Here is a 223,575-nt window from a genome sequence, read left to right on the forward strand (position 1 = left end):
TCAACGGACGGTAGGCGGTCCGGCCGGCCCGGGCGCGTGGCGCGCGCCCGGGTTCGGTTCGGCCCGGTCCCCGCGGCGTGACACGATGTGGTCATGGCCTTTGAATCCGTTGGGGACACCGCGTTGACCGGCCTGTTCCGGCACCCGATCGTCCAGGCCCCCATGGCGGGCGGCGGCTCCTGCCCACCGCTCGCCGCGGCCGTCTCCGAGGCCGGCGGCCTCGGCTTCCTCGCCGCCGGCTACAAGACGCCGGCCGCGATGTACGAGGAGATCAAGCAGCTCCGCGCCCGTACGTCCCGGCCCTTCGGCGTCAACCTCTTCATGCCCCAGCCACCCGCCGCGGACCCGGCGGCCGTCGAGGTCTACGCCGAGCAACTCGCGGGCGAGGCCACCTGGTACGACACACCCCTCTGCGACTGGGACCGCGCCACCGACGACGCGTACGAGGCCAAGCTCGCCATCCTGCTCGACGACCCGGTCCCGGTCGTCTCGTTCACCTTCGGCTGCCCGTCCGCCGACGACCTCGCGGCCCTCGCCGCAGCCGGCACCCGCACCGTGGTCACCGTGACGTCCGTCGCCGAGGCCCGGGCCGCCCGGGAGGCGGGCGCCGACGCGCTCTGCGTCCAGGGCATCGAGGCCGGCGGCCACCAGGGCACCCACCGGGACGATCCCCAGGCGGACGGCGCCGGTGCCGGGGCGGGCCTGCTGGCCCTGCTCACCGAGGTCCGCGAGACCGTACCGCTGCCGCTGATCGCCGCCGGCGGTCTGATGCGCGGCGCCCAGATAGCCGCCGTCCTGGCCGCGGGCGCCCGCGCCGCGCAGCTCGGCACGGCGTTCCTGGTCTGCCCCGAGTCCGGGGCGAGCGATCTGCACAAGAGGGCGCTGACCGACCCGCTGTTCACCGGCACGGAGGTGACCCGCGCCTTCTCCGGCCGTCCGGCCCGCGGTCTGGTGAACCGATTCATCCGGGAGCACGGCCCGTACGCCCCCGCCGCCTACCCCCAGGTCCACTATCTGACGGCCGGCCTCCGCAAGGCGGCCGCCGCCGCCGGCGACCCGCAGGCGGTCAACCTGTGGGCCGGCCAGGGCCACCGCCTGGCCCGGGACCTCCCGGCCGCCCGGCTGGTCGAGGTCCTGACCACCGAACTCGACGCGGCCCGCGCGTCCTTGACCACGCCCTCGGGAGGGAGCGACTCATGACAGCGCCGGTCTTCCTGGTCGAGGAGGACTCCCTGACGGGCGTCTTCCCCGGCACCGTCTTCCCCCTCGACGGCCCCGAGGGCCGCCACGCCGTCTCCGTCCGCCGGCTGCGCGTCGGCGAGGACATCGTCCTCACGGACGGCCGGGGCACGGGCGCCCACGGCACGGTGGCCGCCGTCAGCGGCAAGGACCACCTCGACGTGGCGGTCACCTCCGTCCGCTCGGAACCCCTGCCCCGGCCCCGTATCACCGTGGTCCAGGCGCTTCCCAAGGGCGACCGCGGCGAGCTCGCCGTCGAGACCATGACCGAGACCGGCGTCGACGCGATCGTGCCCTGGGCGGCGTCCCGCTGCGTCACCCAGTGGAAGGGCGACCGCGGCCTCAAGTCCCTCGGCAAGTGGCGCGCGACGGCGAGAGAGGCGGGCAAGCAGTCCCGCCGCCTGCGCTTCCCCGACGTCTCCGACCTCATGACGACCCGGCAGGTCTCCACCCTGCTCTCCGGCGCCGCCTTCGCCGCCGTCCTCCACGAGGAGGGCAGCACCCCACTGGCCACCGCCGGGCTCCCGCCGGCCGGTGACATCGTCCTCGTCGTCGGCCCCGAAGGCGGCGTCTCCCCCGAGGAACTGGCGGCTTTCGAAGCGGCCGGCGCCCACCCCTACCGCCTCGGCCCCAGCGTCCTCCGCACCTCCACGGCCGGCACCGCGGCGGCGGCCCTGCTGCTGGGACGGACGGGGCGGTGGAGCTGAGCCCCGCCGACCGGGCGGATGGCCGGTACGCGCCGGACGGCCACCCCGAGATCAGACGGTGGATCGACGACTGGTCCGGGACCCCCGACCACGTCGACTTCCTCGATTTCCACACCACCGCGGGCCAGTGGCTCGCGTTCTCCCGGCTCCTCCGCCCCGAGTTCGTCCCGGTGCGCGGCTGCGTCATCTGGGAACGCGCCTACAACCCCCGGGTGTTCGACGAATGGTTCCGCCACCTCGACGGTGACGTCGTGGGCGTCGAGGCGGTGCTCAACCGGTTCGTGACCGGCGACCACGTCACCGTGGACGACACGCCGGAGGGGGACACCGTGCTCCGGGAGGTCGCCGGCACGGTGGCGATGTGCTGGGACGCGGCACTCCGGAACGCCTTCCCCCGGCAGGAGTTCGCCGTCCGCGTCCAGGACACGGACGACGGGCCGGTGGCGGGCTTCACGTCCATCCCCGGGTGAAGGAGGGGCGACGACATGGACCGGGACGGTCTCGTCCGGCTGGTGCGGCGGATCATGGCCGGTGAAGGCGAGACGGAGGCGGAACACAACGCCCTCGTCGCGGAGTTGCGGCGGAACGTGCTCCACCCCGCCGTCACCGACCTGATCTACCACCGCCGGCCCGAGCTCTCGGCCGAGGAGGTCGTCGACGAGGCACTGGCGTACCGGCCCATCGCCCTGTGATCCGTCAAGGAGCTCTGCCAGGATGATCTCCATGAGCCAGACCGTCGCCGTACACCCGCTCGACCTGGGGTGCTTCGTGCGACCTGCCTCCGAGACGGGCGGGCCGACGGCGCGCGTGGAGCCCGCCGTCGCCTACCTCGTGCGGCATCCGCGGGGGCTGATCCTGTTCGACACCGGCATCGGCGCGGGGAGCCCGGAGACGGACGCGCACTACCGGCCCCGGCGCCGGGGGCTGCCCGAGGCGCTCGCGGCCGTCGGGGCACGCGTCGAGGACGTCACCCTCGTCGTCAACTGCCACCTGCACTTCGACCATTGCGGCGGAAACCCGCTGTTCGCCGGGAAGCCCGTGCTCGTCCAGCGCGCGGAACTGGCCGCCGCGCGCCGGACGGGGTACACGATCGACGCGCTGGTGGACTTCCCCGGCGCCGTGTACGAGGCGCTCGACGGGGAGGCCGAACCGGTCCCGGGCGTGCACGTGGTGCCGACCCCCGGGCACACCCCGGGCCACCAGTCGCTGGTGGTACGGAGGCCCGACGGCGGGGCCGTCGTCCTCGCCGGGCAGGCGCACGACACGGCGTCGGCGTACGCCGCCGACGAGCTGGCCCGCCGCGCCGCCGCGAACGGCGGCCCCGAACCTCTGCCCGGCCACCCCGCCTGGCTCGACCGCCTGGCGGACTTCGCCCCCCGGCGGGCCGTCTTCGCCCACGACCACGCGGCCTGGGAAGCCCCGGGCCCGGGAAGGAACGCCTGATGCGCGTCGTCGCCCTCCTCGCCCATCCACGCCCCGGCAGCTTCAACCACGCCCTCTTCGCCGTGGTGACGGACGAGTTGCGCGCCCGAGGATGCGAGGTCCTGGCGCATGACCTCTGTGCGGAGGGGTTCGACCCGCTCCTGCGGGCCGATGAGACGGGCACGGTGGCGGGCGCCGGGACGGCGGACGACGTGCTCGTGGCCCGGCACCGCGCCGAGCTCGCCGGGGCGGACGCTCTGGTGTTCGTCCACCCCAACTGGTGGGGGATGCCCCCGGCCGTGCTGGCCGGTTGGATACAGCGGGTGCTCGCGCCCGGCGTCGCCTACAAGCTCGAGCACGCGGACGGCGAACCCGAGGGGCTGCTCCGGGCCGGCCGGGCACTGGTGCTCAACACCTCCGACACCCCGGAGCACCGGGAGCGGGAGGAGTTCGGGGACCCGCTCCAGCGGATCTGGGCCGCGTGCGTGCTGCCGTACGTCGGTGTCACCGACGTACGGCGGAAGGTCTTCCGGACGGTCTCCGAATCCACGGCGGCGGAGCGCGAGGCCTGGCTCGCGGAGGCGCGGGAGGCGGCAGCGGCGCTGGTGGTCTGACGGCCGAGGGCCCTTCATGAGCCCGGTGGGCGCCTCCCCTCGTTGTCAGTGCCGCCCGGTACGATCCGATCACGATCAGCCGACGATCCGGAGGAGTGCACGGTGGCGGGAGAAGCGCAGGCCGACTGCCTGTTTTGCAAGATCATCGCGGGGGAGGTGCCCGCGACCGTCGTGCGGGAGAGCGAGACGGCCGTCGCGTTCCGCGACATCAACCCCCAGGCGCCGACGCACGTTCTGGTGATCCCCAAGGCGCACTACCCCGACGCGGCGTCCCTCGCCGCGGCCGAGCCGCAGATCGCCGCGGACATACTGCGGGAGGCGGGCGAGGTGGCGGCCCAGGAGGACGTGGACGGGTCGGGGTACCGGATCGTCTTCAACACCGGGACCGGGGCCGGGCAGACCGTGTTCCACGCGCACGCGCATGTGCTGGGCGGGCGCGGGCTCAACTGGCCGCCCGGCTAGAACAGCACAAGCCGGCACCGCACAACGGGAGCACCACCGTGTCCGCACGCGAACTCGTCGTCCTCGGCACCGCCAGCCAGGTGCCCACGCGGCACCGCAACCACAACGGCTATGTCCTGCTCTGGGACGGCGAGGGCCTGCTCTTCGACCCCGGCGAGGGCACGCAGCGGCAGATGCTGCGGGCCGGGGTGGCGGCGCACGACCTGAACCGGATCTGCGTCACGCACTTCCACGGAGACCACTCGCTCGGGCTCGCCGGCGTGATCCAGCGCATCAACCTGGACCGGGTGCCCCACCCGGTCACCGCGCACTACCCGGCGAGCGGACAGCGCTTCTTCGACCGGCTGCGGTACGCCACCGCCTACCGGGAGACGGTGCGACTCGTCCAGGAACCGGTGGCCGGGGCCGCGCGCGTCCTCGCGACGACGCCGGCGTACACGCTGGAGGCGCGCAGGCTCTCGCACCCGGTGGAGTCCTACGGCTACCGGCTCGTCGAGCCCGACGGGCGGCGGATGCTGCCGGAGCGGCTGGCGGAGCACGGGATCACCGGCCCGGACGTGGGGCGGCTCCAGCGGGAGGGCTCGCTCGGCGGGGTCGCGCTGGAGGACGTGAGCGAGGTCCGCCGCGGGCAGCGGTTCGCGTTCGTGATGGACACGCGGCTGTGCGACGGCGTGTACGCGCTCGCCGAGGGCTGCGACCTGCTCGTCATCGAGTCCACGTTCACGGACGAGGACGAGGCGCTGGCGACCGACCACGGCCACCTCACGGCCGGTCAGGCGGCCCGCGCGGCCCGCGAGGCCGGGGTGCGCCACCTCGTGCTCACGCACTTCTCGCAGCGCTACGACGACCCCTCGGTCTTCGAGCACCAGGCCCGGGCGGCCGGTTTCGACGGTGAACTGACCGTCGCCCGGGACCTGACGCGGGTGCCCGTCCCGAAGCGGGATCAGGGCAGGTAGTACAGCGGGATCAGGGCAGGTGGTACATCGGGTTCGGCATCGTGAACGCCCGGCCCGAGTGGCCACCGTTCAGGTCGCTCCACTGGCCGCCGAAGTGGGCGACGATGCGGTGGCCCCGCGCCTCGATGTGCTTGCGGGTGCCCGACTTGTACCCGGTCGTGGTGCACTTCGCGCCGCAGCGGGTACGCGGTGACACATGTGACTCCTGAGAGACCGGGAAGGCGCAGCGCGAAGCCGGAGCCTCGCGCAGAGCCCGGTCAATGTAAGCCCTGATCATGATCTGACCAGGGCCTACACCCCGGGCTCAGCGCCCGGTGCCACCCGGCGGGCCCACACCGCCGCCGGTTCGTCAGCCGGCCGACCGTTCCAGGATCCGGGCCGCCACCGCCGGCGAGTCCACCAGCGGATGGAGCGCCAGCGCCCGGAGCGCGGCCTGCCGGTCCCGGTCCACGGCGGCGTCGATCACCGCCCGCTCGACCGCCTTGAGCTGGAGCATCAGCCCGAGCTGATCCTCCCGCAGCGGACCGCAGGGCAGCGGCTGGGCACCCTTCGCGCCCACCTCGCAGACGGTCTCGATGACCGCCTCGCGGTCGATCTCCGGCACCGTCCCCTGATTGCGGATGTTGAGGATCAGCCGCGCCCGCTCATCCCCGGCCACCGCCCGCATCAGCGCCAGCGCCACCCGCTCGTAGCCGCCGCCCTCCAGGTCGCAGGAGTCGCGCTGCCACCCGCCGCTCGCCGCCCGGGTCGCGGCGCCGTAGGTCTCCTCGCGCTCCAGCCGGGTCCGCTGCCACAACTCGTAGGCCCGCTCCGGCGATTGGTCCGCCCGGGCGAAGAAGTCGCCCTGCTGGCGGTCGAGGAACTCGCCGCGCGTGTGCTCCGACTCCTGCACGGCGCGCAGGGTCTCACGGCGGAAGTAGTAGTACTGGAGGTACTCGTTGGGGAGCGCGCCCAGGGCCCGGAGCCAGTCGGCGCCGAACAGCTTGCCCTCCTCGAACGTCGCGAGCGCCGCGCCGTCCCGCAGCAGCCCCGGAAGCAGATCCTGGCCGTCCTGGGTCAACCCCCGCAGCCAGCCGAGGTGGTTGAGCCCCACATAGTCGTACTCGACCCGGTCCGGGTCGGCACCGGCCGCCTGCGCGGCACGCTTCACCAGCCCCACGGGCGAGTCACAGATCCCGATCACCCGGTCGCCCAGGACCGTGGACATCGCCTCCGTCACCATGCCCGCCGGATTGGTGAAGTTGATGACCCACGCATCGGGAGCCACCTCGGCCACCCGGCGCGCGATGTCCAGTGCCACCGGGATCGTCCGCATCCCGTAGAGCACACCGCCCGCACCGACAGTCTCCTGCCCCAACACCCCCTCGTCCAACGCGATGCGCTCGTCCCGCACCCGTCCCGCCGTACCACCCACGCGGATGGCCGAGAAGACGAAGTCCGTTCCTCTGAGCGCGTCGTCGAGATCGTCCGCGACCCGGAGGGAAGGGGCTCCGGGCACCCCCTCCGCCTGCGCGGTCAGCACCGATTTGATCACCCTGGCGCGCATCGAGTCCGTGTCGAACAGCACCAGTTCGGTGACGCGGCCCGGCGCATCGCGCCGCGCGTCGTCCAGAAGGGCCCGGTGCACCAACGGCACCCGGAATCCGCCACCGCCGAGAATCGTCAGCCTCATGGCCGGAACGTACCGCAGCATCGGGCACACTGTCCGGACCCGCCCCCCTGAGAGGAGCAGCGAGAGCATGACGATCTCATCGGACCGTGCCACCGCTTCCGGCCGCACCGCCCCACCGGATTCCGCGCGGAAGCAGCCCCGGACGGCGTTCCCGGGCGATACCACCGTCGGCGCGGGCCCGGTGCTCGACCCCCTCGCCGGGCTCCGCGCGGCGGGCGGACCGGAGTTCGACGTCTATCTGACCGGAACTGTTTTCCTCGACATCATCTTCACCGGGCTGGACTCGGCCCCGGTGCGCGGCACCGAGTCCTGGGCGCGCGGCATGGGTTCCAGCCCGGGCGGCATCGCCAACATGGCCACCGCCCTGGCCCGGCTCGGCCTGCGCACCTCGCTCGCCGCCGCGTTCGGCGACGACATGTACGGCGAGTACTGCTGGGAGGCGCTCTCGCGCGGCGAGGGCATCGACCTCGGCAAATCCCGCACCGTACCCGGCTGGCACTCCCCGGTCACCGTCTCCATGGCCTACGAGGGCGAACGCACGATGATCTCGCACGGCCACGAGGCACCGCCGCCCGAGACGCCCGCGCCCGTGTGCCCGGTCGTCGCCAAGGCCGCCGTCGCCCTGCTCGTCCCCGGCCGGCGGGAGGAGTGGCTCGCCAACGCCGCCCGCGGCGGCAGCCGCGTCTTCGCCGACGTGGGCTGGGACGACACCGGCCGCTGGGACCCGTCCGACCTCGCCGACCTGGAGCACTGCGAGGCGTTCCTGCCCAACGCCGAGGAGGCCATGCGCTACACCCGCACCGACTGCCCGCGCGCCGCGGCCCGCGCGCTGGCCGACCGGGTGCCGCTGGCCGTGGTCACCATGGGGGAGAAGGGCGCGTACGCCGTCGACGGCCGGACCGGCGAGACCGCCGAGGTCCCCGCCATCGTCGTGGAGGCCCTCGACCCCACCGGCGCAGGGGACGTCTTCGTCGCCGGCTTCGTCGCCGGCACCCTGGCCGAGTGGCCGCTCGCCGACCGGCTGGCCTTCGCCTGCCTGACCTCCGCCCTGTCCGTCCAGGAGTTCGGCGGCTCGCTGTCCGCGCCCGGCTGGGTGGAGATCGCCGCCTGGTGGCAGCACGTCCGGTCCTACGACGACCAGTCCCGGGACACCCTGCGCCGCTACGCCTTCCTCGACGGCCTGCTGCCCGGCGCCGCCCGCCCCTGGCCGCTCCGCCGCGCCCAGCCCACGCTGGGCTTCCGCGGAGCCTAGGCGGGGGTGCGGGCGGGGGTGTAAAACCCCTCGGACCCGCCCTGCCTCCGGCGTACCCTTGACAGTACGGGGCGGCCGGACGAACGATCGCCGGCCGCCGGACGCACGCACACGGAAAAGAGGGATGAGCAGGCCAGAGTGCCGGCCCATGACTCAGACACCCACACGAGCGCAGGCACAAGCCCGCTTCACGGTTCCCGCCAAGCATCCGATGGTGACCGTACTGGGCTCCGGGGACAAGCTCCTGCGCGTGATCGAGAACGCTTTCCCGTCCACGGACATCCACGTACGGGGCAACGAGGTCAGCGCGACCGGGGACCGACGGGAAGTCGCCCTCGTCCAGCGCCTCTTCGACGAAATGATGCTGGTGCTCCGGACCGGTGCGCCGATGACGGAGGACGCGGTGGAACGCTCGATCGCCATGCTGCGGGACGCGGAGGGGCAGCCGGAGACGCCCGCCGAGGTGCTCACCCAGAACATTCTCTCCAGCCGTGGCCGCACCATCCGTCCCAAGACGCTCAACCAGAAGCGCTACGTGGACGCGATCGACAAGCACACCGTCGTCTTCGGCATCGGCCCCGCGGGCACCGGCAAGACCTACCTGGCCATGGCCAAGGCCGTCCAGGCCCTCCAGTCCAAGCAGGTCACCCGGATCATCCTGACCCGCCCCGCGGTCGAGGCCGGCGAGCGCCTGGGCTTCCTCCCCGGCACCCTCTACGAGAAGATCGACCCGTACCTGCGCCCGCTCTACGACGCGCTGCACGACATGCTCGACCCGGACTCGATCCCGCGGCTGATGGCGGCGGGGACGATCGAGGTCGCGCCGCTCGCATATATGCGGGGTCGCACCCTTAATGACGCGTTCATCATTCTGGACGAGGCGCAGAACACCAGCCCCGAGCAGATGAAGATGTTCCTCACCCGGCTGGGCTTCGACTCCAAGATCGTGATCACGGGTGACATCACCCAGGTCGACCTGCCGGGCGGCACCAAGAGCGGCCTGCGGCAGGTGCAGCACATCCTGGAGGGCGTCGAGGACGTCCACTTCGCCCGGCTCACCAGCAATGACGTCGTCCGGCACAAGCTGGTCGGCCGTATCGTGGACGCGTACGAGAAGTACGACAACCGCGGCGACGGAAAGTAAAAAGCTGAGCACCATGGCGATCGACGTCAACAACGAATCCGGCACCGAGGTCGACGAGAAGGCGATCCTCGACGTCGCCCGCTACGCCCTCGCCCGGATGCGCATCCACCCGCTCTCCGAGCTCTCGGTCATCGTCGTCGACGCCGAGGCCATGGAACAGCTCCACATCCAGTGGATGGACCTGCCCGGGCCGACCGATGTCATGTCCTTCCCGATGGACGAGCTCCGTCCGCCGGCGAAGGACGACGACGAGCCCCCGCAGGGGCTCCTCGGTGACATCGTGCTCTGCCCGGAGGTCGCGAAGCAGCAGGGCGAGGCGGCGCCCACCGGGCACTCGATGGACGAGGAGCTCCAGCTCCTCACGGTGCACGGTGTGCTCCACCTCCTCGGCTACGACCATGAGGAACCCGACGAGAAGGCCGAGATGTTCGGCCTCCAGGCGGCGATCATCGACGGCTGGCGCGCCGAGCGCGGGATCGAAGGGCCCTCCCCGGCTCCGACGATCACGTGACCGGCCGGCTGATCGCCGCGGCGGTCCTCCTGCTCGTCGTCGCCTGGCTGGCGGCCTGTGCCGAGGCCGGTCTCGCCCGGACCACCCGGTTCCGGGCGGAGGAGGCGGTACGGGCGGGCCGCCGGGGCAGCGCGAAGCTGATGGCCGTCGCGGCCGACCCCACCCGCTACCTCAATGTGGCGCTGCTGGTGCGCGTCGCCTGCGAGATGGCGGCCGGGGTGCTCACCACCTATGTCTGCCTGCGCGAGTTCGACGCGACGTGGGAGGCGCTGGCCGTCGCCGTCGGGGTGATGGTCCTCGTCTCGTATGTGGCCGTCGGCGTCTCGCCGCGGACCATCGGACGGCAGCACCCGCTCAACACCGCGACCGCGGCGGCGTACGCCCTGCTGCCGCTCGCGCGGATCATGGGCCCGGTGCCCCGGCTGCTGATCCTCATCGGCAACGCCCTCACCCCGGGCCGCGGTTTCCGCATGGGCCCGTTCGCCTCCGAGGCGGAGCTGCGGGCGATGGTCGACCTGGCCGAGAAGGAGTCGCTGATCGAGGACGACGAGCGGCGCATGGTCCACTCGGTCTTCGAGCTCGGCGACACCCTCGTCCGCGAGGTGATGGTGCCGCGCACCGACCTCGTGGTCATCGAGCGCGGCAAGACCATCCGGCAGGCGCTCACCCTGGCGCTGCGCTCGGGCTTCTCGCGGATACCGGTGACGGGCGAGAACGAGGACGACGTCGTCGGCGTGGTCTACCTCAAGGACCTGGTCCGCCGGACGCACATCAACCGCGAGGCCGAGTCCGAGCCGGTCTCGACGGCCATGCGGCCCGCCGTCTTCGTGCCGGACACCAAGAACGCGGGCGATCTGCTGCGCGAGATGCAGCAGCAGCGCAACCACTGCGCGGTCGTCATCGACGAGTACGGCGGCACGGCCGGGATCGTCACCATCGAGGACATCCTGGAGGAGATCGTCGGCGAGATCACCGACGAGTACGACCGTGAGCTGCCGCCGGTGGAGGAGCTGGGCGACGGCCGTCACCGGGTCACCGCCCGGCTGGACATCGGCGACCTCGGCGAGCTGTACGGCCTGGAGGCGCTGGACGACGAGGACGTGGAGACCGTCGGCGGGCTGCTCGCCAAGGCGCTGGGGCGGGTGCCGATCGCCGGGGCGACGGCGGACGTCCCGCTCCCGGAGCGGGGTACGGACCCCTCGGTGACGGCCCTGCGGCTGACCGCGGAGGCACCGGCGGGGCGGCGGAACCGGATCGTGACGGTGCTGGTGGAGCCGGTCCGTGGGGAAGCGCCGGGGCAGGCGTCGTAGGGACCGTCCGGGGGACGGCGGTGGCCGACCGGTGGAATCCCGCCGGTCCGGCCGCATGGACGGGGGCGGGGGCGGTTACCCGCCCTCCATGAGCGAGTTCGAACGCACCCGCACCATGCCCGCGCAGCCCGAGATGATTTTCGATCAGGTCTGCGACCTCAACCGGCTCGACAGCTGGCTGCCCCGGGACCTGCACGTCCACCCCGACGACCCGCCGGCCGTCACCGTGCACGAGGACCGGACGGGCGAGGACGCCGACGCGCTGGTCCGGGCGCGCAAGGAACAGATGCGGCTGGAGTGGGGGACCCGCGAGGACGGCCGGTACAGCGGCTGGCTCCAGGTCGCGGGCAACGGCAGCGGCACCAGTCAGGTGACGGTGCACCTCTCCTTCCACCAGGGGTCGCAGCGGCCGGCGGACGGGGTCGTGGAGGAGGCGCTGGACAGGAGCCTGGAGCGGCTGGAGGAGCAGGTGGCGCTGCGGGGCGAGGGGCCGGGCTGAGACTCTGAGACCCGGTCAGGGAGCCCTGCGGGCACCCCGCAGCCCCACCGCCACCACCACCGCCGCGGCCCCCACCACCACCGCGTCCACCCCGAACGCCGTCCGGAGCCCCCACGCCGACCCCACGGCGCTCAGCAGCGGGATGCCGACCGTGGTGCCCAGCTGCTGGGAGCTGGTCACCAGGCCCGTCGCCAAGCCCTGCGACGCGGCCGGGACGCCGGAGGTCGCGGTGACGCCGTAGGCGACGACGGCCCAGAGGTTGCCGACGACACCGGCCGAGGCCCCCGCGAGGGCCCACCAGGCGGCGTCCGGGCCGCTGCCCAGCCGGAGCAGCGGCGCGGTGGCCACGGCCTGCAGCAGCAGCCCCGTCACCAGCGTGCGGTGGGCGCCGAGGCGGCCGATGACGCGGGAGGCGGTCAGCCCGGCGAGGGCGGCGAAGACGCCCTGCACGCCGAAGAGCATGCCGGTGCGGAAGGCGGAGAGCTTCAGGACCTCCTGGAGGTAGAGGGTCAGCAGGAAGATCAGGGCGGTCATCGTCGAGACCGTGGCCAGCCCGCCCAGATTGCCGAAGGCGACGGTCGGCCTGCGCAGCATCGGCAGGGACACCAGCGGGTCGGCGACCCGGGACTCGACGATCACGAAGGCGGTCAGCAGGAGCGCGCCGACGGCCAGCGCGGCGATCACGTCGGCGCGGCCGAAGCCGCGCTGGGCCGCCGTCGAGAGGGCGTAGATCACCGCGAGCAGCCCGCCGGTCACCGTCACCGCGCCGGGCAGGTCCACCGGGCGGCGCCGCGCGGTCGCGTCGTCCGTGCCCCGGGGTTCGGTCAGCGCGCCCGGCGCCACCGCCAGCACCGCGGCGCCCGCCGCGGCGAGCAGGCCCATGGTGGAGCGCCAGCCGAGCCCGTCCGTCATGACGCCGCCGAGCACCATGCCGGTGGTGTAGCCCAGCGAGAGCAGGGTGCCGCTGATGCCCAGGGCGCGTTCGCGCTGCGGGCCCTCGGGGAACGTGGTGGTCAGCAGGGCCATACCGGTGGGGACGATCAGTGCCGCGCCGACGCCCTGGAGGGCCCGTCCGGCGAGGAACGAGGCGGGATCCCAGGCGAGGGTGACCAGTACGGACGCCACGGTGAACACGGCGAGCCCCAGCAGGAACAGCCGGCGCCTGCCGTGCCGGTCGGCGAGCCGCCCGGCCAGCAGCAGGAGGCCGCCGGAGGGCAGGGCGAACGCGGTGACGGCCCACTGGAGGTCGGCCTGTCCCATGCCGAGGTCGTCGCCGAGGGCGGGCAGCGCGACGTTCAGGATGGAGAAGTCGAGCGTGACGACGAACTGCGCGGTGCACAGCACCAGCAGCGTCAGCTTCGCGCGGGCGGACAGGGCGGGTGGCGCGAGCGGTGGTGCGGTGGGAAGCGAGGTGTCGTGGGACATACCCCCACCCTCGGGCTTCCGGAATACCACTGGGGAGAGCGTGTTTATGGTGTTAGCCGTACTACCAGCCGGGATGCCGGAATGACTACCGGCCGGGATGCCGGAACGAGGGAGGGACCCGTGACCACCGCACCGGGTGCGAGCGGAGGACCACCGCACCGCCGCCACGAACTGCGCCGCTTCCTGATGAGCCGCCGGGCCCGGGTGAGCCCCGCCGAGGCGGGCCTGCCCGACGGGGGCGTCCGGCGGACGCCGGGGCTGCGCCGCGAGGAGGTCGCCGTCCTCGCCGGGGTGGGCACCACCTGGTACCAGTGGCTGGAGCAGGGGCGGGACATCACCGTCTCGCCACAGGTCCTCGACGGCGTCGCGCGGGTCCTCCGGCTGACGCCCCTCGAACGACGTCACCTGTACGTCCTGGCGGGGCTCAACCCGCCGCTGCCGGAGTCCGGTCAGCGGCCGGACGCCCTCTGCCCGGGGCTGCACCGGCTGATCGACGCCTGGATGCCCTGGCCCGCGCACATCCTGGACCCCTGCTGGAACACCCTGGCCCACAACGAGTCGGCGGCGCTCGTCCTGGGCTTCCGCCCGGGGGAGCGCCGCAACTGGCTGGTCGACTGGTTCACCGACCCCGCCTACCGGCCGGCCTCCGCGGAGCCGGACGCCGACGTCCGGCGGGAGGAGAACGCCCGCCGTGTCGTCGCCCAGTTCCGGGCCTCCTGCGCGGAGCAGCCGGACTCCCTGAACGCGGCGGGTCTGACGGCCCTGGTCGGCGAACTGTCCGCGGTGAGCGAGGAGTTCGCCCGGCTGTGGGAGTGCGGTGACGTCCACCCCGAGGGGCAGCTGGTCAACGAGATCGAGCATCCGCTCGTCGGCACGCTGTCCTTCGAGAGCAGTCCGCTGCGCATCCCCTCCCGTCCGGACCTGACGATCGTGGTGCACAACCCGGTCCCGGGCACCGGCACCGCGGACCGGGTCGAGTGGCTGAACTCGCCGGAGGGCCGCGCCGCCGGGCGGGCCGCGGTCAGCGGTCCGCGCGCCGCCGGGCCCGCAGACCTACCGCTACCAGGACCGCCACCGCCACCGCGACCGCGGCGTCGACCCCGAGCCCCAGCTTGATCCCGCCCAGCGCGGCCCCGGCGGCGTCCTCGCCGTCCGACCGCAGGGCGGCGGTGTGCGCCGAGGCGAGGGCGCTCAGCAGCGGGATGCCGACGGTGAGGCCGACCTGCTGCGAGCTGGTCACCAGGCCGGTCGCCAGCCCCTGCTCGGTGTCGGGGAGCCCCGAGGTGGCGGTGATCCCGTAGGCGACGATCGCCCACAGGTGGCCGATGACGGCCAGCGAGACGCCCACCAGCGTCAGCCAGGCGCCGGAGGTGCGGCCGATCCCGAGCAACAGCGCGGTGAACACCGCCTGGATCAGCAGCCCGCCCACCAGCGTGGTCCGGGTGCCGAAGCGGCCGATCACCTTGGGCGCCACCATGCCCGCGGCCACCGCGATCACACCCTCGACGCCGAAGATCAGGCCGGCGCGGAACGCCGAGAGGTGCAGCACCTCCTGGAGGTAGAGGGTGAGCAGGAAGATGACCGCGCTCATCGTCGCGAACGTGGTCAGGCCCGCCAGGTTGCCGAAGGCGACGGTCGGCCGGCGCAGCATCGGCAGGGACACCAGCGGCTCGGCGGCCCGGGACTCCACGACGGCGAACGCGGTGAGCAGCAGCACGCCGGCGATCAGCGTGACGATGACGTCCGTGCCGCCGAACCCGCGCTCGGCGGCGGTCGACAGGGCGTAGATGAGGGCCAGCAGGCCGCCGGTCACGGTCACCGCGCCGGGCAGGTCGAGGCGGGGCCGCTCGGGGTGCCGGGACTCGGTGAGCAGGCGGGGGGCGAGCAGCAGCACGCCCGCGCCGGCGACGCCGAGCAGGCCCATGGTGGAGCGCCAGCCCAGGGTGTCGGTCATGATGCCGCCGAGCACCATGCCGACGGTGAAGCCCAGCGACAGCAGTGTGCTGCTGACGCCCAGGGCCCGCGCGCGCTGCGGCCCCTCGGGGAAGGTGGTGGTCAGCAGGGACATGCCGGTCGGCACGATGACGGCCGCGCCCAGGCCCTGGAGGGCCCGCCCGGCGAGGAAGGACGCGGGGTTCCAGGCGAGGGTGGCCAGTACGGAGGCCACCGTGAACAGGGCCAGTCCGGTGAGGAAGAGCCGCCGCCGGCCGTAGAGGTCGGCGATCCGGCCGAAGAGGAGCAGGAACCCGCCGGACGGCAGGGCGAACGCGGTCACGGCCCACTGGAGGTCGCCCCGGCCCATGCCGAGGTCGTCGCCGAGGACGGGCAGTGCGACGTTCAGGATCGAGAAGTCGAGCGCGACGATGAACTGGGCGGCGCACAGCACCAGCAGGACCAGCTTCGCGCGGGTGGTCATCCGGGTCTCCGCCGGGTCCGGTGCCGGTGGTGCGGGGGAGACAGTGAGGGAGGGGGAGACAGTGGGGGAGGGGGACGTGTCGAGCGGCATGGGTCCACCCTCGGGCTCCCGGAATATCCCTGGGGAGTCGGCACTTATGGTGGTGGTCGCACCACCAGTCAGGGGGTTGCGGATGTGATGCGGACGAGGGGGACCCGTTGACGACACCTACGGACGCCGCCAGGGCGAACCGCCGGCCCGAGCTGCGCGACTTCCTGATGAGCCGCCGGGCCAGGGTGACCCCGGCGGAGGCGGGCCTGCCGGACGGCGGCGGCCGCCGCCGCACGCCGGGGCTGCGCCGCGAGGAGGTGGCCGTGCTCGCCGGCGTGGGTGCCTCCTGGTACCAGTGGCTGGAGCAGGGCCGTGACATCACCGTCTCCCCGCAGGTGCTCGACGCCGTCGCCCGGGTGCTCCGGCTGACCGGGACCGAGCGCCGCCACCTGTACGTCCTCGCCGGTCTCAACCCGCCGCTGGCCGCCGACTCCGTCGTCGACGACCCGCACCACCTGTGCGAGGGCCTGATGCGGCTGATCGACGGCTGGCTGCCCAACCCGGCGCACATCATGGACGCCTACTGGAACATCGTCGCCTACAACGACTCGGCCGCCGTCGTGCTGGGCTTCCGCCCGGAGATCCGGCAGAACTGCCTGATCTCCTACTTCACGGACCCCGTCTACCGCTCGCGCGCGGCGAACTGGGAGCGGAACGCCGAGCATGTGGTCGCCCAGTACCGCGGCGCCTGCTCGGGGCGCCCGGACGACGAGGGCTTCGCGCTGGTCGTCGAGGAACTCCTGGCGATCAGCCCGGAGTTCGCCGCGCTGTGGGCCCGCAACGACGTGCAGCCCGCCGGGCAGCTCGTCAAGGAGTACGAGCACCCCGTCGTCGGCACGCTCTTCTTCGAGAACACCTCGCTCCAGGTGCCCGCCCGTCCCGACCTGGTGATCGTGATGCACAACCCGGTGCCCGGCACGAACACCGCCGAGCGGGTGGCCCGGCTGAACTCGCCGGAGGGCCGGCGGGGCGGCCTCCACTCGGTCCCGGTGGCGAGCTGACCGGTGACGGGCCCTCCGGGCCGCTTCAATATCCTCGGGCCATGACGACGACGATGGACATCACCGCGCTCGGCCCCGAGGACCGCAAGCTCATCACGCTCGCCCGCGCCACCCGCGCCCGCAACGCCGTGCCGGAGGGCGCGGCCGTGCGGGACGAGACGGGCCGTACGTACGTCGCCGGCACCGTCGCCCTCGACTCGCTGCGGCTCAGCGCCCTCGCCACGGCGGTGGCCATGGCCGTGGCCGGCGGCGCGCGGTCCCTGGAGGCGGCGGCGGTGGTCTCCGAGGCGGCGGCCGTCCCCGACACCGACCGCGCGGCCGTCCGCGACCTCGGCGGCCCGGACACCCCGGTCCTGCTCGCGGGCCCGGACGGCACTCCGTCGGGCGTCGTGACGGCGGGCTGACCGGCTCCATGGCCCGCCGCCGGGGGCCCGGTCCGGGGCCCGCGGCCCCTTTGGTCGGCGAAGGGCGGAGGATCGGGGAGAATATTCCTCATGGACAAGGCTTCATCCCCCTCCCGGGCCCACCGCGCGGGCTTCGCGTGCTTCGTCGGCCGCCCCAACGCGGGCAAGTCGACCCTGACCAACGCACTGGTGGGGACGAAGGTCGCGATCACCTCCAACCGCCCGCAGACCACGCGCCACACCGTGCGCGGCATCGTGCACCGCCCCGACGCCCAGCTGGTGCTGGTCGACACCCCCGGCCTGCACAAGCCGCGCACCCTCCTCGGCGAGCGGCTCAACGACGTGGTCCGCACCACCTGGGCCGAGGTCGACGTGATCGGCTTCTGCCTGCCGGCCGACCAGAAGCTCGGTCCCGGTGACCGATTCATCGCGGCCGAGCTGGCCGGGATCAAGAAGACCCCCAAGATCGCCATCGTCACCAAGACCGACCTCGTCGACTCCAAGACGCTCGCCGAGCAGCTGATCGCCATCCAGCGGCTGGGCGACGAGCTGGGCATCCAGTGGGCGGAGATCGTCCCCGTCTCGGCCGTGGGCGACAAGCAGGTCTCCCTGCTGGCCGACCTGATCGCCCCGATGCTGCCGGAGAGCCCGCCCCTCTACCCCGAGGGCGACCTCACCGACGAGCCCGAGCAGGTCATGGTCGCCGAGCTGATCCGCGAGGCCGCCCTGGAGGGCGTCCGCGACGAGCTGCCGCACTCCATCGCCGTCGTCGTCGAGGAAATGCTCCCGCGCGAGGACCGCCCCGCCGACAAGCCCCTGCTCGACATCCACGCCAACGTCTACATCGAGCGCCCCAGCCAGAAGGGCATCATCATCGGCCCCAAGGGCGCCCGCCTGAAGCAGGTCGGCATGAAGTCCCGCAAGCACATCGAGGCGCTGCTCGGGACGCCCGTGTACCTCGACCTTCATGTGAAGGTCGCGAAGGACTGGCAGCGCGACCCGAAGCAGCTGCGGAAGCTGGGCTTCTAGGCCGCCGGGCCGGGGTGGGGCTACTGCCCGTCGTACGCCACCACCCGGCCGTCGAGCGCCTGCGCGACGCGGCTGCCCAGGCCGTAGTCGCAGAGGTTGACGGTCCAGTTCCCGGCGGTCACCAGGGTCGCCGGGACGCCCTTGTACGCGATGGCCTCGCGGAGCGTGCGGTCGCGGGCGGCGGCGGTGTCGTGCAGGGCGAGGGTGGCGCAGTTGGGCGAGCGCCCGATCCGCTTGCCGGTGGTGCAGGTCATCGTCCCGCCGAGCCCTTCCGAGCGCTCGGCGCACCCGACGGCCTTGTCGAGCGCGTCGGCCAGCGCGCCGAGGCTCTTGTACCGGGGCTCGGCGGGGATGCTCGGCAGCGGATAGTCGGGAACCTTCACCTTCTCCGGCGGCAGTACGACGCCGTGCAGGGCCTTGGCGACCTGGGGCGCGAACCGGGGTTCCCTCACGCGGACGAACCAGTTCCCGGCCACCACCAGCGTGTGGCTGTACGGAGGCTTGCGGCGGGACGCGACCGCGGCGCCCAGATCGTCCCGGGAGAAGACCTTGGGGCTGAGCGTGTGGATCTCGTTCTCGAACATCGCACCGTTCACTTTCGCCTGGCACGTGGCCCCGCTGCCCCCGCTGCCATCTCCTTGGTCGCGTCGCACGACGGCACACTTGATCCCCGCCGCGTCGAGCGCTCCGACGATCTCGTCGGCCGTGGCGTGCCGGGGCCCGGCCGGCACGTTCCCGGGCAACGGTGACCGTCCCGCCTCGTCGTCCCCCCTGCCGACCCCACAGGAGGCGAGGGCGACAACTGCCCCCATGGCCATGACCGTGCCGACGATCTTCCTCATGGTGCCTGCCGTCATTTGGGGGGTGTCGGGGGCGGCCCCGGCTCCGGGGAGGGAGTGCCCGGTTCGGGCGCGCCGGTTCCCGTGCCGTTGGAGGGCAGTCCGGTGCCGCCGTAGAGCGGGTCGAAGTGGAACGAGTGCCCCTTCGGGAACTGCCGCTCCAACTGTCGCATTGCCTCGGCGCGTTGCTCCGGAGTGAAGGATTCCCAGCGCTGGGTGTCGGCTATGTGGGGCTGCAACGCGTCCCAGTTCGCGGCCCGGTGGCGGATCGCGCCGCCTCGGTTGGCGGTCTCGTCCCCGTACCGTTCGTTGGCCTCCCGGACCTGCGGCGTGTCGGCCGCGTACAGCACGAACAGCTGCTTGTCCGTCCGGGCGCCGTAAGGATTCTTCTGCAGGTCCTTGAGGTGGTGGGCGCTCAGTCGGATGTCCTCGTTCGGGTTCTCCTCGATGTACTTGGTGAGCTGCGCGTCGTCGAGACTCCCCAGATAGGTGCCGTTGACGGTGAAGGCGTTGGGGTTGTCCCGGATCACGTTGCGGGCCGTCTTCAGCTTCATGTGCGTGATGCCGAGCGACTTGTCCGGCTTCACGGTCTCTTCGAGCGACCAGTCGAAGATCCGCCCCAGGCCGCCCAGCAGGCCGTTCGGCGAACCGGTGACGTTCTGGTACCACTGTTGCTCCTGCCAGAGGATGGCGAGGAGCAGGTTCTTGCTCATGCCGGTTTCCTTGGCGGCACGGTCCACCGCGGCGAGCTGCGAAGCGGTCACGTTGATGCGGTGCGGCGGGTTCGAGACGGACATGAGCCGCAGCGCGGTGTTGAGCGGACTTCCCTCGTTCAGCCCCTCCTTGACCAGGGCCGGGTCCTTGATGTCGGCCAGTCCGCGGATCGTGCGCAGCGCCGCCGCCGCTTCCGTGTCGGCCTTGGTGGCCTTGTCGAGGGCGTCGCGGACGATCCCCTGCACCTCTTTGATCCGGTCCGCGTACGTCGTGTCCCCCGGCGCCGTGGCCACCTGCTTGGCGAACTGCACCCGCCCGCTGTCGTCCACGTGGAGATCGTGGGCGGCGGCGTAGTCGAGGGCGCCGAGCAGGTCGCGCTGGGCGCCCTCGACCGCCTCGGCGAGGTGGTCGTAGGACTTGGTGAGGGCGCGGAGCGACAGGGCCGCGGCTTCGTACTCCTTCGCGTGGTCGACGAAGGTCCTGCGTGCCTTCTCACCGGTGTCGCCGACCCAGCACTGCCGCAGGGTGGGGGCGACGTGGTCGCGGGCGAGGCCGCCGATCTCGTCGCAGTGCCTGGCGGCGCGGAGGACGTCGTCGGCGGCGTCGCGCCAGAGCTTCGGCTTGGCGTTCTTGAGGTCGGGCACGGAGACCATCAGGCGCCCTCCAGGGAGCCGCCGGCCTTGCGGAGGCCCTCGGCGATGGAGCGGTCGGTGCCGGTGTAGGCGTCCATGGACTTGGTCACCGCGGACGCGGCGGTACGGGCGGAGCGGCCGAGTTCGTGGAGGCGGTTGCGCCAGGAGGCGATGCACTCGGTGCTGGCGGCCGACACGGCCCAGGCGTCATGGGCGGCGCTCGCCCTGCCGGGGTCGTCGAGTTTGGCTAATTCCCGTCCGTCACTGCTGGCGGCCTGGAACTCGGCCGCCACCGAGGTCGGTCCGTGGGCCTGCACTCCGAGGTCCGGAGACGACATCGTCCCGCCACTCCCCCCTGTTCGACACTGTGTATGAGCAGGCTAACCCTGTGATCATCCGGTGGCCGGTTTCACGCCCCCTCCCGCAACACCGTCCTGATCAGCTCCCGCTGGTCCTCCGTGAGGTGCGGGTCCGCAAGGTGGACCTTGCGGTTGTCGACGGTGATCTCGTAGTGGAAGCCGTCGGGGACGCCCCGGCCGGGGGCGTCGCGGCCGGGGGCCAGGGCGCGGTGGGCGAGGGCTTCGAGGTGGGTGGCGTCGGGCCGTCCTGAGGTGTCCAGTTCGGCCCGGCGCTCGATGCCGGCGAAGCCGCCGGTCCGTGTGATGACGATCCGCATGGCGTCATTGTGGCCCGCCGGGCACCGCCCTACGAGGTGGGGACGCCCACCTGGGCCCACGCCTTGAGGACGGCGCGGGTCTCGTCGCCATCCCCGTACAGGGCGCGGACGGTCTTCGCCGTCTGCCGGGCGAAGTCGGCGAAGTCGGCGTCGGGGGTCAGCTCACCGCTGGTCAGCGCGGCGTACCAGACCTTGCCGGCCCGCTCCCAGGCGTTGCCGCCGAGGCCCGTGGCGAGCAGGTAGAAGGCGTGGTTGGGGATGCCGGAGTTGATGTGCACGCCGCCGTTGTCGCGGGAGGTGCGGACGTAGTCCTTCATGGTGGACGGCTGGGGGTCCTTGCCCAGGTGGGGGTCGTCGTAGGCGGAGCCGGGCTGCTTCATGGAGCGCAGGGCGGTGCCGTGGATGCCCGGGGCGAGCAGCCCCTCGCCGATGAGCCAGTTCGCCTCGGCGGCGGTCTGGCCGAGGGCGTACTGCTTGATCAGGGAGCCGAAGACGTCCGACAGGGACTCGTTGAGGGCGCCGGACTGGCCGTAGTACTCCAGGTTGGCGGTGTGCTGGGTGACGCCGTGGGTCAGTTCGTGGCCGATGACGTCGACGGGGATGGTGAAGTCGAGGAAGATCTCGCCGTCGCCGTCGCCGAAGACCATCTGTTCGCCGTCCCAGAAGGCGTTGTTGTACTCCTCGCCGTAGTGGACGGTGGCGTTCAGGGGCAGTCCGCAGTCGTCGATGGAGTGCCGTCCGTAGACCTTCAGGAAGAGGTCGAAGGTGGCGCCGAGGCCCGCGTGGGCCCGGTTGACGGTGGCGTCCGTGCCGGGGGCGTCGCCCTCGCCCCGGATGCGCGTGCCCGGCAGCCGGGTCAGGTGTCCGGCGTCGTAGATGGTGCGCTGGGGGGTGTCGGCGGGGATGCCCAGGGGGGTGGTGGCGGCGATGCCGCGGACGGCGGTGATGCGGCGGCGGGTCCGCAGGGAGCCGTCGTGTTCGAGGGTGCGCCGGGCGGGCTCGAAGCGGCGCGGGTCGTCGGACTGGGCCAGCTTGTCGAGGACGTGCGGGGGGATGATCGAACAGAAGGGACGGTGCGCGTGCGCGGTCCCGGTGGGGTCGCCATTCATGGCCTGAAATGTGGCACCGTGTCACCGCGTTGTCACTCCCTGCGGTCATGATTAATGAAAAAGAGTGCTTGCGCGGCCTTCGGACAGTCTGGGCCGCCCTCCCCTGCTAGGCGGCCCCGTGCTGAGCGGCCCCGGCGTCCCGCATGCTGATACGGCCCGTCGCATTCCGCCGTCCTCGACTACTGTGCCGTGCATCATGCGTCGCTATGGGCTGCTTCTCCTTAGCTGCCGCGGTGAGGGTCTGTAGTCGTCGGCCGACCCCCTCCCCGCGGAGTCCGGTGTTGCGGTGCCCGGCCCGGGAAGCCCCGGGAACACCGCCCCGTCGGCCCCCCGGCTCCCTGATGGAGCAGGGGACCCACGCGGAAGCACCCCGAGGAGACCTGCGCAGATGTCCCAGACGATCCGGATCCCCGATTCCGTCGGCCGTCCCACCCCCCTCACCGCCGCCACCGTGACCCAGCGGCCGTCCGGCATGCCGGTGCACAAGTACGGCCGGTACGAGGCCGTGGACCTGCCCGACCGCACCTGGCCGGACCGCCGCATCACCAAGGCCCCCCGCTGGCTCTCCACCGACCTGCGCGACGGCAACCAGGCGCTGATCGACCCGATGTCGCCGGCCCGCAAGCGGGAGATGTTCGACCTGCTGGTCCGCATGGGCTACAAGGAGATCGAGGTCGGCTTCCCGTCCTCCGGCGCCACCGACTTCGCGTTCGTCCGCTCGATCATCGAGGAGGGCGCGATCCCCGAGGACGTGACGATCTCCGTCCTCACCCAGGCCCGCGAGGAGCTGATCGAACGGACCGTGGAGTCGCTGCGCGGCGCGCACCGGGCCACCGTGCACCTCTACAACGCGACCGCCCCGGTCTTCCGGCGGGTCGTCTTCCGGGGCTCCCGCGAGCAGGTCAAGCAGATCGCGGTCGACGGGACGCGGCTGGTCGTGGAGTACGCCGAGAAGATCCTGGGGGACGACACGGTCTTCGGCTACCAGTACAGCCCGGAGATCTTCACCGACACCGAGCTGGACTTCGCCCTGGAGGTCTGCGAGGGCGTCATGGACGTCTGGCAGCCGGAGGCGGGCCGGGAGATCATCCTCAACCTGCCCGCGACGGTCGAGCGTTCGACCCCCTCCACCCACGCCGACCGCTTCGAGTGGATGGGCCGCCATCTGTCCCGCCGCGAGTACGTCTGCCTCTCCGCCCACCCGCACAACGACCGCGGCACCGCCGTGGCCGCCGCCGAACTGGCCGTCATGGCCGGTGCCGACCGCGTCGAGGGCTGCCTGTTCGGCCAGGGCGAGCGGACGGGCAACGTCGACCTGGTCACGCTGGGCATGAACCTGTTCTCCCAGGGCGTGGACCCGGAGATCGACTTCTCCCGGATCGACGACATCCGCAGGACCGCCGAGTACTGCAACCAGATGGAGGTCCACCCGCGCCACCCCTACGCGGGCGACCTGGTCTACACCGCCTTCTCCGGCTCCCACCAGGACGCCATCAAGAAGGGGTTCGAGGCGATGGAGGCCACCGCCGCCGCCCAGGGCCGCGGCGTGGACGACATCGAGTGGGCCGTCCCCTACCTGCCCATCGACCCGAAGGACGTCGGCCGTTCGTACGAGGCCGTCATCCGCGTCAACTCGCAGTCGGGCAAGGGCGGCATCGCCTACGTCCTGAAGAACGACCACAAGCTGGACCTGCCGCGCCGGATGCAGATCGAGTTCTCGAAGATCATCCAGGCCCGGACCGACGCCGGGGGCGGCGAGGTCACCCCGCAGGAGATCTGGTCCGTCTTCCGCGACGAGTACCTGCCCACCGCCGACAACCCGTGGGGCCGCGTCGAGCTGCGCGCCGCCCACACCTCGACGGCGAACGACGGCACCGACGCGCTGACCGTCGAGGCCGTCGTGGACGGCGCGGAGACGGTGCTCACCGGTACCGGCAACGGTCCGATCTCGGCCTTCTTCGACGCGCTCGGGGCGACCGGCATCGACGCCCGCCTGCTGGACTACACCGAGCACACCATGAGCGAGGGCGCCAGCGCCCAGGCCGCCTCGTACATCGAGTGCGTGATCGACGGCAAGGTGCTGTGGGGCATCGGCATCGACCCCAACACCACGCGCGCCTCGATCAAGGCCGTCGTGTCCGCGGTGAACCGCGCGTACCGGCCCTGACAGGACGCCTGTTGACGCCTGGTGACGGGTGTCGTGCCGCCACCGTCAACGGCGCGCCCCCGAAACCACCGCATCCGGTGGGCTCGGGGGCGCGCCCGGGTGCCGGTCGCCCGAAGTCTGCGCACGGGGTACTGACGGCACATCATCGATGTGGCTAACATCACGTCAACGCGGCGACGAGGCCGTGGCGTTATGGAGGTGTGCGCCGTGAAGCACGCGCAAGGCCGACAGAGCCCCGACCGGTGTGTGCTGGGTGTGCGCACGGTATGGCGCACCGTCGGTGACGGCGAGTTCTTCTGCCCCGGCTGCGGCGGGGACCGCAACTACCACCGCCGTACGGGCCGCCGTCGCCTTGTCGTCCTGGGCGTGCCGCTGCTGCCGCGCGGTCCGGTCGGGCCGGTCGTGGAGTGCACGGCCTGCCGTACCCGGTACCCGATGGACGTGCTCGACCACCCGACCACCACCCGCTTCTCCGCCATGCTCCGGGATGCCGTGCACACCGTCGCCCTCGCGGTGCTCGCCGCGGGCGGTACGGAGGCCCGTACCGTCCGCCGGGCCGCCGTCGGCGCGGTGCGGGCCGCCGGGTTCGCCGACTGCAGCGAGGAGCAGCTCGTCACGCTCATCGAGGCCCTCGCCGCCGACACCGGGCGGCTGCCCGGCAGATTCCCCGCCTCCTCCGCGTCGCCCGCCGTCACCGGGCGCGACGGCTTCGATCCTTGCGGGACCGCTCTCGCCATCGAGCTCCACGAGGCGCTGGAGCCGTTGGCTCCGCATCTTGCGCCTGCCGGGCGGGAGTCGATCCTGCTGCAGGGGGCGCGGATCGCTCTTGCCGATGGGCCTTATCGGCCTGCTGAGCGGGAGGTTCTTGCCACTGTGGGGCGGGCTCTCATGCTCTGTCCCGAGGACACGGATCGGTTGCTGGCGGCGGCGCGGACGCCGTCGTGAGGGCGGGCGGGTGGGGGTGCCCCTGGCCCGCCCTTTCACCGTTTCTTGCGGGGGCAAGCCCCCGCACCCCCCGAGCCGCGCTGCGCGCGGCGTCCTCAAACGCCGGACGGGCTGAAGTGCGCGCCCGGGCGCGAAATCCAGCCGGCCCGGCGCTATCCAGCCCGTCCGGCGTTTGAGGACAGCGGCGCGCTGTGCGCTTCGGGGGCGCGGGGCCGCAGCCCCTGCCGCGACCGGTCCCGTGCGTGCGGGACAATGACCCCATGACCCTCTTCCGCGACGACGGCATCGTGCTCCGCACGCAAAAGCTCGGCGAAGCGGACCGCATCATCACCCTCCTCACCCGCGGCCACGGCCGCGTCCGCGCCGTAGCGCGAGGCGTGCGCCGCACGAAGTCGAAGTTCGGGGCACGCCTGGAACCGTTCTCGCATGTGGATGTGCAGTTCTTCGCGCGGGGCGGGGAGCTGGTGGGGCGGAGCTTGCCGCTGTGCACGCAGAGCGAGACGATCGCGGCGTACGGCGGGACGATCGCGACGGACTACGCGCGGTACACGGCGGGAACGGCGATGCTGGAGACGGCGGAGCGGTTCACGGACCATGAGGGCGAGCCGGCGGTGCAGCAGTATCTGCTGCTGGTCGGGGGGCTGCGGACGCTCGCGGCGGGGGAGCACGCCCCGCATCTGATCCTGGACGCGTTCCTGCTGCGCTCGCTGGCGGTCAACGGCTACGCGCCGAGCTTCGACGCGTGCGCGCGCTGCGGGATGCCGGGTCCGAACCGGTTCTTCTCGACGGCGGCGGGCGGCGTGGTCTGCGGTGACTGCCGGGTGCCGGGAAGCGTCGTACCCTCCTCGGAGGCGATCGGGCTCCTCGGTGCCCTGCTGACGGGGGACTGGGCCGCGGCGGACGCGTGCGAGGCGCGGTACGTCCGGGAGGGCAGCGGCCTCGTCGCCGCATATCTGCACTGGCACCTTGAGCGGGGGCTTCGTTCTCTCCGCTATGTAGAGAAGTAAATAGGAGTAGTGGCAGCCATGGCACGACGCGGGCTTCTGGGCCGTTCCCGTCGCGAGTACCGCACACCCGACCCGCACCCCTCGGGGGCGCAGCCGCCGAAGATCCCCGGTGAGCTGGTCCCCGGGCACGTCGCCATCGTCATGGACGGCAACGGCCGCTGGGCCAAGGAGCGCGGACTGCCGCGCACCGAGGGGCACAAGGTCGGCGCCGAGCGGGTGCTGGACGTCCTCCAGGGCGCGATCGAGATGGGCGTCGGGAGCATCTCGCTCTACGCCTTCTCCACCGAGAACTGGCGGCGCTCCCCGGAGGAGGTGCGCTTCCTCATGAACTTCAACCGGGACTTCATCCGCAAGACCCGCGACCAGCTCGACGAACTCGGCATCCGGGTCCGCTGGGTGGGCCGGATGCCGAAGCTGTGGCGGTCGGTGGCCAAGGAGCTCCAGGTGGCCCAGGAGCAGACCAAGGGCAACGACAAGCTCACGCTGTACTTCTGCATGAACTACGGCGGCCGCGCGGAGATCGCGGACGCGGCGCAGGCGCTGGCCGAGGACGTGAAGGCGGGCCGCCTCGACCCGTCGAAGGTCACGGAGAAGACGCTCGCGAAGTACCTCTACTACCCGGACATGCCGGACGTGGACCTGTTCCTGCGCCCGTCCGGCGAGCAGCGCACGTCCAACTACCTGATCTGGCAGAGCGCCTACGCGGAGATGGTGTTCCAGGACGTGCTCTGGCCGGACTTCGACCGCCGCGACCTGTGGCGCGCCTGCCTGGAGTACGCGCAGCGCGACCGGCGGTTCGGCGGGGCGATCCCCAATGCGGTGGAGGGCGAGGAGGGCTGAGCCGTCCCGGGCGCCCGGCGGTCGCGCCGGGCGCTCCCTCCGCGGTCTCCACGGGTTTACGACCCGCAGGCGTTCCGGGCGCAGTCCCCGCAGGTGCCGAAGATCTCGACGGTGTGGGCGATGTCCACGAAGCCGTGCTCACGGGCGATCGAGTCCGCCCAGGTCTCCACGGCCGGGCCCTCGACCTCGACCGCCTTGCCGCACAGCCGGCACACCAGATGGTGGTGGTGGCCGCTGGAGCAGCGGCGGTAGACCGCCTCGCCCTCGCTGGTGCGCAGCACGTCGACCTCGCCGGCGTCGGCGAGGGACTGGAGGGTGCGGTAGACGGTGGTCAGCCCGACGGAGGCGCCGCGGTGCCTGAGCATGTCGTGGAGTTCCTGAGCGCTGCGGAACTCGTCCACCTCGTCGAGCGCCGCCGCGACGGCGGCGCGCTGCTTGGTGGCTCGGCCGCGTACCGGGGGACCGGCGGTCGCCACAGTTGCCTCCTCAAGCTCGGCTGAACATCCACGCACGGGCTGGGCCGGCGTGCCGGGCCAATTGTGCCAGGCCCCGTGCCCGCGCCGTGCGCCGTGATCCATGCGTTCCGGACGTCCTGCGGAGTGCAGGTTTGGTCAGCCTAACTTGCGCTCCGCGGGTGGTGCGGCCGTCCGCCGCGCCACCGGTCGCCGCCCGTCAGACGCGGACGTCGTCCGGCGCGTCCGGGGAGCCGGGCTCCGCCAGGGTGCAGCGCTCCTCGTCCGCCGCCTGCTTCCTGGCGCGGGATCCGGCCAGGGGCGCGGCGATCACCGTGAGGAGGACGAAGACGCCGATGGCCAGCAGGACGATGGTGGCGCCGGGCGGGACGTCCACGTAGTACGAGGTGGTGGTGCCGGAGAGGGTCACCAGTACCCCGATGCCCACGGACAGCGCCAGGGTCGTGGCGAAGCTCCGGGCGATCTGCTGGGAGGCGGCCACCGGGATCACCATCAGGGCGCTGACCAGCAGCAGCCCGACCACCCGCATGGCGACCGTGACGGTCAGCGCGGCGGTGATGGCGACCAGCAGGTTGAGCAGGCGCACCGGGAGGCCGGTGACGCGGGCGAACTCCTCGTCCTGGCAGATGGCGAAAAGCTGTCGTCGCAGACCCAGTGTGGCGAGGATCACAAAGGCGGCCAGGATGCAGATCGCGACGAGGTCCTGCTGCGAGACGGTGGTCAGCGAACCGAAGAGGTAGGTGACCAGATTGGCGTTGGAGCCGTTGTCCGACAGGTTGATCAGCATCACGCCGCCCGCCATGCCTCCGTAGAAGAGCATGGCGAGGGCGATGTCGCCTCTCGCCTTGCCGGAGGAGCGGATCAGCTCCATCACGACCGCGCCGAGGACGCACACGATCGCCGCCACCCACACCGGGCTGGCGTTGAGCAGGAAGCCCAGGCCGACGCCGGTGAGGGCGACGTGTCCGATGCCGTCACCCATCAGCGCCTGGTGGCGCTGGACGAGGTAGATGCCGATCGCGGGGGCGGTGATGCCCACGAGGAGCGCGGCGAGCAGCGCCCGCTGCATAAACGCGGCGTCGAGGATGTCCATCAGCTCAGCAGCCCTGTCCGAGTCGGTTCCGCAGCCGGGCCGGCGTGCGGGTGTACGTGGTCGTGGCCGGGGAGCGCGTGCTGGCCCACGGCCTCGGGCGGCGGCCCGTCGTGGACGACGCAACCGTCCCGGAGCACGACCGCCCGGTCGATCAGGGGCTCCAGCGGGCCCAGTTCGTGCAGGACGAGCAGGACCGTGGTGCCCCGGGCGACCTCCTCGCGCAGGGCGTTGGCCAGCACTTCCTGGCTGGCGAGGTCCACGCCGGCCATCGGCTCGTCCATGATCAGCAGTTCGGGTTCGACGGCGAGCGCGCGGGCGATCAGCACCCGCTGGTGCTGGCCGCCGGAGAGCGCGTTCACCGAGTCCTTGAGCCGGTCCGCCATCCCGACCAGCTCCAGGGCCTTGACCACGGCCTCGCGGTCGGCCCTGCGGGTCGGCCCCAGCTTCGTCCGGGCCAGCCGCCCGGCGGACACCACCTCGCGCACGGTCGCGGGCACACCGGCCGCGGCGGTGGTGCGCTGCGGGACGTAGCCGATGCGCGACCAGTCGCGGAAACGGCGCTTGGGCGTGCCGAACAGCTCCAGCTCACCGCCGGTGAGCGGGACCTGGCCGACGATCGCCCGGACCGCCGTGGACTTGCCGGAACCGTTCGCGCCGAGCAGCGCGACGACCTCGCCGCGCCGCACGGACAGGTCGATCCCGCGCAGTACGGGTCGCGACCCGAGGGATGCCGTCGCCCCGCGCACGGATATGACGGGCTGCTCCATGTCGTCCTCCTCAGGTACGCGCTTCCCGGTCTCCACCAGGGTGCTCCCGGCGCTCACTTGGTGCCGAGCGCTTTCCGCAGAGCCGCGAGATTGGATTCCATGACCTCGAAGTAGTCGTGGCCCTCGGACTCGGCGGTGATGCCCTCCAGCGGGTCGAGGACAGCGGTCCGCAGACCGAGGTCCCCGGCGACCGTCTTCGCCGTGGCGGGGCTGGCGATGGTCTCGAAGAAGACCGTGCTGACGTGGTGGTCCTTCGCCAGCTTGTGCAGGTCCTTGATCCGGGCGGCGCTGGGCTCCGACTCCGGGTCGACGCCGCTGATCGCCTCCTCGGTGAGGCCGTAGCGCTCGGCGAGGTAGCCGAAGGCGGCGTGGGTGGTGATGAAGGTGTTCGAGGCGCGGTCCCGCAGGCCGTCCTTGAACTTCCGGTCGAGGTCCTTGAGCTTGGCGACCAGGGCGTCGGTGTTCTTCTGGAAGATCTCGCGGTGGTCCGGGGCCGCCTTGGCGAGGGTCTTGTTCACGCCCTCGGCGACCTCGGCGTACCGCACGGGGTCGAGCCAGATGTGGGGGTCGTCGCCGTCTCCGTGATCGTGGCCGTCGTGGCCCTCGTGACCTTCGGAGTGGCTTTCGGAGTGGCCTTCCGAGTGGCCTTCCGAGTGGCCTTCCGAGTGGTGACTGCCGTCGACCTCGTCCCCGTGCTTCTCCATCGAGGTCAGGGAGGCCGCGTCGGCGACGTTCTTCGCGCCCGACTGCTTGATCGCCTCGTCCACGGCGGGCTGGAGGCCCTTGAGGTAGACGACGGCGTCCGCCTTCTCCAAGGAGGCGACCTGCCGGGGCTTGAGCTCCAGGTCGTGCGGTTCCTGTCCCGGCTTGGTGAGGCCGGTGACGTGGACGTGGTCCCCGCCGATCTGCCGGGCGAGGAACTCCATCGGGTAGAACGACGCCACGACGTCCAGCTTGCCGCCGTCGGCCGCCGTCCGCTCGTCGGAAGCACAGGCGGAGACCGTGACGAGGCCGAGCACTGCCGCCAGGGCGACGGCGACCCCGGTTATTCGGGGGGACCGGGGGGCGGGGCGGGGATGGCTGTCGTTCATGACACTCATTTTCAACTAAAGTGGAAACGATTGTCAACAAGGGGGTCCGTGTCATCGGAGTCCGGCCATGGTCGGTACCGATTTGATTAGGGGGGTGGCCGCGCCGGTAACCTGAAGCATTCGCTGTTCGTCGTCGCAATGAAGAGAGCACCGTGGCCGCCGACAAGATCGACACCATCGTCAGCCTGAGCAAGCGCCGTGGCTTCGTCTATCCGTGCAGTGAGATCTACGGTGGTCAGCGTGCCGCCTGGGATTACGGACCGCTCGGCGTGGAGCTCAAGGAGAACATCAAGCGCCAGTGGTGGCGCTCCATGGTCACCTCGCGCGACGACGTCGTCGGTATCGACTCGTCGGTGATCCTGGCCCGTGAGGTGTGGGAGGCATCCGGTCACGTTGCCACCTTCACCGATCCGCTGACCGAGTGCACCTCCTGCCACAAGCGCTTCCGCGCGGACCACCTGGAGGAGGCGTACGAGGCCAAGCACGGCAAGCTCCCCGAGAACGGCCTCGCCGACGTCAACTGCCCGCACTGCGGCAACAAGGGCGGCTTCACCGAGCCCAAGCAGTTCTCCGGCCTGCTCTCCACCCACCTCGGCCCCACGCAGGACACCGGCTCGGTGACCTACCTGCGCCCCGAGACCGCGCAGGGCATCTTCACCAACTTCGGCCAGGTCCAGCAGACCTCGCGCAAGAAGCCGCCGTTCGGCATCGCCCAGACCGGCAAGTCCTTCCGCAACGAGATCACGCCGGGCAACTTCATCTTCCGTACGCGTGAGTTCGAGCAGATGGAGATGGAGTTCTTCGTCAAGCCGGGCGAGGACGAGCAGTGGCACGAGTACTGGATGGAGCAGCGCTGGAACTGGTACACCGGCCTCGGCATGCGCGAGGAGAACATGCGGTGGTACGAGCACGCCGCCGAGAAGCTCTCCCACTACTCCAAGCGCACCGTTGACATCGAGTACCGCTTCAACTTCGGCGGCACCGAGTACTCGGAGCTGGAGGGCCTCGCCAACCGCACCGACTACGACCTCAAGGCCCACTCCGCCGCCTCCGGCCAGGACCTGTCGTTCTTCGACCAGGAGGCCGGCGAGCGCTGGTTCCCGTACGTCATCGAGCCCGCGGCCGGTCTGAACCGCGCCATGCTCGCCTTCATGCTCGACGCGTACAACGAGGACGAGGCCCCCAACGCCAAGGGCGTCATGGAGAAGCGCACCGTCATGCGCCTCGACCCGCGCCTCGCCCCGGTCAAGGTCGCCGTCCTCCCGCTCTCCCGCAACCCGCAGCTCTCCCCGAAGGCCAAGGGCCTCGCGGCGGACCTGCGCAAGCACTGGAACATCGAGTTCGACGACGCCGGCGCCATCGGCCGCCGCTACCGCCGCCAGGACGAGATCGGCACCCCCTTCTGCGTCACCGTCGACTTCGACACCCTCGACGACAACGCCGTGACCGTCCGCGAGCGCGACACCATGAAGCAGGAGCGCGTCTCCCTCGACCAGATCGAGGCGTACCTGGGCGGCCGCCTGCTCGGCTGCTGAGCCCGCTCTTCCTGTTCGTCCCGGAGGCCCCGGTTCCCGCGTTCGGCGGGGGCCGGGGCCTCCGGTGTGCTCGCGCTCCGAGCGGCGGGGGCGGTCGGGGTTGAGGTCGGAGCCCGATGCTCCGACCCATCGCATGGAGTCCCCGGTGATGGGGGTGGTACCGGGGCCGCCGGCACGGGAGAACGGCAGACTCCCCGGTCTGCGCGGGGGTGGTTACGGACCGACCGGCGGCTGGGCGTCAGCCGAGGGCCACGAGCGTGGCCTGTCTGACCGGCCCCATCCTGCGGCGGGGGCGGCCGCGTACCGCCCCACTCCCCGTCTCACTCCTCATCTCACTCCTCCGACAGCTCCTCGTGCAGCCCTTCCAGGGCGGTGCGGTCGTCTTCGGTGCCGGTGTGCGGGGCGGCGAACCAGTCGGCGTACTCGGCGATTTCGGAGAGGCGCCAGTCGAGGGCGAACAGTTCGACCATCGCCGGGTCGGCGTCCAGGCGGTCACTCGCACCGACGGTGAGCAGGTCCGAGTAGTCCCGCTCGCGCGGTGCGAGGCTCAGCGACTCCCAGTCGACCAGCCTCAGCCCGAACGCGCCGACGAGCTGGTTGTCGTTGTGCGGCTCCCCATGGGTCGGCACCCAGCCGTCCCGGCGCGAGAGCGCGACGCCGGCCAGTTCGAGGTACCGGTCCGTCCAGCGCCCGATCGCGGCGCCGCGTGCGGCGATCGCGCTCCTGGCCTCCTCCGCGAACGGTCCGGACGCCCAGGGCCGGGCCGCGCGGACCCGCAACGCGTCCGCGAACCCGGGGCCCACCCGCGGGGCCCAGGGCCGCAGGCCCTGCGGCGGCACGGCTCGGTGCAGCGCGGCGAGCGCGTCGACGAGCTCGCCCACATGCTCCGGACGCCCGGCCTCCGCCTCGGTCGGCGTCCGCCCGTCCAGCCACGGCGTCACACTCAGCGCCCCGGCCCCCACCTCGACGGTGAACGTCCCGCTCCGGGCGGGCACCGGCGCGCACACCACCTCCAGACCGGCCGCGGCCAGCTCGGCGGCCCCCGCGTAGGCGGCCTCCAGCGAGGCCCCGGTGTGGCGGGGCGCCAGCTGGTCCAGCGTCACGAACAACGTCGCACCACCGCCGGTCACCCGCCAGTGGTGGGCGCCGAATCCCCAAGGGAGATAGTCGACTTGGGTGACGTCATGCGACAGCCAGTGCGCGGTGACCGCGTCGGCGATCGTGTCGTCATCGATGAAGGAGGGACGGGAGAGCATGAGGCCCGATCCTAGGCCGTTGTGTTTCGGAACACCGGTCGTTTGTTCGTCGGCCCGGTGTGCCGTTGACTGACGGGCAGACGGCGCGGAACGAGCTGTTGCTCTTCTGGCCGGACAAGCATCTGGCCAAGGGGATGACAGTGGTGGTGTGGGGGTAGTCCTTCTCATCCAGCTTGATGGTTACGAAGGTGACCGGAGGATCGCATGCAGGCAACGGTCGGGGACATCCTCCACATCCATTCACGGGCGGTGGGGCTGAAGGACCGACAGGGCGAGATCGTGGAGGTGCGCGGCCCGGACGGTGCGCCGCCGTACTTGGTCAGGTTCACGGACGGCCGTGAACAGCTGATCTATCCGGGGCCGGACAGCATCATCGAGCCAAAGGTGCCGGAGGGCACCTGACCGTTCCGCTTCCCTCGGGCGGGCGGTTCACGTGGCCGGGGGCTTGGCCCCGTCCACCCCGGTTTCGTTGTCGCGCGCCCGCCGGAACACGGCCAGCTGCGGGGAGGGATGCCCGGCGGCAGGTGCGGGTGCGGGGCGGCAGCGGTGGGCGGCTTACATGGCGGGTGTTCGGCCGTCCGTCCCTCTCGTCGTTGCGCGCGCCGAAAAGCGGCTGGCTGCGGGGAGATGGGCGTGCGGCCGGGCCGGTCGTCCGGCTGCCGGGCCGGTGAGGGCGGGAAGTGGTAGATCTGAGCGGCCCAACACGGCGTGTCGGCCCGAAAACCCGCTCCGATCCACCACTTCTGCCCGAGCCCCGGACCACCAACACCCCTCGTCCCTTCCGTCACACCACACCGGCCATCCAGAGGCCGCACCGGCCAACTCGCGCCCGCCGCCCCCTGCTACTGCCCAGCCGGCCGCTTTTGACGTGCGCGCAACGACGAAACAGGGGTCGGCCGAGCACCCGCCATGTAAACCGCCCACCGCTGCCGCCCCACCCGCACTGCGATGTACCCGCAGTCAACTGCCGGGCCCTGGCCCCCGCTCCGCGTAGTCAGCCGCTTTGGGCCCGGAGGGCCCGAGACGAAAGAGCCGGTCGAACAGGCGCAATGCCGCCCCGCTTCCGGACCCATACCGTGGGGGCTGGTGGAGTGTTCGGCGAGGAAGGGACCGCTGGGTCGCCTGGGTGGAGAAGCTGGTGCCGCCCGTATCTACCGGAGGAGGGTTCACCCGTCCCCGCAGCTGTGCCCTGAGGGGTGGGAGGAGTGTGGGGAGATGTGAGGGGTGGTTGCGCGGTCAAGTGTGGTGGATTTGCGGCACGTTCATAATGCTGGCTGTGCGGGGAGCCGCATCTCAGCGGCGGCGCGACAGGCGATGGGCCTGGCCGTTGTCCAGGATGCGGGTGGGCCGGTTCGTCAACTCGATCCAATGTGCTGTACGTATTGCCGATGGCCGCTTCTCAGTTCCAGCTTCGCCGCGTTGCAGAGCACGAGTTCGTGCCCTGGGCGCGCATGATTGCCGACACCTACGGCATGGATCGATCGAAGGAGGAACTGGCCGATCAGCGAGCGGCGACGGATCTCGCCCGCACTCTGGCCGTGTTCGACGAAGGCGAGCCGGTCGCGGGAGCCTCCGTCTACCGCCGGATGCTGACCGTGCCCGGAGGTGTCCTGCCCGTTGCGGGGGTCGCCTCCGTGGGGGTGGCCCCGACGCATCGCCGTCGCGGCATCCTCACCTCGATGATGCGCGCCCAGCTGACCGACCTGCACGAGCAGCAGCGCGAACCGATCGCCGGGCTCCGTCCCTCCGAGGCCGGCATCTACGGACGGTACGGCTACGGACCCGCGACAGTCGGCAACCGGATGCGCTGCGACCGACGTGCCATGCGGTTCCGCCCTGACACCGACTTCGGTGAGGGGACCGTCCGGCTGAAGCACGCCGTCCAGGCCCGTCCCCTCCTGGAGGGGATCTACGACCAGGTCCGCACCGCCTCGGTCGGCTGGCCCGACCGGCAAACACCCCACTGGGCGGTGCGTCTCGCCGACTATCCGCACCGGCGCGGTACGGCGACTGCGCTCCGGTTCGCTGTGCACCAGGAGCGCGACGGACGTCCCACCGGCTACGCGCTCTACCGGCACAGCTCCGCACCCGACGGGCTCGGCGGCAGTGCCGGGGTGGTGGAGGTGGTGGAGCTGGCGGCGTGCTCGCTCCCGTCGTATGCGGCGCTGTGGCGCTTCCTCGCCGGGATCGACCTGGTGACGTGGGTCGACTACGAGGGCGCCGTGGACGAGCCGTTGCAGCACCTGCTGGTCGAGCCGCGAGCGGTGCAGGCCACGCCGGTGGACCGCCTGTGGCTGCGGCTGGCCGACGTCGACAAGGCCCTGGCGGGCCGGAGTTACAGCCGTCCGCTGGACCTTGTGCTGGACGTGCGGGACGACTTCTGCCCGTGGAACAGCGTACGCCACCGGCTCCAGGCGGAAACGGGGAGCGCCACGTGCGAGCCCACGTCCGCCCCGGCCGACATACGGCTGACGGTGGCGGAACTCGGCGCCGCCTTCCTCGGCGGCACCTCGCTGACCGCTCTCGCTGCTGCCGGTCTCGTGGAGGAACTGCGTCGCGGCGCCCTCTCCCTCGCCTCGGCAGCCTTCCGCGGCGAACGCGAACCCTGGTACCCCGGCGGCTGGGCTTTCCCGCTCTACTGAGACTGTCCTGCATCCCCCTCCGCAGCCGGTCCATGTCCGGCCCGGGAGACGGCCGGTGGCTCCGGATGCGCCCGGGGTCGACAATCGAGAGGGGTATCGTCCTGGTGTCGAGCAGATCGGAGTTCAGCATGTCGGAACACACCGGTGCGCGAATTGCGACGACGCGGAAGCGTCGCCGACTGACTCAGCGCGAACTGGCCGACCGGAGCAACGTTTCGTACAGCACCCTGACGAAGGTGGAACAGGGGCAGATGCCGGCCAGCCCCTCCGTGATCGGCTCTCTCGCGCGTGCCCTGTCGGTTCCCGTGGTCGAGTTGACGGGGCAGCCGTACCTCGAAGAGCTGCGGCAGGACCACCTCGACGGATTGATCAACCCGATCCGTGAGGCGCTCAACGTGTACGACCTCGGCGTGGACCCCGATCTCGCCCCGCGCGGCCTGGGCGAACTGACGTCCAAGGCCGAAGAGCTGTGCATGCTGATCCGGGCCACCGACATCAAGCAGGCGGCGGCCGAGCTGCCGTCCCTGATCTGCGAGGCGACCACGGTCGCGCACGCGGAGGGGACGACCGAGGCGTGGCGGACGCTCGCCAGCGGCTACCGGACCGCGTACGACGTCGCCACGAAGCTGGGGTTCATCGACCTCGCGGCGATCGCCCTGGACCGCCTGGAGTGGGCCGCGCAGCGGGCTTCCGACCCTGTGCTCGGGGGGATGCGCCAGTACCTGCGGGCCTTGGCCTACCTCCGGGCCAGTGACTACCGCACGGGGAAGCGGCTGATCCGGCTCGGGATGGCCAGGCTGGAGCAGGCAGCCGCCGGGCAGGAGCGCGATGTTGTCACCGGGCAGCTGCACTTGGGGGCAGCGGTGCTGGCCGGCCGGGCCAAGGACAGTGACACGGCCGAGGGCCACCTCGCCGAGGCGGGCCAGATCGCCGATCGGACGGGCCCGGCCGAGAAGGTGCACTGGCTGGCCTTCGGACCGGCCAACGTCGGTGCGCACCGGGTGAGCGTCCTGGCCGAGCTGGACGAGTACGGCGCGGCCGTGGACAAGGCACGGGACATCCAACTGCCCAGTGACTGGCCGCTGTCCCGGATGTCCCACCACTACGCAGAGGTGGCGCGCGCCCAGATGTGGACCGGCCGTACGGAAGCGGCCTTCCGCAACCTGCTGGAGGCCCGCAAGCTGGCGCCGCAGCAGACCCGTTACCACCCGATCGTGCGGGAGACCTACTCCGGTCTGGAGTCGGCGAAGCGCCGCATGCCCGACGATTTCATCAACTTCGGTGCTTGGTTGGGCGCGTAGCCGAGCGTCAACCCATGGCCCCGGCTGTCAGCGGGCTCTGACAGTTCCGGCCCTTCCGTGCCAGGACGATATGACGGCCAACACATCGTCTGTGCGTGGAGCCGAACATGCCACACCACCGAACCTCACAGGACCGCGCCCGTCGCGCCGTCCTGGCCGATGCCGCCTCGGGTGTCGTCCCGCCGGTGCCGCCCGTGAAGGGGCCCGCCCCGGAACCCGGATGTGACGTCTGTGAAGCCCTCGCGCGGCAGCGGGACGCCGCGGGGCGGGCCGGTGACCTCTCGCGGGTGGTCGACTGCAACGTGGAGCTGCGGCGACACCCGCACGGGAGGCGGCGGTGACGGGGGTGCCCGGGGTGGCGGCGTTGATGCTCAGCAGGGATGCCGGGCAGGGGATGCCGGACGAGCCGCTGTACGAGTTTCAGTGCAGGGGGTGCCGGAAGACGTCGAGGACGAGCGAGGGCGACCCGCTGGGTGCCGAGGTGTGGGCGTTGAAGCATGCGCGGTTGCACCCGGGGCACCGTACGTACTGCGCGGTGGTGACCTCGTTCTGGAGGGTGGACCCGGCCGCCTCGGTGGAGGTGTCCGTATGAGGTACGCGCCTTTGGCTGCCATGTACCCCACGCAGAACCACCCCGGTGCCCTGTGGCTGGTGTCCAGGGCCACGCGCCCCCGGGAGATTCACGAGGCGTGGGCCGGGGGCAGGACGCCTGCGATCGAGATCGGGCGGCGGTTCGACGTGATCCACCTCCCGGCGGGAGCGGTGGAGGGCGGGATCGCCGGGGTGAGGACGGATGACGTGGTCGAGGAGGCGTTCCGGGGCGCGGGGATCGGGTACGGCGTGGTGGTGACGCGGAGGAGGGACGTGTACAGCGTCCTGGTGCGGGCGGGGATCGCGCGGACGTGGGCTGTCGGGGGCACGAGGGCCGTGGGGGCGGACGATCATCTGCGGTATCTGCGGGTGCCGCATCCGGGGCGGCGGGAGGGGCCGGGCGGATTCTGGCTGCTTCCGGTGCCGCATGAGGACGGAGTGCTGGCGGGGGCGGGGGAGGTGCGTGCGTTGCTCGCGCGGTTCGCAGAGGGAGGGGAGGACGGTAGGCGCGTGGTGTGGAAGCGGTGAAGAGTGCCGCTTGGTGCGGGTGGTGCGTAGGGTGGGCGGATGCCACTCGTGGAGGTCACCTGCGCGCCGCATGTCGCCGAGGCGACGCTCTGTGAACTGGGGGCGGTGCTGCCGCACTTGGTGTCGCTGGCGGTGGAGTGTCCCGAGGAGCCGTACGACGGGCAGCTGCGGCCGGGGGACGTGGAGGTGCGCTTCCGGCGGCTGGGGCCCCTGGACCGCAGTGGGCTGGATGTCGTGATCGAGGTGCGGTCGAAGTGGTTCGAGAGCCGGGCGGTCAACCGGCAGGAGCGGGTGGATCTGCTGCATGACGGCGTGCGGACGGCGACCGGGCTCCGGGAGTTCGGGGTCTATCTGTCGCTGCCGGTCGCCGCGTGGTCGCAGGGCGACTGACGCGGGGGCGCCGCGCCCCGCGAGGTCAGGCGGTCTTCGTCTTCCAGCGGCGGATGATCTCGCCCTTGGCCGCCTCCAGGGCGGAGTCGAACTCGTCGGAGGCGGGGGCGGGCAGGCAGAAGCTTCTGCCGTCCGTCAGGTCGAGCCGGATCCGGTACATGGGATCGCCGCGACGGCCGCGGTACGAGTACTGCGCCCTGTCGACCTCGATGGACGTGATGTCGTGCCAGGGGATGAACTGCCGCCGCAGAGGGGTCCTGGTCCGGATGCCGTCGTCGTCGAGGCGGGTGCGTCCGGCGCTCCAGTGGTAGCCGAAGAGGGCGAGGGGCACGAAGATCAGGAGGCTGATGTACGCCTGCCGCAGGCTGCCGTTGCGCGGTTCGTCGGCTGCGCGCCGGCAGAACTCCTCCCAGCCCATGCCGAACGTGACCCAGCACGCGGCGGCCACTCCGAGGAGGACGACGGCGGCGAAGCACCACCTCAGCCGGTGGAATGTGGGGCGGTATTCAAGCGTTTGCACGCTTTTAGCCTAACGTGTTCAGCCCATGTGCCGGGTGCGGCGGCCGTGTCCCCGTACCGCCACCACCCCGCACACCGCGGCCAGGGGCAGCTCGGCGGCGAGGGCCATCAGCAGGGCCGAGGCCAGGTCCGCGCCCGGGGCGGCCGTCATCACGTCGAACCAGGCGTCGACGACCAGCAGGGCGGAGGTGGCCGCCGCCGTGAGCGTGTGGAGGGAGTGGCGGCGTACGGCCAGGGTGCCCGTCGTGATGAGGGCGAGGGCTTCCAGCGCGTCGAGGCCGACCCAGGCCGCGGACCACTTCGAGGCGGTCGTCTCGGCCGGCAGGCTCGTGGCGAGGACGAACAGCCAGGGCAGGAGGGCGATGCCGCAGGCGGCCAGGGCGTAGCCGAGGAGGCGGGGGCGCGGCCGGGGCGCGGGGGGCTCGGGGGTGTGGAGCGGGATGACCTCGGCCGTTCCCTCCCCGTTCACGGCGTCACTCGGGGACGGTGCGCGGCAGGGGAGTTCGAGGACGGTCATCGACGGCTCCTTCGGCGAGCGGGCTGACGGGGCGGGGTGGCGTCCTCAACGATCGCGTCACGGACGGCCCCGGTCACTGGCGCTGCTGTCCGTCCCGGGGTGGCACTGGTTGCACCCCCGGGACGGACAACAGCGACATGGACCCGGTCCGACCTGCGCATCTACGGTTCGTTCCATGCACATCCCCACCGATCCGCGCCCGCTGCTGCGGCCCTTCGAGAACGCCGGCAGGCCGGTCGTCTTCCACGTCTTCGGCGGTCTCGTCCAAGCCGTCGCCCTGACGGTCTTCGTGGTGCCGTGGCTGAACGGTGGGCCGACGCGGGCGCTGAGCGTGCTGGCGGCGCTGTTCGGGATGCTCGTCGTCCTGGCGGCGGCCTCGCCCGTGCTGACGGCGGTGCAGCGGGCGCGCTTCCGGAGGTGGCTCGGGGTGGACATACCCCGGCCGGAAGGGAAGACGGGATTGCGGGAGGGGCTGCGGGACGGGCTGCGGTCCGAGCGCTTCCGGCGGCAGGTCCAGTACCACCTGGTGATCGGGCCCCTGATCACCGCGGCCGCCGCGACGGCGCTGCTCGTGGGGGTCGTGGCAGCCGCGGCGGCCACCACGTACGTCTGGGTCTGGGCCCTGCCGGCCGACGTCCGGACGGCCAACCTCGGCTATACGACGGAGGCCGTGTACGTGACGGTCATCGGCTTCGCCGGGCTGTACGGAACCGCCTGGCTGATGAAGGCGCTCGCCCGTCTCGACGCGCGCGCCGCGCTGAGCCGCCTCGGGCCCACCCCCGCCGAGCGGCTGGCCCGCCGTGTCGAGGAGGTGACGGAGAGCAGGGCGGGTGTCGTGGACGCCGCGGACGCCGAGCGGCGGCGCATCGAGCGGGACCTGCACGACGGGGCGCAGCAGCGGCTGGTGTCGATGGCGGTCAACCTGGGCCTGGCGAAGGTCACGCTGACGGATTTGCCGGAGGACGCGCGCAAGGTCATCGACGAGGCCCACCGCGAGGCGAAGGCGGCCATCCAGGAACTCGGCGACCTCGTCCGCGGCCTGCACCCGGCCGTCCTGGAGGACCGCGGCCTGGACGCGGCCCTGTCCGGCATCGCGGAACGCGCCCCGCTGCCCGTCCGCGTCCGGGTGGACCTGCCGTCGCGGCCCGCGCCCGCGATCGAGGCCGTGGCCTACTTCGTCGTCTCCGAGGCGCTCGCCAATGTGGTCAAGCACTCCCAGGCGTCCCGGGCGGATGTCACGGTCGAACGCTTCGGGGGGATACTGCTGGTGGTCGTCTCCGACGACGGCGTGGGCGGGGCGGACGAGACGGGCGGTACGGGCCTGGCGGGACTCGCCAAACGGGTCGCGTCGGTGGACGGCACGTTCTCGATCAGCAGCCCCGTCGGGGGCCCGACCGTTGTGACTGTGGAGCTGCCGTGCGCGCCGTGATCGCCGAGGATTCCGTCCTGCTGCGGGTGGGGCTGGTGAAAGTCCTGGAAGCGGCGGGATTCGAGGTGGTGGCCGAGGCCGGTGACGCGGAGGCCCTGCTCGCGGCCGTGGAGGAACACCGGCCGGACATCGCCGTCTGCGACGTCCGGATGCCGCCCGGCTTCACCGACGAGGGCGTCCGCGCCGCCCTCGTCATCCGCCGGCAGTGGCCGGAGATCGCCGTCCTGCTCCTCTCCCAGTACGTCGAGGAACGGTACGCCGCCGACCTGCTCACCGGCGACACCCGGGGCGTCGGCTACCTGCTCAAGCAACGCGTCGCCGACGTCGAGGAGTTCATCGACGCCCTCCGCCGGGTCGCGGCCGGCGGCACGGCCCTCGACCCGCAGGTGGTCTCCCAGCTCCTCGTCCGCCGCCACAGCAGCCCCCTCGACCGCCTCACCCCGCGCGAGCGCGAGGTCCTGGAACTCATGGCCGGCGGGCGCTCCAACGCGGGCATCGCCGCCCAGCTCGTCGTCAGCGAGAGCGCCGTCGCCAAGCACATCAACAACATCCTCGCCAAGCTCGACCTCCCGAAGGCCGACGCGGACCACCGGCGGGTGCTGGCGGTGCTGCGGTTCCTCGGGGTGGGGTGACGGGGCGTCCTGCCCGCCGCGGTCGTTCTCAGGGTGCTCACAGGGTGTTGCGCAGTACCACGTACACCACGAGGAGGCCGAGGGCCGGCCAGAAGAGCCCCTTGACCAGCCGCCGCTGCGTCACGCGTCCCCGGTGGTGGCGCTCCGCCCGCCGCCATGCGGCACCGTGGATCACCGCCGGGCCGCCGAGGCACACCAGCGACAGGGCGGCCAGGAGCCCGGCGAACCAGCCGCAGGCGTTCACCCGGTCGATCTTGTAGCAGATGCCGATGAAGTCGCAGGAAGCGGTGACCTGCCGGCCCGCCTCGTAGTCGCGGTCGATGTCGAGGCCGGTCCTCGTCCCGCCGCCGTCCGAGGGGCGGAAGGTGCCCGAGCACTGGACGGTGTCCGCCCCGCGGCCGCCGCCGCGCTGCGTCGTCGGCCGGTGCTCGCACTGCTCGACCGTGAAGGTCCCGCGGGTTCCCAGCACCCCCGACGCATGGCTCGCGATGCCGGCGGCGAACGTTCCGAACAGCAGCCCGGCGAGGACGAGCAGGGTGCCGCCGAACCGCATCGCCGCACCCGACGGCGCTTGCCCGGCCGGTGGATTCACATGACGCCGTTTGTCAGCCGAAGATGCCATGCCAGACTTTCTTCACGCCGCTCGACCCCTTGTGCCAGGCGGCCTTGGCGGTGTCCTCGCCCTTGTGCCACATGGCCTTGACGTCGTTGTCCACCCAGGCCTGGCCCGCGTCGGCGAAGCTGTGGCCGATCCCGTCGACGACACCGTACTTGTGGATATTGCTGCCCCAATGGGCGTTGTGGGTCAGCTCGTAGCCGAAGGTGCCCACGCCGTATCCGATCCCGACGGCGGTCACGACACCCGCCGCGACCGCGGGGTTGCTCGCGGCGGCGCCGACGAGCATGCCCTCGGCGTAGGTGCCCGCCGCCATGCCCACGGCCGCGGGTGCCGCGTCACGGGCGAACGCCTCCTTGTACGACCAGCCCCGCGTCCGGTGGTCGTCGTACATCTGGAAGCCGACCATCGCGCCGGTCAGCCCGGTGCCGGCCGCGCCGAACCTGCCCATCGGCCCGGCTCCGCGCACGCGGTAGTTCTCGGCGATCTCACCGATGGTGACGCGCGCCGCGCCGCTGCCCTTCACCCGGCTCTCCCAGCCCTCGACGGAGGCGGCACGCAGACGTTGCCTGCTGAGATCGGCCCTGGCGGTGCGGCGCTGTTGCAGCTTCTCGTTCCACTCGGCGCTGCCCTTGGGCAGTTTCCTCGCCTCGCGCTTCAGGTCCCTGGCGTTCTGCTTGAGCTGATCCAGTTTCTTGGCGCTCTCCTGGGTGAGAGCCGCCGGCGTGGTGTACAGCCCCCGCAGGACTTCCGACAGCGTGCAGTAGTCGGCGCCGTTGTACTGGTTCGGGTTGCCCTTGCCGAGCATCTGGTCGAACACCGAGTTCAGGCTGTGGGTCGCCAACTGGCGTGCGTCCTGCGCCCGTTTCAGCGCCGCGTCGCGTCCCTTCTGATACGCGTCCAGTGCCGCCTTCTGGTCCTCCTTGCCCGTGGCGCCGCCCTGGCTGTCGAGGGTCAGGCCGGCGGCGCGGGCCGTGTCCTGGACGTCGCCCAGGTCGCTCTTCGCCCGCTCCAGTTCCTCGGAGAGCACGGTGACGACGTCCGACACCTGGGACATCGCCTCGGACATCGCCGCGCCGATGGTGCCGTCGTGCGCCCACACGGTCTGGAAGGCGTCCGCGCCGTCACCGGTCCAGCCGGCCTCGTGGATGACGCTGCCGACCTTTTTGTTGAGGACCTTGGAGGAGGTGTCGTACTTCTCGGTGGCCGAGGTGTAGTCCGTGGCGACCGTCCTGAGGCCGGCGATGTCGTCGTCGATCACTTGGACATGTCGCCCATCAGGTCGTTGAAGATTTTTTGGGTGTCGATGTCCTGGTTCCGGTAGTCGCCGGCGGCGGTTCGCAGGTTGCCGCCGTGCTTGTCCATCAGGTTCGTCAGCAGCTCGTGCCCGATGCCGAACGCCTCGCTGAGCCGGAGGAGCGCCGAGCTCAGGGCGGCGTCGCCGACGCCGGGGGTCGGCGGTGAGGCGAGGTGCTTGAACTCCCCGAGGTGCAGCGCCTCCCGGTGGAAGCCCTTGCCCGCGTCGTCGATGTGCTCGACCGTGGCCCTGAGCCGGTCAGCCACGGCAGGCCTCCCGCTCGTCCTGGTGGGACGCCTCCTCCGAGGCCGGAGCGGTCGGCGGGTCCACGATCACCCGGGGCACACCCGCCTCGCCGAGCAGGAGGCGCAGTGCGCCGAGGGGGAGGGCGACCCACGGCTGGTCCGGCCCGAGGCAGGCGACGAGCCGTTCGGCCGAGGTGAACGCCATTCCGCAGTCGGCACCGTCGGCCGCGCGCCGGGTCTCGAACGCGACCTGGTCCACGGTCCGTTCCCAGCCGTCCGCCGGGCGGGGCCGGGCCGGCGCGAGGACTGTCTCGTCGTCGGTGAGCGTGGGTGTACTCACAGTGCAGCTCTCCTGCCGAGCCGGTGATTTCGGGCAGAAGATCAGCGTAGGAAGGCGGGTGACGCCGGTCCATCAAGACGGCGTTACCTCGGCGTCAAGGAGGCGTCAGGGCGGGTACGTCAGGGCGGGTACGTCAAGGCAGGTACGTCAGCCGTGCAGTCCGCGCAGCACCAGGCCGCACACCGTGCCGAAGGCGTCGTCGATGCCGGGCTGCGACCACTCGGCCGCGTAGGCGGGGTCGTGGAAGCGGTTGGTCGCGTCCCAGACGGCGCGGGCGGTGAGGCGGGGGTCGGTGGCGGTGAACTCGCCCTGGGAGACGCCTGTTTCGATGATGCCGGCGATCTGGCTGATCATCGTCTCGATGTGGCGCTCGACGGTGGAGCTGTTCTCGCCGACGAGGACCATGTAGGTCGCGAAGAGCTCGGGGTCGTCGCCCGCCTTGCGGCGCTTGGCGGCGAAGAGGGCGGTGAGCCAGTCGCGCAGGCGGCGTTCGGCGGGGGTGTCGGTGGAGGCGATGGCGGAGAGGGCCGCGTGGGACTGGTCGAGCCAGCGTTCGGTGACGGCCTCCCGGAGGGCGGCCTTGCTGCCGAAGTGGCGGTAGACGCTGCCGTGGCTGACGCCGAGCGCGCGGGCGACGTCGACGACGGTGGCCTTGGCCGGGCCGAAGCGGCGCAGGACGTCCTCGGTGGCTTCGAGGATGCGGTCTTGGGTCAGGGGCTCGGGCGGCATGTGGGTACGGGTCCTTTCCTCCGGCGCCGGCGCGCCTGGGACGACCGTACCCGGCCGGTGGCGGGCCCGGGCCGCGCGGGCCCGGACTCCGGCCGGGTGCGGGGTGGGACCGCGCGGGGGCGGCGTCGGATCGTACGGGGGTGGCGTCGGATCCCACGGGGACGTGCGGGATCGCGCGGACGGCCGCGGGCCGGCGGCCGGTTGGGCCCGCTTTCGGAGCCGGACCGGAGCGGGAGCCGGTGTCGGCGTCGGACCGGAGCCGGAGCCGGACCGGACCCGGCGTCGACCCGGCGTCGACCCGGACCCGGCGTCGACCCGGAGCCGGACCGGACCCGGCGTCGACCCGGCGTCGACCCGGACCCGGCGTCGACCCGGAGCCGGACCGGACCCGGCGTCGGCGTCGTCGGCGGCGTGGGGTGCCGCCCGCGCCCGGTCGGACGACCGCCCATGGCCTCGGGTCACCGCTCGCTGTCCAAGTGGGCCATCTGATCCGCCGGGTACCGCTCGCCGGCGACGGCCTCCGCGGGGACGGCGGCCTCGATGGCGGCGAGGTCGTCCGCGGTCAGGGCGACGTCGAGCGCGCCGAGCGCCTCGCCGAGCCGTTCGCGGGTGCGGGCGCCCACCAGCGGAACGATGTCCACGCCGTGCCGGGGCCCCTGGGCGAGGACCCAGGCGATGGCGGTCTGCGCGACGGACGCGCCGCGCTCCCCCGCCACCTTGCGCAGCGCGTCGACCAGGTCGAGGTTGCGCTGGAGGTTCTCGCCCTGGAAGCGCGGGCTGATGCCTCGGAAGTCGTTCGCGGCGAGCTGCCGGTCGCGGGCGAAGTGGCCGCTGATCAGGCCGCGGGAGAGCACGCCGTACGCGGTGACGCCGATGCCCAGCTCCCGGCAGGCGGGGAGGATCTGCTCCTCGATGCCGCGCGAGATCAGCGAGTACTCGATCTGGAGGTCCGAGATCGGAGTGACCGCGGCGGCCCGGCGGATGGTGTCGGCGGCGACCTCGGAGAGGCCGACGTGGCGGACATGCCCGGCCTCGACGAGCTCGGCGATGGCGCCGACGGTCTCCTCGATCGGCACGTCGGGGTCGACGCGGGCGATCCGGTAGATGTCGATGTGGTCGACGCCCAGGCGCTGGAGCGAGTACGCGGCGAAGTTCTTCACCGCCGCGGGGCGGCCGTCGTAACCGGCCCAGCCGCCGTCCGGGTCGCGCAGGGCGCCGAACTTGACGCTGGTGAGCGCCTGTTCGCGCCGGTCGGCCGGGGCGGAGCGCAGCGCCTCGCCGATCAGCATCTCGTTGTGGCCCATGGCGTAGAAGTCGCCCGTGTCGAGCAGGGTGACGCCCGCGTCGAGGGCGGCGTGGATCGTGGCGATCGACTCGGCCCGGTCGGCGTCGCCGTAGAGGGCGGACATGCCCATGCAGCCGAGGCCGAGGGCGGAGACCTGGGGGCCGGTGGTGCCGAGAGTGCGGTGCAGCACGGGGGACTCCTTCGGGAGCGGGACGAGAACGGGACGAGAAGGGGACAACAGAAGAGTGACACATGGAATGACAGATTTCAATATCTGTCATTCCATGTGTCCGTGTGTCCGTGTGTCGCGATCCGGCCGCGAGCCGCCGGTCCGCGAGCCCGCCGGTCCGCCCGCCCGTCCCTCAGTGCATCGCGCGCGGCAGCCGCAGGCTCAGCACCACGGTCGCCGCCACCGCCACCAGCTGCACCCCGAACGTCGTCACCACCGCGTCCCGCATCCCCATGGACGGCGCCAGCGACAGGAACAGCGAGCCCAGCGTCGCCACACCCAGCGCCATGAAGGACTGCTGCGTCGTCACCATCACCCCGCCGCCGACGCCCGCCTGGGCCACGGGCACCCCGCCCAGGACGGCCCGCTGTGTGGGCGGCAGCAGCATGCCCTGGCCCAGGCCCTGGACGGCCAGGCCCGCCGTCGTCCCCCAGGGGCCGAGCCCGTCCCAGCCCCAGAAGAAGGTCGCCGTCAGCGCGAGCAGACCCGCCCCCTGGACCAGCGCGCCGGCCGTCACCGCGTACCGGCCGAACCGCGCGCCCAGCCGGGGACCGGCGAGCGATCCCACGAAGAACGTGACGCACATCGGCACCAGGGCCAGCCCCGCCGCCAGCGGACCCAGTCCCAGGCCTTCCTGGAACACCACGGCCAGGACGAACATGTAGCCGCCCCAGCCCAGCGAGAACGGCACCAGCAGCGCCAGCCCGCTGCGCACCGCCGGCACCCGCAGCAGCGACGGCGGCACCAGCGGCGTCCGCCCGGCCGCCTCCAGCCGCCGCTCCACCGCCCAGAAGGCCGCGGCGGCGAACGGGAACACGGCCAGCAGCACCCACGACCACACCGGCCACCCGGTCGACCGGCCCTCCGTCAGCGGCAGGAGCAGGCTGACCAGCGCGACCGACAGCAGGACCGTCCCCGCGCCGTCCACCCGCGTCGGGTGCTCCGAGCGCGTCTCGGGGATGAGACGGAAGGCCATCACCAGGGCGACCGCCGAGAGCGGTGCGTTGACGAGGAAGATCGAGCGCCAGCCGGTGCCGGCGATGTCGGCGGATACCAGGACCCCGCCGAGCACCTGGCCGACCGCGCTTGCCGCGCCGGCCGTGGCGCTGTAGAGGCTCAGGGCCCGGGTGCGCCGTGAGCCGCGGGTGGTGGCCTGGATCGTCGCCAGCACCTGCGGCAGCATCAGGGCCGAGGCCGCGCCCTGCGCGATCCGGGCCACCACCAGCGTCCAGGCGTCCGGCGCCAGGCCGCACGCCACGGACGTCACTCCGAACGCGGCCGTTCCCCAGAGGAACAGCCGCCGCCGGCCCACCATGTCGCCCAGCCGCCCGCCGAGCACCAGCAGCACGGCGTAGGCCACGCCGTAGCCGCCGACGACCATCTCCAGCAGGGCGGGACCGGCGTGCAGGTCGTGGTCGATGGTGGGCAGGGCCACGTTGACGATGAAGAAGTCGACCATCGGCAGCGCCCCGCCGATCAGCACGGTGATCAGGCCGGAGGTACCGAGAGTGGGGGAGGTCGGGGTCGTACTGCCGACGGAGGCATTCGTCGATATATGCGTATTGCTGCTCACGGGTACGACGATGACGCCTCGCGGAGCCTGGTACCAGAGGGCCTTTATCCTGGTAGAAGATGTACCTGGCAACGGGATGGGGTGTGCCCCACCCTGGAGGCATGACGACGATGGTGCTGGAGACGCCCTCCGCGACCACGGAGCGACCCCCGACGACCGCGCGGACCACGACTGCCGAGCGGCCCGCGCCGCGCGCCGACGTCGCCCGCCGCAGCGAGCTCGCCGCCTTCCTGCGCAGCCGCCGCGAGCGCATCACCCCGGAACAGGCCGGTCTGCCGCGGGGCCTCCGCCGGCGCACCCCGGGGCTGCGCCGTGAGGAGGTCGCACAGCTCTCCGCCGTCGGGGTCACCTGGTACACGTGGCTGGAACAGGCGCGGGACATCCAGGTCTCCGCGCAGGTCCTGGACGCCCTCTCCCGCGCCCTGATGCTGGACCGCGCCGAGCGGTCGCACCTCTTCGCGCTGGCGAACGTCACCGATCCGCTGCCCGACACCGGGTCCGCGGGCGTCTCGCCGGAGCTGCGGCTGATGCTTGAGCAGCTGGAGCCGTTCCCCGCCTGTGTGCAGAACGCGCGCTACGACATCCTGGCCTACAACCGCACCTACAAGCACGTGATGTGCGACCTCGACGCCCTGCCGCCCGAGGAGCGCAACTGCCTCTGGCTGCACTTCACCAGCGAGAACTGGTACGCCAACGTCGTCGACCGCGAGGACGCCAAGCGGGCCATGGCCGCCAAGTTCCGCGCCGCGATGGCCGACCACATCGCGGAGCCCGCCTGGAAGTGCCTGCTCAAGCGGTTGCAGGATGCCTCGCCCGAGTTCCGCGAGCTCTGGGAGGAGCACGAGGTGATCCCGCCCACCGCCAACCGCAAGCGCGCCTACATGCAGTCGCGGGTGGGCCTGCTCAACCTCTCGTACAGCAATCTGTGGACCGGCCCCCACGCGGGAACCCGGCTGCTGGCCTTCACCCCGGCCGACGAGGTGACCCACGAGCGGCTGCGGCAGCTCCAGAAGCTGGTGATCGCCGACGAGGGGTGAGCGCCGGGCGGGGTGACCGGAGCCACGGGATCCGCTCCGCCGGATGAGGGACAATGGACGGTCGCCCCATTCGTCCGCACACCCTTCGCACACCGTCCGCAGGCGATCCGCACGCAACCGGACCGCAGGCCCGCAGGAACGAGGAAGCCCTTCCATGACGCAGCTCCAGATCGGCCCCCACCCGGTGCAGCCGCCGGTGGTCCTGGCCCCCATGGCCGGGATCACGAACGCGCCCTTCCGCACGCTGTGCCGGGAGTTCTCGGGAGGCAAGGGGCTGTTCGTCAGCGAGATGATCACCACCCGGGCGCTGGTCGAGCGGGACGCCAAGACCATGCGGCTGATCCACTTCGACGGCACCGAGAAGCCGCGCTCGATCCAGCTCTACGGCGTCGACCCGGTCACCGTCGGCAAGGCCGTCCGCATGATCGTGGACGAGGACCTGGCCGACCACATCGACCTCAACTTCGGCTGCCCCGTCCCCAAGGTCACCCGCAAGGGCGGCGGCTCCGCCCTCCCGTACAAGCGGAACCTGCTGCGCTCCATCCTGCGCGAGGCCGTCGGCAACGCCGGGTCGCTGCCCGTCACCATGAAGATGCGCAAGGGCATCGACGACGACCACATCACCTACCTGGACGCGGGCCGGATCGCCGTCGAGGAGGGCGTGACCGCCATCGCCCTGCACGGCCGCACCGCCGCCCAGCACTACGGCGGGACGGCCGACTGGGAGGCCATCGCGCGGCTCAAGGAGGCCGTGCCGGAGATCCCGGTGCTCGGGAACGGCGACATCTGGTCGGCGGACGACGCCGTGCGGATGATGCGCGAGACCGGCTGCGACGGGGTCGTGGTCGGCCGCGGCTGTCTGGGGCGGCCATGGCTGTTCGGCGACCTCGTCGCCGCGTTCGACGGCGACGGCGGGGCGCCCGCCGCCGCTCCGACGCTGCGTGAGGTGGCGCGGGTGATGGTGCGCCACGCGGAGCTGCTGGGGGAGTGGCTGGAGAGCGAGGAGCGGGGCGTCATCGACTTCCGCAAGCACGTCGCCTGGTACACCAAGGGGTTCTCGATCGGCTCCGAGCTGCGCAAGAAGCTGGCGGTGACGTCGTCCCTGGCGGAGTTGGACGCTCTTCTGAGCGGGCTCGATCTGGATCAGGCGTGGCCGGTGGGGGCGGATGGGCCTCGCGGGCGGACCTCCGGGCGTAATCGGGTGGTGCTGCCGGATGGGTGGCTGGACGATCCGTACGACTGCTCCGGGGTGGGGGCGGAGGCGGAGCTCGACACGTCTGGGGGGTGACGTGGGGGTTGTGCCCCGGGCCCGCCCTTTCACCGTTTCTTGCGGGGGCGGGCCCCCGCACCCCCTGAGCGCGCCTGCGGCGCGCGTCCTCAAACGCCGGACGGGCTGACTCAGCCCGTCCGGCGTTTGAGTTGTGGGGCACCCAAAAAGCCCATTGCACCCCTCCCCCGACGGCGTGATTCTCGCCACCTCTGATAGGGGTCCCGCTCACATGAGCACCAAAAGGACGCCTGCACCTTCCAAAGGGTGGCACTGAGTGCCACCCTTTCTGTTTCCAGAAGGTGACGCCGAAGCGGCCGAAATCTCGACACTACGTCACATCTCACCACCCCTCCGCAACATTGCGTTCAAGATGTGAAGAGATCACCCTCAAACCTCACCGGGGCAGGCGACTTTCGATCTGTTGGCGGACGGGCGGTTACGGCCTCATGTCGATGGAGTGGACCTCCTCAGAAGCCTTCGATCTGGGTACGCTCCCCGCCGTCAGGGCAGCCCTCCCCACTGCGGCAGCGTTCTCAGGGAGGTCCAGTGAAGGAGTCGAGTCCCGTGCCGGTATCCGAAGACCACCAGAAGCAGAAGTTCGTCTACGACTTCACCGAGGGCAACAAGGACCTCAAGGACCTGCTCGGCGGCAAGGGCGCCAACCTCGCCGAGATGACCAACCTCGGCCTTCCGGTGCCGCCCGGCTTCACGATCACCACTGATGCCTGCAAGGTCTACCTGGCCGAGGGGCAGGAGCCCCCGGCGATGCGGGACGAGGTCACGGCGCACCTGGACGCGCTGGAGGCCCGGATGGGCAAGAGGCTCGGGCAGGCCGACGACCCGCTGCTGGTGTCGGTGCGCTCGGGCGCGAAGTTCTCGATGCCCGGGATGATGGACACGGTCCTGAACATCGGGCTCTCGGACGAGTCGGTGGAGGGTCTCGCCGCGCAGGCCGGGGACGAGCGGTTCGCGTGGGACTCGTACCGCCGCCTCATCCAGATGTTCGGCAAGACCGTGCTGGGCGTCGACGGCGAGCTCTTCGAGGAGGCGCTGGAGGAGGCGAAGCGGGCCAAGGGCGTCTCCACCGACGTGGAGCTCGACGCGGACGACCTCCGTGCCCTGGTGGAGCAGTTCAAGGGCATCGTCGCCGGGCAGACCGGGCGGGACTTCCCGCAGGAGCCGCGCGAGCAGATGGACCTGGCCATAAGGGCCGTCTTCGAATCGTGGAACGGTGACCGCGCCAAGCTGTACCGCCGCCAGGAGCGCATCCCGGGCGACCTGGGCACGGCCGTCAACGTCTGCTCGATGGTCTTCGGCAACCTCGGCCCCGACTCCGGCACCGGCGTCGCCTTCACCCGTGACCCGGCCAGTGGCCACCAGGGCGTCTACGGCGACTACCTGCAGAACGCGCAGGGCGAGGACGTCGTCGCCGGCATCCGCAACACGATGCAGCTCGCGGAGCTGGAGCAGCTGGACAAGGCGTCGTACGACCAGCTGATGCAGATCATGGAGACGCTGGAGACGCACTACCGCGACCTGTGCGACATCGAGTTCACGATCGAGCGCGGCAAGCTGTGGATGCTCCAGACCCGCGTCGGCAAGCGCACCGCCGGTGCCGCCTTCCGGATCGCGACGCAGCTGGTGGACCAGGGCCTGATCAGCGAGGCCGAGGCCCTTCAGCGGGTGACGGGCGGCCAGCTGGCGCAGCTGATGTTCCCGCGCTTCGACGAGAAGGCCAAGACCGAGTTCCTCGGCCGGGGCATCGCCGCCTCGCCGGGTGCGGCCGTCGGCAAGGCGGTCTTCGACTCGTACACCGCCGTCAAGTGGTCGCGCTCGGGCGAGAAGGTCATCCTGATCCGCCGCGAGACCAACCCCGACGACCTCGACGGCATGATCGCCGCCGAGGGCATCCTGACCTCGCGCGGCGGCAAGACCTCGCACGCGGCCGTGGTGGCCCGCGGCATGGGCAAGACCTGTGTCTGCGGCGCGGAGGAGCTGGAGGTCGACACCAAGCGGCGGCGGATGACCGCACCTGGCGGGGTGGTGATCGAGGAGGGCGACGTCGTCTCCATCGACGGCTCCTCCGGCAAGGTCTACCTCGGTGAGGTCCCGGTCGTCCCGTCCCCGGTCGTCGAGTACTTCGAGGGCCGGATGCACGCGGGCGCCGACGACGCCGACGGGCTCGTCCAGGCCGTGCACCGGATGATGGCCTACGCGGACCGGATGCGTCGGCTGAGCGTCCGCGCCAACGCCGACAACGCCGAGGACGCCCTGCGCGCCCGCCGGTTCGGCGCCCAGGGCATCGGCCTGTGCCGCACCGAGCACATGTTCCTCGGCGAGCGCCGCGAGCTGGTCGAGCGGCTGATCCTGGCCGACACCGAGACCGAGCGCGACGAGGCGCTGGGCGCCCTCCTGCCGCTCCAGAAGGCCGACTTCGTCGAGCTGTTCGAGGCCATGGACGGCCTCCCGGTCACCGTCCGGCTCCTGGACCCGCCGCTGCACGAGTTCCTGCCGGACATCACCGAGCTGTCGGTGCGCGTCGCCCTCGCCGAGGCCCGGCAGGAGGCGCACGAGAACGAGCTGCGCCTGCTCCAGGCCGTGCACAAGCTGCACGAGCAGAACCCGATGCTGGGGCTGCGCGGTGTGCGCCTCGGGCTCGTCATCCCCGGTCTGTTCGCCATGCAGGTCCGGGCGATCGCCGAGGCCGCGGCCGAGCGGCGGAACGCCAAGGGCGACCCGCGCGCCGAGATCATGATCCCGCTGGTGGGCACGGTCCAGGAGCTGGAGATCGTCCGTGAGGAGGCCGAGCGCGTCATCGCCGACGTCGAGGCCGCCACCGGCACCAGCCTCAGGCTCACCCTGGGCACCATGATCGAGCTGCCGCGCGCCGCCCTGACGGCCGGTCAGATCGCGGAGGCCGCCGAGTTCTTCTCCTTCGGCACCAACGACCTGACCCAGACCGTGTGGGGCTTCTCCCGGGACGACGTGGAGGCGAGCTTCTTCACCGCGTACCTGGAGAAGGGCATCTTCGGCGTCAGCCCCTTCGAGACGATCGACAAGGACGGCGTCGGTTCGCTGGTGCGGGCCGCGGCCGAGGCCGGCCGGGCCACCCGCCCCGACCTCAAGCTCGGCGTCTGCGGCGAGCACGGCGGCGACCCGGAGTCGGTGCACTTCTTCCACGAGGTGGGCCTGGACTACGTCTCCTGCTCCCCGTTCCGCATCCCCGTGGCGCGGCTGGAGGCGGGCCGCGCGGCGGCCCTGACCGGTACGGCGAGTGACAGCCGGTAGGCGCCGCCGTTGAGACTCCGGAGCCGCTGATGGGATGACCTCGACCCTCGGACCTTCGCGGCTCCGGCAGAAAGAAGGGGCGGCCCCGCACGGGGCCGCCCCTTCTCGCATCCCGGGCCCGGTTCTCGCTCGCCCGGTCTGTTTCCCGCGCCCTGGGCCCGGCGCGCGGTTAACCCGCTTGTAACGCACGGGCCATGAGGGAATCACCGGAGCGGAGCCGACGGGCTACAGCGCGTGCCGCGCGAGGCCGTCCGGGAGCCTGTTCCGGGGCCCGTGGCACGGCGGAGGGGCGGCGCTCGTGCGGGAGCGCCGCCCCTCTTTACTCCCCCACCGGGAGTTGTTGCCGCCCGCATCGGCTCGGGCGGCAACTCGCATACTCAGCGGCCGCTTTTTCGCTCGCCACCCCCCACGGGAACGAGCCGGGGCGGCCCTGAGTGCGTGAATAGGATTTCGCTCCAGGGGTGTTCGCCGCGAGTCCTTTCAACTGTGGCCAAAAGGGCGTGGTAACAGCACGTATCGGTGTGCATACTCAGTGGGCGGGGGGTGACGGCGGATGTCTCATGTGGGGGTTTGGTGCTGCGTGTCCATTTCACTGGACTCGATCTGGCCCGGTTGCGCCTGGCCGGAGACCCGGACGTGCTCTGGGAAACCGTATTGAGTCTCCACCGGCTGCGGGACAAACAAGGCGAGTCGATCTACGGTGATTGGCGCACCGAAACCCGTGCTCGGTTGAATAGTGAAACTCGGCTGCTGGCGCCGCTGGTTCCTCCCCGGGGGTATTTCCCGGACTTCCTGACGCCGGCCGAAGGGGTACTCGGACTGGAGACCGGCATACAGGCGCTGCGCGCCACTCCGGCCGAACGCGTGCACGAGGAGCTGAGCCGGCTGCCCAACGTCCGGACACTGCCGGCTTGGATACGATCGCTGGCCGAGGGCGACGCCCGGGCGTTCGGCAAGCTGATCTCCGCCCTGCACGACTACCACGAGGCGGCCATCGCGCCCTGCTGGGCGCATATCCAGGCGCAGATCGAGGCCGACCGGGCGGTGCGGGGCCGGGCCCTCCTCGACGGGGGCGCCGACGCGCTGCTGTCCTCCCTGCCGCCCACGATGCGCTGGCGGGCGCCCGTACTGGAGGCCGACTACCCCGTCGACCGCGATCTGCACCTGAACGGGCGCGGTCTGCTGCTCGTGCCGTCCTTCTTCTGCCGGGGCAACCCGGTCACCCTCCAGAATCCGGATCTGACGCCGGTCCTCGTCTACCCGGCCCGGCACTGCGCGGAGTCTGCGCCGCCGGTGCAGGACGCGCCGCGCTCGCTGGGCAAGCTGGTCGGGCAGACCCGGTCGGCCGTCCTCGGCTCCATCGGCGGCGGCTGCACCACCAGTGAACTCGCCCGCCGCGTCGGGGTGTCCGCCGCCTCGGCCAGCCAGCACGCCGGGGTGCTGCGCGAGGCGGGCCTCGTCCTCACACTGCGGCACGGCAGCGCCGTGCTGCACACCCTGACGCCGCTGGGGGCGGCGCTGCTGCGCGGGGGGCACCGGCCGCAGACCCGGCGGGACCGGGCGCCGCTGCCCGAGCGTTCGACGTCGGCCAGGTTGTAGCGCCCCGTCCTCTTTGTGCGGCGCTGTCGGTGGTCCTCGGGGTCGGGGGCACTGTTTCGGACTGGCGTTCGGGTTATCACTCTCCAGTACCCTGAAATGACCTGCGCCGGAGACCCGGCCACCACCGACCAGCTCATCCCGGCCGCGGGCGACGCCCCGGCCGCGGGAACGGAGTGCGCACCCATGCCCGGCCCGGACGTCACGGTCATCATCGCCGCGTACAACGCCATGCCGTACGTGACCCGCAGTGTCACCTCCGTGCTCGACCAGACCCTGGGGGCCGACCGGATCGAGCTGATCGTCGTGGACGACGGCTCCACCGACGGCACGGCCGCCGAGCTGGACCGCCTGGCGGCGGACGTGCCCACGATGCACGTCGTCCACCAGCCGAACTCCGGCGGTCCCGCAGGCCCGCGCAACCTCGGCCTCGACCGGGCCACCGGCCGCCACATCTTCTTCCTCGACGCCGACGACCACCTCGGGCCCGAGGCCCTGGAGCGCATGGTCGCCGCCGCCGACACGAACGGCTCCGACGTCGTCCTCGGCCGGATCGTCGGCGAGGGCGGCCGCCGGGCGCCCACCTCGATGTTCGGCCGGAACCAGCCGAAGACCGACGTCTTCGCCTCCCGGGTCTACTGGACGCTCAACCCGATGAAGCTGTTCCGCCGTGAGCTCGTCGACCGGCTCGGTCTGCGGTTCGAGACCGGGCTGTCCATCGGCGAGGACCAGCCGTTCACCGCGACCGCCTACCTGGAGGCCGCCGCGATATCCGTCGTCGCCGACTACGACTGCCTGTACTGGGTCGCCCGCGAGGACGGCAACAACATCACCGCGCAGCCGCACGGCACCCGGATGCGTATGGACCTCTTCCGGATGATGACCGAGCTGGTCGCCCGGCATGTCGAACCGGGCGAGCGACGCGATGTCCTGATGCACCGTCACTTTGCCGTCGAGCTGCGCGACGCGGTGCTCCAGCTCTGCCGCGAGCCCTACCGCGACACCCAGGACAAGCTCCTGGAGGAGCTGGGCGACCTGATCGAGCCGTACTACCACGAGGGCCTGGCCGCCCGGCTGCCCGCCATGGTCCGGCTGCGCTGCCACCTCATCCGGCAGGGGCTGCTCGACGAACTGCTGACCGTCGTCCGCTGGGAGCTGGACCGGGGCGCCGCCAGCTATGGCATCACCACCCTCGCCGCGACCGCCGCCCACGGCCCCGACATCCTCACCGAGAACGGCCGCGCGTACGCGGAGTACCCCTACTTCCGCGACTCCACGCTCAACATCCCCGACGACTGCTACGACATCACCTCCGAGCTGCGCGTCCGCCACTTCCTGGAGACCGCCGAACTCCGGGGCGGCGCCCTGCGGCTGGCCGGGCACGCCTACGTGCACCGAATATCCACCCGTGACATCAGCACCGAGCTGATCGTCCGCAAGCGGGGCGGCAAGGCCGAGTACCGGCTCCCCGTGCGGCACACGGCCACGCCCGGGCTGGGTGCCGACGAGGACGGCGGGTACTTCGACTACGGGGACGCCGGGTTCGACGTGACGGTCGACCTCGCCACCGCCGCCGACGGGGCGCCGCTGAGCGCGGGCCTGTGGGACTTCACGCTCGCGGTCGGCGCCCAGGGCGTCGTCAAGGAGGCGCGCCTCGGCAGCCGCCGGGCCGAGTCCGTCACGTCCGACACCGTCACCGTTGTCACGGATGACGGCATGGCCGCCGCGCTCTTCACCACCAAGCCCTACGGCAATCTCTCCCTCGATGTGGGGGAGACGCGTCACCGTGTGCTGCCACTCCTGGGCGTGGACAGCGTGGCGTGGGCGGCGGAGGGGCCCGCTGTGCTTGTTGTGAACGGACGGTGCGGACTGGCCGGTTGGCCGGACGGTGCTTTGACACTGCGTGCCACCGGGGCCGACGGCGCTGTCCGTGAGGTTCCCGTCGAGCCGGGTACGGATGGGGCGTTTGTTGTCCGCCAGGGGTATGCGGAGGCGGGCGAGTGGCGCTTCGAGCTGCGGCTCTCCGCCGGGAGTGGGCAGTGGAACGTTCCTGTGCCGCCGCAGCCGCGGCTTTCCGCTGCGCGGTGGCAGCGGTTGGGGTTGCCTTGGTATGCGAAGGGTGTGGAGGGGCGGGATGTGCTGGTTGTCCGGGTGGGGAGGGTGGAGTTGCTGAAGGGGGTGCGGGGGCGTTTGAAGCGGCGGTAGCCGCTGGCTATTCAGCCCGTCCGGCGTTTGAGGACAAGCGGCGAAGCCGCATTCACGGGGTCCGGGGCAGAGCCCCGGGAAACGGTGAAAGGGTGGGACCGGGGCACCAACCCCCAAGCGACTACCGCCGCTTCACCGCCCGCCCCACCAACACCGTCTCCACCGCCGAAACCCCCAACACCCCCACCTCCCCCGTAATAAACCGATACAACTCCGGCAACCCCCGCAACCACACCGCCAGGTGCAAGTTACTGACCCCGGTCGTCGCGAAAGCGCCATGCACCGCCGGATGCGCCGCCAACCGCCGCCCCACCGCATCAAGCTCGCCGGGAGCGACCTGCATCAGCAGGTTCGCGTCCACCATCAGCCCCACCCGTCGCGCATCGACGTGCACCTGGGTGCGGAGGAGCCCGGACGCGCGGAGGGCGGAGACGCGGCGGCGGACGGTGGATTCGGGGTGGCCGGTGAGGCGGGCGAGGGCGGTGGCGGGGGAGCGGCCGTCGTCGGCGAGGGCGGTGAGGATGGCGAGGTCGGTGGCGTCAGGGGGGCTGGAGGGGCAAGAGGCGGGCGGTGGGGTGAGGGCGGCGCGTTCGGCAGCGCTGAGAACGTCGTGGCGCCACTCGTGCGCGTACTTGAAGACGTGCAGGATCGTCTGCGCGTCGACGGAGGTCACCGCGCCGGTCGCGGGCAGCTGGCGGAAGACCAGGCGGTGCGGGGAGCCGGGGTCGGCGAGCAGGATCGCGCCGATCTCGTCGCCGCTCGCCGAGAGGTCGGCGAAGGGGATGTCGTCCCGGTCGGCGAGCGCCTTGGCGATCACATCGGCCTTGCCGCGCAGCACCTTGATCCGCAGCGTCATCGCCGCCGGCAGCTCGTCCCGCGGGGGCAGTCCCGCCACCCGTACCGTCCCCGAACCGAGCAGCGCCGCCCACCGGCGGTGCACCACGCGCGGGCTCAGCCCCAGCACGTCGGCGGCCCGCTCGGCGGTCACCCGGCCGTCGCACTGGAGGGCGGCGACCAGCCTCTGATCCCGCTCGTCGAGGACGTCATCGCTCAGTTCCAAGCTCATACATGACAGTTTCGCTCACCCCGGGCCCCGGAGCGGCCGTCCGCCGCCCCCCTGCGGAGATCGTTGACGCATCGCGTCCCACCGCACCACCCACGGAGGAGATCCCCATGAACGCCCTGCTCACCGCCATGACCGCCGCCGCCCGGGAGGCCGGAGCGCTGCTGAAGGACCGCCCGGCGCCCGCGCCCGGCCGCACCATGGAGACGCTGCGCTCCACCTTCGCTTCGGTGGACGAGCCGGTCGCCGCCCTGCTGCGCGAGCGGCTCGACGGCCTCGTGCCGGACGCGGTGTGGGCGGACGAGCTGGACACCGAGCTGCCGGAGACGGGCGCGGTCTGGGTCGTCGACGCGATCGACGGTGCCGTCCAGTACCTGCGCGGCATGCCGTACTGGTGCGTCAGCCTCGCCCTGGTCCGGGACCGGGAGCCGGTCGCCGCCGTTCTGCACTCCGCCGTGCTGGGCGAGACGTACACCGCGGCGCCCGGCGAGGGCGCGCACCGGAACGGCGTCCCCGTCGTCCCCGCCGGCGAGGGGGAGCTCGCCGCCGCCATCGTCGCCACCAGCCAGCCGCCCTTTCCGTCCGGCCAGCCGGAGGCCGTGGCCGCGGCGGGCCGGGGGCTGAGCGCGGCCGTGCGGGAGGTGGCGGCGGTGCGCAACCTCGGGCCGGTCTCCTGGCAGGTCGCGGACGTGGCGGCCGGGCGGCTCGACGCGTTCTGGGAGTACGGCCGGGACGACGCCAACCTGCTGGCGGGCGCACTGATCGCCCGGGAGGCGGGGGCCGTGGTGACGGACATGGCGGGCAGGCCGTGGCGGGCGGGGGCGGAGGGGTTCCTGGTGTCGTCCGGGGCCCTGCACGGGGAGCTGCTGCGGGTGCTCGCCTGAGCCGCAACGCCCTTCCCGGCTCAGCCCCTCCGCGCCTCCACCCGGAACCGCAGCCGGCAGATCACCGCGTCCGTGTCGCGCCGCACCGCGTGCGCGACCACCGCTCCCCGCTGGTTCTGGAGCAGCCGCTGCCAGACGTGCGCCGGCTCGACCTCCGGGATGAGGACGGTGACCCGGTGGTCGGGGTGGCGTCCGGACAGCTCCTGGACGTAGTCCACGATGGGGCGCCCCAACGCCCGGGTGGCCGCCGGGAGTTCGACCAGCTCGACGCCCGGGTTCCACAGCTCCCAGTCCCGGCGCAGGGATTCGGCCGCGCGCCGCCCGTCCCCGTCCGGCTGGGCGACGGTGACCGCCACCACCTCGTCGCCGAGGGAGACGGCGGCGGTGAGGGCCTTGCTGGTCAGCCGGGACAGTGAGGAGACGGGGACGACGACCACGGAGTGGCAGCGGCGCGGCGCCTCGGGCACCCGGCCCAGCTCCAGCCGGTCCCCGATCCGCGCGTAGGCGCGGTGGACGGCTTCGAGGACCAGCACCATCAGGGGGAGGGTCAGGACGATGAGCCAGGCGCCCTCCTCGAACTTGGTCGCGGTGACGACGATCGCGGACACCCCGGTGAGCACCGCGCCGAAGCCGTTCAGCAGGGCCTTGCCGTGGCTGCCGGGCGACCGTTCCTGCCGCCAGTGCCGCACCATGCCGACCTGGCAGATGGTGAAGCCGACGAAGACGCCGATCGCGAACAGCGGTACCAGGGTGTTGACGTCGCCGCCGGAGAACACCAGCAGCAGCGTCGAGGCCGCGGCCAGGGCGAGCACGCCGTGGCGGTGCACCTGGCGGTCGGCCTTGAGGGCGAAGACGTGCGGCAGGTAGTTGTCGCGGGCGAGCAGGCTCATCAGGACGGGCAGCCCGCCGAACGACGTGTTGGCGGCCAGCGCCAGCAGGACGACGGTGGCGAACTGCACCACGTAGAAAGCCCAGTTGTGGCCGAGCGAGGCGTCGGCGAGCTGGGCCAGGACGGTGACGCCCTCCACCGGCTGGAGGTGGAAGCGGCCGATGAGCACGGACAGGCCGATCAGCATCGCGCCCAGCAGCGCGCCGAGCGCCACCTCGGTCCGCTGGGCGCGGCGGGCGCGCGGGGCGCGGAAGGACGGGACGGCGTTGGCCACGGCCTCGACGCCGGTGAGGGCGGAGCAGCCGGCGGCGAACGCCTTGAGCAGCAGGAGGGCACCGACGGAGGTCGCGTTGTCGCTCAGGACGGACGCGTGCCCGGCGGCGGCCTCGGTGCTCGCGGGGGCGTCACGGAAGAGCCCCACGACGATCATGGTCAGGATCGAGCCGACGAAGACGGCGGTCGGGACGATGAACGCCTTCGCGGACTCGGCGATGCCCCGCAGGTTCACGGCGGTGACGAGCGCCAGCACGCCGAGGCAGATCCACAGCCGGTGGTCGTGGAGGCCGGGGAAGGCGGAGGTGAGCGCGGCGACGCCGGCCGTGACCGAGACCGCCACGTTCAGGACGTAGTCCAGGACCAGTGAGGCGGCGGTGAACAGCGAGGTGCGCCGGCCGAGATGGCGCTTGGCCACCGCGTACGAGCCGCCGCCGTCCGGGAAGGCCGCGATGACCTGCCGGTAGGAGGCGACCAGTACGGCGAGCAGGGCCGCGATCGCGAGGGTGACCGGCAGGGTGCAGCCCAGACCGTGGGCCCCGGCCGCCGCCAGCACGAGGACGATCGACTCCGGCCCGTACGCGACGGAGGCCATCGCGTCGAGCGACAGGGCGGCCAGGCCCTGGACGGCCGTGAGCCGGTGCCGGTCCTCCCGCGCGGCCGCGGTGCCGGTATCCGGCGGTTCCTCGCCGGTCCCGTCGGGCCGTTCATCCGTATGGGCCAGCATGGACATCTCTGTGGTACCTCCGTGACGTGGAAGGCTCAGCGTGCGTCGGAGGTGACCGGAAGGCGCCCGTTGTTGGCGTTCTCTTGGCGAGTTGTGGCGCTATCTTCACGCTTTCTTAGCGCCTGGGGCGGAAGGGGTGTCAAGAGCGCGTTATCACCCCGTCAGGTTCGGGCCTGATTCCGTCAGCTTGGCGTCAACGGGCGGCGAATCATGGAGAGGACGGCCCTAACCTCACCGCCATGGGACGGCGACCGACTGTAAGGACGCGCAGACACGACGTCAGATCCGGGGGCACCGCCGCCGCACCTCCCGGTGGCGTACGCGCCCGGGACCGCGGCTGGCGGCGCGAGGCCCGGGAGGCGTGGTGCTGGGGAACGGCGCTGGGGGGCCTGCTCTCCCTCGCCGACCTGCTCCGTGGCGAACTCGACGCGGCCAGGGCCTGTTGCTGGGCCGCCCTCGGCGCGATGCTCGTGGCGGTGCTGCGGCCCGCGCGCGTCACGGCCGGGGACGGCTGGCTGGCCTCCCGCGGCCTGCTCCGCGAGCGACGCGTGCGCACGGACCTGCTCACCCGGGTCCGGCACGTGGACGGGGTCGCCCCGCGGATCGTCCTGCGGGACGTCGGCGGAGGCCGGGTCGAGCTCGACCCGCGCGTGCTCCGGGCCAACCCCCTGCTCTGGCACCAGCTGGACACGGGCGCCCGGCGGGCCCTCGACCGCGGCCTGCTGCGCGAGGGCGCGGCCGTCCTGGAGGCGCTCCGGCAACGGGTGGACGGCGAGGGGGCGCGGGAGATCCTGCGGGCGTCCGGGGTGGAGTGAGGCGACCTCCTCTTACGAGGCGCGGCACCTTATTGGGGCCGCGTCCTTCTACGGCAACGTCCTTCTACGGCAACGTCCTTCTACGGCCGCGTCCTTTCAGTGCAACGTCCTGTCAGCGCAACGTCCTTTCACGGCAACACCTCGCCTCACACCCGCGGCGGCCACGCGTACGTCACGCCCGTCAGCCGCTCCGACAGCGTCCACAGCCCCGCGCCCGCCCGGTCGTCCCGCGTCCACCCGGCACGCACCGACCGCACCGGCGCCCCGCGCCACATCAGCACGCGCGGGCCGAAGAAGTCGTCCTGCCGGACGTCCGGCGCCGTGGCGGCGCGCAGGATGGGCAGCGCTCCGTCCTCCGCGCTCTGCGCCACCGCGCGGGTGGCCAGGGCGACCAGCCGCTCCGTTCTCGCCCTTCCCTCCATCCGTACCCCGGCCGTCTGGAGGTTCGTCGCCGCGAAGCCGGGGTGCGCGGCCGCCGCGACCAGCGGGGAGCCGTCCGCGGCGAGCCGCCGGGCGAGCTCGTGGACGAAGAGCAGATTGGCGCTCTTGGAGCGGCCGTAGGCGATCCAGCGGCGGTAGCCCCGGTCCATCTGCACATCGCGCGGGTCGACCGAGCCGAGGAAGTGGAAGCCACTGGAGACCGTGATCACCCGGGCTCCGTCCCCGGCCTCCCGCAGGCGCGGCAGCAGCAGGCCGGTCAGGGCGAAGTGCCCCAGGTGGTTGGTGCCGAACTGCATCTCGAAGCCGTCGACCGTGCGCCGCCGCGGCAGCGCCATCACCCCGGCGTTGTTGACCAGCAGGTCCAGCCGCTCCTCCCCGGCCAGCCCGTCGGCGAAGGACCGCACGGACGACAGGTCGGCCAGGTCCAGCCGGGCGAGGCACACGTCCGCGCCGGGCACCTGATGGCGGAGCAACTCCTCGGCCGCCCTGCCGCGCGTCTCGTCCCGGCAGGCCAGCACCACGCGCGCGCCGCGCCGGGCCAGCTCCCGGGAGGTGACGAACCCGATGCCGCTGTTGGCGCCGGTCACCACGGCCGTACGGCCCTTCTGGTCCGGAATGTCGTTCAGTGTCCAGCCGTTCACCGCGCACTCCTCCGACGTGCCGTCCCCGGCCGCCCCGGGGTGATCAGCCCTGCCCACTCAGCGTAGGGGACACCACCGACAACGGCCCGGCCGGGGCAGAACGCCCGTCCGGCGCGGGAGTTGGGCCGCCGGAACCGCCGCGTACGATCCCCGGGTGATCCACGACATATCCCTGACCACGCTGCTCCTGCTCTGCCTCGCCGCGGCCGCCGCCGGGTGGATCGACGCCGTCGTGGGCGGCGGCGGCCTCCTCCAACTCCCGGCCCTGCTGGTCGGACTGCCGCACGTGTCCCCCGCTTACGTGCTCGGCACCAACAAGGCCGTCGCGATCTGCGGCACCGCCGCCGCCGCGGTCTCCTACACCCGCCGGGCCCCCATCGATCTGCGCACCGCCTTCCGGATCGGCCTGGCCGCCCTCGGCGGTTCGCTGGCCGGGGCGTTCTTCGCCTCCGGCATCGACAGCGCGGTCCTCCGGCCGCTGATCATGGCGATACTGCTGGGCGTACTCGTCTTCGTCCTGGTGCGCCCCGGCTTCGGCGCGGCCGCCGCGGCCGCCGGCCCGGTGAGCCGGCGGCGGGTGCTGACGGCGATCCTCGTGGCCGGCCTGGGCATCGGCTTCTACGACGGCCTCATCGGCCCCGGGACCGGCACCTTCCTCGTCCTCGCCCTGGCCGGGATCCTCCATATGGACCTGGTGTCGGCCTCCGGAACCGCCAAGATCGTCAATGTCTGCACCAACGTGGGCGCGCTGGTGACCTTCTCCCTCCAGGGCGCGGTGCTGTGGCAGGTGGCCCTGCCGATGGCCGTCTTCAACCTCGGCGGCGGGGCGGTGGGCGCGCGGATGGCCCTCAAGCGGGGGAGCGGCTTTGTGCGCTGGGTGCTGGTCGTCGTCGTGCTGGCCCTGCTCTGCAAGCTGGGCTACGACGAGTGGGGCGCGTAACCGCGGCCGGTGGGCCGAACGGGGCGGACGCCATTCGTGTGATCGGGGCCGACCGGACGGGACTCCCGCCGCCGGATGTGGTGGAAGGTTGACGATCATTCGTAGGCTGGTCATACACCGGATCGTCTGTCGTCCGACGGTACGGAAAACGGTCCGGGCCGCCGCCCGGGCCGGACGATGCGGTTAGCCTGTGAACGACCTTCCGAACGTGGTGGGGGTGCCTGTGCGTTTTCCCCGGTGGAGCCGGGCCCGATGGGGCCGGGCCACGCTGGCGGGACTCTATGTCGTCGTCCTCGCGGCAGCCGTCCCGCAGGCCGGCGGGCACGGGAAGGACCGCAGCTGGAGCAGCGAGCAGGCGAAGCGGTTCTGGGGCCCCTCGGACGCGTCCGACGGCACGGCGTCCGGTGGCACGGCGTCCGGTGGTACGGCGCCCGGTGGCACGACGTCCGGCGCTCCGGCCTCCGACGACGCGGCGGACCTCGACGCCAGGAGCGAGGCGCAGCGCATCACGGGGAGCGCGCGGCACTTCGGCGGAGTGCCCTCGGTGGGCGTCCTCTTCTACACCGGCGAGGACATGAAGAGCCATCACTGCACGGCGAGCGTCGTGCACAGCCCCAAGGGCAATCTGCTGGTCACCGCCGGGCACTGCTCGATCGGCACCGACGCCGCGTTCGTGCCGGACTATCAGCAGGGCGCCAAGGAGCAGCCGTACGGGGTGTGGACGGTGGACCGCACCTTCGTCGACCCCAGACGCACCGACACCGGCGAGGGCTCGGACCTGGACTTCGCCTTCGCCACCGTCCGGCCCGACGCGAAGGGCCGTCAGATCGAGCAGGTCACGGGCGCCAACCGGCTGGCCCGCACCCCCGGCTTCGTCAACCGGGTGACCGTCATCGGCTATCCCAGCGCGGACGACGACCCGGCCGACGAGGCCATCCGCTGCACGGCCCTGACCAGCAAGCTGGAGAGCCACAACCAGCTGAAGATGCGGTGCGACGGATTCTTCTCCGGCACCTCCGGCAGCCCCTGGCTCGTCCACTTCAACGAGAAGACGCGCTCCGGCGACCTGGTCGGCGTCCTGGGCGGGCTCAACGGCGGCGGACCGGACGGGGACCGGTCGGCGCAGGTCTCGTACAGCCCCGTCAACGACGACGAGATCTTCCGGCTCTACGTGGACGCCATAAACAACCGCGAACCCCAGCGGTAGCCCCCTGCCCCCCCGCCCCCGCCCCCCGCCCCGCCGCCGCGGTCAGCGCTCCGCGGCCCTCAGCGCCCGTTCCACCCCCGGCTCGTGCGGGCCCAGGAACTCCGGCCCCGGGCGGACGACCGCGTTCAGCGCGGCCTTCCCGGCGGCCAGGACCTCCCGGGCGCCGCCCGCGTACCAGGTGAGGTCGTGCTTGGCGTCGACCCCGACCCCGTACGCGTCGATCCCGGCGGCGTCGCACAGCGCGACCGCCCGGCGGATGTGGAACCCCTGGGTGACCAGCAGCGCCCGGTCCACGCCGAAGATCCGCCGGGCGCGGGTGCAGGAGTCCCAGGTGTCGAAACCGGCGTAATCCGCGACGGTCCGCTCCTCGGGGACGCCGTGGTCCTTCAGGTAGGCGCGCATGGCGTCCGGTTCGTTGTACGCGTCGCGGCTGTTGTCGCCGGTGACCAGGACGACGCGGACCTTGCCCGCGCGGTACAGCTCGGCGGCGGTGTCGAGCCGGTGCGCCAGGTACGGGGAGGGCCTGCCGTGCCGGAGGCCGGCGCCGAAGACGATGGCCACCGGGGCGGACGGCGCGTCCGAGACGTCCCGCAGCCGGGACTCCGCGGCGGCGTGCACCCAGGTGGCGGGGAGGAGGGCGAGCACACAGACCGTCACCGCGGCCCGCACCGCCCGGCGTTTGCCCCGGCGGGTGGCCGGCAGCCGGAGCCGCGACCTGTTCGTCAAACGCATGTTCGCTCTCCCTCTGCTGCACAGAAGGAACGTGGCGCGGCGCGGTTCGGTTCCACGGCGCCGTCCGGGGCGGGGACGGGCCGGTCGTCACCGGACGGGCCGTTCGCGGGCCGGGCCAGTCGCGGCGAGAGAGGCCGGAGGGGCCGGAGGGGCCGGGGGACCCCATGCCCATGTCCGACCCGGGGACTACCGTCGGGAGTATGAAAGGCTCAGCAGCAACCGCCCGCAGCGCAGCGCCCGCCGTCGACGGCTACGCCGCGCCCGACCTGGAGCGCTGGGCCTCCGAGCCCGACAAGCGCCCCGGCCGCACCGCCTTCCAGCGCGACCGGGCCCGCGTCCTGCACTCCGCCGCGCTGCGCAGGCTCGCCGGGAAGACGCAGGTCGTCACGCCCGGCGTCAGCGGGCAGGTGTGGGACGCCAGCCCGCGCACCCGGCTGACCCACTCGCTGGAGTGCGCCCAGGTGGGCCGGGAGCTCGGCGCCGCGCTCGGCTGCGACCCCGATCTGGTGGAGGCCGCCTGCCTCGCGCACGACCTCGGCCACCCGCCGTTCGGGCACAACGGCGAACAGGCCCTCAACGAAGTCGCCGGTCCCTGCGGCGGTTTCGAGGGCAACGCCCAGTCGCTGCGCCTGCTGACCCGCCTCGAACCCAAGCGTTTTGTGCCGCACCCCGAGACCGGCGAACCGGCCAGCGTCGGCCTCAACCTCACCCGGGCCGCGCTCGACGCCGCCACCAAGTACCCCTGGCCGCGCGGCGGCCACCCCACCGACCCGGACTCCACCAAGTTCGGCGTCTACCCCGACGACCTGCCGGTCTTCGACTGGCTGCGGCAAGGCGCGCCCCCGTACCGCAGGAGCTTCGAGGCCCAGGTCATGGACTGGGCCGACGACGTCGCGTACTCCGTCCACGACGTCGAGGACGGGCTGCACGCCGGCCACCTCGACCCCAACGTCCTCTCCGCCGAGCCCGAGCGCCGCGAGATCTTCGCCGTCGCCGCCCGCCGCTACGCCCCCGGCGCGGACCCCGCGGAGCTGGCGGAGGCCCTGGACCGGCTCCTGGAGCAGGAGTGGTGGCCGCACGGCTACGACGGCTCGGCCGTCGCCCAGGCCCGCCTCAAGGACGCCACCAGCCAGCTCATCGGCCGTTTCTGCCTCGCCGCCGAGACCGCCACCCGGGAGGCCTGGGGGCCCGGCCGGCTCACCCGCTACCGCGCCGGGCTCGTCGTCCCGCACGGCACCCGGCTGGAGTGCGCCGTCCTCAAGGCCGTCGCCGACCGGTACGTCATCCAGCGCGAGGACCAGGAGAAGCTCCGCGCCGACCAGCGCGTCGTCATCGCCGAACTGGCCGAGGCGCTCGTCGCCCGCGCGCCCGACGGCCTCGACCCGCAGTTCCGCTCCCTCTGCAACGAGGCCCCCGACGACGCGGGCCGGCTGCGCGCCGTCGTCGACCAGATCGCCGCCCTCACCGACTCCTCCGCGCGCATCCTGCACGCCCGGCTCACCGCGGGCCCGCCGTTGCCCGCTGAGTGAGGAGCGGCAGGGGGCACGACCGCGCACGACGGTCCCCTGCCCGGCCCTCTTCCGGCGGCCCGCCGCGTGCGGGACGCTCGCACTGGCCGTTTCGGCGATCGGACCGGGGACGTCGAGGCACACCGAGCGAGGAGGCAGCAAGTGGTGGACGCGAACCAGACGTTCGTCATCGTCGGAGGAGGACTGGCCGGAGCCAAGGCCGCCGAGACCCTCCGCGCGGAGGGATTCACCGGACGGGTGATTCTCGTCTGCGACGAACGCGACCACCCCTACGAGCGGCCACCGCTCTCCAAGGGGTACCTCATCGGCAAGGACGAGCGGGACAGCGTCTTCGTCCACGAGCCCTCCTGGTACGCCCGCGCCGACATCGAGCTCCACCTCGGCCAGCCCGCCGTCCACCTCGACCGCGCGGCCAGGACCGTCCGGCTCGGCGACGGCACGCAAGTCCACTACGACCGGCTGCTGCTCGCCACCGGCGCCGAACCCCGCCGCCTCGACATCCCCGGCACCGACCTGGCCGGCGTCCACCACCTGCGCCGCCTCGCGCACGCCGAACGGCTGCGCGGCGTCCTCGCCGCCCTCGGCCGCGACAACGGCCACCTCGTGATCGCCGGTGCCGGCTGGATCGGCCTGGAGGTGGCCGCCGCCGCCCGCGGCTACGGCGCCGAGGTGACCGTCGTCGAGCCCGAGCCCACCCCGCTGCACCGGGTCCTCGGCCCCGAGCTCGGCCAGCTCTTCACCGACCTGCACCGCGACCACGGCGTCCGCTTCCACTTCGGCGCCCGCCTCACCGAGATCACCGGCCAGGACGGCATGGTCCTCGCCGTCCGCACCGACGACGGCGAGGAGCACCCCGCCCACAGCGTCCTCGCCGCCATCGGCGCCGCCCCGCGCACCGCCCTCGCCGAGGCCGCGGGACTGGCCCTCGTCGACCGCGCCGACGGATGGGGGCACCTCCCGGCGGTGGCCGGGGGAGGCATCGCCGTCGACACCGCCCTGCGCACCTCGGACCCGGACGTCTTCGCGGCCGGTGACGTCGCCGCGATCGAGCGCCCCGACGCCGCGGGCCGGCTGCGCGTCGAGCACTGGGCCAACGCCCTGCACAGCGGCCCGGCGGCGGCCCGCGCCATGCTGGGCCGCCAGGTCGTCTACGACCGGGTCCCCTACTTCTTCTCCGACCAGTACGACCTGGGCATGGAGTACTCCGGCTACGCGCCGCCCGGCTCGTACGACCAGGTGGTGTGCCGGGGGGACGTCGGGAAGCGCGAGTTCATCGCGTTCTGGCTGCGGGAGGGCCGGGTGCTGGCGGGGATGAACGTGAACGTGTGGGACGTCACGGAGACCGTCCAGCGCCTCATCCGGTCCGGCGCCCGCCCGGAGCCCGACGCCCTGGCCGACCCCGGCGTTCCGCTCGACTCGCTGCTGCCCTGAGGCCGGCCCGGTCCCGCGGGGCCGCGGGCCGGGGGTGTCGGTGGCCGCCAGTAGACTTCACGCGTGGCAGGCAGGATCAACGATGACGATGTGAAGGCGGTCCGGGACGCCGTCCCGATCGACGCCGTCGTGTCCGAATACCTCCAGCTGCGCAACGCCGGCGGCGGCAACCTCAAGGGCCTCTGCCCCTTCCACGACGAGAAGTCCCCGTCCTTCCACGTCAGCCCCGCCAAGGGGCTGTACCACTGCTTCGGCTGCCAGGAGGGCGGGGACACGGTCGACTTCGTGATGAAGGTCGACCACCTGTCGTTCACCGAGACCATCGAGCGGCTCGCCGCCCAGGCCGGCATCACCCTGCGCTACGAGGAGGGCGGCTACACGCCCGGCCGCCAGCAGGGCGAACGCACCCGGCTGGTCGAGGCGCACAAGGTCGCCGCCCAGTTCTACGCCGAGCAGCTCGACGGCCCCGAGGCCGAGATCGGCCGGTCCTTCCTGGCCGGCCGCGGTTTCGACCAGGCCGCCGCCCGGCACTTCGGCGTCGGCTACAGCCCGGCCGGCTGGGACCACCTCACCCGGTTCCTGCGCGGCCGCGGCTTCACCGACAAGGAGCTGATCCTCTCCGGCCTCTCCCAGGACGGCCGGCGCGGCCCCATCGACCGCTTCCGCGGCCGCCTGATGTGGCCCATCCGCGACATCACCGGCGACGTCGTCGGCTTCGGCGCCCGCAAGCTCCGCGACGACGACAACGGGCCGAAGTACCTCAACACCCCCGAGACGCCGATCTACCGCAAGTCCCATGTCCTCTACGGCATCGACCTGGCCAAGAAGGACATCGCCAAGGGCAACCGCGCCGTCGTCGTCGAGGGCTACACCGACGTGATGGCCTGCCACCTCGCCGGCGTCACCACGGCCATCGCCACCTGCGGCACCGCCTTCGGCGGCGAGCACGTCAAGATCCTCCGCCGGCTGCTGATGGACAACTCCCGGGCCAAGGTGATCTTCACCTTCGACGGCGACGCCGCCGGCCAGCGGGCCGCCCTGCGCGCCTTCGAGGACGACCAGAAGTTCGCCGCCCACACCAACATCGCGGTCAGCCCCGGCGGCATGGACCCCTGCGAGCTCCGCCTCGACAAGGGCGACGACGCCGTGCGGCAGCTCGTCGAGGAGAGCACCCCCCTCTTCGAGTTCGCGATCCGGTCGCTCGTCGCCCGGCACGAGGTCGACACCCCCGAGGGCCAGGCGGCCGCCCTGGAGGAGGCCGCCCCGATCGTCGCCCACATCAAGGACAGCTCCATCCGGCACCAGTACGCCGTGCGGCTGGCCGGTCTCCTCGGCATCCTCGACACCCAGTTCGTGGTCATGCGCATCGGACAGCTGGCCCGCTGGGCGCGCGAGCGGGAGGGGCGCGGCGGCGACGCCGGCCGCTCCCGGACGTCCCCCCGCGCGGCGGCCCCCCAGCCCTCCGGCCCCCCCGCGCCCCCCGCCCCGCGCGGCCCCGCCCTCAACCTCCGCAGCCCCGCCCACCGCACCGAGCGCGAACTCCTCAAGCTCGCCCTCCAGCAGCCCGACCTCGTCGCCCCCGCCTTCGACGCCTACGGCGAGGACGAGTTCACCGCCCCGCCCTACGCCGCCGTCCGCCGCGCCGTCGAACAGGCCGGTGGCGTCTCCCGTGCCGACGACTCCTACCTCACCCGCGTCCGCGACGCCGCTCCCGACGACACCGTCCGGTCGATGATCACCGAGCTGGCCGTCGAGGCGATTCATGCGCGGACGGTGGATGAGGTCTATGCGGGGCAGCAGCTTGTGCAGGTGCGGCTGCGGGCGGTTGAGCGGAGGGTGAGGGAGGTGCAGGCGAGTCTGGTGCGGCTGGGGGCGCAGTCTGCGCCGGATCATCTGGCTGCTGTGCAGAACGAGTTGTGGGTGCTGCAGCAGTATGGGAAGGCGCTGCAGGATCGGGGGGCGGCGGCGTTGTAGGCCTGCACTCCCGGTGAGCGCGCCGCAGGCGCTTGCACGGGGGCTGCGGGCCCTCCCGCAAGAAACGGTGAAAGGGCGGGACCGGGGCACAGCCACCCGCAGGGTCACCCCCCGACCACAGAAAGTGGTCGCAAGCCCCTCGTGGCGGAGCCACGTCGTGCCCCACACTGGTGGGCGGTGCCTGAGTCCTCCGGAGCGGCACGGACCGGGAACCCCGCGGAACCCCCGCGAACCCCTCGGCCGCCGGCGCGCCGAGACTCTGCCCACGCAGCGATCACCCTGGAGGTCGCCCCCGTGCAGACCCGGACCCCCACCCTTCCCGAGGCCCTGGCCGACCCCGCGGGGGCCGTTCCGCGGCAACCCGGCCCGCCACCGTCCGAGACCCTGGCCGACGAGCCGGCGGCAGCCCGGGAGCGCGAGCGGCGCGCCGACACCGGCGGCCCCTCCTCGGACCTCTTCCGCCAGTACCTGCGCGAGATCGGCCGTATCCCGCTGCTCACGGCGGTCGAGGAGGTGGAGCTGGCCCGCCGGGTGGAGGCCGGGCTGTTCGCGGAGGAGAAACTGGCGTCCCTGTCGGGCACGTCGGACCTCGACACCTGTCTCGCCCTCGACCTCGACCGGCTGGTGGTGCTCGGCCGGATGGCGAAGCGCCGCCTCATCGAGGCCAATCTGCGCCTCGTCGTCTCCGTCGCCAAGCGCTACATCGGACGCGGACTGACCATGCTCGACCTGGTCCAGGAGGGCAACCTCGGGCTGATCAGGGCGGTCGAGAAGTTCGACTACGCGCGGGGCTACAAGTTCTCGACCTACGCGACCTGGTGGATCCGCCAGGCCATGTCCCGGGCCCTCGCCGACCAGGCCCGCACCATCCGGGTCCCGGTCCACGTCGTCGAACTGATCAACCGGGTCGTCCGCGTCCAGCGCCGCATGCTCCAGGAGCGCGGCAGCGAACCGACCGCCGAGGAGGTCGCCGCCTACCTCGACCTCTCCGAGGAGCGGGTCAGCGAGGTGCTGCGCCTCGCCCAGGAGCCGGTCTCCCTGCACGCGCCCGTCGGCGAGGAGGACGACGTCGCGCTCGGCGACCTCATCGAGGACGGCGACGCGGCCTCGCCCGTCGAGTCGGCGGCGTTCCTGCTGCTGCGCGAGCACCTGGAGGCCGTCCTGTCCACGCTCGGGGAGCGCGAGCGCAAGGTCGTGCAGTTGCGGTACGGGCTGGTGGACGGCAGGCCCAGGACGCTGGAGGAGATCGGCCGGATATTCGGTGTGACCCGGGAGCGGATCCGGCAGATCGAGTCGAAGACCCTCAACAAGCTCCGCGACCACGCCTTCGCCGACCAGCTGCGGGGCTACCTCGACTGATCGCCGCCTAGCCCTGCCCGAACGCCCCCGGATGGGTCTGCTCGCGCACGGTCCCGTACTGCTGCCGCACGGCCTGCCCCGACGGCAGCTCCTCACCCGGCTCGAACACCTGGCTGGCGGCGTGCGGCCAGCGCGGGGGCTCCTGCGGGGAGAGCACGCCGTGCTGCACGCCCAGCGCCCAGGCGGCCTGCCGGGCCGCGCCCAGGGCCGCGTAGTCGGCCGGCTGCGGGACGACGACCTGCGCGCCGAACAGGGCGGGTGCCAGCGCCTGCACGGCGGGCAGTTCGGCCGCCGCGCCGAGCAGGAACACCCGCCGCACCACGACGCCGCGCCCGCGCAGCACGTCCAGTGCGTCGGCGAGGCCGCACAGCATCCCCTCGAAGGCGGCCCGCGCCAGGTGCTCCGGCTTCATGCTCTCGCGCCGCAGCCCGGCCAGCGTCCCGGCGGTGTGCGGCAGATGCGGGGTGCGCTCGCCCTCCAGGTAGGGCAGCAGCACCAGCCCGTACGAGCCCCAGGAGGAGCGCAGCGCCAGCTCCGACAGCCCCTTCAGGTCCGTGCCCAGCAGCTCGGCCGTCCCGCGCAGCACCCGTACGGCGTTGAGCGTGTGGACGACGGGCAGGTGCATACCGGTGGCGTCGGCGAACGAGGTGATGGTGCCCGAGGGGTCGGCCAGCGCCTGGTGGTGGACGGCGAAGACGGAGCCCGAGGCGCCCAGCGAGATCACCGCGTCGCCGGGGCCGACGCCGAGGCCGAAGGCGGCCGCCATGGTCTCGCCCGTCCCGGCGGAGATCAGCAGGCCCTCGGGGGTGTGCCCGGCCGGCTCGGCGGGCGCGAGGACGTCCGGCAGCACCGCTCCATGGCCCAGGGCCAGTTCCACGAGGTCGGGGCGCCACGCGCCCGTGGCGGCTGACCAGTAGCCGGTGGACGACGCCGCGCCGCGGTCCGTCGTCCGGCGCACCGGGCGGCCCAGCAGCTGCCACACCAGCCACTCGTGCGGCTGCATCAGCGCGGCGGTGCGCGTCGCCGACTCGGGTTCGTTCCGCGCCAGCCAGCGCAGTTTGGCGACGGACATCGCCGCCTGCGGCACGGTGCCCACCGCCTCCGCCCACGCGGTCCTGCCGCCCAGCGCGTCGGTCAGGTCGGCGGCGGCGGGCTGTGCCCGCTTGTCGTTGCCCAGCAGGGCGGGGCGGACGAGCACCCCGCCGGCGTCCAGCGCGAGCAGCCCGTGCTGCTGCGCCGAGACGCCGATGGCCTGGACGCCCTCCAGCAGCCCCCCGGCCGCCGCCTCGCCCAGCGAGATCAGCCACGCCTGGGGGTCACCCTCGGCGGCGGAGGGTGGATGCGGCGCGTACCCCTGCCGGAGCACGGCACCCGTGTCCGCGTCGCAGACGACGATCCGTGTGCTCTCGGTGGAACTGTCCAGCCCCGCGACTATGCCCATGCCGAGGATGATGCCAAACCGTCGCCGCCCGCCCCGCAGCCGGTCAGGTGTTGCTGGTACCCCACTCGTCCTCGTCCGGCACCCGCGGCTCGCGCAGCGAACGCACCCGGCTCGCCACCGAGCCGGGGAGCCGGTCGCCGACCTTGCCGAGCGTGCGGCCGGCCAGGGACCTGCCGTTCACCGCGGCCGTCTCCGCGGTGTTCCGCACGACCGGGTTCTGCGCGATCCGTCGCACCCCCTTGCGCAGCTCCTCGTACCGCTCGCGGCCGGCCCGCGCGCCGAGCACATAGCCCACGGCGGCGCCGGCGATGAACGTCAGCCGGTAGCGCATACCCCATCCTTCCCTCGGATCCCGTGGGCCCCGCGGCAGTCGCGGAGCCCTGCCGGGCTGTGCCCGCCGCCTACCCTGTGTACCGGGACGTCACTCCCGGGATACCGATTGGCGGAGCACCCCCCTGCTTGCGCTAATGTATGTCTCGCAGCGAGCGCACGCCGCCCGGGAGACCGGACGAAGATGCATTCGAGGCACAGCGACAATCCCCTGTAGCTCAATTGGCAGAGCAGCCGGCTGTTAACCGGCAGGTTACTGGTTCGAGTCCAGTCGGGGGAGCGCGATCCTCTGTAGCTCAATTGGCAGAGCAGCCGGCTGTTAACCGGCAGGTTACTGGTTCGAGTCCAGTCGGGGGAGCGCGATCCTCTGTAGCTCAATTGGCAGAGCAGCCGGCTGTTAACCGGCAGGTTACTGGTTCGAGTCCAGTCGGGGGAGCGCGATCCTCTGTAGCTCAATTGGCAGAGCAGCCGGCTGTTAACCGGCAGGTTACTGGTTCGAGTCCAGTCGGAGGAGCCACCTGGGAGAGGACCCCTTCGGGGGTCCTTTTTTCATGCCGGTATTTCCCGCCGGACGGGAACCATCCCGCCCCACCCGAAGTCCTCAAGGTCAGGCTGGTCACACGATGTGCCCCCACCGGGGCAGCAGATCGTATGAGCGGCTATGCTGCGGCAGACGGCGCGCACAGATGTGCGCGACGCGCCGTGAACGGGGCGGTAGCTCAGCCGGTTAGAGCAGCGGACTCATAATCCGTCGGTCGTGGGTTCGAGTCCCACCCGCCCCACACCACGGTTCAGCTGCAGAAACGATCTGCTCTGCGAAAACGTTGCCGAAGGGCCGCCACGCACTCCGTGGCGGCCCTTCGCGTGTGGGTCCCGTCCGCGCGGCCGTCAGTCGAGTGCCGCGGCCGGCGACACATTGGTGTGGTTCACCGCGGCGCGCAGGCCGCGGGCGAGGCGGACGCCGTCGCCGATGCCCCAGAAGTGCAGGAAGAAGAGGCGGGGGTCGTCCATCAGCATGTGGCTGTGGATCGAGACGATGTCGATGCCGTTGCGCCGCAGGGCGCGCACCACGTCCTGGACCTCACCGGCGGTCATCACGAAGTCGCCGTTGACGATGGCCTTGTGCTTGCCGATGGGCTGGAAGGACAGGGCGGTGGTGGAGCCCGTCATCCGGGGCAGGACGCGGTCGTGGTCGATGACCGTCTCGTTGCGGGCGAAGACGATCTTGTAGATCTCGCCCTCGGTGCCGCCCTTGGTGCCGAGGGCCGCGTCGATGCCCGCGGTGTCCAGGTCCAGCTGGACCTTGGGGGGCAGCCCGGTGGCGGGCGGGGTGCCGGTGGCCTTCAGGGCCGAGCGCAGGGCCCGGGCCAGGTAGGTGGCGTCGCGGTGCATCCCGTGGATGTGCATCCACCAGACCGCCGGCTCATGGGCGAACAGGTGCTTGTGGATGGCGGTCTGCGTGATGCCGCGCGAGTCGAGGATGTCGATGACCTTCTGCATCTCGCGTTCGGTCACCGCCATGTCGCCCATCATCATCACCTTGCCGTCCTCGTAGCGGAGGAAGGAGATGAACGACCCGAGGCCCAGGCTCGCCTTGAGGGGGTATCCGTACGACTTGACCTTGAGGTCGTGGCGGAGGAAGCCCATGCGGTAGACCTTGTCCCCGGCCAGCCGCCCCCGGTGCTTCAGCAGGTCGATGACGTCCTGCCAGTCGGCCTCGCTGGTGGTCGCCGGGTGGATCAGCCCGCGGCGGCGGCCGCACGGATCCGGGGTTCGTGACGTCGGCCCGGTGTCGGCCCTGGCCGGTCCCGCGGCGGCCAGTATCGGTGCGAGGGCGGCGGTGGCCAGCACCAGGCGCCGTGATGTCGTCGTCCTGACCTGCTCGTCGTCGGATCTGCCACCGCTGTGCGGTCTGTCGCCGGTCATACAAAAGCACCTCCGGCGATGATGTAATCACGGTCACACCGCTTCACCGAGGAGGCGGCTGTAGGCCATCCGGTGGCTGCGGAATAGGGCGTGCCGGTACGGGGTTGGCGCTGCTGGGTCACCACACGACCGACGACTGGGAAGCGGGTAGGCACGCATGAGCAGCACGGTGGAGCTCACCAAGGAGAACTTCGACGAGACGGTCTCGGGCAACGGGTTCGTCCTGATCGACTTCTGGGCCGCGTGGTGCGGCCCCTGCCGGCAGTTCGCACCCGTCTACGAGAAGGCGGCCGACCGCCACGAGGACCTGCTCTTCGGCAAGGTCGACACCGAGGCGCAGCCCGAACTGGCCGCCGCGTTCGGGATCACCTCGATCCCCACGCTGATGGTCGTCCGCGACAACATCGCGGTGTACGCCCAGCCGGGGGCGCTGCCCGAGGCGGCGCTGGAGGACGTCATCCGGCAGGCCCGCGACCTCGACATGGACGAGGTGCGGGACGCGGTGGCGCGCGAGCAGGGGAAGCAGGGGGAGCAGGAAGGCACCGGGCGGGACGGTGAGTGAGCTTCTCCTCGTCCGGCACGGCGAGACCGAATGGAGCCGGGACGGCCGGCACACCAGCTGGACCGACCTGCCGCTGACCGGCCGCGGCGAGCGGCAGGCGGCGGCGCTGCGCCCGCTGCTCGCGGAGCGCACGGTGGGGCACGTCCTGGCCAGCCCGCGCACCCGCGCCCTGCGCACGGCCGAACTGGCCGGGCTGCGGGACGTGCGCACCGACGAGGACCTGCGGGAGTGGGACTACGGCGGCTACGAGGGCATAACGACCGCGGAGATCCAGCGCACCCGGCCCGGGTGGTTCCTGTTCGACGACGGTGTGGTGCCCGGTCCCGACGGGCACCCGGGGGAGTCGCCCGCGGAGGTCGGGGCGCGCGCCGACCGGGTGCTGGCGCGTGTCGCCCCCTGGCTGGCGGCGGAGGACGGCGGGGACGTGGTGCTGGTCGCCCACGCGCACTTCCTGCGGGTGCTGACGGCTCGTAGGCTCGGGCTGCCGCCGTCGTCCGGCGCGCTGTTCCGGCTGGACACCGCGACCCTCAGCCGGATCGGCACCGAGCACGGGCGTCCGGCGCTGCTCGCCTGGAACGCGACGGCCCCCGCGCCGGACGGGCGTGTCGCAGCCGGGCGGGCACCGGCCGGGGCCGGATGATCGACCGGGGCCCTGCCCCGAATGGCCGTACGGCCGTACTGTCCCACTGTTCTCATCACCCGTCACGTCCTGGGAGGACCGCCATGGCCACCAACCGCACCGCGCACACCGTCTGGGAGGGCGAGCTGCTCAAGGGCAGCGGCACCGTCACTTTCGACTCGTCCGGCATCGGCTCGCAGCCGGTCTCCTGGCCGTCCCGCGCCGAGCAGGCGAACGGGAAGACCAGCCCGGAGGAGCTCATCGCGGCGGCCCACTCCAGCTGCTTCAGCATGGCGCTCTCGCACGGCCTCACCGGCGCCGGTACGCCTCCCACCCGCCTGGAGACCAAGGCCGAGGTGACCTTCCAGCCGGGCGAGGGCATCACCGGCATCCACCTCACGGTCCGCGGCGAGGTGCCCGGCCTCGACGAGGACGGCTTCGCCGCCGCGGCCGAGGACGCCAAGAAGAACTGCCCGGTCAGCCAGGCGCTCGCCGGGACGACGATCACCCTCGCCGCCGAGCTCGCCTGACCCGCGGTCCGGCGCCGGGCACCCGCCCGGCGCCGGACGCCAGACAGGCCGCGGCGAGCAGCGCCACACCGCCCGCCGCGAGGGCCAGCGGCCACACCGGGCCGTGGTGGATCAGCAGCCATCCGCCCGCCAGCGCGCCGAGCGCCATGGCCAGCACCGAGCCCAGCCGCCGGCCGAAGTGCGGATCCGTGCCGCCGGCGAGCCGGGAGTCGGCGGCGAGCCCGGTGAGGACGCGGGTGAGGATCGTCGTCATCATGTCCGGCACGGCCAGCCTCCGGACGGTCGCGACCCGTACCCCCATGGCGACCGCGAGCACGGTGATCACGGTGAAGCGGCGGGCCTCCCCGCCCGGCACACCGGTCGCGAGCGCCGCCGCGGCACCGGTGAGCAGCGCCTCGGCCGCCAGCGCCGCGCCGATCCACAGCCGCCGGGACCGGCCGTCCATCAGCACGCCGAACCGGCCGCCGAGCAGCGCCCCGGCCAGGAACCCGCCCAGGGCCAGCGACGACGCGGGCACCGAGAAGCCGGCCGCGCCGGCCGCGGAGAAGCCGAGGATGACGACGTTGCCGGTCATGTTCGCCGTAAAGACATGGCCCAGGCCCAGATAGCTGACCGCGTCGAGCGCCCCGCCCACGACGGTGAGCGCGAGCAGCGTGGCGAGCAGGGGGCGGGGCGTCACGCCCTCATCGTCGGCGGCGGGGCCTCATGATCGCAGTGTCGCGTCGACGACGGTGCTCTGATCCCTCCCGCCGCCGGGGCCCCCGTCGCCGGCGCAGGTGACCAGCCGCAGGGCCTTCTCCGGGGCGGGCGCGGGGCCCGTGCCGGGGTGTCGCGCGTCCGCCGCGGCGTGGTCCTTCCGGGTGGCGAGCGCCTCGTCCCGGTCCACGGTGCGGACGGCCGTCACGGTGAAGTGCAGGATCTTGCCGTCGCCCCGCTCGATGTCGATGTCGGCGCCCTTACGCAGGGTGGAGAGCTCGCGGAAGACGGCGGCCTTGCCGTCGTGGTCCTGCCGGTGCCCGATGATCACGGCGACGCCGGGCCGGCCGGGCATGACGCTGCCGGTGTACCAGCCCGCGGTCGCGCTGCGGTCCGGCGGCGGCGCCTGTATCCGGCGGTCGGGGTCCTTGTCCCGGCCGAGGCGGATCAGCGGGCTGTCCACGTGGAGGGAGGGGATCCGGACCCGCTGCGGTTCGTCGGCGGAGGCCGGAGTGCCGATGGTCTTCGAGTTGTCGATCCCGCCCAGGGAGCAGCCGGTCAGCCCGGTGAGCAGCAGCGCCGGCAGCACCAGCGCGGCCAGGACCAGCGCGGTCCGGGCCAGGGCGGGGCGGCGGGAGGGGGACATGGGGTTCCGTCCGGGGGAGAACAGGGGACGGCGCCCACGCTACGGACGCGCGGCCGGACCCCGCCTCGGGTAAACGGCCACTCCCTGTCAGCCAAAAGGAGGAGACGCGCCATGGAGGGCGTCCATGGGGCGCTACCGCACCAGCCGCTGGAAGAGTCCCCAGGTGAACTCCGCCACGTACTCCCGCCGCGCCCCCGCCGTGTCCGGGGCCGTGAAGGCGAGCCGCCAGCGCGTCGGCGCCGTGCCCTCCATCGGGCGGGCCGGGGCGAAGGCGCGGGCGACCTCGTCCACCGTGCACGACCAGGGCCGCAGCTCCTCGATGGTGCGCGGCGCGGGGGACGGGACGCCGGGCGCCCGGACCAGCCACTCGTTCCAGACGGCGCCGCCGGGGACGGTGAGGACCTCGAAGCGCAGGTCCGGCCAGAGCGGCACCGGCCAGGTGGCGGCCTCGACGGCGAGGTCGCCGATACGGCGTTCGGTGACGGTCTCCGGCGGGCCCAGGACCGAGCGGTAGCGGGCCGCGGCGCCGCGCCGGCGGGGTGCGTGGAGCATGGCCTGCCAGCGCCGGTTGGCCTCCCGCATCGCCCCGCGGCCGGTGTCCAGCTTCCGCAGGGCGTCCTCGACCAGGCCGGGCTGGTGGTCGGCCATGCGGCGGAGGAGGACGAGCTGGAAGTCCAGGGGGGTGAAGGGCGCGGAGGGGGCGTTCATGGGGTCCATCGTCCCGTGCGGGCGGGCGGCGGGGGAGCGGTGTGCCGAATTCGCGTTCCCGGGACGGATGGCCGGACGCGCCCCCGGCGCTTCCGCTACGTTTCCTCGCCCACCACCCGCCGCAGCAGGTCCCGCAGCATCGCCCGCTGCTCCAGCGTCAGCCCCGCCAGCGGCTCCCGGGCGAAGTCCAGCTCCTCGCGCAGCAGCCGCGCGGTCTCCCGGCCCGCGTCCGTGGCGGCCGCGAGCTTGATCCGGCGGTCGTCCGGGTCGGGCCGGCGCTCGACCAGGCCGCGGGCGGCCAGGCGGTCGACGATGCCCGTGACGTTGGACGGCTCGCACTTCAGCTTCCGGGCGATCCGGCGCATGGGCAGCGGCTCGCGGGACAGGAGTGCCAGCAGGCGCGCCTGGGCGCCGGTGAGGGAGTGCCGGGCGGCGGCCTCGTCGTACTCCTCGTGGTAGCGCGCCACGACGGTCGCGATGAGGTCGACCACTTCGAGCGTCAGCGGATCGGTCCGGGGTGTCGGCGGTGACATGGACGTAGCGTACCCAGTTGCTTGACAACCTAAAATATATAGGTGAACTATTGTTTCATCATCTGAAGCAAACTCGAGGAGGGCTCACCCCCATGTCGGACACCCCGTCCCTTCCCGCCACGACCCGCGCCTGGCACCTCGTCGCCCATCCGCAGGGCACCCCCGAGCCCAAGGACTTCGAGCTGCGCGAGATCCCGCTCGCCGGACCCGCCGAGGGCCAGATCGCCGTCCGCAACCTGCACCTCTCCGTCGACCCGTACATGCGCGGCCGGATGACCGGCAAGAAGACCTATGTGGAGCCCTACGCGCTCGACCGGCCGATGACCGGCGGCGCGATCGGCGAGGTCGTCGCCTCCCGGGCCGAGGGCTTCGCGGTCGGCGACCACGTCCTGCACGACCTCGGCTGGCGCGAGCACGCCGTGCTCGACGCGAAGTACGCCGTCAAGGCGGAAGCGGGCGACGTACCGCTCTCCGCCTACCTCGGCGCGCTCGGCATGCCGGGCATGACCGCCTACGCGGGCCTGCTGGAGGTCGCCTCCTTCAAGGAGGGCGACGCCGTCTTCGTCTCCGGCGCCGCGGGTGCCGTCGGCAGCCAGGTCGGCCAGATCGCCCGGCTCAAGGGCGCCTCCCGGGTCATCGGCAGCGCGGGATCGGACGAGAAGGTGCGCCGCCTCGTCGAGGAGTACGGCTTCGACGCCGCCTTCAACTACAAGAACGGCCCGGTCGCCGAGCAGCTCGCCGAGGCCGCGCCCGACGGCATCGACGTCTACTTCGACAACGTCGGCGGGGACCACCTGGAGGCGGCCATCGGCGCCCTCAACCTCCACGGCCGCGCCACGATCTGCGGCGCCATCGCCCAGTACAACGCCACCGAGCCGCAGCCCGGGCCGCGCAACCTCGCGCTGCTCATCGCCAAGCGGCTGCGCCTCCAGGGCATGATCGTCATGGACCACGACCACCTGCGGCAGCAGTTCTTCGAGGAGGTCGGCGGCTGGATCCGGTCCGGCGCCCTCAAGCGGGACGAGACCGTCGTCCACGGCATCGAGAACACCGCGGACGCCTTCCTCGGCCTGCTCCGCGGCGAGAACACCGGCAAGATGATCGTCACCCTCGCCGGCTGAACCCCACCGGGCCCGCCCCGGCCTCCACACCCCCCCCGAGCGAGGAGCACCCTCATGAGCATCCAGCCCGTCGACGTCGTCTACACCGCCGTCGCCACCGCCGAGAACGGCCGTGACGGCCGCGTCGCCAGCGACGACGGCAACCTCGACGTCGTCGTCAACCCGCCCAGGGCGCTGGGCGGCAGCGGCTCCGGCACCAACCCCGAGCAGCTGTTCGCGGCCGGCTACAGCGCCTGCTTCCAGGGCGCGCTGGGCGTCGTCGCCCGCCAGGAGAAGGCCGACATCTCCGGGTCGACGGTCACCTCCGAGGTCGGCATCGGCAAGACGCCGGAGGGCGGTTTCGGCCTGAAGGTCGCCATCTCGGCGCGGATCCCGAACGTCGACGAGGCCACGGCGCTGGCCCTGGTGGAGAAGGCGCACCAGGTCTGCCCGTACTCGAACGCCACCCGCGGCAACATCGAGGTCACCCTCTCGGTGCGCTGAGCACGCGTCAGCAGGGGGCGTCCCGGTGTGGGGCGCCCCCTGCCGCGTTCCGTTGTTCAGAGCGGCACGTCCGCCGTCACCACGCCCGGCTCCGCCACCGGCCCCTCGACGAGGAGGCCGCCGTCGGGCCCCCACACCCCGCTGCCGCCGCAGCCGACGTAGGCGCCCGCGGGGCCCACGTGGTTGGCGAGCAGCACGTACAGCCCGTTGTCCCGGGCCAGCGCGGGGAGGATCCGCGCCCGTTCCTCCCGGCCGCCGTCGCTCCCGTAGAGCGAGGTGGCCACGAGCAGCGCGCAGCCGTCCGCCGCGGCCCGGCCGCCGATGCCGGGGAAGTCGACGTCGTAGCAGATCGCCAGGCCGATCCGGACGCCGTCCAGGACGAACCGCCCGTCGCCCGTGCCCTGTGAGAAGCCGGCCGCGGCCTCCTTCCCGGTCACGTGCTGCTTGTCGTAGCGCGTCAGCGGGGTGCCGTCCGGCCCGTACACGAACGCGCTGATCCTCGGCCCGGCCCCGGGGGCCGGGGGCCGGCCGGGGGCGGTGACGACGGCCGCCGTGCCGGTCGCCCGGCAGGCCTCGCGCAGTGGGTCGAGGCGGGGGTCGTCCGGGGTGAGGGCGAGCCGGGCGGGGTCGGCCGCGACGGCGTCCAGTTCGTAGCCGGTGACGGCCAGTTCCGGGAAGGCGACGAGCGAGGCGCCGCGCCCGGCCGCCTCGGCGACCAGCCCGGCCATGGTGGTGACGTTGGCCGCGATGTCGCACGGCCGGGCTGTGAGCTGCGCACTTGCGATGATCATGCGCACATCATCGCTGCCGGAGGGTTCCTGCGGCCACTCCGACCAGCGCCCGCACCTGCGCGGTGATCTCCCGCCGGTTCCGTTCGAACTCCGGGTCGGTGACGCGGCCCGACGGCGACCCGTTGTCCGCGCCGAACCGCAGCACGGGCGTGTGCAGATGGCCGCCCGGCACCGCGAGCCCGGTCGCGTCGCGCAGCAGCGTCGCCCGGTAGGCGATCTCGTTGGACAGGTAGTCGCCCCCGCCGCCCGCGCGCGCCGCAGAGCCGGGCGTCGGCCCGTCCGGCCGGTCGACGGGCACGGTCGAGCCCGCCGGGACCTCGGTCACCGCGGTGTTGTCGCGGACCGGGTACGGCCCGGTCGCCGCCGCGGCCAGCTCGGCGTACGGCAGCGTGGTCCGCGTCCACTGGGGCTGCGGGCGCACGGTGGGGACGCCCGGCGGGACGGGCACCATGCCCGGGCCGCCGTGGAGCCGTTCGTTGTCCGTCCCGCCGCCGCGCCAGGCGCCGTTGGTCCGCTCGACGTCGAAGCGCCCGGGGCGGCCCTGGCTGATGGTGGTGAACAGGTCCACTTGACGCGGCCCCGGCCGGAAGTGCGGCAGCAGCGTCCGCTCCACCGTGCCCCGCGCGAAGTCCTCCCAGCGCACCGGGAAGACGGCCGCCTCCACCCGGGCCGGGCCCGCGGGAGTATTGATCACCGTGCCGTCCAGCGCGAGCGCCGCGGCGCCCGACGGGTTCGAGCGCCGTACGTCGTCGTCGAGCTGGAACGGGTCGAACCCGGTGACCAGCACCCGCTTCACGCCGTGACCGGCCGGGAAGTCCAGCGAGTCCTGCCCGCGCGAGCCGCGCTCCAGCGCGTCCAGCACGGCCGCGCGCCGCCCGTCGGACAGCGCGAACGCGGGCCGCCACAGCCGCAGTTCCCTGGTCAGGCTCAGCCGCGCCCAGTACAGCGGCCGGTCGTCGTCCCGCGGCAGATCGCCGGCCGCGGGCCCGCGGCCCTGCGCCCGGGCCACGGCCTGCCGCCACAGCCGCCGTCCCGCCTCCGACGCCACCCGCTCGGCCTGCCCGGGCGTCCGTGTGCGCGCCAGCGCTCCGGCGAACTCACCGCCCGCCCCGCCGAAGCCGCCCCGCCGCAGGATCTCCTGGGGCACCCGGTCGCCCAGCCGGCCCTCCTCCCGGGTGAGCGCAACCGGCCCGTCGGGTGCGGCGGCGGCCGGACCGGCCAGGGGAGCCAGGACCAGCGCGGAGACGGTGAGTACGGCGCCCGACAGGCGCGGTGCGAGCTTGGTGAGTCTCATGAGGCCGTATATAAGCAGTGTTGTCCGGATCGCAGAAGAGGTGTCCAAGCCGGGTTCTCCATAGGCGATTTCAGGCCACAATGGCGCATGGACATAGCCGAGTTCACCCGAGAGCTTCACCTCATATCCATCGGCTTCCCCTGGGCTTCCCCGCTGTTCGGCACCGGCGGTGGTCAAGGAGCCCGGCAGTTCACCGAATTGGGCCTCGCCCTGCTGCTCTCCTCCCTCATCGGCCTCGAACGCGAACTCCAGCAGAAGAGCGCCGGGCTGCGCACCCACACCCTGGTCGGGGTGGGCAGCGCCCTGTTCGTGGAGGTCTCCCTGCACGGCTTCGGGCCGGCGCACGGCCTGGCCGGGGCGGGCGCGGACGGCTCGCGGGTCGCCGCGCAGGTCGTCTCCGGCATCGGGTTCATCGGCGGCGGCCTGATCTTCGTCCGCCGGGACGCGGTCCGCGGTCTGACCACGGCCGCGACCATCTGGCTGACCTGCGCCGTCGGCATGGCCTGCGGCGGCGGTCTGCCGCTGCTCGGCGCCGCCGCGGCGCTGGTGCACTTCCTGGTCGTCCGCGGCTTCCCGCTGGTGACGCGCCGGCTGACGGCGGCCCCGGCGATCGAGCGGTTCGAGCTGCTGCTCTCCTACCGGACGCGCCGGGGGCTGCTCGGCCGGGTCCTGGAGCTCTGCACCAGCCGCGGGTTCCGGGTGACGGACGTGCAGATCCACTCCGAGGTCCGCGAGAGGGAGCACGAGAACGGGAAGGGCAAGGCGAAGGGGCGCGAGGCCGAGGTGGTGCTCGGGCTGGAGGGACGGGTGCCCGCCCATCCGCTCGTCGAGGAGCTGACGGACTGGGAGGGCATCCTCGGCGTGGGTCTGCGCGCGCACCGGGACAGCACCGAGTGACACCCGAACGGGGTTGGTGTGCGGGCGAGTTCCCCCGCCGCCGGGCGTTCGTCCGCTACCGTGCGGGAGGGGCAGGGGCGGGGTCACCTGACGGACGCCGCCCCTGCCCGTGTCAGCGGCCGGCGGCCGTGATCCTGCGGTAGGCGAGCTCGGCGAGCTGCCGCTGTCCCTGCTTGTTGGGGTGGAACCAGTCCCAGTGGCTGAGGTCGGCGCCGGTGAACCCGTAGGAGTGCACCGAGCCCCCGTCGTAGCGGCAGAGCAGGTCCCGCCGGCAGACGTCCTCCAGAGCGGCGTTGTACTCCTTCACCCGCCGCTCCACCTTCTCCCGCCGCTCCCGGGTGGGGGCGTCCACCAGATCGGAGTCCCGCAGCATCGACGGGCAGATCCCCAGCTTCCACACCTGCTTGCCCAGCGGGTTCTTGCTCCCCTGCGACCACAGCCGCTTGAGGTCCGGCACGCTCGCCACATAGACCTGCGTCTTCGGCAGTGCCCGGCGCAGCTCCTTGAGGGACTTCGCGAAGTCGGCCCGGTACTGCTTCACCGGCGTCATCTCGGCCACGTCGGCCCGGCAGGCGTCGTTGGCCCCGAGCAGCACCGTCACCAGCTGCGGCCGGTTCGGCACGGCCTCGCGCACCTGGCGGGGGAGGTCCGCCATCCTGGCGCCGGTCCTGGCGTGGTTCCAGCTCCGCGTCCGCGGGGAGGGCAGCAGCCGGGAGGCGAGGCTGTCCACCTCGGTGCCGGTCGCCCAGGAGACCTCGGGGCAGTCCTTGAGCAGCCGGCAGGCGTCGAACCCCCGGGTGATGGAGTCACCGAGGGAGGCCATCGAGGTGGGCCGGGTGTTCCAGACGGGTCCGGCGGCGCTCGCTCTGGGCTTGGCGGCGGGCTCCGCCGCCGCGCCCGGCGTCCGGTCGTCGCAGCCCGCGGTGAGCAGCGTCGCGGCGAGCGCCGCGACCGCGGTCAGCGCTGCCGGCGCCGTCAGGGCGGCGCGTGACGGGCGGTCGGTGCTGGTGCGCATCGTCTTCCCTCCGGCCGGGTGATATCGGTTCTGCAACGACGGTACGTCACCCTCACGAGGTCACGGCACGGTAGCTTTTCCTCCGGGGTGACCGAGCTCTTTCCGGTCGTGTCCGCACCTCGGCTCCGCCGGATCACAACACGTCACATCCTGCCCCTTTTCAGGAGATTTGCTCCCAATGGTGTTTACTGTTGGTAACCTCGCGAGCTGGTGCGGGAGGGGCCGTTGGGGCATGCTGTCCGATGCCGCCCCGGGCGGGACCGGTACGCGCGCGAGGCCGCTGGGGAAGGCGAACCTCGAACCGCACTGGAGGTCCCGGTGACGACACGTGGCGTTCTCTACGTGCACTCCGCACCGCGCGCGCTGTGCCCGCACGTCGAATGGGCCGTCGAAGGCGTGCTCGGCGCACGCGTCACGCTCGACTGGATCCGGCAGCCCGCCTCGCCCGGCACCTGGCGCACGGAGTTCTCCTGGCAGGGCCGCCCCGGCACCGCCTCCCGGCTCGCCTCCGCCCTCCGCGGCTGGCACCTGCTCCGCTTCGAGGTGACCGCCGAGCCCTGCGCCGGAGCCGAGGGCGAGCGCTACAGCTCCACTCCCGACCTGGGCATCTTCCACGCGGTCACCGGCATCCACGGCGACATCCTGATCCCCGAGGACCGGCTGCGGGCCGCCGTCGCCCGGGCCCAGCGCGGCGAGACGGACCTGGCGGCGGAGGTGTCCGGGCTCCTCGGGAAGCCCTGGGACGACGAGCTGGAGCCGTTCCGGCACGCCGGGGAGGGCGCGCCCGTGAGGTGGCTGCACCAGGTGGTGTGAGCGGAAGGCTTGCCTTCGAGCGCACTCCAGCTCGTACGGTTCCGGCATGACCGACACCGCTTCCGTCGCCGTTCTCGGCACCGGCATCATGGGCGCCGCCATGGCCCGCAACCTCGCCCGCGCCGGACTCTCCGTCCGCGCCTGGAACCGCGACCGCGCCAAGGCCGAACCGCTCGCCGCCGACGGGGTCCGGATCGCCGGGACCCCCGCCGAGGCCGTCCGCGACGCCGACGTCGTCCTCACCGTGCTGTACGACGGCGCGGCCGTCCTGGACGTCATGCGCCGGGCCGTCCCCGGGCTGCGACGGGGCGCGGTGTGGCTCCAGTCCACCACCGCCGGGCTCGACGTCCTCGACGACTTCGCGGCCCTCGCCGACGAGCACGGCGTCGTCCTCGTGGACGCCCCGGTCCTGGGCACCCGGGCACCGGCCGAGAAGGGCGAGCTCACCGTGCTCGCCGCGGGACCCGCCGCCGTCCGCCCCGGGCTCGCCCCCGTCCTCGACGCGGTGGGCACGCGCACGGTGTGGACGGGCGAGGAGGGCGCCGAGGGCAGCGCCTCCCGGCTCAAGCTGGTGCTCAACAGCTGGGTGCTGACCGTCACCCACGGCGCCGCCGAGGCGCTGGCACTCGCCAAGGGGCTGGGCGTGGACGCCCGGGACTTCCTGGCGGCCGTCGAGGGCGGCCCGCTGGACATGGGCTATCTGCGCGCCAAGTCCGGCCTGCTGCTCGACGGCGCCCTCACCCCGCCGAGCTTCGCCACCACCACCGCCGAGAAGGACGCCCGCCTCATCGTGGCCGCCGGGGAGCGGGCCGGTGTGCGGCTCGACGTCGCCGCGGCCGGCGCGGAGCGCTTCCGGCGGGCCGTCGAACAGGGGCACGGGGACGAGGACATGGCGGCCTCGTACTTCGCGAGCTTCGAGGAGCCGCGGGAGCGGTGACGCGGTGGGCCCGTGGGCTCCGGCGCCTCACGCGTATACATTCGCCCCTGAGGTGACCGCGGTTGTCCGTGGTCGGGGGGAGTGCACGCGATGAACCGGAGAGACGCGGTCAGGACCGCCGTGCTCGGAGTGGCCGGGGCGCTGCTCGGGCTTGCCCTGGTGTTCCTCGTCCTCAACGTCTGGGGCCCGGACCGGTGGTCCGACAGGGGCGCGCGACCGGACGGGGCCGACGCCGCCTTCGGCCTGGACATCGGTCTGGCGGTCCTCGCGATCGCCGCCCTGGCCGCGGGCGTGGCCTGGACCGCGAGGGCGTGGCGCGCGCGGCGCACGGTGGCCGTGATCTCCTGCGGGCTGCTGGTGTCGCTGGTGCCCGGGTGGTACGCCCACGGGGCCCTGATCGGCCCCCGCCTCGACGTCCGCTGGACCGCCCCGCCGTCCTCCGCGGAGACCGCGGGCACATGGGGCGTGGGCAGCACCCTCGTCCGGGCCCGCGCGGACGGGCTCACCGCGTACAACGTCCGCGACGGGGAGGAGCGCTGGACGCTTGCCGCCCCGTCCCGCGAGAGCGTGTGCGCGATGAGCTCCCGTACCGCCGGCGGCACCGGGCTCGTCGCGTTCGCCCGGCACGAGAAGCCGTGCACGACCGCCGCGCTGGTCGACCTCTCCACCGGCCGGACGGTCTGGCGTCGGGCCCTCACAGGCGATGACACCGGCACCGCCGGCACGGACGGCCGGATCGCCCTCGCCGACGGCACCGCCGTGGTGAGCGAGCGGGGCGCCGTACGGGGACTGGACGCGGCCGACGGCAGGCAGCGGTGGATCCGGCGCACCCAGGCCGGCTGCCGGGTCGTCTCCCTCGACGCGGGCGCCCGCCGGGCCGTCCTCGTCGAACGGTGCGGCGCCGCCCGGGACTCCTGGCGGCTGGTCACGCTGGACGCCAGGACCGGCGGCCGGATCGGTGTCAGTGCCCTGCCCGTCGAATCCGACCTCGACGAGTTGCAGGTGCTCTCCGCCGAGCCCGCCGTGCTCCGCTTCAAGGAGCGGGACAGGCGCGGCACCGACGCCCTGCTGGCCTTCGACGACCGCGGCCGCGGGCCGGTCGTCGTCCCGGCCTCCGACCGGCGGCGCGACCTCGTCCTGTACGACGCGTACGGCCGCTTCGCCGCCCGGCCCGCGGGACAGGCCGTGGTCGCCGACGGCATCGTCGTCGCGATCGCGCGGGAGCAGGGGGCGCGCCGCCCCCGGTCCGTCACCGCCCACTCCCTCGCCGACGGGCGGGAGCTGTGGACGAAGCGGTACGGGCGCGACGTCACGGCGCTGGCCCGGCGGGCCGACGGCGACCTGGCTGTGCTGACCACATACGGCTACGACGGGACCGTGCACCGCCTCGACCCGCGCACCGGCCGCGGGGCGGGCGAGGCGCTGCCGGTGAGCGGGCGGGACCGGCTGTTCCCGGTCGGGGCGGTCGATCTCCACCACGACGGCCGCGGCTTCACCTTCACCGTCCCCGGGTCGACCGTCTTCGGCGCCCGCCCCCGGTGAACGCCGAGGGCCCGCCCGGTCGGTGGACGACCGGGCGGGCCCTCGTACGGATGCGTGCGTCAGACCGTCCGCAGCGCGAGCACCACGTTGTGCCCGCCGAAGCCGAACGAGTTGTTGATCGCCGCGATGGTGCCCTCCGGGAGCGGACGGGGCTCGCCGCGGACGATATCCGCGTCGATCTCCTCGTCCAGCTCGTCGATGTTGATGGTCGGCGGGGCGATCCGGTGGTACAGCGCGAGGACGGTCGCGACCGTCTCGATACCGCCGGCACCGCCCAGCAGGTGGCCGGTCATCGACTTGGTGGCGGAGACCGCGACATGGTCGAGGTCGTCGCCCAGGACCTTGCGCAGCGCCTTGATCTCCGCGAGGTCGCCCTGCGGGGTCGAGGTGGCGTGCGCGTTGAGGTGCATCACCTCGGACGGCTTCAGGTCGCTGGAGGCCAGCAGGCCCTGGAGCGCCGCGGCGATGCCCCGGCCGGTGGGCTCGGGCTGCGCGATGTGGTGGCTGTCCGCGGACAGGCCCTGGCCCAGCAGCTCGCAGTAGACGCGGGCGCCGCGCCGGGCGGCGTGCTCGGCGGACTCCAGGACGATGACGCCGGCGCCCTCGCCGAGGACGAAGCCGTCACGGGCCTTGTCGTAGGGGCGGGAGGCCTTCTCCGGCTCGTCGTTGTTCTTGGACATCGCCATCATGCTGGCGAAGGCCGCGACGGGCAGCGGGTGGATGGCCGCCTCGGTGCCTCCGGCGACGACGACGTCGGCACGGCCGGTGCGGATCATCTCCACGGCGTAGCCGATGGCCTCGGCGCCGGACGCGCAGGCGCTGACCGGGGTGTGCACGCCCGCCTGGGCGTTCACCTCCAGGCCGACGTTGGCGGACGGGCTGTTGGGCATCAGCATCGGCACGGTGTGCGGGGAGACGCGGCGGGCGCCCTTCTCCTTGAGCACGTCGTACTGGTCGAGCAGGGTCTGCACGCCGCCGATGCCGGAGGCGATGACCGCGCCCAGCCGCTCGGGGGCGATGGCCGCGTCCTCACCGGCACGGGCGGTGTAGCCCGCGTCGGCCCACGCCTCGCGGGCCGCGATCAGCGCGAACTGCGCCGACCGGTCCAGCTTGCGGGTGAGGGGGCGGGGCAGGACCTCGGAGGGGTCCACCGCGGCCGTGGCGGCGATGCGGACCGGGAGGTCGGCGAACCGCTCGCCCTCCAGGGCCTTCACACCGGAGCGACCGGCGAGCAGCCCTTCCCAGGTAGATGCGCTGTCGCCACCCAGCGGTGTGGTTGCGCCGATACCGGTGACGACCACGGTGCGATTGGTCGAGTTCACAGGAATTCTGTCTCCACGAATAGAGGTGCTGGAACCGCCACCCGCCGGGGTGGCGACGAACGCGGGAATCAGTCCTGGTGCTTCAGGATGTAGTCGGCCGCGTCACCGACCGTCTTGAGGCCCTTGACGTCCTCGTCCGGGATCTTCACGTCGAAGCGCTCCTCGGCGGCGACGACGACCTCGACCATGGACAGCGAGTCGACGTCCAGGTCGTCGGTGAAGGACTTGTCCAGCTTGACGTCCTCGACCGGGATGCCGGCGATCTCGTTGACGATGTCGGCGAGGCCCTTGAGGATCTCTTCCTGCGTGGCGGCCATGGTGGCGCTCCTTAATTGTGCGGTGGTTCTCGAAAAACTGCTTAGGGAACTGCGGTGGAGAGCTCCGCACCGTGGTCGGCCGGTGCCGGTCCGTGCGGATCTCGCCTAGGGGAGGGTAACGACCGTCGCGGCGAACACGAGACCCGCCCCGAAGCCGATGAGCAGCGCGGTGTCACCGCTCTTCGCCGCCCCGGTGGCCAGAAGGCGCTCCATGGCGAGCGGGATGGAGGCCGCCGATGTGTTGCCGGTGGTCTCCACGTCCCGCGCGACCACGACATTCTCGGGCAGCTTCAGCGTTTTGACCATCGAGTCGATGATGCGCATGTTCGCCTGGTGCGGAATGAAGACGTCCAGGTCCTCGGCGGTGATCCCGGCCTCGTCCAGCGCCTGCTGGGCGACCTTCGCCATCTCGAAGACGGCCCAGCGGAAGACCGCCTGGCCCTCCTGGGTGATGGCCGGGAACCGGACCTCGGTGCCCTCGCGGTAGACGTCCCACGGCAGGTTCTGGCGGATGGTCTCGGACTTGTCGCCCTCCGAGCCCCACACCGTGGGGCCCATCGCGGGCTCCTCGGCCGGGCCCACGACCACGGCGCCGGCGCCGTCGCCGAACAGGAACGCGGTGGAGCGGTCGTCCAGGTCCGTCAGGTCCGACAGTCGCTCGACGCCGATGACCAGCACATATTCGGCCGAACCGTCGATCACCAGGCCCTTGGCCATGGTCAGGCCGTAGCCGAAGCCCGCACAGCCGGCGGAGATGTCGAAGGCGGCCGGCTTCCCGGCGCCGATCCGGTGGGCGATCTCGGTGGCGATGGCCGGGGTCTGCTTGAAGTGCGACACCGTCGAGACCAGCACGGCGCCGATCTGCTCCGGGGTGATCCCGGCGTCCGCGATGGCCTTGCCCGCGGCCTCCACGGACATGGTGGCCACCGTCTCCTCGGGGCCGGCCCAGTGCCGGGTGGCGATGCCGGAGCGCGAGCGGATCCACTCGTCGGAGGAGTCGATGCGCTTGAGGATCTCCTCGTTGGGCACCACGCGCACCGGGCGGTAGCCGCCCACGCCCATGATGCGGGCGTAGGGCGCGCCCTTGGCGGCCTTGATCTTGGCAGTCATGTCCGGGGCTCCTTACGCGGCCGGTGAATCGGCGGCCGGGGCGGACGCGTCGCCACTGTGCCCGGCGATCAGCTCGCGGGCGGCGTCCAGGTCGGCGGGCGTCTTGAGGGCCAGCGTCCGCACGCCCGGCAGGGCGCGCTTCGCGATGCCCGTCAGGGTGCCGCCGGGTGCCGCTTCGATGATCGCCGTGACGCCCAGCTCCTTGAAGGTCTCCATGCACAGGTCCCAGCGGACCGGGTTGGCCACCTGGCCGACCAGCCGCGCCACGACCTCGGCGCCGTCCGTCACCACCGCTCCGTCGCGGTTGGAGACGTAGCGGGTGCGCGGGGCGGCCGGGTCCAGCTCGCGGGCCGCCGTCTCCAGCACCGAGACGGCCGGGGCCATGTGCTCGGTGTGGAACGCGCCCGCGACCTTCAGCGGCACCACGCGGCGGGTGCCCTCGGGCTTGTCCTCGGCGAGCGCCGCCAGCTGTTCCATGGTACCGGCGGCGACGATCTGACCGGCGCCGTTGACGTTCGCCGGGGTCAGGCCGAGCTTCTCCAGATGCGGGAGGACGACGTCGGCCTCACCGCCCAGCAGCGCGGACATACCGGTCTCGGTGACGGCCGCGGCCTCGGCCATGGCCAGGCCCCGCCTGCGGACCAGCCGCAGGGCGTCCCGCTCGGTCAGCACGCCCGTGAGGGCGGCGGCGGCGAGCTCGCCGACGCTGTGGCCGGCGGCGGCGCCGACCCGGCGGGCGACGGCGTCCGTGGTGTCGGTGCCGGGGAAGAGCTGCCCGGCGGACACCAGCGCGGCCGCGACCAGCAGCGGCTGGGCGACGGCGGTGTCACGGATCTCTTCCTCGCCGGCGGTCGTGCCGTAGTGGACGAGGTCCAGGTCGATGGCCTCCGACCAGTCCCGCAGGCGGTCGGCGACGCCGGGGAGGTCGAGCCAGGGGGTCAGGAAGCCGGGCGTCTGAGCGCCCTGGCCGGGAGCGACGAGTACGAGCACCCTCACACTCTCTCTCGTGGACGGGTTCCGCGACCCGTGGGGACAGGGACGAAGAACCGTCAGGGGAATTGTTTGCGTTCCACAAAAGCCTACGGCTGTCACTCGGCGTCGGCCAGACGCCCCAGGATCAGCGCGATACGCAGGGTGAAGGCGGAACGGACATCCGAGGGCGACCACCCGGTGACGTCCGTCACACGTCGGAGCCGGTATCGCACGGTGTTTGGATGGACGAACAGCATGCGTGCCGCGCCCTCCAGGCTGCTCGCCTGCTCCAGGTAGACGCTCAGCGTCTCCAGCAGCGCGGAGCCCGCTTCCTCCAACGGTCTGTAGATCTCCTCCACCAACTGCACGCGGGCCACAGAATCCCCGGCCATCGCGCGCTCCGGCAGCAGGTCGTCCGCGAGCACCGGGCGGGGGGCGTCCGGCCAGGCCGCGCACGCCTTCAGCCCGGCGGCGGCGGCCTGCGCGGAGCGGGTCGCCGCCAGCAGGTCGGGGACGACGGGACCGGCCACCACCGGTCCGGCGGCGAACGGCCCGAGCAGCGCCTTCGCGGCCTGCAACGGGTTGTCGCTGCCACCGACGATCACCACCAGCCGGTCGCCCAGCACCCCCGTCAGCACCTGGAGCTTGGCGTGCCGGGAGGCCCGTCGGATGGCCTCCACGGTCAGCTCGCTGTCGCCGTTCGGCGCCGTCCCCAGCACCACCGCCACATGCGCGGGCGAGTTCCAGCCCAGCGCCGCGGCCCGGGACAGCACCCCCTCGTCGGCCTCGCCCGACAGCACGGCGTTGACCACCAGCGACTCCAGCCGGGCGTCCCAGGCGCCCCGCGCCTCGGCCGCCTGGGCGTACACCTGGGCGGTGGCGAACGCGATCTCCCGGGCGTAGACCAGCAGCGCCTCGCGCAGCGACGACTCGTCGCCCGGCGCGGCCACCTCGTCGATGGCCGATTCCATGACCTCGATCGTCGTCCGGACCATCTCCACGGTCTGGCGCAGAGTGATCGCCCGGGTCAGCTCGCGGGGAGCGGTCCCGAAGACGTCCGTGCTGATCGCCTGCGGGGTCTCCGGGTGCCGGAACCATTCGGTGAAGGCCGCGATACCGGCCTGGGCCACCAGACCGATCCACGAACGGTTCTCCGGAGGCATCGCCCGGTACCACGGAAGCTGCGCGTCCATCCTGGCGATGGCGGCCGCGGCCAGCGTCCCGGACGACTTCTCCAGGTTGCGCAGGGTGGCGCTGTGCGGATGCGGGGGGTGAGCGGCGGATTCAGGCACGGGCACAAGCCTGCCCTATTCGGGTCCGGTGCGGGGCGGCCGGGCTACCGTAGCCCGATGATCGAGGCGCGGATCCAGGTGCGGCGGGCGGCGGAACGTTACCGGGGCGGGGACCCGGCCGCCGGGATCGAGACCCGCCACGCCTTCTCCTTCTCCGGTTTCTACGACCCCGACAACGTGCGCTTCGGCCCGCTCGTCGCCTGCAACGAGGAGCACCTCGCCCCCGGCGCCGGCTTCGCCGAACACCCCCATCGCGATGTGGAGATCGTCACCTGGGTGGTGGAGGGCGAGCTCACTCACGAGGACTCCGCCGGGCATGTCGCCGTGGTGCGGCGGGGGGATGTGCAGTGGCTCAGCGCGGGGGAGGGGGTGCGGCATGTGGAGCGGAACGCGGGGGGTGTGCCGCTGCGGTTCGTGCAGATGTGGCTTTCGCCGCTGGAGGGTGGGGGGTCGCCGTCTTACGGGGTGGAGCGGGCGGTTTCCGACGGGGCCGTGTGTCACTTGCGCCGGGCCGGTGCGGTGCTGCATGTGCGGCGGTTGGGGGCCGGGGAGCGGTGTGCTCTGCCCGGGGCGCAGTGGTTGTACGTGCATGTGGTGCGGGGATCCTTGCGGATCGGGGAGTACGTGGTGGGGGCGGGGGATGCGGCGCGGATTCAGGATGCGGTGGAGGTGGATGGGGTTGCGTTGGGGGAGGGGGCGGAGTTGGTGGTGTGGGAGATGCATGCGGAGGTGCGGTTTCCTTGAGGGAGGTTGCCCCTGGCCCGCCCTTTCACCGTTTCTGCGGGGGCGCCCCGCATCCCCCCTGAAACCGCGCGAAGCGCGCTTCGCGGGGGTGCGGGGCCTCACCCCCCAGCGATTTCCAAAAGCACCGCATCCGTCAGTGACGGCCACGCCTCCACCGCCCAGGCCCCGAACGCCCGGTCCGCCAGCGCCACACAAGCCGCACCCGCGTCGGGATCCACCCACAGGAACGTCCCGGACTGCCCGAAGTGACCGTAAGTACGGGGCGAGCTCGAAGTACCCGTCCAGTGCGGCGACTTGCCGTCGCGCAGCTCGAAGCCGAGCCCCCAGTCGTTCGGCTTGTGGTGGCCGTAGCCGGGGAGGACGCCGTTCAGGCCGGGGAAGACGACGCGGGTGGCCTCGTCGAGGGTGGTGCGGGAGAGCAGGCGCGGGGACTGGAGTTCGGCGGCGAAGCGGATGAGGTCGTCGATGGTGGAGACGCCGTCCTTGGCGGGGGAGCCGGGGAGGTCGGTGGCGGTCATGCCGAGGGGTTCGAGGACCGCCTGGCGGAGGTACTCGGGGAAGGGGATGTCGGTGGCCTTGGCGATGTGGTCGCCGAGGACGTCGAAGCCGGCGTTGGAGTAGAGCCGCCGGGTGCCGGGCTCGGCCATGGTCCGGTCCTCGTCGAAGGCCAGTCCGGAGGTGTGGGCGAGGAGGTGACGGACCGTGGAACCGGTCGGCCCGGCCGGCTCGTCCAGCTCGACGGCGCCCTCCTCGACGGCGATCAGCATGGCGTAGGCGGCGAGCGGTTTGGTGACGGAGGCCAGGGCGAACCGGTGTCCGGCCGGCCCGTGCGTTCCGGCCACCGTGCCGTCGGCCCGTACGACGGCCGCCGCCGCGGTCGGCACCGGCCAGTTCTCGATCTTCCGCAGGCTCTCCATGGAACGAGCCTAACCCGGCCGGAACCGACCAAGATTCCGTCAAGTATGCGAAGGTCCGGAGTGTGCCGCGGCCTTCCGGCGTTGAGAGAGCGCACAGGGTCCGGATGGGCCCGGCGGGACACAAGGGGGAACCGTATGACCGTGATCGACACCGCACCGGTACGCACCGGGCGGCGCCCGCAGGGCCGGGACCGGTACACGATCGGCGAAGTGGCCGACTACGCCGGGCTCTCCGCGCACACCCTGCGCTGGTACGAGCGGATCGGGCTGATGCCGCACGTCGACCGCTCCCACACCGGGCAGCGCCGCTACACCGACCGCGATCTGGACTGGCTGGACCTGGTCGGCAAGCTGCGGCTGACCGGCATGCCGGTGGCGGACATGGTCCGCTACGCCGAGCTGGTGCGCGAGGGCGACGGCACCGTGGCCGAGCGCGAACGGCTGCTGAGCACGCACCGCGAGGACGTCAGACGGCGCGTCGCGGAGCTCCAGGGCACGCTCGACGTCCTCGACCACAAGATCGACCGGTATGCCGAGGTCCGGCGGGCGACCGAGGCGGGACTGGCGCACCGGTGACCGCCGTCCGGCCCGGGGCGTCACGCCTCCCCGGGCCGGACCAGCCCCGACTCATAGGCGAAGATCACCACTTGGGCGCGGTCCCGCAGCCCCAGCTTGGCCAGGACCCGCCCGATGTGCGTCTTCACCGTCTGCTCCGCCAGCACCAGCGAGCCCGCGATCTCCTGGTTGGAGAGCCCCCGGGCGATCAGTTCCAGCACCTCCGTCTCGCGGGGCGTCAGACCCTTCAGGCGCAGCGAGCGGTCCCGGCGCGGGGCGGGGCGCTGCTGGGCGAAGTCGGCGATGAGGCGGCGCGTCACGGACGGCGCGAGCAGCGCCTCGCCGGCCGCCACCACGCGGACCGCCGAGATGAGGTCGGCCGGCGGCGCGTCCTTGAGGAGAAAGCCCGAGGCACCGGCGCGCAGCGCCTCGTAGACGTAGTCGTCCACGTCGAAGGTGGTCAGCATCAGCACCTTCGGGCGGTGCACGACGCCACGCGGGGGGTCGAGGAGCCTGCGGGCCGCCTCCAGGCCGTCCATCTCCGGCATGCGGACGTCCATCAGCACCACGTCCGGGTGCGTGGTGCGGCTCAGTTCCACGCCCCGGAGGCCGTCGGGGGCGTCACCGACCACGTCGATGTCGGGCTGGGCGGCGAGCAGCGCGGCGAAGCCCGCCCGCACCATCGCCTGGTCGTCGACGATGATCACCTTGATGGTCATGCGGCCGGGGGTTCCTTCGCTGTCGGTGCGGTTGTCGAGTCGGTCGTCGGGTCGGTCGTCGTCCCGGGTCCGTCCGGGGTGGCGGGCACCTCCGCCGCGTACGGCAGCCGGGCCGCCACGCGGAAGCCGCCGTCCGGCAGGGGGCCGGTGTCGAGGGTGCCGCCGACCAGGCGGACGCGCTCGCGCATGCCCACCAGGCCGTGGCCGGTGCCGGTGGTCTCCAGCGGGACGTGCGGCCGTCCTGCGGGGTCGTTGACGACCACCACGGTCAGCCCCTCCGCGTCCGCCGCGACCGACACCCGGGTGACCGCGCCCGGCGCGTGCCGCACCGCGTTGGCCAGGGCCTCCTGGACGATGCGGTACGCGGAGAGGTCCACGGCCTGCGGGACGGTCTCCGGCAGCGCCTCCCGGTCCACCGACAGCTCCACGGGCTGCCCCGCCCGCACCGTCGCCTCCACCAGCTGCCCGATCCGGTCCACCCCCGGCTGCGGCGTCCGCTCGCCCCCGCCCGCGCCGGTGTCCTCGCTGCGCAGCACGCCCAGCAGCCGCCGCATCTCGCCGAGCGACTCGCGGGCGGTGGCGGCGATCGTGCCGAACTCCTCCGTCGCCTCCTGCGGCAGGCCGGCGATGCGGTACGGGGCGCTGTCCGCCTGCACGGTGATCACCGACATGTGGTGGGCGACCACGTCGTGCAGCTCCCGGGCGATCCGCGCCCGCTCCTCCAGCAGCGTTCTGCGGGCTCGTTCGGCCTCGCTGATGACCTCCTGCTCGGCCAGCGCGCGGCGGGCGGCGCTGCTCTGCCGGACCGCGCCGCCGATCAGCATCAGCATGCCGCCGAGAATGACGACAATCAGCCAGCTGCCGCTGGGCCCGTGCGGCGCCGACGCGTCCAGGCCCCAGCTCGCCCCGGTGACCAGGGCCCAGACGGCGACGAGAGTCCGGGGACGTGCGCGCAGCCCGACGAGGAGCATCATCAGCAGCAGCACGATGATCAGCGGCGGTGGCCAGGGCCAGATGTCGCCCGGCCGCGGGGCCGGCAGCACGAAGAGGGCGGCGCAGAGCCCGACCGTGAAGGTGATCGCCCACGCGAGCAGCGGCCTGCGGACGGCCAGCAGCAGCGGTGCCGTCTCCAGCGTGGCGAGGAGCAGCGCGAGTTCGCCGTTGTGCACCTCGTAGGTGTTCGCCAGCAACGTCGACGTCGTCGGCAGCAGGATGGCGGTCAGGGCCGCCGCGAACCCGTACGGCAGCCGGCGGACGAACCGGCTCCGGGAGCGGGCGAGCAGGGGCTCGGGGGGGCCGGTGGGGGTGAGGAGGTCGCGTACGAGCGCGAGGGGGGCGGGCGGCATAGCCCGTTCAGGTTATGCGGGGTGGGGGTTCGGGACGGGGGGGGGGTGCCCCGGTCCCGCCCTTTCACCGTTTCTGCGGGGAGGGCCCCGCGCCCCCTGAAACCGCGCTCCGCGCGGTTGTCCTCAAACGCCGGACGGGCTGAAGTCAGCCCGTCCGGCGTTTGAGGACAAGCGGCGAAGCCGCTTTCGGGGGTCCGGGGCCCTCCCCGGGAAACGGTGAAAGGGCGGGACCGGGGCTAAAGCTCCGCCAGCAGCTCCGCCTTCTTCGCGCTGAACTCCGCGTCCGTCAGCAGCCCCGCCGAGTGCAGATCCCCCAGGTGCCGGATGCGATCGGCGATCGCCCCGGGGTCCGGCCGTGCGGCGGGAGCAGGGGCCGGGACCGCCGGCACCGCCGGAGACGTGGCGCGGACCGCTTCGAGGACGGCGGCGGCGAAGGGCAGGGACTCGTGGACGGGGCCGTAGCCCATGCCGAAGACGACGGAGGCGGGGTCCTGGTCGGCCTGGCCGGGGGCGGGCCGTTCGGGGTCGCGCTGGACGAGCCGGAGGTGGCCGCCCATGAGGTCGGGGGAGCGCCACTGGACGTCGGAGAGCCCGCCGACGGGGAAGCGCTGGTCGCCGGCCTTCCACTTGGCGGAGGTGGCGCCGGACCAGAACCAGCGGAAGGAGACGGTTCTGCCGTCGAAGGAGGCCCGGCCGTCGTACGCCTTGAAGGACCGCGGCGGCTCGGGGGCGACGACGAGGGGACGCTCGGCGGGCTCGGCGGCGCGGGCGCCGAGGCGGGTCCGTATCTCCTCGGCGTAGTACTCCGCGAGGAGGGCGTGCTCGGCGGGCAGGACCAGGCGGTAGGGGTCGGTGCCGTCCTTGAGCTGCCCGGCGGCGGCGTCCATCAGCGGATCGGCCCCGGGCCGGGGCACGGCGTGCAGCACCACCGTGCCCCGCCTGCCCGGCGCGTGATCGACCGCCGCGAGCGCCTCGTAGGGGATGCGCCGTTCACCGAGCGCCTGGAACAGCTTCGGTGTGCGGATCCCCCGTTCGAAGCGGATGAGCACGGAGTCCGTGTCGAACTCCCAGACGGTGTGGAAACCGGCCAGCACATCACCCATGCGGGTCATCGTATGCGGCGCCCGCCCGCGCGTCCCCCCTCCGGGCGCTACGCGCGTCATGCCGGAGCGGGGGCATCAGCCGAGGAGGGTGGTGTGGTCGGCACAGTCCGTGTCGGACGGGGAGCAGCGGATTCCGCTGACGTCGCCGGTGCCGAGGCGGGCGAAGTTGGCGAGGCTGGTGGTGCCCGGTCGGAAGTAGCCGGTGTGCCCCTCGGCGTCGGCGGCGGACAGCAGGCGGGCGCCGAAGCCCGTCGAGACCGGGTCCGCGCCGTGGCCGAGGCCGCCGACCTCCAGGTGCGGGACGTCCCGGATCCAGTCGTCGGCGTCGCGCATCGCCCATATCCGGGCACTGGTGCGCAGCTCGGAGACGTGCCGGGCGCGCATACCGGGGCTGCCGGCCACGGCGATGTCGGTGACGCGGGGGTCGAGCTCGCGGGCGGCCACGCCGCACACCACCGAGCCGTAGCTGTGGCAGAACAGCGAGACGGAGGAGCCGGCGGGCAGTCCGCGCACCAGGGAGCGCAGCCGGAGGGCGCCCTCGGCGGCCAGCTTGCCGGTGGCGGCGTCCACACCGACTCCGGCGGGGGAGGTGTAGTCGGCCCAGGCGATGACGGCGGTACGGGCGGCGGGGCGGGTGCTGCGCTCCGTGGTGTACAGGGCGTCGGCCATACCGACGGGGGCCGTGTACGGACGGCCGCTCTTCTCAAAGGTGAGGAGGTTCGTATCGACACCGGGCACCACGACGGAGACGCGGTCGGCGCGGCCGAGGTCGCCGAAGACCTCGGCGACCCGTCCGGTGCCGCCGGGGTCGAAGGCGAGGATCTGCCGGCCGCGGGACAGCAGTGAGTCGAAGCGGTGCAGGCGCCGGCCGGCCTCGACGCGGCCGGCCGGGGAGAGGGCCTTGTCCTGGGCGCGGCGCTTCTCGACCTCGCGGGCCTGGGTGAGCGCCGTCCGGTTGGCGCGGTACCGCAGGTCCAGGGGGGCGCCGTTGAGGTTGCCGACGACGAGGGGGTAGCGGTCGGCGAGCCGGGTGCGGTCGGCCCCGGAGAGCGAGGCGAAGAAGCGCCCGAGGGTGCCGGGTTCCGCGTACGGGGACGGCAGCCGGTGCCCGGCGACGCTGCCGTGCAGCCAGGCGGTGAGTGCCGCCCGCCGGGGGTCGGTGTCCCCTCCGTGATGGCGCACGGCCGTCCAGCCGGTCGTGGCGAGCATGACGAAGACCACGGCGAGCGCGAGCAGGGCGCGCCAGACCGTGGCCGCGTTCGTCCACGGCAGAGGGGATGGGGAGCCGAGCTCCGGGAAGGAAGTCACCGCGGACCACCCTAGGAGAAACAGGAGCGCGTCCGCCAAGACAGTGATGGGTCTCACGTTTGACGGAAAGTGACGCTGGACATATGTGCGCCGCCTCACTCCGGGCCCGCGGAGGTGACGCCGGTGCCGAGCGGGCCGGCCGGCCGTGGTTACGCGTGCTCCGGCGGCACCCGCCAGTCCTCCGTCAGCGCGGGGCCGAGCAGGTCGAGGTAGTCCGTGACGAGCCGGAGGAGGTCGTCCAGGTCACCGTTCTCCTTCTCGCCCCAGACCCGGGACGCCGCCCGCATCACCCCGCTGCACGCCGCCACCAGCACCCGGGGGCGGGGGTCGCCGGCCAGGTCGAGGTCCTCGCGGCGGGCGATCTCCGCCGCCAGCCGGTCCTCGAAGTGGCCGAGCCTGCGCAGCCGGGCGGCGAGGAGCTGCGGGGTCGACTCGATCATGCGCTGGGTGCGCAGGTGCAGGCCGAGGGGGACGACCGCCTCGATGGCCCGGCTCATCGCCCCCCAGGAGGCCATGGCCGCGTTGCACAGCGCCGTGAGCGGCAACTCCTCCGGCGGGCGGGCCTCCAGGGCGGCGAGGGCGACCTCTTCCTCCACCTCCTGGAGGGCGAGGGCGACCTCCTCCTTGTTGGCGAAGTAGCGGAAGAACGTGCGCTGCGAGACGTCGGCCGCCTCGGCGATCTCGTCGACGGTGGTGCCGTCGTAGCCCTGGCGGGCGAACAGCTCCAGCGCGCACCGCGTCAGGGTGTTCCGCGTCCGCTGCTTCTTGCGCTCCCGCAGTCCGGGAAGCGCCTCACGCTCCGCCACGCCATCGATCGCCTGCATGAGTCCCTGCCTCTGCTCGGTGTTTCCGCTGGTCAGAATAGTGCTCTGGACAAGTTGTCAGATAACGACTCATGGAATCGTTTGTCAATTGTCAGCCCCTGCCATAATCTCGGTCCATGACGTCTCAGACCACCGTCGCGGACGCGACGCCGCCGGACCTCGGGCCCCGGAGCGGACTGCGGGGCCATCCCTGGCTGACTCTTGTGACGGTCGCGATAGGCGTGATGATGGTCGCGCTCGACGGCACGATCGTCGCCATCGCCAACCCGGCCATCCAGAAGGACCTGAACGCATCGCTCGCCGACGTCCAATGGATCACCAACGCCTACCTCCTCGCCCTGGCGGTCGCGCTGATCACCGCCGGCAAGCTCGGTGACCGCTTCGGGCACCGCCTGATCTTCCTCATCGGTACCACCGGATTCGCCGTCGCCTCCGGACTCATCGCCCTCTCCGGAAGCGTGTCGATGGTCGTCGCCTTCCGGGTGCTCCAGGGCCTCTGCGGGGCGCTGCTGATGCCGGCCGCGCTCGGTATGCTGCGGGCCACGTTCCCGCCCGACAAGCTCAACATGGCCATCGGCCTGTGGGGCATGGTCATCGGCGCCTCCACCGCGGGCGGGCCGATCATCGGCGGGGTGCTCGTCGAGCACGTCAACTGGCAGTCCGTGTTCTTCATCAACGTGCCGGTGGGCGCGCTCGGGCTGGTCCTGGGGGTGATCATCCTCAAGGACCACCGCGCCGAGAACCGTCCCAAGTCCTTCGACATCCTCGGCATCGCGCTGCTCTCCGGCGCGATGTTCTGCCTCGTCTGGGCGCTCATCAAGGCGCCCAAGTGGCAGTGGGGCGACAGCAGGACCCTGATCTTCCTGGGCGCGTCACTGCTGGGCTTCGTCGCCTTCGTCCTCTGGCAGAAGCGGGTGCGGGAGCCGCTGCTGCCGCTGAAGCTCTTCCGGTCCGTGCCGCTCTCCGCCGGCTCGGCACTGATCGTCCTGATGGCCTTCTCCTTCATGGGAGGCCTCTTCTACGTCACCTTCTACCTGCAGAACGTGCACGGCATGAAGCCGGTCGACGCGGGCCTGCACCTGCTGCCGCTCACCGGAATGATGATTGTCTCGTCCCCGGTGGCCGGAGCGCTGATCGGCCGCATCGGGCCGCGCATCCCGCTGTTCGTCGGCATGGTCTGCACCGCGGCCGCCTGCTTCGGCATGTCCGCCCTGAAGGTGGACTCCGGCACGGGCCTGATGTCCCTCTGGTTCGCCCTCTTCGGCATCGGCCTGGCCCCCGTCATGGTCGGCGCCACCGAGGTCATCGTCGGCAACGCGCCCCTGGAGCACGCGGGCCTGGCCGGCGGCCTCCAGCAGGGCTCCATGCAGGTCGGCGGCACCCTCGGCACCGCCGTCCTGGGCGCCGTCATGGCCTCCCGGGTCGGACACCAGCTGCCGGACGAGTGGGCCGACGCGGGGCTGCCGCCGCTGTCGAAGGAGCAGAAGGACGCGGCCTCCGCCGCGGTCGAGGTCGGCGTACCGCCGGTGCCCCAGGGCACCCCGCCCGAGGTCGCCGCGAAGATCACCGGAGCCGCGCACGAGACCTTCGTCTCCGGGATGAGCACGTCCTTCCTCGTCGCCGGCTGCGTCGCGGCCGCGGCGGCGCTCCTCGCGCTGCTCACCAAGCGCGGCGAGAACGCGGACGCCGCCCCGGGCGGCGCCCACATCTGACCGGACGTACGACAGGGCCCCGGCCGGTGGAAACCGGCCGGGGCCCTGTCATGTCACGTCCCTATGACGCCTACGCGTCGCCGCCCGCGGCGCCCGGGTCGGCCGCCGCCACGTCGAGCAGCTGGTAGCGGTCGATCGCCTGCTTCAGCGCCGAGCGGTCGATCTTGCCCTCCTTGGCGAGCTCGGTGAGCACGCCCAGGACGATCGACTGCGCGTCGATGTGGAAGAAGCGACGGGCCGCGCCACGGGTGTCGGCGAAGCCGAAGCCGTCCGCACCCAGCGACTGGTACGTGCCGGGCACCCAGCGCGAGATCTGGTCGGGAACGGCACGCATCCAGTCGGACACGGCCACCTTCGGACCCTCGGCACCGGCGAGCTTCTTCGTCACATACGGGACGCGCTGCTCCTCCTCCGGGTGCAGCAGGTTGTGCTCCTCCACCGCGACGGCGTCGCGGCGCAGCTCGTTCCAGGAGGTCGCCGACCAGACGTCCGCCTTGACGTTCCACTCCTCGGCGAGGATCTTCTGCGCCTCGATCGCCCACGGCACGGCCACACCGGAGGCCAGGATCTGCGCCGGGATCGCACCGGCCTCGCCCGCCCTGTAGCGGTACAGACCCTTGAGGATGCCCTCGGCGTCCACGTTCTCCGGCTCGGCCGGGTGCTGGATCGGCTCGTTGTAGACGGTGAGGTAGTAGAAGATGTCCTCCGCGTTCTCGCCGTACATCCGGCGGAGACCGTCCTGCACGATGTGCGCGATCTCGTAGCCGAACGCCGGGTCGTACGCGACGACCGCCGGGTTGGTGGAGGCCAGCAGGTGCGAGTGGCCGTCCGCGTGCTGGAGGCCCTCACCCGTCAGGGTGGTACGGCCGGCGGTCGCGCCGAGGACGAAACCGCGCGCCAGCTGGTCGGCCATCTGCCAGAACTGGTCACCGGTGCGCTGGAACCCGAACATCGAGTAGAAGACATAGATCGGGATCAGCGGCTCGCCGTGCGTGGCGTACGCGGAACCGGCCGCGATCAGCGACGCGGTGCAGCCCGCCTCCGAGATGCCGTCGTGCAGCATCTGGCCGGTCGGGGACTCCTTGTACGCGAGCAGCAGCTCGCGGTCCACGGCCTCGTACTGCTGGCCCAGCGGGTTGTAGATCTTCGCCGACGGGAACAGCGAGTCCATGCCGAAGGTGCGGTACTCGTCCGGGGCGATCGGCACGAAGCGCTTGCCGATCTCCTTGTCCCGCATCAGGTCCTTGAGCAGGCGGACGAACGCCATGGTGGTGGCGATCGACTGCTGGCCCGAGCCCTTCTTGATCGGCGCGTACGCCTTGTCGCCCGGCAGGTTCAGCGGCTTCGCCCGCACGACCCGGCTCGGTACGTAGCCGCCCAGCGACTTGCGCCGGTCGTGCATGTACTGGATCTCCTCCGAGTCGCGACCCGGGTGGTAGTACGGCGGCAGGCCGGACTCCAGCTCCTTGTCGGCGATCGGGATGTGGAGCCGGTCGCGGAAGCGCTTGAGGTCGTCGACCGTCAGCTTCTTCATCTGGTGGGTCGCGTTGCGGCCCTCGAAGTTCGGGCCGAGCGTCCAGCCCTTGACCGTCTGCGCCAGGATCACGGTCGGCTGGCCCTTGTGGGCCTTGGCCGCCGCGTACGCCGCGTAGATCTTGCGGTGGTCGTGACCGCCACGGCCCAGGTGCAGGATCTGGTCGTCGGACATGCCCTCGACCATCTTGCGCAGACGCTGGTCGTCGCCGAAGAAGTGCTCGCGGATGTACGCGCCGGTCTCCGTGGCGTACGTCTGGAACTGGCCGTCCGGGGTGCTGTTCAGCTTGTTGACCAGGACGCCGTCGCGGTCCTGGGCCAGCAGCGGGTCCCAGGAGCGGTCCCACACCAGCTTGATCACGTTCCAGCCGGCGCCGCGGAACTGCGACTCCAGCTCCTGCATGATCTTGCCGTTGCCGCGCACCGGGCCGTCGAGGCGCTGCAGGTTGCAGTTGACGACGAAGGTCAGGTTGTCCAGACCCTCACGGGCGGCCAGGGACAGCTGGCCGAGCGACTCGGGCTCGTCCATCTCGCCGTCGCCCAGGTACGCCCAGACGTGCGACTTGGAGGTGTCGGCGATGCCGCGCGCCTCCATGTAGCGGTTCATCCGCGCCTGGTAGATCGCGCCCAGCGGGCCGAGGCCCATGGAGACGGTCGGGAACTCCCAGAAGTCCGGCATGAGCCGCGGGTGCGGGTAGCTGGACAGACCGTAGGGGGCCTTCGACTTCTCCTGGCGGAAGGCGTCGAGCTGCTGCTCGGAGAGGCGGTCCAGCAGGAACGCGCGGGCGTAGACGCCCGGCGAGGCGTGGCCCTGGAAGAAGATCTGGTCGCCGCCGTCGCCCTCGTCCTTGCCCCGGAAGAAGTGGTTGAAGCCCACGTCGTACAGGGAGGCGGAGGAGGCGAACGTGGCGATGTGACCGCCGACGCCGATCCCCGGGCGCTGGGCACGGGAGACCATCACGGCCGCGTTCCACCGGGTCGCGTTCAGGACCTTGCGCTCGATCTCCTCGTTGCCGGGGAAGAACGGCTCGTCCTTGGTCGCGATGGTGTTGACGTAGTCCGTGCTGCGCATCTCGGGCACGGCGACACGCTTCTCGCGCGCCCGCTCGATCAGGCGAAGCATGAGGTAGCGGGCACGTTCCCGGCCTCGCTCGTCGACGGCCGCGTCGAGCGAGTCGAGCCACTCCTGGGTCTCTTCGGGATCGAAGTCCGGGACCTGGCTGGGAAGACCGCCAATGATGATCGGGTTGCGATCGGATCCGGAAGCCACGCTGTTCCTTCGCTGTTCGGGTGTGTCGTGCTCTGCACGCAAGGGTTGCTGCGCACGCGGTCACATACTGTCTTCGCTTATGTCGCGCCGGCTCCCATCGTGGACCGCGGCGACGGAAACGTCATCTCTACTGGGCGGTAACCACCACTCGGGAGATGAAGCGTCGGAGGGTGGCCGCCTCGCGGCGGCCAAATCGCAACCATACGCCCCCAATGGGGGTCCCTCGCGTACGGCCGTTCGGCCCCGGAGGCCGCAATCCCAGGGAGTAACTTCGCAAACCCGGCGCAACGCTGTGGTGTGAATCACTCTCGGTTGCGGCCTCATGGTGGGAGTTGCCATGAGACGTCAACGTTTGGGAGGGATCGCTGAGCGGGTACTTGCGCGATCCGTCCGGCACGTGTGGACTACGCCCAATGCCTCGCGTATGCGGGGAGCACAAGAGCATTCTCGAAAGATGACAGGAGGCAATCCGTGAGCGCGACCGCGGACCACGCGGAGGAGCGGACCAACCCCGCCGCAAGGCTGGGTTTCGAGCCCGGACAGGTGGTCCAGGAGATCGGTTACGACGACGACGTCGACCATGATCTCCGTGAAGGTATCGAATCCATCATCGGCCAGGACCTCGTCGATGAGGATTACGACGACGTGGCCGACGTCGTCCTGCTGTGGTTCCGGGACGAGGACGGAGACCTCACGGACGCGCTGGTGGATGCCATCGGTCTGCTCGAGGACGCCGGCACCGTCTGGCTGCTGACGCCCAAGACCGGCCGTGACGGGTACATCGAGCCGAGCGACGTCCAGGACGCGGCGCAGACCGCGGGGCTCAGCCCGGCCAAGAGCATCAGCGTCGCCAAGGACTGGTCCGGCACCCGGCTGAAGTCCGGCAAGCGCTGAGCGCGGCCGGTACCGGCCCACAGGACCTCTCGGCGCCCCCGGCAGCCCCGCTGCCGGGGGCGCGGTGCGTCGCCTCCGGGGCCCAATGACAGACTGGCCGCCTGACCCGCCGGCCGTCCGGTCGGCGCCCGCCGAGAGAGGGAAGCGACCATGGCGATCGACGTCGGCACCGAGGCTCCGGACTTCGCGCTGAGGAATCAGCACGGCGAGACCGTCCGCCTCTCCGACTTCCGGGGCGAGAAGAACGTCGTCCTGCTCTTCTACCCGTTCGCCTTCACCGGCGTGTGCACCGGCGAGCTGTGCGCCCTCCGCGACGAGCTGCCGTCCTTCGTCAACGACGACGTCCAGCTGCTCGCGGTCTCCAACGACTCGCCGTTCTCGCTCCGCGTCTTCGCCGAGCAGGAGAAGCTCGACTACCCGCTGCTGTCCGACTTCTGGCCGCACGGCGAGGTCAGCCGGGCCTACGGCGTCTTCGACGAGGAGAAGGGCTGCGCGGTGCGCGGCACCTTCATCATCGACAAGCAGGGCGTCGTCCGCTGGACGATCGTCAACGGCCTGCCCGACGCACGCGACCTGAACGAGTACACCCGGGAACTCGCCGCTCTCTGAGCAAGACCCTGTAATCGGTGGGAACCGGTCACTAGGATCCACACGTTCACCGGATGCCATCGCACAACCGGGGGCAGGCCGACCGGCCCGGCCCCTCGAACCAATGGAGGACTCGTGGGAGTCAGTCTCAGCAAGGGCGGCAACGTCTCGCTGACCAAGGCAGCCCCGAACCTGACCGCGGTCGTCGTCGGTCTCGGCTGGGACGCCCGTACCACCACCGGTACGGATTTCGACCTGGACGCCAGTGCGCTGCTCACGAACGACCAGGGCAAGGTCACCAACGACCAGAACTTCGTCTTCTTCAACAACCTGAAGAGCCCCGACGGCTCGGTCGAGCACACCGGTGACAACCTGACCGGTGAGGGCGAGGGCGACGACGAGGTCATCAAGGTCAACCTGGCCGGTGTCCCGGCGGATGTTCACAAGATCGTGTTCCCGGTCTCCATCTACGATGCCGAGAGCCGCCAGCAGAGCTTCGGCCAGGTGCGCAACGCCTACATCCGCGTCGTCAACCAGGCCGACAACGTCGAGCTGGCCCGCTACGACCTGAGCGAGGACGCCTCGACCGAGACCGCCATGGTCTTCGGCGAGCTCTACCGCAACGGTGCGGAGTGGAAGTTCCGTGCCATCGGGCAGGGTTACGCCTCCGGCCTGCGCGGCATCGCGCAGGACTTCGGCGTCAACGTCTGACCCACGGCCCGGCCGCGCACGCGGCCGTGACGGCTCACCTCCGGCGCCGTACTCCCGTATTCAGGCAGCCCGGCCTGGGCAGTCCGGGAGTACGGCGCCGGACGTGCGCGGCGACCCGTGCGCGGCGACCAATGTTCAACTCGGGGAGGAACAGGACCATGGGTGTCACGCTCGCCAAGGGAGGCAATGTCTCCCTCTCCAAGCACGCGCCGAATCTGACCGCCATCGTCGTCGGTCTGGGCTGGGACGCGCGGACCACCACCGGTGCGGACTTCGACCTGGATGCCAGCGCGCTGCTGTGCTCCTCCGGGCGGGTGCTCGGCGACGAGTACTTCGTCTTCTACAACAACCTCAAGAGCCCCGAGGGTTCGGTCGAGCACACCGGTGACAACCTCACCGGTGAGGGTGACGGCGACGACGAGACGATCCTGGTCGACCTCGTCAAGGTCCCGGCCGCCTGCGACAAGATCGTGTTCCCGGTCTCCATTCACGAGGCCGACGTCCGGGGCCAGAACTTCGGCCAGGTGACCAACGCCTACATCCGCGTCGTCAACCAGGCCGACGGCACCGAGCTGGCCCGCTACGACCTGAGCGAGGACGCCTCCAGCGAAACCGCGATGATCTTCGGCGAGGTCTACCGGTACGGCGGGGAATGGAAGTTCCGCGCGGTCGGACAGGGGTACGCGTCCGGACTGCGGGGCATCGCCATGGACTTCGGGGTCAACGTTTCGTGAGGCGGGACGCACGCGGCGTGACCGCGCGTCCCCGAGGGGCAGGGGTGCGCCGTGTGTGTCCGTAGATCGACTCTCCCGGCTGCGGGAACGGACCCTTACACTTCGGGGTCAACGTTTCGTAAAGCCGCGTACGCGCGGAGAACATCGCGCACACGAAGGATTGGGTAGCCAGTGCTCCTGAAAACCTTTGGTTGGTCGTTCGCCATCACGGCGGCCGGTCTGGCCTTGGCCGGCGTGCTCTGGGGGTGGAAAGGGCTGGCGCTCGTCGCGATCCTGTCCGTCCTGGAGATCTCGGTCTCATTCGACAATGCCGTGATCAATGCCGGCATCCTCCGGAAGATGAACGCCTTCTGGCAGAAGATGTTCCTGACGCTGGGCATCCTCGTCGCCGTCTTCGGCATGAGGCTGGTCTTCCCGGTCGTCATTGTGGCCATGACCGCCAAACTCGGCCCGATCGAGGCCGTGGACGTGGCGATCAACGACCACGACCGCTATGAGGCGCTGGTCACCAGCGCCCACCCGGCCATCGCCGCGTTCGGCGGGATCTTCCTGCTCATGATCTTCCTGGACTTCATCTTCGAGGACCGGGACATACGGTGGCTGGGCTGGCTGGAGCGGGCGACCGCCCGGCTGGGCAAGGTCGAGGGCCTCTCGGTCATCGTCTCCCTGGTGGTGCTGATCATCGCGGCGACCACCTTCGCCACGTCCGTCCCGGTGCACGGCGGTGAGGGCACGGTCGACAAGGCCGCGACCGTGCTGCTGGCCGGTGTCGGCGGTCTGGTGACCTACCTTGTCGTCGGTGGCATCTCGGCCTTCTTCGAGAACCGCCTGGAGGACGGGGAAGAAGAGGCCGAGGAGGCCGCCGCGGCGGAGAAGAAGAACGGCGGCTCGGTCGTCGGACTGGCCGGCAAGGCCGCGTTCTTCATGTTCCTCTACCTGGAGGTCATCGACGCCTCCTTCTCCTTCGACGGTGTCATCGGCGCCTTCGCGATCACCAACGACATCTTTGTGATGGCCCTCGGCCTCGGCATAGGTGCGATGTACATCCGCTCGATGACGGTCTTCCTGGTCCGCAAGGGGACCCTCGACGACTACGTCTACCTGGAGCACGGCGCCCACTACGCGATCGGCGCGCTCGCCCTGATTCTGATCCTCACGATCAAGTACGAGATCAACGAGGTCATCACCGGCCTCATCGGCGTGGTGCTGATCACCCTCTCGTTCTGGTCCTCGGTGCGGCGCAACCGCATGGAGGCCGGGGCGGGCGACAGCGAGGCGGAGCGCCAGGAGGTCACGTCCGGGGTGTGACCCTGGCACATGTGCGGGAACCCTCTGAGCGGGGCGGCGGTGAGATCACCTCACGGCCGTCCCGCTCGGCGGTTCCCGGGGCGGGAACCGTGATCCGCGAGGGTGGGGGCAGCAATGACGGTACGGGACAGGTTGTTCGGCAACTGGGGGCGCGGCGCGGCGTGGCAGTTCGACGCCCCGCACAGCTCGACGGGGGCGGTCGAGCTCACCAAACGCCACCCGGTCTACTCACTGACCAAGCACGGAGCTCTCAACGGCAACATGCGCGTCAACCTGTCCTGGCAGATGCGGACCTCCGTCATCCACGAGAAGCCGTCGCGCGGTGCGATGCGGCACCCGTTCCGGAAGTTCACCCCCGAAGTCGTGCAGGCGCAGGGCCCGGCCATGGTCAGTGTGGACCTGGACCTCGCGTGCATGTACGAGCTGTGGGACGGCTCCAAAGGCGTAGTGCAGCCGCTCGGCAACATACTGGGCAGCATCAACTCCCCGCCGTACGTGCAGCTCAGCGGAGACGACCGGTTCGGCTCCGGCTCGGGGGAGACGATCTACGTCAACATGGACCACCGGGATGAGATCAAGCGACTGCTGGTCTTCGTCTACATCTATGACGGGACCCCGGCGTTCGAGCGTACCCAGGCCACGGTGACGCTGTATCCCGGCAATGGCCCCCGGCTCGAAGTCGCGCTCCACGAGCGCGCGCCCGAGGCGCGGTCGTGCGCCGTGGTGCTGATCGAGAACGACAAGAAGGAGATCGTCGTCCGGCGGGAGATGCGCTATGTGTACGGGTTCCAGTCGGAGCTTGACCGGCTGTATGGGTGGGGGCTCCAGTGGGGGCGGGGCTACAAGTCGTCGAAGGTGTGAGGCGGAGGTGTGAGGCGGAGGTGTGAGGCGACCGTGTGAGGGGTGCGCCGGCACCGCGGGAAGGGCCGGTGCCCTCCGCCGCGGTGCCGGGCCGCTGGTGGCCTACCGGCCCGGCAGGAACTGCGGCCCCTGCGGCGGCAGCCGGAACGCCGGGTCGGGAGCCGACAGAGCTGGCAGCGGGTAGTCCCCCGGGGCGTCGTAGGACGGCCGGGGCGGCGGGGACTGGGGGTAGCCGTAGGACGGCTGGGCCGCCGGGTACTGCGGGTAGCCGTACGCGGGCTGCGCGCCCGGTCCGCCGTGCGGTGCGGGCTGCGGCGGGACCACCGGCGGGGCGCCGGGGGGCGGCGGATAGCCGTAGCCGGGGGCGGCGGCGGGGGCGGTGGCAGGGGAGTGCGGGGCGGGTGCGGTGGGGGTACCGCCGGTGGGCCCGGGCGGGCCGGCCGGGGCGGGTGGGGAGGACGGGGCGGGGCTGGACGCCGGCGGGGGCAGGGTGCCGGAGGCAGGCGATGCCGGTGATGCCGGTGATATGGGCTCGGGGCGCGGTCCCGGGGCGGCGGCGGACGTTTCGCTCCCGTCGGTGGCGGTGCCGTTCGTCCCTGCCCCTGCCCCTGCCCCCGCCGCGGTCCCGTCCCCGTCCTCGTCCTCGTCCTCGACGGAGATGCCGTACTCCGTCGCGAGCCCCACCAGCCCCGTCGCGTACCCCTGCCCGAGCGCGCGGAACTTCCAGCCCTCGCCGCGGCGGTACAGCTCGCCGCAGATCATCGCGGTCTCGTCGCCCGTCTCGGGCTGGACGTCGAAGCGGGCGATGACGGGGCCGGGGCCGCCGGAGGTGCCCGCGGCGCCGGGAGAGGCGTCGTACAGCAGCACGCACAAGTCCTTGACCAGCCCGAACGTCCCGCCGTCGGCGGACGCGGCGATCACCACGCGCCGTACCGAGCCGTCCAGCGTGGCGAGGTCGGCCTCGACGGAGTCGGTGAGCCCCTCGGGCAGTCGCTTCTTGGCCAGATGGCGCACCAGGCCGGAGGGGTGGCGGGGCTGGTTGTAGAAGACGAAGTCCTCGTCCGAGCGCACGCGGTCGTCGGCGCCCAGCAGCAGGGCGGAGGCGTCCACGTCGGGGACGCCGGCGCCGGGGGTCCAGTGCAGCACGGCCCGTACGGCCGGGGCCTCCAGCGGGATGTTCGATCCCTTCAGCATCGCGTGCGTCATGCCCGCAATCCTGCCCTCCCGTACGGGCCGCGGACAACGCGGGCCGGTGCCGGTGGAGGGGTGCAGCCGGGGCACGGGCGGGCGCGCGGGGGCGGCCGGGGCCGCCTGCCGGGCCGGGGGCGTGGAGGGCTGCCGGCCGGGGGCGCCCAAGGGTGTCGGTGCGCCCTGCACTGTGAGACGCGATTCTTTCCCGGTTTTGGGGAACTCTTGACCCGTTGCCAAGCGTACGATAATCGGCCACGCTCATCGGCGGAACGGAACCGGCGGGACTACGGCGGAACGGACCGGCGGGACAACGCGGTACAACGGGGAGAAAGATGCGGCACTTTGGACACTTCACGCCCGAGGTCCGGAACGCTCTGTTCCACCGGCAGCCGGCCGAGTTCGACGTCGGCTCCACGGCCGCCACGCTCGCCGTCGCCCTCGGCGCCACCCTCTACAGCCCCGCCACCCGGCCCTCGCTCGCCCGGGACATCGTCAAACAGGCCGGCCAGGGTGTCGTGTCCATGGTCCTGTGCCTGGAGGACTCGATAGCGGACGGTGAGGTGGCCGGGGCCGAGGAGAACCTCGTCCGGCAGTTCGCGGAGCTGGCCGCCGCCCCCCGGCTGCCGCTGCTGTTCATCCGCGTCCGTCACCCCGGACAGATCACCGACCTCATGCGCCGCCTCGGCCCCGCCCGGCGGCTGCTTTCCGGCTTCGTCCTGCCCAAGTTCACCGAGGACCGCGGCCTGCCCTTCCTGGAGGCGCTCGCCGAGGCCGAAACCGCCCACGAGCAGCGGCTGTTCGCCATGCCCGTCCTCGAGTCCCCCGAGCTCCTGCACCTGGAGACCCGGACCGAGACCCTGGCCGGGATCTCCCGTGCCGTCACCAAGTACCGCGACCGGGTGCTCGCCCTGCGACTCGGCGTGACCGACTTCTGCTCCGCCTACGGGCTGCGCCGTGCGCCCGACATGACCGCCTACGACGTCCAGCTCGTCGCCTCCGTCATCGCCGACGTCGTCAACGTCCTCGGCCGCGCGGACGGCAGCGGCTTCACCGTCACCGGCCCGGTGTGGGAGTACTTCCGCCAGCACCAGCGGATGTTCAAACCGCAGCTGCGCCGCAGCCCCTTCGCCGGGCCCGCCGAGGCGCTGCGTTCCGCCTTGATCGAGCACGACATGGACGGCCTGCTCCGGGAGATCGAACTGGACCGCGCCAACGGGCTCCAGGGCAAGACCTGCATCCATCCCTCGCACGTCGCTCCCGTGCACGCCCTGTCGGTGGTCAGCCACGAGGAGTTCGGCGACGCCCAGGACATTCTGCGGTCGGTCGACGGGGGCGGTGGGGTGCTGCGGTCCGCGTACACCAACAAGATGAACGAGGTGAAGCCGCACCGGGCCTGGGCAGAAAGGACTCTGCTGAGGGCCGAGGTGTTCGGTGTGGCACGAGAGGATGTCGGGTTCGTGGAACTGCTGGGCGCGAGCGTGCCGACGCTGCGAGAGGGAGTGACGTTCTGATGTGGTCGGGCCAGTGGGTGGCGGACCGGCTCGGCGTACGGCTGGAGGGCGACGGGGACCTCCCCGGGCTGCTGGGCCTGGCCCTGCGCCGCAACCCCAAGCGGGCGCACCTGCTCGTCTCCCGCGTCCTCGGCAAGCACGTGCCGCAGCGGCCGTCCGTCGTTCATGCGGCCGGCCTCGGGCTCGGCCGCCGGGTGCGGGCCCTTCTCGGTGACGAGGACGCCGCGCGGGCGGTCGTCCTCGGCTACGCCGAGACCGCCACCGGCCTCGGCCACTCCGTCGCCGACGGCCTGGCCCTCGCCCCCTACCTGCACTCGACGCGCCGCCCGGTGGCCGGGGTCGCCCCCGCCGGCGGCTTCGAGGAGGAGCACAGCCACGCGACCTCCCACCTGCTGCTGCCGGAGGACCCGCGGTTCTTCGCGGGCGACGGACCGCTCGTCCTCGTCGACGACGAGTTCTCCACCGGCCGCACCGTCCGCAACACCATCGCGGCCCTCCACGGCCGCTGCCCGCGCGACCGGTACGTCGTCGTCGCCCTCGTCGACATGCGCTCGCCCGAGGACCGCGCCGCCCTGGACGCCTTCGCGGCGGAGCTGGGCGCCCGGGTGGACGTCCTCGCCCTCGCGTCGGGGACGGTGACCCTGCCGGACGGCGTGCTGCGGCGCGGGCAGGAGCTGGTGGCGGAGTGGGAGGGGGCGGCGGTCGCAGAGGCCGCCGATGCGCGAGGCGCCGATGGGCGCGCGTCCGTCGAGGTGACCCGCGTCGACCTCTCCTGGCCCCTCGGCCTGCCCGACGGCGGGCGGCACGGGTTCACGCCCGCGGACCGGGCCCGTCTGGAGGCGGCACTGCCGCGCATGGCCGCCTCGGTCGAGGCGGCGTTGGCGGGGGTGCCGTCCGGTGCGGGTGCCCTTTCGGGGACCGGGGCGTCCGGGGCGTCCGGGGTGGCTGAGCCGTCCGGTACCGGCGAGCCGTCCGGGATCGGCGCGCGCCGCGTCCTCGTCCTCGGGACCGAGGAGTTGATGTACGCGCCCCTGCGCCTCGCGGAGGCGCTGGAGCGCCGCCTCGCGGGCGCCGGCCCGGACTCCGAGGGAGGTCCGTCGTCCGCGCGCCCGGTCTCCGTCCCGGAGGCCCCCGCCCCCCACCCAGGCGTGTGGTTCTCGACCACCACCCGGTCGCCCGTCCTGCCCGTGGACGACCCCGGTTACGCGATCCGCAGCCGTCTCGTCTTCCCCGCGCACGACGACCCCGCCGACGGGCCCGGCGACCGCTACGCCTACAACGTCGCGGGCGCGGGCTTCGACGCGGTCGTCGTCGTGACCGACTCGACGGGGGACACCCCCGCCCTGCACGCACCCGGAGGGCTGCTGGACCGGCTCGCCGCGCACACCCGGAAGGTCCTGCTCGCCGTGATCCCGTCCCACCGTGCCGAGGGCGAACCCCTCCGCGGACCCGCCTTCTCGTCCTACGAGCCCGAGGACGTCGGCTGGCTGCTCCAAGACCTCTCGTCCGTCACCCTGGAAGTGCCCACGGAGGAGCGCGAGGAGGCGATCCAGAGCGGAGGCGCGCACTACGCCGAGTCGCTGCCCGTCGAGTACCAGCCCTCCGCCGACTACCAGGCCCTCTACACGGCGGCCCTGGACGCGTCCGCCGGCCGGATCGCGCGGGCGGTCGGTGCCGTGACCGAGACGGTGCTGGCCGAGCGGTCGCCCCGCCCGGTGCTGGTGTCGCTGGCCCGCGCCGGCACCCCCGTGGGCGTCCTGATGCGCCGCTGGGCCCGCCACGCGCACGGCCTGGACCTGCCGCACTACGCGGTGTCCATCGTCCGCGGCCGGGGCATCGACACCGCGGCGCTGCGCCGGCTCGCCGACCGTCACGACCCGGCCGACGTCGTCTTCGTCGACGGCTGGACGGGCAAGGGCGCCATCACCCGGGAGCTCGAACAGGCCCTGCGGGGAACGGAGTTCGACCCGCGGCTCGCCGTCCTCGCGGACCCCGGGCACTGCGTGGAGACCTATGGCACGCGCGACGACTTCCTCATCCCCTCCGCGTGCCTCAACTCCACGGTCTCCGGCCTGATCTCGCGGACCGTGCTGCGCGCCGACCTGGTCGGTCCGGACGACTTCCACGGCGCCAAGTTCTACCGCGAGCTGGCCGGTGCCGATGTGTCCCGCGCCTTCATCGCCACCGTCGAGGCCCGCTTCGCCGAGGTCGAGGAGGGCGTCGCCCACGACGCCAAGGAGCTCGCGGGCGCCGACCGCACCCCCACCTGGCGGGGCTGGGCGGCGGTCGAGCGGATCAGCGAGGAGTACGGCATCCACGACGTCAACCTGGTCAAGCCCGGCGTCGGCGAGACCACCCGCGTCCTGCTGCGCCGCGTCCCCTGGAAGATCCTCGCCAAGCGCGGCGCCGGTGCCGACCTCGACCACGTCCGGCTGCTCGCGGCCCAGCGCGGCGTACCGGTGGAGGAGGTGGACGGGCTGCCGTACAGCTGCGTGGGCCTCGTCCACCCGCGGTACACCCGCGCCGCCACGGGAACCGACGGGCGGGCGGTCCGGTCCTCGTGAACGTGAAGATCCTGATAGCCAGCGACCTGGACCGCACCCTCATCTACTCCGCCGCCGCGCTCCGCCTCGGAGTGCCGGACGCGCGGGCGCCGCGCCTGCTCTGCGTCGAGGTGTACGAGGGCAAGCCGCTCTCCTACCTGACGGAGACCGCCGCCGCGCTCCTCGACGGCGTCGCCCGCACCGGCGCGTTCGTCCCCGCCACCACCCGCACCCGCGAGCAGTACGGCCGCGTCCGGCTCCCCGGGCCCGTACCCCGGTTCGCGGTCTGCGCCAACGGCGGCGAGATCCTCGTCGACGGCGAGCCCGACACCGGCTGGCGGCGGCGCGTGCGCCGGGCCGTGGCCGACGAGTGCGGGGCGACGCTCGACGAGGTCCTGGACCGCGTGACGCGCACCGCCGACCCCGCGTGGCTGCTGCGCGCGCGCACCGCCGAGGACCTGTTCGCCTACCTCGTCGTCGACCGGGAGCGGCTGCCCCTCGTCTGGGTCAAGGAGCTCACCGAGTGGGCGGACGAACGCGGTTGGGCCGTCTCCCTCCAGGGCCGGAAGGTCTACGCGGTGCCCCGGCCGGTCACCAAGAGCGCCGCCGTCGCCGAGGTCGTCCGCCGCACGGGCGCCGAGCGCCTGCTCACCGCCGGGGACTCCCTGCTCGACGCCGACCTGCTGCTGGCCGCCGACCACGGCTGGCGGCCGGGCCACGGCGAGCTGGCCGATTCCGGGTGGACGGCACCGCACGTCACGGCGCTGACGACGGCGGGGGTCGCGGCGGGGGAGGAGATCGTACGGGCGTTCGCGGAGGCGGTGGACGTCGTGGTGGATGCCGCGGCGGACGGACGGGGCTGAGGCCGGGCGGGGCCGATATCGGGAAGTGGTGCGCCCGGAACGTCTGGTAAACGGCTGTTTTCCGGAACCCGGGCCGCCATAACGTTCATCGAGGCATCAAGTTGAGGCGTCAACCGGAGTCGCGGCGGCCATGGCCGCCGGGGGGCCCGGAGGGCGACCCGTCAACGGGTGCCGGCGGCTCGGCCGCCCGGTGACCGCCGGGCCGCTGGGCCGCCGATGCGACGTCCGAGAACGAGGAGTCCGTGTGACCGAGTCGAAGAGCAACCCGCTCACCCCCGAGCTCTACCAGTACGTCCTCGACCACAACCCGCAGCTCGACCCCGTGCAGCGCGCCCTGGTCGAGACCACCGTCTCCCTGCTGCCCGACAGCGCCCACCTCCAGGTGGCCGAGGAGCAGGCCCCGTTGCTCGCCTTCCTGGTCCGGCTCACCGGCGCCCGCGACATCCTGGAGATCGGCACCTTCACCGGACTGTCCGCCCTGTCCATGGCCCAGGCGCTGCCCGCCGGCGGCAGCCTGATCGCCCTCGACATATCGGAGGAGTGGACGGCCCACGCCCGCGAGGCCTGGGCCAAGGCGGGCGTCGCCGACCGCGTCGACCTGCGCATCGGCGACGGCCTGGAGTCGGTCCGCGCCCTGCCCGCCGAGCCGCACCTCGACCTCGTGTTCCTGGACGCGGACAAGGTCAACTACATCAACTACTGGGAGGAGACCGTGCCGCGGCTGCGCGCCGGCGGACTGATCGTCGTCGACAACGTCTTCTTCCACGGCGAGGTCGTCGCCCCGGAGGCCACGGAGATGGGCGCGGCCGTCAAGGCGTTCAACGACCACGCGGCGGCGGACGGGCGGATGGAGACGGTCATGCTCACCGTGGCGGACGGTCTGACGCTGGCCCGCAAGAAGGGCTGACCGGCGGGGCGGCCCGTTCGGGCCGCTCACAGGATCACCGGCCGCTCACCGGATCACCGGTTCCGACCGACGGGTTTCAGCCGCAGCAACCGCCCCCGCAGCAGCCGCCGCCCCCGCCGGAGGACGACGGGGCGGGGGCCGGGGCCGACGCGGCGGCGCCGGTCACGGCGACCGTGGACAGCAGCTTGACGGTGTCCGTGTGGCCCTCCGGGCAGATCGCCGGGGCGGACGACTGGGCCATCGGGCGCCGCAGCTCGAAGGTGGCGCCACAGGACTGGCAGCGGTACTCGTAACGAGGCATGCCAGGCAGCATAGCCAGGCGGACAGCTGAAGCCCCGGGCCCGTCCTCGTCGGGAGTCGGCCGCCCTTGTCGGGAGGAGCCTCGTCCTCGCCGGGAGCAGGCCCGTCCTCGCCGGGAACGAGCCCCGTCCTCGTCGGGAGCAGCCCTGTCCACGTCCGGGACGGACTTCGGGCCCGGGTTCCTCACCGCCCGGCGCCGCGCTCCTCACGGATCGCCTGCACGACGGCCGCGACCGACCGCCGTACCTCCTCCGTCTCGGTCAGGAAGCGCCACCAGTCCGGGTGCCGCCCCTCCAGGCCCGCCACCGCCCGGTCCAGCCGGGCCACCGCCTCGTCCAGCGGCGCCGCGTGCCGGGGGTCGGGGGTGCTGCGCCCGGCCATCGCGAGCCGCTGCGCGTCCCGGATCGCGAACCGGGTCCGCTCGACCTCCTGTTGGCGGTCGGCCGACACCTCGTCCAGCCGCCGCAGCCGGTCGCCGGCCGCCGACACCGACTCGTCGGTTGTCGTCAGCAGCGCCCGCACCGTCGACAGCAGCGCCGTCGCGTCCGGCCACCGCTGCTCGTCACGGGCCGTCTGCGCCTCGCGGATCTTCGTCTCCGCCTGTTCCACCGCGTGCCGCGCCTCCTCGGGCACCTGCTGCAGGTCCTGCCAGCAGGGCGCGGTGTAGCGGCGGCGCAGCTCGCTGAGGACGGGCACGACACCGGCCGCCCGGGTGGTGATCGCCTGGGCGCGGGTCCGCAGCGACACCAGCCGCTTGTCGATCTCGGCGGCGCGCTGCGGCAGTTGCTCCGCCGCCTCCCGGATGGCGTCGGCGTCGCGCAGCACCCGCTCGGCACGGCCGATGGTCTCCGTCACACCGTGCTGCCCCGCGCCCTGGTTGAGCCGCGTCAGCTCCGGGGAGAGCGCGGCGAGCCGTGCCGCGAGGTCGTCGGCCCGGAGCCCCGAGGCCCGGACCGCGTCCAGGGCCTCCGTCGCCGCCAGCAGCCCCTGCCGGGCGCGCTCCACGGCGGGCGCCAGCCGGGACAGCTCCGCCTCGGCGCCCGCCAGCAGCGGCCCGAGCCCCTGGCCGAACCGTTCCAGGTCCGCCTTGACGCGGACGAGCTCGTCCTTGGCCCGGGTCAGATCGGTGCGGGCCCGGGCGGCCGTCGAGGAGTCCAGGTCCTCGCGGTCCAGGTCATGGGCGTCGACGGCGGTGATGTACGCGCCCGACACCTCGTCGATCCGCGTCCCCAGCGCCGCGAACTCCTGGGCGGCCCGCCGCGCGGCGGGCGAGGAGTCCACCGCGGCGATCGTCTCCATGGAGATCCGCAGGTCCCGCTGCGCCGTGTCCAGCTCGTAGAACGCGGCCGCCGCCGCGTCCTTCGCCGCCTGCGCCTCGGCCCGCTGCCCGTCGCCGCGCCCCCAGCCCCAGCGCCGCGTCCCCCCTCCGGCGAACGCCGCCGGGGCGGCCGCGGCCGCGACCGCCAGCAGCGGCAGGGGGAGCAGGGCCAGCGCGACGGTCGCCCGGACCGCCCGCACGGCGGGTCGTATGGAAAGCCGTCCGGCCGGTCGTACGGACTGCGCGAAGGTAGCCGTCACGTGCCCTCTGCCCTCTCCCGTTGATCGCCCCAGGCCCGGAGGACATTGTCCCATCCACCGGGGACACCCACACAGGACGGTCGGCGGCGGGTTGGAGGGGCGGTGGGCCGGGCTCAGGACGCGGTGCGCACCGTCACGTCCCCGTACTCGCTGCGCACGCGCACGGTGTGCGGGCTCGACGCGGAGCGGGGGACGTCGACGCGGGTCCGTCCGCTGTCGCTCTCCGCGTCCGTCCGGTACGTGCCCTTCGGCAGCTTGACGGTGACGGAGCCGCTCTCGCTCTCCGCCCGCACCGCGTCGGGGACCCGGGCGGTCCGGAGGCGGATGTCCCCGTTCTCCGAGCGGACGGCGAGGTTCCGTGAGTCGATGCCCTGCTCGGCGACGACATCGCCGTTCTCGGACGAGAGCTCCAGCCGGCCGTCGGCGTCGCGGACGTCGATGTCGCCGCTGTCGGAGCTGAGGCGGAGGTTCCCCTTGATCCCCCGGGAGGTCACCCCGCCGTTCTCGTCCTCCACGACCACCGTCACCCCGCGCGGCACCTCGATCCGGTGCTTCCCCTTGCAGTCCACACCGATCCCGTCGCACCGCTGCCGCAGCTTGAGCGTGTCCTTCTCCATCGCCCACGTCGTCTTCGTCGACCCGCCCAGCGACCACCCGTCGAACCACCGGGTCACCTTGACGTCCTTGCCCTCCCCCGGCACCAGCTCGATCTCCGAGTCGTCCGTGTCCACCGTGAGCGTCCGCCCGCTCAACGCGAACGTCCGCTGCTCCGGCTCCACCTCCGACAGATCCGCCGACCCGCATCCCGTCAGCACCGTCCCGGCCATCACGACGCCGCCGACCAGGAGGGAGAGACGGGCGGCGGAGCGGGCGGCGGGGCGAGGCATGGGCGATCTCCGGGGGTGTTGGGATGACGTCGTCGTCGCAGGTCAGGGTGGGTGTGAAGGGGGATTCCGCTGATCGTCACTGTAGGAGTGACGCGGTGCGGCGGGGATACCGCTCCCCACCGGATACGGGGTGGGGATAACCCCCGGTCTCCCCCCGGTCTCCCCTGGTCTCCTCTGGTTCTCCGGGCCGATTCCGGGTTTGCGGGGAGGCGGCCAGGGGCATGTAAGCTGTTCCTTTGTCGCGGGCGCATAGCTCAGCGGTAGAGCGCCGCTCTTACAAAGCGGATGTCGGCGGTTCAAATCCGTCTGTGCCCACCAGCGATGAAGAGCCCCGGAGCTTCGGCCCGGGGCTCTTCGGCGTCCACGGATGATGCCATTGGCCTGTGCGAACGCCTCACTTGATCCTGAACGTGAGGATGTCTCCGGGCTGGCAGTGGAGTTCGCGGCAGATCGCGCTGAGGGTGCTGAAGCGGATCGCCTTGGCGCGGTCGTTCTTGAGAATGGGCAGGTTCGCCACGGTCACTCCGACGCGTCCGGCGAGTTCGGCGAGCGTCATGCCGTGTTCGTCCAGCAGCCGGTCCAGGTGGCAGTGGATCTCGTGCGGGTCCTCCGGGGGCATCGGACCAAGCCCTCCGTGTCCTCGCGCAGCCGCGCCCCCCCCGGCGGAACGCCGCGGCCGTCGCCGCGGTCAGCAGGGCCCCGAACGCCGCCGCGGTGTTCATGGCGTAGGGAGTGCGAACGGCCTGTTCCACCGGTGTGCCGTCGACCAGGAGGTCCGTCGTCAGGACGTCCAGGGCCGGGACGACCGTGCCGGTCAGGAGGAGGGCCCCGGCGATGGCGAGCAGGCGGGGTGTGTTCTGCGGGGTGAAGAGGTCCCCCGCGCGGAACGTGCGGGCCATGAGGAGGAGGATATAGAAGATCACGATCAGCAAGGCCGCGCCGGCCACACCCGGCAGGATCAGCAGCAGCCGGTCCCCGAGGCCCGGGTCGTGGAACACGAGCTCGGCCCGGCCGGTCCCCCGCAGCGTCACCGGCCCGGAGGCCGTGGCGTCCGGCGCGGCCGCAACGCCGACTGCGCGGGTGTCGGTCATGGGCGGAAGCGGGCCGATGGCCCCCAGCACCGGGAACACGAGCTTGAACAGGCCCACCAGGAGCAGGGCCAGTCCCACGGCCAGCTCCAGCAGGTGGTTGTTGGCCCGCACCCACCAGGGCGAGGTTTCGGGCCTGAAGGTCCCCCTTGTTCAGCCTTGTTCGGCAGGTCCATATCGCTTTTCGATAGTATCGATAAGCGATATGGAGCCGTCGAGGCGGGCCCGCCCCGCTCGGCACATGGGGCTCCTCCTGGTCACCGTGCGGTGTCCGCCCGGAGCAGTTCCCTGAGCCGGTCCGGAGCGCAGAGCATCTCCGGGCCGTCGGGGGCGGGCAGCAGCCAGTAGGCGCCCGGGGGTTCGCGTCGGGTGGGGACCGGGGTGGCCAGGTAGTTGGTGTGGCAGCCCGCCCCGAGGCATTCGGTGCGGTGTACGTCCCAGGTGTCGGCGGTGTCCGGTGGGACGAGTGCGGTGTAGCGGTCGCGCAGACGCGACACGATGACCGATCCGGTGATCCCGGCGGAGCGGAAATGCGCCTCGATGCTCTCGCGTTGGCGGCTCGCGGCCCGGTCCTCGATGAGCGCGGCGGGGATGTGGACGGCGTCGAAGTGGATCCCGGAGCGCAGGGTGGCAGGCAGGCCCTTGGCCCAGGCTTCCCGGGCGACGCGGGGGTGCACTTCACGGGAGACGAGCCAGGCGGCGGCTCCGGCCCGGCTGGAGCCGGCCGTCAAGATCTTCGAGGGCTGGTCCTACCAGGACCGGTTGCCGCAGCGGGACGCGCGGCGGGTCATCGTCCACAGGCCCGGCTACAGCAGCGAACAGTTATGGAGTCGCGTACCCGACAGCGGCCCCGTGACTCAGCCGGCACCGCTGTACGCCGCACACGCCATCGATGACCGCGTCGGCCCCCGCCTCGGCCCGGCACGCGACGCGATCGTCGCGCAGGAACTCCACGCGGAAATCGAGGCGTACAGCCCGCGCCGCCTCGCGCTTCCCCGCTGACACACCGCCGGTAGAGTGCGCTGCCGTGTATCCGGTCAGCCGCCGCAGCCAGCGCCTGGAACTCCGCGAACTCACCCTCGACGACGTGGACGCCGTCTTCGCGATCTACGGAAGTCACGAAGCCACTGAGCACCTGTCCTTCGAACCTCGGACACGTGAGGACGTTGGCCACATTCTCGCCCGCTCGATCGCCTCGGCCACCGAACGGCCCCGCACGGAGTACGCCTTGGCCGTCGTCGAACGCAGCGCCCGGCACCTGATCGGGTTCGGCCGCCTGGCCGGTGACCCCCATCAACAGCAGGCGGCCACCATGGGCTTCGCGCTGCACCCGGACGCCTGGGGCGCCGGCCTTGGAACCGAGACCGTCCACCTGCTGCTCTGCCTCGGCTTCGAGGATCAGGGCCTCCACCGGATCTGGGGTGCGAGGTCCCCCCTCAACGAGGCTTCGGCCCGGACGATGCTGCGGGCCGGCATGGTCGAAGAGGGGCGAATTCGCGAGCACGTTCAGAAGAACGGGCGGTGGCGTGACTCCATCGTGCATGCTGCCCTCAGTCACGAGTGGGACAACCCCTCCCTACCCGACGAAGCCGGCTGAGGCGCCTGCCGGGCGTCCGCAGGCTGTGACGTCCCTTCGTGTGACAGCCTGGAGGCCCGGGTTCCGGTGGAGGGAGTCGCATGGGCGTGCAGCGGAGTGTTCTGTGGGACATCGACCACACGCTGATCGACACACGTGGGGTGGGACGGGAACTGTCGGGCCTCGCCTTCGAACGGGTCACCGGGCGGCGGATGGAACGGCAAGCGAAGATCGACGGGATCACCGAGCCGGTGATCTTCCGGGAGACCGCCGCGCTTCACGGCCTCACCACCGATCGCGCGGACTTCGAGAGGTTCGCCCGTGCTCTCGGCGAGGCGCATGTGCAGCTCGCGCCGCAGATCTCCGCGAGCGTGGTCACGCCCTGCCCGGTGCGGCCTCGGCGCTGGAATCCGTGGCGGCTCTGCCCGGCTGGGTACAGACCCGTCGTCACAGGCAATGTCCGCGCCGTGGCGGAGATCAAGCTCCAGGTGTTCGGTCTCGACCGTCACATCCGCTGGGGCCTCGGCGCATACGGAGAAGACGCTGACGATCGCCCCGAGCTGGTGCGGCTCGCCTTGGAGCGGGCAGAGCTCACGGCTGAAGCCGCCGTCCTGGTGGACGACACGCCCGCGGGCGTCGAAGCCGGGAAGGCCCACTCACTACAAGTGGTTGGGGTGGCAACGGGCCGGAGCAGCGGCGAGGATCTGCGTCGCGCCGGGGCCGACGTCGTCCTCGACGGTCCAGGACACCACCCGGTTCCTGAGGGCACTCGGCGTATTGGTCCAGTAGTCGAAGCGCGTGTGCGGGTGCGATCCCGGGTGCCCCGAAGTCGCATGCGACGCATGACTTGCCGCTGACCCGGCTGGGGCGCACTCGGCCGCGTCCGAGGCCGGAGCCCTCTTCGTGGCGGCCGACCCGACTGTCACTCGGACGAGCGATTTCATCACGTAGCCGGTGACAGCACACTCGGGAGCAACGGTGCGTACATCGCCTGTGTTTCACCTGACCTGCCTGTTCCGCAGGCCGAAGGAGGACCGTGATGTTTCCCGTGTCCACTCGTGGTGGGACCGCTGCCGGTGCGGTGGCCCTGCTCCTGGCGTCGGCCGCCGTCACGCCGGCCGCTGTCGCCGATGCCCCCCGCGCGCCGTTGGTGACCTACAACTGCGCGGGGGCGATCAACGTGAACGTCCATCCCCTCAACGGCGCCGTGGACGGCAGAAGCGGCGGCGGCTTCCGGTGCGCGACGCCGGACGAGTCCTTCGCGGCCGAACTGACGATGTCCGGCTCGGTGACGAGCAGCGGTGACCTCTTCTACACGACGAGGACCACCGACACCCTCAAGCGGACGGACACGGGGCAGACGCTCAAGTTCACGATCGACCGCCGCTTCGAGCGGGACACCCCCGCTGCGTCCGGCAACGCCACCGAACGCGGTTCCAGCAGTCAGGCACGCGACTCCGGGACCGGCACGTTCAGTACGGGGACGGGCTTGGTGACGTTCCTCATCACCAACAACTACATCCTGGATGTCACGGTGTGACCGTCGAGTGATGGCCTGGTGAATGACGACTTCGGGGGTGCCAGGTAATGGATGCCCCTGATGTCGCCCTGAAGTCACCCCATATTCAAGGGGTGGTAGCGCGATTCAGGAGGCGGCACATGCAGCTCTCACGACCCACCGATCCAGCGTCCACCCACCCCGCCACACCTCCCACTGTGTACGGGCGACGGCCGCGGAGACTCGCAGCCGGCCTCGGCGCCGCGCTGCTGGCGCTGTCCGGGTCCGCCCTCGCCGCACCCGCCACTGCCGCGCAACAGCGAGCCGCCGCTGTCCCGGCGGGTGACTACTGCGGCCCGGCCGACTCCTTCTACGGCGGAGGGCAGTACACCTACGCCGAGGTGCAGGTGTGTCTGCGCTTCGGATCCGGCGGGAACCAGGTGATCGTGAACAACCGCAACGTCCAGTACCTGTGGGGCGGTTCCTGGTACAACGCGTCGTCGAACTACCCCGCCAAGTGGCACGCCGTCGGTTCGGTGAGCGTCGGCGGCCAGTGGGGAAGTTACGCCACCCCCGACCCCGTCACACAAGGGTCCGCCAACGGCTGGGCCGGCGGCGGCTCACCCGCGGCACTCGGCGCCTGCGGTACGTACAACGTCAGCATGATGTTCCGCCAGAACGGCCCGTACTGGACGGACAGCAGCAACGACATCGACTCCGGCGAGCGGTCCTACCAGGTGAGCGTGCCCTGCTGAGGACTTGTCTCCGCAGCGTGGCGTCGGATGCGCCCCAGTGCAGGACCTCGCCCATCGGGGAGGCGCCGAGTGCGAACCGGCAGATGTGGTCGAACTTGTCGGCGACCACCCAGGCGTTGTACTCGTCGGAGGTCAGTTTCCCGTCGCCGTTCGCGTCCATCATGGCGCACACACGCGCTCTCGCGGTGGCGGCGGTCGTCGCGGTGGTGGCGGTTGTACGGGTCGCTCGGGTCTCCTCCTGCTCGGGGGCCAAAAGAGCAGCGGCTCTATGAGAGTTCGTCTTCGGAAGTGCCGGTGCGGGGGCGACGACGCGGCGGCCGTCGGGCCGCCGTGGCGTGTGATTTCCCGGTCCCTCGCTGTGCTGCGTCCCTGAACAGACGTGGTGGGGAGGTGATGTCACTCGGCGGTGCTACTTTCGGCCTCCATGACAGACGTGCATGCCTACACCTTCAATCAGGCTGACGAACTCCTTGCCGCGGTCGCAGCCGGCGAGATGACGACAATCGCCGATATGGCCCGGCGGAAGCTGCACCTCACTGACGACGACAGTGTCTGCGGGATGGTACTTCGTGGCGGTGGACGGTCCTCCTTTGCCGCGGACAATCCGTGGGCGCTCCCGGACGACGGCGACCTGACTGCCCTGCTCAATCGGGTCTGGGCGCCGGTCGCCGCCGAGTGCCCTCAGTTCGTGCAGACGCTGTCCCGCGAAGTGATGGGCGTGGTGTTGGCCCGGAAGGAAGACGAGTACCGCTTGGGCTATATCGCCTTCATGCCCAAATACGGCTGTACGGTGCGTGCGCCGTCGGATGTCTCGGAACTGCCTTCCCTGGCGGTGGACGGACAGCTTCATTGGTTCTGGGGCGGGCCGCCGATGCTGCTGGACGTCGTCGGTACCGCCGGCGCGGAGTTCGTGGTACCCGAACCGGTGCGTATCGTCGCCGCTGTACACGGCACGTTGACGGCGCCCGACATCGAGTGGTCGATGGACACCGGCATGCTGGACGTTTCGTTGGGTGAGGTTCTGCGCGAGCAGTCCGAAGAAGGGAGGGAGGATGACGAGGACGACTTCTTCGCCATGTACGACGATCACCGACTGCTTGCGTCCTGCTCTGCCGCCATACAATCCAGCGTCATCGTTCCGGGAGATGCCGGCCAGGGGGACAGCTGCCTTGTGGCCACATTCGACCATCAGGACATGAACATGGGGGAAATCCGTCCCTTTTGGGAGTGGTTCCGCAACGAGACCTCATTGCTCTTCGGTCTCTGATCCTGGTCACGGTCGGCTGAGGAAAAACCGCCGAGGGCCGGGGTCAACGCGCCGGGGCCCTGTTCGGTCCGGCCATCAGTGATCAAGCCCAACAAGGGGAACAATCCCGACCAACAGCGGTCTTCCGGGCAAGGTGGTACCTCTCATGCACAGGACGTTCACCGGAGAAGAGTTCCGTCAAGCCCTCAACGCCAACACCGTTACCGTCCCCCTCGCCCTGACCGGCATGGTGAAGACGGCCGACGCGGCCGACGTTCTCCAGTTCGCCCTGGGCACGGCGTGCAAGGACTGGACCACCATCCCCGTCCGGCTCATCGACGAGGTGGAACCACTCCGGCACGTCCCCTGCGACGACCACGCGCACCCCCTCGTCCGCCTCACCCTCAAGGACACCGGGACACCGGAGTTCACGGTTCTCACCTCCCTGCTGCGCGCCGCTCAGCAGCAGGCATCGCCGTGCGGAGGTCCGGCCGCCGGACGAGCCGAAGCCGGGGCCGCGCGGCGACCGGCGAACGTCCACATCCCCTATGAGGCGCCGCACGGGCATCGTGCGCCGCATGGATCGGGAGGGGGTACGGAGATCGTGCGGGCGGCCGGTGTCGGCGCCCGGGCCGCGTGTCTCGACGGTGATACGAAGTGCGATGCGAGCGGCACGTGTTGGGGGTGTTGTGGCGGGGACTGGTTCGACGTCGGGCGGTGCGTGTACGGACTGACCTACACGTGCAACGGGACCCGTTACCAAGCGGTCAGCTGCTGGCCGATCGGCTGACGACCCGCCCGGGCGCCCGGATCCCTCCCGACCACGGTCCTGGCCGGAGGCGGGGCCGGCGCTCGATTGACGCGACGGGGGAAGCGAAACGGCTGGCTGCCCGTGGCGAGCGGTGGCGGTACCTCCACGCGGACGGCGACACCGGCCGGCCCTGGTTAGCCTGGTCCGTATGCCCGCCGAGCTCCCGGACCCGCCGTGTCCCGCCGAGGAGATCAACCGTGCCATCCGCGCGTTCCTGAGCGACCGGGACGGCAGGCCGCTGACCCCGGCCGAACGCCGGCAGTACGAGCAGCTGCGGGCCCGGTGGCTGGAGGCCGTGCGGAGGCGGCGCGTGCGTGCCATGACATGACTAGGACATGGCCAGGGCATGCCCAGGGCATACCCAGGGCGGGACCAGGGAGTGAGGTGCGGCCGGTTCCGGGCGGCTCCTCCCGGGGCAGCGTGCGGACGGGCCGGTGACGCGGCACCGGACCCCGGAGCGGGGACGAGCACTCGTTCGGAGGGTTTCACCGCCCAATCCCGGTCACTCGCGGTCACGTCGGGGGACGATGGTGCTCCCTCACCGCTTCGAGGACAGGGGGAGTCATGAAGCTGTCGCGTACGCGGTTGGCGCCGGTGCTCGCCGGGCTGCTCGTGGCGCTGGTGGCCGTCGCTCCGGGCTCGGGTGCCGTCGGCAGGGCCGCCGACCCCGTGCCGCCGGGCGCGGTCGGTCCCTTCCAGGTCCGTAACCAGGGCGCGGACCGCTGCCTGGGCCACCCGGCGGGCGACGACCGGGCCCGGGTGTGGGACTGCGCCCGCGAGACGTACCAGTACTGGTACCTCGTCACCGACCACCGCGGCCGCTACCAGCTGGCCAACGGCAATGACGGACGCTGCCTGACCGGCTGGGCCGAAGGCACCAACGGCTGGTCGGTGTGGAAGGCCGCCTGCGACAGCACGTTCGGCAACGCCGATCAGCTCTGGTACGTACACCAGGCCGACAACCCCGGCCCCGGCCGGATCGCCAACCTCTTCGGCCGCGTCCTCGAACCCGATCGCGGTGAGGCTGGGGCCAACGGGACCCGGGTCGAGATCTGGGACAACCAGGGGCTGCCCTCGCAGCAGTGGAGCCTGGTCTACGTGCAGTGATTCATCCGGTGCAGCAGTGAAGCCCGCGTCCGTATGACGGCTGACCGATCTGGGATCCGAAAGGGGAACGCATGCGACCGCGTCTTTTCACGAGAGCACTCGTCGGCATCACCGCCGTCGTCGGCCTGGCCGCCGGAAGCCTGGCGGGTGCGGGCGCCGGCTTCGCGGCGTCCGCGCCCACCGCGCATCGGGTGGTGAGTTCGGATTCCGTCGCCCTGTTCGCGGTGGAGAACCTCGGCCTGAGCGCCGGGCAGGCCCAGAACATCCAGTGCTGGCTGAGGAAGTTCTGGAGTTACCCCGACGCGATCGACGGGCAGCTGGGCACCAGTAGTTGGCAGGCGTACCAGAGGGCTCTCAAGCACGACTGGGGTTACACCGGCGCGATCGACGGCATCGTCGGGAGCGGCACGGTGATGGCGCTGCAGCGCCAGATGCGGGACGCGGGCTGGGGTTACACCGGGCCGATCGACGGCGTCGCCGGGCCGGACACCAGGGCCGCGTTCAAACGGTTCGCCGATGCCTGTGAAGGAGTGTGCAGGCAACCGGCCGCTCCTTGAGGCGGGCCGGGGGCCACGGGGCGGCCCCGCGAGGGCCGCGGTGCGGGGCCACCCCCGTATCGGCGCGCTTAGCATGCCGCGATGGAGATGTTGCGCGTGGGTCTGGTGGTGCTGGTCATCTGCGGGACGATCTGTGCCGCGCTGACATGGAAGTTCGCCCACCGTTTCGCCGCGGTGCTGAAGGGCACGGCCGTGGAGGGCCGGTGCGTGCGCGCGTACACGTCCGTGGACAGCGACGGCGAGCGGTCGGTGCACCACGTGTACGGCTTCACCACGGAGGCCGGGCAGTACGTGGAGTTCGAGGAGGACGCCCTGCTCATGGAGGAGGGGCAGGCGGTGACCGTCCGGTACCTCCCGCGCAGTCCCGTGCGGTCGGCGACGGTCATGGGGCGGGGCGGCGCGTGGTCGCCCGTGATCCGGCACCTTCTCGGGATCTCCGTCTCGGGGATGTTCACGCTGCTCGGCCTGTTCCTCGTCTGGCTGAGCTGATCGACTGGCTGAGCTGATCGTTCGGCTGAGCTGAGCGGCACGGCGGGCCGAGGCCCGGGGCCCGCTCGGGGGCGTCGACCTGACGGACTCAGTTCCCAGTTCAGCGGTCGCCCCGCCCCGTGCAGATGGGCGTGCGGATGGCCGGGCCCGTCGGTCGTCGTGAGGACGATCCAGGTACCGCCGCGGGGGTCGCCCCGTCCAGCAGTTCGCTCGCCTTCCGCCGGGTGCGTGAGGACGCCATGGGGTGTCGGCCTCCTGTCGTGGTGGGACCCGGCGCGGACCGGGGGCACTCTCCACATGATCGCGCACGGGGCGCGGAGCGGGGAGTTCACGTCGGACCCTCGCCCGGGTCCGCGTCGGAGACGCAGGTCAGGCGGCTCCTCGGCCCGGATAGGCTCGGCGGATGGCCTTCGGAAGGAACAGGAACACCGAGCCGCCGCTCGACGTCGTCGACTGGCGGGACGTCGGGCGGTTCGTGATCGGCTTCGTGGAGCGGGAACAGGGGCCCGGGACCAAGCGCCCGGTGCTGGGGGACCATGCCGTGCGCGTGCCCCGGCGGGACGGCCAGCGGCGGATCAACCCGCCCTGCGCCTTCCTCGCCGGCCGGTCCGGGGTGAGCGCGATATACGAGGACCGGGAGCGGCAACGGCTGCTCTGCACGATCGACAGGTCCGAGGAGGAAGCCGAGGGCGAACGACGTCATCCGGTGCGGGACGCCGAGGACCGGGAGATCGGCGTCATCCGCCGCATCCCCTCCTCGAAGAAGCTGCTCCGGCACACCTGGCGCATCGAGCAGCCGGGCCACCCCGAGATCGTCGGCCGCAACAAATGGGCCGCCATCTCCCCGCAGGACGCGGCGCTCCGCGCCGTGGGCAAGGTCGTCGAGGGGCTGCTGGACTCCGCGTTCTCCGGCGGGGACCCGGACGGGGGCGACGGCCGGGCCGCCCGCGACCGGACGCTGTTGTGGGTCGCGGACGGGGCCGAGGTGATGCAGTCCGTGGGATCCGGGTTCAGCAGCATCAAGGCGGGCTGGCTGGACCGCCGGCTGGCGTTCGCGATGGCGGTCCTGGGCGACCGCTGAACGACCGGACCTGCCCGCGGCGGGGAGAAAATCGCGTGCCTACGTCCGCCTCCCCCCATAACCTGACCCCATGTTCCCCACCCGGACCGCAGGTCCCGCATGCCCCGAGGAGATCAACGACGCGATCCGCAGCTTCCTGGCCGAGCGCAGCAGCCGGGCGCTGACCGGCGCGGAGCGCCAGGAGTACGCCCGTCTGCGGACCGAGTGGCTCGCGGCCACACGGGGGCGCGGGCGGTACTGCACCGCGGCGTGACGGACGGCGGGGGCGGCCGACGCCGCGGTGCCGCTACGGACGGCGTGCCGGTCGTCGTGCCCCGCTTGATGAGGATTTGATGAGCTTCTCCTGAACTCTGCCCGGATCACGGGCCGTTTGTCAGTGCCTCCCCTTAGCCTGTCGGCATGTCCCTGGTCCCCATCCGCCGACAGCCACGCGCCGAACGACAGCCACGCGCCGAAGAGATCAACCGCGCCATCCGTGCCTTCCTGACCGAGCGCCGGGGACGCGCGCTCACCACGACCGAACGCCGGGAGTACGAGCGGATGCGCGCGGACTGGCTGGCCGCCGGCCCGCTGCGACGCCGCGGCGGGCGCTGACCGGCCGCGTACCCCGGCCCCGGCCTTCCCCCTGAACCCTGTTCCTCCCCCTGCCCCTCCAACTTCGTTGCGCCCTGAGATCATTACTCTGCGTGTGAGCATGCCGAGCGAGTGAGGGGGCTGGAGTCGTGGCGGTGGGAGGCGGTTCGGCGGGGCGCAGGGCCCAGGAGGCCCGGCGGTACGAGCGGGAGTTGCGCGAGCAATTGCGGGCGGCCCAGCGGGCGGCCCGCCGCTGGGAGGCGGCGAGCGAGGGCGAACGCCGCATAGCCGCCCGGCTGTTGATGCTCACCGAGCGGGGCTGGCGGCTGCTGGTCGACCGGCGGTGGCCCGGGACGCGCGCGGCCAACGTCGACATGCTGCTGGTCGGCCCCGGCGGCGTCTTCGTCGTCGACGTCAAGAGCTGGCGGTCCGCCCCCGAGGCCGCCGACGGCCGGCTGACCGCGGGCGGCGCCCGGCGCGACGACGAGGTGGGGAAGATGCTGGCCGTGACACGCCTCGCCGAGGGGGCCCTCGCCTCCCTGGGCCTGTCGCCCGTCGCCGTCCAGCCGCTGATGGTCTTCGCGGGCCACTCCGTCGACGGGCGGGTCGGCCGGGTGCGGCTGCTCGGGGAGAACGAGGTGGCACCGGCGCTGATGGCCGAGCGCCCGCGCCTCGCGGGGCCCATGGTCCGGGCGATGGCCGACCACCTGGAACAGGTCTTCCCGGCGTACGAACCGTCCTCCGTACCGGCGGACGCGGGGCCGGACGTACCGACGGACGCAGGGCCGGACGTACCGGCGGGCACGAAACCGGACGCACCGGCGGGCGCGGGACCGGACGGGCCGTCGTCGGCCGGTGCGTCGCCGGACGGACCGCCCGGCGGCCCCACCGGCGGCCCAGCCACCGGCCCCACCACCGGCCCCGCCGGGGACACCCTCTTCGACCTGGACGTCGCCCGCCTCCGCGACGCCGCCCTCGAAGCCGCCNTGGTGGGGCCGGTGGCTGGGCCGCCGGGGACACCCTCTTCGACCTGGACGTCGCCCGCCTCCGCGACGCCGCCCTCGAAGCCGCCCGCCGGGCACCGATCGAGCAGTGGATGACCTTCCTCCACCCCGAGCAGGTGGCCCTCGTCCGGCGCAACTGGTCGGGTCCGGCCCGGATCAGCGGTGCCGCCGGAACCGGCAAGACCGTGGTGGCGCTCCACCGCGCCGCCCACCTCGCCCAGCGCACCACCGGCCGCGTCCTCTACGTCACGTTCGCGAACAACCTCCCCCGGGTGCAGGGCACGTTCCTCAGGTCCATGTCGCCCGCTGCCGCGGACCGGGTCGAGTTCCGGAGCCTGCACGCCTGGGCGCTGAAGTTCCTGGAGGAGCGCGGGACGGCCCACCGGCTGCACGGGGACGGCGCGCGGACGGCGTTCAGCAGGGCGTGGGTGCACTGCGGGCGCGACAGCGTCCTGTCCACGATCGACGCCTCCTCGCACTACTGGCGGGAGGAGATCGACTGCGTGATCAAGGGCCGGGGGATCCGCCGGTTCGAGGAGTACGCGCTGCTCGGCCGCCACCGCCGCCGCATCAACCTCCGCCGTCCCCACCGCGAGGCGGTCTGGGCGCTGTACGAGGAGTACGAGCGCGTCCGTGAGGAGCGCGGCGTCCATGACTTCAACGACGTCCTCAGCCTCGCCCTGGCCGAGGTGCGGGCCCGCCCGGACGGGCTGCCGTACGCGGCCGTGATCGCCGACGAGGTCCAGGACCTCACCCTCGTCGGGGTCCGGCTCCTGCACGCCCTCGTCGGCGACGCCCCCAACGGCCTGCTGCTCGTGGGCGACGGGCAGCAGTCCGTCTACCCAGGCGGATTCCGGCTGACGGACGCCGGGATCGACGTCCGCGGCGACCGCAGCCAGATCCTCCGGACGAACTACCGGAACGCCAAGGAGATCATCGACGCGGCCCTCGCCGTCGTCGCCGGGGACTCCTTCGACGACATCGACGGCACCAGGACAGCCGGCCTCCGGGACATCGACCCCACCTACCACGACGGAACGGTGACCAGGGCGCGGTCACGGAACCCCGCCGAGCACGACGCGGCCCTCCTGACCGCCCTCCGCGAGGCGGGCCGGGAGGCATGGGCCGACTCGGCGGTGCTGTGCCCGTCCCAGCGCGAGACGGACCGCTACCGGCGGCTGCTCGCCGGGGCCGGGATCCCGGTGCACCCGCTGGACCAGTACGACGGGCACCCGGTCGCCGCCGTCAAGCTCGGTACCTACCGCCGCGCCAAGGGGCTGGAGTTCAAGCACGTCTACCTGCCCGACCACGATCCCGTCGTGCCGGCGGCCGCCGACGCCGACATCGTGCGCGAGCGGCAGGAACTCGCCCGGAGCCAGCTCTTCGTCGCCATGACGCGGGCCCGGGACACGCTCTGGCTGGGCACGGTGGAGCGGGAAGCGGTGGGGCGGGAAACGGTGGAACGGACAGCGGTGGAGCGGGCAGCGGCGGAGGGATGACGCGCGCGGGCGGACCGCCCCGCGCGCCCGTGGCCGGGTCGGCTCCGGGCGGGGCGCCGAGGTGCACCATGAAGGGTGCCTCAGGTCACGTCACGCACCGGCCTTCCCCCTTCACCCCCACACCCTTCCGCCACCTCAGGAGCCCGCCCGTGGCAGAGCCCGCCCTCCCCGCCGAACTGATCGCCGTCCGGCACGGCCAGAGCACGGCGAACGTCCTGTTCGACGAGGCCCGCGCCACGGGCGCGCCCGCCGTGCTGCCCGCCGGCTACGACCCGCGCGTACCGCTGTCGGCGCTCGGGCGGGAGCAGGCCGCCGGGCTCGGCGGGTGGCTGGCGGGGGCACCGCCGGACGCCGTGGTCGTCTCGCCCTATGTGCGGGCCCGGGAGACGTGGGAGGGCATGGCGCGGGAGGCCGAACGGCTCGGCTGCCGGACGCCGCTGCCCCCGGCGGTGCTCGATGAGCGGCTGCGCGACCGGGGGATGGGGATCTTCGACGGGCACAACGGGACCGCCCTCCGGCAGCGGGACCCGGAGGAGGGGCTGCGCAGGGAGCGGGCGGGGGAGTGGGACTACCGGCCGCCCGGCGGCGAGTCGCTGCACGACGTCGCCGCCCGCGTCCGCGACCTGCTGCGGGACCACGGCGTCGTCCCGCCCGGGCGGCGGGTGCTGCTGGTGGCCCACGACGCGGTCGTCGTGGCGCTGCGCCACCTGCTCGGCGGGGAGGCACCGGCCCGGCCGTGGCCCGTGCCGAACGCCTCCGTCTCACGGTGGACCGGTGACGGGTCGGGGCTGCGGCTCGCCGAGTTCGGAGTGTGTAACGGGAAGTGAGGGGAGGGCGGCCCTCAGCTCGTCCCCGCCCCGCACAGCGCGTCGTCCACCAGCTTCCGCGTGGCCTTGTTGAACCGCACGCGGTCCGGAGTGTCCCCGGCGCTGGTCACGGACACCGCGACGGAGCGGCGGCCGTCCGGGGTGACGCCGGTGCGGGTGTACGAGCCGAGGCCGTCGCCCTCGTGGTGCCAGTAGCCGCTGCCGCAGCTGAGGGGCGTCCGGCGCAGCCCGAGCCCGTAGCCGCCCTCGGGCCACTCGGCGAGGTCGTCCGTGGCGCCGGACCGGTCCACCGTCCGCTGCATGGCGCGGAGTTGGTCCGGCGGAAGGAGCTTGCCGCCGGCCAGGGCGCGGAAGAACGTGTTGAGGTCGGCGGTGGTGGTGACAAGACCGGAGTCCGCCGTGTGCTGGAGGCTGTGGTCGGTGACGTCCGTCCGTCCGCCGTCGGGGGTGCGCAGGGTGACGCGGGCGTGGGGGCCGGGCAGATAGGGGTTGGCGCCCGGTACGGAGGTGTCGCGCAGGCCCAGCGGGGCGATGACGCGGTGCTCGACCTGCTCGCGCCAGGCCAGGCCGCCCGCCTTCTCGGCGATCATGCCGGCCAGCAGGTAGTTGGTGTTGGAGTACGCCCAGCGCGGGTGCCGGTGGTCCGGGGTGAACAGCGGCCGGTGGCGCATCGCGACGGCCACCCACTTCTCGGCGGGGGTCGCGTCGTGGCGGTTCTCCTCGAAGTGCTCGGCGAGCGCCCGGGCCAGGCCGGGGTCGTTCACGTAGTCGAAGAGGCCGCTCGTCTGCTGGAGTAGGTCCCGGACGGTGATCCGTGAACCGTCGTTGCCGTGGCCGGAGACGACCCCGGGCAGCCACTTCCCGACGGTGTCGTCGAGCGACAGCTTGCCCTCGGCGGCCAGTTGGAGCACGACGACGGCGGTGAACGTCTTCGTGGTGCTCGCGGCCCGGAAGCGCGCGTTCCAGGGCGTCGGTACGGTGCCACCGCCGGCCCGGGCCCGGAGTACGCCGCGTCCCGTGTCCACCTCGGCGAGCACCCGGACGTCCCCGCCCGCCGCCCGTACCTCCCGGACGTCCGCCGCCAGCGTCCGCCGAAGGTCCTCGGCGCCGGGGGCGGCGGCGTTCGTCGGCGGGGCGGTCGTGAGGCCCGTCATCAGGGCCGTCACCACCGCGACCGCCCCGGTGACGAGGGCCGTCCCCGTCCGGCGGCCCGCTCGCCCGCGTCCTTGCACCCGCATGTCGTTCTCTCCTCGCTCCTGTTGACCTGCCGCCTCGTCCTGGCGCCTCGTCCTGCCGTCTTGGCCTGCCGTCTTGGCCTGTCGCCGCTCGGGCGCCGGAGGTACCGCGGACCGGTCGGTCGTCGTTCCGCCGTCGTGCCGACCGCGTACGCCGATCCCATCACCGCCCGGCGGGGCGGGCCATGGGCCTGCGCCCCCGGGGTGGGTGGACCTGGCACCACCACGGTGCACCGGGCACCACCACCAGGCATCGGATGTCCCTGCCGTACCCGTGACCCCATGCGTCCGGGGCCGGTTGGTGCACCGGGGAAGGCCGGGCGCGGATCCGGCGGGAACGGGAACGCGAACAGGAACAGGAACGGGAGCGAGAGCGGGAATGGGAAGGGGCGGGAACGGGGCATGGCCAAGCGCATCACCGGAACGGATCGCGTGATCATGGCGCCTTTCACGGCACAGTGGCCGGACGCGCGGTGCGTGCTCGCGTACGCGAAGCACGGGACGATGGCGGTGGTGGCCGCCCTGCCGGTCCCGGGGGAGTCCCCGGCGGCCTCGTCCCTGTGGGAGGTCGCGGCCCGTCATCTGCCCTCCGCCTCCGCCTCCGCGAACGAGGCGGAGGCGTACGGCAGGTGGCTGCTGGGCGCGGGCTGGAGCATGAGCGTCATGCCGCCGGCCGGCGGGCTCGTCGTCCACGGTGAGCCGTGGACGGTGGACGTGCTGAGGACCGCCGTGCTCAAGGAGCCGGCGTACGGCTCGGACGGGGTGCACGTGGGGCGCTTGGCGTTCGCGAACCCCGAGGTCCTGGAGCGGGCGGAGACGCTGCTCCGCCGGGTCGCGGAGCGGGGGAGCCCGGCGTCGGTGCCGATGGCGGGCGTGAGTGGCGGCCTCCCGGTGGGCTGAGCACCCGGGCCGTCCCCGACGGTCCGGGTGCTCAGGTTCTCCGGGTGACCGGGCGCTCGGACCGCTCCGGTCCGGAACCGGTCAAGTGACCGTGATCGTCCCCGTCATGGAAGGGTGGAACGAGCAGTGGTACGTGAACTGCCCGCGCTGGTTGAAGGTGCGGGAGAAGGTCTGGCCCTGGTTGAGCGGACCGGAGTCGAAGGTGCCGTCGTCCGCCGTGACGGTGTGCGGCGTGCTGTCGTTGTTGGTCCAAGTGACCGTTTCGCCGGCGCCGATGGTCAACTCCGGCGGGACAAAGGTGAAGTCGGTGATCGAGACATCAGCCATGGGAGGTTCTCCTCCGCTCGGGAACGGAGAAATGCCCCGACTCGGGCGCTTCATGCGCGAACTCACCCGTGCGGGTCAGGCGGAGAGGTGCCGGTGGCCCTGCGGTGTTCCGGTGGGTGACAGCCGGACGGCCGGCGCCCGGAGGACGGCCGGTGCGGGTGGCCGGATCTCAGCGCGCCGTTCCAGCCACGCGCGGTACCCCGTGCTGCGGTGCGCGAGGTCCGCGTGGGCGTCGGTCACATCCCCGTACAGCGCGTCGATCTCGGTGATGGACAGCGCGCCGGACCGTGACGCCAGGGACAGTTGCGCCGTGAGCGGGTCCCCGCGCAGAGGGCGGACGACCGTGCCGTCCGTGGGCTCCGCGGTGGGCTGACAGAGGCGCACGGCCTCCCCGGACGCGACGAGGTCGGCGGCGGTGGCGGTGTCGCGCACCTGGAGGAGGCGGGGGTTGAGGCCGGCCGCGGTGAGGGCGCGGCGGAGTGCGGCGCACTCGTGGTCGGCGGTCGGGTCGACGATCCAGGAGTCGTCGACGAGTTCGGACAGCGCCACGCACGGCAGCGCGGCGGCGGGGTGCCCTGCGGCCAGCGCGACGAACCGGGGCTCGCAGGCGACCAGGACACGCCGCTCCAGGCCCGGCGGCAGGTGCAGCGGGAAGCCGGCCGGTTCCTCGACGAGGGCGACGTCGAGCTGGTTGGTGGCGAGCAGTTGGAGCAGGGCGGCCGACGAGACCTCTATGTGGATCGTGGTGTCCGTGCCGGGGAGCCGGCGGTGGACCCGGCGCAGCCACGCGGTCACGAGCGGCCCGCCCACACTCCCGAGGCGCAGGCACATGCCGCCCATGCCGCAGGCGGCGTCACGCGCTGCCATCACCAGGGCGGTCATCTCGGCCACGATGGGGCGGGCCCGGGACAGCACGGAATGGCCGAGGGGCGTGGGACGGCTGCCCGTCTGCCCGCGGGTGAACAGCACCCCGCCGATCGCTCCCTCGATGCGCCTGAGCTGAGTGGTGAGCGAGGGCTGGGTCATGCCCAGCTGTAATGCGGCCTTCCGCACGCTCCCGGTGTCGGCTATGGCGCAAAGCGCTCGGAGGTGCCTGACCTCAAGCTCCACGGTCGGGAGCATAACCGCGCCCCCTTGGTCACACCAGGCACATCTCGGGCAGGTGTGCGGGCGGCTCGCCGGCCGCACGGCACCTCCGCAGGGAATCGCGCGCGCCCTGAGGTGACCGGAGGTTGACCGGAGGCGATTGGCCGGAGCTATCGCCGGTTGGCATCATCCCCGTCGCCGACGGCTCGGCAGACACTCTGCGGGAACCGAAACTTCACCGGTGCGCCGACCGGCCGTGCGTCCCACCCGCGCGGCCCGTGGCCCACCGCAGGAATGGAGTCCCCCACATGAATCACTCCATGCAGCGTTCCCGCAGGCGTTCCGCCGCGTTCGTCGCGGCAGCCGCCCTCGGCCTCGGCGTCCTGGGCACGACGGCGGCCGTGCCGGCGACGGCGGCCACCCAGGCGCCTCAGGCTCCCCAGGCGTCCCGGGCGGAGCAGGGCATCGCGAGATCGTCGTACGTCGGCTCGGCGCAGGAAGAGGCCAACAACAAGGCGTTCTTCGCCGCCGTCATGAAGTCCGCGAAGGCCAAGCAGGCGGCGTCGCCCGGGCTGCGGACCGTCACGGTGACCTACGACGCCCGCCAGGCGCCGAGCTTCGCCAACCAGATAGCGCAGAGCACCCAGATATGGAACAGCTCCGTCCGCAACGTCCGTCTCCAGTCGGGCAGCAACGCGGACTTCCGGTACTACGAGGGCAACGACTCGCGCGGCTCGTACGCGAGCACCGACGGCCACGGCCGGGGGTACATCTTCCTCGACTACCGGCAGAACCAGCAGTACGACTCGGTGCGCGTCACCGCCCACGAGACCGGGCACGTCCTCGGTCTGCCGGACCACTACTCGGGCCCGTGCAGCGAGCTGATGTCCGGCGGCGGCCCCGGCCCGTCCTGCACCAACCGCTACCCGAACGCCAACGAGCGCAGCCGGGTGGACTCGCTGTGGCGCAACGGACTGGCGCCGTTCGACAAGCAGGGCGCGCTGGCGAAGGTGTACTGACGGGGCGTGAACCCTGAGGGTTGCTGACGCGAACCCCGCACAGCACCCTGAGCGACAACGCAGAGCAGCCCGGCCCCTCGTACGGGGCCGGGCCGTTCACCGTCGTGGGTGGTAGGTGCCGGGAGCGCGGGGGAGGCGGAGGCCTGCTGCCCGGGTTCCCCCGGGGCACCCCTCGGGGTCACCCCGCCTCGGCGCCCGCCTCCGTCGCGTGCGGGCGGCGGACGAGGAACGCCGCGCCCGCGCCGGCGAGGAACAGGGCGAAGACGGAGACGGCCGTGCCGATCCACGTCGCGCCGAGCCACTGGCCACCGAAGTAGCCGAGGCACACGCTGTACAGGGCCCAGGTCAGCCCCGCCAGGGCGGACCAGGGCAGGAACTCCCGGACCCGGCGGTGCATCACACCGGCCCCGAGGCTGACCACGGAGCGCCCGGCGGGCGCGAACCGGGCGACGACGACGAGCGCGCCACCGCCGCGCAGCAGCGCGGTGCCCAGCCGCTCCTGGGCGGCGGTGAGCCGGCGGGAGCGGGCGATGGCGCGGTCGAAGCGGTCACCGCCGCGCCAGGCGAGGCGGTAGGCGACGAGGTCGCCCAGGACCGAGGCCGTCGCGGCGCACATCACCAGCGCGAACATCTCGGGAAGGGCGGTGTGGCCGCGCGTGCCCACCGCCGAGCCGGCCGCCGCGGTCGCCGCGGTGATCACGAGCACTCCGCTCGGGAGCACCGGCAGAAAGACGTCGAGCAGCACCGAAAGCCCGACGATGACGTATATCCATGGCGTGTCGGCCAACGCCCCCAACTGATCCAGCACGTCCGCTTCTCCTGGTACGGTCCCCCGCCGCGATGTCGCAGGGGAGCGGCAGGAGCGGCCTTCACAACCGTACACAGTACGCGTGGGGCTCTTGGGGCATGTGAAGGGGGGCGCGCGATGTAGTGCGCATCACGTGCCCCGGAGGGCGGTCCGGGGGAGGGGCGGCGGCGGGCCGTCCGGGCCGTCCGGCCCCCGCCCGGGACCCGTCGGGGATCCCGGAAGGGACGCGCCCGGGTCAGCGGCGGGAGTACAGCCGGCTCAGGGCGATCGGGCCGGGACCGGTGAAGACGAGCAGCAGGAAGGCCCAGCAGAACATCACCGAGGCCTCGCCGCCGTTCTGGATCGGCCACAGGTCCAGCTTCTGGTGCACGTCGAAGTAGGCGTACGCCATGGAACCGGAGGCGATCAGGGCCGCGCCGCGGGTGCCGATACCGAGCATCACCAGGACGCCGCAGACGAGCTGGATGACGGCCGCGTACCAGCCGGGCCAGCTGCCGGCCTCCAGCGTGCCGCCCTGGCCGGCCGCGCCGCCGAGGACACCGAAGAGCGAGGCGGCGCCGTGGCAGGCGAACAGCAGGCCGACGACGATCCGGAAGAGCGACAGGACGTACGGCCGGGCCGCGTCGAGGCGGTCCGTGAGCGGCGCGGAGCCGCGGGGCGATGTCGGGGCCGAGTGGGGGGCGGCCTGAGTGGGTGTGGGGGGCATGGGACTGCTCCTCGTGTCGGGGACGGATACGACGAGAGGTCCAAAGGTTAGGTACCCCTAACGATACTTGCAAGTTCAAGTTCTTCGAAGCCCGGGCGCACCGGCGATTTCCCGGCGTTCTCCGATGTCTTCCCGGTGTCTTCCCGGATCCGGAATCCTCCTCCCGGAGAGGCCCCCTGATTACAGCGTGCGACGTAAAACGGGCCCGTGCGCGCCGCCGCGGCCGTGACCGCCGCCGCTGTCGTGCCGACGCCGCATAGGGGGGTGCGTCAGGGGGTGCATCAGGGGGGACATCGGGGTGGATAGGGGGCGACGGCATGCGCGCCGGTCCCGTACCCTGAGGGGAGCAGAAGGGGAGTAGCTCTTCGCCGGATCGTCGACATACTGCTGGGCCCAGGCCCGGCCGGCGCCCGGAGGCCGTACCCGTAGGACCCGTAGGGGTGCCGGCCAGCGAGACCTTCGGCCGCAGTGTCCATGACGCTGCCGTGCCGAAGCGACCCCTGATCCAGCAGGACCTTCCGGTGCGGCAGCCCCACCGAAGAGGAATTCTGTGATCAGCCTCACCGTCACCGCCCTGGTCTTCGGCGTGATCTTCCTGGCCGAGCTGCCGGACAAGACCGCCCTGGCCTCCCTCATGCTCGGCACCCGCTACCGCGCCTCGTACGTCTTCGCGGGCGTCGCCGCCGCCTTCACCGTCCACGTCGCCCTCGCGATCGCCGCCGGCAGCCTCCTCACCCTCCTCCCGCACCGCCTGCTCCAGGCGATCGTCGGCGCGGCCTTCCTGATCGGCGCCGCGATGCTCCTGTTCAAGGGGGACGACGACGAGGAGGAGGTCCGGAAGCCCGCCGACCAGTCCTTCTGGAAGGTCTCCGGCGCCGGCTTCATGCTCATCCTCGTCGCCGAGTTCGGCGACCTCACCCAGATCATGACCGCCAACCTCGCCGCCCGTTACGACGACCCCGTCTCCGTCGGCCTCGGCGCGGTCCTCGGCCTCTGGGCCGTCGCCGGTCTGGGCATCGTGGGCGGCCGGACGCTGATGCGGTACGTGCCCCTGAAGCTGATCACCAGGGTCGCGGCGCTGGTGATGCTGGCCCTGGCGGGGTTCAGCCTGTACGAGGCGGCGATGGGGTAGGGGGCGGGACCGAGGGGACGACGGCCTCCCGCGCCGCGCACGTCACAGCCGGCCCCGGGCGCTCCACCGGTTCGCTTCGCCCACCCTCCGCCTCAACTCGTCCCGGCGCGCGAGGGCGGAGTCGCCACGGCCGCGGACCGTGGCCCGCACGATGCCCCGCACCTGGCGGGTCGCCCCGTAGGGGTGGGGCCTCAGGGGCGGCTCCAGGGACGGCGATTCCAGGGACGGCGGTCCCAGGGCGCGGGCGAGCGCGCCGTAGTCGGCCGCCCGGCGGGTGCCGCAGACGCCGCACGTCCGCATCCCGTCCACGGTGGACCAGGCGGGCCCCGGATGGGCGCAGAATCCGGGCCGCGGGGGCTCGTTCACCGGCAGTACAGAAGTCCGAACCGCGGTCATGAGTGGCCCACTCGCAGATGCAGGCCCATTTCCACGACGAGCGCCTCGGCCGTGCGGCGGTCGCCCCGCCCGTCGGCCGCGTACCAGTTTCTCTTCAGCGCCCCGCAGCGCGTGCACCGTGCGGTGAAGGGCCGAGCGCCCTCGCTCTCCGGGCGGATATTCTGGGACGGCATCGAAACTCCTGGTATGGCAGGGGTGAGATGTCGGCCTCGGCGGGGCTCGCCCGGTGGTTCCAGCACCGGAGAGCGGATATCCGCCGAGGCTCTTTTGCGTGCTCGTGAAGGGCCCGGCGGGACGCGCCGGGGCGGTGCCGGAGCGGCATTCCCTTGCCGCCGGCAGTGTGACTGTGACGCTACTCGCAGCATTTCTGCGAGTCAAGAAGCTCTGCGCCTATGCCAGTTCACCCGGTTTCTGCGATTCTTGGTGCGACACGAGGGGAGAACGCCCATGACCGCGGGATTCGGCCTGGTCGTACGGTTCACGCTGCGCGGCGGCGAGGAAGTGGCCGCTGTTTTCGACGAGTTGGCGTCCCGCACGCTCGAAGGCATCCGGCGGCACGAACCGCGCACCCTGGTGTATGCGACCCATCGGGTGCCGGACGAACCTGCGGTGCGGGTCTTCTACGAGCTGTACGCGGACCGGGCCGCGTTCGACGAGCACGAACGCCAGCCGCATGTCCGGCATTTCCTCGCAGAACGCGAGGAGTATGTCGACCGCGTCGACGTCACTTTTCTGGAACACCTCGACGGAAAGGCGTGAACGCGCGGTGACCGGTAACGGGAGGCGGGAGTTCGGAGCGCGCGTCGCGGAGATCCGTACCCGGCGCGGGCTGACGCAGAAGGAACTGGCCGCACGCATCGGACGTACCACGAGCTGGCTCTCCCAGGTCGAGCGCGGTGTCCAGCCCGTCAACCGGCTCGACGTGCTGAACCGGCTGGCGGACGGACTCGGCGTCCCCGTAAGGGAGCTCCGTCCCGACGCGCCACCACCGGCCGACGAACCGCCGGAGCGGCCCGTCGAGCCCAATGCCCTGGACCGGGCCCGGCTCCTGCTCTCCGGCCATCCGGCGCTCGGGGCGCTCCTGTCCCCGGACGCGGCGCGCCAGGAGCCCCCGCTGTCCGACCTCCGGCGGGATGTCGAGCACGTGTGGTCCCTCGCTCACGGCGACCGGTATGCCGAGCTCGGCTCCGCCCTGAACTCGCTCCTCCCCAGCCTGGAGCGGGTGGCCCGCACGGCCGGCAAGCGTGAACGGGCCATGGCCTACGGCCTCCTCGCCCGCACCTACCAGGCGTTGTCGGCCGCCTTCACCCGGCAGGACGAGGCCGACGCCGCCTGGGTCGCCGCAGACCGCTCCATCGCCGCGGCGGAGATGTCCGGCCACGTCCTCGACGTCTTCGCCGGAACCTACCGGCTCGCGCACGCCTGCGTCCGGCTCGGCCGCTACGACCAGGCCGAACACGTCGCGCAGGCGGCGGTGGACGCGCTCGGTCGGAACAGCGAGGAAACCGCCTCCTCCGCCGAGGAGCTGTCACTCCTCGGCTCCTTCCACCTCGTACTCGCCGTGATCCACGCCCGGCGCGGCGACCGCGCGGGCGCCCGCAGGGAGACGGAACACGCCCGCCACGTGGCGCGGCGCGTCGGGCGGAACCGGAACGACTTCGACCTCGAGTTCGGCCCGACCAATGTCGAGATCCAGGCGGTGTCCGTGGCCGTCGAACTGGGCGACGCGGGAGAAGCCCTCGCCATCGGCCTCCAGCTGGACCCGTCCGGCCTCTCCACCGAACGCCGTGCCCGCCTCGCCCTCGACGTCGGCCGGGCCCACGCCCAGCTCAGGCATGTCGACGACGCCGTGGACTGCTTCCTGACCGCCGAGCACCTGGCCCCCGAGACGGTCCGCACCCACGAGGCCGCCCGCTCGGCCATCCGCGACCTGCTGCTCGTCGCCGGCCGCTCGGCGCCGCCGGCGCTGCGGGGGCTGGCGCAGCGTACGGAGGCGGTGGGGTAGACGAGCCCGGTCCTGGGGCTCGGGCATCTCCGGCCCGGCCACCGGGCCCCGTTCCGGTGGCGATGTCAGTGCCGCCTGATATCCAGGTTCACATGACAGACGCGACGTACTCCCAACTGAGCGGCATCATCGACGAGTTCGCCAGTTCGCTTGAGGTGGACGCGCAAGTCGCCTGCCTCTACGTCCTGATCACACCTCTGCTCGGCCGTATCGAGCAGGCCGAGGAGGAGTACGACGACGTTCCCGTCCCCCCGTCCTCCGGAGTGGTGCGGGCACTCCGCAGAGCAGCCGCCGGGGAGCCGGTCGACGCCGACGCGGTCCACGAGCGTCTGACCGCCGTGGCCCTGACCTGCTCGGAAGACCAGGACTCGGAGCGGCACATCATGGCCGCTTCGGCCCTCGCGGCAGCCGCCTGGCTGGGGCTGAGGGAGGGGCGGGAGCTGCGCACGGCCAGCCTCAAGGAGGGATTCGAGGACGGAGAGGACCTCGTTCCGCCGTACGCTCCATCGGTGTTCACGCAGATCGTCGACCTGCTGGCATGGACCCGGTCGGGTCAGATGTACACGTTCTGGGAGGACGCCGGCGCCGATCCCGACCTGTGCGATCTCCCGGCGGCGACGCGCGAGCCCAGGGCGATGTATCTGGAGATCACTGCTTGAGGCGCAGCCGGGCGCTCCGGATTGTGATCACAGCCCACCAGGTGCTGCTGTCAGCATTGCATCACCGCCCACACCCGATCGAACCGCGCTGTTTCCAAGTCCTCGGCGCGAATCCAGAAGTAGAGTCCACCGCCGCCTCCCCAGCACCAGCCACTTTCGGCGTCCGAGCCGAGTTGCAGGAGCAGACGCCAGTCGGCGGCCCTGGTCCCGGCGTCGAGTTCATCCCAGTCCTCCCGTGACAGGATCCTGCCAGGGGCAAACCGGTCCAGGCCGTCCCGGACGAAGCCGCTTTCCCGCTGGCATGTCGTCGTCATTCCGCCCTGCAGCAGATGCGGCCAGCCCAACAACTGGTGAAAGGCCGGGCCGCCGCCCACTGCGTCATCCACGTCAGCCGGCTCCGCAGTCAGACCGAGGTCCTGGAAGACGCAGTCGTCCTCGGTGGCACTGGGCAAGGTCATTGCTGCCTCGAACCGGATGCGGCGGCTCGTGAACGTGACCCAATCCTCCGGCGGTGGCAGCGGCAATACCTCGCCGTGGTCCCAGCGCACCCGCCATTTGCCGGGGTTGGGGGATACGAGGGTCCATGGCTGGTCTTCGGTGTCGTAGAAGAAGGAGAGCAGCCCATGATCCGGCAACGGGCCATCCGGCCACACCCGGGCGACCTCGGCGAGGTCGGGCTGGGCGAGCAGGTCCAACGGGCCGTCCTCCGAGGCCGGCCAGAGCGTTCCCGCGGTGGGCCAAGGGGCCGCCTCCCAGACGCGACCCCGGTGCATGGGCATCGACGGGACCGCTCGGCGATATGCGCAAGGCCGGGCGGTTCAGGGCTGGTAGCCCGGCCCGCTTCTCGGCCGGAACAACCCTGGTGACAGCTTCACGCAACCGAGCATCAGTGCCAATCGCCATTCGGCGACCCTGATCCACTCCTGCCCAGGCTTTGCTGCGGCCGCCAGTGCCCCCAGCCCTCCTGCTGTCTTACGATCCCCCCTACCTGCCGTCGGCGGTCGGTGCGAAGCCCAGGGCCGACATCGGAACACCACAGTGGCCGGCAGGCTCACCTACCGGCGGCCAAGTACTTGCGTGGGGGATCGTCATCTGCCCAGCCCTGTCGGCGACTTGGCCGTGCCGCAGGCAAAGCGCCGTTTCGGTCCGGAGGCGAACGGCGGATGCCACCGGCCCGGGACCGCGCGGGACGCCGGCGTCGGACAGGGCTGACGCACGTCGCACCGCCTTCGCCGGTTCGCTATGCGGCGTAGGGGTCGGTGATGGTGTGGGGCCGTCGGGCAGTGTCCAGGACGTCCTGCGGGAACGCGGGGCCGGCCACGTAGTAGCGGCCCTTGGTCTGTCCGACCGGCGTCAGCAGGCCGGCCTTGGTGAGTGCCTGCATGTCCCGGGTCGCCTGCTGGGTGTTGAGTGCCTCGGCCTTCTCGTAGCGGGAGCGCCGGACCCGGCCGGTCATCGCCACCTCGTGCAGGGCGGTCACCTGCCGTTCCGAGACCCCGTGTGTGCCGGCCGCGTCCGTCAGCTGCACCCAGCAGTCGTTGGACCGGTCGACGCGGCGCTGTACCCGCTGGGCCTGCTGGTGGTAGGCGAGCAGATTGAACTTGATCCAGGGCAGGGTGTCGCGCCGGGGGGACCAGACGGGGCCGCCGACTTCCCGGAGGACCTTGTAGTACTCCCAGGTGTTGCCCGGCATGCCCAGCCACTCCTCGATGGAGGAGAACTCGGGGGCGAGAACGCCGCCGCGGGCGATGAGGAGGGTCTGGAGCGAGCGGGACATGCGTCCGTTGCCGTCCGACCAGGGGTGGATCTTGACCAGGTTCAGGTGCGCCATCGCGGCACGGACGAGGACGTGCTGGTCGAGGTCGCCTTCGTTGAGCCAGTCGACGAGCTCGCTCATCAGGCCGGGAACCAGCTCCTGGTCCGGTCCCTCGTAGTCGGTCGCGAGCTCGTCGCCCGGGGCTGTGATGCGGATGGAGGTCCTGCGCCACCGGCCGGCCGTCTTCAGCGGGTGATGGTGCCCCTGGAGCATCCAGTGCAGGCTGTTGAGGAGCTCCTTGTTGTACCGGAAGTCGGTGACATCGTGGAGGGACTGGATGTAGGTCATGGCCTGCTGGTAGGCGAGGGTCTCCGCCTTGTTCTCCTCGCTCGCCTCGACCTCCCGCTCACCGTCCATCAGGTCGGCGACGTCCTTGGCGTCGACCCGGTAGCCCTCGATCGTGTTCGACGCCGCGATCGCACTCGCCGTCAGCGCCTTGCCCAGGTCGAGCGTCCACTTCATCGGGACCTGCTGCACCGCGAAGCGCAGCTGATCCCGCATCGCGTCCACCTGCTCCAGGACCTCACGGTCGACCGGCTCCAGGCGCGGCATCTCATACAGCATGACTCAATGATACCCACTGACTATCATGCGCTCGATCCGGCGAGGTGAAAAGGCCGGCCAGCCCGCTCAGGCGGGTGACGCGGCTCGCTCCTCCGTGAAGTGCAGGTTCAGGCCGCCGTCGGCGGTCGCCTCCACCCGGACATGGGTGAGGTCCATGACGTGCGCGTCCGGCCCGTGGGCCGCCGCGCGGGGGCCGATGCCGACGACGGGCATGCCGGCGGCGCGGCCGGCGGTGATGCCGGCGGCGGAGTCCTCGAAGACGACGCATTCGTGGGGGGCGAAGCCCAGGTCGGCGGCGGCCTTGAGGAAGCCTTCGGGGTCGGGCTTGCTGGCGGTGACGGACTCGGCGGTCACGCGGGTGGCGGGCATCGGCAGGCCGGCGGCGCCCATGCGGGCCTCGGCGAGGGGGCGGTCCGCGGAGGTGACGAGGGCGTGGGGGAGGCCGGCGAGGGCGCGCATGAAGGCGGGGGCGCCGGGGACGGGGACGACGCCGTCGACGTCGGCGGTCTCGGCGGCGAGCATGCGCCGGTTGTCCTCGTGGTTGAGCTCCATGGGCCGGTCGGGGAGGAGGAGGGCCATGGAGGCCCAGCCCTGGCGGCCGTGGACGACCTTCAGGGCCTCGTCGGCGTCGAGCCCGTGTTCCTCGGCCCAGCGGCGCCAGCAGCGCTCGACGACCGCGTCGGAGTTGACGAGGGTGCCGTCCATGTCGAGCAGTACGGCCTTGACCGGACCGATGGACTGCGACCCGGACACTGACTCTGAGCTGCGCATACTGCACTCCTGCGGGGGAAGGGCTCGGGCTTTGTTCCTTTACGATACAAAACCTCGCGCCCGGTCGTCACCGATGCCGTCGGTGGTACGAGATCACGACCGCCGCCGTCAGCGGCCCCCAGGCGATCAGGGGCGCGTAGCAGAGCCGCATCAGCAGCAGCCAGAAGCCGTGCAGGCCCATGCCGCTCTGCGCCCCCGCGAGCAGCTGTACCGCGGGCAGCACGGTGAAGATCAGGGTCAGCAGGGCGGCGCCGGTGCCGGCGACGGCGGTCACGACCGCCGGGCGGACGGCGCGTCCGCCGATCACGGGGAGTCGGCGGGGGACGGTCTCGCCCCACGGCCGGACCAGTCCGACGGTGAGGAGCGTGACCGTCTCGGCCAGCAGGGAGAGCCCGAGCATGAGGACCGTGCCCTGCCCGGGCGCGTGGAACCGGTCGCGCAGCACCTCGGCGGTGTAGCCGAGGGGGACGCCGAGGGCGAGCGCGGTCCGCCACAGGCTGGACGGCAGGACGCAGACGGCGGCGAGACGCGCGGCGCGGACCGCCCAGCGGGGCGGTGCCGATGCCGGGTGGAGGGGCGCGGCGGGGCGGACGGTCGGGAACGCTTCGGTGCTCACGGGATCATGCTGTCCGGCGGGGCCGGGGCCGCGGCTCCTCCCGGGGGACGGTCCCGCCCCGCCGCATGGGGGAGTCCGGCCAGGCCCCGGGGAGGAGCCGCGGCGCGGGGCGTCAGGCCAGGTTCTTCTCCAGGGCCGCGATGTACCGCCGCATCGAGTGGTCCCGCACGCCGTCACTGGCCGGGGCGAACGCGTCGGCGGTCAGGCCCTTGGCCCGGTCGGCCAGGCCGCCGAGGAACGAGGTGGACTCGCGGATCCTGCCGTTGGAGTCGATGTACCGCAGGGCGTCGACGTGGGTGTACGCGGGCTCCGGCGGCAGCTGGGGCACGATGTCGTTGTTGTTGACGAAGCGGTACATGCGCTGCTTGAAGCCCTTGTTGTACGCGGCGGCCAGCAGACGGTCGCAGGTGCGCGGCTGGCCGAAGGTGCAGACGCCGTCCGCCCGGAGCCGCGGCTCCTCCAGGTACAGTCGCGCCCCGGCGAGCATGGCCAGGGCGCCGCCGAGGCTGTGGCCGGTGAACCACACGGTCTGGCCCGAGGTGCGGAACTCGGCGATGGTCTTCTTCACGTCCGGGAAGACGGATTCGAGGGCTTCCCCGAAGCCGTAGTGGACGTAGCCGGTCTTCCCGGGGCCCGGCCACGGCGGGGTGGTGGCGTCCGAGAGCCAGTCGCGGATCTGCGCCGGTTCCGTGCCGCGGAAGGCGGTGATGATCATGTGGTCGCCGGCGGCGGTGAACGCCTGGGTGTCCTGGAGCGGGAACGGCGGGGTGAACCGGGAGAGGTGGTGGCGTACCCGGTCGAACCCCCACTTCCGGGCCTGGTCCTCGATGGTGGACTCGTCCTTGTAGGCCAGGTCGGACGCCTGGGCGAGCCAGTAGGCGTGCGGGAGGCTGTACTCGGTGACGCGGTGGTCGAGGCTGGACGGTACGGGCAACGGAGTTCCTTCCGGGGCGACGGGACCGGCACCGCGAACGGCGGTGCGGGCGCGCTCCCTTGGCGGTGCGCGCGCTGCCACTCGTATCCGCCCCGGCCTCCGGTGCGCCGGAGACCTGCCCGTCGCTCACCCCATGGGGGGAACGGGAGTACGTGACACCCCCGCCGACCGGTGGTCCTTACATACTTCGCTGGGCTGACGCCGCGTCACCCGGTACGTCCCCCAGGGGGCCCGCTCTCCTTCGTACGGCGGATGTCCACCCCTGGAGGGGTTCCTACCGTGTCGAACATGTCGAAGAATTTCGCACGCTTGAGCGGCGGCAGGCTGGGTACGGTCGCGGCGGCCACCCTGCTGGCCGCGCTCGCCGCCCCTCAGATACCCGCCGCCGCGGCGGAGCATCCGGACAGACCCGCCGCTCCGAAGGCCATGAAGGACGCGGCCGCCGCCAACGCCGCGAAGGTCGCCAAGGCCGCCGCGGCTGCCGCGGCGGCGGCCAGGACCCCGAAGTCCACCCCGCCCGAGGTGCCCGCCGCCACCGTCGGACAGCCGATCGGCGAGAAGACGCTGCGCCTGGTGGACACGTCCCGGACCGACCCCTGGAAGCCGTCGGCCGGCAAGCGCGAGCTGATGGTCTCGGTGTGGTACCCGGCGAAGCCGGGCCGCGGCACCACCGCGCCGTACGTCTCGGCGGCGCTCTCCAAGGCGCTGTACGGCAACACCAAGCTGAGCACCGTGCGGACCCACGCCGTCGTCGACGCCGTGCCCGCGCCGGGCAAGGCCCGGCCGCTCGTCGTGCTGTCGCCGGCCTTCGGGCAGAGCAGGACGTCGCTCACCTCGGTCGCCGAGGAACTGGCGAGCCGGGGCTATGTGGTGGCCGGTGTCGACCACACCTACGAGGCCGCCGTGGAGTTCCCGGGCGGGCGGATCGAGCAGTGCGCCATCTGCGAGCCGGGGAAGCAGGACAACGGGGCGGTCGTCCGCAACCGGGCCAAGGACCTCCGCTTCGTCCTCGACCGCGTCACCGGCTCCTCACCGGTCCCGGGCCTGCGGATCGACCGCACGCGGATCGGTGTCGCCGGGCACTCCACCGGCGGCGCGAGCGCGATCGAGGTGCTGGGCCAGGACGCCCGGGTGGCCGCCGCGGCCGACATGGACGGTGACTTCTTCACCAAGCCGCCCGCCGGCGGCATCAAGAAGCCGGTCCTGCTGCTGGGGGGCGCCCGGGCCGGTGACCTGAACGGGCCGTACGACACCTGGAGCCCGGCCTGGAAGCGGATGACCGGCTGGAAGCGCTGGCTGGACGTGGGCAAGGGCGGCCATATGACCTTCACGGACATGCCCTGGCTCGCGGACCAGGTGGGACTGCCGGAGGGAATGCCGCCGGAGGAGGCGGCCGGTGCGTTCGGCACGGTTCCGAGCAAGCGCTCGAACGCGTTCACCCGGGCGTACCTCGTCACCTTCTTCGACAAGCACCTGCGCAACGTCCCGGGCAAGCTGCTCGACGGCCCGTCGGCGCAGTTCCCGGAGGTCGCGTTCCTGAAGAAGTAGGCGGGCGGCGCTCCGGCCCGTAAGGCGGCGCTCCGGCCCGTAAGGAGCAGCACGAAGAAGCAGCACGGAGAACAAGTGGTTCCGCCCGCCGGTCAGGGAGTGCGGGCGGAACCACTTTGTTTCCCAAAGATACAAAAAGTCCCGCCATTCGCGCCAACGCCCCAGGTCAGCGGGGGCGTGGGGGGCCGGTGAGGCGTCTGAGAGGGCCCGGCCCGGCGGGCCACGGGCGGGCATTCGGACGACGATGGGAAGGCGACGCGCCGGAACCGGTCCGCATCCCAGGACCCCCGTCCCCGAGGAGGCGCTGCCATGGCCCAGGACACCCCGGATACCCCGGACACCCCGGGCGCCGCGGTGGCCGCGGCGCCCGCCCCCGGCGAGGAGCACCCCGCCCGCACCGTCCGGCTCGCGATCGGGGCGCTGCTGCTCGGCATGCTGCTCGCGGCGCTCGACCAGACGATCGTGTCCACCGCCCTGCCCACCATCGTCAGCGACCTCGGCGGCCTGGAGCACCTGTCCTGGGTGGTCACCGCCTATCTGCTCGCCTCCACCGCGGCCACCCCGCTGTGGGGCAAGCTCGGCGACCAGTACGGCCGCAAGAAGCTCTTCCAGACCGCCATCGTGATCTTCCTGGTCGGTTCGGTGCTGTGCGGCATCGCGCAGAACATGCCGGAGCTGATCGCCTTCCGGGCGGTCCAGGGGCTGGGCGGCGGCGGGCTCATGGTGCTGTCGATGGCGATCGTCGGCGACATCGTCCCGCCCCGCGACCGGGGCCGGTACCAGGGGCTGTTCGGGGCGGTCTTCGGCGGTACGAGCGTGCTGGGACCGCTGCTCGGCGGACTGTTCGTCGACCACCTCAGCTGGCGCTGGGTCTTCTACATCAACCTGCCCGTGGGCATCGTGGCGCTCGCCGTCATCGCGGCCGTCCTGCACATACCCGTCCGCCGGACCCCGCACCGCATCGACTACCTCGGCACCTTCCTCATCGCCGGCGTGGCCACCTGCCTGGTGCTGATGACCTCGCTCGGCGGGGTCAGCTACCCCTGGTCGTCCTGGCAGATCATCGGGCTCGGGGTGCTCGGCGTGGTGCTGCTGGTGCCGTTCGTCCTCGTCGAGCGGCGGGCCGCCGAACCCGTCCTGCCCCTGGGGCTGTTCAGGAACCGCACCTTCACGCTCTGCTCGGTGATCGGCTTCGTCGTCGGCTTCGCCATGTTCGGCTCGATGACCTACCTGCCGACGTTCCTCCAGGTCGTCCACGGCGTCTCGCCGACCCTCTCCGGCGTCTATATGCTGCCCATGGTCGCGGGCATGCTGATCTCCTCCACCGCCTCCGGACAGATCGTCAGCCGCACCGGCCGCTACAAGGTCTTCCCGATCTCCGGCACCGCCGTGATGTGCCTCGGCCTGCTGCTCCTGCACCAGTTCGAGCCCGCCACCAGCACCACCGTGATGAGCGTCTGCTTCTTCGTCTTCGGCTTCGGGCTCGGCCTGGTGATGCAGGTGCTGGTGCTCATCGTGCAGAACTCCGTGGCCTACGAGAACCTGGGCGTCGCCACCTCCGGAGCCACCTTCTTCCGTTCCATCGGCGCCTCGTTCGGCGTCTCCGTCTTCGGCACGATCTTCAGCAACAAGCTCGCCCCGCGCGTCTCCGACGCACTCACCGGCGTCACCCTGCCGCCCGGCCTGAACGCCGGCACGCTCACCGCCGACCCGCGCGCGGTCGACCGGATCCCGGCCTCGGCCAGGGGCGGCGTCCTCGCCGCGTACTCCGACTCCATCACCGACGTCTTCCTCTACGCCGTGCCCGCCGGGCTCGCCGCCTTCGCCCTCGCCTGGTTCCTGCGCGAGGAGCCGCTGCGCGCCGGCGTCACCGCCCCCGACCAGAGCGAGGTCGTCTCCAGCAACCCCGTCGAGCGCTCGTCGCGCGACGAGGTGGCCCGCGCCCTGTCCCTGCTCGGCAGCCGCGAGGGCCGGAAGCACGTCTACGAACACATCACCGAGCAGGCCGGACTCGACCTGCACCCGGCCGCGAGCTGGCTGCTGCTCCGCACCCAGCGCCACGGGTACGCCGAACCCCACGTGCTCGCCGAACGCGTCGACATCCCGCTGCGCGTCCTCACCGACGCGGTCCGCCAGCTGGAGGAGCGCCACCTGGTCCGGCGCGAGGGGCTCCAGATCTTCCCCACCGACGAGGGGCTGCGCCAGGCCGGACTGCTGTTCCGCGCGCGGGAGGAGTCGCTCGCGAAGCTGCTCGGCGACTGGTGGACCCCGGACCGGCCCACCGACCTCGACGCGCTCGTCCACGAGCTGTGCGGCGAGCTCTGCGGCTCGGACGCCGAGCAGCCGCACAACGGCGGCCGGCCGGACCACCGGCATCCCTGACCGGCGCGCAGTGTTCCGAAGCCCTCAACGCCCTCAACGCCCTCAATGCCCTCAGTGCCCTCGACCGAGGCTCTTGCCCAGCCACACCTCGGAGTAGGGGCCGTGAACGTACGGTTCGATATCGGCGTAACCGTGCCGCGCGTACAGCGCCCGCGCCTCCGTCAGGTCCCGGCGCGTCTCCAGCACCACCCGCGCCACGCCCCACCCACGGGCGGTCTCCTCCAGCGCCTCCAGCAGCGCAGGCGCCGTCCCCGCGCCCCGGTGGGCGGGACGTACGTACATCCGCGTCACCTCGGCCGTCCGGGCGTCCAGCCGCCGCAGCCCCGCGCAGCCCGCCGGTTCGTCCTCGCGGCGGGCGAGCAGGAACACCGCGTCCGGCGGGACGAGGTGGCCGCTGGACTGCTCGGTGGCGAGGAGCCCGTCGATCTCCTCGGGGGTCGTGGTGCGGCCGTGGTGCAGGAGGTACCAGCGGTCGGCCACGTCGGTGAGGTACGCGCGGAGCAGCGCGGCGGATTCGGGGGCGGTGACGGGGTGGGGGGTGATGGCGAGGGGCGGGGTACAGGGCGTGGCCAGGGGCGTGGTTGTCATGAGGCCGCAGGGTGGCACTGGGGCGGGCGGGGGCGCATGAGGTTTTCGCGGCGTCGGCTCGTCCTGCCGTGGGAGCGTGAGAGAGAGCATGCGGCGAGTGCGCGTGCACCCGTTCGGGCGAGGGCGGGACGCGCCTTTCCGGCCCGATGGTCCCGTTGCCGCCAGATCACCGGACGTCGAGCCGTGACCGGATGCGGTCACGGCTTCCGCTCTGTCGCAGGGGTTCCCCTGGTCTGTCGCAGGGGTTCCTCTGGCTTTTACCCTGCCCCGTTTTGCCGGAAATGCAGTAAATGACCGTAACTCTCCTCCCCTTAGCGACCATTTCCAGCCACGTTCGGAGACTTTGAGGTGACCTGGGGGCGACCTGCGGCTGTTCTCCAGGACTCAGTAAGGTCTCAAAGAGCCGGACGAGAGTGACCGAGCGGGTTGACTGGAGGAGCGGCGGGGCGTGGTGGAAGCAGAACGGAGCGGAACGGTGGAGCCGCCGAGGGCGGGCTCGCGCACCCTCGTGGTCCTGGGAGCCCTGTGGCTCGTCGCCGGACTGCTGACCGTGCGTCAGGCGGCGGTGGTGCTGCGGCGCCCGCCCGATCGCCGGTTCACCGATCTGGCGACGTGGATAGGGGAGCACGGCGTCCTGCGGACGCGTGGATCCTTCTACGAGGACGACCGGTTCACCGGCACACCGTTCGGCGGTCTGGTGCTCAGACCGCTGACGAACGCCGCCGAGCGCAGCCTCGGCATCGGCTGGACCTTGGCGACGCTGCTGCTCGTCGTCGCCCTCGCGCTGGTGGCCGCCCGCTCGTTGCCCGGGCCGCTCTCCCGCCGGACCGCGCTGCTCGCCGCGCCCGTCGCGGTGAGCCTCACCGTGCTCTCGCTGCCCGTCCGCAACACCTTCACCCTCGGCCAGACCAGCATCATCCCCGTCCTGCTCGTCCTCCTGGCCTGCTGCCTGCCGGGACTCGCCCGGGGCTCCGGCCGGACGAGCGGTGTCCTCGTCGGCGTCGCGGCCGCCCTCCAGCCGGCCGTCCTGCTCTTCGCGCCGCTGCTGTGGCTGACCGGCCGCCGCCGCGCGGCCGTCACCACCGGCGCGACCTTCGCCGTGGCCACCGCCCTGGCGTGGTCGGCGGCCCCCGACGACTCCTGGACCTACTGGGTCCACCACCTCGCCGGCGCCGGTCTGGGCGACAAGCCCGACGGCCTGGCCAACCAGTCGCTGCACGGGCTGCTGCTCCGCCTCGGCCTGCGCGGCCCGGCCGAGATCGCGCTGTACGCGGCGCTGGCCGCCGCCGTCGCGGTGCTCGGCCTGCGCCGGGCCGCGCACTACGGCCGTGACGGGCAGCCGCTGCTCGCCACCGCCATCACCGGCTGCGTCGCCGTCGCCGTCTCGCCCACCGCCTGGCAGCACCAGCAGCTGTGGATCCTGCTCGCGCTCGCCGGCCGCGTCGGCAAGCGGCGCGCGGACCGGCTGGTGTGGCCCGTTCTCGTCGTGCTCGTCATGACGCTGACCAACACGGTCCTCGTTCCGGACAACCCGGTCCTCGCCCCGGTCGGCGACAACGCGCCGCTGCTCGCCGCGCTCGCCGCCGCCTGCGTGGTGCCGTTCCTCTCCCGGACGGCGCCGAACTGGGACCGGCCCGTGCCGACCCCGGTCGCCGAGCCGCAGGCCGGCCGGTTCCCGTGGGTGCCGCTGGTGGGCTTCTGGAAGCGGCCGCTCAACCGTCCGAACCTGTTGCTGGAGTTGATGCTGATACGGGTGGGCTACTTCGTCTACTCGTACATCCGCGGCACCGCCCCCGACGAGCGGAACCTCGCCGAGTCGCACGGCCGGCAGATCATCGGTGCCGAGGAGTTCCTGCACATCGACATCGAGCATGGCTTCAACCACTTCGTGGCGGGCGTCGGCTGGCTCAAGGACGCCATGAACTACTACTACGGCACCTTCCACTTCCTGATTCCGCTGTCCCTCCTGGGCTTCCTGTACCTGCGCCGCCCGGCCACCTACCGGTGGGCGCGCACGGCCCTGGCGATCGCCACGCTGATGGCGCTCGTCGGCTTCTGGGCGTACCCGCTCGCGCCGCCGCGCCTGATGCCGGGCCGTGGCTACATCGACACGGCGAACGGTCCGCAGGACCTGTCGAACCCCGATTTCGGGGCGCTCACCGAACTGTCCAACCAGTACGCCGCGATGCCCTCGCTGCACATCGGCTGGTCGCTGTGGTGCGGGGTGGTGATCGCCGTCGTCGCGCCCAGGGTGTGGATGAAGGCCCTGGGGATGGTCTACCCCGTGCTGACCTTCCTCGTGATCGTCGGCACCGCCAACCACTACGTCCTCGACGCGGCGGGCGGCGCGCTGGTGGTGGCCTGCGGGTTCGGCTTCCAGTACGCGCTGACCGGGCCGGGCCGCACGGCCCTCGCCAAGATCCCGGCGGCACGGAGCGGCAGCGACGTCCCCGAACCGGCGCCCGCCGCCCGGGTCGGCGGCTGACGCGACCGTCCGGGGCCCGGCGGCCCGCGCGCACCTCGATGTCCGACGACCGCCAGCATGTCCGGTTCCGGCCGGATGATGCTGGCGGTATGAAGACAGAGACAGCCACCGACATGAACACCCCGGCCGCCGACCCGGTGTCCGTCATCCAGGGCATGTACGAGGCCGAGTCCCGCTACCTCGCCGCGGGCGGCCCCGGCACCGCCTCGTTCGCCACCACGCTCGCCCCGTACTTCGCGTACGACGTGGTGCTCCACCAGGCCGACTCCCTGCCGTACGGCGGGACGTGGCACCGGCACGACGGGATGGCCCGGTTCTTCCTCGCCATGAGCCTGGCCTGGGAGCGGTTCGACATCCTGGAGCAGCGGTTCCTCGGCGTCGACGGCGACACCGTCGTGGTGCACAGCCGGGTCGGTGCCCGGGCCCGGGCCACCGGCCGGGAGCTGGAGTTCCCCATCGTCCAGACGATCGTGGTGCGGGACGGGAGGATCGCCTCCGTACGGCCCTTCTACTGGGACACCGCGGCGATCGCCGCGGCCTGCGCGGAACCGGCCCCGGCCCGCTGACGGGGGTGCGGCGGGCAGGGGCCGGTGGCTGGTGGACCGGCTGCCGACTCAGCTGCCGACGATGACGCGTGAGGCGGCGTCGGTGGTGTCGGTGACGTCGTACACCGCGCTGAACGTCGACGTCTTGGCGGCCGTCGGGCAGCCGAAGCCGCCCTCGACCGTCACGGGCGAGGGGGCGTTGGTGAGGGTGATCTTCGACGGGCCGTCGTCGTCGCCGTTGGTGAACGCGGCCTGGAGGGCCACCGGCGCCGTGGGCGCCGCCGTCACGGTGCAGGACGCCAGACCGGTCGTGGTGAGCTTGAAGCCACCGGTCGGGATGCCCAGGGTGGCGACGATCGGATCACCGTTCTGCAGCGAGACGTTCCAGGTGCCGCTGGTCTCGATCGTCGCTCTGACGCCCGGCATGCTCGTGGTGCAGCCGCTGTACGTGGGTGGGTTGATGTCGTTGGTCACCGGGCCGGACGCGTTGTGGTTGCCCGGCGCGTCGGGGATCCGGTTGCCGGGGCTGCCGGCCTGGGGGACGGAGCTGGACACGGTACAGGTGACGGTGACCGAGCCGGCCTTGAAGGACGCCTTCCCGTTGAGCGTCGCGGCGAAGGAGTGGCCCGCGGGGGTCACGGTGGTGGAGGGGGAGTCCTGGACCGTCGCGGTCCCGGCCGTCGCGGTTCCGGCTCCGGTGAGCGTGACCGAGGCGGCCACGGCTAACCCGGCGCCCGCGGCGAGCAGGGCACGTGTGCGGAGTCCGTGCGGTGCGGTCATTGCGGCTCCTTCGGTGGGAGGGGTGGTGCGTGGGGGATTTTGTGGAGGGATACGGCGGCCGTGGGGTGGTCCGCCGGCGGACCGGCGGGGTCCGCGGCTTCGGCAGGGCCGTCGTCGGCCGCGTCCGGCGGCGGATGCGGCTGCCAGGCGAAGACCATGCTCCCGCCGATGACGCCGAGCAGCGTGCCCAGCAGGAACCCGCCGAGGTTGGAGAGCACCAGCGCCGCGGCGGCGCACATGACGGTGACGATCCCGGCGAACATACGGTAGGAGGGGGCGAACCACGCACTGAGACCCATCATGATCATGACGAGCCCCATGAGGATCGACAGGATGCCGGTGATCCCCTGGACAAGCATGACCTTCAGGGGTCCCAGCGGGATGGCGCAGATCTCGGCCCCCGCGAGGGTGCTGAGCAGACCGCCCCAGAAGGGGCGGCCCTTGCGCCACGTCCGCCAGGCCTGCCACGGATGACGGCGTGCCTCGGTGCCGGGCGTCACGTCAGAAGCACTCCGACTTGCCCTTGTGGAGCCGCAGACTCAGCCCGTTGAGCTTGAACTTCGCGGCGGTCGTGGCGTACGCGACCTGTTTGACGTCCTTGATGGTGACCTTGTCGGCCTGCTGGGCGAAGAGGTCCTGCATGCCCTGTGCCGTGGCCGGTCCCTTGTCCAGGGTGGAGGCGTCCCGGCCGATCTCGATGTTGTCGAAGTCGGCGTCGCCGTCGAGCTGGGTGACGTCCAGGACCAGGTCCTTGGCCTCCACCGGCTTGTTCGGGTCGGTGCCGGCCGAGATGTTGAGCGAGAACGTGCCCACGACGGGGATGTGGGTGACCACGGACTGGCACAGACTGTTGATCTTGGCCTTCTTCAGGGCGGTCACCGCCACGGGGAACGGGTGGTCCTCGCCGTTGCGCAGGTTGTAGTCCATCCCGCCGTACTGGGCGAATCCCTCCCCCGTCAGGCTCTTCGCCGAGACCTTGAACTCCTGTCCCGACACCGCGAACGAGGCGGCCAGTGCCCCTTGCGCGAGCGCCACGGCCAGCGCCCCGGTGGCCGCGAACCCGGGGACGGCCAGCACGGCGAACCTGCGCCATCTGACCCGTCCCGTCACCTGTCTTCCCTGTGCGTCCTTCATGCTGCGTCGTCCCCTCGGTGAGCGGTGCGACAGCGCTGCCGGGGTGCCTGCTTGCCCGTGCCGGCCGCGATGTCCGCGTGGTGGCAGAGGTGCGTGGGGATGTACGTGATGTATGGAGGCGTCCGCCGCGCCCCAAGGCGCGGCGCGGCGAACGCGCAGAGACCGGCAAGATGCCGTCTCAGAAAGGTGTACCCGAGAGTAAGTCCGCCGCCGGAGGCTGACAAGGGTCCGGGAACGCACCGATTCCGGTGCGGGGTAAGCCGGTTGGCGCGCCGTCCCGGCCGGGGGCCCGGCCGGTCCTGGTCGCCAGGACGGCCGCCTGGGTGCGGTTGGCGACGCCGAGCTTGCCGAGGACGGACTTGACGTAGTCCTTGACGGTGGCCGTGCTGATGTTCAGCCGCTTGCCGATCTCGGCGTTGGTGAGCCCCTGCCCGAGCAGGTCGAGCGTCTGGCGCTCACGGGTCGAGAGCCTGCACAACGCGCCTGTGGCGGCGGAGGGTTCGGCCTCCGGTGAGTGGCGGCACAGCCGTCGCAGGAGGGGCGGGGAGAGGCAGCCGGCGCCGGTGGCCAGGGCGCGGACCGAGCGGGTGAGGACGTCCGGTTCGGTGTCCCTGAGCAGGAAGCCGGTGGCGCCCATGCGGAGGGCCTCCCCGATGTGGTGGTCGCTGTCGAGCGTGGTCACCACCGCCACGTCGGGCGGAGTGTCCAGCGCGCGCAGCTGCCGCAGTACCGCGAGCCCCTTCGCGGTGGGTGGCCGGACGCCGAGCAGGACGACGTCAGGACGCCGGGCCGCGGCCGTCCGGAGCGCCTCCGCGACCAGGCACGCGTCGGTCACCGTGATGTCGTGCGCCGCTTCCAGGATCAGCCGGAGTCCGGCCCGTGCCAGCGTCTCGTCCTCGGCTATCAGCACCTTGACGGTGCCGGGCGTTTCTGTACGTGCGATGTCTCCCACCCCCACGCCTCTGTGAGGTCTCCGCCTCGGGACCTGGGCCGAGAGTAACCCCGCCGGCGGGCTTGCCAGGAGGGAGTTTCCCAGGCCGGGGGGCGGTTGGTCGGGTGTGCCCGGTGATCGTCAACTACCCGTCCGGATGAGGGGGTTGCTCCCTCTTCCGGTGGGGTCCGGTCCCCTCGTGAGGAGGTACCGGGTGCCCGTCGTCCTGGGTCAGGATCCAGCTGCTCCCGTTCGTCCCGCCCGGCCGCCGCGACCCCGCGCCGGCCGGGCGGAACGGCTCTCGTGGCCGGGGCCGGCAGGGGGTGACACAGGCCGGAACGCCGGACGGGAGCGCTCGATCCGTTCCCTTCACGCGATACCGGGAGAGGCCAGGAATGCACAGAACGGTACAGAGACCGGGAGGCGGGGGCAGGGCGCGAGGCGCCCTGCCCTCCGTGCTCCGGGGCGTCGCGCTGGCCACGGTGGCCTCGCTGACGCTGACCGTGGCGGCGGAGGCCGCACCGCTCGACCCCCGCACACCGGCGGGACGGCAGGTCCCGCGGGTCAAGGCCGACGGCGAGCCCGACGGCGCGGACCAGCTCGGTCAGGACGTCCGCGACGACCGTTGTCTCGCGGGTCAGTTGCTCAACTGGGGCGAGGTGGAGACCAAGGCCACCGCCAAGTCCCTGCTCGACGGTCCGGAGGCGGACCTTCACTCGGCCGTCGAGGGCGGCCTGTGGTCGTACGGCGGGCCGCTGGGCGAGGCCAAGGACCGGGACGAGAAGGAGACGCGGGCCTACTGGCAGACGTGGAACACCCAGTACAAGGACTGGGAGAACACCCTTGAGCCGCTGAACAAGCACTGGTTCCTGCCCACCAAGCTGTGGCACGCGCCGGAGTTCGGTGAGCCGATACGCCAGTACCTGATCCATGACATCCCCTTCCGGTACCGGCACCCGGAGGCCACCCAGGCGGCCAAGGACCAGGCCAAGAAGGTCGCGGAGAGCGCGGACCAGGAGGACCGGAAGGTCTTCCAGATGCTGGGCCACTCCCACGGCCCGGCCGACACCCGCGCGTTCGTCGAGCACGGCGGATACCTGAAGACCGCCCCGGAGCAGGGCAGCACCGAGTTCCGCACCGAGGTCGAGGCCGCCAAGATGCGCTGGGCCGGGTGCGACGTGGGTACGCCCTTCGACCCGTACCGCGTCCTCGGACCGGTGATCCGCGCCGCCCACCAGGAGTGGCAGGCGGAGCTGGCCGCCCAGGCGAAGCCGCGTACCGCGATCGTCGACGCGCAGATCCGCACGGTCGGCCGGATGCGGGCCGCCACCGACGCGATGGTGAAGGCGTCCGGGCAGGCGTGGGTCGCCGACGCTGTTCTGCAGTGGCAGAAGTACCAGAACGATCGGCGCAAGGCGGGGCAGAAGGTTCCCGACGCCTCGGTGTTCCGGCAGGCGGACGCCATCCTGAAGGACGCCAAGGGGAAGGCCGACGCCGAGGCCAAGCGGGCCGAGCAGGCCGCCGCCGCGGCCAAGGGCGAGACCGGGAAGGTCGCAGCGGCCCAGGAGGAGGCCGGCAAGGCCGCGGACGCGGTCGGCGCGCCGCGTGGCCGGGGTCTGGAGTACGCGCAGCAGGCCGCGCAGATCGCGCGGGCTTCGGCCGCGGCGACGGAGGCGGCGGCCAAGTCGGCCCGTACCGCCGCGCACGCCACCAACGCGACGGTCAAGGACAGCAAGACGCTCGCGGCGCTGGCCGAGACGCAGGCGCATGCCGTCCAGGCCGAGTATCACCGTGCCGCGGCCCAGGAGGCGGCGGCTCAGGCCAAGGCCGCGGCCGATTCGGCGGGCCGGCAGGCCGCCGAGGCGAAGGGCTGGGCGGCGAAGGCCACGGCTGCCAAGGCGACGGCGGAGAAGGCCGAGGCGACGGCGCGGGACGCGGCGAAGGACGCGTCCGAGAAGCGGGCTGTCGCCGAGCGCGAGCGCGACAACGCGAAGAAGTACCGGGCCGACGCGGACGCCCAGCGGAACCGGGCGGCGGAGGCGGACAAGCGGGCGCAGGAGCAGCAGGCGCGGGCGGCGGAGGCACGGAGCCGCACGGAGAGCCTGGGACGCACCGTCGCCGAGAAGGCGGGCGTCGCGGACGGCGCCGAGGAGAGGGCGGCCACGGCGCGCCGGGAGGCCGAGGACGCCGAGCGCAGGAAGAGCGCCGCGGAGTCCCGGGTCAAGGCCCTGGAGGCGGCCGCGGCGGCTGCCGAGGGGACCGACGCCGCCGGTGAGGCGCGGAGCGCCGCGGACGAGGCCAAGGCGGAGGCCGCAGAGGCGACGGACGCCGCGTCCAAGGCGCGCAGGGCGGCCGACGAGGCGACGTCCGCGGCCGTCTCGGCTCGCGAGGACGCGGTCAAGGCGACCGGGTCGGCTGTACGGTCCCGGGCGGCGTCGGACGCCGCTGCCGCTGATGCGGCGACGACGCGTTCGGCGCTGGCGACGGCGCACGCGGCGGCGGCGGAGGCCATCGAGGCGTCCGAGCCGGCGGCCAAGAACGTCCGCAATGCCGAGCGGGAGGCGAAGAAGGCGGCGGAGGCCGCGGAGACGGCCCGCAAGGAGGCCGAGGCGACGCGTGCGGAGGCCCGGGCGGCCGCGGCCTCCAGTGCCGAGGCGACCGGGCACGCCTTCGCGACGGCGCAGGCCGCCGCGGCGGCCCGGGACTCGGCGGCCGAGGTGGCGCAGCCCGCCGCCGTGGCCATCGGCCTCGGCAGCCCGTACCGGGAGAAGGACACCTCGGCGGGCCTGTCGGTGATCGTCGGACAGACGTCCAAGTCGCTCGCCGAGCAGCAGGCGGCCGCCGCGCAGGCCAAGGCCGAGGAGGCGGCCCGCGCCGCCGCGGAGGCCAAGGAACTGGCCGCGAAGGCGGCCAAGGACGCCAAGCTCGCCGCGGAGGCCGCCGCGGCGGCCGCGGCGGACGCCGCACGGGCGGCCCGTTTCCTGGCCGAGACCCGGACGTACGCGGCGCAGGCCAAGTCCGCGGCGGAGGCCGCGCAACGGGCCGAGGCCAAGACCAACCAGTACAACGAGCAGGCCAACAAGGACGCCTTCCTCGCCAACGCGGCGGCCGGCACGGCCGAGTCGGAGGCGGCGGCGGCCCGCAACAGCGCCGACGAGGCGGAGAAGGACGCGGGCAGCGCCCGTAAGGCGGCCGGTTCGGCGGAGGCCGACGCGTCCGCCGCGCGGGACTCGGCCGCGAAGTCGGACCGCAACGCCACGTCCGCAGAGCAGGCCGCCGCGAACGCCAGGGAGGAGGCCACCCGGGCGAACCAGGCGGCCACCCGGGCCGAGGCGGAGGAGCGGGCACGTGAGGAGGCGGCCCGCAAGAAGGCGATGGAGACCGGCGACTCGGGTGTCTCCGGAGGGGGCGGCCCGGATCTGGGCACCGATGACGAATCGATCCTCCTCCGCACGTGCGGCCAATCCTGCGTCGACCAGTACCGCGAGGCGCGCAAGGCCGCCTCCACGAGCGTCGTCGACTGGGTCAAGCAGAACGGCGGCGAGATCCTCCTGGAGGTCCTCGGCGTCAACAACGTCAAGCGCTGCTTCGGCCAACGGCACGTCGGGAGCTGCCTCTGGGCGCTGGTCGACGCGGCGGGCTGGTTCACGGTCATCGCCAAGATCAAGCCCATCAGCAAGGCCATCTACCGGGTCACCACGGGAATCTCCGGGTTCTTCGAGAAGGCGGAGTGGGGCAAGCGCACCACGGACCGGCTGCGGAAGGTCATCGAGCGGGGCAGGAAGAACCCCGACCACAAGCCTCCGAAGTGCGTCGTTCCCTCCGCGCGGTCCGGCTGGGCGCCCGGGCAGCGGGCGGCCGCGGTCGCGAGCGCGGACGACTGCTTCCCTCCCGGCCTGACGGACGAGGGCGAGCGGTACGTCCGGTCGAAGCACTTCAAGGGCGGTTCGCAGGTCGACCGGACCAAGGGCATCTTCGACGACTCCGTCAACCTGGACGACCTCGCCGACAAGGCGGCGGGAGCCACCGCGCGGAAGAACGACCGCGGGAACTTCGAACGGGTGGTGGACTTCGGGCGGCCGGTGGGCGAGACGTCGGCCATGGACGGGGCGAAGCCAACCTCTTGGTTCATGCTGGTCCAGGACAGGTTCGGCGGTGTCGTCACCATGTACCCGATTCCGCCGATGTAGTTCGGGGATCCGATATGACCAGGAGGTAAGAGACGTTTGGGAATGGCCGTCTTCATCGAGAACCAGCTTCACGAGCGGATCGGTGAGGTCCTGGACGACCGGGACGAATCCTTCATGCGGGCCTGCGAGTCGGGCCCTCGCCGATCCGTGCGGCACGCGGTGGGCAGGCACGGGGACACCATGTTCAACACCTTCCAGTTGATGCTTCTCCTGGAAGAACTCCGTGAATTGCCGCCCGGCCTGCGGACGGAAACGGTCCGTGCGGTCGAGGAGGCCGCCGAGTCGGCGATCCGGAAGCAGGGGTATCTCTTCTTCTCCGGCGACTAGACGCACGACGACAGCGGCCGCCCTCCCCGTCGGGGGAGGGCGGCCGCCGTTCGCTGTCCGGGTGCGCCGGCTCAGTACGACTTGTGGGCCTGCCAGTAGGTCCAGGCGCCGCACGGGCTGCCGTAGCGCTCCTTCATGTAGTCCAGACCCCACTTGATCTGCGTGGCGGGGTTGGTCTGCCAGTCGGCACCGGCCGAGGCCATCTTCGAGGCCGGGAGGGCCTGGACAAGGCCGTAGGCGCCGCTGGAGGGGTTGGTGGCGGTGTGGTTCCAGCCGCTCTCGTGCTCGACGATGTTGCTGAAGCACTGGAACTGGCCGGCATCCTGGATCATCTGCCGGGCGGTCTCCTGCGCGGCGGCCTTTGGCGCGGCGGTCGCGGCCTGGGCCGGGCCGGAGGCGAAGACGGCGCCCGCGGCGGCCAGGGCCACGGCGGCACCGGCACCGGCGGTCAGCGTGCGGGAGGCGAAGCGGCTGATGGTCGAGAACGTCACGGAGGAGAACCTTCCGTCGGGGGCAGGACGGCGCCGCCGGACCGAGCGGTCCCTGGCGGCCCGACCAACGTGGCCGACGGTTCCCGGGTGGTGCAACGACCGCCGAGTACGAAGCGGGGCCGGAGGAGGGGCGGGGAGGTGCGGGAGCGGCCCTGCGAGGCCGGGCGGCCGGCGGTACGAAGGGGCGTCGTTTGTGACGCGCGCCATGTGGGTGCCCTCACCGATGGGTAATGATCGCAGCCCATGAATGCCTCTTACGTCATGCGTCGCGCCGCGGCGACCGACGCGCGCCGTCACGGCCCGCGCCCGTCCGTAGCGCCGCCGGGCCCGTCACCCCGGAGCGGACTCCCGGCCGCCCTCCGCCGCGGCCTCCTCGAAGGCCACCGGCGCCGCGAAGGCCGCCCGGCGGGTCGCCCGCCGGAGCGCCTTGAGCACGGCGGGCCCCAGGAGCAGCGTGGCGGCCAGGGTGACGGCGGCGCGGGGGAGGTCCCAGCCGAGGGAGGTCGCCAGGCAGTAGGCGACGAAGCGGGCCAGGTTGTCGCCGAGCGGGTCGCCGGGGACGAAGGAGATGCCCGAGCCCAGGCCACCGATGTAGGGCCAGCCCTGGAGGTTCATGATCGTGCCGTAGCAGACCGCCGCCACCGCGCCGTACGCCGCCAGCATGGCCACCTCCCGGCGGCCCCGCAGCCGGTCCGGGCCCGGCAGCAGGCCCGCGCCCATGGACACCCAGCCCATGGCCAGCATCTGGAAGGGCATCCAGGGTCCGACGCCGCCCGTCAGCAGGGCCGACGCGAACATCGACAGCGCCCCGAGGACGAACCCGAAGCCCGGCCCCAGCACGCGCCCCGCCAGCACCATCAGGAAGAACATCGGCTCGATCCCGGCGGTCCCCGCCCCGAGCGGCCGCAGCGCCGCCCCGGCCGCCGCGAGCACGCCCAGCATGGCGACGGCCTTGGCGTCCAGGCCCGTGTCGGCGATGGTCGCGACCGCGACGGCGAGGAGCAGCGGCAGCAGCGCGGCGAACAGCCAGGGCGCGTCGCGGGAGTGCGCCAGCCCGGACGCGGAGTCCGCCAGCAGGGGCCAGCCGAACGCCATGACGCCAGCGACCGTCAGGAGCACGAGCGCCGCGGCCGAGCGGCGGCCCAGCCGCACGGCGCGGGCCTGGGGCGCCGCGTCCTCCGCTGTGCCCGCCGTCACGACTCCGCCTCCAGGGCGTCCCGCACCTGCGGGACGGTCAGCCACGGCTGGGGCGCCAGCACCTTCGCCACCTGGGGGGCGAAGGCGGGGGAGGCGACGACGACGTCGGCCGTCGGGCCGTCCGCGACCGTCTCGCCCTCGGCCAGCACCACCACCCGGTGGGCGAGCTCGGCGGCGAGCTCCACGTCGTGGGTGGCGAGCACGATGGCGTGGCCGGCGGCGGCCAGGTCACGGAGGCCGGCGACGAGCCGGGCCTTCGCGGCGTAGTCGAGGCCGCGCGTCGGCTCGTCGAGGAGCAGCAGCGGTGGCCGGGCGGTGAGGACGACGGCCAGGGCGAGGGCCAGGCGCTGGCCCTCCGAGAGGTCGCGCGGGTGGGCGGCGTCGGGGACGCCGGGGAGCAGGCCGGAGACCAGGCCGCGGCAGGTGCCGGGGGCGGCGTCGGCGTCGCGGTCGGCGGCGGCGCACTCGGCGGCGACGGTGTCGGCGCAGAGCAGGTCGCGCGGTTCCTGCGGGACGAGGCCGACGTGCCGCAGCAGCTCGCGCGGGCCCGTGCGGTGCGGTGCCGCGCCGTCGACCCGTACCGAGCCGCGGGCCGGCTCGTGCATGCCGACCAGGGTGCGCAGCAGGGTGGACTTGCCCGCGCCGTTGCGGCCCATGAGGGCGACGGTCTCGCCCGGGCGGACGGTCAGGCCGACGTCCCGCAGCGCGTCGACCCGGCCGTGCCGGACGGCGAGGCCCGTCACCTCCGCGGCCGGAACCGCCTGTTCTTCATGGCCGCCGGTGCGCCGGAGCCTGCGGAAGAGGCCGCGCGGCGGCCGGACGGGCGCGGGCCCGGCCTGTTCCGCCCGGTCCGGCCGGGCCGCCGGCGGGGGCACGTCCGCGAGGCGCGCCCGCAGGGGCGCCGCGCTGCGGCGGGCGTCGCGGACGGACAGCGGCAGCGGTGACCAGCCGACGAGCCGGCCGAGGGCGACGACGGGCGGGTGCACCGGGGAGACGGCCATGACCTCGGCCGGGTCGCCGACGACGGGCCGCTCGCCCGGGGCGGGCAGCAGCACCACCCGGTCCGCGTACTGCACGACCCGTTCCAGCCGGTGCTCCGCCAGCAGCACCGTGGTGCCCAGGTCGTGGACCAGCCGCTGCAGCACCGCGAGTACTTCCTCGGCCGCCGCCGGGTCCAGCGCGGACGTCGGCTCGTCCAGCACCAGAACCCGGGGGTGCGGGGTCAGCACCGAACCGATCGCCACGCGCTGCTGCTGCCCGCCGGAGAGCGTGGAGAGGGCGCGGTCGCGCAGGTCCGCGAGGCCCAGCAGGTCGAGGGTCTCCTCGACGCGGCGGCGCATGGTGTCGGCGGGGAGCCCCAAGGACTCCATGCCGTACGCCAGTTCCTCCTCGACGGTGTCGGTGACGAAGTGCGCGAGCGGGTCCTGGCCCACCGTGCCCACCACGTCCGCGAGTTCGCGGGGACGGTGGGTGCGGGTGTCCCGCCCCGCCACGGTGACCCTGCCGCGCAGCGTGCCGCCGGTGAAGTGCGGCACCAGGCCGCTCACCGCGCCGAGCAGCGTCGACTTGCCGACCCCGGAGGGGCCGACCAGCAGGCACAACTCCCCTTCGGGGACGGTCAGATCGAGGTCCCGGAGGACGGGGGCGGCGGCGTCGTGGTACGTCACCGTCACCTGCTCGAAGCGGATCACCGGGTGTGGCTCCTTCGGAATACGGCCCGCGCCCGGGGGCGCCGTCGGTCCTCGGCCGCCCCGCCCGCGGCGGGGGCGGGGGAGCGGGAGGCGTGTGGGTCCTGGCGGCCCCCCGGCCGGCCCCCGCCCGGCAGCGGCAGCGCGGGCAGCAGCCCCACGAGGACCGACGCGGCGGGCCACAGTGGGAGGGCCGGTGCGGCCAGCGGTACGGCGGGCGGGTGCAGGGCCTCGGGGGCGTAGGTGCCGGCCCACACCATCAGGGCCGCCACCGCCGCGCCGGAGCCGGCGACCAGCCAGGCCCGCGCGTCCCAGGGGTCCGGGCGGTAGCGGGTGCGGAGCGAGCGGCGGCCGCCCAGGCGCAGTCCGGCCAGGGCGGCGACGATGCCGACGAGCAGCAGCGGCGTCCCGTACCCGGCGCCCTGGTCGGCCAGCAGGCCGTACGTGCCGGCGCACACGCCCAGCAGTCCGCCCAGGGTGAGGACGGACGTGGTGCGCCGGACCGCGGGCGGGACCTCGGCGGTACGGCCGTAGCCGCGGGCGTCCATGGCGGCGGCCAGCGCCACGGAACGTTCCAGGGCGCCCTCCAGCACCGGCAGCCCCACCTGGAGCAGGGCGGCGAAGCCCCGGTCGGGGCGGCCGCGCAACCGCCGTGCGGCGCGGATCCGTTGGACGTCGGCGACGAGGTTCGGCGCGAAGGTCATGGCGACGACCACCGCGACCCCCGCCTCGTAGAGCGCGCCCGGCAGGGACTTGAGCAGCCGGGCCGGGTTGGCGAGCGCGTTGGCGGCGCCCACGCAGACCAGCAGGGCGGCCAGCCGGACGGCGTCGTAGAGGGCGAAGAGCAGCCCCTCGGCCGTGACCCGCCCGCCGAGCCGTACGCCGCGCGCCCAGTCGGGGAGCGGGACTTCGGGGAGGGTGAGGAGGGTGTGGGTGCCGGGGACGGGGGAGCCGAGGAGGAAGGCGAAGAGCAGCCGGACGACGATCACGGCCAGGCCGAGTTTGAGGAACGCGCCGTAACTGCGCGCCCAGGGCGCGGCCGTGCGCCGGACCGCCACCACGTACCCGGCGACGGCCACCAGCAGGGCGAGCAGCAGCGGATTGGTCGTCCGGGAGGCGGCGGTGGCCAGCCCCAGCGCCCAGATCCACCACGCGCCGGGGTGCAGCGCCCGCGTCACCGGGCGCGCCGGCGGCGCGCCTGCCACGCGGCGGCGGCGCCGAGGACCACGACGGCGGCGGCACCGCCGATCAGGCCGGCGGAGGGACCGCCGTCGTCCCCGTCGTCCTTCTTGTTCTCTCCGGCCGGCCGTTCGGCGCCGACCTGCTCGCCGCACCCCTTGCGCGGGTAGCCGGCGATGGCGCACAGCAGGGCGTCGGAGTTGTAGCGCAGGGGCTTGGCGACGGCCGCGAGCGCGTCGGCGGCGGTGGCGTCGCCCGTCACCTGGGCACAGGCGGTCCGTGCGGCGGGCGGACGCTCGCCGTCGGGGGCGTCGGCGTCCGTCCCGAAGTCGAGGACGACGGCGACCCGCTTGCGGCCCTCCCGGGCCGGGGTGCGGTCGCAGACGGCGGCGAAGTCCGGGGCCGTGCGCGGCTTCGCGGCGTCGCGGGAGTCCGCGCTGACCGCGAAGCGGAAGCCGACGGCGTCCCCGTCACCGGGCCGGTCCTGGGACGGGCCCCGGGTGGCGTACGTCCAGCCCTTGGCGGAGTCCTTGGCAGCGTCCTTGCCGTCGGCCTGCCAGAACGACCAGTAGCGGAACCCGGCCGCCTGCGCCGGCGCGGCGCCCAGCAGCCCGGGCAGCACCGCCAGCAGACCGGCGAGCAGCAGCGCACCGGTCGCGCGGACAGCCGTCACTGCTGCTTCTTCCGGCGGTTGCTGAACAGGAAGCCGACGCCGATGGCGGCGACGAAGCAGACGACCGCGAACCACCAGCCGCCGAAGGACGAGCCCTTCTCGTCCTCCTCCTCGTCGCCCTTTTCGGTGGACTCGGGGGCGGGCCCGGTCGCGTTCAGCTTCTCCACCAGGTCGGTGCCGCCGAAGTCGCGGGGGTCGGCGCCGGCCGCGCGGGCCGCGAGGACGAGCTTGGCCAGCCGGCCGGGGTCGCCCTTGCCGTTGTCGCCCTTCGCCCACTCCGCCGACTTGCTGTCCGCGGATTTGAGCCAGTCCAGCGCCTTGCCGGCCGCCTCTCGGTGGCCGCCCGCGGCGAGGGCGGTGACCGCGTCGGCGGTCGTGCCGTAGTCGGGGCCCTTGGGGGCGCCGGGCATGGACGCCTCCAGGTGGCCGCGTCCGGCGTCGAGCTTCTTCGCCAGGTACGCGGCGGAGGCCGCCGCCGCGGCGGCCGCGTCCTTGGGTTTGGCCTTGTCGTCACCGGAGCAGGCGAGCGGCTCGACGGCCTTGTTCTCCTTGCCGGCCGGCTCCACGAGGTAGCCCTTGCCGAGCGCGGCCGTGGTGGCCGCCGCCGACGCGAAGTTGTCGGCGTTGAGCTTCCCCTTCTGCGGCGACCAGGCGAACGCGCCGCGCTCGGCCTCCGTCGCGTCGCAGCCCAGCTGGAAGGTGAGGAGCGCGTCGTACGGGCTCTTGCCGCCCTTCGACGCCACCTTCGCCGGGTCCTGCCCGGCGGCGGCGAACGCGCCGATGGCCGCGGCCGTGGAGTTGGCGTTGCTCTCGGCGCCGGGGTTCATGCCCCAGCCGCCGTCCGCGTTCTGGTGGGCCTTGAGCCAGTCCAGGCCCTTCTTGACCTGCTCGCCGCGCCCGCCGACCGCCGCGAGCGCCTGCACGGCGGACGCGGTCTGGTCGGGGAACTCGTCCTTGGCCGCGTCGCACGGCTTCCCGATGTCCGCCCGGAAGCCCGGGAACCCGCCGTCCGCGCACTGCTGCCCGGCCAGCCAGTCCACGGCCTCCTTCGCCGGCGTGACACCGGTCGAGTGCTGCGCGAGGAAGGCGAGCGACTGCCGGAAGACACCGTCGAACTTGGGGTCGGCGGTGCCGTAGAGGCCGGGGGCCGCCGTCGAGGGCGCGGCGCTGCGGTCGGTGTCGGCGACCGCGGCGGGAATCGCGGCGGTGCTCAGGACGGCCGCGCCGGCCAGGGCCGTGGCACCCCGACGGGCACGGGCGGCGACGGCGGCGAGGGTGGGAGCCATGGGGTGGGTGTGCCTCTCGGGGTTGCGGCGGCTTGGGCGCGGTGTCGGTTTGTGCCCACTTTAGCCGGGCGGGGGAGGGCGGCCCGGGTGGTGTCGGTACGGGGTGGGGCAGCGGGGCGGGGGTTGGGGCGGGGGTGACGGATCGGCGGGGGCGGGCTCTTGCGGAGGCAGGGGAGCGGGGGGCGGGGAAGCCGGAGAGACACCGGGGAAGCCGGAGAGGCGCGCCCGATGCCCCCCATGCCCCCCGGATGTCCTCAACGCCCCCTCACCTCCCGATCAGCCCGCACACCGTCTCGATGTCGATCTTCACCTGGGCGATGGACGCCCGCCCCGACAGCCAGGTGATCAGGGCCGAGTGCCAGGTGTGCTCGATCACCCGGACCGCCGACAGCTGCTCCGGTCCCGGCGGCACCGGCAGGCCCATCGCGTCCACGATGATCGCCGTGGTCAGCCGGGAGACCGCGTCCACCTCGGCGCTGACCGAGCGGTCGGCGAAGGTCAGGGCGCGCACCATCGCGTCCGCGAGGTGCGGCTCGCGCTGCATCGCGCGGAAGGCGCGCATCAGCGTCCCGGCGACGCGGGCGGCCGGGTCCGCCTCCGTCGGCGGGCGTTTGCGCAGCGTCTCGTGGAGCTGCTCCAACTGGTCCTGCATGGTGGCGACCAGCAGATGGATCTTGGAGGGGAAGTAGCGGTAGAGCGTGCCCAGGGCGACGTTCGACGACTCGGCCACCTCGCGCATCTGGACCGCGTCGAAGCCGCCGCGGCTCGCCAGCCTGGTCGTGGCGGCGAGGATGCTGCGCCGCCGCGCCTCCTGACGCTGGGTCAGAGGGGCGGCCGGGGCGGAGGCGGCTCTCGGGGCTGCGGTCTTCTGTCCCACGTCGGTGCGTTCCTCTGCAGGGGGTGGTGGCCAGCATGATGGCAGGGCGCGGATCGGTGACGCGAATCACTGGAACGTGTTCCACATTAGCGGGCCGGAGCGCCGGCGCCGGGGGCCGCGCTGGTGGGGGCCGTCCGGACGGCCGGGGGCCCGGTCGCGTCGCAGACGGCGGGTGCCTCCGGTACGTTCGGGACTTGTCGGGCTTTCCACCGGTTTCCGATAGTGGAACTTGTTCTAGAGATTCCGGAGCGGTTACGCTCCCGCTGAACCGCAGGAAGAATGGGGGCCGCGAGTGACCGCTGAGACCGCCCAGGCAGTCGGGTCACGTCCGCTCCCCGCGGTGTCCCCGGCCGGGGGCGACGCGCCGCTGCGCATCGCGCTGCTGTCGTACAAGGGCAACCCGTTCTGCGGCGGCCAGGGCGTCTACGTCCGCCACCTCTCCCGCGAACTCGCCCGGCTCGGCCACTCCGTCGAGGTCGTCGGCGCCCAGCCCTACCCCGTCCTGGACGAGGGCGTCACGCTCACCGAACTCCCCAGCCTGGACCTCTACCGGCAGCCCGACCCCTTCCGCACCCCGAAGCGCGGCGAGTACCGCGACTGGGTCGACGCGCTGGAGGTCGGCACCATGTGGACCGGCGGCTTCCCCGAGCCGCTGACCTTCTCGCTGCGCGCCCGGCGCCATCTGGCCGCCCGCCGCGGCGACTTCGACGTCGTCCACGACAACCAGACCCTCGGCTACGGCCTCCTCGCCGACCTCGGCGCGCCGCTGGTCACCACCGTTCACCACCCGATCACCGTCGACCGGCAGCTGGACCTGGACGCCGCCCAGGACTGGAAGCGCAGACTCTCCGTCCGCCGCTGGTACGGCTTCACCCGCATGCAGGAGCGCGTCGCCCGCTGCCTGCCGTCGATCGTCACCGTCTCCGGCTCGTCCCGGCAGGAGATCGTCGACCATCTCGGGGTGCGCCCCGAGCGCGTCCACGTCGTCCCGATAGGCGCCGACACGGACCTCTTCTCGCCCGACCCCTCCGTCCCGGTGGTCCCGGGCCGGATCGTCACCACCTCCAGCGCCGACGTTCCCCTCAAGGGCCTGGTGCACCTCGTCGAGGCGCTGGCGAAGGTCCGCACCGAGAACCCGGACGCGCACCTCGTCGTGGTCGGGCGGCGCGCCGACGACGGGCCGGTGGCGCAGGCCATCGAGCGCTACGGGCTGGAAGGCGCCGTGGAGTTCGTCAAGGGCATCAGCGACGCCGAGCTGGTGCACCTGGTGCGCGGCGCCCAGGTCGCCTGCGTGCCCTCGCTGTACGAGGGGTTCTCGCTGCCCGCCGCCGAGGCCATGGCCACCGGGACCCCGCTGGTGGCCACCACCGGCGGAGCCATCCCCGAGGTGGCCGGCGCCGACGGCGAGACCTGCCTCGCCGTACCGCCGGGCGACGCGGACGCGCTCGCCGGCGCCCTCAAGCGCCTCCTCGGCGACGAGGGACTGCGCCGCAGGCTCGGCGCGGCCGGACGTGAGCGGGTACTCGCCCGCTTCACCTGGCGGCAGGCGGCGATCGGCACCGCCGAGCGCTACCGGGCCTCGATCGAGCGGGCGGCGAGGGCGAGGGCCGGGGCCCGGGCGGGCGCGGGCCCGCTGCCCGTCCGCCCGTCCCGCCCATAAGGGCGCCCGCACCCCCGGGGGCGGCACCCGAACCGCACCGCACCACCGACCCGCCTCCGCGCGGCAGCCCGCCGGGCCGGGCGCCGACCGTCACTGACCTGCCCCGTCGGACGAAAGCAGACCTCCGTGCTGACCGTCGATTTCTCCCGCTTCCCGCTCGCCGCCGGCGACCGCGTCCTCGACCTGGGCTGCGGTGCGGGCCGGCACGCCTTCGAGTGCTACCGGCGCGGCGCCCGCGTGGTCGCCCTCGACCGCAACGCCGACGAGATCCGCGAGGTCGCCAAGTGGTTCGCCGCCATGGAGGAGGCCGGTGAGGCCCCGGAGGGCGCGACCGCCACCGCCATGGAGGGCGACGCGCTGGCGCTGCCCTTCCCCGACGACAGCTTCGACGTCGTCATCATCTCCGAGGTCATGGAGCACATCCCGGACGACAAGGGCGTGCTCGCCGAGATGGTCCGGGTCCTCAGGCCGGGCGGCCGGATCGCCGTCACCGTGCCCCGCTACGGCCCGGAGAAGGTCTGCTGGGCGCTCAGCGACGCCTACCACGAGGTCGAGGGCGGCCACATCCGCATCTACAAGGCGGACGAACTGCTGAGCAAGATGGAGGAGGCGGGCCTGAAGCCGTACGGCACGCACCACGCGCACGGGCTGCACAGCCCCTACTGGTGGCTCAAGTGCGCGTTCGGCGTCGACAACGACAAGGCGCTGCCCGTCCGCGCCTACCACAAGCTGCTGGTCTGGGACATCATGAAGAAGCCGGCGGCCACGCGGATCGCCGAGCAGATGCTCAACCCGGTCATCGGCAAGAGCTTCGTCGCCTACGCCACCAAGCCGCACCTGCCCGCCGAGGCCGCGGCCGTGGCCGGCGCCGGTGACTCCGCCGGGACCCGGGCGTGACCACCTACAGCCGCCGCCCCGGCCGCATCGAACGACTCGTCCTCCCCGGCGTGCTGACCGCCGGGCAGATCGACGCCACCGTCGCCGGCATCGTCGCCGGCCAGCGCGAGGACGGGGCCATACCCTGGTTCCGGGGCCACCACCTCGACCCATGGGACCATGTCGAGGCCGCCATGGCCCTGGACACGGCGGGGGAGCACGGGCGCGCCGAGGCCGCCTACCGCTGGCTCGCCGAGCACCAGAACCCCGACGGCTCCTGGTACGCGGCGTACGCCGACGGCGACCACCGGGAGCCCACCGACCGGACCCGCGAGACCAACTTCGTCGCCTACATCGCCGTCGGCGTCTGGCACCACTACCTCTCCACCGGCGACGACGCCTTCCTCGACCGCATGTGGCCGACCGTCTTCGCCGCCGTCGAGTTCGTCCTCGGGCTCCAGCAGCCCGGCGGGCAGATCGGCTGGAAGCGGGAGGCGCCGGACGTGAACGGTGCAGGCGGAGCGGCCGCCACGGAGGCGCTGCTCACCGGTTCGTCCTCCGTCCACCAGGCGCTGCGCTGCGCCCTGGCCATCGCCGAGCACCGCGAGGAGCCGCAGCCGGACTGGGAACTGGCCGCCGGGCTGCTCGCCCACGCGATCCGCCGGCACCCGGAGCGGTTTCTGGACAAAAGCCGTTACTCCATGGACTGGTACTACCCGGTGCTCGGCGGCGCGATCACCGGCGCGGAGGCCGCGGCCCGCATCGACGAGGGCTGGGACCGCTTCGTCGTCCCCGGCCTCGGGGTGCGCTGCGTCCTGCCCAACCCCTGGGTGACCGGCGGCGAGAGCTGCGAACTCGCCCTCGCCCTCTGGGCGGTGGGGGAGTCGGACCGGGCCGTCGAGATCCTCCGCTGGATCCAGCACCTGCGCGCGGACAACGGCATGTACTGGACCGGGTACGTCTTCGAGGACGACGCCGTGTGGCCCGAGGAGCAGACCACCTGGACCGCCGGCTCCCTGCTGCTGGCGGTGGCCGCGCTGGGCGGCGACGAGGCGACCACGGCGGTCTTCGGCGGCGAACGGCTGCCGCGCGGACTGGAACCGGACTGCTGCGGCTGACCGTACGGGTCTGCCGCATCCGGCCGGATTTCGACGTGTACGTCCCGGCCCGGTAGCCCGAACGGTGCGGTCCGGATGCGCCGTCCCCCGGGACGGGCCACGCTGGTCCGGTACCGTGCCCGCCGGCCCCGGAGGCAAGCGTGTCCGACCGTGCCCGTGTCCGCCGCACCGTCGTCGTCCTGCCGCTGGTCTGCGGCCTGCTGCTGGGCGGCGCCGCCTGCGGGGGCGACAAGAAGGAGAAGTCCACCGGCGGGGCGAGCCCCACCAACTCGGCCGAGAAACAGAAGTTCGCCAAGACCCGGTTCGTCGCCAACGCCGGGCTCGCGGCCGGCGCCTCCTACCAGTGGATCATCAAGCCCTACCGGAACGGCGCGTTCAAGAAGGGCGCGGACGGCCGGACGGGCGCCCTCGTCAAGGCGGGCCTCGCCGGGGTGTTCACCTACAACCGGCTCAAGGCCGCCACCCGCAACGCCCAGGGCGACCCGACCCTCGCCAAGGCCCTCGCCCCCGTCAACGCCGGCATCGACTCCCTCAAGGGCCTGGGCAGCAAGCTCCGCAAGGGCGAGGCGACCGACAGCGACGTGAACTCCGTCGACAGCGTCATCACCAAGGTCAAGGACGCGGGCAAGAGCGCCGGAGCACCCGTCACCGACAAGGTGCCCTCGACCGGCGAACTCCAGAAGGGCTGACCGCACCGTCCTCACCCGGCCGCCGGGGCGCCGATGACAGCATGGCTCCCATGAACCGGACGACGGAAGATCCCGGACACCGCGCCGCCCGCCGCCCGTTGGTGCGCCGCGCCCTGCCCGCCGCCCTCGCCCTCGCGCTCGTGACGGGGTGCGGAGGTGGCGGTGGGAGCGGGAGACCGGTCGGGGGCGGGACCGGCGTCGGCGATCCCGTCTTCCCCTCCCTGGGCAACGGCGGTTACCAGGTCGAGCACTACGACCTTGAGCTGGACTACGAGCCCGGGGCCAACGACCTCGACGGCAAGGCCGTCATCACCGCGCGCGCCACCAAGAACCTCGGCTCGTTCACCCTCGACCTCGCGGGCCTGAGGGTGACGGACACGACGGTCGACGGGAAGGCGGCGAAGACCTCCCGCTCGGGGAACAAGCTGAAGGTGGAGCCCGCCGATCCCCTCGACAAGGGCCGGACGTTCCGCACGGAGATCGCCTACGAGGGGAAGCCCAAGGTGATCCAGGACCGGGACGGCTCCAAGGAGGGCTGGATCCGGACGGGCCGCGGCGCCGTCGGCCTGGGCGAGCCGGAGGGCTCGATGGCCTGGTTCCCGGGCAACCACCACCCCTCGGACAAGGCGACGTACGACTTCACCGTCTCCGTGCCCAAGGGGTACACCGCCGTCGCCAACGGCGAGTTGAAGGGCAAGGAGGAGGTGCAGGACGAGGACGACGACGACTGGACCGTCTTCCGCTGGCACAACGGCGAGCCCATGGCGAGCTATGTGGCGAGCGTCGCCGTCGGCCGGTTCGGGGTCCTGGAGACCACGGCCGCGGAGCGCGAGGTGCCGGTGTACATCGCCTACGCGTCAGGGGAGGACGCGGCGGGACGGCATATGAGGGAGATGGTGCCCAAGGTCCTCGCGTGGCAGGAGAAGCTGTTCGGCCCGTACCCCTTCTCCTCGTCCGGTGGCGTCATCGACCGCAACCCCAACATCCACTATGCGCTGGAGACCCAGACCAAGCCGTACTACGAGAAGCCGCCGAGCGACAAGATCATCGTCCATGAGCTGGCCCACCAGTGGTTCGGCAACTCCGTCACCCCGCGCACCTGGCGGGACATATGGCTCAACGAGGGCTTCGCCCAGTACGCGGAATGGATGTGGGTGGCCCAGCAGGAGAAGGGCCGCACCGAGCGGCAGACCTTCGACGACTGCTACGACGGCAAGGACGAGGAGTGCCAGGGCGAGGAGGGAGAGGACGTCTGGTCGTTCTCACCCGCCTATCCGACCGCCGAGACGATCTCCGGACAGCCCGTGTACGGCCGGGGCGCCATGGTGCTGCACAAGCTGCGCGAGACGGTCGGCGACACCACGTTCTTCACCATCCTCCGCACCTGGACGCGGGAGCACCGGCACGGCAACGCCGACACCGACGACTTCATCAAGCTGTGCGAGAAGACGTCCGGCAAGGACCTCGGCGGCCTCTTCGACACCTGGCTCTTCAAGGCCGCCAAGCCGGACCACCGCTGAGAACGGCCGGTACCGGGAACGGCCGAAGGCCCACCGGGGGAATCCCGGTGGGCCTTCGGTGGACGGACGGAGTCCGGGCGGGCGGCGTCAGCCGCGCTGGATGCCCGAGGTGTCCTGGAGCACGCCGCGGCGGCCGTCCTGGGTCTGGGCGACCAGCGCCTGACCGCGCTGGTCCACCGCCAGGTACCAGGTGCCGGGCGCCAGCTCGGCGATCGGCGCCTGACCGCCGTCCTCGGGGAACAGCGGCCGGGCGACCGGTACCGCGAACCAGAACGGGGCGAAGTCCGGGGCGCCCGCCGCCTGGGCCGGAGCCGGAGCCGGAGCCGGGGCCGGGTCACCGGCCGCCGGAGCACCGGGGGTGCCGCCGGCCGGCTGGGCCGCCGCCTGGGGCCCGGTCTGGTCGGCCTGCTGCGGGGCGCCGTAGGGCTGCCCGCCGTAGGGGGAGGGAGCGGCGCCGGTGCCGCCCGGGCCCGGGTAGCCGTAGCCGGGGTGGGCCCCGGTGCCGTACGGCGACGCGACCTGCGGGGTGGGGGCGCCCAGGAGGGGAGCCTTGAGGGCGGGGAGGCGCGGGGTGAACAGGGCCGCAGCGGCCATCACCAGGTTGGCGATCAGGCCCAGGATGAGACCGACGCCAGGAGAGTTGAGGTCACCGCCGCCGCCGAGCGCCCAGAGCGAGGACCAGGCCGCGAACACGGCGAAGGCCGTGCCCCACTGGTCGAGCCCCATGCCGAGGACCTTGCGGTCCGCCGGCAGGAAGCGGGCGGTGACGATCAGCGCGGCTGCGAGGACGCCGGCGAGGAAGATCGACGGCAGGACGGGGAAGAGGACCGACTCCCAGCCGTTCGGGTTGTCGACGTTGCAGCGGCCGGAGTACGGGAGCCCCGAGGAGGCGGCCTCGCACTTGAAGGAGAAGAAGTCGAGGAACGAGGCAATGAACAGCAGTACCGCTGCTCCGATCACCACGCCGTCGCCTCTAGTGAGGGAGCGGATGTTCACCTGAAATCCTTTGTCTGTGCCGTCAGCAACTGTCGGTTGTGGGTCATCGGTCTCGTGATACCGCCGGGGCGCGAGACGGGGCTCCGAGGAGAGCGGCCCCCCATCGTACGGGGGAACCTATCGCCCCGATGCCCGGGGCGTCTCTTCGTTTCGCCCTCGTGACACGGCCGTGGCCTGCCGTTATACGGCTCGGGTAAAGTCCGTCGGCTCACTGCCCCGGGGGGTCGGGGCGGACGGATCACATCCGCGGCCGGCCGCTCAGGAGCGGCTCAGCACGAACTCCCGGATCCCGTCGGAGATTCCCTGCGCCGCCTTCTGCCGCCAGCCGTCGTCGGTCAGTTGCGCGGCGTCCTGCGGATCGCGCATGTTGCCGCACTCGATGAACACCTTCGGCACGGTGGAGAGGTTGAGGCCGCCGAGGTCGCCCCGTACGTCCAGCCCGGTGTTGTGGCCGATGTAGTTGGACGGGATGCTGCCGGTGGTCTGGACGAACCGGCCGAGAACGCGTTCTCCCAGCTCCTTCGAGGGCTCCACGATCGGGGCGGTGTCCGCCCGGCCGCCCTTGACCTTGGCGGGCAGGATCACATGGACGCCGCGCTGCCCGGGGGCGGCGCCGTCCGCGTGCACGGAGAGCGCCGCGTCGGCGTGGGCCTTGTTGCCGATCGCGGCCCGTTCGTCCACGCAGGGGCCGAACGGCCGGTCGCCGTCGTGGGTGAGGGTGACGGTGGCGCCCTGCGACTGGAGGATCTTCCGGATGCGGTGGGCGACGTCGAGGCTGAACGTCGCCTCCGCGTAACCGGAGTTGGTGGAGGTGCCGGTGGTGTCGCACTCCTTGCGGCCGGTGCCGATGTCGACGGACCGGTCGATTTCGGCGGTGTGCTGCTGGTTGTGCATGTTGTGTCCCGGGTCGATGACCACGACCTTGCCTCTGAGCGGCCCGTCGGCGGCGGGCGGGGCGGGAGGCTTCGCCGGGGCGGAGGACTCGGGCGGGGACGCCGGTGCGCTCTTCGCCGCGGGGGGCCGCTGTGACGGGGCGGACGTGGCGGGGCCACGGCCGCCGGCCGACGCGGCGGGGGACGGGGAACCGCTGCCCGGCGCGGACGCCTTGGCGTCGTCGGCCGGGTCGCTGTCGTTGCACCCGGTGGCCCCCGCCAGCAGCAACGCCGTCAGAACGGCGACGGCCGGCCGGGCGCGGCGGAGGCCGCCTTGGCGGCGGGGACGGCGGGGGTGACGGGAAGAGCTGCCGTAGGACACTCGGGCGATGCTAGCGCCGCCCGTCAGGCAGTGGGGCCCGTCCGGCGGAGAACCCGCAGCGAACGCGTCACAGAGACCTCCGTGAACTCACCGGATTCCAGCGCCCTCAGATACACCCGGTACGGCGCCTGCCCGCCGTCCGCCGGGTCCGGGAAAACGTCGTGGATCACCAGCAGCCCGCCCTGCACCAGGTGCGGCGCCCATCCCTCGTAGTCCGCCGTCGCGTGCTCGTCCGTGTGCCCGCCGTCGATGAACACCAGCCCCAGCGGCCGCCCCCACAACGCCGCCACCTGCGGCGAGCGGCCCACGACCGCCACCACGTACTCCTCCAGCCCCGCCCGGTACAGCGTCCTGCGGAACGTCGGCAGCGTGTCCATCCTGCCCACGCCCGGGCTGTCGTCCACCAGCTCCGCGTCGTGGTACTCCCAGCCCGGCTGCTGCTCCTCGCTGCCCCTGTGGTGGTCCACCGTCACGACCGTCGTCCCCGCGGTGCGGGCCGCGTCCGCGAGCAGGATGGTGGAGCGGCCGCAGTAGGTGCCTACTTCGAGGAGGGGGTGGCCGAGGGTTGCCGCGGTGGTGGCGGCGGTGTGGAGGGCGAGGCCCTCGTCTTGCGGCATGAAGCCGTTCGCCGCTTCGAAGGCGGCGAGGGTTTCGGGGTGCGGAGGCATGGGTGGCATGCTGCCACGGGGTGGCGGGGGCTGTGCCCCCGCACCCCCCGAAGCGCGCTGCGCGCGCTGTCCTCAAACGCCGGACGGGCTATCTCAGCCCGTCCGGCGTTTGAGGACAACCGCGCGGAGCGCGGTTTCAGGGGGGCTGGGGGCTGGCCCCCCAGGAATCGGCGAAAGGGCGGGACCGGGGCACCCTCACAACCACCCGTTCTGCCGCGCAGCCCGCACCGCCTCCATCCGATTCCGCGTCGCCGTCTTCCCAATGGCGGCGGACAGATAATTCCGCACCGTCGCGGGCGACAAGTGCACCTTCGCCGCGATATCGGCCACCGTCGCCCCGTCCACGGCAGCGGACAGCACATCCCGCTCCCGCTGGGTCAGCGGATTCGGCCCGGCGCTCAACGCGGCGGCGGCGAGGGCGGGGTCGATGACGCGTTCACCGGCGAGGGCCCGTCGGATCGCGGCGGCGAGGTCTTCGACGGGGCCGTCCTTGACGAGGAAGCCGGAGGCGCCGGCCTCCATGGCGCGGCGGAGGTAGCCGGGCCGGCCGAAGGTGGTGAGGATGAGGACGCGGCACTCGGGCAGCCGCAGCCGGAGGTCGGCGGCGGCGTCGAGGCCGCTGCGGCCGGGGAGTTCGATGTCGAGGAGGGCGATGTCCGGGCGGACGTCGAGGGCGGTGGGCAGGATCTCGTCGCCGTTGCCGACCTGGGCGACGACCTCGATGTCGTCCTCCAGACCGAGCAGCAGGGCGAGCGCGCCGCGCATCATCCCCTGGTCCTCGGCCAGCAGTGTCCTGATCACGCGGCTCGTTCCTCCTTGCCGTTCCTGTTGTCCGCCTCGTCGTCCACCGGCAGTTCGGCGACGAGCCGGAAGCCGCGCCGCCCGTCGGGCCCGGTCCGCAGGGAACCGCCCGCGGCGGCCAGCCGCTCGGTGAGGCCCTTGAGCCCGTTGCCGCACGTGTCGCCGTTCCCGGCCGAGCCTACGCCGGTCCCGTTGTCGATGATCTCCAAATGGACACGGTCGGGTTTGCCGCGCACCTCGATCTCGCAGCGCGAAGCGCCGCTGTGCCGGACGACGTTGGTGACGCCCTCGCGGACCACCCAGCCCAGCAGGACGCCGGTCTGCGGCGGGAGCGGCGGGCCGGACTGCCGGATCTCGGCGCCGATGCCGGACGCGTCGAGGAGCGAACGGGCGTTGTCGAGCTCGGTGGTGAGGCTGCCCTCGCGGTAGCCGGTGACCGCCTCGCGGATCTCGGTGAGGGCCTGGCGGCCCACCGCCTCGATGTCGGCGGCCTGGCCGAGCGCGGCGTCCAGGTTGCGGGGGCCGAGCCGGCGCACCGCCTCGGCCTTGACCACGATCACGGACATGGTGTGGCCCAGCAGGTCGTGCAGGTCGCGGGAGAACCGCAGCCGTTCGCGCTCGACGGCGGCGTGGGCGAGCTCCTCGCGGGTGTCGCGCAGGGTGGTGACGGCCTCGAAGAGGTTGAGGACGGCCGCGGCGACCAGCCCGCCCAGGGCGCTGCCCCAGCTGACGGCGAGGATGCTGCCCGTGCTGTCGCCGTCGGGCCGGAAGAACCAGGTGAGCCCACAGGTGAGGCCGAGCGTGCCCAGGGCGGCGGCCAGCACCCGGCCCCGGTCGCGCAGGACCACGCCGGTGGCGACGGACAGCAGGGGGAAGCACATCTGCCAGTGGTCCAGGTAGCCGAAGTTGAGGGCGTACGAGACCACGGCGAGCCCCACCAGCGCCAGCACGGGCACCCGGGTCCGCCGCCGCCGCTCGTCGAGGGCGCTGAACACGGCCGTCGCGTAGAGGCCCACGAAGGCCAGGAGGCCCAGGGCTCCGAGCCAGGGGAACGGCATGTTGCCGAGGGCCATGTCGATGACGTCACCGGTGAGGGAGAAGAGCCACGGCATGAACGCCTTCCTCTCGGGCGCCTTCATGCGTTCGATTTCCTCGGACATGCTCTTCATACGTCGAATCCTAAGCAGCACGCTCCTGACCTGGGCAGACACGGATGTCCGGCGGTGGCGGTGACATTTGTCCCGACGGGCGGCGTCCCCTCTCCGCCGCCCGGTGTCTTCCTCTGCCGCGCCGGAGCGGTTATAAGGGTCCGGTCTGTGGAACACGTTCTCGTTCGGCCCATCAAGAAGCCGCCCCCCCGTTCCCGTGCCGGCGAAGGAGTCCCCCTCCATGCCCATCGACGCAGCCAAGGCCACGGCCGCCGAGCCGCGGACCGTCCCGCTCTCCTGGGACCACAAGGACGTCCAGCTCTACCACCTCGGCATCGGCGCGGGCGTCCCCGCCACCGACCCCGCCGAGCTGCGCTACACCCTGGAGAGCGGGCTCCATGTCCTGCCCTCCTTCGCCACCGTGGCGGGCGGCGGCATGGCCCTCGCGGGCGGGCTCTCCACCCCCGGCATCGAGGTCGACCTGGCCCGCGTGCTGCACGGCGGCCACACGATCACCCTGCATCGGCCCCTTCCCGTGCGCGGCGACTCCGTCACCCAGACGTCCCGCGTCGCCGCCGTGTACGACAAGGGCAAGGCGGCCGTCATCGTGCTGCGTACGGACGTCGACGACGCGGACGGGCCGCTGTGGAGCAGCGACGCGCAGATCTACGTCCGCGGGGAGGGCGGCTTCGGCGGCGAGCGCGGCGGCGGCGCCCGGCTCGAACTGCCCGGCCGCGCACCGGACCTGACCGTGGAGCGCGCCGTCCGCGAGGACCAGGCGCTGCTCTACCGGCTGTCGGGGGACTGGAATCCCCTGCACGCCGACCCGGAGTTCGCCGCCCGCGCCGGGTTCCACCGGCCGATCCTGCACGGGCTGTGCACGTACGGCATGGCGCTCAAGGCGGTCGTGGACACCGCGCTGGAGGGACACGTCGCCCGGGTCCGCTCGTACACGACCCGCTTCTCGGGCGTCGTCTACCCGGGCGAGACGCTGCGGGTGCGGATGTGGCGGGACGCGCCCGGGCCGGGGCGGATCCAGGTGTCCGTGACGGTCGTGGAGCGGGACGGCGTGGAGGTGCTCTCCGACACGGTGGTCGAGCACGTCTGAGACCCGTCCGGGACACATCCGGGACGCGTCCGGCAGTGGCCCGCTCCGGGAACGGCGAGGCCCCGGCCGGGAGCGGGACCGTTCCGGAACCCGCACCGGCCGGGGCCGTGACGCTCGTCAGCCGGCGTCGGCGGTGCGCCGGTGCTTGCCGTGGACGGGGGTGCTGGCGTCGTCGGACGACGCCGGACCGCGGTGCCTGCCGGAGCCGGCGGATGCGGCCTGGGCGGACGCCGCCTGCAGGGGGCGCGCCTCGGTCGTGTCGGTTCGGACTTCGGACATGTCGGGAGTCACTCCGTGGGATGTGGGTGCGTGCTCTGCGCGTCGGGGGCCGCGGCGTCGGTCAACGCCCGTACCGCGCGCGGTCGTTCGGCGCACCGCGGTGCTCCGCCGGTACCACGTGCGCAACCCCCGGCCCCGAAGTCTAACGGGACCTTGATCGCGTGAGCCACCCCCCGGGGGCCGTCCGGCCGCCCGGTATGTACGGACAAGCGCGCCGCCCGTACGGGGAGGAAGAGGGGCAGGACGCCCGGACCCGGCGCCCCTACCGCGCCGCCCGTGCGTGCGGCGCCTGCTGGAGCGGCACCGGCCGGGGCGCCGGAGGTTCTCCGTTCTCCGTCATCTCGCCGGCGGCGCCGCCGAGCTCCGTCTCGTCGGGGTCCGGCAGCCGCAGCCGGGCCAGCCCGCAGGGCACGTGCGGCGTCACGTACGGCAGCCGCAGCTCCCCGTCGGCCGTCCACAGCCCGGCCCCCGCCACCCAGCCCAGGGGGCCGGGGAACTGCCGCAACTGCCGTTCCGCGGGCCGCCAGATGCCCACCGAGGTGCCCGACTCGCGGTCGACGCGGAACGCCACCGAGCACACCTCGGGGGTCAGGGTCTGGCCCGGCTGCGCGGCGAACGGCGTCACCGCCGCGCCGGACTGCCGCAGGCACTCGGGGAAGCGCACCGGCCGCGCGGACCCGAGCACGCCCCAGCCCAGCCGCTCCTCGCCGGGCGCGTCCGAGCGGACGAGGAGCAGGCCGCTGTCGGGGTCGGCGAGCACCAGGCGGTCGTTGCTCTTCTCCGCGATCTGGAGCAGCGGCGTGGTCTCCCCGCCGCGCCCGAGGTCCACGACGACGGCCTTGGTGAGCCCGTCCAGCTCGCGGTCCAGGGCGAGCAGCCGCCCGGGGCGGTCGAGCCAGGCGCCGCCCGAGCAGCGGCCCGGGACCCGGGCGAGCAGTTCGGGGCCGGACGCCGAGCCGTACACGCGCCACAGGGTGGTGGTCCGCTCGCCGTGTACCAGGGCGTACGCGGAGAGGCCGTCCGGCGCGGGCGGCAGCAGCGACAGGTACGGGCACTCGATCGCGCCGAGCGGCAGCTCTCCGGTGCCGGGTCCGGTGGGGTAGAGCAGCGACAGCGCGTACCGCTCGGCCACCCGGCGCCGGATGAGCACCCTCCCGTCGGCGAGCGGCAGCACCTCGCTGTCCGGCTCCTCGGGCTGGCTGCCGGGCAGCGGGACCGCGTACGGCTCGGGGCCGTCGAGCGTCCAGCGCTCCGGGAACCAGCCGCCCGTGGCGCGGCTGAGCGCGAGCCAGGCCGCGTAGGAACCGTCGGCCGCGATGGTGAACGCGGGGCGTCGGGAGTCCATCGGCGCGCGCCGGGGAGTGGTCTCTGGAGTGCTCTGAGGGGCACAGACCGTCATGAGAAACGTCACCTCCGGCACTGAACGTAGTTTTCGCCCTCCGTGCCCCACCCTGCGAGTGAGGGTGCTTCACGCGTAAGGGTGGAGGTTGTCCGATTCGTCGGGGGGATCTGGGGTGGGTGTGCTTGGGCCGGTCCGTCCCCGTAAAGTAAGGGTCCCCTAACCGTTGGGGCCGGGCCGTTCCCCGGCACCTCGTCGTCCCTCAGGAGGACCCGATGCCCCTCAGTCGCCGCGGCAGCGCCGCCGCAGCCCTCGCCCTCGCCGCCGCACTCTCCCTCACGGCCTGCGGCTCCGACGGCGACGGGAAGGGCAAGGACGGCGGCGCCGGGTCGAAGGACGTGGCCCAGGGCGGCAAGGACTTCGGCAAGGCCGCCGACCTCACCAAGGGCATGGGCACCGACGCCGCCCCCGGACAGTTCCCCCGCACCGTCACCCACGCGCTCGGGAAGACCGAGATCAGGACCAAGCCGAAGCGGGTCGTGGTCCTGGACGTCGGCGAGCTCGACAACGTCGTCTCGCTCGGCCTCCGGCCGGTCGGCTACGCGCCGGCCGAGGGCGGCGACGGCATCCCCGCCTACCTGAAGAAGGACGCGGGCGAGCCCAAGAGCGTCGGCACGATCAACGGTCTCAACCTGGAGGCCATCAACAACCTCCACCCCGATCTGATCATCGGCAGCAAACTCCGCGCCGAGAAGCACTACAAGGATCTCTCCAAGATCGCGCCGACCGTCTTCTCCGTCCGCCCGGGCTTCACCTGGAAGGAGAACTACCTCCTCAACGCCGCGGCCCTCGACGAGACCGCGAAGGCCAAGAAGAACCTCGCCGACTACGAGGCGAAGGCGAAGAAGCTCGGCGAGGACCTCGGCGACAAGAAGCCGACCATCACCATGCTCCGCTACATGCCGCAGTTCACCCGGCTGTACGCGGGCAAGTCGTTCATCGGCACCATCCTCAAGGACGTCGGCCTGCCCCGGCCGAAGAACCAGCAGGTGGACGAGCTCGCCGTGCAGATCGGCCCGGAGAAGATCGACCAGGCCGACGCCGACTGGATCTTCACCGGCGTCTACGGCGACCCCGACCGCACCAAGCGGAACGCCGCCGAGGACAACCCGCTGTGGAAGAAGCTCACCGCCGTCAAGGAGGGCCGCGCCCACGACGTCAAGGACGAGACCTGGTACCTCGGCCTCGGCGTCACCGCGGCGAACAGCGTCCTGGACGACCTGCGGGGCTTCCTCGTCAAGTAGCGGGCGGTCGGTGGCCCGGCGGGAAGTCGCCCGGGCGGGCGGCCGGTGGCCCGGCGGGCAGCCCCCTGGCGGGCGGCCGACGGGAGGCAGGCCGTCCGGGCCCGGGAGGCAGGTAGCCTTTCCCCGTGCCCGTACTGTCTGAAGTCATCGCCGCCCTCGACGCCCTCTGGCCCCCGGAGCGGGCCGAGCAGTGGGACGCCGTCGGTACGGTCTGCGGCGACCCCGACGCCGACATCCGCCGGGTCCTGTTCGCCGTGGACCCCGTCCAGGACGTCGTCGACGAGGCCCTGAAGCTCGGCGCCGACCTGATCGTCACCCACCACCCCCTCTACCTGCGCGGGACGACCACGGTTTCGGCCGGCACCTTCAAGGGCCGGGCCGTGCACACCCTGATCAAGAACGACATCGCGCTGCACGTCGCGCACACCAACGCCGACCGCGCCGACCCCGGCGTCTCCGACGCCCTCGCCGGCGCCCTCGACCTGCGCGTCATCGGCCCCCTCGTACCCGACCCGACCGACCCCTCCGGGCGCCGCGGGCTCGGCCGCATCTGCGAGCCCGTCGCCCCGCTGACCCTCGCCGAGTTCGGCGAGCGCTGCGCCGCCCGGCTGCCCGCCACCGCGCAGGGCGTCCGCGTCGCCGGCGACCCGAAGCGGGTGCTGCGCACGGTCGCCGTCTGCGGCGGCTCCGGCGACTCCCTCTTCGACGAGGTCCGGGCCGCGGGCGTCGACGCGTACGTCACCGCCGACCTGCGGCACCACCCCGCCTCCGAGGCGCAGCAGCACAGCCCGCTCGCGCTGGTCGACGCCGCGCACTGGGCCACCGAGTGGCCCTGGACCGAGCAGGCCGCGGCCCAGCTCGACGAGATCTCCGACCGGCACGACTGGGGCCTGCGCACCCACGTCTCGCGCCTCGTCACCGACCCCTGGACCGCCCACGCGGCGTCGTCCGCCCCGAACGATCACCAGTAAGAGGAGCCCCCAACTGAACGCCGCGCCCGCCGACCAGATCCGTCTCCTGGATCTCCAGGCCCTCGACACCCGCATCGGTCAGCTCGCCCACAAGCGCAGGACCCTGCCCGAGCACGCCGAGATCCAGGCCCTCGAAGGCGATCTCGCCCAGCACCGCGACCTCCTCGTCGCCGCGCAGACCGAGGAGAGCGACACCTCCCGCGAGCAGGCCAAGGCCGAGCAGGACGTCGACCAGGTGCGCCGGCGCGCCGCCCGCGACCAGCAGCGGCTCGACTCCGGCGCGGGGATGACCCCGAAGGACCTGGAGAACCTCCAGCACGAGGTCGCCTCCCTCGCCAAGCGCCAGGGCGATCTGGAGGACGTCGTCCTGGAGATCATGGAGCGCCGCGAGGCCGCCCAGGAGCGCGTCACCGAGCTGACCGCCCGGGTCGAGGCCGTCCAGGGCAAGGTCGACGCCGCCGCCGCGCGCCGCGAGGCCGCCGTGGCCGAGATCGACGCCGAGGTCGCCACCGCCACCAAGGAGCGCTCGATCGTCGCCGGTTCGGTCCCGGCCGATCTGCTCAAGCTCTACGACAAGCTGCGCGAGAAGGAGGGCGGCGTCGGCGCGGCCCGCCTCTACCAGCGCCGGTGCGAGGGCTGTCGCCTGGAGCTCAACATCACCGAGGTCAACGAGGTCCGCGCGGCCGCCCCGGACGCGGTGGTCCGCTGCGAGAACTGCCGCCGGATCCTGGTCCGCACCCCCGAGTCGGGGCTGTAGGCCGCGGTATGGCCCACCGCTTCGTCGTCGAGGCCGACGGCGGTTCCCGGGGCAACCCGGGGCCCGCCGGTTACGGCGCGGCCGTGCTCGACGCGGCGACCGGCGAGGTCCTCGCCGAGGCCGCCGAGTACATCGGTACCGCGACCAACAACGTCGCCGAGTACAAGGGGCTCATCGCCGGTCTCGAGGCCGCGCTGGCCCTCGACCCGGACGCGGAGATCACCGTCCGGATGGACTCCAAGCTCGTCGTCGAGCAGATGTCCGGCCGCTGGAAGATCAAGCACCCGGACATGAAGCCGCTGGCCGCCCGGGCCCGGCTGGTCTTCCCGCCCGGCCGGGTCCGCTACGAGTGGATCCCGCGCGAGCGGAACAAGCACGCCGACCGGCTCGCCAACGAGGCCATGGACGCGGGGAAGAAGGGCCTCCCGTGGGAGCCCTCCGGCCGCCCCCGGCCCAGCGTCGGGGCCGTCGACGCCCGGGTGCCGGTGGATCCGGCGCCGGTCGGGGAGAGGCCTTCAGGTACCGATGCCGATACCGATACCGATACCGGCATCGACTCCGAGCCGAAGGCCGCGCCCCTCGGCTGGGCCGCGTCCGCCGACCTCGGCGCCCCGACGACATTCGTCCTGCTGCGGCACGGCGAGACCGCGCTCACCCCGCAGAAGCGATTCTCCGGCAGCGGCGGCTCCGACCCCGAGCTCTCGCCTGCCGGCCGCCGCCAGGCCGAGGCGGTCGCCGCGGCGCTGGCCGCGCGCGGCACGATCCAGGCCGTCGTCAGCTCGCCCCTGCGCCGCTGCCGTGAGACGGCGGGCGCGGTGGCGGCCCGCCTCGGACTCGACGTCCGCGTCGAAGAGGGCCTGCGCGAGGCCGACTTCGGCGACTGGGAGGGCCTGACCTTCGCCGAGGTCCGGGAGCGGTACCCCGAGGACCTGGACGCCTGGCTCGCCTCCACCAAGGCCGCCCCCACCGGCGGCGGCGAGAGCTTCGCGGCCGTCGCCCGCCGCGTCGCCCTCGCCCGCGACCGGCTCCTCGCCCGGTACGCGGGCCGTACGGTGCTGCTGGTGTCGCATGTGACGCCGGTCAAGTCCCTGGTCCGGCTGGCGCTGGGGGCGCCGCCCGAGTCGCTGTTCCGCATGGAGCTGTCGGCGGCCTCGTTGTCGGCGGTGGCGTACTACGCGGACGGCAACACCTCGCTGCGGCTGCTGAACGACACCTCCCACCTGCGCTGACCCGGGGGAGGGGCCCGGCGCGGGGCTTGGCGCGGGGTTACAGCCAGCCCTCCTCCCAGGCGCGCCGGGCGGCCTCGTGGCGGGTGCCGGCGTCGAGCTTCGTCATGGCCGACGAGAGGTAGTTGCGCACCGTGCCGGGGGCCAGGGAGACCGACCGGGCGATGGCCCGCACGGCGTGGCCCTGCCGGGTGTGCCGCAGGACGTCGAGCTCGCGGGCGGTCAGCGGGCAGTGCCCGTCGGAGAGGGCCAGGGCGGCGATGTGCGGGTCCACGTAGAGCCCGCCGGCGTGGACGTCGCGCAGGATGCCCGGCAGCCGCGCCGCGTCGGTGGACTTCGGCACGATCCCCCGCGCCCCGGCGGCCAGCGCCCGCCGGAGCATGCCCGGCCGGACCTGCCGGGCGACCAGCACCACCCGGGCGTCATGACCGCCGAGGACGCCCCGGACGGCCTGCACCCCGTCCAGCGGCGGCAGATCCAGGTCCAGCACCGCCAGGTCAGGACGGTGGCCGGCGACCGCTTCGAGGGCGGCCGGGCCGTCGGCGGCCTCGGCGACCACGGAGAAGTCGGGCTCCCGGTCCAGCAGGGCGGCCAGCGCCCCGCGGAACAGGGCCTCGTCGTCGGCGAGCACGATCCGGATCACCGGCACCGCCGGCCTGTCGGCCGGTGCATCGGCCGGTGCGTCGGCCGGTGCGCGCGTAACCGGCGTCTTCGTACCGATCGCACGGATCGTACCGACGGGGGCAGGGCACCGCGAAATATCACGTAAGCACATGACATGTGTCCCAACCTCCCCGTGGCGGTGCACGGTTAACCGCTTACTTTTCGCACTACTGAGCGGCATCCGGACCCGCGAAGCTGTGCGGGCAGGCTCGGCGGCGGCCCCGGCCACCGCCGGACACCGACCCCAGTCAACCGGAGGTTGCCGTGCGCGACACGTCCAAGAAGCGCCATCCGAAAGCCCTGTTCGCCGCCGGCGCGCTGGCCGCGGCGGCCACCCTCACCGCGTTCGCCCCGACCGCCGGCGCGAGCACCACCGACGCCCAGGCGGGGCCGTACACCTACCGGAACGTGTCCACCGGCAAGTGTCTCGACGGCAACACCAACAGCATCTACCCGCACGACTGCAACGGCGGCAACTACCAGCGCTGGATACGCAGCGGCTCCGGCTCCTTCGAGCTGAAGAGCGTGGCCACGGGCAAGTGCCTGGACACCAACGGAAGTTCGGTCTACGCCCTGGGCTGCAACGGCGGCAACTACCAGCGCTGGACCTTCCACGGCGGCAACCCGTACCAGCTGAAGAACGTGTCGACGGGCAAGTGCCTCGACACCAACGGCTCCAGCATGTACCCGCACGACTGCAACGGCGGCAACTACCAGCGGTGGACCCAGAGATGACCCGCCCCGGGAGGGCCCGGCACGGCCGCGGCGGTGCCGGGCCCTCCCGGGCTTCGTCCCGGCGGCGCTCAGCCGCCGGCACTCCTCCCGAGGGCAGCCGGGCTTCCCAGCGGAGCCGGGCCCATGATCGCGGTCCCGACGACCGTCCTCCCCAACAGCCGCCCCGCCCGCAGCCGTTTGCGCTCGCGCTCCTCGATGTCCTGCGGCCCCTCCCCGGTCGCCGCCGTCCGCGGACACCCGGGGCAGCACCACAGATCCGGCGCGCCCGGCAGCGGCGGATCCATCGCGACCGCACAGTGCGGACACTCCACGGTCACCCCCTCCACATGACCGCACGCCCCGCACACCCAGACCGGCCCCTCCGTGTCCTGCCGCCGCCACGCCGTCCCCCGGCACCGGGCACACCCCGTGGTGACGATCCCCGCCCGGTCCATGATCGGAGGCTCCGGCGTGGTGTCGGCGTACGCGATGAGCCGCGCCCTCACCTCGTCATCCGTCGTATTGGCCATCCGGAGCAGGTGTGCGACGCGCGAGCGTGCCTCGTCAGCGAATTCGTTCATGGCGGGGGCAGGTTATCGCCGCCCCCGCCCAATGATCACGAACGCCCGGCGCCGGGTTGACGCCCCCTTGACACGCGCGCGAGTCGCGGAGCCCGCCGCACCGCCGGACTCAGGCCACGCGCGACGCGCTCTGGATCACCACAGGCTCCACCGGAACGTCCTGGTGGTGCCCCTTGGACCCCGTCCGCACACCCCTGATCGCGTCGACGGCCTCCGCGCCCTCGACGACCTCCCCGAACACCGCGTAGCCCCAGCCCTGCGGCGTCGGAGAGCTGTGGTTCAGGAAATCGTTGTCCACGGTGTTGATGAAGAACTGCGCGGTCGCCGAGTGCGGGTCGTTCGTACGGGCCATGGCCACACTGCCGCGCACGTTCTGCAGACCGTTGTTCGCCTCGTTCTCGATCGGCGCCCCGACCGGCTTCTGCCGCATGTCGGCCGTGAAGCCGCCACCCTGGATCATGAAGCCCGGGATCACCCGATGGAAGACCGTGCCGTTGTAGTGGCCGGCATCGACGTACTTCAGAAAGTTCTCGACAGTATTCGGCGCCTTCTCCTCGTTGAGCGCCAGCACGATGTCGCCATGGCTCGTGCTGAGCCGGACCTTGGTCATGAGATTCCCACTCTGTCGGTCGAAACGCCCTGCCGGGCGCCTGGTCAAAAGTGATCAAAAGTCTGGCACAGCCCGCCCCGGTCCCCGACGGCGGCGTGCCCGCACGGGCAGGGAAGCCTCCGGCCGGGGCGCTATCCGCAGTCCCCCAGGATCGGACCCGAGTCGACGGGTGAGTACGTGGCGTACAGCAGGAAGAGCTCAATCGGAATCGTCAGCACACCCGGCCACACGCCGATGTACGCCACGAGTCCCAGCTTTGTCCCCGCGAGCCGGATTCCGTGCTGCCGCCGCATCCGCCTGGCGAGCAGCACGCAGACAACGACCGCGGACATACCGAGGACCGGACCCGCCCACGCGGCGGCATGCTCCGTCTTCGGAAAAGGCAGGTGCCGGCATGCCGCCTGCTGCCGGTCGACCCAGTCGCTGTCGATGCTCTGCACCTGCCACGAGGCGACCACGCCGGCAACGGTCGCGAACGGCACCCACAGTGCGGCGATCAGGGTGCCGGGCGTGAGGGGGAGCCCAGGCCTGGTATGGCCTGCCGGGGGAGACGTCGAGGGAGCCATCAGTACCAATCCGGGTGGGGGCGGACGATGTGGATGCGCTGCTCACCGTGGTTTCTGGTCGCGACGTGCTCCCGGGCCTCCAGGCTGACGTTCTTCCACGAACTGGTGTGCTGAGTCAGCTTGATGTCGCCGTCGGGGGTCACGGAGGTGACGACGGCGGCATGGTAGGTCTCGCCCGTGGGCTCGCCTCCGGGGTCGTCGGCCACCTGCTCGTAGAAGATGATGTCGCCAGGGCGTGCTTCCGGCCTCGGCACCTCTTCGCCGCCGTTGCGCGTGAGGAAGTTCTGCAGGCCCTGGGCCGATGCCCAGGAACGGGAGTGGTACGCCCGCTGGTCCCACCAGTCGAACCCTGTGCCGCTCTCCCGGCCCCAGGTGTTGTCACCGTGGGGCCCCCACATGGAGTCGAACTTCTTCTCCATACCGCCGGCATCGAGAGCGGACGACACGAAGTTGGCGCAGTTGTTCTTGAACTTGAGGTCGTCGGCCCTGTCCCAGTGGTCCAGCGCGTAGCGCACCATCTCGACGCGGTCGATCTTGCCGTCGGCGCCCCGGAGCTCCCGTCCGACCGCGGGCGGCAGTCCCTTGAGGTCGGCGATGGTCACCGGGTCCGCCAGCATCAGCGCCTTGTGCTGCGCCGGCGTCAGCCCGTCCCACCACTCGCGGACGAGGTGCGGGTCCTTCCCGACGGGTATGGCGCCCCTCAGCATGTCGATTTCGAGGTGGGCGGTCTCGGTCAGGATGTCGTTGTGCGCCACGCCGGTGTTCGAGACGTCGATCTTCGTCGCCAGCCTGTCCAGCTCGGCGGACGCCTTCGCGTCAGCCTGTGCGGCCTGCCGCAGCGCCTCTTCGATCAAGCCGTTGACCTCGGATATGTGCTCCTGTTCCTTCTTGTAGTCGTCGCGTACGCGCTGCGGGACGCCGGGTCCCGTGGGCGCGACCCTGTACGCGCCCACCGCTCGGCCGTCGTGCATCTCCAGCCCGTACCCGGCCGCCAGCTCCACCGCGTGGAACAGCGTGCGCTGGGCCCACTCCATCGTCGAGGCCAGCCCGTCGATGACCATGGCGGCGCCCTTGATGATGTCGCCGCCGGCCTCCAGACGGTCGGCCAGGTCCTCCAGGCGCCTGCCCGCCTTCTTGCCCGTGGCGTCCGTCCAGTGCTCGTCGAGCGGCTTCTTGCCCTGCTCGCGCATGTCGTCCGCGGCGGTGGACGAACGCTGCGAGAGGGCGATCCAGTCGTCGGCCGCCTTCTTCCACTGATCGACATGGCAGCTGTGCAGGTCGTGATACGAGACCACGGGTCACTTCCCCCCGAAGTCGTCGAGGCCGTGCCGGAGCCTCCGCATGGCCTCCCGGGCCTGCTTGTCCGTGGCGTCGTAGTCATTCGCCGCCCCATGGAGGTTCCCCGCCATGCTGTCCATCTGCTCGGCCAGGTCGACCATGTGCTTCTCCCACGCGGCCGCACAGCGCTTCAGAGCACCTGCCGAGGCCCAGCCGTGATCGTTTCCTGCCACCTTCTCGCTGGAGTCGAGCGACTTGCCCAGGTCCTCCACCGCCTTCTCGGCAGCGGACCGGGTCCCGTTCCCTCCCCGGCGTACCTGGTGCGTCTCTATGTCAACGTCCATGCCCTGACCCCCAATCAGCTTGATCACCTTAATCGAGCTGCGGGCCTTGCGGTCGGCCGGCCGTCGCCCTACAACACCGACTCAGGAATGCAGCGGTGGTCCACCCATGACCGAGCTGCTACCTCCATGGCCCTGCGCCACGCCTCACCGGGGTGCCGGTCGGCGATGGCACGATGCATACGCAGATCGGCCACGGCGAACGCGTCGATCGCATGCGGGTCCGCGTTCGTCCACGCGGTACAGCGTGCCGCCCACCCTTCGGCGGACTCGGGGCTGTGGCCGGCGGAGATCAGTTGCACGACGAAACAGGCCGGGTCGATGAAGCCGGGCCCACACGTGGGCCACGACCAGTCGATCATCCACGAACCGGCTTCTCCTACCGTCAGGTTGGACGGGTTGATGTCGGTGTGCAGCAGGGCGTCGCCGCGGAGAAGTGCCAGCTCGTCGTCGCTGCTCACGTAGGCGTCCCACCGGTCTTCCCGCCAGTCCCGTGCGACGTCGGGCAGCTCCAGGCTCGCCGCCCGGTTGAGGAGGTCGACGGCGATGGGGAGATCCGGTGAGCCCGGCTCGAAGTCGAGGCCGCGCTCCTCGACGGCCTCGAAGCCGAGGATGATCCACCCGGCGTCGTCTCCGTCAACGCTCCACAGCAGCCGGGGCGAGAGAGGTTGCACGTAGGGGTTGATTGCCCGTTCCCGGAGGATGGAGTCCTTCCGCCCCCCGGGGTTGTTGAACATCGCCTTGACGAAGAACCGCCCCTTCTCGCTGTCGATGACCGCGGAGAAGTCGGAACCGAACCCCCGGGCCGGAAGCCGAACGTGGGTGACGTTGCCGGTGTACGGCAGGATCAAGTGTCTGAAGTGGCCGTCGGGCAGGTCATCCACGGCGGGTCTCCTCGGATACGTCAGTTCTTGGGCCTGCATTCGGTGCCCGGTGTCCCCGGACGGCACGAGTCGTTCGGGCTGCATCTCGGGTCGCATGGGTTCTTCGGGACGCAGTCAGGGGTACACGGCTGGTTCTGCCCCTGATCGTTGTCCTTGTCCTTCTTCCCCCAGTCGGCTCGGAGGGAGTCAACGGCCTTGGACAAGGCGGGGCCGCTCAGGATAGAGGCCAACGAGGCATCGTGGACGTTGCCGACACTCATCCAGGTGGAGAAGACGCATGGCGCGACGTTGCCGTCCGGGTCGATCACAGCTCTGCCGTCGCCACATCCGCCGCACAGGCCGGACGCTTTCGGCTGCTGGTTGTCGGAGGCTCGTCCGAACTCCCGGATGTGGTCGGTTCCGACCCGACTGACGCCGATCGACTCAAGGTCGGCCTTCGCTGCCTCGATGCGCTGCTCGTTGTCTCCGACGATGCCGACTCGGATCGGGATGCCGAGTTCGAGCGCCTTGACGATGTTGGCGCGTGTCCTGGCGTGACTCGGACGACGGGTGACCTCGTCGTGCTCCGAAGCCTTGTTTGAGTAGTACGACGTTGCGAGCGAGACTCCCTTGCGTTGGAACAGGGTCCAGCACTGTGGCGAGATGTGGACGAGGTTGCTGTAGACCTCGACGCCCAGGCCGGTGGCCAGCGCGCGGTCGACCAGCTCTGCGAAGTGCGGGTGCATGGTCGGCTCACCGCCGATGAACTGAACGTCGCTGATGCCGCAGGCGGCGGCCTGATCCAGGACGTCGGTCCAGTCCTCGCGCGACATGGCGCCATGGGTGCCCTTCGGCCCCGACTCGTTGTAGCAATGAGTGCATGAGAGCTGACACGTCCGTGTCAGGTCCAGCCAGAGGAATTGAGTGGTGGTCTGCTCGGCGGGTAACGCGGTGGCCATGTACTTGCCCTTTCACTCGTCGCGGGTCCTCTTGCGCTTGCCGCCCCGGGCCACATCAGGTCCCGGGGCGGCTCGTTCGTACGTTGAGGCGGGACCGCGGGCGGGCACGGGTGGTCCCCCACCGGAGCTTCCCGGCCTCGATGAACCGGGCCAGGTCCTCGTGAGTGCGGCCGGTGGGGGTCGGCTCGAACGAGAGGGTCAGGCGGACGGGGCCGCCGGCGGCGACGTGCTTCCGCCACGCCTGCCCGGTGCCGGGAATCCGCAGCTCCCACCAGTCGTCGCCGTAGTCGAGACGGGCGATGCCGTGGTGCAGGGATATCCGCGATCCGATGTAGCGGGGTTCTTCCTCGATTGGGCTGAGGTCCAGGCAGGCGGACAGGGCTCGCATGCCGGCCTTGATCCACTCGACGGTTTCGCCGGCCCGCCGGGGTGGGGTGTGGGTCATCAGAAGCTGGGCGACGGGGCCGGTGTCGGCCTGGTGGATTCCGTGGCTGAAGGTGACGCCGGCGAGGAAGCCGAGGCTTGGCGTGGTCTTGGTCGTCACTGCGGCCTCACTTCTGCCCACACGACCTTCCCGAACGGCCTGTCGGCGATCCCCCATGTAGCAAGGGCGTCGACGATGTAGAGGCCACGGCCTCGGCATCGCTCGTCGCTCTCGGGTCTCAACCGGGGCTCACGGCGCACGGTGTCGTGTACCTGGATACGGGTGCGGGCGTCGGTGGTGTCGACGACGACCCGCAGGCGGTCACCGGGCTCGCTGCCGTAACGGACGGAGTTGGTCACCAGCTCGGACACAACGAGCGCAACAGTGAACAGATATTCGGCATCGGGGTCGGTGACGGTGTATTTGACGACATCCCGAGCGTAAGCGCGTGCCAGGGCGGGCGCCTGCTCGGTTGCGGCCAGGGTGAGGTGCGGCGGCGGGCCGGCGGATGCCGGAGCAGGGCACGCCGGCACAGAGGCGTTCACCGCTCAGGCCCCCGCGCCCGTTCGCGATGTTGAATCAAGTGCTCGAACTGCACATGGTGGGACAGCATTTCGACTCCGATCGTGTTCGCTCACCGTGTGTTCCTCTCCCTACGGCCTTGGGGGCGGGTGATCTTCCGGACCGGCGACGATGAGAGGCGCGTTCACGGTCTTTGGCGGGTGGTCCTTGAAGATCAGCACCCGAACCGTGCGCCGACCTGCGCATATCACTCGCGCGTCGCCACGCGCCCCGCGCGGCTTCGAAGACCGGGTTGCCCAGGGCAGCCCATGAGGCAGCGCTTGGCGGCGTGCCGCAGATGGTCAGGAGAGTCCTGAGTCACAGTGAACAGACTGGACCGGTAAACCGGTCCAGTCAAGTCAAACGTCTTGCCCCATCGGGTAGTTGTCCACCCGCTCCCACAGGTCGCAAGGAGTCACGCCTTCCTCGCACACCAGTGCCCAGCCTGCTTCGTCATAGGCGATGTGCAAGTCGATTGCGACCGCGAGCGGCTGTTCGCGCCCGAACTGCGCGGCCTCGTCCGTGGTGGCAAGGCGGACCGTTGTGATGTCCGTGCCCTTTGCCGGCCGCCGCCCGGTTTCGCGGGCGACATAGTTGGTGGTGCCCTCGATGATCGGCCCCTTCTGCGACAGGCGCGGGCACCGGTCGGCGATGCCTGGCGGGAACCAGGCGCACACGAGTGACAGGGGCGTCCCGTCGTCCATGAGGACGAACCGGTCCCTTCTCAACGCCTGTTCATCGGGTTGCAGGCCGAGGGCGTCACGGATCTGTTCCGGAGGGGTCTCCCTGCTCGGCGATCCCAACCTGCGGAACGGACGGCCGCCGGTCACCCGCGTGGAGTTCGCGCGCCTCCTGCCTGCCGGCCGGGCCAAGGGAACATCTGTCACCCGGCATCCCAGGCCCTGGCGTGCGACGACCACGCCGTCTGCCCTGAGCATGTCCAGTGCCTTGTTGACCGTCGCACGCGACACGCCCCACTGTTCGCACAGGTCGCGACCGGACGGGAGAAGGTCACCGGGCCTGAACTCCCCATCGGTGATGCGTTGACGCAAGGAGTCGGCGATCTGTTCGTATTTCAAGGCTGGCATCGTCCACCACTCCGATCTCTGGACAGGTTGACCGGTCAAGGGACAGCATGCTCCACATGGCTCTTCCGCCCGCAGTCGCCCCTGAGATCATCGCCTTCTACACCGATGGGTTCGACGAGGCAACACGGTTGACCTCGTCTGCCGACGGCGCGTTGGAACTCGTGCGAACCCAAGAGCTGCTGCGCCGCCACCTGCCGCCGGCTCCCGCAAGAGTGCTGGATGTCGGCGGTGGCCCCGGGATTCACGCGCAGTGGCTGTCCGCCGACGGTTACGAGGTCCACCTGATCGACCCGGTTCCCCGCCATGTCACGACCGCGCAGGCGGCAGGCTGCAAAGCGATGCTCGGTGACGCGCGGCAACTCGAAGCGCTCAGCGACTCTTTCGACGTCGTTCTTCTTCTCGGCCCCCTGTACCACCTGCTTGATGAGAAGGACAGGCTTCAGGCGTTGTCGGAGGCCCGACGGGTCCTGAAGCCCGCTGGCGTCCTCGCTGCCGCAGCGATCAGCCGGTACGCCTCATTGTTCGAACACACCGCGACGACTCTGCTCGACCACGAACGTGTGCACGACGCTGTCAAAGACATCCTCGTCACCGGACGGCACGACCCGGGCCGTAAGGGCTTCACCGCCGCGTACTTTCACACGGCAGAAGGATTGGCGGCCGAACTCGCCGTTGCCGGGTTCGACGAAGTGAAGGTATACGGCATCGAGGGGCCGACCTGGTCTCTGCTGAAGGCCACCGAGCAGCACACCGGTAACCGGCTGACTGAATCCCCGATGTTCCGGGCAGCGTTGGCGGCAGCACGGTTGGCGGAGGCGCACCCGGACCTCCTGGCTGCCAGTTCACACATGTTGGCGGTCGGGCAGCCCTAGATACGACGATGCGGCCCTCCCTCCCGGTGGTTCGTGGCACGAGGGTCCAAGGCGTCCAGCCGAGTCTCGTGGTACATCAATTGCCGGTCGATTTGGTCGCTGCGCTGGGCGAGGAGATGGGGGCGCAGCCATGTGGGCAGAAGGGCCTGTGCGCCGGGCCGTGACGAACGTCGAACACCGGCCCGTGGACGCTGACGTTCAAGGACGCGTCCACTTCGAAGATCGCCATGGCCGAGTGCAACCGTCGCCCCTGACCCTCTGCGTTCAGCCTTCGCCGTCGCCGCACCATCGCCACACGACGGTCGGAAAAGGGCCGGAACGGCCATGATCACCCAGGAATGACGAGGCGGGTGGATCAACAGCAAAAGGCCCCCTGATCTGCGATTTCGCAGTTCAGGGGGCTTGTCGCCGGATGACCGACGGACGAGTCGGCCTGTACGCCGGGTTCTGTCTCCCAGGGTCCTTGCGGGCCCGGGGGAGGCGGCCATCCATCTAGGCCCGCCGTTGCCGGCGGGCTCGTGCGGTCTACCCGCGGACTCGGGCGGGCAGCCCTCGGTCGTCCGCGCAGGGTCGCCGGTGAAGGCGGCCCCTCTTGACCTTGCTCCGGGTGGGGTTTACCTAGCCGCCTGGGTCACCCCAGGCGCTGGTGGTCTCTTACACCACCGTTTCACCCTTACCGGGAATCCGAAGATCCCCGGCGGTCTGTTTTCTGTGGCACTGTCCCGCGGGTCACCCCGGGTGGGCGTTACCCACCACCCTGCCGTGTGGAGCCCGGACGTTCCTCGGGGGATCCGAAGATCCCACGCGGCCGCCCGGCCGGCTCGTCCGCCGTGCTGACCATGGTACCGGGCGGTGGGACGGGGGTTATGCCGGGGCGAACCAGACCTTGTCGCGGCCGGGGTTCGCCTCGATCAGGCGGACGCGGAGGCGGTGGCCGAGGGGGAGCGGGGGGCCGTCGCCGTCGCCCTCGACGTGGCCGACGACGGCGGGCTCGTAGAGGTGGACGGTGCCGGCGGTGGGGCGGGACGCGACGACGTCGACGACGTAGGCGTCGAAGACCTCGCCGATGCGGTCGCGGAGCAGGGCCGCCTCGACCAGGTCGACGGACTCGCGCTCCGCCTCGGCGGCCCGGCGGGTGCCGGTGGCCATCTCGGCGGGGAGGGCGTCGAGGGCGGTCCGCACCCACTCGGGAGGGGCGGCGCCGGTGACCGCGGCGAGGCAGAGTTCGAGGGTGTAGCGGTCGACGAGGCGGCGCAGCGGGGCCGTGCAGTGGGCGTAGGGGGCGGCGACGGCGGCGTGGACGGGGTCGGCGGGCGGCGGGCGCTCGGCGGGGCGCTCCCGGTCGAAGACGGTGTAGCCGGCGCCGCGCAGCAGGGTGGTGCACTCCTGGAGGAACGCCGCGTGCTGCGGGTGGCCGGGGTCCAGGGCGCGCAGGACGACGGCGTACGACATGTCGTCCGGCCAGTTCACGCCCAGCGCGCGGGCCACCCGGCGCAGGGCGGCGACCGCGCCTCCGGGGGCGGCGGGCAGGGTCCGGAGGACGCCGGTGCCGGCGGTCAGCATCAGCTCGGCGGCGGCCATGCCGGTCAGCAGGGAGATCTGCGCGTTCCAGCCCTCGGCGGGGGCCGGTGTGCGGTACTCCAGGACGTAGCGGCCGTCCTGCCGGACGATCTCCTGCTCGGGTACGTCCAGCGAGACGCCGCCCCGCCGCCGCTCCAGCTCCTGCCGGAGCAGGCCCGTCTCCCGGAGCAGGACCAGGGGCTCGTCGGCGGTGCCGGTGTCGAGGGCCCGCTGCACGCCCGCGTAGTCCAGACGGGCGCGGCTGCGCACGAGGGCGCGGCGCAGGTCCGTACGGACGACGGACCCGTCCGCGTCGAGGTCGAACTCCCACAGCAGGGCCGGCCGGTCGTGGTCCGGGAGCAGGCTCGCCGCGTTCTCGGAGAGGGCGGCGGGGTGGAGGGGGACGCGGGTGTCCGGGTAGTAGACGGTCACGGCGCGCCGGTGCGCCTCCGCGTCGAGGGCCCCGCCGGGGGCGACGAAGGCGGCGACGTCGGCGATGGCGTAGTGCAGCCGGTAGCCGCCGCCCTTCCCGCGGCGGGCCAGGTGCATCGCCTGGTCCAGGTCCTTCGCCCCGGGCGGGTCGACGGTGAACAGGGGGAGCGCCGTCGCGTCGTACACCGGCACGCGGGGCCGCCGCCGCGCGGCACGGTCCGCCTCCGCCCGGACGTCCGCGGGGAAGCCGGTGGGGGCGTGCGTCCGCTCGCGCAGCTCGCGCAGGGCTCTCTGCAGCGGGGCGCGGTCCTCGTCCGTCACCCGCATCTTGCGGCGGGGCATGATCCGAGCGTATGGGCGGCCGGGGCGGGCGGCGCGGTGGGTGTGGCGTACGGCGTTAGGCTCGCCGGGGCGGGCCGCGCCCGCGGCCGCACCGCCGAATGACCTGTGGCCCGACCTGTGACATGTCCTGTGACGTGACCTGTGAGAACGAGGAGACCGACCGTGCTCGTGCTGTTGCCGCCGTCCGAGGGGAAGGCCACCGGCGGGACCGGGGGACCGGTGGACACGGGCGCCCTGTCCCTCCCGGGGCTCGCCGCCGCGCGGGAGGCGGTGCTCGACGAGCTCGTGGAGCTGTGCGCGGGCGACGAGGAGAAGGCGGCGGAGGTCCTGGGCCTGAGCCACGGGCTGCGCGGGGAGGTCGCGAAGAACGCGGGCCTGCGGACGGCGGGCACCCGGCCCGCCGCGGAGGTCTACACCGGCGTCCTCTACGACGCCCTCGGCCCGGCCACGCTGCCGCCCCCGGCCCGGCGCGCCGCCGAGCGGTCGCTGCTGGTCTTCTCCGGGCTGTGGGGCGCGGTGGGCGTCGGCGACGCCATCCCCTCCTACCGCTGCTCGATGGGGGTCAAGCTGCCCGGCCTGGGCGCTCTCGGCGCCTTCTGGCGCGGCCCGATGGCCGAGGCGCTGCCCGCGGCGGCGGGGGACGGGCCGGTGCTGGACCTGCGCTCGGCGGCCTACGCGACGGCCTGGAAGCCCAAGGGCGAGCTCGCGGAGCGGACGGCGACGGTCCGGGTGCTCCAGTCGAAGACGGTGGGCGGGGTCGAGAAGCGGTCCGTGGTCAGCCACTTCAACAAGGCGACGAAGGGCCGTCTGGTACGGGACCTGCTCACGTCCGGCGTCGAGCCCGGCGGGCCCGCGGAGCTGGCCGAGGCCCTGCGGGACCTGGGGTACGTGGTCGAGGGCGGGGCGCCGGCGAAGGGCGGGCGGCCGTGGGCACTGGACGTGGTGGTGACGGAGCTCTGACGGCGGGGGCCGTCCGGAGGGGATGCCCGGGCGGCCCGTCCGTCCCTCTGCCGCCCCACCGCTCGGGCGACGGGACCGGAACCGCCCACGGCGGAACCCCGCGCCGCCCGCCGCCGGTGGACGGAATGCCGGGTTTCCGTGGACGGATCGCCAACGACAGCCCCGTCACCGGGATGCGACCGTCGATCCGTACACATCCACGGGGAGGCGGCTCCATGCGGAACGGATGGAACGGACGGAACGGAAGGGTGCGGGCGGCGCACGCCCTGCGTGCGACGGCGGTGGTCACGGCGGTCGTGGCGGCGGGCGCGCCGTCCGTCGCGTTCGCGGACGGGGGGCGGGTGAGCCCGCCGGGCATCGTGAGCGGTGAGGGGGGTCTCCAGGGGGTCCGGCCGGTCGGGGCGCCCGGAGTGGCCTCGGGTGCCCAAGTGGACGCGTTTGTCGGGCACTTGAGGAGCGTCACCGGCCTGGAACCGGCCCAGCGGCCCACCGTCGAGAAGTACACGCGGATCGGCGACTCCCTCACGGTCGCGCTCCAGGGGAAGGGACGGGCGTACGGGCTGAACGTGACACGGGAGACGGTCGACGGTGACGTCCCGGTGTCCGTGCTCTCCTCTCCCGGGGACGAGACGCGCCTGACCGGCCTGCCGAAGGGCGGCCGGCTGATGACGGCCGTGGGCAAGGACGGCGTACGGGTGACCACGCTCACCGCCGGGGGGCGGCTGACCTCGTGGGAGGCGCCGCGGAGCGCCGCCGGGAAGCCGTACGCCGTCGAGGAGTTGACGAAGTGGGCGACGGACGTCGCCGCGCGGACGCCGGGCGGGGTCGCCGTCTCCGCGTCCACGCCCACCTCCATGGGAGCCGGCGAGACCGGCGTCGCGGCCAAGGCCGCCAAGCCGCGCTGCCGGTTGATCCAGCCGGCGCCGATCATCCACGGGCAGCGGGTCACGGCCGACGTCGCGATGCTGTGCAACCGGCGTGGCAAGGGGAACTTCGCGACGGCGTTGCGGCAGTACCGCGGCGGCGGCCTGTGGAAGACGGTGGACGTCCGGGGCTACACGAACGAGCAGGGCGACTCCTTCCCCGTCATCCTGCGCTTCTCGTGCAGCCACCACCGGGTCGCGCGGGAGTACCGCAGCGTCGTCACCAACGCCTCGCTGCGGGTGAGCGGCGGTGCCTGGTGGGGTACGCACGGCGTCTGGTCGCGGCCGCAGTACATCCACTGCCGGTAAGCAGGGCGGGGAGGAGAAGCAGGCGGTCGCCGAAAGCCGGCCGGGAGGGCATGGGGGCCTTTCCGGCCGGCTTCCGCATGGTGCGCAGAACTGTTCTCGTATCACCCGAACGGAGTATCAACTTCCGTCCTCACCCGTTCGGGTCATACTCCCGCTCCGTCAACCGGAGTATCCAGGGGGGTGGGCACCGCGATTGGGGACGGCATGAGCACTCCTGCACCGGTTCGGCTACTGCGCGGCACCGACCTCCTGGACCTGGGCTTCGGGTTCGTCGGGCTGAAGTTCGAGGACCGGCCCGGGAGTCGGCGGCTCGTCCGTGCCGATCCGCAACAGGAGGGGCTGCTCGTCGTCACCCTGGGCCCGCAGCACGTCGCGGAGTACGCGTTCCTGGAGGAGGAACCCGACCCCGAGCCGCTGACCGTGCCGGTCGGCTCGCTCGTCAGCGGCCGGAGCGTGCTCGTCTTCGAGGTCGGGCCGCAGGACGCGATCGGCTATTCGGAGGCGGGGCTGCTGGGGGCCATGCGGCACCTGCCGCTGCGCGTCGTCGACGCCGCCCGGGAGGCCGACGCGGCGGTGGTGACCGTCCGGCCGGCCGGCACCGGGCCGGCGGCGGGGGACGAGGCGGCGGGGGACGAGGCGGCGGGGGATGAACCCGACGCCACGGCACGGGCCCTCGCCCTCGTACGGCTCCTGCGCACCACCGCCCAGCTCACCGCCCGGTACGGGGCGGAGGCGACCCTCGCCGCGGGCGGCCCGGCGGCCGGGGCCGCGGCTCCCGTGGACCGCGATGACGGCGGCGACCGCGATGACGGCGCCGACCGCGATGACAGCGCCGACCGCGATGACGGCGGCGACCGCCACGTCCACGACGCCCCCGACGACCGCGGCCAACAGCCCGCCACCCCGCCCGGCGCACCCCCTCCCGACGCCTCCGGCGCCCCCGCCCCCCGCGCCCCCCGCGTCCCCGAGAACCCGCTCGCCGACCCCGCCCGCCCCCGCACCGGCATTGAACTGCCCTACCGGCTCCTGCTGTCGCCCCCGCAGCAGGCGCGCTGGATCCACCGGGACGAGGTCGGCGAGCCGGCCCCGGGCGAGCGGGTCGAGCTGTGGCACACCCGGCTCTCCGGCGGCACGGTCCGCGCGGTGTGGAACCGCGACCGCGAACCGGGGACGCCCGCGCCCGCGGTGACCCAGCTGCCGCTGAGCCCACGACACCGCACCGAGATCGTCGAACTCACCTCCCACGACGGGCTGTCGACCTCGGAGGGCAAGCCCTTCACGCCTCTTCCGGTCCGGGCCCGGACCCTGATGCTGTCGGCGCTCGGCGGCTGGCTGGAGAGCCTCGGCCAGTGGCCCGAGCGGCCGGCCGGCGTCGATCTGTCGGAGTGGCGGCAGCTCACCACCCTGGGCCGGGACCACTACGTCCGCGTGATGGACGAGGGGTATCTGTGCCCCTTCGGGCACCCGGCGGCCGTCGTCACGGTCACGGAGCGGAAGGTCAAGGACCCCCGGGCGGCCTTCCTCTTCCAGCGCTACTACGTCGTCGTCCGGCAGCCCCTGCGGACGTTCGACCCCCGGCGCGAGCTGCCCGCCAAGGCCAACGACCCGGCCAGCGACCTCACCAACCTGCTCTTCCCGTTCACCAGCGTCCGGCTGGACACCCTGGTCACCCCCAACCTCATCAGCCTTCCGCACCCGCCCGCGTCCGCCCCGTTCTTCCCGGTGACGCGCACCGAGAACCCGTTCCTCTTCAAGGCCACCGCGGTGGACCACGAGGGCCGGGTCGTCGAGTTCCGCACCCCGCTGCTCTTCGTCCCCGACCACCTGAGCAGGGGGCAGCAGCTCACCGACATCCTCGACGAGTACAACTACCGGGCGCGCCCTCCGCAGCCGACCCCCGGGAGGGGCGTCGTCGACGTCGATCCGCCACCCCTCAACAGGGCCGCGCTGCTGGGGCAGTCCGTGGCCCTGGCGCCGCCCGTCAAGCCGGACGACACCAGCGTCGACGTGGCCCACCTCGTCTGGGGCGCCGCCGCGCCGCCCGCCCTGGCCGTCCCGGACCCGGCGCACCCGGCACCGGGCGCGGCCCACTTCATCCCCCAGCTCAGCTGGGCCACCGCCGCCGTGCCGGCGGTCGGCGCGCTGAGCGGCGCCACCGCCGCCGTGCCCGTGACCTACGCCAAACGCTACGCCCTGTCCGGCTTCGAGGCGGCCACCAAGGGGGCCAGGACGGGCAACCCGGGCGAGGTCTTCCTCAGCGTCCTGCCCGCCGGGGCCGCCGCGCTCGTCATGGACTTCAACAGCGGGCGCGACCGCTCCGGTGGCCTCGTCGCGCCGAGCTTCGACGTGGCGGGCCTGTCCCGGGCGACCGGGCCGGTCGCCGGCACCGGGGACCCGCTCACGGCCCTGGACCGGATCGCGAGCGGGGACTTCGACCCCGGTGACTTCTTCCACCCCTCCGACATCCTCGGCGCCCTCGACATCAACTTCCTCGGTGTCCTCTCGCTCGCCGACATCGTCCGGCGCCTCGTCCCGGGCGACCCGCTGCCGGCGCTCCACGTGCCCAGCTTCCTCACCGAGACCGTCAGTACGGTGACGGGCTTCCTCACCGACCTCCGCCGCGTCCGTGACCTGGCGGGCAACGCGGCGCCCGACCTGCCGCCCGCGGCACGGCAGTTGGCCGACAACGCCCGCAAGCTCGTCGAGCTGATCGCCGCCTTCCTCGCCGAGCAGGTCTCCCACCCCACGCTCCCCAGCGCGGCCCCCCGGGCCGCCGGCCCTCCCGTCACCCTCGGGCAGATCGACTCCGCCTTCGAGGCCTTCTCCACCTCGCTCACCAGCCTCCTCACCTCCCTCCCCGGCACCGCCGACCCGGGGCTCCGCACCCTGCTCACCCGCGTCCGGCAGCAGGCCGACACCTGGTTCACCGCCGCCGGACAGGTGGTTTCCCTGCGCGACGCCCTCCAGCAGGCCGCGCGCGGCTTCAAGCTCCCCGAGACGGTCAACACCCGGATCGAGTGGAACCCGCAGATCAAACAGTGGCCCGAGACGGATCCCGTCTTCGTGCCGCACAAGGAGGGCGACCGGACCGTCGGGCGGCTCTCGCTCGTCGTCGACCTCCGCGGCTCCCTCCGCCCGGACGTGGCCTCCGGTGCCGACATCACCTGCTCGCTGGAGAAGTTCGACCTCGTCCTCATCCCGTCGTTCGAGGCGATGAAGCTGACCTTCGACCGGGTCCGCTTCAGCATGCGGGCCGGGCAGAAGCCGGAGATCGACGTCGGCTTCCGGAAGGTCGAGTTCATCGGGCCGCTGTCCTTCGTCGAGACCCTGCGGCAGCTCATCCCGGTCGACGGCTTCAGCGACCCGCCGGGCATCCAGGTCACCTCGTCCGGCATCGTCGCCCGGTACGGCATCCCGCTGCCCAGCATCGCGGTCGGCGTCTTCAGCCTGGAGAACATCCGCCTGGACGCCTACCTCGACCTGCCGTTCATCGGGAAGCCGCTGGAGATCGGATTCTCCTTCTGCAGCCGCCAGGCCCCGTTCCGGCTCACCGTGTCGATGCTCGGCGGCGGCGGCTTCTTCGGCATCGTCATCACGCCCAAACACGTCGCCGTCCTGGAGGCGTCCCTGGAGTTCGGGGCGGCCCTGTCCATGAACTTCGGGGTGGCGAGCGGGAGTCTGTCCGTGATGGCGGGCATCTACTTCCGGCTGGAGCTCGCCACCTCCGAATGCCGGATCACCGGCTACTTCCGCGCCAGGGGCGAGGTGGACGTCCTCGGCATCGTCTCCGCCTCCATCGAGATCTGCCTGGAACTCACCTACGAGAGCACCAGCGGGACCGTGTACGGCCGGGCCAGGATCAGCATCAGCGTCCACATCGGCTTCTGGTCCCAGTCGGTCACGATCGAGTGCGAGAAACGGTTCCTGGGCGCCGGGCACTCCCTGGCCCCCCTGACAGCCGCCGACACGGCCGCCGACGCCGTGCGGCCCCCGACGTTCGCCGAGATGATGGAGGCCTACACCGACCCGGTGACGGGCCGGCGGCGCGATCCGGTGGACGAGTACTGCACCGCCTTCGCGGAAGTGAGCTGAACCATGCCCGAGACGATCCGGTGGACCGTACTGCCCGACGGAGCCGCCGCCGACGGCAGGCTCCGGCTCACCGTACTGGTCAGCCCCCGCCTGACCGGCGGGACCACCCTCGACGCCTTCCCCGGCTTCCGCGACTGGCCGGACACCCTCCGCCGGTACGCGGCCGCCCTCCAGGTCGAGTTCCGCGCACCCGGCAGCACCGGGCCCGGCACGGCCGTGCCCGTCGCCCCGCAGCAGGGCCGCTTCCCGCCCGCCGACAGCGGCCTCTGGAAGGCGCTCTTCCCGCTCACCACCCCGGTGCGCGCGCCCGGCGGCGCCCTCGCCGCCGCCGCGGCCGTACCGCCCACCCTCCGCTCGTACCCCGGCAAGGCCGTCCACGAGCGGGTCAGCACCCTCTACGAGACCGCCGCCACGGCCACCGCCCTGCGCCGCGCGTTCCCGGGCGGTGGCGAGGGCGCCGCCGCCGCACCGCCGGGGACGTGGGACCACCCCCAGCCGGACGACCTCGACACGCCCCTGCCCGCCCCGCTGCTGGAACTGGCCCGCGGCGTCGCCGCCTCCTACCCCGTCCTCGACGAGCTGATCCGGAGCGGTACCGGCACCGCGGCCGTCGCCCCGAACCCGTTCCGCCCCCGGTACATGGACCGGACCGGCGCCGACTACCGGGCCAACGCCGCCGTCCACAACCTCGCGGAGGCGTACCGCTTCTACGACCGCCCCCAGGTGCCCCCGCCACCCCCTCCCCAGACCGACTTCGACTTCCACAACGCCTGCGCCCTGCTCGCCGACTACCCCGAACTCCTGCGCCGCTTCGGCCTCGCCCTCGACCTGCTGGTCACCCCGCCGGCGGCGCTCGCCGACCGATGGGAGGCGCGCGTCGTCTTCACCGCCGCCGAGGGGCGGCTCAACGAGGACGAGGGCCTGCGCCCGTGGACGGCCCTGCGCTACCTCGCCGGGAGCCGCTTCGAGCCGTACGCCCCGGACGACGGCCCGTACGGGCGGCGGATGCTGCGGCTCGGCGGCGACGGGATCCTCGTCACCGACCTGGACCTGGACGGCGCCGCGATGAAGTTCGTCGAGTTCTCCCGGATCCTCGACCAGACGGTGACCGGGCCCGCCGGCCCCGGGCAGCCCACCGCCCCGGACAGCACGGCCCTGCCCGCCCTGCACGGCGCCGGCCTCACCGTGTTCCAGGACGGCCGGGACGTGACGCTCGCCGACCAGATGGAGGCCGACGCCCGGCACACGGCCGGCGTGGGACCGGCCGGCCTGGCGACGGCCGCCGCCGTCCTCGACGCCTCCCACCTGGTCCGCGGCTACCGCGTCGACGTCGGCCTCGTCGAGGACGCGGATGACGCGACCGGCAGTGTCACCGCCTGGCGCCCGCTGTGCGCCCGGACCGGCAGCTACGCGATCCGCCGTCCCGGACAGCCCGTCCTGCCCCTGGTCGTCGCCCCCGACGAGGGACACGTCAAGGCCGCCGCCGTCACCCACGACAAGACGGACGACAACCAGCTCTACGTCCATCAGGCCCTGTTCGGCTGGCACAACTGGAGCCTGGCCGCCCCGCCGCCCGGCCGGACGCTCGGACCCGACGACCGTCCTCAGGTGCCCGCGCCCGGGGTGTCGCCGGACTTCCCGCTGGACACGTCGTTCCGCCCGGCGCAGGGGACGCTGCCCGCCCTGCGGTTCGGACGGACGTACCGGCTGCGCGCCCGCCTCTGCGACCTCGCCGGCAATGGACTCGGTCCCGGCGCCGACACCGCCGAGGGCACCGCCTCTGCCGCCGTCACCTACCGGCGCTGGGAACCCGTCCCGCCGCCCGTGCTCGTCCCCCGGTGGCCCTTCCTGGAGGGCGAGTCCGAGCCGCGGATGGTCATCCGCAGCACCGTGCACGACGACGGGACGCCGGTGCCGCCCGGCGCCTGGGCGGCGATGCGCAACGGCCAGGTCCCCGACCACCGGGCGGAATCGCCCGTGGACGGCCTCGACCGGCGCTACCGGGACTCCGACGAACGGCACGTCAGCCCCCCGAAGACCCCGCTCCAGGCCGCCGAGCAGCACGGGATGTACGACAACGTGTTCGGCCCCGACAAGGCGGACCTGCTCCGGCGCCGCTACTACGCCGCGGCCTCCCGCGAGGCGGGCAGCTACCTCGACACCGTCGTCAGCCTCCCCGAGAACCCCGACGTCACCACCGACCTCAAGCTCCTCGGCGAGATCAAGGTCGCCAAGCACAACGTGCACGACACCGAGCCGCTGACCGAACTGCCCGTCCCCCGGGGCGCCGGACTCCGCCCCGGCGAGTACGTCGTCCACCGGGGCGCGCAACTGCTGCTGCCCTACCTGCCCGACGTCCTGGCCCGCGGCGTGTCCCTGCGCGGCCTGCCGGGGGCGCCGCCCAACGCCACCTACGACTTCCCCGGACCCTGGCCGCAGGCCCGGCCGCTCCGGCTGAAGATCGTCGAGGGGGAGGGGCCGCCCGTCTGGAGCGGATTCCTGGAGCGCGAACTCACCGTCCGCCTGCCCAAGGCCACCGTCGCCACCGTCCGCGTGAGCTGTCGGCTCGACCCCGCCGACCTGACGCTCTTCCGCAACTGGGAGCTGCTGACCTCCTCCAAGCTGTGGACCGACCCCGACCCGACGACCGGACTGCCGCAGGAGAAGAAGGACGAGCTGACCGCCGCCGCGGCCGGCGGCGAGAACTGGATGCTCACCCCCTGGGCCGAACTCACCCTCGTCCACGCCGTCGAGAAGCCGCTCGCCGAACCGGAGTTGAGCCCGCTCGTCTTCCCCCGCGAGGAGGGCAGCACCTTCACCCCCTTCGAAGGCCGCCTCCACTGCCACGCCCGCAGCACCGGCCGCGTCGACATCGACGCGGCCTGGACCGAGTGGACCGACGACGTCGCCGAGGGCGCGCCCCGGCGCACCGACCGGCACGACCGCGTCGGCCACTTCACCCTGGAGACCTTCCAGAACGACCGCTCGCTCTTCGACCTGCGGCACGAATTCCGCGACACCCGGCACCGCAACGTCATCTACACCCCGACCGCCACCACCCGGTTCCGCGAGTACTTCCACCCGGTCATCACCGACCAGCCCGCGCTGATCACGCGCACCGGCCCGGCGAGCGCCGGCACGGAGGGCCGCGGCTGGGCCGTCCCCAGCTCCCGCCGCCCCGAACCCCCCGACGTCAGCCACCTCGTGCCCACCGTCCGCTGGGAACAGACCGTCGACCACACCCAGCACCGCGTCACCCGCACCCGCCGGCACGCCGGCTTCCGCGTCCACCTCCGCCGCCCCTGGTTCTCCTCGGGCGACGACGAACTCCTCGCCGTCGTCCTCGAATCCGGCACAGGTCCCGCCGACCCCGACCTCCCCGACGAACTCGTCACCCGCTGCGGCACCGACCCCGTCTGGGCCGACCCGACGACCCTGCCCCGGCTCACCCCGCAGAACTTCCCGGGCGCGGCGCTGACGGCCTCCGGCCGGGTGCTCGCCGAACCGGTGGGCGGCAGCCCGGCGACCGTGTCCGTCGCCGCGTTCGCCCCCGGCTTCGACCACGAACTGGGGCTGTGGACCTGCGACATCGACGTCGACCTCGGCCCGGCCGCCGGCACCACGGCCTACTTCCCGTACCTGCGCCTGGCCCTGGCCCGCTACCAGCCGTACTCCGTCGACCCCCTCCACCTGTCCAAAGTGGTGACCGCGGACTTCCTCCAGCTCCTGCCCGACCGGACGGTCACCGCGACCATGACGTCCGCCGGCGCCATCCGGCTGGAGCTCAGCGGCCCGGTCGCCCTGAACGCCCTCGGCAAGCGGGTCGGCACCGGACAGACGGCCATGGCCGCCAGCCGTCGCGTCCTCGCCACCGTCGAACGGCGGGCCGTCGGCAGCGGCGACCTGGACTGGGCGGGCACCGGGACCGTGCTCGAACTCACCTGTGTGCCCAAGGGATCCGGCTTCGTCTGGTCCGGCGACCTCGTCCCCCCGGCACCCCAGCTGCTGCCGCCCTCCGAGTACCGGCTGCTCGTGGAGGAGCACGAGGTCTACGCCACGGACAGCGCCACCGCGACGGGCACGGTGACCCCCGCGGGCGGAGGCGCGGCGGTGCCGGTGAGCCGTCGGCTGATCCACGCCGACCGGTTCGCGCTGACGGTGTCGCTGCTGGGGCGGATCGTGCTCCGGGAGTGACCGGACGCACGGGCGCGGGCCGCACGGCCGCACCGGCGGCCCCTGCGCCGCCGGACGACGCAGGCGGGCCACGGGATTCCGGGGCTCGCGCGGTCGGAGGGGACGGCGCGAGCCCTGGAGGCGTGCGGCGAGCCGGGTGAGGAGTCGGGCGAGGGGTCCGGGTGCGCGGGGCCGCGCGGAGGTCGACCGGTCCATGGGGCACCTAAGTGAAGTCGGAGTAGGCCAGGTGTGTTCCGCACACCCGGCAACGGAAGAGATAGGCGGTGGGCCGGCCGTCCCGCTCGAAGGAGGCGAGATAGCGCTCGATCTCGTCGGCCGACCACTGCCACGCGACGGCTTCCCGGCGCAGGGCGTCCAGGGCGTCGGGGTACGCGGTGAGTTCGGCGGCACCGGCCGGTCCGAGGAAGGCGGCGGCGTCACCGCAGTGGGTGAGCCACACGGAGTCCTGCCAGGCGGCGAAGCCCGGGGTGCGCCGGTCGACGGCCGTCAGGACGGCCTCCGGCACCTCGCCCGCCACCACCCCGCAGAAGCTGATGCCGTACCGCTCCGCGGCGCTGCCGTCCGCTATGCACCAGGGGCAGAGCCGGCCGTGCAGATCCTCGTCGGACGCGGTGTGGACGGGCCCCGTGTAGACGTGACCGCGGGCGCGGGCACAGCAGGGGCAGACCGTGTCCGGGTCGGCGACGACGGAACCGGTGGCCAACGGGTCGGGGTGGTAGGGGAAGACGGGAAGAGCGGTGCTCACGGTGTCGTTCACGAGATCGTCCACAGGGCCTTCTCCGTACGGTGATTGACCAGACGCGCACGCGGACGCGGGAACCGGCCGCCGGGCCGCCGTCCCGCTCGTCCCCTCGTCCTTCCACGCGTCGTTCTTCACGGGAAAAGCATGGCACCCGGCACTGACAACGGCCCCTCCCGGCGATCACCCTGATCCTTCCCCCATGACGGGATCAGGAACGGACCCGGCCCCGCCGGTTGTCCGTGAGCGCCGCGTCGCCGGCGTCGAGGATCCTGCCGAAGACGTGCGCGATCACGGGCTTGGCGAACACGCGGGTGAGCACGGCGCCGAAGGGGAGGGGCACCTGGAAGGTGGTCGTCCACTCGACCAGGGTGCCCCCGGGCACCTCGGAGAACGTCATACGGCCGAGCTCGTGCCGGGCGGACGGAATGCTGCGCTCCACCGTGTAGTCGAAGCCGTGCGGCCGGTTGTAGACGGTGATCCGCTCGCGGAACCAGCCGATCAGCCATGTGTGCAGCCGGACGGCCCCCACCCCGTAGGGCGCCTCCGCGCCCGGCCGGGCCAGCCGGGCCCTGAGGACCCATGGGGAGCGGGTGTAGTTGGTGGTCGTGGCGCACCAGTCGAATACGTCGGTGATCGGCGCCGCGATGATCCGTCGTACCGTCAGGGTCTCCATGTGCCCGTCCCTTCTCTCCTGCGATCTCCTGCGATCTCCTGCGTTCTTCGGCGCGGAGGTGGTTCACGGTCTGGACGACGCAGGGTGCGGAAGCGTGACGGTTTCGGCGGTGACGCGCGTCACGTCGGTGAGCGGGTCGTCGCTCACGGACCTTGACGGGCCGGTTGCTCGATCCGGGTTTCGGGGGGTGGTGGCGGCCCCGGACGGTCGCCCGACCGGCCGTGCCTCACGGGCAAGAGGGCGGCGATGAATGTGATGTGGGTGACGGGCGTCGGTCACCCGTCCTGGTGGGTCGACCGGCCGCCCGTGATCCACCGCCACCGGCCGCGCTGACACAGCGGATGGTCGTCGTGGTCGTAGATCTGCGACTCGTCCGTGCAGTCCCATCCCGGGTGGCGGGCGATGCGGTGGGCCCAGAACGGCCAGTCGATGTAGAAGAGCTCCCAGACGGCGAAGACGGGCCAGAGGACGAGAGCGGCCGTCCACAACAGAGCGACGGAGAAGAGGACGTGAGGGTTGGCGTCCAGCTGGTCGTTCCTCACGTCGTTGTCGGGCGAGGCGGCGCCGTCCTCATGGCCGTACATGAGTACCGACGGCGTCACCTTGTTCGCCGAAAGGAAGGCCTGGCCGACGCTGCCGTAGGCGATGAGCCCCAGGCTCAACTCCAGTGCGTCCATGCTCTACTCCCGGGTGTTGACCCATCGACCGCTGGGTGCGGTACAAAGGAGGTCCCCGCCGCGGACCGGAATTCCACGGCGAGGACCACACCGGTACGGACGGTTGCCGACCGGGAGTCCTCAGCTCATGTGAGGACTGCCGGTCACCGCCCGTTCAGCCATTCCCACAGTTCGCGGAACACAGCAAGGATCCGCTTCCAGTAGGACCGCTTTACCAACCGGTGACGCCCCATGGACGCCCTCCCCTCTACGGGCGCGGCCAGAATTCCGGTGGCCGCTCCGGAGGAAGTCCGGTTCGGACCTCCTGGGCGAGAAGCCCGACGACGGGTCTCCTCGGGAGGGGAGGGCGCGCGAGAGGCGCGGCGCCCACTGTAGCGGCTCAAGTCTCCCAGCCGTGCGGCCAGTTGAGCAGACCCGTAGCCATGTGATAGTGCCGCCCACCCTCCCGTGACTACCCTGAACGCATGCCCCTCACCTGGCCCCCCACCACCCCCGGCCTCCTCACCCTCCCCTCCGGTCGCACCGTGCGGGGACGTGCGCTGCGGCGGCCGTTGCCGGCCGGGCCGGTGCCGGAGTTCGGGGTGTATCTGCTGGGCAAGCGGCCGCCCGAAGTGACGTGGGAGGCCGAGTGGTTGCGGTGGCCGGACTTTCGGTTGCCCAGTAGCGCGGAGCAGGCGCGGGAGGTGCTGCGGGGCGCGTGGGAGCGGGCGGCGGCCGAGCGGGTGGAGCTGGCCTGCGGTGGCGGGCGGGGGAGGACGGGGACGGCGCTCGCGTGTCTGGCGGTGCTGGACGGGGTGCCGGCCGGGGAGGCGGTGGACTGCGTGCGGCGGCACTACGACGCGCACGCCGTCGAGACGCCGTGGCAGAAGCGATTCGTCCGCCGTTTCGGCGGGTGATGGTGGGCGAGAGCGGAGAGCGGCGCGTCAGACCCCGGCCGGTCGCTGCTCCGGGAACAGGTCGGTCAGCAGCCGGTGCGGCCTCCTGCGGAGCGCCTCGCTCACGCGGTCGTCGCGGAGGGACGGATCGGCGCCGGGGCCCTGCCGGATGACGAGGTCCGCCGCGGGCGGAACGGCGTCGCAGGCCGGGCAGAGCCCGGTGGGCGTGACGTCCGTGCCACAGGTCGCGTGGCTGAAGACGCGGCGCGCGCCCTGGGGGGTGAGCCAGCGTTCACCCCATTGCGACAGGGCGAAGACCGTCGGCCAGAGGTCGATCCCGCGCCCGGTGAGGTCGTAGTCGACCTCGACGCCGGTGGCGCGCGGCCGGCGTTCCAGGAGGCCCATCGAGGTCAGGGTCTTGAGCCGGTCGGTGAGGACGGCCCGGGGGATGCCGAGGTGGGCGTGGAAGTCGGCGAAGCGGCGCACTCCGTAGAAGCAGTCGCGGAGGACGAGAAGCGTCCAGCGTTCGCCGATCACCTCCAGGGCGCGCGCCAGTGAGCAGTCCTGATCCGAGTAGCCCCGTCCCAATCCCATGCCCCCAGGTTACCGGTTCATTCACCGAACCACTCTGTGGTTCAATCAATGAACTATGTCGATCCCGCCGGTGCGCCCGGCCTGAACCCGGGAGCAGCAGTGACGCCACCCGCCGAACCCGTCACCCACCGGTCCACCGCCCGGACGACCCTGGCCGTCGCGTGCGCGGCGACCCTGCTCGTCCTCATGAACTTCACCGCCACCCTCCCGACCGCCGGGCTCGTCGCGGCGGACCTCGGCTCCGGCGCCTCGGGGACGACGTGGATCCTCGGCAGCATCGGCGTCGGGCTGGCCGCCAGCCTCATGGCGGCGGGCGGCCTGGCCGACGACCGCGGGCGCAAGCGGACGTTCGTGGCCGGCGGCCTGCTGCTGGTGCTGGCCAGTGCGGTGTGCGCGGCGGCGCCCGGGACGGTGGTGTTCGTGCTCGGCCGCCTCGTGCAGGGCGCCGGGAGCGCCGCCCTGCTGGCCGCCGGGCTCGGCCTCGTCGGGCAGGCCTTCGCCCCCGGGGCCGCGCGGGCGCGGGCCACCGGCCTGTGGGGCGCCATGGTCGGCGGCGGCATCGCCGTCGGGCCGCTGTTCGCCGCGCTGCTGGTCAAGGCCGTGGACTGGCGGTTCTGCTACGTGGCCCTCGCCGTGCTCGCGGCCGGGGTGACGCTCTGGGGCGCGGTGTCCCTGACGGAGTCGCGGAACGAGCGGCGCCGCGGTCTCGACGTCGCCGGCGCGGTGACCCTCGGGCTCGGCATCGCCCTGCTCGTCGCGGCGCTCGTCGAGGGCCGGGGCGGCTGGGGCCGGCCGCGGGTCGTCGTCCTCCTGGTGGCCGCGGTGGTGCTGCTGGCGGCCTTCGCGGTCGTCGAACGGCGCGTCGCCGAACCGCTGTTGGACCTCGCCCTGCTGCGGCGGCCCGCCTTCGTGGCCTCGACGGCCGGGGCGCTGGTCATCGGCGCCGGTGTGGTCGGCCTCATGACGTACGTCCCGATGGTCGCCCAGACCCTGTTCGGGCTGAGCCCGCTGCGGAGCGCCGCGCTCCTGGCGGTCTGGTCCGGCCTGTCGTTCGTGGTCGCGCCGCATGCCCGCCGGCTGGCGGGACGCGTGGGGGACCGCCACCAGGTGGCGGCCGGACTGGTCGTCTGCGGGGCCGGTGAGCTCGCCCTGGCCGGGATCGGCGAGCACTCCTCGTGGTGGCGGTTCCTCCCCGGGCTGGTGGTCGCCGGGGTCGGCAGCGGAGTGGTGAACGCGGCGCTGGCGGGGCTGGCGGTGCGGAGCGTGCCGGCCGACCGCGTGGCGGTGGGCTCGGCCGCGAACAACGCGTCGCGCTACCTCGGTTCGTCCGTCGGGGTCGCCGTGATCGCGGCCGTCCTGGCGGCGGTCCCCCACGGGGGCGGTGCCGCCCACGAGGCGGGCGTCGGCCTGAGCCACGCCGCGATCGCGGCCGGGGTGCTGACGCTGGCCGGAGCCGTGTTCGTCGCGCTGTGCCGGGAGCGGGTGCGGGCGGTGCCCGCGCCGGAGGCGTCCGCGGCGTAGGGCCGGTGACTGCGAGCGGGGCGGTGGAGCGACCGCGGCGCAGGGCCGGTGCCCGCACTGGAGATCGTCGGGGCGACCGCGGCGCAGGGTCGGCACCCGTGCCGGACAGGGCAGGACGGGACGGGACAGGGCAGGGCCGGCCGCGGCGCAGGACCCGCCCCCCGGTTCCCCCGGTCGGCCGACACCCCGTCGTCCGCGCCCCCACCGTCCGTCCGGTGGCGGGGCCTCCCGCGCGGCCGGAGGCTGGCAGGAGGGCCCGGAGACCGCCGGGACCCGCCGCGGCCCGCGACCGTCGAGGAGGCGCCGTGTCCGTGCCCGCCCCCGGCCCCCGCGACGCCGCGCCGCCCACCCGGCGCGGTGCCGTACTGGCCATCTGCTGCGTCGCGCTGATGATGATCGGCGTCGACGTCACCGCCCTGAACGTCGCCCTCCCCGCCATACAGCGCGACCTGGGCTCGTCCGTGGCGGGGATGCAGTGGGCCGTCGACGCCTACAGCCTGTCGATGGCGACCCTGATGCTGCTCGCGGGTTCGACGGGCGACCGGATCGGCCGGCGGCGGGTGCTGCGGGCCGGACTCCTCCTCTTCACCGCCGCCTCGGTGCTGTGCGCGCTCGCTCCCTCCATGGGCGCCCTGATCGGGTTCCGCGTCCTCCAGGGCATCGGGGCCGCCGGGCTGGGCCCGGTCTCCATGTCGATCATCGCCCACACCTTCACCGACCGGGCCGAACGGACCCGTGCCATGGGCGTGTGGATGGGCGCGTACGGCCTCGGGCTCGCCATCGGCCCGCTGGTCGGCGGCCTGCTCGTGGCCGCGGTCGGCTGGCGGGCGGTGTTCTGGCTGAACCTCCCGATCGGGCTCGCCGCCCTGGCCCTCGCCGGGCGGTACGTCCGGGAGTCGCGCTCGGAGCGTCCCCGACGGTCCGACGCCGTCGGCCAGTTGCTCGTGATCACCCTGCTCGGCCCGCTGACGTACGCGGTCATCGAGGCGCCGCACACGGGCTGGACGTCGCCGGTGGTCCTCGCCGCGCTGGCCCTGGCGGTCGCCTCGCTCGTGGGTCTCGTCGGGTACGAGGGCCGCCGCGACGAGCCGTTGATCGAGCTGCGGCTCTTCCGCGACGTGCGCTTCAGCGGGGCGATCGCCGCCGGGATGTGCGTCTTCGGGGCGTTCGGCGGCTTCTTCTTCCTCAGCGCGCTGCGGCTCCAGAACCCCCTGGGGCTGTCCGCGCTGAAGGCGGGGCTGTGGATGCTGCCGCCCTCGGCCGTCCTCGCGGTCTGTTCCCTCTGCGCGGCCCGGCTCGCGGAGCGGTACGGCACACGGCCGTTGCTGGTACTGGCGGGCGGCGCCCTCGCCGCGAGCGGGGCACTGGCGGCGGTCCTGGCCGGTGATCCGTCCGCCCTGGCGCTGGTCGCCGAGTTCGTGTTCTTCGGCATCGGGATCGGCCTGGCCTCCCCGCTGCTCATCACCGCAGGCGTCTCCGGCCTGCCACCGGACCGGGCGGGGCTCGCGTCCGGGCTCTTCACCTCCTGCGGCCGCTCGGCGTTCTCGCTGGGCGTCGCCGTCCTCGGCGCGATCCTGGCCGCCGGGCTGCACGGCGCGCCCCTGCACGACCCCGCCGCCTTCGCCTCCGCCGCCCGGCCCGCCTGGGCGATCGTCGCGGCGTGCGGTGTGGTGGTGGCCGTGCTGGCGGCGGTGAGCACGGCGGGGGGCCGGTCCCTGCCCGGCGGGGGTATGGCCGGGGGCGCGGCGGAGTCGGCGGAATCAGTGGCTCCGGGGGCCGCCGACCGCCGCGCCGGGCGAATCGGGCCGGGAAAGCGGCTCGGTTGAGCGACGCGAGCGCCTGGCAACCGGCCGTTGTGGGCGCTTGATTGGCCGGCCGGAGCGCTTGATGGACCGGCCCGAGTGCTCGGTTGACCGATGGGGGTGTCCTGCTGGCCACTCCGGGCACTTGCCCGGCTGACCGGAGGGCTCGGTTGGCTGGGGCCCGGCCGGCTTGGCGGAAGCGCCCGGGACCGCCTACGGAAGTGCCTCGGCCGGTATCGAGTGCTTGCCCGGCCGACCGGAGGGCACACCCGACCGGAGTGTCCGGTCGGCATGGGGGAAGCGTCCATCCGGCCTGACGGAACGGACCGGCGCGAGTGCCCGGTTGGCCGATCCAGTGCCCTGCTGACCATCCGGCCGCTCGCCCGACCGGCCGCTTGCCCGCTTGCCCGGCCGACTGGCTCGACCGGCCGACCGACCGACGGCTCGGCCGACCGGCCTGACCGGTCGGCTGCCCGGCCGGCTTGGCGGAAACGCCCGGAGCCGACCTGACGGAAGCGCCCGGAGCACCCGGGACTGCCGACGGAAGCGGCTCGGCCGGTCCGCGCGAGCGTCCCGCCGCGCGACGGCCCGCCGTCAGCCGGTACCGCCCCCCGTCAGTCGCCCTCCGTCCTCCGCCGCAGCCCCAGCGAGCTGACGAGATCGCGCAGTTCCGCCTCGTACAGCTTCCCCGGCTCCGCCACCGAAGGGCCGAGGTGCCCGTAGATCTCCAGCCCGATCAGCCCGTACATCCGGCCCCAGACGCGGAAGGCCAGCGCCACCGCGCCGACCGGCACCTCGGGGAGGTGCTCCCGGATCTCCTCGACGAGGGCGGGGGTGAAGTCGGACCAGGTGTGGTCGTCGGTCGGCTGGAGGGTTTCGGCGTACGGCCAGGCGGCCGCGACGAGTTCGATGAGCCCCAGGCAGGCGCGCTGCGACGGCTTGGGTGCCGGGCCGCCGACGGGGGCGACGTAGCCGGCGACGGGGTCCCCGTAGACGAGCCGGAAGCCCTCCGGCTCGGCGAGCGCCCAGTCGCGCACCGCCCGCCACCACGCCTGGAGGCGGGCGGCGGGGTCGTCGGCGGGGCAGGCGTCCCGGGCGGCCTCCGCCCGGTCGACGAGCGCCGTGTGCACGTCCCCGATCAGCGCGGTGACCAGCGCGTCCCGGGTGGCGAAGTAGCTGTAGAGCGCGCTGCCGCTCATGTCCATCTCGCGGGCGATCGCGCGCAGCGAGATGGCGTCGGGGCCGCCCTCGGCCATGAGGCGGAGCGCCGTCGACTTGATCTCCGCGGTGGTCTGGGCGCGCAGCCGGGCCCGTCTGCCCTGCGTCTGTTGGATCACCCTTGACACTTTACAGCGCTTGATTAGAGTGCACCGTATGAAAACTGAACGGTGCACGGAAATCGTGCGCTGCACGACAAGGAATGGGTGGGAGCGGACGCTGAGAACCGGAACGGTGCTGGTTCGACGTGGTGACGGTGGATTACCCGGCGGAGCGGCAAGGGCGAGAGGTGCCGGCGCGAGGTGCAGAAAACTGCACCCCTGAGGCGTAGTCGACCGGATTACGCCTTCCCGTCCCACTTCGTAGCGTCCTCGTCATGACCTCAACGACGGGCACGCCGCCCTCCCCACCTCCCCTGTCCGCCCCGAAAACCCGCCGCGACCTGCTCGTCTACCTCGGAGTGGCGTACGCCGGCATGTGGCTGGCCATGACGCCGCTGCTGGCCACCGGGTTCGAGCGCGGCGACGCCCGCGAGGGCACGGGCACACTGGAACAGGTGTGCATCGCGGCCGCGATGTTCGCCCCGGCACTCGCCGCGTTCCTCGTCGTCCGGTACGTCCGCCGGGAGGGGCGGGTACGGGACGCCCTCGCCCTCCGGTGGCCGAGGCCCCGGGGGCGCGCGGTACGGGAGTGCCTGATGGCCATCGCCGTTCCCGCCGGCCTCACCGCCGCGGCCCTCGTCCTCGGCGCCCTCGCCGGCCGGTACCCCGTCGGCGGGGTGGACCCGGGCGGCCTGGTCGGCTGGGCGGCCGGAGCACTGGTGGGGATGGCGGTGTCCCTGCCGCTGTTCTTCGGCGAGGAACTGGGCTGGCAGGGCTACCTGTTCCCCCGCCTGCTGCGGGACGGCGGCCGGACCCGCCTGCTCAGGGCCTATCTGCTGACCGGCGCCGCCTTCGCCCTCTGGCACCTGCCCACGCTGCTGATGGGCGGGCAGTACCCGGGCCGTCCCTGGTACGTGTCCGTGCCCGCGATGGTGGTGAGCTGCACGCTGGTGCTGCCGGTCTTCACCTGGCTGCGCCTGCGCTCCGGTTCGGTGGTGCCGGCCGTCATCGGCCACGCCTTCGTCAGCTCGATCAGCGTCGGCATGGTCAAGAAGTTCGCCGATCCGGACGCCACGCTCGACCCCCTGCACATGGGCATCACCGGGTGGCCCGGCTGGATCGTCATGGGCGCGTTCGTCGCCTTCCTGGCCCGCACCGGGCGGCTCAAGGCAGGTACAGCGTCATCCGTTTCATGCGTTTCATCTGATTCGTCCACCGACCGTTCACCGCTCACCAGGAGGACCCCGTGACCGCATACGTCATCGTCGAAGCCGACGTGCTGGACGAGGAGGAGGCCGGCAGGTACCACCGGGCGGCGGAGCCGTCCATCCGTGCCCACGGCGGCCGTTACCTCGTGAAGGGGGAGACGCCCGAGGCCGTCGAGGGAGCCTGGCCGTCGTCCCGGCTGATCGTCATCGAGTTCCCCGACATGGACCGGGTCAGGCAGTGGTACGGGTCCCCCGAGTACACCCGGGCCCGGGAGATCCGGCGGACGGCGGTGCGGCTGCGGATGGTGTTCGCCGAGGGCGCCGCCGGATGAGGCCCGGGCCGCGCCACCGCCCGTATGTGCGCAAGGGGCCGTCCGGCGGTGTCAGTTCATCCGCGTCGCCGTGCCCGTCACCCGGACCCGGGGGTCGTCCGCCCGGAGGGTGACCTCCAGGAGGCTGGGGAGGCCGAGGTCGTGCCCCTGGTGCAGGGTGAGGACGGCTTCGGGGCCGACGAGCCCGTTCTCCCGCAGGTACGCGCCGAGGGCGGCGGCCGCCGCGCCCGTCGCGGGGTCCTCGACCACGCCGCCGACGGGGAAGGGGTCGCGGACGTGGAACACGTTCTCGCTCTCGCGCCAGACGAGTTGGACCGTGGTGATGTTCCCCTTCCGCATCAGGGCGGCCAGCCGGTCGAAGTCGTAGTCCAGGTCGGCCAGCCGCTCACGGGTGGCCGCCGCCAGGACGAGGTGGCGGACGCCCGCGTAGGCGATGCGGTGCGGGAAGGCGGGGTCGAGGTCGGCGGCGGGCCAGTCCAGCGCGGCCAGGGCCTCGGCCACATCCTCCGGAGCAGCCGGTTCCGTGTACGGTTCGACGCTGGTGAGGGTGGCGCGCAGGGCGCCGTCGCGCTCGGTGACGGTGACCGGGACGACGCCCGCCGGGGTGGTGAACAGGTACTCCCCGGGGCCCTGCCGCTCGGCGAGGGCCACGGCGGTGGCGACGGTGGCGTGGCCGCAGAAGGCGACCTCGACCCGCGGGCTGAAGAAGCGCAGGGTGAACGCCCGGCCGTCGGAGCCCTCCCCGGCGGGCGCCTCCAGGAAGGCGGTCTCGCTGTAGCCCAGTTCGGCGGCGATGCGCAGCCGCTCCGCGTCGTCGAGCCCGGCGGCGTCCAGGACGATGCCGGTGGGGTTGCCGCCCGCCGGGTCCGAGGAGAAGGCGGTGTAGTGCAGGACTTCGGAGGCGGGCGCGGGCGCGGCCGGACCGTCGGTGATCGTCATGAGTACCGCCAACCGCCCGGCGTCCCGCGGTTATTCCGCACCGGTTCCGTGGACCCGGCCCGGCCCGGCCCGGCCGGTCGCTCGTCGGGCCGGGCCGGGGCGCACGGAAGCGGAAGGGAGTCGTCAGCGCACGGTGACGAAGAACGGGTCGGAGACCGCGCCGCCGCCCGTGACGCGGAGGCTGTTCTTGCCCTTG

General features: G+C 72.5%; 222 protein-coding genes, 6 tRNA genes and 1 other RNA gene (2 of these 229 only partly in view). 123 read left to right on the forward strand and 106 right to left on the reverse strand.

The window, feature by feature from the left end; all coding sequences use genetic code 11:
• From dnaJ to HN013_RS00525, 9 genes are all read left to right on the forward strand, one after another.
• Positions 1-14, forward strand: partial view of a molecular chaperone DnaJ gene (gene dnaJ, locus HN013_RS00485; RefSeq protein ID WP_171161678.1) — the 3' end only. It extends 1,123 nt beyond the left edge of the window; the window shows 14 of its 1,137 coding nt (coding positions 1,124-1,137); the start codon falls outside the window, past its left edge; its stop codon occupies positions 12-14.
• Between the two features lie 79 nt (positions 15-93).
• Complete coding sequence (locus HN013_RS00490; protein ID WP_171161680.1) at positions 94-1,200, forward strand: nitronate monooxygenase; 1,107 nt, start codon at positions 94-96, stop codon at positions 1,198-1,200.
• A complete protein-coding gene (locus HN013_RS00495; RefSeq protein WP_171161682.1) occupies positions 1,197-1,946 on the forward strand; it encodes a 16S rRNA (uracil(1498)-N(3))-methyltransferase in 750 nt (249 codons plus the stop codon). Before HN013_RS00490 ends, HN013_RS00495 begins: the two co-directional genes overlap by 4 nt.
• Complete coding sequence (locus HN013_RS00500) at positions 1,937-2,416, forward strand: hypothetical protein (protein ID WP_171161684.1); 480 nt, start codon at positions 1,937-1,939, stop codon at positions 2,414-2,416. The genes HN013_RS00495 and HN013_RS00500 overlap by 10 nt, the downstream gene beginning before the upstream one ends.
• Before the next feature lie 15 nt (positions 2,417-2,431).
• Positions 2,432-2,638: a bacteriocin immunity protein gene (locus HN013_RS00505; RefSeq protein WP_171161685.1), complete on the forward strand. Its 207-nt coding sequence runs from the start codon at positions 2,432-2,434 to the stop codon at positions 2,636-2,638.
• 31 nt (positions 2,639-2,669) lie between these two features.
• Entirely contained in the window at positions 2,670-3,389 is a 720-nt protein-coding gene (locus HN013_RS00510) for an N-acyl homoserine lactonase family protein (RefSeq protein ID WP_171162219.1), read from the forward strand.
• The gene (locus HN013_RS00515; RefSeq protein WP_171161687.1) at positions 3,389-3,982 is read left to right on the forward strand and encodes an NAD(P)H-dependent oxidoreductase; all 594 of its coding nucleotides are present in this window, start codon (positions 3,389-3,391) and stop codon (positions 3,980-3,982) included. Before HN013_RS00510 ends, HN013_RS00515 begins: the two co-directional genes overlap by 1 nt.
• 102 nt (positions 3,983-4,084) lie before the next feature.
• On the forward strand, positions 4,085-4,444 hold the full coding sequence (locus tag HN013_RS00520) for a histidine triad nucleotide-binding protein (protein WP_171161689.1): 360 nt from the start codon (positions 4,085-4,087) through the stop codon (positions 4,442-4,444).
• Between the two features lie 38 nt (positions 4,445-4,482).
• Entirely contained in the window at positions 4,483-5,400 is a 918-nt protein-coding gene (locus HN013_RS00525; protein WP_171161691.1) for a ribonuclease Z, read from the forward strand.
• A gap of 10 nt (positions 5,401-5,410) precedes the next feature.
• On the opposite strand, the gene HN013_RS32550 is transcribed toward HN013_RS00525, so the two are convergent.
• The gene (locus HN013_RS32550; RefSeq protein ID WP_398977796.1) at positions 5,411-5,596 is read right to left on the reverse strand and encodes an HAD family acid phosphatase; all 186 of its coding nucleotides are present in this window, start codon (positions 5,594-5,596) and stop codon (positions 5,411-5,413) included.
• Between the two features lie 153 nt (positions 5,597-5,749).
• Positions 5,750-7,072 carry a 6-phospho-beta-glucosidase gene (locus HN013_RS00535; protein ID WP_171161695.1) on the reverse strand — a complete coding sequence of 441 codons (1,323 nt, stop codon included), beginning with the start codon at positions 7,070-7,072 and terminating at the stop codon, positions 5,750-5,752.
• A 67-nt stretch (positions 7,073-7,139) separates the two neighbouring features.
• Here HN013_RS00535 and HN013_RS00540 point away from each other — a divergent pair, with 67 nt between their 5' ends.
• The 5 genes from HN013_RS00540 (at position 7,140) to HN013_RS00560 (ending at position 11,788) form a co-directional block, all read left to right on the forward strand.
• On the forward strand, positions 7,140-8,324 hold the full coding sequence (locus HN013_RS00540; protein WP_212763785.1) for a PfkB family carbohydrate kinase: 1,185 nt from the start codon (positions 7,140-7,142) through the stop codon (positions 8,322-8,324).
• A 148-nt stretch (positions 8,325-8,472) separates the two neighbouring features.
• On the forward strand, positions 8,473-9,468 hold the full coding sequence (locus tag HN013_RS00545; RefSeq protein ID WP_171161696.1) for a PhoH family protein: 996 nt from the start codon (positions 8,473-8,475) through the stop codon (positions 9,466-9,468).
• Between the two features lie 13 nt (positions 9,469-9,481).
• Entirely contained in the window at positions 9,482-9,979 is a 498-nt protein-coding gene (gene ybeY / locus HN013_RS00550) for an rRNA maturation RNase YbeY (RefSeq protein WP_171161698.1), read from the forward strand.
• Positions 9,976-11,289 (forward strand): hemolysin family protein, encoded by a 1,314-nt coding sequence (locus tag HN013_RS00555; RefSeq protein ID WP_171161700.1) that lies wholly within the window; start codon positions 9,976-9,978, stop codon positions 11,287-11,289. Before ybeY ends, HN013_RS00555 begins: the two co-directional genes overlap by 4 nt.
• A gap of 88 nt (positions 11,290-11,377) precedes the next feature.
• On the forward strand, positions 11,378-11,788 hold the full coding sequence (locus HN013_RS00560) for an SRPBCC family protein (protein WP_171161702.1): 411 nt from the start codon (positions 11,378-11,380) through the stop codon (positions 11,786-11,788).
• Positions 11,789-11,803: 15 nt separating this feature from the next.
• Here HN013_RS00560 and HN013_RS00565 read toward each other — a convergent pair whose 3' ends face one another.
• The gene (locus HN013_RS00565; RefSeq protein ID WP_171161704.1) at positions 11,804-13,213 is read right to left on the reverse strand and encodes an MFS transporter; all 1,410 of its coding nucleotides are present in this window, start codon (positions 13,211-13,213) and stop codon (positions 11,804-11,806) included.
• 120 nt (positions 13,214-13,333) lie between these two features.
• On the opposite strand from HN013_RS00565, the gene HN013_RS00570 reads away from it, so the two are divergent.
• The gene (locus tag HN013_RS00570; RefSeq protein ID WP_312018444.1) at positions 13,334-14,329 is read left to right on the forward strand and encodes a helix-turn-helix transcriptional regulator; all 996 of its coding nucleotides are present in this window, start codon (positions 13,334-13,336) and stop codon (positions 14,327-14,329) included.
• Here the strand turns inward: HN013_RS00570 and HN013_RS00575 are convergent.
• Positions 14,235-15,719 (reverse strand): MFS transporter, encoded by a 1,485-nt coding sequence (locus tag HN013_RS00575; protein ID WP_171161708.1) that lies wholly within the window; start codon positions 15,717-15,719, stop codon positions 14,235-14,237. The two genes, HN013_RS00570 and HN013_RS00575, sit on opposite strands and share 95 nt — an antisense overlap.
• Positions 15,720-15,886: 167 nt before the next feature.
• Between HN013_RS00575 and HN013_RS00580 the strand changes: the two genes are divergently transcribed.
• From HN013_RS00580 to era, 3 genes are all read left to right on the forward strand, one after another.
• Entirely contained in the window at positions 15,887-16,720 is an 834-nt protein-coding gene (locus HN013_RS00580) for a helix-turn-helix transcriptional regulator (protein ID WP_171162223.1), read from the forward strand.
• A gap of 41 nt (positions 16,721-16,761) precedes the next feature.
• A complete protein-coding gene (locus HN013_RS00585) occupies positions 16,762-17,124 on the forward strand; it encodes a cytidine deaminase (protein ID WP_171161710.1) in 363 nt (120 codons plus the stop codon).
• A gap of 90 nt (positions 17,125-17,214) precedes the next feature.
• Complete coding sequence (gene era, locus HN013_RS00590) at positions 17,215-18,153, forward strand: GTPase Era (RefSeq protein WP_171161712.1); 939 nt, start codon at positions 17,215-17,217, stop codon at positions 18,151-18,153.
• A 20-nt stretch (positions 18,154-18,173) separates the two neighbouring features.
• Here era and HN013_RS32270 read toward each other — a convergent pair whose 3' ends face one another.
• The 5 genes from HN013_RS32270 to HN013_RS00615 form a co-directional block, all read right to left on the reverse strand.
• On the reverse strand, positions 18,174-19,010 hold the full coding sequence (locus HN013_RS32270; RefSeq protein WP_212763786.1) for a hypothetical protein: 837 nt from the start codon (positions 19,008-19,010) through the stop codon (positions 18,174-18,176).
• The gene (locus HN013_RS00600; RefSeq protein ID WP_171161714.1) at positions 19,007-20,359 is read right to left on the reverse strand and encodes a hypothetical protein; all 1,353 of its coding nucleotides are present in this window, start codon (positions 20,357-20,359) and stop codon (positions 19,007-19,009) included. Before HN013_RS00600 ends, HN013_RS32270 begins: the two co-directional genes overlap by 4 nt.
• Positions 20,359-20,676: a hypothetical protein gene (locus HN013_RS00605; RefSeq protein WP_171161716.1), complete on the reverse strand. Its 318-nt coding sequence runs from the start codon at positions 20,674-20,676 to the stop codon at positions 20,359-20,361. Before HN013_RS00605 ends, HN013_RS00600 begins: the two co-directional genes overlap by 1 nt.
• Positions 20,677-20,747: 71 nt before the next feature.
• A complete protein-coding gene (locus HN013_RS00610) occupies positions 20,748-21,014 on the reverse strand; it encodes a protealysin inhibitor emfourin (protein ID WP_171161718.1) in 267 nt (88 codons plus the stop codon).
• A 29-nt stretch (positions 21,015-21,043) separates the two neighbouring features.
• Positions 21,044-22,123 carry a M4 family metallopeptidase gene (locus HN013_RS00615; RefSeq protein ID WP_171161720.1) on the reverse strand — a complete coding sequence of 360 codons (1,080 nt, stop codon included), beginning with the start codon at positions 22,121-22,123 and terminating at the stop codon, positions 21,044-21,046.
• Between the two features lie 388 nt (positions 22,124-22,511).
• On the opposite strand from HN013_RS00615, the gene leuA reads away from it, so the two are divergent.
• The 4 genes from leuA (at position 22,512) to HN013_RS00635 (ending at position 27,082) form a co-directional block, all read left to right on the forward strand.
• Positions 22,512-24,290, forward strand: a complete 1,779-nt coding sequence (gene leuA / locus HN013_RS00620) for a 2-isopropylmalate synthase (RefSeq protein ID WP_171161722.1) — start codon at positions 22,512-22,514, stop codon at positions 24,288-24,290.
• A gap of 207 nt (positions 24,291-24,497) precedes the next feature.
• Positions 24,498-25,235 carry a TerB family tellurite resistance protein gene (locus HN013_RS00625; RefSeq protein WP_312018445.1) on the forward strand — a complete coding sequence of 246 codons (738 nt, stop codon included), beginning with the start codon at positions 24,498-24,500 and terminating at the stop codon, positions 25,233-25,235.
• Positions 25,236-25,495: 260 nt separating this feature from the next.
• A complete protein-coding gene (gene recO / locus HN013_RS00630; RefSeq protein WP_171161725.1) occupies positions 25,496-26,242 on the forward strand; it encodes a DNA repair protein RecO in 747 nt (248 codons plus the stop codon).
• Between the two features lie 18 nt (positions 26,243-26,260).
• Entirely contained in the window at positions 26,261-27,082 is an 822-nt protein-coding gene (locus tag HN013_RS00635; RefSeq protein ID WP_171161727.1) for an isoprenyl transferase, read from the forward strand.
• Positions 27,083-27,138: 56 nt separating this feature from the next.
• Here the strand turns inward: HN013_RS00635 and HN013_RS00640 are convergent, their stop codons facing one another.
• The 4 genes from HN013_RS00640 to HN013_RS00655 form a co-directional block, all read right to left on the reverse strand.
• Entirely contained in the window at positions 27,139-27,558 is a 420-nt protein-coding gene (locus tag HN013_RS00640; protein ID WP_171161729.1) for a Fur family transcriptional regulator, read from the reverse strand.
• Between the two features lie 196 nt (positions 27,559-27,754).
• A complete protein-coding gene (locus HN013_RS00645; protein WP_171161731.1) occupies positions 27,755-28,648 on the reverse strand; it encodes a metal ABC transporter permease in 894 nt (297 codons plus the stop codon).
• Positions 28,648-29,415, reverse strand: a complete 768-nt coding sequence (locus HN013_RS00650) for a metal ABC transporter ATP-binding protein (RefSeq protein ID WP_171161733.1) — start codon at positions 29,413-29,415, stop codon at positions 28,648-28,650. The genes HN013_RS00645 and HN013_RS00650 overlap by 1 nt, the downstream gene beginning before the upstream one ends.
• Positions 29,416-29,468: 53 nt before the next feature.
• The gene (locus HN013_RS00655) at positions 29,469-30,506 is read right to left on the reverse strand and encodes a metal ABC transporter substrate-binding protein (RefSeq protein WP_171161735.1); all 1,038 of its coding nucleotides are present in this window, start codon (positions 30,504-30,506) and stop codon (positions 29,469-29,471) included.
• A 152-nt stretch (positions 30,507-30,658) separates the two neighbouring features.
• Here HN013_RS00655 and HN013_RS00660 point away from each other — a divergent pair, with 152 nt between their 5' ends.
• Positions 30,659-32,041 (forward strand): glycine--tRNA ligase, encoded by a 1,383-nt coding sequence (locus HN013_RS00660; RefSeq protein ID WP_171161737.1) that lies wholly within the window; start codon positions 30,659-30,661, stop codon positions 32,039-32,041.
• 332 nt (positions 32,042-32,373) lie between these two features.
• Here the strand turns inward: HN013_RS00660 and HN013_RS00665 are convergent, their stop codons facing one another.
• Entirely contained in the window at positions 32,374-33,297 is a 924-nt protein-coding gene (locus HN013_RS00665; RefSeq protein WP_171161739.1) for a phosphotransferase, read from the reverse strand.
• Between the two features lie 204 nt (positions 33,298-33,501).
• Between HN013_RS00665 and HN013_RS00670 the strand changes: the two genes are divergently transcribed.
• The 7 genes from HN013_RS00670 (at position 33,502) to HN013_RS00700 (ending at position 38,749) form a co-directional block, all read left to right on the forward strand.
• Complete coding sequence (locus HN013_RS00670) at positions 33,502-33,699, forward strand: DUF1918 domain-containing protein (RefSeq protein WP_171161741.1); 198 nt, start codon at positions 33,502-33,504, stop codon at positions 33,697-33,699.
• A gap of 986 nt (positions 33,700-34,685) precedes the next feature.
• Complete coding sequence (locus tag HN013_RS00675; protein WP_171161742.1) at positions 34,686-35,939, forward strand: GNAT family N-acetyltransferase; 1,254 nt, start codon at positions 34,686-34,688, stop codon at positions 35,937-35,939.
• 128 nt (positions 35,940-36,067) lie between these two features.
• The gene (locus HN013_RS00680) at positions 36,068-37,240 is read left to right on the forward strand and encodes a helix-turn-helix domain-containing protein (protein WP_171161743.1); all 1,173 of its coding nucleotides are present in this window, start codon (positions 36,068-36,070) and stop codon (positions 37,238-37,240) included.
• A gap of 107 nt (positions 37,241-37,347) precedes the next feature.
• The gene (locus tag HN013_RS00685) at positions 37,348-37,581 is read left to right on the forward strand and encodes a hypothetical protein (protein ID WP_249374631.1); all 234 of its coding nucleotides are present in this window, start codon (positions 37,348-37,350) and stop codon (positions 37,579-37,581) included.
• 26 nt (positions 37,582-37,607) lie between these two features.
• Positions 37,608-37,832 carry a hypothetical protein gene (locus tag HN013_RS00690; protein WP_171161744.1) on the forward strand — a complete coding sequence of 75 codons (225 nt, stop codon included), beginning with the start codon at positions 37,608-37,610 and terminating at the stop codon, positions 37,830-37,832.
• On the forward strand, positions 37,829-38,359 hold the full coding sequence (locus tag HN013_RS00695; protein WP_171161745.1) for a hypothetical protein: 531 nt from the start codon (positions 37,829-37,831) through the stop codon (positions 38,357-38,359). The genes HN013_RS00690 and HN013_RS00695 overlap by 4 nt, the downstream gene beginning before the upstream one ends.
• A gap of 39 nt (positions 38,360-38,398) precedes the next feature.
• Positions 38,399-38,749: a hypothetical protein gene (locus tag HN013_RS00700; RefSeq protein ID WP_171161746.1), complete on the forward strand. Its 351-nt coding sequence runs from the start codon at positions 38,399-38,401 to the stop codon at positions 38,747-38,749.
• 25 nt (positions 38,750-38,774) lie between these two features.
• On the opposite strand, the gene HN013_RS00705 is transcribed toward HN013_RS00700, so the two are convergent.
• Together HN013_RS00705 and HN013_RS00710 are read right to left on the reverse strand one after the other, a co-directional pair.
• Positions 38,775-39,269 carry a PH domain-containing protein gene (locus tag HN013_RS00705; RefSeq protein ID WP_171161748.1) on the reverse strand — a complete coding sequence of 165 codons (495 nt, stop codon included), beginning with the start codon at positions 39,267-39,269 and terminating at the stop codon, positions 38,775-38,777.
• Between the two features lie 18 nt (positions 39,270-39,287).
• Positions 39,288-39,785: a hypothetical protein gene (locus HN013_RS00710; protein WP_171161750.1), complete on the reverse strand. Its 498-nt coding sequence runs from the start codon at positions 39,783-39,785 to the stop codon at positions 39,288-39,290.
• A 175-nt stretch (positions 39,786-39,960) separates the two neighbouring features.
• Here HN013_RS00710 and HN013_RS00715 point away from each other — a divergent pair, with 175 nt between their 5' ends.
• Together HN013_RS00715 and HN013_RS00720 are read left to right on the forward strand one after the other, a co-directional pair.
• Complete coding sequence (locus tag HN013_RS00715; RefSeq protein WP_171161752.1) at positions 39,961-41,214, forward strand: sensor histidine kinase; 1,254 nt, start codon at positions 39,961-39,963, stop codon at positions 41,212-41,214.
• Positions 41,202-41,846, forward strand: coding sequence for a response regulator transcription factor (locus HN013_RS00720; protein WP_171161754.1), 645 nt, complete (start codon positions 41,202-41,204; stop codon positions 41,844-41,846). Before HN013_RS00715 ends, HN013_RS00720 begins: the two co-directional genes overlap by 13 nt.
• 37 nt (positions 41,847-41,883) lie before the next feature.
• Here the strand turns inward: HN013_RS00720 and HN013_RS00725 are convergent, their stop codons facing one another.
• The 7 genes from HN013_RS00725 to HN013_RS00755 all read right to left on the reverse strand — a co-directional run bounded on the left by HN013_RS00725 (position 41,884) and on the right by HN013_RS00755 (position 48,160).
• Complete coding sequence (locus HN013_RS00725; protein ID WP_171161756.1) at positions 41,884-42,468, reverse strand: hypothetical protein; 585 nt, start codon at positions 42,466-42,468, stop codon at positions 41,884-41,886.
• Positions 42,452-43,723, reverse strand: coding sequence for a hypothetical protein (locus HN013_RS00730; RefSeq protein ID WP_171161758.1), 1,272 nt, complete (start codon positions 43,721-43,723; stop codon positions 42,452-42,454). Before HN013_RS00730 ends, HN013_RS00725 begins: the two co-directional genes overlap by 17 nt.
• Positions 43,720-44,025 carry a DUF6317 family protein gene (locus tag HN013_RS00735; RefSeq protein ID WP_171161760.1) on the reverse strand — a complete coding sequence of 102 codons (306 nt, stop codon included), beginning with the start codon at positions 44,023-44,025 and terminating at the stop codon, positions 43,720-43,722. The genes HN013_RS00730 and HN013_RS00735 overlap by 4 nt, the downstream gene beginning before the upstream one ends.
• On the reverse strand, positions 44,018-44,344 hold the full coding sequence (locus HN013_RS00740; RefSeq protein ID WP_171161763.1) for an SAV_915 family protein: 327 nt from the start codon (positions 44,342-44,344) through the stop codon (positions 44,018-44,020). The genes HN013_RS00735 and HN013_RS00740 overlap by 8 nt, the downstream gene beginning before the upstream one ends.
• Positions 44,345-44,491: 147 nt before the next feature.
• On the reverse strand, positions 44,492-45,073 hold the full coding sequence (locus tag HN013_RS00745) for a TetR family transcriptional regulator (RefSeq protein WP_171161765.1): 582 nt from the start codon (positions 45,071-45,073) through the stop codon (positions 44,492-44,494).
• A 458-nt stretch (positions 45,074-45,531) separates the two neighbouring features.
• Positions 45,532-46,548, reverse strand: coding sequence for an aldo/keto reductase (locus tag HN013_RS00750; RefSeq protein ID WP_312018446.1), 1,017 nt, complete (start codon positions 46,546-46,548; stop codon positions 45,532-45,534).
• 172 nt (positions 46,549-46,720) lie between these two features.
• Positions 46,721-48,160, reverse strand: coding sequence for an MFS transporter (locus HN013_RS00755; protein WP_171161767.1), 1,440 nt, complete (start codon positions 48,158-48,160; stop codon positions 46,721-46,723).
• Between the two features lie 110 nt (positions 48,161-48,270).
• Here HN013_RS00755 and HN013_RS00760 point away from each other — a divergent pair, with 110 nt between their 5' ends.
• The 5 genes from HN013_RS00760 (at position 48,271) to HN013_RS00780 (ending at position 57,556) form a co-directional block, all read left to right on the forward strand.
• Complete coding sequence (locus HN013_RS00760) at positions 48,271-49,197, forward strand: helix-turn-helix transcriptional regulator (RefSeq protein ID WP_398977996.1); 927 nt, start codon at positions 48,271-48,273, stop codon at positions 49,195-49,197.
• 154 nt (positions 49,198-49,351) lie between these two features.
• Complete coding sequence (gene dusB / locus HN013_RS00765; RefSeq protein ID WP_171161771.1) at positions 49,352-50,485, forward strand: tRNA dihydrouridine synthase DusB; 1,134 nt, start codon at positions 49,352-49,354, stop codon at positions 50,483-50,485.
• A gap of 546 nt (positions 50,486-51,031) precedes the next feature.
• Positions 51,032-53,755 (forward strand): pyruvate, phosphate dikinase, encoded by a 2,724-nt coding sequence (ppdK, locus tag HN013_RS00770; protein WP_171161773.1) that lies wholly within the window; start codon positions 51,032-51,034, stop codon positions 53,753-53,755.
• A 573-nt stretch (positions 53,756-54,328) separates the two neighbouring features.
• Positions 54,329-55,354 (forward strand): helix-turn-helix domain-containing protein, encoded by a 1,026-nt coding sequence (locus HN013_RS00775; RefSeq protein WP_312018447.1) that lies wholly within the window; start codon positions 54,329-54,331, stop codon positions 55,352-55,354.
• Between the two features lie 96 nt (positions 55,355-55,450).
• The gene (locus HN013_RS00780; RefSeq protein WP_171161775.1) at positions 55,451-57,556 is read left to right on the forward strand and encodes a glycosyltransferase family 2 protein; all 2,106 of its coding nucleotides are present in this window, start codon (positions 55,451-55,453) and stop codon (positions 57,554-57,556) included.
• A 121-nt stretch (positions 57,557-57,677) separates the two neighbouring features.
• Here the strand turns inward: HN013_RS00780 and HN013_RS33555 are convergent, their stop codons facing one another.
• Positions 57,678-58,622, reverse strand: a complete 945-nt coding sequence (locus tag HN013_RS33555; protein WP_171161777.1) for an Lrp/AsnC family transcriptional regulator — start codon at positions 58,620-58,622, stop codon at positions 57,678-57,680.
• Between the two features lie 107 nt (positions 58,623-58,729).
• On the opposite strand from HN013_RS33555, the gene HN013_RS00790 reads away from it, so the two are divergent.
• The gene (locus HN013_RS00790) at positions 58,730-59,503 is read left to right on the forward strand and encodes an inositol monophosphatase family protein (protein ID WP_212763788.1); all 774 of its coding nucleotides are present in this window, start codon (positions 58,730-58,732) and stop codon (positions 59,501-59,503) included.
• Between the two features lie 20 nt (positions 59,504-59,523).
• Here the strand turns inward: HN013_RS00790 and HN013_RS00795 are convergent, their stop codons facing one another.
• Positions 59,524-61,398, reverse strand: a complete 1,875-nt coding sequence (locus HN013_RS00795) for an APC family permease (protein WP_171161779.1) — start codon at positions 61,396-61,398, stop codon at positions 59,524-59,526.
• A 233-nt stretch (positions 61,399-61,631) separates the two neighbouring features.
• Between HN013_RS00795 and HN013_RS00800 the strand changes: the two genes are divergently transcribed.
• The gene (locus tag HN013_RS00800) at positions 61,632-62,207 is read left to right on the forward strand and encodes a hypothetical protein (protein WP_171161782.1); all 576 of its coding nucleotides are present in this window, start codon (positions 61,632-61,634) and stop codon (positions 62,205-62,207) included.
• A 146-nt stretch (positions 62,208-62,353) separates the two neighbouring features.
• On the opposite strand, the gene HN013_RS00805 is transcribed toward HN013_RS00800, so the two are convergent.
• Positions 62,354-63,289, reverse strand: a complete 936-nt coding sequence (locus HN013_RS00805) for an oxidoreductase (RefSeq protein WP_171161783.1) — start codon at positions 63,287-63,289, stop codon at positions 62,354-62,356.
• Between the two features lie 157 nt (positions 63,290-63,446).
• On the opposite strand from HN013_RS00805, the gene HN013_RS00810 reads away from it, so the two are divergent.
• Positions 63,447-64,229, forward strand: coding sequence for a TSUP family transporter (locus tag HN013_RS00810; protein WP_171162233.1), 783 nt, complete (start codon positions 63,447-63,449; stop codon positions 64,227-64,229).
• 190 nt (positions 64,230-64,419) lie between these two features.
• Positions 64,420-65,436, forward strand: coding sequence for a trypsin-like serine protease (locus tag HN013_RS00815; RefSeq protein ID WP_312018448.1), 1,017 nt, complete (start codon positions 64,420-64,422; stop codon positions 65,434-65,436).
• Between the two features lie 42 nt (positions 65,437-65,478).
• Here HN013_RS00815 and HN013_RS00820 read toward each other — a convergent pair whose 3' ends face one another.
• Complete coding sequence (locus HN013_RS00820) at positions 65,479-66,168, reverse strand: vancomycin high temperature exclusion protein (protein ID WP_171161785.1); 690 nt, start codon at positions 66,166-66,168, stop codon at positions 65,479-65,481.
• Positions 66,169-66,368: 200 nt separating this feature from the next.
• Here HN013_RS00820 and HN013_RS00825 point away from each other — a divergent pair, with 200 nt between their 5' ends.
• The 4 genes from HN013_RS00825 to HN013_RS00840 all read left to right on the forward strand — a co-directional run bounded on the left by HN013_RS00825 (position 66,369) and on the right by HN013_RS00840 (position 72,461).
• Positions 66,369-67,697, forward strand: coding sequence for a deoxyguanosinetriphosphate triphosphohydrolase (locus HN013_RS00825; RefSeq protein WP_171161787.1), 1,329 nt, complete (start codon positions 66,369-66,371; stop codon positions 67,695-67,697).
• 141 nt (positions 67,698-67,838) lie between these two features.
• Positions 67,839-69,128 (forward strand): FAD-dependent oxidoreductase, encoded by a 1,290-nt coding sequence (locus tag HN013_RS00830; protein WP_171161789.1) that lies wholly within the window; start codon positions 67,839-67,841, stop codon positions 69,126-69,128.
• Positions 69,129-69,191: 63 nt separating this feature from the next.
• The gene (dnaG, locus tag HN013_RS00835) at positions 69,192-71,102 is read left to right on the forward strand and encodes a DNA primase (protein ID WP_171161791.1); all 1,911 of its coding nucleotides are present in this window, start codon (positions 69,192-69,194) and stop codon (positions 71,100-71,102) included.
• A gap of 141 nt (positions 71,103-71,243) precedes the next feature.
• Positions 71,244-72,461 (forward strand): RNA polymerase sigma factor, encoded by a 1,218-nt coding sequence (locus HN013_RS00840; protein WP_398977832.1) that lies wholly within the window; start codon positions 71,244-71,246, stop codon positions 72,459-72,461.
• 7 nt (positions 72,462-72,468) lie between these two features.
• Here HN013_RS00840 and HN013_RS00845 read toward each other — a convergent pair whose 3' ends face one another.
• Together HN013_RS00845 and HN013_RS00850 are read right to left on the reverse strand one after the other, a co-directional pair.
• A complete protein-coding gene (locus tag HN013_RS00845; protein ID WP_171161793.1) occupies positions 72,469-73,902 on the reverse strand; it encodes an FGGY family carbohydrate kinase in 1,434 nt (477 codons plus the stop codon).
• A 43-nt stretch (positions 73,903-73,945) separates the two neighbouring features.
• Positions 73,946-74,233, reverse strand: a complete 288-nt coding sequence (locus HN013_RS00850) for a YtxH domain-containing protein (RefSeq protein WP_171161795.1) — start codon at positions 74,231-74,233, stop codon at positions 73,946-73,948.
• A gap of 206 nt (positions 74,234-74,439) precedes the next feature.
• Between HN013_RS00850 and HN013_RS00855 the strand changes: the two genes are divergently transcribed.
• The 5 genes from HN013_RS00855 to HN013_RS00875 all read left to right on the forward strand — a co-directional run bounded on the left by HN013_RS00855 (position 74,440) and on the right by HN013_RS00875 (position 75,014).
• A tRNA-Asn gene (locus tag HN013_RS00855) sits at positions 74,440-74,512 on the forward strand.
• Between the two features lie 5 nt (positions 74,513-74,517).
• A tRNA-Asn gene (locus HN013_RS00860) sits at positions 74,518-74,590 on the forward strand.
• 5 nt (positions 74,591-74,595) lie between these two features.
• Positions 74,596-74,668 (forward strand) — tRNA-Asn (locus HN013_RS00865).
• Between the two features lie 5 nt (positions 74,669-74,673).
• A tRNA-Asn gene (locus tag HN013_RS00870) sits at positions 74,674-74,749 on the forward strand.
• 191 nt (positions 74,750-74,940) lie between these two features.
• Positions 74,941-75,014: transfer RNA gene (locus HN013_RS00875), tRNA-Ile, on the forward strand.
• 106 nt (positions 75,015-75,120) lie between these two features.
• Here HN013_RS00875 and HN013_RS00880 read toward each other — a convergent pair.
• On the reverse strand, positions 75,121-76,158 hold the full coding sequence (locus HN013_RS00880; RefSeq protein ID WP_171161797.1) for a DUF1259 domain-containing protein: 1,038 nt from the start codon (positions 76,156-76,158) through the stop codon (positions 75,121-75,123).
• 157 nt (positions 76,159-76,315) lie between these two features.
• Here HN013_RS00880 and trxA point away from each other — a divergent pair, with 157 nt between their 5' ends.
• The 3 genes from trxA to HN013_RS00895 all read left to right on the forward strand — a co-directional run bounded on the left by trxA (position 76,316) and on the right by HN013_RS00895 (position 77,869).
• On the forward strand, positions 76,316-76,720 hold the full coding sequence (trxA, locus tag HN013_RS00885) for a thioredoxin (protein ID WP_171161799.1): 405 nt from the start codon (positions 76,316-76,318) through the stop codon (positions 76,718-76,720).
• Positions 76,713-77,360, forward strand: a complete 648-nt coding sequence (locus HN013_RS00890; RefSeq protein WP_171161801.1) for a histidine phosphatase family protein — start codon at positions 76,713-76,715, stop codon at positions 77,358-77,360. The genes trxA and HN013_RS00890 overlap by 8 nt, the downstream gene beginning before the upstream one ends.
• An 83-nt stretch (positions 77,361-77,443) precedes the next feature.
• Positions 77,444-77,869 (forward strand): OsmC family protein, encoded by a 426-nt coding sequence (locus HN013_RS00895; protein WP_171161803.1) that lies wholly within the window; start codon positions 77,444-77,446, stop codon positions 77,867-77,869.
• On the opposite strand, the gene HN013_RS00900 is transcribed toward HN013_RS00895, so the two are convergent.
• The 4 genes from HN013_RS00900 to HN013_RS00915 all read right to left on the reverse strand — a co-directional run bounded on the left by HN013_RS00900 (position 77,844) and on the right by HN013_RS00915 (position 80,452).
• Positions 77,844-78,548: a YoaK family protein gene (locus HN013_RS00900; RefSeq protein WP_171161805.1), complete on the reverse strand. Its 705-nt coding sequence runs from the start codon at positions 78,546-78,548 to the stop codon at positions 77,844-77,846. The genes HN013_RS00895 and HN013_RS00900 overlap by 26 nt on opposite strands.
• A gap of 24 nt (positions 78,549-78,572) precedes the next feature.
• On the reverse strand, positions 78,573-79,211 hold the full coding sequence (locus tag HN013_RS00905) for a sortase domain-bontaining protein (protein WP_171161807.1): 639 nt from the start codon (positions 79,209-79,211) through the stop codon (positions 78,573-78,575).
• 132 nt (positions 79,212-79,343) lie between these two features.
• Positions 79,344-79,919 (reverse strand): hypothetical protein, encoded by a 576-nt coding sequence (locus tag HN013_RS00910; RefSeq protein WP_398977838.1) that lies wholly within the window; start codon positions 79,917-79,919, stop codon positions 79,344-79,346.
• A gap of 95 nt (positions 79,920-80,014) precedes the next feature.
• On the reverse strand, positions 80,015-80,452 hold the full coding sequence (locus HN013_RS00915) for a MarR family winged helix-turn-helix transcriptional regulator (protein WP_171161811.1): 438 nt from the start codon (positions 80,450-80,452) through the stop codon (positions 80,015-80,017).
• A gap of 92 nt (positions 80,453-80,544) precedes the next feature.
• Between HN013_RS00915 and HN013_RS00920 the strand changes: the two genes are divergently transcribed.
• Positions 80,545-81,573 carry an NADP-dependent oxidoreductase gene (locus HN013_RS00920; RefSeq protein ID WP_171161813.1) on the forward strand — a complete coding sequence of 343 codons (1,029 nt, stop codon included), beginning with the start codon at positions 80,545-80,547 and terminating at the stop codon, positions 81,571-81,573.
• A 54-nt stretch (positions 81,574-81,627) separates the two neighbouring features.
• Positions 81,628-82,056 carry an organic hydroperoxide resistance protein gene (locus tag HN013_RS00925; RefSeq protein WP_171161815.1) on the forward strand — a complete coding sequence of 143 codons (429 nt, stop codon included), beginning with the start codon at positions 81,628-81,630 and terminating at the stop codon, positions 82,054-82,056.
• Positions 82,057-82,112: 56 nt separating this feature from the next.
• On the opposite strand, the gene HN013_RS00930 is transcribed toward HN013_RS00925, so the two are convergent.
• Entirely contained in the window at positions 82,113-82,847 is a 735-nt protein-coding gene (locus tag HN013_RS00930; protein ID WP_171161817.1) for a carbon-nitrogen hydrolase family protein, read from the reverse strand.
• A 7-nt stretch (positions 82,848-82,854) separates the two neighbouring features.
• Entirely contained in the window at positions 82,855-84,141 is a 1,287-nt protein-coding gene (locus tag HN013_RS00935; RefSeq protein WP_171161819.1) for a pyroglutamyl peptidase, read from the reverse strand.
• Positions 84,142-84,228: 87 nt separating this feature from the next.
• Between HN013_RS00935 and HN013_RS00940 the strand changes: the two genes are divergently transcribed.
• Positions 84,229-85,038 (forward strand): MgtC/SapB family protein, encoded by an 810-nt coding sequence (locus HN013_RS00940; RefSeq protein ID WP_171161821.1) that lies wholly within the window; start codon positions 84,229-84,231, stop codon positions 85,036-85,038.
• 112 nt (positions 85,039-85,150) lie between these two features.
• Here the strand turns inward: HN013_RS00940 and HN013_RS00945 are convergent, their stop codons facing one another.
• Entirely contained in the window at positions 85,151-86,053 is a 903-nt protein-coding gene (locus HN013_RS00945) for an SGNH/GDSL hydrolase family protein (protein ID WP_171161823.1), read from the reverse strand.
• A gap of 318 nt (positions 86,054-86,371) precedes the next feature.
• On the opposite strand from HN013_RS00945, the gene HN013_RS00950 reads away from it, so the two are divergent.
• The 3 genes from HN013_RS00950 (at position 86,372) to HN013_RS00960 (ending at position 89,345) form a co-directional block, all read left to right on the forward strand.
• Positions 86,372-86,866, forward strand: a complete 495-nt coding sequence (locus tag HN013_RS00950; protein WP_171161825.1) for a DUF3145 domain-containing protein — start codon at positions 86,372-86,374, stop codon at positions 86,864-86,866.
• A gap of 46 nt (positions 86,867-86,912) precedes the next feature.
• Positions 86,913-87,803 (forward strand): NAD(P)-dependent oxidoreductase, encoded by an 891-nt coding sequence (locus HN013_RS00955; protein ID WP_171161827.1) that lies wholly within the window; start codon positions 86,913-86,915, stop codon positions 87,801-87,803.
• Between the two features lie 90 nt (positions 87,804-87,893).
• Positions 87,894-89,345, forward strand: a complete 1,452-nt coding sequence (locus tag HN013_RS00960; protein WP_171161828.1) for a PQQ-binding-like beta-propeller repeat protein — start codon at positions 87,894-87,896, stop codon at positions 89,343-89,345.
• 59 nt (positions 89,346-89,404) lie between these two features.
• Here the strand turns inward: HN013_RS00960 and fabF are convergent, their stop codons facing one another.
• The 5 genes from fabF to HN013_RS00985 form a co-directional block, all read right to left on the reverse strand.
• Positions 89,405-90,667 carry a beta-ketoacyl-ACP synthase II gene (gene fabF, locus HN013_RS00965; protein WP_171161830.1) on the reverse strand — a complete coding sequence of 421 codons (1,263 nt, stop codon included), beginning with the start codon at positions 90,665-90,667 and terminating at the stop codon, positions 89,405-89,407.
• 68 nt (positions 90,668-90,735) lie between these two features.
• Positions 90,736-90,984: an acyl carrier protein gene (locus HN013_RS00970; RefSeq protein WP_171161832.1), complete on the reverse strand. Its 249-nt coding sequence runs from the start codon at positions 90,982-90,984 to the stop codon at positions 90,736-90,738.
• A 105-nt stretch (positions 90,985-91,089) separates the two neighbouring features.
• Positions 91,090-92,094 carry a ketoacyl-ACP synthase III gene (locus tag HN013_RS00975; protein ID WP_171161834.1) on the reverse strand — a complete coding sequence of 335 codons (1,005 nt, stop codon included), beginning with the start codon at positions 92,092-92,094 and terminating at the stop codon, positions 91,090-91,092.
• 12 nt (positions 92,095-92,106) lie between these two features.
• A complete protein-coding gene (locus HN013_RS00980) occupies positions 92,107-93,084 on the reverse strand; it encodes an ACP S-malonyltransferase (RefSeq protein WP_171161836.1) in 978 nt (325 codons plus the stop codon).
• A gap of 98 nt (positions 93,085-93,182) precedes the next feature.
• A complete protein-coding gene (locus tag HN013_RS00985) occupies positions 93,183-94,358 on the reverse strand; it encodes a helix-turn-helix domain-containing protein (protein ID WP_171161838.1) in 1,176 nt (391 codons plus the stop codon).
• 57 nt (positions 94,359-94,415) lie between these two features.
• Here HN013_RS00985 and HN013_RS00990 point away from each other — a divergent pair, with 57 nt between their 5' ends.
• Positions 94,416-95,102, forward strand: a complete 687-nt coding sequence (locus tag HN013_RS00990; protein ID WP_171161840.1) for a pirin family protein — start codon at positions 94,416-94,418, stop codon at positions 95,100-95,102.
• Between the two features lie 98 nt (positions 95,103-95,200).
• Here HN013_RS00990 and HN013_RS00995 read toward each other — a convergent pair whose 3' ends face one another.
• Complete coding sequence (locus HN013_RS00995) at positions 95,201-96,019, reverse strand: serine hydrolase (RefSeq protein ID WP_171161842.1); 819 nt, start codon at positions 96,017-96,019, stop codon at positions 95,201-95,203.
• A gap of 135 nt (positions 96,020-96,154) precedes the next feature.
• Here HN013_RS00995 and HN013_RS01000 point away from each other — a divergent pair, with 135 nt between their 5' ends.
• Entirely contained in the window at positions 96,155-96,595 is a 441-nt protein-coding gene (locus HN013_RS01000; RefSeq protein ID WP_171161844.1) for a MerR family transcriptional regulator, read from the forward strand.
• Positions 96,596-96,615: 20 nt separating this feature from the next.
• Here the strand turns inward: HN013_RS01000 and HN013_RS01005 are convergent, their stop codons facing one another.
• The 5 genes from HN013_RS01005 to HN013_RS01025 all read right to left on the reverse strand — a co-directional run bounded on the left by HN013_RS01005 (position 96,616) and on the right by HN013_RS01025 (position 101,874).
• On the reverse strand, positions 96,616-97,293 hold the full coding sequence (locus HN013_RS01005) for a response regulator transcription factor (RefSeq protein WP_171161847.1): 678 nt from the start codon (positions 97,291-97,293) through the stop codon (positions 96,616-96,618).
• Entirely contained in the window at positions 97,290-98,639 is a 1,350-nt protein-coding gene (locus tag HN013_RS01010) for a sensor histidine kinase (RefSeq protein ID WP_171161849.1), read from the reverse strand. Before HN013_RS01010 ends, HN013_RS01005 begins: the two co-directional genes overlap by 4 nt.
• Before the next feature lie 236 nt (positions 98,640-98,875).
• Positions 98,876-99,742 (reverse strand): DUF4429 domain-containing protein, encoded by an 867-nt coding sequence (locus HN013_RS01015; RefSeq protein ID WP_171161851.1) that lies wholly within the window; start codon positions 99,740-99,742, stop codon positions 98,876-98,878.
• Positions 99,743-99,817: 75 nt separating this feature from the next.
• The gene (locus HN013_RS01020; protein WP_312018449.1) at positions 99,818-101,050 is read right to left on the reverse strand and encodes an alpha/beta hydrolase; all 1,233 of its coding nucleotides are present in this window, start codon (positions 101,048-101,050) and stop codon (positions 99,818-99,820) included.
• A gap of 149 nt (positions 101,051-101,199) precedes the next feature.
• The gene (locus tag HN013_RS01025) at positions 101,200-101,874 is read right to left on the reverse strand and encodes a TetR family transcriptional regulator (protein WP_171161853.1); all 675 of its coding nucleotides are present in this window, start codon (positions 101,872-101,874) and stop codon (positions 101,200-101,202) included.
• A gap of 116 nt (positions 101,875-101,990) precedes the next feature.
• Between HN013_RS01025 and HN013_RS01030 the strand changes: the two genes are divergently transcribed.
• Complete coding sequence (locus HN013_RS01030) at positions 101,991-103,586, forward strand: MFS transporter (protein WP_171161855.1); 1,596 nt, start codon at positions 101,991-101,993, stop codon at positions 103,584-103,586.
• 70 nt (positions 103,587-103,656) lie between these two features.
• On the opposite strand, the gene aceE is transcribed toward HN013_RS01030, so the two are convergent.
• Positions 103,657-106,389: a pyruvate dehydrogenase (acetyl-transferring), homodimeric type gene (aceE, locus tag HN013_RS01035; protein ID WP_171161857.1), complete on the reverse strand. Its 2,733-nt coding sequence runs from the start codon at positions 106,387-106,389 to the stop codon at positions 103,657-103,659.
• Positions 106,390-106,860: 471 nt separating this feature from the next.
• Between aceE and HN013_RS01040 the strand changes: the two genes are divergently transcribed.
• From HN013_RS01040 to HN013_RS01065, 6 genes are all read left to right on the forward strand, one after another.
• A complete protein-coding gene (locus HN013_RS01040; protein WP_171161859.1) occupies positions 106,861-107,283 on the forward strand; it encodes a DUF3052 domain-containing protein in 423 nt (140 codons plus the stop codon).
• Between the two features lie 150 nt (positions 107,284-107,433).
• Positions 107,434-107,892 carry a peroxiredoxin gene (locus HN013_RS01045; protein WP_171161861.1) on the forward strand — a complete coding sequence of 153 codons (459 nt, stop codon included), beginning with the start codon at positions 107,434-107,436 and terminating at the stop codon, positions 107,890-107,892.
• Positions 107,893-108,006: 114 nt separating this feature from the next.
• On the forward strand, positions 108,007-108,582 hold the full coding sequence (locus HN013_RS01050) for a TerD family protein (protein ID WP_171161863.1): 576 nt from the start codon (positions 108,007-108,009) through the stop codon (positions 108,580-108,582).
• A gap of 158 nt (positions 108,583-108,740) precedes the next feature.
• Complete coding sequence (locus HN013_RS01055) at positions 108,741-109,316, forward strand: TerD family protein (protein WP_171161865.1); 576 nt, start codon at positions 108,741-108,743, stop codon at positions 109,314-109,316.
• 171 nt (positions 109,317-109,487) lie between these two features.
• A complete protein-coding gene (locus HN013_RS01060; protein WP_171161867.1) occupies positions 109,488-110,624 on the forward strand; it encodes a DUF475 domain-containing protein in 1,137 nt (378 codons plus the stop codon).
• A gap of 114 nt (positions 110,625-110,738) precedes the next feature.
• The gene (locus HN013_RS01065; protein ID WP_171161868.1) at positions 110,739-111,485 is read left to right on the forward strand and encodes a Tellurium resistance; all 747 of its coding nucleotides are present in this window, start codon (positions 110,739-110,741) and stop codon (positions 111,483-111,485) included.
• Positions 111,486-111,587: 102 nt separating this feature from the next.
• Here the strand turns inward: HN013_RS01065 and HN013_RS01070 are convergent, their stop codons facing one another.
• The gene (locus HN013_RS01070) at positions 111,588-112,691 is read right to left on the reverse strand and encodes a TerD family protein (RefSeq protein ID WP_171161871.1); all 1,104 of its coding nucleotides are present in this window, start codon (positions 112,689-112,691) and stop codon (positions 111,588-111,590) included.
• A 317-nt stretch (positions 112,692-113,008) separates the two neighbouring features.
• On the opposite strand from HN013_RS01070, the gene HN013_RS01075 reads away from it, so the two are divergent.
• From HN013_RS01075 to HN013_RS01090, 4 genes are all read left to right on the forward strand, one after another.
• A complete protein-coding gene (locus HN013_RS01075) occupies positions 113,009-114,187 on the forward strand; it encodes an HpcH/HpaI aldolase/citrate lyase family protein (protein WP_171161873.1) in 1,179 nt (392 codons plus the stop codon).
• Complete coding sequence (locus tag HN013_RS01080; protein WP_171161875.1) at positions 114,187-116,751, forward strand: phosphoribosyltransferase; 2,565 nt, start codon at positions 114,187-114,189, stop codon at positions 116,749-116,751. Before HN013_RS01075 ends, HN013_RS01080 begins: the two co-directional genes overlap by 1 nt.
• A gap of 2 nt (positions 116,752-116,753) precedes the next feature.
• Positions 116,754-117,593: an HAD family hydrolase gene (locus tag HN013_RS01085; RefSeq protein ID WP_171161878.1), complete on the forward strand. Its 840-nt coding sequence runs from the start codon at positions 116,754-116,756 to the stop codon at positions 117,591-117,593.
• A 244-nt stretch (positions 117,594-117,837) separates the two neighbouring features.
• Positions 117,838-118,500 carry a class I SAM-dependent methyltransferase gene (locus tag HN013_RS01090; protein WP_312018450.1) on the forward strand — a complete coding sequence of 221 codons (663 nt, stop codon included), beginning with the start codon at positions 117,838-117,840 and terminating at the stop codon, positions 118,498-118,500.
• A gap of 76 nt (positions 118,501-118,576) precedes the next feature.
• Here the strand turns inward: HN013_RS01090 and HN013_RS01095 are convergent, their stop codons facing one another.
• The 3 genes from HN013_RS01095 to HN013_RS01105 form a co-directional block, all read right to left on the reverse strand.
• The gene (locus tag HN013_RS01095; RefSeq protein ID WP_171161881.1) at positions 118,577-118,801 is read right to left on the reverse strand and encodes a zinc ribbon domain-containing protein; all 225 of its coding nucleotides are present in this window, start codon (positions 118,799-118,801) and stop codon (positions 118,577-118,579) included.
• 182 nt (positions 118,802-118,983) lie between these two features.
• Positions 118,984-120,378, reverse strand: coding sequence for a hypothetical protein (locus HN013_RS01100; protein ID WP_398977866.1), 1,395 nt, complete (start codon positions 120,376-120,378; stop codon positions 118,984-118,986).
• Between the two features lie 113 nt (positions 120,379-120,491).
• Positions 120,492-121,265, reverse strand: coding sequence for a DUF4097 family beta strand repeat-containing protein (locus HN013_RS01105; RefSeq protein WP_171161883.1), 774 nt, complete (start codon positions 121,263-121,265; stop codon positions 120,492-120,494).
• Positions 121,266-121,508: 243 nt separating this feature from the next.
• On the opposite strand from HN013_RS01105, the gene HN013_RS01110 reads away from it, so the two are divergent.
• Positions 121,509-121,583, forward strand: a tRNA-Val gene (locus HN013_RS01110).
• Positions 121,584-121,659: 76 nt separating this feature from the next.
• Here the strand turns inward: HN013_RS01110 and HN013_RS01115 are convergent.
• Both HN013_RS01115 and HN013_RS01120 read right to left on the reverse strand, forming a co-directional pair.
• Positions 121,660-121,884: a helix-turn-helix transcriptional regulator gene (locus HN013_RS01115; protein WP_171161885.1), complete on the reverse strand. Its 225-nt coding sequence runs from the start codon at positions 121,882-121,884 to the stop codon at positions 121,660-121,662.
• Between the two features lie 726 nt (positions 121,885-122,610).
• Positions 122,611-123,084: a hypothetical protein gene (locus HN013_RS01120; RefSeq protein WP_171161887.1), complete on the reverse strand. Its 474-nt coding sequence runs from the start codon at positions 123,082-123,084 to the stop codon at positions 122,611-122,613.
• A gap of 121 nt (positions 123,085-123,205) precedes the next feature.
• Between HN013_RS01120 and HN013_RS32570 the strand changes: the two genes are divergently transcribed.
• The 17 genes from HN013_RS32570 (at position 123,206) to HN013_RS01205 (ending at position 135,376) form a co-directional block, all read left to right on the forward strand.
• Positions 123,206-123,355 (forward strand): hypothetical protein, encoded by a 150-nt coding sequence (locus tag HN013_RS32570; protein ID WP_171161889.1) that lies wholly within the window; start codon positions 123,206-123,208, stop codon positions 123,353-123,355.
• 25 nt (positions 123,356-123,380) lie between these two features.
• On the forward strand, positions 123,381-123,950 hold the full coding sequence (locus tag HN013_RS01130; RefSeq protein ID WP_171161890.1) for a GNAT family N-acetyltransferase: 570 nt from the start codon (positions 123,381-123,383) through the stop codon (positions 123,948-123,950).
• 80 nt (positions 123,951-124,030) lie between these two features.
• Positions 124,031-124,786, forward strand: coding sequence for an HAD family hydrolase (locus tag HN013_RS01135; RefSeq protein WP_171161891.1), 756 nt, complete (start codon positions 124,031-124,033; stop codon positions 124,784-124,786).
• Positions 124,787-124,968: 182 nt separating this feature from the next.
• Entirely contained in the window at positions 124,969-125,469 is a 501-nt protein-coding gene (locus tag HN013_RS01140) for a hypothetical protein (protein ID WP_212763791.1), read from the forward strand.
• 119 nt (positions 125,470-125,588) lie between these two features.
• On the forward strand, positions 125,589-126,182 hold the full coding sequence (locus HN013_RS01145) for a hypothetical protein (RefSeq protein WP_171161893.1): 594 nt from the start codon (positions 125,589-125,591) through the stop codon (positions 126,180-126,182).
• Positions 126,183-126,606: 424 nt separating this feature from the next.
• The gene (locus HN013_RS01150; RefSeq protein WP_171161895.1) at positions 126,607-127,449 is read left to right on the forward strand and encodes a hypothetical protein; all 843 of its coding nucleotides are present in this window, start codon (positions 126,607-126,609) and stop codon (positions 127,447-127,449) included.
• 145 nt (positions 127,450-127,594) lie between these two features.
• Positions 127,595-128,218: a hypothetical protein gene (locus HN013_RS01155; RefSeq protein WP_171161899.1), complete on the forward strand. Its 624-nt coding sequence runs from the start codon at positions 127,595-127,597 to the stop codon at positions 128,216-128,218.
• 169 nt (positions 128,219-128,387) lie between these two features.
• A complete protein-coding gene (locus HN013_RS01160; RefSeq protein WP_171161901.1) occupies positions 128,388-128,567 on the forward strand; it encodes a hypothetical protein in 180 nt (59 codons plus the stop codon).
• A gap of 236 nt (positions 128,568-128,803) precedes the next feature.
• Complete coding sequence (locus HN013_RS01165) at positions 128,804-129,346, forward strand: RICIN domain-containing protein (RefSeq protein WP_171161903.1); 543 nt, start codon at positions 128,804-128,806, stop codon at positions 129,344-129,346.
• Positions 129,347-129,417: 71 nt separating this feature from the next.
• Positions 129,418-129,903 carry a peptidoglycan-binding protein gene (locus HN013_RS01170; protein ID WP_171161905.1) on the forward strand — a complete coding sequence of 162 codons (486 nt, stop codon included), beginning with the start codon at positions 129,418-129,420 and terminating at the stop codon, positions 129,901-129,903.
• An 81-nt stretch (positions 129,904-129,984) separates the two neighbouring features.
• Positions 129,985-130,392, forward strand: a complete 408-nt coding sequence (locus HN013_RS01175) for a DUF3592 domain-containing protein (RefSeq protein ID WP_171161907.1) — start codon at positions 129,985-129,987, stop codon at positions 130,390-130,392.
• Positions 130,393-130,795: 403 nt separating this feature from the next.
• Positions 130,796-131,473 (forward strand): hypothetical protein, encoded by a 678-nt coding sequence (locus HN013_RS01180; protein ID WP_171161909.1) that lies wholly within the window; start codon positions 130,796-130,798, stop codon positions 131,471-131,473.
• Between the two features lie 70 nt (positions 131,474-131,543).
• Positions 131,544-131,726, forward strand: coding sequence for a hypothetical protein (locus HN013_RS01185; RefSeq protein WP_171161911.1), 183 nt, complete (start codon positions 131,544-131,546; stop codon positions 131,724-131,726).
• 146 nt (positions 131,727-131,872) lie between these two features.
• Positions 131,873-132,067, forward strand: a complete 195-nt coding sequence (locus tag HN013_RS01190) for a hypothetical protein (protein ID WP_171161913.1) — start codon at positions 131,873-131,875, stop codon at positions 132,065-132,067.
• 128 nt (positions 132,068-132,195) lie between these two features.
• Positions 132,196-133,146, forward strand: a complete 951-nt coding sequence (locus HN013_RS01195) for an NERD domain-containing protein (RefSeq protein WP_312018451.1) — start codon at positions 132,196-132,198, stop codon at positions 133,144-133,146.
• Complete coding sequence (locus tag HN013_RS01200) at positions 133,143-134,549, forward strand: UvrD-helicase domain-containing protein (RefSeq protein WP_171161915.1); 1,407 nt, start codon at positions 133,143-133,145, stop codon at positions 134,547-134,549. The genes HN013_RS01195 and HN013_RS01200 overlap by 4 nt, the downstream gene beginning before the upstream one ends.
• Positions 134,550-134,698: 149 nt before the next feature.
• Positions 134,699-135,376: a histidine phosphatase family protein gene (locus tag HN013_RS01205; RefSeq protein WP_312018452.1), complete on the forward strand. Its 678-nt coding sequence runs from the start codon at positions 134,699-134,701 to the stop codon at positions 135,374-135,376.
• A 14-nt stretch (positions 135,377-135,390) separates the two neighbouring features.
• On the opposite strand, the gene HN013_RS01210 is transcribed toward HN013_RS01205, so the two are convergent.
• Positions 135,391-136,614: a serine hydrolase gene (locus HN013_RS01210; protein WP_171161918.1), complete on the reverse strand. Its 1,224-nt coding sequence runs from the start codon at positions 136,612-136,614 to the stop codon at positions 135,391-135,393.
• Between the two features lie 399 nt (positions 136,615-137,013).
• Between HN013_RS01210 and HN013_RS01215 the strand changes: the two genes are divergently transcribed.
• Positions 137,014-137,511, forward strand: coding sequence for a hypothetical protein (locus HN013_RS01215; protein WP_171161919.1), 498 nt, complete (start codon positions 137,014-137,016; stop codon positions 137,509-137,511).
• Positions 137,512-137,592: 81 nt separating this feature from the next.
• Here the strand turns inward: HN013_RS01215 and HN013_RS01220 are convergent, their stop codons facing one another.
• Complete coding sequence (locus HN013_RS01220) at positions 137,593-137,838, reverse strand: cupredoxin family copper-binding protein (protein ID WP_171161920.1); 246 nt, start codon at positions 137,836-137,838, stop codon at positions 137,593-137,595.
• A 75-nt stretch (positions 137,839-137,913) separates the two neighbouring features.
• On the reverse strand, positions 137,914-138,960 hold the full coding sequence (locus tag HN013_RS01225) for a LysR family transcriptional regulator (protein ID WP_171161921.1): 1,047 nt from the start codon (positions 138,958-138,960) through the stop codon (positions 137,914-137,916).
• Positions 138,961-139,232: 272 nt separating this feature from the next.
• Between HN013_RS01225 and snpA the strand changes: the two genes are divergently transcribed.
• Positions 139,233-139,943: a snapalysin gene (snpA, locus tag HN013_RS01230; RefSeq protein ID WP_171161922.1), complete on the forward strand. Its 711-nt coding sequence runs from the start codon at positions 139,233-139,235 to the stop codon at positions 139,941-139,943.
• Positions 139,944-140,121: 178 nt separating this feature from the next.
• On the opposite strand, the gene HN013_RS01235 is transcribed toward snpA, so the two are convergent.
• Both HN013_RS01235 and HN013_RS01240 read right to left on the reverse strand, forming a co-directional pair.
• Entirely contained in the window at positions 140,122-140,751 is a 630-nt protein-coding gene (locus HN013_RS01235; RefSeq protein WP_171161923.1) for a VTT domain-containing protein, read from the reverse strand.
• Positions 140,752-140,986: 235 nt separating this feature from the next.
• Positions 140,987-141,457, reverse strand: coding sequence for a DoxX family protein (locus tag HN013_RS01240; RefSeq protein WP_212763792.1), 471 nt, complete (start codon positions 141,455-141,457; stop codon positions 140,987-140,989).
• Between the two features lie 550 nt (positions 141,458-142,007).
• On the opposite strand from HN013_RS01240, the gene HN013_RS01245 reads away from it, so the two are divergent.
• Entirely contained in the window at positions 142,008-142,589 is a 582-nt protein-coding gene (locus tag HN013_RS01245; protein ID WP_171161925.1) for a TMEM165/GDT1 family protein, read from the forward strand.
• 42 nt (positions 142,590-142,631) lie between these two features.
• Here HN013_RS01245 and HN013_RS01250 read toward each other — a convergent pair whose 3' ends face one another.
• Both HN013_RS01250 and HN013_RS01255 read right to left on the reverse strand, forming a co-directional pair.
• On the reverse strand, positions 142,632-142,955 hold the full coding sequence (locus HN013_RS01250) for a DUF6255 family natural product biosynthesis protein (RefSeq protein ID WP_171161927.1): 324 nt from the start codon (positions 142,953-142,955) through the stop codon (positions 142,632-142,634).
• Positions 142,956-142,981: 26 nt separating this feature from the next.
• The gene (locus tag HN013_RS01255; protein WP_171161929.1) at positions 142,982-143,158 is read right to left on the reverse strand and encodes a hypothetical protein; all 177 of its coding nucleotides are present in this window, start codon (positions 143,156-143,158) and stop codon (positions 142,982-142,984) included.
• 274 nt (positions 143,159-143,432) lie between these two features.
• Between HN013_RS01255 and HN013_RS01260 the strand changes: the two genes are divergently transcribed.
• The 3 genes from HN013_RS01260 to HN013_RS01270 all read left to right on the forward strand — a co-directional run bounded on the left by HN013_RS01260 (position 143,433) and on the right by HN013_RS01270 (position 145,649).
• Complete coding sequence (locus HN013_RS01260; RefSeq protein WP_171161931.1) at positions 143,433-143,744, forward strand: putative quinol monooxygenase; 312 nt, start codon at positions 143,433-143,435, stop codon at positions 143,742-143,744.
• Between the two features lie 7 nt (positions 143,745-143,751).
• Entirely contained in the window at positions 143,752-144,990 is a 1,239-nt protein-coding gene (locus tag HN013_RS01265; RefSeq protein ID WP_312018453.1) for a helix-turn-helix transcriptional regulator, read from the forward strand.
• A 92-nt stretch (positions 144,991-145,082) separates the two neighbouring features.
• Positions 145,083-145,649, forward strand: coding sequence for a hypothetical protein (locus HN013_RS01270; RefSeq protein ID WP_171161935.1), 567 nt, complete (start codon positions 145,083-145,085; stop codon positions 145,647-145,649).
• 50 nt (positions 145,650-145,699) lie between these two features.
• Here the strand turns inward: HN013_RS01270 and HN013_RS01275 are convergent, their stop codons facing one another.
• From HN013_RS01275 to HN013_RS01295, 5 genes are all read right to left on the reverse strand, one after another.
• Positions 145,700-146,428 (reverse strand): YwqG family protein, encoded by a 729-nt coding sequence (locus HN013_RS01275; protein ID WP_312018454.1) that lies wholly within the window; start codon positions 146,426-146,428, stop codon positions 145,700-145,702.
• A 461-nt stretch (positions 146,429-146,889) separates the two neighbouring features.
• Entirely contained in the window at positions 146,890-148,029 is a 1,140-nt protein-coding gene (locus tag HN013_RS01280; RefSeq protein WP_171161938.1) for a Fic family protein, read from the reverse strand.
• A 66-nt stretch (positions 148,030-148,095) separates the two neighbouring features.
• Positions 148,096-148,800 carry an HAD-IA family hydrolase gene (locus HN013_RS01285; protein ID WP_171161940.1) on the reverse strand — a complete coding sequence of 235 codons (705 nt, stop codon included), beginning with the start codon at positions 148,798-148,800 and terminating at the stop codon, positions 148,096-148,098.
• A 67-nt stretch (positions 148,801-148,867) separates the two neighbouring features.
• Positions 148,868-149,416 (reverse strand): hypothetical protein, encoded by a 549-nt coding sequence (locus tag HN013_RS01290; protein WP_171161942.1) that lies wholly within the window; start codon positions 149,414-149,416, stop codon positions 148,868-148,870.
• Between the two features lie 112 nt (positions 149,417-149,528).
• Positions 149,529-150,350, reverse strand: coding sequence for a lipase family protein (locus tag HN013_RS01295; RefSeq protein WP_171161944.1), 822 nt, complete (start codon positions 150,348-150,350; stop codon positions 149,529-149,531).
• A 288-nt stretch (positions 150,351-150,638) separates the two neighbouring features.
• Here HN013_RS01295 and HN013_RS01300 point away from each other — a divergent pair, with 288 nt between their 5' ends.
• Together HN013_RS01300 and HN013_RS01305 are read left to right on the forward strand one after the other, a co-directional pair.
• Positions 150,639-151,898 (forward strand): alpha/beta hydrolase, encoded by a 1,260-nt coding sequence (locus HN013_RS01300; RefSeq protein ID WP_249374633.1) that lies wholly within the window; start codon positions 150,639-150,641, stop codon positions 151,896-151,898.
• Positions 151,899-152,207: 309 nt separating this feature from the next.
• Positions 152,208-154,280: an MFS transporter gene (locus HN013_RS01305; protein WP_171161946.1), complete on the forward strand. Its 2,073-nt coding sequence runs from the start codon at positions 152,208-152,210 to the stop codon at positions 154,278-154,280.
• A 51-nt stretch (positions 154,281-154,331) separates the two neighbouring features.
• Here the strand turns inward: HN013_RS01305 and HN013_RS01310 are convergent, their stop codons facing one another.
• Complete coding sequence (locus tag HN013_RS01310) at positions 154,332-154,868, reverse strand: GNAT family N-acetyltransferase (protein WP_171161948.1); 537 nt, start codon at positions 154,866-154,868, stop codon at positions 154,332-154,334.
• A gap of 448 nt (positions 154,869-155,316) precedes the next feature.
• On the opposite strand from HN013_RS01310, the gene HN013_RS01315 reads away from it, so the two are divergent.
• Both HN013_RS01315 and HN013_RS01320 read left to right on the forward strand, forming a co-directional pair.
• Positions 155,317-157,353 (forward strand): bifunctional glycosyltransferase 87/phosphatase PAP2 family protein, encoded by a 2,037-nt coding sequence (locus HN013_RS01315; protein WP_312018455.1) that lies wholly within the window; start codon positions 155,317-155,319, stop codon positions 157,351-157,353.
• Between the two features lie 89 nt (positions 157,354-157,442).
• Positions 157,443-157,919 (forward strand): nuclear transport factor 2 family protein, encoded by a 477-nt coding sequence (locus HN013_RS01320; protein WP_249374634.1) that lies wholly within the window; start codon positions 157,443-157,445, stop codon positions 157,917-157,919.
• A 48-nt stretch (positions 157,920-157,967) separates the two neighbouring features.
• Here HN013_RS01320 and HN013_RS01325 read toward each other — a convergent pair whose 3' ends face one another.
• The 4 genes from HN013_RS01325 to HN013_RS01340 all read right to left on the reverse strand — a co-directional run bounded on the left by HN013_RS01325 (position 157,968) and on the right by HN013_RS01340 (position 160,764).
• Positions 157,968-158,678, reverse strand: coding sequence for a hypothetical protein (locus tag HN013_RS01325; RefSeq protein ID WP_171161950.1), 711 nt, complete (start codon positions 158,676-158,678; stop codon positions 157,968-157,970).
• Entirely contained in the window at positions 158,675-159,178 is a 504-nt protein-coding gene (locus tag HN013_RS01330; RefSeq protein ID WP_171161953.1) for a DUF6114 domain-containing protein, read from the reverse strand. The genes HN013_RS01325 and HN013_RS01330 overlap by 4 nt, the downstream gene beginning before the upstream one ends.
• 1 nt (position 159,179) lies before the next feature.
• Positions 159,180-159,812 (reverse strand): DUF6230 family protein, encoded by a 633-nt coding sequence (locus tag HN013_RS01335; protein WP_171161955.1) that lies wholly within the window; start codon positions 159,810-159,812, stop codon positions 159,180-159,182.
• A gap of 178 nt (positions 159,813-159,990) precedes the next feature.
• Positions 159,991-160,764 carry a response regulator transcription factor gene (locus HN013_RS01340; protein WP_312018456.1) on the reverse strand — a complete coding sequence of 258 codons (774 nt, stop codon included), beginning with the start codon at positions 160,762-160,764 and terminating at the stop codon, positions 159,991-159,993.
• Between the two features lie 434 nt (positions 160,765-161,198).
• Here HN013_RS01340 and HN013_RS01345 point away from each other — a divergent pair, with 434 nt between their 5' ends.
• Positions 161,199-164,933 (forward strand): hypothetical protein, encoded by a 3,735-nt coding sequence (locus tag HN013_RS01345; protein WP_171161957.1) that lies wholly within the window; start codon positions 161,199-161,201, stop codon positions 164,931-164,933.
• A 36-nt stretch (positions 164,934-164,969) separates the two neighbouring features.
• Positions 164,970-165,260, forward strand: a complete 291-nt coding sequence (locus HN013_RS01350; RefSeq protein WP_171161959.1) for a hypothetical protein — start codon at positions 164,970-164,972, stop codon at positions 165,258-165,260.
• A 71-nt stretch (positions 165,261-165,331) separates the two neighbouring features.
• On the opposite strand, the gene HN013_RS01355 is transcribed toward HN013_RS01350, so the two are convergent.
• From HN013_RS01355 to HN013_RS01385, 7 genes are all read right to left on the reverse strand, one after another.
• On the reverse strand, positions 165,332-165,751 hold the full coding sequence (locus tag HN013_RS01355; RefSeq protein ID WP_171161961.1) for a transglycosylase SLT domain-containing protein: 420 nt from the start codon (positions 165,749-165,751) through the stop codon (positions 165,332-165,334).
• A gap of 330 nt (positions 165,752-166,081) precedes the next feature.
• Positions 166,082-166,948, reverse strand: coding sequence for an ECF transporter S component (locus HN013_RS01360; protein WP_312018457.1), 867 nt, complete (start codon positions 166,946-166,948; stop codon positions 166,082-166,084).
• Positions 166,945-168,639, reverse strand: a complete 1,695-nt coding sequence (locus tag HN013_RS01365) for an ABC transporter ATP-binding protein (RefSeq protein ID WP_171161965.1) — start codon at positions 168,637-168,639, stop codon at positions 166,945-166,947. The genes HN013_RS01360 and HN013_RS01365 overlap by 4 nt, the downstream gene beginning before the upstream one ends.
• Positions 168,636-169,841: a CbiQ family ECF transporter T component gene (locus tag HN013_RS01370; RefSeq protein WP_171161967.1), complete on the reverse strand. Its 1,206-nt coding sequence runs from the start codon at positions 169,839-169,841 to the stop codon at positions 168,636-168,638. Before HN013_RS01370 ends, HN013_RS01365 begins: the two co-directional genes overlap by 4 nt.
• Positions 169,811-170,488 (reverse strand): SCO2322 family protein, encoded by a 678-nt coding sequence (locus HN013_RS01375; RefSeq protein ID WP_171161969.1) that lies wholly within the window; start codon positions 170,486-170,488, stop codon positions 169,811-169,813. The genes HN013_RS01370 and HN013_RS01375 overlap by 31 nt, the downstream gene beginning before the upstream one ends.
• Positions 170,485-171,774: a prenyltransferase/squalene oxidase repeat-containing protein gene (locus HN013_RS01380; protein ID WP_171161971.1), complete on the reverse strand. Its 1,290-nt coding sequence runs from the start codon at positions 171,772-171,774 to the stop codon at positions 170,485-170,487. The genes HN013_RS01375 and HN013_RS01380 overlap by 4 nt, the downstream gene beginning before the upstream one ends.
• A 265-nt stretch (positions 171,775-172,039) precedes the next feature.
• On the reverse strand, positions 172,040-172,651 hold the full coding sequence (locus HN013_RS01385) for a TetR family transcriptional regulator (protein WP_171161972.1): 612 nt from the start codon (positions 172,649-172,651) through the stop codon (positions 172,040-172,042).
• A 292-nt stretch (positions 172,652-172,943) separates the two neighbouring features.
• On the opposite strand from HN013_RS01385, the gene HN013_RS01390 reads away from it, so the two are divergent.
• The 5 genes from HN013_RS01390 (at position 172,944) to HN013_RS01410 (ending at position 178,514) form a co-directional block, all read left to right on the forward strand.
• The gene (locus HN013_RS01390; protein WP_171161974.1) at positions 172,944-174,311 is read left to right on the forward strand and encodes a glycosyltransferase family 4 protein; all 1,368 of its coding nucleotides are present in this window, start codon (positions 172,944-172,946) and stop codon (positions 174,309-174,311) included.
• 126 nt (positions 174,312-174,437) lie between these two features.
• A complete protein-coding gene (locus HN013_RS01395) occupies positions 174,438-175,208 on the forward strand; it encodes a class I SAM-dependent methyltransferase (protein ID WP_171161976.1) in 771 nt (256 codons plus the stop codon).
• On the forward strand, positions 175,205-176,305 hold the full coding sequence (locus HN013_RS01400) for a prenyltransferase (RefSeq protein ID WP_171161978.1): 1,101 nt from the start codon (positions 175,205-175,207) through the stop codon (positions 176,303-176,305). Before HN013_RS01395 ends, HN013_RS01400 begins: the two co-directional genes overlap by 4 nt.
• A gap of 140 nt (positions 176,306-176,445) precedes the next feature.
• Positions 176,446-176,994: a hypothetical protein gene (locus HN013_RS01405; RefSeq protein ID WP_171161980.1), complete on the forward strand. Its 549-nt coding sequence runs from the start codon at positions 176,446-176,448 to the stop codon at positions 176,992-176,994.
• Between the two features lie 50 nt (positions 176,995-177,044).
• A complete protein-coding gene (locus HN013_RS01410; protein ID WP_171161982.1) occupies positions 177,045-178,514 on the forward strand; it encodes a M1 family metallopeptidase in 1,470 nt (489 codons plus the stop codon).
• A gap of 87 nt (positions 178,515-178,601) precedes the next feature.
• Here the strand turns inward: HN013_RS01410 and HN013_RS01415 are convergent, their stop codons facing one another.
• From HN013_RS01415 to HN013_RS01435, 5 genes are all read right to left on the reverse strand, one after another.
• Positions 178,602-179,510 carry a DUF5336 domain-containing protein gene (locus HN013_RS01415; RefSeq protein ID WP_171161984.1) on the reverse strand — a complete coding sequence of 303 codons (909 nt, stop codon included), beginning with the start codon at positions 179,508-179,510 and terminating at the stop codon, positions 178,602-178,604.
• Positions 179,511-179,768: 258 nt separating this feature from the next.
• Positions 179,769-180,764 carry an N-acetylmuramoyl-L-alanine amidase gene (locus HN013_RS01420; protein ID WP_171161986.1) on the reverse strand — a complete coding sequence of 332 codons (996 nt, stop codon included), beginning with the start codon at positions 180,762-180,764 and terminating at the stop codon, positions 179,769-179,771.
• Between the two features lie 23 nt (positions 180,765-180,787).
• Positions 180,788-181,441, reverse strand: coding sequence for a class I SAM-dependent methyltransferase (locus HN013_RS01425; protein WP_171161988.1), 654 nt, complete (start codon positions 181,439-181,441; stop codon positions 180,788-180,790).
• Between the two features lie 186 nt (positions 181,442-181,627).
• Positions 181,628-182,233 (reverse strand): DNA-binding response regulator, encoded by a 606-nt coding sequence (locus HN013_RS01430; protein WP_171161990.1) that lies wholly within the window; start codon positions 182,231-182,233, stop codon positions 181,628-181,630.
• Complete coding sequence (locus HN013_RS01435; RefSeq protein WP_171161991.1) at positions 182,230-183,402, reverse strand: sensor histidine kinase; 1,173 nt, start codon at positions 183,400-183,402, stop codon at positions 182,230-182,232. Before HN013_RS01435 ends, HN013_RS01430 begins: the two co-directional genes overlap by 4 nt.
• A gap of 220 nt (positions 183,403-183,622) precedes the next feature.
• Here HN013_RS01435 and HN013_RS01440 point away from each other — a divergent pair, with 220 nt between their 5' ends.
• Positions 183,623-184,489 (forward strand): MaoC/PaaZ C-terminal domain-containing protein, encoded by an 867-nt coding sequence (locus HN013_RS01440; protein WP_171161993.1) that lies wholly within the window; start codon positions 183,623-183,625, stop codon positions 184,487-184,489.
• 117 nt (positions 184,490-184,606) lie between these two features.
• Here HN013_RS01440 and HN013_RS01445 read toward each other — a convergent pair whose 3' ends face one another.
• Both HN013_RS01445 and HN013_RS01450 read right to left on the reverse strand, forming a co-directional pair.
• Positions 184,607-184,768 (reverse strand): hypothetical protein, encoded by a 162-nt coding sequence (locus HN013_RS01445; protein ID WP_171161995.1) that lies wholly within the window; start codon positions 184,766-184,768, stop codon positions 184,607-184,609.
• A 262-nt stretch (positions 184,769-185,030) separates the two neighbouring features.
• Entirely contained in the window at positions 185,031-186,113 is a 1,083-nt protein-coding gene (locus HN013_RS01450) for a hypothetical protein (RefSeq protein WP_171161997.1), read from the reverse strand.
• A 269-nt stretch (positions 186,114-186,382) separates the two neighbouring features.
• On the opposite strand from HN013_RS01450, the gene HN013_RS01455 reads away from it, so the two are divergent.
• The 4 genes from HN013_RS01455 to HN013_RS01470 all read left to right on the forward strand — a co-directional run bounded on the left by HN013_RS01455 (position 186,383) and on the right by HN013_RS01470 (position 190,368).
• Complete coding sequence (locus HN013_RS01455; RefSeq protein WP_171161999.1) at positions 186,383-187,411, forward strand: ABC transporter substrate-binding protein; 1,029 nt, start codon at positions 186,383-186,385, stop codon at positions 187,409-187,411.
• Positions 187,412-187,536: 125 nt separating this feature from the next.
• A complete protein-coding gene (locus HN013_RS01460; RefSeq protein ID WP_171162001.1) occupies positions 187,537-188,382 on the forward strand; it encodes a Nif3-like dinuclear metal center hexameric protein in 846 nt (281 codons plus the stop codon).
• A gap of 13 nt (positions 188,383-188,395) precedes the next feature.
• Complete coding sequence (locus tag HN013_RS33840) at positions 188,396-189,139, forward strand: zinc ribbon domain-containing protein (protein ID WP_171162254.1); 744 nt, start codon at positions 188,396-188,398, stop codon at positions 189,137-189,139.
• 8 nt (positions 189,140-189,147) lie between these two features.
• Positions 189,148-190,368 (forward strand): bifunctional RNase H/acid phosphatase, encoded by a 1,221-nt coding sequence (locus tag HN013_RS01470; protein WP_171162003.1) that lies wholly within the window; start codon positions 189,148-189,150, stop codon positions 190,366-190,368.
• A 37-nt stretch (positions 190,369-190,405) separates the two neighbouring features.
• Here the strand turns inward: HN013_RS01470 and HN013_RS01475 are convergent, their stop codons facing one another.
• A complete protein-coding gene (locus tag HN013_RS01475) occupies positions 190,406-191,008 on the reverse strand; it encodes a response regulator transcription factor (RefSeq protein ID WP_171162256.1) in 603 nt (200 codons plus the stop codon).
• A 284-nt stretch (positions 191,009-191,292) separates the two neighbouring features.
• Here HN013_RS01475 and HN013_RS01480 point away from each other — a divergent pair, with 284 nt between their 5' ends.
• Entirely contained in the window at positions 191,293-191,763 is a 471-nt protein-coding gene (locus HN013_RS01480; protein WP_212763794.1) for an RICIN domain-containing protein, read from the forward strand.
• Positions 191,764-191,831: 68 nt separating this feature from the next.
• On the opposite strand, the gene HN013_RS32590 is transcribed toward HN013_RS01480, so the two are convergent.
• The 10 genes from HN013_RS32590 to HN013_RS01530 all read right to left on the reverse strand — a co-directional run bounded on the left by HN013_RS32590 (position 191,832) and on the right by HN013_RS01530 (position 199,013).
• The gene (locus HN013_RS32590; RefSeq protein ID WP_249374637.1) at positions 191,832-192,323 is read right to left on the reverse strand and encodes a hypothetical protein; all 492 of its coding nucleotides are present in this window, start codon (positions 192,321-192,323) and stop codon (positions 191,832-191,834) included.
• 109 nt (positions 192,324-192,432) lie between these two features.
• Complete coding sequence (locus tag HN013_RS01490; protein ID WP_171162005.1) at positions 192,433-192,933, reverse strand: peptidylprolyl isomerase; 501 nt, start codon at positions 192,931-192,933, stop codon at positions 192,433-192,435.
• A 131-nt stretch (positions 192,934-193,064) separates the two neighbouring features.
• Positions 193,065-193,391 carry a hypothetical protein gene (locus tag HN013_RS01495; RefSeq protein WP_171162007.1) on the reverse strand — a complete coding sequence of 109 codons (327 nt, stop codon included), beginning with the start codon at positions 193,389-193,391 and terminating at the stop codon, positions 193,065-193,067.
• A 107-nt stretch (positions 193,392-193,498) separates the two neighbouring features.
• On the reverse strand, positions 193,499-194,794 hold the full coding sequence (locus HN013_RS33845; protein ID WP_171162009.1) for an amidase domain-containing protein: 1,296 nt from the start codon (positions 194,792-194,794) through the stop codon (positions 193,499-193,501).
• Positions 194,795-194,797: 3 nt separating this feature from the next.
• Entirely contained in the window at positions 194,798-195,121 is a 324-nt protein-coding gene (locus HN013_RS01505) for a hypothetical protein (protein ID WP_171162011.1), read from the reverse strand.
• A gap of 68 nt (positions 195,122-195,189) precedes the next feature.
• Positions 195,190-196,002 (reverse strand): protein kinase, encoded by an 813-nt coding sequence (locus HN013_RS01510; protein WP_171162013.1) that lies wholly within the window; start codon positions 196,000-196,002, stop codon positions 195,190-195,192.
• Positions 196,003-196,022: 20 nt separating this feature from the next.
• On the reverse strand, positions 196,023-196,940 hold the full coding sequence (locus HN013_RS01515) for a radical SAM protein (RefSeq protein ID WP_171162015.1): 918 nt from the start codon (positions 196,938-196,940) through the stop codon (positions 196,023-196,025).
• A 55-nt stretch (positions 196,941-196,995) separates the two neighbouring features.
• A complete protein-coding gene (locus tag HN013_RS01520; RefSeq protein WP_171162017.1) occupies positions 196,996-197,484 on the reverse strand; it encodes a hypothetical protein in 489 nt (162 codons plus the stop codon).
• Positions 197,481-197,909: an ATP-binding protein gene (locus HN013_RS01525; protein WP_171162019.1), complete on the reverse strand. Its 429-nt coding sequence runs from the start codon at positions 197,907-197,909 to the stop codon at positions 197,481-197,483. Before HN013_RS01525 ends, HN013_RS01520 begins: the two co-directional genes overlap by 4 nt.
• Positions 197,910-198,284: 375 nt before the next feature.
• Positions 198,285-199,013 carry a GntR family transcriptional regulator gene (locus tag HN013_RS01530; RefSeq protein ID WP_171162021.1) on the reverse strand — a complete coding sequence of 243 codons (729 nt, stop codon included), beginning with the start codon at positions 199,011-199,013 and terminating at the stop codon, positions 198,285-198,287.
• A gap of 56 nt (positions 199,014-199,069) precedes the next feature.
• Here HN013_RS01530 and HN013_RS01535 point away from each other — a divergent pair, with 56 nt between their 5' ends.
• A complete protein-coding gene (locus HN013_RS01535) occupies positions 199,070-199,885 on the forward strand; it encodes a bifunctional 2-polyprenyl-6-hydroxyphenol methylase/3-demethylubiquinol 3-O-methyltransferase UbiG (RefSeq protein WP_171162023.1) in 816 nt (271 codons plus the stop codon).
• A gap of 420 nt (positions 199,886-200,305) precedes the next feature.
• On the opposite strand, the gene rnpB is transcribed toward HN013_RS01535, so the two are convergent.
• Positions 200,306-200,709: RNase P RNA component class A (gene rnpB, locus HN013_RS01540), an RNA gene on the reverse strand.
• A gap of 40 nt (positions 200,710-200,749) precedes the next feature.
• Positions 200,750-202,219: an RNB domain-containing ribonuclease gene (locus HN013_RS01545; RefSeq protein ID WP_171162025.1), complete on the reverse strand. Its 1,470-nt coding sequence runs from the start codon at positions 202,217-202,219 to the stop codon at positions 200,750-200,752.
• A gap of 162 nt (positions 202,220-202,381) precedes the next feature.
• On the opposite strand from HN013_RS01545, the gene yaaA reads away from it, so the two are divergent.
• The 4 genes from yaaA to HN013_RS01565 all read left to right on the forward strand — a co-directional run bounded on the left by yaaA (position 202,382) and on the right by HN013_RS01565 (position 212,697).
• Positions 202,382-203,179, forward strand: coding sequence for a peroxide stress protein YaaA (gene yaaA, locus HN013_RS01550; protein WP_171162027.1), 798 nt, complete (start codon positions 202,382-202,384; stop codon positions 203,177-203,179).
• Positions 203,180-203,394: 215 nt separating this feature from the next.
• Positions 203,395-204,411, forward strand: a complete 1,017-nt coding sequence (locus HN013_RS01555) for a hypothetical protein (RefSeq protein WP_171162029.1) — start codon at positions 203,395-203,397, stop codon at positions 204,409-204,411.
• Positions 204,412-204,615: 204 nt separating this feature from the next.
• On the forward strand, positions 204,616-208,503 hold the full coding sequence (locus HN013_RS01560; RefSeq protein ID WP_171162031.1) for a hypothetical protein: 3,888 nt from the start codon (positions 204,616-204,618) through the stop codon (positions 208,501-208,503).
• Positions 208,504-208,506: 3 nt separating this feature from the next.
• The gene (locus HN013_RS01565) at positions 208,507-212,697 is read left to right on the forward strand and encodes a hypothetical protein (RefSeq protein ID WP_171162033.1); all 4,191 of its coding nucleotides are present in this window, start codon (positions 208,507-208,509) and stop codon (positions 212,695-212,697) included.
• A gap of 202 nt (positions 212,698-212,899) precedes the next feature.
• On the opposite strand, the gene HN013_RS01570 is transcribed toward HN013_RS01565, so the two are convergent.
• The 3 genes from HN013_RS01570 to HN013_RS01580 form a co-directional block, all read right to left on the reverse strand.
• Positions 212,900-213,466, reverse strand: coding sequence for a CbrC family protein (locus HN013_RS01570; RefSeq protein ID WP_171162035.1), 567 nt, complete (start codon positions 213,464-213,466; stop codon positions 212,900-212,902).
• Between the two features lie 181 nt (positions 213,467-213,647).
• Positions 213,648-214,112, reverse strand: a complete 465-nt coding sequence (locus HN013_RS01575; protein WP_171162037.1) for an SRPBCC family protein — start codon at positions 214,110-214,112, stop codon at positions 213,648-213,650.
• Positions 214,113-214,387: 275 nt separating this feature from the next.
• Positions 214,388-214,789, reverse strand: a complete 402-nt coding sequence (locus HN013_RS01580; protein WP_171162039.1) for a hypothetical protein — start codon at positions 214,787-214,789, stop codon at positions 214,388-214,390.
• A gap of 464 nt (positions 214,790-215,253) precedes the next feature.
• On the opposite strand from HN013_RS01580, the gene HN013_RS01585 reads away from it, so the two are divergent.
• The gene (locus HN013_RS01585) at positions 215,254-215,685 is read left to right on the forward strand and encodes a protein-tyrosine phosphatase family protein (protein WP_171162041.1); all 432 of its coding nucleotides are present in this window, start codon (positions 215,254-215,256) and stop codon (positions 215,683-215,685) included.
• 27 nt (positions 215,686-215,712) lie between these two features.
• Here HN013_RS01585 and HN013_RS01590 read toward each other — a convergent pair whose 3' ends face one another.
• Entirely contained in the window at positions 215,713-216,258 is a 546-nt protein-coding gene (locus tag HN013_RS01590; RefSeq protein ID WP_171162043.1) for a helix-turn-helix domain-containing protein, read from the reverse strand.
• 48 nt (positions 216,259-216,306) lie between these two features.
• On the opposite strand from HN013_RS01590, the gene HN013_RS01595 reads away from it, so the two are divergent.
• Together HN013_RS01595 and HN013_RS01600 are read left to right on the forward strand one after the other, a co-directional pair.
• Positions 216,307-217,779 (forward strand): MFS transporter, encoded by a 1,473-nt coding sequence (locus HN013_RS01595; protein WP_171162045.1) that lies wholly within the window; start codon positions 216,307-216,309, stop codon positions 217,777-217,779.
• 305 nt (positions 217,780-218,084) lie between these two features.
• Positions 218,085-219,605, forward strand: coding sequence for an MFS transporter (locus tag HN013_RS01600; RefSeq protein ID WP_312018459.1), 1,521 nt, complete (start codon positions 218,085-218,087; stop codon positions 219,603-219,605).
• Between the two features lie 590 nt (positions 219,606-220,195).
• Here the strand turns inward: HN013_RS01600 and HN013_RS01605 are convergent.
• Positions 220,196-220,918, reverse strand: a complete 723-nt coding sequence (locus tag HN013_RS01605) for a TetR/AcrR family transcriptional regulator (protein ID WP_171162047.1) — start codon at positions 220,916-220,918, stop codon at positions 220,196-220,198.
• 257 nt (positions 220,919-221,175) lie between these two features.
• On the opposite strand from HN013_RS01605, the gene HN013_RS01610 reads away from it, so the two are divergent.
• Positions 221,176-222,150 carry a CPBP family intramembrane glutamic endopeptidase gene (locus HN013_RS01610; RefSeq protein ID WP_212763796.1) on the forward strand — a complete coding sequence of 325 codons (975 nt, stop codon included), beginning with the start codon at positions 221,176-221,178 and terminating at the stop codon, positions 222,148-222,150.
• Positions 222,147-222,440: a DUF1330 domain-containing protein gene (locus HN013_RS01615; protein ID WP_171162049.1), complete on the forward strand. Its 294-nt coding sequence runs from the start codon at positions 222,147-222,149 to the stop codon at positions 222,438-222,440. Before HN013_RS01610 ends, HN013_RS01615 begins: the two co-directional genes overlap by 4 nt.
• A 51-nt stretch (positions 222,441-222,491) precedes the next feature.
• Here HN013_RS01615 and HN013_RS01620 read toward each other — a convergent pair whose 3' ends face one another.
• Entirely contained in the window at positions 222,492-223,379 is an 888-nt protein-coding gene (locus tag HN013_RS01620; RefSeq protein ID WP_171162051.1) for a PhzF family phenazine biosynthesis isomerase, read from the reverse strand.
• A gap of 123 nt (positions 223,380-223,502) precedes the next feature.
• A protein-coding gene (locus HN013_RS01625) for a hypothetical protein (RefSeq protein WP_171162053.1) crosses the window boundary here: on the reverse strand, positions 223,503-223,575 show its 3' portion. It continues 335 nt past the right edge of the window; the window shows 73 of its 408 coding nt (coding positions 336-408); its start codon lies off the right edge, out of view; its stop codon occupies positions 223,503-223,505.

Origin of the sequence: Streptomyces sp. I05A-00742 (assembly GCF_013055795.1) — a bacterium.
In the GTDB taxonomy this organism is placed as follows: Bacteria; Actinomycetota; Actinomycetes; order Streptomycetales; family Streptomycetaceae; genus Streptomyces.

What these genes read in the sequence shown, in the direction of transcription:
- HN013_RS00490 (WP_171161680.1), top strand. Translation starts at nt 94, where the DNA reads ATGGCCTTTGAATCCGTTGGGGACACCGCGTTGACCGGCCTGTTCCGG.
- HN013_RS00495 (WP_171161682.1), top strand. Translation starts at nt 1,197, where the DNA reads ATGACAGCGCCGGTCTTCCTGGTCGAGGAGGACTCCCTGACGGGCGTC.
- HN013_RS00505 (WP_171161685.1), top strand. Translation starts at nt 2,432, where the DNA reads ATGGACCGGGACGGTCTCGTCCGGCTGGTGCGGCGGATCATGGCCGGT.
- HN013_RS00510 (WP_171162219.1), top strand. Translation starts at nt 2,670, where the DNA reads ATGAGCCAGACCGTCGCCGTACACCCGCTCGACCTGGGGTGCTTCGTG.
- HN013_RS00515 (WP_171161687.1), top strand. Translation starts at nt 3,389, where the DNA reads ATGCGCGTCGTCGCCCTCCTCGCCCATCCACGCCCCGGCAGCTTCAAC.
- HN013_RS00535 (WP_171161695.1), bottom strand. Translation starts at nt 7,072, where the DNA reads ATGAGGCTGACGATTCTCGGCGGTGGCGGATTCCGGGTGCCGTTGGTG.
- HN013_RS00540 (WP_212763785.1), top strand. Translation starts at nt 7,140, where the DNA reads ATGACGATCTCATCGGACCGTGCCACCGCTTCCGGCCGCACCGCCCCA.
- HN013_RS00545 (WP_171161696.1), top strand. Translation starts at nt 8,473, where the DNA reads ATGACTCAGACACCCACACGAGCGCAGGCACAAGCCCGCTTCACGGTT.
- ybeY (WP_171161698.1), top strand. Translation starts at nt 9,482, where the DNA reads ATGGCGATCGACGTCAACAACGAATCCGGCACCGAGGTCGACGAGAAG.
- HN013_RS00560 (WP_171161702.1), top strand. Translation starts at nt 11,378, where the DNA reads ATGAGCGAGTTCGAACGCACCCGCACCATGCCCGCGCAGCCCGAGATG.
- HN013_RS00565 (WP_171161704.1), bottom strand. Translation starts at nt 13,213, where the DNA reads ATGTCCCACGACACCTCGCTTCCCACCGCACCACCGCTCGCGCCACCC.
- HN013_RS00575 (WP_171161708.1), bottom strand. Translation starts at nt 15,719, where the DNA reads ATGCCGCTCGACACGTCCCCCTCCCCCACTGTCTCCCCCTCCCTCACT.
- HN013_RS00580 (WP_171162223.1), top strand. Translation starts at nt 15,887, where the DNA reads ATGAGCCGCCGGGCCAGGGTGACCCCGGCGGAGGCGGGCCTGCCGGAC.
- HN013_RS00585 (WP_171161710.1), top strand. Translation starts at nt 16,762, where the DNA reads ATGACGACGACGATGGACATCACCGCGCTCGGCCCCGAGGACCGCAAG.
- era (WP_171161712.1), top strand. Translation starts at nt 17,215, where the DNA reads ATGGACAAGGCTTCATCCCCCTCCCGGGCCCACCGCGCGGGCTTCGCG.
- HN013_RS32270 (WP_212763786.1), bottom strand. Translation starts at nt 19,010, where the DNA reads ATGACGGCAGGCACCATGAGGAAGATCGTCGGCACGGTCATGGCCATG.
- HN013_RS00600 (WP_171161714.1), bottom strand. Translation starts at nt 20,359, where the DNA reads ATGGTCTCCGTGCCCGACCTCAAGAACGCCAAGCCGAAGCTCTGGCGC.
- HN013_RS00605 (WP_171161716.1), bottom strand. Translation starts at nt 20,676, where the DNA reads ATGTCGTCTCCGGACCTCGGAGTGCAGGCCCACGGACCGACCTCGGTG.
- HN013_RS00610 (WP_171161718.1), bottom strand. Translation starts at nt 21,014, where the DNA reads ATGCGGATCGTCATCACACGGACCGGCGGCTTCGCCGGCATCGAGCGC.
- HN013_RS00615 (WP_171161720.1), bottom strand. Translation starts at nt 22,123, where the DNA reads ATGAATGGCGACCCCACCGGGACCGCGCACGCGCACCGTCCCTTCTGT.
- leuA (WP_171161722.1), top strand. Translation starts at nt 22,512, where the DNA reads ATGTCCCAGACGATCCGGATCCCCGATTCCGTCGGCCGTCCCACCCCC.
- recO (WP_171161725.1), top strand. Translation starts at nt 25,496, where the DNA reads ATGACCCTCTTCCGCGACGACGGCATCGTGCTCCGCACGCAAAAGCTC.
- HN013_RS00635 (WP_171161727.1), top strand. Translation starts at nt 26,261, where the DNA reads ATGGCACGACGCGGGCTTCTGGGCCGTTCCCGTCGCGAGTACCGCACA.
- HN013_RS00645 (WP_171161731.1), bottom strand. Translation starts at nt 28,648, where the DNA reads ATGGACATCCTCGACGCCGCGTTTATGCAGCGGGCGCTGCTCGCCGCG.
- HN013_RS00650 (WP_171161733.1), bottom strand. Translation starts at nt 29,415, where the DNA reads ATGGAGCAGCCCGTCATATCCGTGCGCGGGGCGACGGCATCCCTCGGG.
- HN013_RS00655 (WP_171161735.1), bottom strand. Translation starts at nt 30,506, where the DNA reads ATGAACGACAGCCATCCCCGCCCCGCCCCCCGGTCCCCCCGAATAACC.
- HN013_RS00665 (WP_171161739.1), bottom strand. Translation starts at nt 33,297, where the DNA reads ATGCTCTCCCGTCCCTCCTTCATCGATGACGACACGATCGCCGACGCG.
- HN013_RS00670 (WP_171161741.1), top strand. Translation starts at nt 33,502, where the DNA reads ATGCAGGCAACGGTCGGGGACATCCTCCACATCCATTCACGGGCGGTG.
- HN013_RS00675 (WP_171161742.1), top strand. Translation starts at nt 34,686, where the DNA reads ATGGCCGCTTCTCAGTTCCAGCTTCGCCGCGTTGCAGAGCACGAGTTC.
- HN013_RS00680 (WP_171161743.1), top strand. Translation starts at nt 36,068, where the DNA reads ATGTCGGAACACACCGGTGCGCGAATTGCGACGACGCGGAAGCGTCGC.
- HN013_RS00685 (WP_249374631.1), top strand. Translation starts at nt 37,348, where the DNA reads ATGCCACACCACCGAACCTCACAGGACCGCGCCCGTCGCGCCGTCCTG.
- HN013_RS00690 (WP_171161744.1), top strand. Translation starts at nt 37,608, where the DNA reads ATGCTCAGCAGGGATGCCGGGCAGGGGATGCCGGACGAGCCGCTGTAC.
- HN013_RS00695 (WP_171161745.1), top strand. Translation starts at nt 37,829, where the DNA reads ATGAGGTACGCGCCTTTGGCTGCCATGTACCCCACGCAGAACCACCCC.
- HN013_RS00700 (WP_171161746.1), top strand. Translation starts at nt 38,399, where the DNA reads ATGCCACTCGTGGAGGTCACCTGCGCGCCGCATGTCGCCGAGGCGACG.
- HN013_RS00710 (WP_171161750.1), bottom strand. Translation starts at nt 39,785, where the DNA reads ATGACCGTCCTCGAACTCCCCTGCCGCGCACCGTCCCCGAGTGACGCC.
- HN013_RS00715 (WP_171161752.1), top strand. Translation starts at nt 39,961, where the DNA reads ATGCACATCCCCACCGATCCGCGCCCGCTGCTGCGGCCCTTCGAGAAC.
- HN013_RS00725 (WP_171161756.1), bottom strand. Translation starts at nt 42,468, where the DNA reads ATGGCATCTTCGGCTGACAAACGGCGTCATGTGAATCCACCGGCCGGG.
- HN013_RS00745 (WP_171161765.1), bottom strand. Translation starts at nt 45,073, where the DNA reads ATGCCGCCCGAGCCCCTGACCCAAGACCGCATCCTCGAAGCCACCGAG.
- HN013_RS00760 (WP_398977996.1), top strand. Translation starts at nt 48,271, where the DNA reads ATGGTGCTGGAGACGCCCTCCGCGACCACGGAGCGACCCCCGACGACC.
- dusB (WP_171161771.1), top strand. Translation starts at nt 49,352, where the DNA reads ATGACGCAGCTCCAGATCGGCCCCCACCCGGTGCAGCCGCCGGTGGTC.
- HN013_RS00780 (WP_171161775.1), top strand. Translation starts at nt 55,451, where the DNA reads ATGACCTGCGCCGGAGACCCGGCCACCACCGACCAGCTCATCCCGGCC.
- HN013_RS33555 (WP_171161777.1), bottom strand. Translation starts at nt 58,622, where the DNA reads ATGAGCTTGGAACTGAGCGATGACGTCCTCGACGAGCGGGATCAGAGG.
- HN013_RS00790 (WP_212763788.1), top strand. Translation starts at nt 58,730, where the DNA reads ATGAACGCCCTGCTCACCGCCATGACCGCCGCCGCCCGGGAGGCCGGA.
- HN013_RS00795 (WP_171161779.1), bottom strand. Translation starts at nt 61,398, where the DNA reads ATGTCCATGCTGGCCCATACGGATGAACGGCCCGACGGGACCGGCGAG.
- HN013_RS00800 (WP_171161782.1), top strand. Translation starts at nt 61,632, where the DNA reads ATGGGACGGCGACCGACTGTAAGGACGCGCAGACACGACGTCAGATCC.
- HN013_RS00820 (WP_171161785.1), bottom strand. Translation starts at nt 66,168, where the DNA reads ATGCGTTTGACGAACAGGTCGCGGCTCCGGCTGCCGGCCACCCGCCGG.
- HN013_RS00825 (WP_171161787.1), top strand. Translation starts at nt 66,369, where the DNA reads ATGAAAGGCTCAGCAGCAACCGCCCGCAGCGCAGCGCCCGCCGTCGAC.
- HN013_RS00845 (WP_171161793.1), bottom strand. Translation starts at nt 73,902, where the DNA reads ATGGGCATAGTCGCGGGGCTGGACAGTTCCACCGAGAGCACACGGATC.
- HN013_RS00850 (WP_171161795.1), bottom strand. Translation starts at nt 74,233, where the DNA reads ATGCGCTACCGGCTGACGTTCATCGCCGGCGCCGCCGTGGGCTATGTG.
- HN013_RS00880 (WP_171161797.1), bottom strand. Translation starts at nt 76,158, where the DNA reads ATGACCGGCGACAGACCGCACAGCGGTGGCAGATCCGACGACGAGCAG.
- trxA (WP_171161799.1), top strand. Translation starts at nt 76,316, where the DNA reads ATGAGCAGCACGGTGGAGCTCACCAAGGAGAACTTCGACGAGACGGTC.
- HN013_RS00895 (WP_171161803.1), top strand. Translation starts at nt 77,444, where the DNA reads ATGGCCACCAACCGCACCGCGCACACCGTCTGGGAGGGCGAGCTGCTC.
- HN013_RS00905 (WP_171161807.1), bottom strand. Translation starts at nt 79,211, where the DNA reads ATGTCCCCCTCCCGCCGCCCCGCCCTGGCCCGGACCGCGCTGGTCCTG.
- HN013_RS00910 (WP_398977838.1), bottom strand. Translation starts at nt 79,919, where the DNA reads ATGAACGCCCCCTCCGCGCCCTTCACCCCCCTGGACTTCCAGCTCGTC.
- HN013_RS00915 (WP_171161811.1), bottom strand. Translation starts at nt 80,452, where the DNA reads ATGTCACCGCCGACACCCCGGACCGATCCGCTGACGCTCGAAGTGGTC.
- HN013_RS00920 (WP_171161813.1), top strand. Translation starts at nt 80,545, where the DNA reads ATGTCGGACACCCCGTCCCTTCCCGCCACGACCCGCGCCTGGCACCTC.
- HN013_RS00925 (WP_171161815.1), top strand. Translation starts at nt 81,628, where the DNA reads ATGAGCATCCAGCCCGTCGACGTCGTCTACACCGCCGTCGCCACCGCC.
- HN013_RS00930 (WP_171161817.1), bottom strand. Translation starts at nt 82,847, where the DNA reads ATGATCATCGCAAGTGCGCAGCTCACAGCCCGGCCGTGCGACATCGCG.
- HN013_RS00935 (WP_171161819.1), bottom strand. Translation starts at nt 84,141, where the DNA reads ATGAGACTCACCAAGCTCGCACCGCGCCTGTCGGGCGCCGTACTCACC.
- HN013_RS00940 (WP_171161821.1), top strand. Translation starts at nt 84,229, where the DNA reads ATGGACATAGCCGAGTTCACCCGAGAGCTTCACCTCATATCCATCGGC.
- HN013_RS00945 (WP_171161823.1), bottom strand. Translation starts at nt 86,053, where the DNA reads ATGCGCACCAGCACCGACCGCCCGTCACGCGCCGCCCTGACGGCGCCG.
- HN013_RS00955 (WP_171161827.1), top strand. Translation starts at nt 86,913, where the DNA reads ATGACCGACACCGCTTCCGTCGCCGTTCTCGGCACCGGCATCATGGGC.
- HN013_RS00960 (WP_171161828.1), top strand. Translation starts at nt 87,894, where the DNA reads ATGAACCGGAGAGACGCGGTCAGGACCGCCGTGCTCGGAGTGGCCGGG.
- HN013_RS00970 (WP_171161832.1), bottom strand. Translation starts at nt 90,984, where the DNA reads ATGGCCGCCACGCAGGAAGAGATCCTCAAGGGCCTCGCCGACATCGTC.
- HN013_RS00975 (WP_171161834.1), bottom strand. Translation starts at nt 92,094, where the DNA reads ATGACTGCCAAGATCAAGGCCGCCAAGGGCGCGCCCTACGCCCGCATC.
- HN013_RS00990 (WP_171161840.1), top strand. Translation starts at nt 94,416, where the DNA reads ATGATCGAGGCGCGGATCCAGGTGCGGCGGGCGGCGGAACGTTACCGG.
- HN013_RS00995 (WP_171161842.1), bottom strand. Translation starts at nt 96,019, where the DNA reads ATGGAGAGCCTGCGGAAGATCGAGAACTGGCCGGTGCCGACCGCGGCG.
- HN013_RS01000 (WP_171161844.1), top strand. Translation starts at nt 96,155, where the DNA reads ATGACCGTGATCGACACCGCACCGGTACGCACCGGGCGGCGCCCGCAG.
- HN013_RS01005 (WP_171161847.1), bottom strand. Translation starts at nt 97,293, where the DNA reads ATGACCATCAAGGTGATCATCGTCGACGACCAGGCGATGGTGCGGGCG.
- HN013_RS01010 (WP_171161849.1), bottom strand. Translation starts at nt 98,639, where the DNA reads ATGCCGCCCGCCCCCCTCGCGCTCGTACGCGACCTCCTCACCCCCACC.
- HN013_RS01015 (WP_171161851.1), bottom strand. Translation starts at nt 99,742, where the DNA reads ATGGGTGATGTGCTGGCCGGTTTCCACACCGTCTGGGAGTTCGACACG.
- HN013_RS01025 (WP_171161853.1), bottom strand. Translation starts at nt 101,874, where the DNA reads ATGCAGGCGATCGATGGCGTGGCGGAGCGTGAGGCGCTTCCCGGACTG.
- HN013_RS01030 (WP_171161855.1), top strand. Translation starts at nt 101,991, where the DNA reads ATGACGTCTCAGACCACCGTCGCGGACGCGACGCCGCCGGACCTCGGG.
- HN013_RS01045 (WP_171161861.1), top strand. Translation starts at nt 107,434, where the DNA reads ATGGCGATCGACGTCGGCACCGAGGCTCCGGACTTCGCGCTGAGGAAT.
- HN013_RS01055 (WP_171161865.1), top strand. Translation starts at nt 108,741, where the DNA reads ATGGGTGTCACGCTCGCCAAGGGAGGCAATGTCTCCCTCTCCAAGCAC.
- HN013_RS01065 (WP_171161868.1), top strand. Translation starts at nt 110,739, where the DNA reads ATGACGGTACGGGACAGGTTGTTCGGCAACTGGGGGCGCGGCGCGGCG.
- HN013_RS01070 (WP_171161871.1), bottom strand. Translation starts at nt 112,691, where the DNA reads ATGACGCACGCGATGCTGAAGGGATCGAACATCCCGCTGGAGGCCCCG.
- HN013_RS01075 (WP_171161873.1), top strand. Translation starts at nt 113,009, where the DNA reads ATGCGGCACTTTGGACACTTCACGCCCGAGGTCCGGAACGCTCTGTTC.
- HN013_RS01080 (WP_171161875.1), top strand. Translation starts at nt 114,187, where the DNA reads ATGTGGTCGGGCCAGTGGGTGGCGGACCGGCTCGGCGTACGGCTGGAG.
- HN013_RS01095 (WP_171161881.1), bottom strand. Translation starts at nt 118,801, where the DNA reads ATGCCTCGTTACGAGTACCGCTGCCAGTCCTGTGGCGCCACCTTCGAG.
- HN013_RS01105 (WP_171161883.1), bottom strand. Translation starts at nt 121,265, where the DNA reads ATGCCTCGCCCCGCCGCCCGCTCCGCCGCCCGTCTCTCCCTCCTGGTC.
- HN013_RS01115 (WP_171161885.1), bottom strand. Translation starts at nt 121,884, where the DNA reads ATGCCCCCGGAGGACCCGCACGAGATCCACTGCCACCTGGACCGGCTG.
- HN013_RS01135 (WP_171161891.1), top strand. Translation starts at nt 124,031, where the DNA reads ATGGGCGTGCAGCGGAGTGTTCTGTGGGACATCGACCACACGCTGATC.
- HN013_RS01140 (WP_212763791.1), top strand. Translation starts at nt 124,969, where the DNA reads ATGTTTCCCGTGTCCACTCGTGGTGGGACCGCTGCCGGTGCGGTGGCC.
- HN013_RS01145 (WP_171161893.1), top strand. Translation starts at nt 125,589, where the DNA reads ATGCAGCTCTCACGACCCACCGATCCAGCGTCCACCCACCCCGCCACA.
- HN013_RS01150 (WP_171161895.1), top strand. Translation starts at nt 126,607, where the DNA reads ATGACAGACGTGCATGCCTACACCTTCAATCAGGCTGACGAACTCCTT.
- HN013_RS01155 (WP_171161899.1), top strand. Translation starts at nt 127,595, where the DNA reads ATGCACAGGACGTTCACCGGAGAAGAGTTCCGTCAAGCCCTCAACGCC.
- HN013_RS01160 (WP_171161901.1), top strand. Translation starts at nt 128,388, where the DNA reads ATGCCCGCCGAGCTCCCGGACCCGCCGTGTCCCGCCGAGGAGATCAAC.
- HN013_RS01165 (WP_171161903.1), top strand. Translation starts at nt 128,804, where the DNA reads ATGAAGCTGTCGCGTACGCGGTTGGCGCCGGTGCTCGCCGGGCTGCTC.
- HN013_RS01170 (WP_171161905.1), top strand. Translation starts at nt 129,418, where the DNA reads ATGCGACCGCGTCTTTTCACGAGAGCACTCGTCGGCATCACCGCCGTC.
- HN013_RS01175 (WP_171161907.1), top strand. Translation starts at nt 129,985, where the DNA reads ATGGAGATGTTGCGCGTGGGTCTGGTGGTGCTGGTCATCTGCGGGACG.
- HN013_RS01180 (WP_171161909.1), top strand. Translation starts at nt 130,796, where the DNA reads ATGGCCTTCGGAAGGAACAGGAACACCGAGCCGCCGCTCGACGTCGTC.
- HN013_RS01185 (WP_171161911.1), top strand. Translation starts at nt 131,544, where the DNA reads ATGTTCCCCACCCGGACCGCAGGTCCCGCATGCCCCGAGGAGATCAAC.
- HN013_RS01190 (WP_171161913.1), top strand. Translation starts at nt 131,873, where the DNA reads ATGTCCCTGGTCCCCATCCGCCGACAGCCACGCGCCGAACGACAGCCA.
- HN013_RS01200 (WP_171161915.1), top strand. Translation starts at nt 133,143, where the DNA reads ATGACCTTCCTCCACCCCGAGCAGGTGGCCCTCGTCCGGCGCAACTGG.
- HN013_RS01210 (WP_171161918.1), bottom strand. Translation starts at nt 136,614, where the DNA reads ATGCGGGTGCAAGGACGCGGGCGAGCGGGCCGCCGGACGGGGACGGCC.
- HN013_RS01215 (WP_171161919.1), top strand. Translation starts at nt 137,014, where the DNA reads ATGGCCAAGCGCATCACCGGAACGGATCGCGTGATCATGGCGCCTTTC.
- HN013_RS01220 (WP_171161920.1), bottom strand. Translation starts at nt 137,838, where the DNA reads ATGGCTGATGTCTCGATCACCGACTTCACCTTTGTCCCGCCGGAGTTG.
- HN013_RS01225 (WP_171161921.1), bottom strand. Translation starts at nt 138,960, where the DNA reads ATGCTCCCGACCGTGGAGCTTGAGGTCAGGCACCTCCGAGCGCTTTGC.
- snpA (WP_171161922.1), top strand. Translation starts at nt 139,233, where the DNA reads ATGAATCACTCCATGCAGCGTTCCCGCAGGCGTTCCGCCGCGTTCGTC.
- HN013_RS01240 (WP_212763792.1), bottom strand. Translation starts at nt 141,457, where the DNA reads ATGCCCCCCACACCCACTCAGGCCGCCCCCCACTCGGCCCCGACATCG.
- HN013_RS01255 (WP_171161929.1), bottom strand. Translation starts at nt 143,158, where the DNA reads ATGCCGTCCCAGAATATCCGCCCGGAGAGCGAGGGCGCTCGGCCCTTC.
- HN013_RS01260 (WP_171161931.1), top strand. Translation starts at nt 143,433, where the DNA reads ATGACCGCGGGATTCGGCCTGGTCGTACGGTTCACGCTGCGCGGCGGC.
- HN013_RS01270 (WP_171161935.1), top strand. Translation starts at nt 145,083, where the DNA reads ATGACAGACGCGACGTACTCCCAACTGAGCGGCATCATCGACGAGTTC.
- HN013_RS01275 (WP_312018454.1), bottom strand. Translation starts at nt 146,428, where the DNA reads ATGCCCATGCACCGGGGTCGCGTCTGGGAGGCGGCCCCTTGGCCCACC.
- HN013_RS01280 (WP_171161938.1), bottom strand. Translation starts at nt 148,029, where the DNA reads ATGCTGTATGAGATGCCGCGCCTGGAGCCGGTCGACCGTGAGGTCCTG.
- HN013_RS01285 (WP_171161940.1), bottom strand. Translation starts at nt 148,800, where the DNA reads ATGCGCAGCTCAGAGTCAGTGTCCGGGTCGCAGTCCATCGGTCCGGTC.
- HN013_RS01300 (WP_249374633.1), top strand. Translation starts at nt 150,639, where the DNA reads ATGTCGAAGAATTTCGCACGCTTGAGCGGCGGCAGGCTGGGTACGGTC.
- HN013_RS01305 (WP_171161946.1), top strand. Translation starts at nt 152,208, where the DNA reads ATGGCCCAGGACACCCCGGATACCCCGGACACCCCGGGCGCCGCGGTG.
- HN013_RS01310 (WP_171161948.1), bottom strand. Translation starts at nt 154,868, where the DNA reads ATGACAACCACGCCCCTGGCCACGCCCTGTACCCCGCCCCTCGCCATC.
- HN013_RS01320 (WP_249374634.1), top strand. Translation starts at nt 157,443, where the DNA reads ATGAAGACAGAGACAGCCACCGACATGAACACCCCGGCCGCCGACCCG.
- HN013_RS01325 (WP_171161950.1), bottom strand. Translation starts at nt 158,678, where the DNA reads ATGACCGCACCGCACGGACTCCGCACACGTGCCCTGCTCGCCGCGGGC.
- HN013_RS01335 (WP_171161955.1), bottom strand. Translation starts at nt 159,812, where the DNA reads ATGAAGGACGCACAGGGAAGACAGGTGACGGGACGGGTCAGATGGCGC.
- HN013_RS01380 (WP_171161971.1), bottom strand. Translation starts at nt 171,774, where the DNA reads ATGGCTCCCACCCTCGCCGCCGTCGCCGCCCGTGCCCGTCGGGGTGCC.
- HN013_RS01410 (WP_171161982.1), top strand. Translation starts at nt 177,045, where the DNA reads ATGAACCGGACGACGGAAGATCCCGGACACCGCGCCGCCCGCCGCCCG.
- HN013_RS01425 (WP_171161988.1), bottom strand. Translation starts at nt 181,441, where the DNA reads ATGCCACCCATGCCTCCGCACCCCGAAACCCTCGCCGCCTTCGAAGCG.
- HN013_RS01435 (WP_171161991.1), bottom strand. Translation starts at nt 183,402, where the DNA reads ATGAAGAGCATGTCCGAGGAAATCGAACGCATGAAGGCGCCCGAGAGG.
- HN013_RS01440 (WP_171161993.1), top strand. Translation starts at nt 183,623, where the DNA reads ATGCCCATCGACGCAGCCAAGGCCACGGCCGCCGAGCCGCGGACCGTC.
- HN013_RS01445 (WP_171161995.1), bottom strand. Translation starts at nt 184,768, where the DNA reads ATGTCCGAAGTCCGAACCGACACGACCGAGGCGCGCCCCCTGCAGGCG.
- HN013_RS01450 (WP_171161997.1), bottom strand. Translation starts at nt 186,113, where the DNA reads ATGGACTCCCGACGCCCCGCGTTCACCATCGCGGCCGACGGTTCCTAC.
- HN013_RS01455 (WP_171161999.1), top strand. Translation starts at nt 186,383, where the DNA reads ATGCCCCTCAGTCGCCGCGGCAGCGCCGCCGCAGCCCTCGCCCTCGCC.
- HN013_RS01470 (WP_171162003.1), top strand. Translation starts at nt 189,148, where the DNA reads ATGGCCCACCGCTTCGTCGTCGAGGCCGACGGCGGTTCCCGGGGCAAC.
- HN013_RS32590 (WP_249374637.1), bottom strand. Translation starts at nt 192,323, where the DNA reads ATGAACGAATTCGCTGACGAGGCACGCTCGCGCGTCGCACACCTGCTC.
- HN013_RS01490 (WP_171162005.1), bottom strand. Translation starts at nt 192,933, where the DNA reads ATGACCAAGGTCCGGCTCAGCACGAGCCATGGCGACATCGTGCTGGCG.
- HN013_RS01505 (WP_171162011.1), bottom strand. Translation starts at nt 195,121, where the DNA reads ATGGACGTTGACATAGAGACGCACCAGGTACGCCGGGGAGGGAACGGG.
- HN013_RS01515 (WP_171162015.1), bottom strand. Translation starts at nt 196,940, where the DNA reads ATGGCCACCGCGTTACCCGCCGAGCAGACCACCACTCAATTCCTCTGG.
- HN013_RS01530 (WP_171162021.1), bottom strand. Translation starts at nt 199,013, where the DNA reads ATGCCAGCCTTGAAATACGAACAGATCGCCGACTCCTTGCGTCAACGC.
- HN013_RS01535 (WP_171162023.1), top strand. Translation starts at nt 199,070, where the DNA reads ATGGCTCTTCCGCCCGCAGTCGCCCCTGAGATCATCGCCTTCTACACC.
- HN013_RS01545 (WP_171162025.1), bottom strand. Translation starts at nt 202,219, where the DNA reads ATGCCCCGCCGCAAGATGCGGGTGACGGACGAGGACCGCGCCCCGCTG.
- HN013_RS01555 (WP_171162029.1), top strand. Translation starts at nt 203,395, where the DNA reads ATGCGGAACGGATGGAACGGACGGAACGGAAGGGTGCGGGCGGCGCAC.
- HN013_RS01560 (WP_171162031.1), top strand. Translation starts at nt 204,616, where the DNA reads ATGAGCACTCCTGCACCGGTTCGGCTACTGCGCGGCACCGACCTCCTG.
- HN013_RS01565 (WP_171162033.1), top strand. Translation starts at nt 208,507, where the DNA reads ATGCCCGAGACGATCCGGTGGACCGTACTGCCCGACGGAGCCGCCGCC.
- HN013_RS01575 (WP_171162037.1), bottom strand. Translation starts at nt 214,112, where the DNA reads ATGGAGACCCTGACGGTACGACGGATCATCGCGGCGCCGATCACCGAC.
- HN013_RS01580 (WP_171162039.1), bottom strand. Translation starts at nt 214,789, where the DNA reads ATGGACGCACTGGAGTTGAGCCTGGGGCTCATCGCCTACGGCAGCGTC.
- HN013_RS01585 (WP_171162041.1), top strand. Translation starts at nt 215,254, where the DNA reads ATGCCCCTCACCTGGCCCCCCACCACCCCCGGCCTCCTCACCCTCCCC.
- HN013_RS01590 (WP_171162043.1), bottom strand. Translation starts at nt 216,258, where the DNA reads ATGGGATTGGGACGGGGCTACTCGGATCAGGACTGCTCACTGGCGCGC.
- HN013_RS01595 (WP_171162045.1), top strand. Translation starts at nt 216,307, where the DNA reads ATGAACTATGTCGATCCCGCCGGTGCGCCCGGCCTGAACCCGGGAGCA.
- HN013_RS01610 (WP_212763796.1), top strand. Translation starts at nt 221,176, where the DNA reads ATGACCTCAACGACGGGCACGCCGCCCTCCCCACCTCCCCTGTCCGCC.
- HN013_RS01620 (WP_171162051.1), bottom strand. Translation starts at nt 223,379, where the DNA reads ATGACGATCACCGACGGTCCGGCCGCGCCCGCGCCCGCCTCCGAAGTC.